Origin of the sequence: Streptomyces camelliae, assembly GCF_027625935.1 — a bacterium.
Lineage (GTDB): Bacteria > Actinomycetota > Actinomycetes > Streptomycetales > Streptomycetaceae > Streptomyces > Streptomyces camelliae.
In genome coordinates this window covers 7514941-7742477 of sequence record NZ_CP115300.1, presented here as the reverse complement: position 1 = coordinate 7742477, position 227537 = coordinate 7514941, and the positions used below count along the sequence as shown (strand labels likewise).

Genomic DNA, 227537 nt, shown 5'->3' with positions numbered 1-227537 from the left:
GCGGCGGCGCCACGGTCGTACCGACCCCGCGGCGGCGCTGCAACCGGCCCTCCAGCTCCAGTTGTTCGAGTGCCTGGCGGAGCGTGGCGCGGGCCACGCCGAAGCGGGCGGCGAGGTCACGCTCGTTGGGCAGGATCTCGCCGACCGAGAACTCGGAGTCCAGTGCCTCGCTGAGCACGGTCTTGAGATGCCAGTACTTCGGTTCCGGCACCGATTCCAGCTGCGTGGTCCCCACCCTGTCCTCCGCAAGAGCCGTGGTCCGGCGGTTTTTAGCGCCCTTGTTTATTAAAGGTTGTTGCACTTCTCTGCGACCATAGGGCGGCCGTCACCCTTGGTCAAGACCAATCCACGGGCTCGGACGGGGACGGTGCCGTGTGTCAGCGGGCGGTGAGGTGCCGGAGCTTGTCCGGGTTGCGGACGATGTACACGGTCGTGACGCGGCCGTCGGCGATCTCCAGTTGGAAGAGGTTGTCGGGCTGGTCGCCGTGCATGACCAGGACGGCCGGGCCGCCGTTGGCCTCCACGAAGCGGTACGACATCTCCGCCGGGGCCGTCGGTACGGTGGCGGCCAGGAAACGGCCGACCTTGTCGGCGGTGTGCATGATCCGGCTCGGTGTCTTGGCCTTGCCGCCGCTGTCGCCGACCAGGCGCACGTCGGGGGCGAGCAGCGCCATGAGCCCGTCCAGGTCGCCCTCCGAGGCCGCAACCAGGAAACGCTCGGTCATCTCGCGCCGCTGGGCGGGGTCGACCTCGTAGCGCGGCCGGCGTTCCTCGACGTGCCGGCGCGCCCGCCCGGCGAGCTGTCGTACGGCCGGCTCGCCGCGGTCGAGCAGCGTGGCGATCTCGGCGTACGGGTAGCCGAACGCCTCTCTGAGCACGAAGACGGCCCGCTCCAGCGGGGACAGCGACTCCAGGACGACCAGGACGGCGAAGGAGACGCTGTCGGCGAGCAGGGCGCGGTCGGCGGCGTCCGGGGCGGTGTCGCCGAACTCGGTGACATAGGGCTCCGGCAGCCATGGACCGACGTACGCCTCGCCGCGCGCCCGCACCTGGTGGAGGCGGTCGATCGACAGGCGGGTGGCGATGCGCACGAGGTAGGCGGCCGGTTCGCGGACCGCCGCGCGGTCGGCGCCGGACCAGCGCAGCCAGGCGTCCTGGACCACGTCCTCGGCGTCGGCGATCCGGCCGAGCATGCGGTAGGCGACCCCCATGAGCAGGGGCCGGTGTTCTTCGAAGACGTCGGTCGCGGTGTCGGCGCTCACGGGACCATCATCGGGCACGCACCGCACGGGGCCGGTTCCGCCCCTCCCTCTCGCGGCACCCCCTCCCGAGCGCCCCGAGCGTCCGGTCGGCCCGCCGACACGCGCGCGGCGCGTCCGGCCGTAATCGGCCCGTCCGGCGCCCGTGCGGATCACAATGACCGCGGACCGCCGGGGGTCGGCGGCCGGTGTGCGGGAGGTGGCCGATGCGGTACGGGGTGCTGGGCACGGGCGAGGTGGGCCGTACGCTGGCGGGCCGGCTGGTGGAGCTGGGGCACGAGGTGACCCTCGGATCGCGCACCAAGGACAATCCGGTCGCGCAGGAGTGGGCCACCGCTGCGGCGGGCCGGGCCCATGCGGGTACGTTCGCGGAGGCGGCCGCGGCGGGCGAGCTGATCATCAACGCGGTGAGCGGCCGGGTGGCGCTCGACGCCCTGCGGGCGGCCGGCGCGGAGCACCTCGACGGCAAGGTCCTGGTGGACGTGTCCAATCCGCTGGCCTTCGAGGACGGGCAGCCTCGCCTGGACCCGGTGGAGTCGGACAGCGTGGGCGAGCAGATCCAGCGGGCGTTCCCGCACGCGCGCGTGGTGAAGTCGCTGAACACGGTCAACTGTCAGGTGATGGTGGATCCCGGGCGGGTGCCGGGCGCGCACAACGTCTTCGTGAGCGGTGACGACGCCGGGGCCAAGGCGCAGGTGACGGCGCTGCTCGGAGAGTTCGGCTGGCCGGCGGCGCGGGTGCTGGACCTGGGCGGGATCCGGTCGGCGCGGGCGGTGGAGATGTATCTGCCGCTGTGGCTGACGCTGTTCCGGAACTCCGGCAGTGCGGACTTCAACATCGAGGTGCGCCGGGCGGGTTGATCGCTCGGGGTCACCAGGGGCTACCGGGCGGTAGTAATTGCTGACAAGCTGTCTACGGCGTCCGCCGGTATCCGCCCAGACCGTCGACAGCAGCCCGACCGTCCGTCAGCACCCAGACGAGGAGCACCCCCATGTCCACCACCGTCTCCTTCCCGGTCCCCGGTCCGCACGGCCCGAAGGACGTGACCGTGTCCTACACGCGCGTGGGGCGCGGCGAACCGCTGGTCCTGCTGCACGGAATCGGCCACCACCGGCAGGCCTGGGACCCGGTCGTGGACATCCTCGCCACCGAGCGGGAGGTGATCGCCGTGGACCTGCCGGGCTTCGGCGCCTCGCCGGGCCTGCCGGACGGCCTCGGCTACACCCTGCCCGCCACCAACACCGTGCTCGGCACCCTGTTCGAGGTGCTGGAGCTGGACCGCCCACACGTCGCGGGCAACTCGCTGGGCGGTCTGCTCGCCCTGGAGCTGGGCCGGGAGAAGCTCGTACGGTCCGTCACGGCCCTGTCCCCCGCCGGATTCTGGACCGAGGCCGAGCGCCGGTACGCCTTCACGGTGCTGCTCACGATGCGGGCCGTCGCCCAGCGGATGCCGGTGCCGCTGGTGGAGCGGCTGTCGCGTACGGCGGCCGGGCGTACGGCGCTGACGAGCACGATCTACGCCCGGCCCGCGCGCCGCGCGCCCGAGGCCGTGGTGGCCGAGACGCTCGCGCTCGTGGGCGCCACCGGGTTCGACGCGACGCTGCGGGCGGGCCGGGCGGTCCGGTTCACCGACGAGCTGTCGGGCCTGCCCGTCACGGTGGGCTGGGGCACCCGGGACCGGATCCTCGTGCGCCGGCAGGGCGTGCGCGCCAAGCAGATGATCCCGCACGCCCGCCTGGTGCGGCTGCCCGGCTGCGGCCACTGCCCGATGAACGACGATCCGGCACTGGTAGCCCGGGTCATCCTGGACGGCAGCCGCTGACCAGGGCCAGGTGATCGGCGCGCACGGAAACCCCGGGTGAACCTCCGGCCCGCGGCCGGTTGTTCACTTCGGGTTCGCGTGCGCGCCGCGACGCCCCAGTAGGTGTGGCTGTGCACACTGGCCGGATCCCGCCCCTGGAGGCACAGCCATGTCCCACCGTCCGTTCCCCGGCCGCCGCAGCGTGCTGCGCGGCTCCCTCGCCACATCGGCGGCCCTGACCCTGCCCATGGGCCTCGGTACGGCCCCGGCGTTCGCCCGCTCCGGACGCCCCCAGGCGAACTGGGGCGTGCAGGCCGGCGACGTGACCACCGGCTCCGGTCTGGTGTGGGTGCGCTCGGACCGGCCGGCCCGCATGATCGTGGAGACCGCGGCCACCGAGTCGTTCCGCAACCCGCGCAGATGGCACGGACCGCTGCTCGGCGCCGGCACGGACTTCACCGGCACCACGCGGCTGCACGGGCTGCCCGCGGGCGAGCAGATCCACTACCGCGTGCTGCTCGCCGACCCGGACGACCCGAGCCGCACCGGCGAGCCGGTGACCGGCACCTTCCGCACGGCGCCCGTGAAGCGGCGCCACGGGGTGCGGTTCGTGTGGTCGGGCGACCTCGCCGGACAGGGCTGGGGCATCAACGAGTCCATCGGCGGCTACCGGATCTTCGACGCGATGGCCAAGGTCGACCCGGACTTCTTCCTGTGCAGCGGCGACAACATCTATGCCGACGGCCCGATCTCGGCCACCGCCACCCTGCCCGACGGCAGCGTCTACCGGAACGTCACCACCGAGGAGAAGTCGCACGTCGCGACCACCCTCGCCGACTACCGGGGCAACTTCCGCTACAACCTGCTGGACAAGGCGCTGCGCCGGTTCAACGCCCAGGTACCCAACATCATCCAGTGGGACGACCACGAGGTCCGCAACAACTGGTACCCGGGCGAGGTGATCGGCACCGGCACCCCCTACCCGGCGGGCACGAAGCTCGACGACCTGGCGCTGCGCTCCCGGCAGGCCTTCTCCGAGTACTTCCCGATCTCCACGATCAGCGGCCGCCCGGACGGCCGGATCTACCGCGTCGTCAACCACGGTCCGCTGCTGGACGTGTTCGTGCTCGACATGCGCACCTACCGCAACGCCAACTCCCCCGACAACCAGACCACGGACCCGGTCGGCATCCTCGGCCGCGAGCAGCTGGAGTGGCTCAAGCGGGAGCTGGCCAAGTCCCGCGCGGTGTGGAAGGTGATCGCCAACGACATGCCCCTCGGCCTGGTCGTGCCCGACCCGGTCGAGGGCAAGCCGAACTTCGAGGCGGTCTCGCAGGGCGACCCGGGCCGGCCGCTGGGCCGGGAGCTGCAGATCGCCGAGCTGCTGCGGTTCATCAAGCACCGGAAGATCACCGGCACGGTGTGGCTGACGGCCGATGTGCACCACACCTCCGCCCAGCACTACGACCCGTCGCGGGCCGCGTTCAAGGACTTCGAGCCGTTCTGGGAGTTCGTCTCCGGCCCGCTCAACGCCGGTGCCTTCCCGGCCAACGCGCTGGACGGCACGTTCGGCCCGGACCGGGTGTTCGTGAAGGCGCCGACGACGGCCAACGTCTCGCCTGCCCAGGGCTACCAGTTCTTCGGCGAGGTCGACATCGACGGCGACAGCGGCGAGCTGACGGTCCGGCTGCGCGAGTACGACGGCACCGTGCTGTTCACGCAGACCCTCCAGCCGGGCCGCGTCGGCCAGTAGGCAGCGGCGGGTACGCTTCACTTCACACCGTGCCGCGCTACGGCGTCATCCCCCGGAGCGCGGCAGGGTCCCGCTGCGCCGAGGTTCGGTTGACGGTGGGACCGTAGAAAACGGAACAATCGGGGCGGAGCATGCTTTACCCATCGGTCACAAAGCGTTCGTGATCACGCAACACCCTTCCTTCACAGTGGGTCCATGACTCCAGAGATGTCCGATGTGACCCGGGCGAGGCACGGACGCCCCGTGCACCACTGGCGGCGCGACGTCGTCGAACTCGCCGCCCTCTTCACGGCCGTCGCGGTCGCCGACGGGGTGGCGAACCTGATCGGGCACGGGCCCGGCGGCCCCGGCCTGCTGGTGATCTCGGCGCTCGTGCTGGCCGCGACGGCGGGCTTCCACACCTGGTGGGCACGGCGCCACGGCCACGCGCCGCCGGCCGACGATACCGGTGCCCGGCCGGCCGCCGAGACGCGGTCGGCCGGGCCCGCCGAGCAGCCCGGCACCGCCGCGGACGACCTGGCCGGCGCCACCGCGCTGTGGCGGATGCGGACCACCGTCAAGGACGAGCCGGGCTCGCTGGCGGCGCTGTGCACGGCGCTCGCCGTACGGCACGTCGACATTCTCAGCCTGCAGACCCACCCGCTGGCCGAGGGCACCGTGGACGAGTTCCTGCTGCGGGCGCCGGGCACGCTGGAGGCGGCCGGGATCACCCGGGCCGTCACGCTGGCCGGGGGCAGGTCCACCTGGATCGAGCGGGCCGACGCCCATGACCTGGTCGACGCCCCCACCCGGGTGCTGGGGCTCGCCACCCGTACCGCGCTGGACGCGGCCGAACTCCCTTTGACGCTACGCCAGTTGCTGGGCCGCTGCACGATCCGCTCGCTGCCCGGGACGCCGGCCGGCGGAGGCCGTGGGCCGGCGCCGGTGCCGGTCGAGGGGGTGCTGGAGGACACCGTGATGCGGCTGCGCGCTCCGGAGGGCGGCGTGCTCACCGTGGAGCGGCCGTATCTGCCGTTCACGCCGACCGAGTTCGCACGGGCCCGGGCGCTGGTGGAGCTGGACAACCGGCTCGGCCCGCGCATCCCGCGCGGTGAGGACGTGCTGACGCTCCCCGAGGGGTCCGACATCACCGTCCGCCGGGTCGACACCGGTGACCTGGCGGCGGCGAAGGCGATGCACGAGCGGTGCTCGCCGCGCACCCTCGGCATGCGCTACCACGGCCCGGTCGGCGACGCGGACCGCTATCTGAACCACCTGCTCAGCCCGCGCTTCGGACGGACGCTGGCCGCGCAGAGCGCCTCCGGCCGCATCGTCGGCCTCGGGCATCTGCTGTGGGACGGCGACGAGACCGAGGTCGCGCTGCTGGTCGAGGACGACTGGCAGCAGCGCGGCATCGGCGCCGAACTGCTCGGCCGGCTCGTGGCGATGGCCGTGGAGGCCGGCTGCGCGAGCGTCTATGCCGTCACGCAGGCGTCCAACACCGGCATGGTCGCCGCGATGCGCGGCCTCGGGCTGCCCCTCGACTACCAGATCGAGGAGGGCACGCTCGTCATCACGGCCCGCCTGGACACGGCCCCGGCGGTCTCTTCCGCACAGCTCGGTGAGCGGGCCCACCGCGACTGACCGACGATCCGCTCAGCCGAATCCGCCGCGACGGCGCTCAGCCACGAACGCGCTGTCCGGCGGTGTCCAGCCCGGCGTTCCCCACCGCCGGCCGCCGCGGCGGAGCGCCCAGCGCCTGGTCCAGGTCCGTCCACAGGTCGTCCACGTCCTCCAGGCCCACCGACAGCCGTAGCAGCCGGTCGCTCACGCCCGCGCCGCGCCGGTCGTCGGCGTCGACGATGCGGTGGCTGATGGACGCGGGGTGCTGGATGAGGGTGTCGACGCTGCCGAGGCTCACCGCCGGGGTGACGAGCCGGACCCGGGAGATGACGTCGTGCGGGTCGCCGTACACCTCGAAGGCGATCATCGCGCCGCCGAGCCGCGGGTAGTGGACGCGGGCCACGCGCGGGTCGTCGGCGAGCCGGCGGACGAGTCCGGCGGCGTTCGCGGAGGCCGCCCGTACCCGCACGGGGAGCGTGGACAGTCCCCGGAGCAGGAGATAGCCCGCCAGCGGATGCAGGACGCCGCCGGTGGCGAATCGTATCTGCCGGAGCCGGCCCGCGAACTCCTCGTCGCAGGCGACCACTCCGGCCAGCACATCCCCATGGCCGCCGAGGTACTTGGTGGCGCTGTGCAGCACCAGCCGGGCGCCCTGCTCGGCCGGGCGTTGCAGGACGGGCGTGGCGAAGGTGTTGTCGGCGAGCAGCGGCACCGAGCCGCAGGCGTGGGCCACGGCCCGCAGGTCGAGTTCGGCGAGGGTCGGGTTCGCCGGGGACTCGACCAGCACCAGACCGGTGTCCGGGCGCAGCGCGTCGCTGATCCCGGCCGGGTCGGTCCAGGTGACCTCCGTACCGAGAAGCCCGGCGGTCAGCAGATGGTCGCTGCAGCCGTACAGCGGCCGTACGGCGACGACGTGCCGCAGGCCCATGGCCGACCGGGCGAGGAGGACGGCGCTGAGCGCGGCCATACCGCTGGCGAAGGCGACCGCGGACTCGGTGCCCTCCAGGCGGGCCAGGGCGGTCTCGAAGCGGGCGACGGTCGGATTGCCGAGACGGCCGTAGACGGGCGGTCCGACCGGGTCGGCGCCGTCGGTCGCGAAGGCGTCGATGCGGGCGGCCTCGGCGCGGCTGTCGTAGGAGGGGTAGGTGGTGGACAGGTCGATCGGCGGGGCATGCAGGCCCTGGCGGGCGAGATCGTCGCGGCCGGCGTGCACGGCCTCGGTGGCCAGGGCTCGCGCTGCGGCCGACGCTCTTGGTGCGGTGCGTACGTCGTCGTAGGCACCGGTGCTCGCTGTGTCCATGCGCGGAAGGGTGAACAGTGAACGGTTTCGCGGGACGATACGCCGTGTTACGTTCGGCCAATGGCCGAATCTGTCGTACTGGATCCGGTGGACCTCCATCTGCTGCGGCTGCTGCAGAACGACGCCCGGACGACCTACCGCGACCTCGCCGAGCAGGTGGGGGTCGCGCCGTCGACCTGTCTGGACCGGGTGACCCGGCTGCGCCGCTCGGGCGTGATCCTCGGCCACCGGCTCCAGCTCGATCCGGCCAGGCTGGGCCGCGGGCTCCAGGCGTTGCTGTCCGTGCAGGTACGGCCGCACCGGCGGGAGCTGGTCGGGCCGTTCGTGGAGCGGATCCGGGCGCTGCCGGAGGCGCGCACGGTGTTCCATCTGACCGGGCCGGACGACTATCTGGTCCATGTGGCCGTCGCGGACATGGCCGATCTGCAGCGGCTGGTGCTGGACGAGTTCACGGCACGGCGGGAAGTGGCCCGGGTGGAGACCCGGTTGATCTTCCAGCAGTGGGAGTGCGGGCCGCTGCTGCCGCCCGGCCACGCCCAGAGCTGAATCCCCTCGAACGTGGGTGACGCGGAGATCGTCCTCGTACGAGGATGGGCGGCATGTCTGAGACCAAGAGCCCGCTGCTGCCCCGCCAGGTGGCCGACGCGTATGTGGACGCCCTCATCGCCCTCGACCCGGTCACCGGTACCTATCTCGGTGTGAAGGAGAGTTCGAGCCGACTGCCCGACTACTCGCCCACGGGCCAGGAGGCGCTCGCGGAACTGGCGCGGACCACGCTCGCCCGGCTCGACGAGGCGGAGCGGCAGCCCGGCGCGGACAGTGACGTGGAACGCCGCTGCGGACGGCTGCTGCGCGAGCGGCTGACCGCCGAACTCGCGGTCCACGAGGCCGACGAGCATCTGCGCGCGATCGGCAACATGAGCACCCCCGGCCACTCGGTGCGGGACGTCTTCACGGTCACCCCGTCCGAGACCGAGGAGGACTGGGCGGCGATCACCGAGCGGCTGCGCGCGGTGCCCGGCGCGCTCGCGGGCTACCGTGCCTCACTCCAACTGGGCCTGGACCGCAAGCTGTTCGCGGCGCCGCGGCCGACCGCCACCTTCATCGAGCAGCTCACCGAGTGGATCGACACCGACGGCTCGGGCCGCGGCTGGTACGAGGACTTCGCCGCCGCCGGCCCGGACGCGCTGCGCGCCGAGCTGGACGAGGCGGCCCGCGCCGCGACCGCCGCTCTGGTGGAGCTGCGGGACTGGCTGCGGGACGTGTACGCGCCGGCGATCGAGGGCACGCCGGACACGGTGGGCCGTGAGCGGTACGCCCGCTGGTCGCGCTACTTCAACGGCACCGACCTGGACCTGGACGAGGCGTACGCGTACGGCTGGGCGGAGTTCCACCGGCTGCTCGGCGAGATGAAGCAGGAGGCGGCGAAGATCCTGCCCGGCGCCGAGACGCCGTGGGTGGCGCTCGCGCACCTGGACGAGCACGGCCGGCACATCGAGGGCGTGGACGAGGTCCGCGACTGGCTCCAGGGGCTGATGGACCAGGCCATCGCGGACCTGGACGGCACACACTTCGAACTCGCCGAGCGGGTACGGAGGGTGGAGTCCCGCATCGCGCCGCCCGGTGGCGCCGCGGCGCCGTACTACACGGCCCCCTCGGAGGACTTCTCACGCCCCGGCCGCACCTGGCTGCCGACCATGGGCCAGACCCGCTTCCCGGTCTACGACCTGGTGTCCACCTGGTACCACGAGGGCGTGCCCGGACATCACCTCCAGCTCGCGCAGTGGGCGCACGTGGCCGAGAACCTCTCGCGCTACCAGGCCACGATCGGCATCGTCAGCGCCAACGCGGAGGGCTGGGCGCTGTACGCGGAGCGGCTGATGGACGAGCTGGGCTATCTGAAGGGCCCCGAGGAGCGGCTCGGCTATCTGGACGCGCAGATGATGCGGGCGGTCCGGGTGATCGTGGACATCGGCATGCACCTGGAGCTGGAGATCCCTGCGGATTCGCCGTTCCACCCCGGTGAGCGCTGGACGCCGGAGCTGGCGCAGGAGTTCTTCGGTTCGCACAGCAGCCGGCCGGCGGACTTCGTGGAGAGCGAGGTGACCCGGTATCTGACGATCCCGGGCCAGGCGATCGGCTACAAGCTCGGTGAGCGGGCGTGGCTGCTGGGCCGGCAGAAGGCGAGCGAGCGGCACGGCGACGCCTTCGATCTCAAGGCCTGGCACATGGCCGCGCTGTCGCAGGGCTCGCTGGGCCTGGACGACCTGGTGGACGAGCTGTCCCAGCTCTGACGCCCCGCGTCGACGCCGGAGTCCCCCTCGGAGTCGATGACCTCCCCGGTGATCCAGCGCGCCTCGTCGGTGGTGGCCGGACGATGAGGCGGGCGGGGCCGTCGGGGAGGCCACGGCGCCCGGCGGGGAACCGGGCAGTGCCGGGCGCGTGCGCCTCGCCGGTGGCGTGACCGGTGTCCACGGGGCCGGGGCGGACGGCGTCGGCAGTGATCCCCCGGTCGCTGAGCGTCCCGGCCAGGGACCGGGGGATCGAGGCGAGCGCGCCCTTCCGCAGGGTGTGGGCGAGATCCCCCGGCATCCCGTCGGCGATGTCCTGCCGGCGGTCATCAGCACGACCCGCCCGCCGGGAGCGCCCGCCGGCGGTACGGCGCGCGAGCGGGCACAGGCCTGGACGAGCAACAGCACCGACCGGGTCCCGACGGCCCCGTGCGTGTCCAGCAGCGCGGCGTCGGTCCACGCGGCCGACCACCGGGCCGCAGCACGCCCGATCCCGGCCCGCCGGCCCTGGTGACCAGCGCGGTACGACCACGCGAGCGAATCGCGGTGGGGCCGGGGCCGCGCCCCCAGCCTCACCCCGGCCTCCCGGCCCCCGCCGCTCCGCCGGCCGGCCCACCCCCGGTGGCGTCGCCGACGTGCGGGTCGCTAGCTGGTGGCGGAGGAGGTGGGGCCGCATGGAGGAGTGGTCGGTGGAGCGGGGGGCGTTGCGGACGCCTCGGGCCGCGGGGCTGGCGGGAGTCGCCTTCGCGTTGTTGCTGGCGGCGGCCATCGTCCTCGTACGGCTGGGCATTCCGCAGGGGGCCGACGCCATGACCGCACAGGGGTTCACGGACTCCACCCGGCGGAATGCGGTGCGCACGGCCCTCGCACTGGTGCCGTTCGCCGGGATCTTCTTCCTCTGGTTCATCGGCGCCGTACGGGCGCACGTCGGCGCGGTCGAGGACAAGTTCCTCGCCACCGTCTTCCTCGGCAGCGGGCTCGTCTTCACCGCCACGCTGTTCGGCGCCGCCGCCGCGGCCGGTGCCGTACTCGCCGTCACGCACCCCAGTGGCACCGCGCCGGGCCTCGTGTCCTGGGACTTCGGCCGCCACCTCGCGTACCTCCTGCTGACCGAGTACGCCATGCGGATGGCGGCCGTCTTCGTGTGCTCCCTGTCGGTGATGGGCCGGCGCCTCGGCGTGCTGCCCCGCCCGCTCACCGTGCTCGGCTTCCTCACCGCCCTCACCCTGCTCGTCACCGCCTCGAACGTGCCCTGGGCGGAACTGGTGTTTCCCGCGTGGTCACTGGTGCTCAGCGGATACATCCTGGCCGTGAGCGGTCGCGCCCGTTGACCCGGATGGGGTCTCAAGACGGGCGCGTTCCCTGTACGGCTCTCATGCTGGCGAGCGGGACATGACCACCGTCCGGGACGGCCGCACCCACCGCGGGGCGCCCACCGGACCTGGCCGCGGGAAGAGCGGAGCGTCGATGAGGCTCGTCGTGGATCTCAACAAATGTCAGGGGTACGCCCAGTGCGCGTTCCTCGCCCCCGACGTCTTCGCCCTGCACGGCGAGGAGTCGCTGGTCTACAACCCGAACGCACCCGAGGAGCAGCGGGAGCGGCTCGCCCGCGCCGTGGCCGCCTGCCCGGTGCAGGCGATCCTGGCCGACGGGCTCGACGACCTGGCGGGTGAACCGGGGAGCGGATCCGGCCGGGAGGCGTCCGATGGCCGCTGACTACATGGACTGGCTCAGGCGCGAAGGGCGGATCGTGATCGTCGGCGCCTCCCTCGCGGGCCTGCGCGCGGCGGAGACGCTGCGCGCCGAGGGCTTCGCCGGTGAGCTGACCCTGATCGGCGACGAGCCCTACGAGCCGTACGACCGGCCGCCGCTGTCGAAGTCCGTCCTGCTGGGCATGGCCTCCCCGCACCGCACCGAGCTGCCGCACCGCCTGGACATCGACGCCAAGTGGCGGCTCGGCGTCCCGGCGACCGGTCTCGACCTGACGGCCAAGCGGGTCAAGCTGGCCGACGGGGACGAGGTGCAGTACGACCGGCTGCTGATCGCGACCGGAGTGCGCGCCCGGCCCTGGCCGAAGGAGGACGAGGCCCGGCTGACCGGGGTCTGCGTGCTGCGGACGCGGGACGACGCGGCCGATCTGTACCAGCGGCTGAAGGCGGGACCGCGCCGGGTGTTCGTCATCGGCGCCGGATTCGCCGGTTCGGAGATCGCCTCGGCCTGCCGGGAGATGGGCATCCCGGTCACCGTGGCGGAGCGCGCCGGGGCGCCGCTGGTGGGCGCGCTCGGCGGAGTGATCGGCGCGGTCGCCGCCGACCTGCAGACCGAGCACGGCGTGGACCTGCGCACCCATGTCACGGTGACCTCGCTGGAGGGTGACTCGGTCGGCCGGGTCCGGGCGGTCCATCTGTCCGACGAGAGCGTCGTCGAGGCGGACGTGGTGGTGGTCTCGCTGGGCTCGCAGCGCAACACCGAGTGGCTGACCGGGTCGGGGCTCGGCGCCGGGCCGCGGGGGATCGCGTGCGACGCGGGCTGCCGGGCCTTCGACTTCCGGGGCATCGTCACCGACGACGTGTTCGTCGCCGGTGACGTGGCCCGTTCCCCGCACGCGCTGTTCGGGTACCAGTTCCTGTCGCTGGAACACTGGGGCAACGCCGTCGCGCAGGCGGAGACGGCCGCGCACAACATGATCTGCCGGGGCGCCGACCGGCGCCCGCACCTGTGGATGCCGGCGTTCTGGTCGTCGATGTTCGGCGTGAACATCAAGTCGGTCGGCGTCCCGCCCATGGGCGACCAGCTCATGATCACGCAGGGTTCGCCGGCCGAGCGCCGGTTCGTCGGCGTGTACGGCTACCAGGGCCGCGTCATCGCCGCCGTGAGCTTCGACAACACCCGCTGGCTGGAGTTCTACGCACGGCAGATCGAGCGGGGCGCGCCGTTCCCGGTGGAGTACCCGACGGTCGACCGGCGGCCCGAGAACCGGCAGCCGGTGGCGGCCGACTTCCCCGACCCGTCCCTGCCGACCCACGGCCCGACCGTGACCCTCAGCGGCTACTCACCGGCCGACCAGCAGCTGGTCTTCCACCCTGCCCGCCACTGACCGCCGACCGGCGCCGATGCTCCAAGGACTTGTCATGCCGCAAGCCTCGCTGTTCCGTCAGATCACCGACTTCGCCAACCGCGCCGACCCGTATCCGCTGTACGAGGAACTCCGCAAGACGCCGGTGCTCCACGAGGAGGACGGCCCCTACGTCATCAGCTCGTACTACGACATCGAGGCGCTGCTCCACGATCCGCGGATCAGCTCCGACGCCACCAACGTGGCCGCCGCCGGGGACGACGAGCTGTCCGGGCCGGAGGCGACAGGGCTGCCTCCCAGCTTCATCCGACTCGACCCGCCGGAGCACGACCGGCTGCGGAGGATCGCCAACAGCTCCTTCGGGCCCCCGCACCGGCCGCGCCGGATCGAGAACATGCGGGGCGAGCTGGGTGAGATCGTCACCGGGCTGATCGACGGCTTCGGGGACGCACGGCAGATCGACCTGGTCGACGAGTTCGCGTACCCCTTCCCGGTGACCGTCATCTGCAGGCTGCTCGGCGTGCCGCGCGAGGACGAGCCCCGCTTCCGTGCCTGGGTGGACCCGATCGTCGCCGGCCTGGACCCCGACACCCGCACGAGCGCCGAATCCGAGCGGACCGCGCAGGAGGCACGGTTGCAGCTCGGCATGTACCTGAACGGACTGGTGGAGCAGCGCGCCAGGGAACCTCGCGACGACATGCTCTCCGACCTGGTGAACAGTCGCGGTCCGGACGGCGCGATGACGACGATGGAAGTACTCAGCACATCGGTGCTGCTCCTCATCGCGGGCCACGAGACGACCGTCAACCTCATCACCAACGGCATGCTCACGCTGTTGCGCCATCCGGAGGTCCTGGCGCGGCTGCGCAACGACCCGGGCCTGTCGGTGCGGATCGTGGAGGAGCTGCTGCGCTACGAGCCGCCCGTGCAGATCGTGCCGCAGCGCACCTGTATCGCCGACATCGAGCTGCGCGGGGTCACCATCCCCAAGGGCTCGCGCATCTGGCTGATGCTGGCCGCGGGCAACCGTGACCCCGAGCGCTTCAAGGACCCCGAGCGCTTCGACCCGGACCGCGAGGACATCCAGCACCTCGGGTTCGGCAGCGGCATCCACAGCTGCTTCGGCGCTCCGCTGGCCCGGCTGGAAGCCCAGATCGCCCTGTCCGAACTGGCCCGGCGGCTGGAGAATCCCCGCCTCGTCGAGGACCCGCCGCCGTACCGGCAGAACGCCGTGCTGCGCGGGCCCCGGCATCTGAACATCGCCTTCGACGGGCTGCGTTGACCGTCGCCGGCGGTCCGGTCAGTGACCGAGCCGGCTGAGCTGCACCAGACCGACCCAGGTCTCCGGCCCCGGCTGCGCATAGGCGGCGCGCACCGCGTACGTGCCCGCCTCCAGCGGCACCCGGAGGTGCTCGATGCGGCCGGCGGCCTGGCCGGGCCAGGCCGAGTCGAACAGGAGCACCGGGCCGGGCACCCGCCAGTGGACCTCGCTCCCCCACACCGCCGCGTCGAGTGCGGCCGGGACTCCGGCGAGCAGCTCCGCCTCGGAGTTCGCGGCGGACCACCGTACGAAGGCGGCGTGTTCCGGCAGGAAGGAGGTGGAGGCGGGTTCGTCACCGAACACCAGCGCCGCGCTGTCGCCGACGGGGAGCAGGCCGACGTAGCCGTCGACCTCGCACGCCCGGTCGTAGTCCGTGGCGAGGTCCTCGCTGTCGGCACCCGCCCAGAACGGCAGCACCGTCTCGGGTACGGCTATCAAGGGGCCGCCGCCCGATTCCACCCACTCCAGCGCGCCTGGTTCCGCGTATCGAGCCATGGGCCAAGAACCTACACGGGCCGCCGTCAGCAGCCGCAATCGCCTTCGACCGGTGCGGTCAGCGGGTCGGCGTCGCGGCGCGCCGGTCCCTGCCAGGTCTCGTAGGCGAAGCCCTCCCGCGCCCAGTACTCGAAGCCGCCGAGCATCTCCTTGACCTGGTAGCCGAGTTCGGCGAGGGCGAGGGCGGCGCGGGTGGCGCCGTTGCAGCCGGGTCCCCAGCAGTACGTCACCACGGGCACGGACGGGTCGAGGAGCTGCCCGGCCTGCTCGGGGATGAGCGCGGTGGGCAGGTGGATCGCGCCGGGTAGGTGGCCCTGGTCCCAGGACTCGGTCGAGCGGGAGTCCACGACGACGAAGCCGGGGTCGCCGCCGGCCGCGAGCGCGGCGGCCACGTCGGAGACGTCGGCGTGGAAGGCGAGGCTCGCCCGGAAGTAGGCGGCGGCCTCGGCGGGGGCGGCGGGCGCGACGCGCAGTACGGGGTTCACGGAAGTCGTGTTGATCATGACCGAAAATCTACGGCGCGGGGCGTTCTCCCTGAAGCGGTGATCCACGGTGTTCCCCTTGCCGGGCCGGGGATTCCCCTGCTATCCATCCGGGATGACCGTGTATTCCCCGGACGCCACCGACTGGCGCATCCTTGAGGTCCTCCAGCGGGAGGGCCGGGCCAGCTACGCCGAGCTGGCGCGGGCCGTCTCGATGTCGCCGAGCGCCGTCACCGAACGGGTGCGGCGGCTGGAGGAGGCGGGTGTGATCCAGGGGTACGCGGCCGTGGTCGACCCGGAGCGGCTCGGGCTGCCGATCCTGGCGTTCGTGCGGCTGCGCTATCCGAACGGCAACTACAAGCCGTTCCACGATCTGGTGGCCGCCACGCCCGAGATCCTGGAGGCGCACCATGTGACGGGCGACGACTGCTTCGTCATCAAGGTCGCCGCGCGGTCCATGGCCCATCTGGAGGAGATCTCCGGCAGGATCGGGGCGCTGGGCTCGGTGACCACCAGCGTCGTGTACTCCTCGCCCCTGCCCCGGCGGGCACTGGGCCGCTGACCGCCGTCACACCCCCCGCTGCCGCAGCACCGACCCCGTCCTGCCCTTCACGACCTCCAGCTGGGCGTGGATGCGGCGCCGCAGGTCAGGGACATGGCTGACGATGCCGACGCTGCGGTCCCGCTCCCGGAGTGAGTCGAGGACGTCCAACACCTCGTCGAGGGTCTGGTCGTCGAGGCTGCCGAAGCCCTCGTCGATGAAGAGGGTGTCGAGGCGGACGCCGCCCGCCTCGTCGGTGACGACGTCCGCGAGGCCGAGGGCGAGGGCGAGGGAGGCGAAGAAGGTCTCGCCGCCGGAGAGGGTCGCGGTGTCGCGTTCGCGGCCGGTCCAGGCGTCGACCACGTGCAGGCCGAGCCCGCTGCGGCCGCGTCCGGAGCGGTCGTCGGAGTGGACGAGGGTGTAGCGGCCGGACGACATGCGCTGCAGCCGGGCGGTCGCGGCGGCGGCGACCTGCTCCAGGCGGGCCGCCAGGACGTACGACTCCAGGCGCATCTTGCGTTCGTTGTCGGCGGAGGTGCCCGCGGTGAGAGCGGCGAGGCGGGCGACCCGGTCGTACTCCTCGCGCAGCGGGGCGAGCCGCCGTACGGCTGCGGTGGCGCGCGCGGAGAGGCGGTCCAGCTCGGTGCAGCAGCGGGCGGCCGCGTCGCGCGCGGAGGCGGCCGCCCGGAGCCGCCGCTCCGCCTCGGCCGCAGTGCGCTCCGCCGTCGCGAGGTCGGCGGGCGGCTGCTGGGCGGCGGCCGCGGTGTCCCCCTCGGCCAGCACGGTGCGTACGGCCGCTTCCTCCGACTGCCAGGCGTCCAGGCGGTGTTGCAGCTCGCGATGGGCGGCGGGGTCCAGGAGGGCGGCGGCCGCGGCCTGCGGGGTGTCGAAGCCGGCCCGGTAGGCGGCGTCGGCGAGGCGGGCGTCGGCGTCCTTCAGGCGCTGGGCGGTGTCCTCGGCGGTGCGGGCGGCGTCGGCGGCGTCGGTGAGCAGCGCGACGCGCCGCTCCAGCTGCGCGGCCCGCGCGGCCACGCTGCCGGCGGTGCCGCGCGCCTGCGTCAACTCCGCTTCCAGCTGGGCCTGTTCGCGCTCCAGGGTGTCGCGCCGGGTGAGCCGGGAAGCGGCTCGTACGGCGGCCTGCTGGCGGTCGGCCAGGCGCTGCTCGCGCTCGCGCTCGGCGCGGCGCAGCTCCTCGTGGGCGGCGTGCAGGGCGGAGGCCTCGCGGCGGGCGCGGGCGTACTCCTGATCCAACTCCTCCGCCTGCGCTTCCAGTTGGGCGGTGGGGGTGTCACCGGCCTCGGCGGTGGCGGCGGCCAGGGCCTCGCGGACGACGCCGAGCCGCCGCTCCGCCTCGGCGTGCCGCCGGTCGGCCTCCTGGGAGGTCCGGTGTGCCCGTTCCTCGGTCTCGCGGTCGACGTGTCCGGCGATCTTGCGGGCCGGGGCGGGGTGTTCGGTGGCTCCGCAGACGGTGCAGGGCTCGCCGTCGGTGAGGTGGGCGGCCAGTTCGGCGGCGATGCCGGTCAGGCGCTGTTCCTTGAGGTCGAGCCAGTGGGCGCGGGCGGCGAGGGCCTGCTGCTCGCAGGCGCGGGCCCGGCGCTGCGCGTCCTCCAGGTCGGCGGCCAGCGCGTCCCGGGTGCGGGCCGCGGTGAGCCGCTTGCCCATCGGCTCCCGCCGCACGGCGAGCTGTTCGGCGCGGGTGGCCGCTTCCTGGGCGGAGTCGACGCGGGCCTGGAGCGCGGCGCGGGCGCCGTCCCAGCCGTCGAGCCAGGCTTCGGCCTCGCGCAGCACCTCCTCGTCGGCACGCTCCTGCCGGTCGAGCCCGTCGCGCTCCTCAGCCAGTTGGACGAGCTTCTGCTCGGCGCGGCGGGCGGCGTCCAGACCGCCCAGTTCCTCGGCGGCCCGGCGGGCGGCGGCGGCCAGCCCGCTCGCGCCCGCGTCGGCGTGGGAGTCGGGGAGCGTCCCGCGCGCACGTGCCTCGGCGGCGGCGGCCCGGCGGTGCTCCTCCTCGGCGACCTCGCGCAGCTCCAGCGCGGGCGCGACCGCCTCCGCCTTGCGGGACCGCTCCATGCGCTCCTGGGCCTCGCGATGGGCCCCGGAGTGCTGCTGGAGCCGCTCGGCGCGCTGCCGGGCCTCGGCGAACCTGCTCTGCAGCCGGGCGAGTTCGCGTACGGCGTCCAGGGCGCGGCGGGCTTCGGTGTGGGCGGACTCGGCGGCGCCGAGCCGGAGGTGGGCGATGGTGAGGCGCTCGCGGGCGGTGGCGCGGGCGACGGCGGCGGCACCGAGGACCGCCTCGGCCAGGCCCGGGTCGCCGGGCGCCAGCTCGGGCAGCTCCATGGCGTCGCCGGACTCCTGCTGCATGCGGTGGGCGTCGGCGAGCAGCGCAGCGTCGCCTTCACGCACGCGTGCCTCGGTGGCGCGGCGGCGGTCGGCGAGGCGCTTTTCGACGTCGGCGAAGCGCTGGGTGTCGAAGAGCCGGCCGAGGAGCCGGCCGCGGGCCTCGGCGTCGGCGCGCAGGAAGCGGGCGAAGTCCCCCTGGGGCAGCAGCACGACCTGGCAGAACTGCTCGCGGCTCATGCCGAGGAGCTGCTCGAACTCCCTGCCGACCTCGTCGTGGGAGCGGCTGAGGTCCTTCCAGGTGCCGGTCGTGCTGTCGTACTCGCGCAGCCAGGTCTGGGCCTTGTCGACCGTGGTGCCCTTGCCGCGCAGCTTGGGCCGCTCCCACGCGGGCTGCCGGGTGACCTCCAGCCGGCGTCCGGCGACGGTGAGGTCGAGGCGGATCTCGGCGCGGGTGCCCGGCTCCGCGTGATCGCTGCGCAGGTTCATGCCCTTGCCGCTGCCGCTCTGCCGGGCGCCGGGGACAGTGCCGTACAGGGCATAGCAGACGGCGTCCAGGACGGAGGTCTTGCCGGCGCCGGTGGGGCCGTGCAGCAGGAAGAGGCCGGCGGCCGAGAGGGCGTCGAAGTCGACGCTCTGGGAGCCGCCGAAGGGTCCGAAGGCGGTGATGTCGAGCCGGTGGAGCCTCACCGGGCCACCTCCCGTACGGCGTCGTCGGCGCGCACGGCGTCGAACGCCTCGCGCAGCACGTCCAGCTCCCGGTCGTCCGGCCCGGCGCCGCGCACATGGGCGACGAAGTCCTGGGCGACCTGCTGGTCGCTGCGGCCGGCGAGCCGGCGGGCGTACGACACCCCGGGGTCGTCCGGGGCCCGCTCGGGGGCGAAGACGAGGCTGAGGGTGTGCGGGAAGCGCTCGGTGAGCCGGGCCATGGGGTCGGCGGGGCGGACCGGGTCGGTGAGGGTGGCCTCGACCCACGCGTCCGTGTGCCGGGCCAGGGCGGGGTCGGCGAGCAGGTCCTCCAGCATGCCCTTGACGCGGGCCAGCGGGCGCGGCACCGGGCAGTCGAGGCGCTCGGCGGTGACGGAGCCGTCGGCGGCCAGGTCGATCAGCCACATGGTCTTGCGGTGGTCGGTCTCGGAGAAGGAGTAGGCGAGCGGGGAGCCGGAGTAGCGCACGCGTTCGGTGATGGTCTGGCAGCCGTGCAGATGGCCCAGGGCGACGTAGTCGACGCCGTCGAAGACGCCGGCCGGTACGGCGGCCACCCCGCCGACGGTGATGTCACGCTCGCTGTCGCTGACCTGGCCGCCGGTGACGAAGGCGTGGGCGAGGACGACGGAGCGGGTGCCCCGCGCGCGTGTGGCGAGGTCGGCGCGGACGCGGTCCATGGCGGCGCCGAGCACGGCCTCGTGCCCGGCCTTGTCCACCGCGAACTCGTCCTTCACCAGGGCGGGTTCGAGATAGGGAAGCCCGTAGAAGGCGACGTCCCCGTGGGCGTCGCTCAGCACGACCGGGGTGCCGGCGGCGGCCGGGTCGGTACGCAGGTGGATGCCTGCGCGCCGGATGAGTCCGGCGCCGACGCCGAGGCGGCGGGCCGAGTCGTGGTTGCCGGAGATCATCACCGTGGGCACGCCGAGGTCCGCGAGGCGGTGCAGCGCGTCGTCGAACAGCTCGACCGCGGCGAGCGGGGGCACCGCGCGGTCGTACACGTCACCGGACACGACCACCGCGTCCACGGCGTGCTCGCGCACGGTGGTGACGAGGTGGCCGATGAACTCGGCCTGGGCCCCGAGCATGTTCACCCGGTGGAAGGCCCGGCCGAGATGCCAGTCGGACGTGTGCAGCAGTTTCATGATCCCCGAGATTAACGGCCGGGACTGACATCACGGGCGGTTACTCCCGTATCGGCCGCCACGACTGACACCTTCATTCCATATGCCCGATTAGTACCGAACTATCAGGCATCTCCGTAGGCTTCGCCGCCCAATTCGAACCCCGCCGTGCCCGCGGTCACGTCGGCGAGCCAGGCGCGGAAGGCGTCCACGTCGGCGTCGGGCAGCCCGATCTCGATGGTGACGGCGGCCGCGCCGTAACGGATGTCCCGCACCTCCCGTCCGGTGGCCCGCAGATCGTTCTGGACCTTGCCCGCGCGCTGGTGGTCGACGGTCACGGTGGCCAGCCGGAAGCGGCGCCGGGTGAGCGTGCCGAGCGTGTCGAGAGCCTCGCCCACGGCACCGCCGTAGGCGCGGATGAGTCCGCCGGCGCCGAGCTTGACGCCGCCGTAGTAGCGGGTGACGACCGCGGCGACGTAGCGCATCTCACGGCGCAGCAGCATCTGGAGCATGGGGACGCCGGCGGTGCCGCCCGGTTCACCGTCGTCGCTGGCCTTCTGCACGGAGGCGTCGGCGCCGATGACGTACGCCCAGCAGTTGTGGGTCGCGTCGGCGTGCTCCTTGCGGACGGAGGCGATGAAGTCCTGCGCCTCCTGCTCGGTGGCGGCCGGGGCGAGGGCGCACAGGAAGCGGGAACGGTTGATCTCGGTCTCGTGCACGCCCGCGCGGGCGACTGTGCGGTACTCGTCCTGCATCCCGCCAGCCTATGCGCTCCGCCGGTTGCGCCGAGACGTGAAGTGCCACGACCAGCCCGCGCCCCTGGGTGGCGCTATCCCTTCGGCCCGCGCGGCACCGTGAACCAGGTCAGCAGGGCCGCGCCGGGCGTGAGGGCGGACCAGCCGGTGCCGCGCCAGGTGAGGACGGCGATCGCGGACGTCGGGAACTTCGTCCGCACCCGCTCCAGCGTGTCGTCGAGACCGTCCCCGGCGAGCTCCAGGACGAGCTCCTCCAACCCGGGGTTGTGCCCGACGAGCAGCAGGGTCTCCACCTCGGACGGCACCTCGCGGACCACGTCCAGCAGGTCGGCCACGTCGGCCGCGTACAGCCGCCGGTCGTAGCGCACCGGCGGCGGGGTGCCCCATTCGGCGGAGGCCAGCTCCCAGGTACGGCGGGCGCGTACGGCCGTGGAGCACAGGGCGAGGTCGGGCAGGCAGTCGGCCTCGGCGAGGGCACGTCCGGCGGCCGGGGCGTCCCGCAGGCCACGCTGTGCGAGCGGTCTGCGGTGGTCCTCGACGCCCTCGGGCCAGGCGGACTTGGCGTGCCGCAGCACCACCAGCCGACGCAACGGGCCCGCCGCACCCGCCCGCGCGATCATGCGAGCTTCCCGAGGTCACGGGCGAGGTCGAGGGCGAGCAGCCGGTCGGCGTAGACGAACGTCTCGAACCGGGCACCGTCCGGCAGCTCCGGATCGTTCTCGACGTCCCGCAGCACTTCGAGAACGCCGGGCAGATCGAGATCGTCCTCCCACGCGGACCGCAATCGCCCCCGCACCCCCTCGGGCACAGGCCTGGACGGCCGCCGAGCCCACCCGGCCACCGCCCCCCGCCACCGCCCCAGCCACCCGGCCGCATCGTCCAGCCGACCCGGGTCCAGCCGCACGGCTTCACCCCGCGGGACAGCCAGCAAGGCGAGCCGCAGGGCCTCCGGATCGGCAAGGAGAAGGGGCGGGAGCGCGGGGTGCGGGGTGGGGCGGGCGGTGGCCCCGGACACCCGGCCGGGCGCATCCTCGCCACTCTGTCCGGAACCCCGCCCGGAGCCCTCGCCGGGGGCAGGCCGGCCCGATGCGCCCGGCGTACCGGCCCCCTCAGCCGTCGGCTCCCTCGCCCACTCCCCCGGTCCCCCCGCCCACTCCACCGGCGCCACCCGCAGCACCGGCCCGCCCCCGAACGCGGTCGCCGGCTCCGCCGTCACATGGATCGCCTGGGCCTCGCCCAGGCCCGAGGCCAGGTCCCGGTCGTGTTCGAAGGGGCGGATGGCGAGGGTGGTGGCGGCTGTGCGGAGCTCGGCGTGCCGGCGGGGGGCGGTGAGGATCGTCCAGACCGGGGTGCCGGAGAGTTCCAGGGCGCGGGACAGGAGGTCCGCGGTCAGGAGCACCCGCAGAGCCGTCGGGTCCAGGCCGGAGGCGTAGGCCTCGATACGGGTCAGGCCACGGCGGGCGGGCGCGGCGGGAACGGGCTCACCGGTTCGGTCGTCGAGGATGCGCAGCACGGGGCGAGCGTAGGCGGGCCGACGGCCGTGCGCAGGCATCTTGCAGGCATCTTGTGTCGATTCCGGACATGATGACGAGGCGGCGGGACGGGAACGGGACGGGAATCCGGAACCCCGCGGCGCTGTTGGCCCGGCGAAGAGTTCCCGCGCCCCGAGGAGGCGGCCATGACGGCCACGCACCACGACGACATGAACGGTGATGAAGACGGCGCCGATGCGTACGGCGACGACGCGACCGTCCGCAGGATCCTGACCGAGCTGGGCGACACCTGGGCCGTGGTCGGCCTGTCGAGCAACCGGAACCGGGCGGCCTACGGCGTGGCGCAGGTGCTCCAGCGGTTCGGCAAGCGGATCGTGCCGGTGCATCCGAAGGCCGAGACGGTGCACGGCGAGCAGGGGTACGCCTCCCTCGCGGACATCCCCTTCGACGTCGACGTGGTCGATGTCTTCGTGAACAGCGAGCTGGCCGGTGCGGTGGCCGACGAGGCCGTGGCGAAGGGCGCGCGGGCGGTGTGGTTCCAGTTGGGTGTGGTCGACCCGGCCGCCGGCCGGCGGACTCGGGAGGCTGGTCTGGACATGGTCATGGACCGCTGCCCGGCGATCGAAATTCCCCGCCTGCGCTAGCGAATCTCTCCTTCTACTCACAATTCGCCTCTGAATATTGACATTCATACCGGGCATCTGAGCTGTGACAAGGCCGTGACCGAGCGTGGGCCCAAGACAACTAAGATCCAGGGTCAAAATTTGGTTAACGGTCTTTTAACGGCCCGGAACCCACCCCTAGCCTATGGCCCCACTTGCTCGTCATTACTGCGTTTACGATCTGAGAGGCCACTTGACATGGCGAATGTCGACCAGGCTCCACCGGTAGCCACAAGCGACACCGGTGGTGGTCTGCGCCGCGACGTCGGACTCATCGGTCTGATGTGGGCATCGGTGGGTTCCATCATCGGCTCCGGCTGGCTCTTCGGGGCTGAGAAGGCCGTCGTCGCGGCCGGACCCGCGGCGATCATCTCGTGGGTGATCGGCGCCGTGGCCATCGTGCTGCTCGCCCTCGTGCATGCCGAACTGGGCGGCATGTTCCCGGTGGCGGGCGGTACCGCGCGCTACCCGCACTACGCCTTCGGCGGCCTGGCCGGCATGTCCTTCGGCTGGTTCTCCTGGCTCCAGGCCGCGACCGTGGCCCCGATCGAGGTCGAGGCCATGATCGGCTACGCCAAGCACTGGCACTGGGCCGACGGCTTCCAGAACGCCAACGGCACCCTCACGACCAGCGGCATCGTCGTCGCGGTGCTCCTCATGGCGGTCTTCGTCGCGGTGAACTTCTTCGGCGTCCGGGTCCTGGCGCACACCAACAGCGCCGCCACCTGGTGGAAGATCGCCGTCCCGCTCGTCGCGATCTTCGTCATCGCCATCGGCAACTTCCACCCGTCCAACTTCACCTCCGAGGGCTTCGCGCCGTTCGGCGCCAAGGGTGTCCTCACCGCGATCAGCTCCAGCGGCATCATCTTCGCCCTGCTCGGCTTCGAGCAGGCGATCCAGCTGGCCGGCGAGAGCCGCAACCCGAAGCGCGACCTGCCGCGCGCGACGCTCGGCTCGGTCGCCATCGGCGCCACGATCTACCTGCTCCTCCAGGTCGTGTTCATCGCCGCCCTGCCGCACGCCTCCTTCGCGAAGGGCTGGGCAAAGCTGGACTACGTCGGCATCAGCGGTCCCTGGGCGGGTCTCGCCACGGTCGTCGGCGTGGGCTGGCTGGCCGGTGTCCTGTACGCCGACGCGATCATCTCCCCCGGCGGCACCGGCCTGATCTACACCACCGCCACCTCCCGCATCTCCTTCGGCCTGGCCAAGAACGGCTACGCGCCGAAGATCTTCGCCAAGACCGACTCGCGTGGTGTGCCGTGGTTCGGCCTGGCGATGTCGTTCGTGACCGGTGTGATCTGCTTCCTGCCGTTCCCGAGCTGGCAGACCCTGGTCGGCTTCATCACCTCGGCGAGCGTGCTGATGTACGCGGGCGCTCCGCTGGCGTACGGCGTCTTCAAGGACCGGCTGCCGAACCACGACCGTCCGTACAAGCTGCCCGCCGGCAACATCCTCTCGCCGCTGTCCTTCGTGGTCGCCAACCTGATCATCTTCTGGTCCGGCTGGGACACCCTGTGGCGCCTGGGCTTCGCGATCCTGATCGGCTACGTGCTGCTCGGCTCCTACGCCGCCTACGCGATCAGCAAGAACCTGCCCAACGCTCCCCGGCTGGACTTCAAGGCCGCGCAGTGGCTGGTCCCCTACCTGCTGGGCATCGGCGTGATCTCCTACCTGAGCACCTTCGGCGGCAACGGTGACCTGCCGCTGTGGTGGGACATGCTGGTCGTCACGGTGTTCTCGCTCGTCATCTACTACTGGGCCAAGGCGACCGCCTCCGAGCCTCAGGCGATCGAGCGCAGCATCGAGGAGGTCGTCGTCACCGACGCCCCCGCCCACTGAACCACCCCCTCCCGGTGTCCCGTCAGCAGAACCGTGGCTGACGGGACACCGTCATAATGCGGGGGTGATCTCCCCCTCCCTCTCCCCCCACTCCGACTCCGCGCCCGGGGAAGGCCGTACGGACGAACGCCGTACGGTCGTCGTCCTGGGCGCCGGACCCGCCGGCCTCACCGTCGGCAACATCCTGCGGGCCGCCTCGGTCGACTGTGTCGTCCTGGAGACCGAGAGCAGGCAGTTCATCGAGACCCGGCCCCGGGCCGGCGTCATCGAGGAATGGGCCGTGCGCGAACTCGACCGCCGGGGCCTGGCCGGACACCTGCCACAGCGGGCCGAGCTGCACAGCGCCTGCGAGTTCCGCTTCGCCGGCGAGCGCCACCGCTTCCCCTACGCCGAACTGACTGACCGTCACCACTACGTCTACCCCCAGCCGTTGCTGGTGACCGACCTCGTGCGGGAGTACGCCGATGTGCGCGGCGGCGACATCCGCTTCGGGGTACGGGACGTCACCCTGCACGACCTGGACACGGACCGGCCGACGGTGTCGTACCGGTGCCCGGACACAGGTGAACGGCGGCTGCTGCGCTGCGACTTCATCGCGGGCTGCGACGGCGCGCGCGGGGTGTCCCGGGACGCGATACCCGAGCAGCGGCGCCGAACGGCACGGCAGGACGACGGCATCGGCTGGCTGGCGCTGCTCGCCGAGGTCCCGCCGTCCACGGACTGCGTACTGTTCGGCGTCCATCCGCGCGGCTTCGCCGGGCAGATGCCGCGCAGCCCGGAGGTGACCCGGTTCTACCTCCAGTGCCCGCCGGGTGACGATCCGGCGAACTGGCCGCACGAGCGAGTCTGGACCGAGCTGCGCGAACGGCTCGGCGCGGCCGGCGCGCCCCCGCTCACCGAGGGCTGGCTGATCGAGAAGCGTGTGCTGGACATGCACCACTACGTCGTCGAGCCCCTGGCCCACGGGCGGCTGTTCCTGGCCGGTGACGCCGGCCACCTGGTCGCGCCGATCGCCGCGAAGGGCATGAACCTGGCCCTGCACGACGCCTTCCTGCTCGGCGACGCGCTCGCCTCGTACGTCACGACGGGCGACGGCACCGGCCTGGACGGCTACTCCGACGCATGTCTGCGCCGGGTGTGGGACTACCAGGAGTTCTCCCAGTGGCTGTCGGACATCTACCACGGCGTCGCGTCGGGTGATCCGTTCCGCGCCGGTACCACGCTGGCCCGGCTGCGCCGGCTGTTCTCCTCGCCCGCGGCCGCAGCGGCCTTCGCCGAGCAGTACCTCGGTACGGCCGCCGCCTACTGAGCGCGCTCGTCGAGGTGGTGGTCGGCGGTCTTCAGCGCCTCGTCCACCAGCCGGCGCAGGTGCCCGTGCGCGAGGGAGTAGACCACCCGGCGGCCCTCCTTGCGGGTCCGCACCAGGCCCGCGAGCCGCAACCGGGCCAGATGCTGGCTGACCGCGGGGCGGGCCGCACCGCAGGTCTCCGTGAGCGTGGTGACATCGGCCTCCCCCGCCGTCAGCGCGTGCAGCAGGGTGAGGCGGGTGCGGTCGCCGAGCAGGGACAGCAGCTCGGCGGCCAGCGTGAACTGTTCCTCGCCCGGGGTGCGCGGGTGCGCATGGTGCGCAGGTGATAGGTGCATGCGTGCGCTCATACGCACATAATGGTCCCGTGGGCGCCACCCGTCCACTCCCGCACACCGGAAGGGGACCCACGTGAGCGACCGGCACCCTCACCAGGACGCACATGAGCACGGGCACGGGGACGGGCACGGGCATGACCACGGGCACGGACATGCCCGCGACCACCAGCACGACCACCACCCCACCCGCCCCCGCTCCCGCGCCGCCGCCCTCCGGCACCGCCTCGCGCATCTGCTCACCCCGCACTCCCACGAGACCGCCGACAAGCTGGACTCCGCCCTGGAGTCATCGGCGCGCGGGATGCGGGCGCTGTGGGTGTCGCTGGGCGTCCTCGGGGTGACCGCGCTGGCGCAGGCGGTCGTGGTGGCCGTCTCCGGGTCGGTGGCGCTGCTCGGGGACACCGTGCACAACGCCGCCGACGCCCTGACCGCCGTCCCCCTCGGCATCGCCTTCGTGCTGGGGCGTCGGGCGGCGAACCGCCGGTTCACCTACGGCTACGGCCGGGCCGAGGACCTCGCGGGGCTGGTGATCGTGCTGACGATCGCGGCCTCGGCGGCCTTCGCCGCGTGGGCGGCCGTGGACCGGCTGCTCGATCCGCGCCCGGTCGCGCAGGTGCCGGCGGTCGCGGTGGCCGCGCTGGTCGGCTTCGCCGGCAACGAGTGGGTGGCCCGGTACCGGATCCGGGTGGGCCGCGAGATCGGTTCGGCGGCGCTGGTCGCCGACGGACTGCACGCCCGCACCGACGGCTTCACCTCGCTGGCCGTACTGGTGGGGGCCGGCGGGTCCGCGCTCGGCTGGCAACTGGCCGACCCGGTCGTGGGGTTGGCGATCACGGCGGCGATCGCGCTGGTGCTGCGGGACGCGGCGCGCGAGGTGTTCCGGCGGGTGATGGACGCCGTGGACCCGGCACTGGTGGACCGGGCCGAGCGGGCGGTGCGGTCGGTGCCGGGTGTGCGCGAGGTGGGCGAGCTGCGGCTGCGCTGGATCGGACACCGGCTGCGGGCCGAACTCGCGGTGGTGGTGGACGGCGACGCGACGGTACGACAGGCCCACGGCATCGCCGTCGAGGCCGAACACGCACTGCTGCACGCGGTACCGCGGCTGACGGCCGCCCTGGTGCACGCCGATCCGGCACCGGCGCCGGGCGAGACGGACCCGCACCTGGCGCTGGCCCATCACGTGACGGCCTGAGGTCAGACGCCGATGCCGAGGCCCTCCAGCACCACGGCGCCGGGCAGTTCGGCGAGGGCTTTGCCGGGGACCAGCAGTTTGCCGCGCCGGCGGCCGCTGCCGACGAGGACGTAGGGCAGGTCGGCGACGGCCGCGTCCACCAGCAGCGGCCAGCCGGCGGGCAGTCCGACCGGGGTGATGCCGCCGTACTCCATGCCGGTCTCACCGGTCGCCGTGTCCATCGAGGCGAACGAGGCCTTGCGGGCGCCGAGATGGCGGCGGACGACGCCGTTGACGTCGACCCGGGTGGTGGAGAGCACCAGACACGCGGCCAGCGTGGTCTCGCCGCCCCGCTTGCCCGCGACCACCACGCAGTTCGCCGACTGCTCCAGCAGCTCGCGGCCGTAGTGCTCGACGAAGACGGCGGTGTCCGCCCAGCGCGGGTCGGTGTCGACGTAGAGGACGCGGTCGGCGGGGACCGTGCCCTGCCAGGTGCGTACGGCGTCGGCGACCGGCGCGGTCAGTTCGTCCAGGCAGTCCGGAACCGGGGTGGCGGTGTCGAAGTCTCCGATGGGTGCGCGCATGGCCGCACGCTAACAGCCCGCCCTCGCGCGGTTCAGCGCACGGGTGGCACCGAGACGGCCATGATCATCTCCATCGGTACCTCACCCTCGTTGCCGTACGCGTGCTGGGTACTGGCCTCGAACGTGGCGCTCGCGCCGGTCGGCACCCGATGGGCCACGCCGTCGACGGTGAGGGTCAGTTCGCCGGCGGTGACGTGGACGAGTTCCACGGTGCCCACCGGGTGCGGCTCGGAGGGGCTGGACTCGCCCGGCATCAGCCGCCAGTCCCACATCTCCACCGGGCCGGGGGCCTCCGTGCCCGCCAGCAGGCGGTTGTAGCTGCCGGCGTCGGTGTGCCACAGCCGTACGGCCTGCTCGGGGGCGACGATGCGGACCTTGGGGCCCTGCTCGTAGTCGAGCAGGGTGGTGATGCTGATGCCGAGCGCGTCGCCGATCTTGACGACGGTGCCGATGCTGGGGTTCGTCCGGGCCTGCTCGATCTGGATGAGCATGCCGCGGCTGACTCCGGCCCGGGCCGCGAGCACGTCCAGGGTGAAGCCGCGCACCGTGCGCCAGTGCTTGACGTTGCGGGCCAGGGACTGGGTCAGCAGGTCGAGGTCCGACACATCACGTCCATCGAGGAGAGTTCACTATAAGGGATGACAGGGTTCAATGTGCTGAACTACGGTGGGATGCACACGATCGTTCAGCAAACTGTACTGCGAGGCCAGCCGTGACAGCATTCTTCGCCCTCACCACCAGTCTCCTGTGGGGGCTGGCCGACTTCGGCGGCGGACTGCTGACCCGGCGCAGCCCCGCGCTGACGGTCGTGGTCGTCTCGCAGGCCATCGCGGCGGCCGTGCTCGGCGCGATCGTCGTCGCGACGGGCGGCTGGAGCGAGGCCGGACCCCGGCTGTGGTTCGCGTTCGCCGCGGGTCTGGTCGGCCCGGTCGCCCTGCTCTCCTTCTACAAGGCGCTGGCGCTCGGCCCCATGGGAGTCGTCTCGCCGCTCGCCACCCTCAGCGTGGCCGTCCCGGTCGGCGTCGGTCTGGTCCTCGGCGAGCGCCCGGGGCTGCTCCAGGTCGCGGGCATCGCGGTCGCCGTCACCGGTGTCGTCCTCGCGGGCGGCCCGCAGCTGCGCGGCGCGCCCGTCCAGCGGCAGACGATCCTGCTCACCCTGATCGCCGCGCTCGGCTTCGGCACGGTCTTCGCCCTGATCACGGAGGCGTCGACCACGGTGACCGGCCTGTTCCTCGCCCTGTTCGTACAGCGGCTGACCAATGTCGCGGTCGGCGGGGCCGCGCTCGCGGTCTCCGTCCGGCGGGGCGGCCGGGCCGTACCGGAGGGCGGTTTCCCCTGGGCCTCGCTGCCCGCGCTGGCCTTCGTCGGACTGGCCGACGTGGCAGCCAACGGCACCTACGCGATCGCCGCCCAGCACGGACCGGTCACCGTGGCCGCCGTCCTCGCCTCGCTGTACCCGGTGGTGACCGCGCTGGCCGCGCGCGGCTTCCTCAGCGAGCGGCTGCGCGCGATCCAGGCGGCGGGCGCGGGGCTCGCCCTGCTCGGCACGCTGCTGCTGGCGACCGGCTGACACCTCCGCCGCGACCCGCGCCGCCGAAGCCGCCCCGGCCGGACAGCCGCGGGCGGGCCGATCGGGCACCAGGTTCTCGGCCGCCACCGGCCGACGCTGACCGCGTCGGCGTGATGCTCCCCGGCGAGGGCGGCGTCCGCGGCGACGTCCCGGCCGGCTGATCTCCGGCGAGCATGCGCCGGCGCCGTGGCTCAGCCCTCGGGCTCCAGCCGGGCCAGCTGCGCCACGGCCTCCTCGTCCAGCTCCGCCAGCGCCCGCAGCTGCTCCGGCGTCATGCCGTCCGGTATCGGCACCGGCGCCGGGGTCCGCAGCGGGGGCTGCCAGCCGTCCTCGGCCGTCCAGCGCCGTACCACCCGGGCCGGTGCCCCGGCCACCACGGCGTGATCGGGCACCGTGCCGCGCACCACGGCACCGGCCGCGACGACCACGTTCCGGCCGATCCGCGCGCCGGGCAGGATCACCGCGCCGGTGCCGATCCAGCAGCCCGGGCCGATCTCCACCGGCTCCATCCGCGGCCACTGCCTGCCGATGGGCTCGTGCGGGTCGTCGTAGGAGTGGTTGGTGGAGGTGACGTAGACGTACGGGCCGAAGTAGCAGTCACGGCCGATGGTGACCGTCGTGTCCGCGATGACATGGCTGCCCCGGCCGAGGACGACTCCGTCGCCGATGCGCAGGATCGGGTCCGGGCCGAGGTCGAGGTCCGGCATCAGACCGGCGGTCAGCGTGACCTGCTCGGCGATGATGCAGTGGGAGCCGAGGTGGATCCAGGGCTCGCCGAAGACGGTGCCGAGCGGGAAGGCCAGCCTGGTGGCTTCGCCGATCGAGCCGAACCGGAAGCGGCCGGGGTGGTCCGCGCTGACCGAACCCGTGCGCTGCGCCCAGGCCCAGACCGCGTGCACCGCGCGCTGCGCCGCGCGGTGACGCCAGGATGAGAACGTGTTCTTCCGCTGGGGCACGGGGTCACGTTACTAAGCGGACGCTTTCGGCGAGAGACCTGCCTGCTGTGATCTTTGCCCCAGCCCGTGTCGTACGGTGCGGAGGACGACGACACGAGGAGAACGGTGATGACGCAGCAGGCGCTGATCGTGGGCATCGGCGGCAGGGAGCCCCGGGTCGATCCCGGGGCGTTCGTGGCGCCTACGGCTTCCGTGATCGGGGACGTTTCGCTCCGCTCCGGGGCGAGTGTCTGGTACGGCGCGGTGGTGCGGGGCGATGTCGAGCGTATCGAGATCGGTGCGAGCAGCAATGTGCAGGACAACTGCACATTGCATGCGGATCCCGGGTTTCCCGTGAGCGTGGGTGAGCGGGTTTCCATCGGGCACAACGCGGTGGTGCACGGGGCGACGGTGGAGGACGACTGCCTCATCGGGATGGGGGCGACCGTGCTGAATGGGGCCGTCATCGGCGCTGGGTCACTTGTTGCCGCTCAGGCGCTGGTGCCGCAGGGGATGGTGGTGCCGCCCGGGTCGCTGGTGGCGGGGGTGCCGGCGAAGGTGCGGCGCGAACTGACTGAGGAAGAGCGGCAGGGGGTCACCCTCAACGGCACCATGTATGCGGAGTTGGCGAAGGCGCATCGCGAGGTGCATGAATAGGCCGTCTGGCGAGTACCGGTTGTCCGTGGTTTGTCGCTCCCCCAGGTTCTCGACTTCGCTCGAACCCGGGGGGACCCCCATCGCGGCGGAGCCGCACATCGATACAGCCCCGCGCCCCTCTGGAGCGCGCTTTCACTCCCCGGCGCTTACCGGTTCCGCTTCCCGCTCGCCCTGCAGCTGGGCCTTCTTCGCCTTGCGCTTGACCAGCAGCATCGAGGCCAGGCCGACGAGGACCGCTGCCGCCAGGCCCACGTAGGAGAACTTCTTCAGCCAGCCCTCGGCGACGACGCCCACGTAGTAGATGACGGCCGTAGTGCCGCCCGCCCAGCAGATGCCGCCGAGGACGTTGGCGATCAGGAACTTCCAGTACGGCATGTGCAGGACGCCGGCGAGGGGGCCGGCGAAGATGCGCAGGAGGGCGATGAAGCGGCCGACGAAGACGGCCCACATGCCCCACTTCTCGAAGGACCGCTCGGCGGTGGCCACATGGCCTTCGCTGAAGTGCTTCGGGAATTTCTTGCCCAGCCAGGCCAGCAGCGGGCGGCCGCCCTTGCGACCGATGGCGTAACCGATGGAGTCGCCGATCACCGCACCGGCGGTCGCGCAGGCGCCGAGGACGATCGGGTTGATGCCGGAATGCTGCGAGGACATCAGCGCCGCCGAGACCAGGACGATCTCACCCGGCAGCGGAATGCCCAGGCTCTCCACACCGATCACCAGGGCCACCACGGCGTAGACGGCGGCCGCGGGCACCGAGTCGAGCCATTCCTGGACGTGCACCGCGGGTTCCTCCCCTGTCGCTGTCCTTGCCTCCCGGGCGCCGCATGTAAAGGGCGTCCCAAGGGAAGGCTACCTGGTCGGCGGTGAACGGCGGTTAAGCGCACGCTTCCCCCCCGGCTCCCCGGTGGCACCGCCCCGCCCTCGGCCCTTGGGTTTTCGGACACCGTGGTGTCACGCGGGCGGGGCAGGCTCCCCCGGTATCGCCCGACCCGCCTCCCCCAGGTCCCGCCCCCGGGACCCGCCGCGGAAGGACGACGCCCGTGTCCGCACCGTCTCCGTCCCCGCTCTCGCTCCCTGCGGCCCCGCCCGTGCGGGAGGGGGCCCTCTCCTCGCTCGCCGAGGCAACCCCTTCGCCCCGGCCCGCGTCTTTCCTGGCGGGCCGGCCCGTGCGGCTGGCCCTGTGCCTCGCTCCGCTGCTGCTGGCCGGCGGCTGGGCGATGGCCAACCGGCCCCTGGTGTACGAGGGGGTCCGGCGGCTCGTCGCGGCCGATCCCTGGTGGCTGCTGGCCGGGGGCGGTTTCACCTGCCTGAACTGGGTGGCGGCCGCCTGCGTCCGGCAGGGCGCGCTGCCCGACCGGCTGCCGGCAGGACAGTTGCTGGCCTCGCAGTTCGCCGCCGGTGCGGCCAATCACGCGCTTCCCGGCGGGCTCGGCGCCCATGCCGTCACGGTGCGGTTCCTGCGGGCGCGCGGGGTGCCGCCGGCCCGTGCGGCGGCGTCGGTCGGGTTGTACTCACTGGCGAAGTCCTCCGCGAAGACGGTGGTGCTCGTCGTGTTCCTGGCCGTGTCTCCGGCCTGGCGGGACCTCGGCGGGCTGGTACCGGACGGGCGGCTGCTGGTGCCGGTCGCCGCCGTCGTGGGCGGGGCCCTCGCGGTCGCCGGGGTGCTGCTCACGGTCGTACGGCCGCTCAGGCGGCCGGTGACCGGGATGCTGCGCTGTGCCCTCGCCGACGCGCGGGAGGTGCACACGCGGCCCTGCCGGGTGGCCGCGCTGTGGGGCGGGGCGGTCGCGATGCCGCTGCTGCAGGCGGCCGCCCTCGCCTGTGTCGGTACCTCGCTCGGACTGGAGCTGCCGTGGGAGCAGGTGATGCTCGCCCATCTCGCGGCGGGCACGGCCGTCGGCGCGGTGCCGGCGCCGGGCGGACTCGCGGTCGACGCGGCGCTGGTGTGGACGCTGATCGCCTTCGGCTCGGCCCCCTCGGTGGCCACCGCGACCGTCATCGGATACCGGGTGCTGACGGACTGGGCGCCACTGGCGCCGGGCGCCGTGGTGTTGTCCGCGCTGATCCGGGCCAAGATCCTGTGAGTGCTGGTCAGTCGCGGCGGGCCACCAGACGGTACGCGTTGGACAGGCCCAGGCGGTGGGACAGGGGACGTAGTGCGAAGCGGTCCAGGAGTGTGGCGGTGATGAGGGCGGGGACGCCGGCGAGGAGGAGCGTGGCACGCAGGCCTCGGCTCAGGGGGCCGGGTCGTTCGGGCAGCCAGGGGGCGTCCTCGCGCGGGGCGGTGTGGTCCAGGGCCAGCCAGACGGCGGCCAGCAGGTCGACCGGGTCGTGCGGCTCGGCGTGCTGCTCCGCGACCACCGTGAAGCCCAGCTCGGTCAGTCGCCGCCGGAGGTTGGCCACCGGCATGAAGTGCAGGTGCTGCGGCTGGAGCCAGGGCAGCCACCAGCGGCCGAGCAGCCGGGCGTAGCGGCTCTCCGGGTCAGGCACCTCGATGAGGAGGTGGCCGCCGGGGCGTACGGCCTCGTGGGCGGCGCGCAGTTCGCGGTCCGGGTCGGTGCTGTGCTCCAGGTAGTGGAACATGCTCACCACGTCGTAGCGGGCGGCGAGTTCGGGGGCGAGGGCGGGGAAGGCGCCGCGGTAGGCGTGGTCCACGCGGCCCTCGCGGGCGGCGAGTTCGACACCGTCGGTGAAGTCCAGCCCGTCGAAGGAGGTGCCGGGCAGGACGCTGCGGGCGGCCGCGCAGAAGTGGCCGTGGCCGGTGCCGACGTCCAGCCAGGTCTTCGGGGTGGGGTCGTACGGCAGCATCGCCTCGGCGCGGCCCTCGTACATGGCGGTCCGGCCGCCGAAGGTGCCGCTCATGCGCTGCTCGCCGAGGCCGTCGTAGAAGTCCCGGTAGTAGAACTCCAGCCCTTCCTCGGTGAGTTGGGGGTTCTGGAACGTGTGGCCGCAGTCGGCGCAGCGGTCGAGGGTGAAGTGGCCCGGCTTGTGCTGGAGCAGGTCGGGGGTGCGCAGCCGCGGGGTGAGCCGGTCCGCGCCGCACCAGGGGCAGTCGGTGCGGCGGGCGGTGAAGAAGCGGTCCGTGCCGGCGGCCAGGTCGTCCTGGTAGGCGGGGCGCAGGGCGGCGACGCGCGCCGCCTTGTCACCCTTGCCGGCCTCACGGCCCGTGTCGCCCTTGTCTTCTTGCTCGGTCATCGGGTCTCCGCTTCGGAGTCGGCGAAGTCTGTGAAGTCCGCGAGGTGTTCGAGGTGGGCCGCCGCGGCCCGGGCGCCGCCCGCCGCGCGGAACGCGGTGCGGATCCGGGCCGCGGCAGCCCGCAGGGAGCGGTCGGTGAGGACCGTGTCGAGGGCCGCGCCCAGCCGGTCCGCGGTGACCCGGCCGAAGCGGACCCGGACGCCGGCACCCGCGTCCACGACCTGCCCGGCCACCACCGGCTGATCGTCGCGGATCGGGGCGACGACGAGCGGGACGCCGTGCCACAGGGCCTCGCACACGGTGTTGTGGCCCGCGTGGCAGACGACGGCGTCCATCCGCTCCAGCAAGGGGAGCTGGGGCACGGACGGCAGCACCAGGACGTCCTTGTCGCCGGGCGGCACCGGGAGGACGCCACCCGGGTCGGCGATCACGGCCTGCACCCGGTCGGCGCGTTCGCGCAGCGCGGTGAGGCACTCGGTGAGGAACCGGACGCCCGCGTCCGCGTTGGCCGTGCCGAGGGTCACCAGGACCTTCGCCCGGCCCGGGTCGAGCCGCTCCCAGGGGAAGCCGGGCCCGGCCGGGCGGCCGGCGAGCGACGGGCCGACGTAGTGGATGTGCGGGGCCAACGGCGCCTGGGGACCGATGAGTTCGGGGGTGCTGAAGATCAGCAGCAGGTGCGGGGAGAAACGCGGGTCGGCGGTGCCGGCCGGGTCGCCGATCCGCGTCCGGAGCCCGGCCAGGCTCCGGTCCAGCCACGCGGCGACCTTCGGCAGACCGTCGTACGCGCCGCTGAACTCGGCCGAGGTGGTCGCGGAGGTGGCCCACGGCAGCCCGGCCCGCTCGGCCACCAGGGCGCCGGCGAAGGCCTGTTGGTCGGCCACGACCACGTCCGGGCGGACCGCCTCGACCGCCCCCCGCACGCCCGGAGCCATGGCATCGGCGAGCGGGAGCAGATACCGCTCCCAGAGGAACTTCAGCGCCTCCGCGCCCCGCAGCTCCGGCGGCCGTACGGCACCGTCGGCGCCCGGCACCGGGCCCGCGCACCCGTGCACCTCGGCGTCCGGGCCCGCGAGCCGCCGTACCAGCGCGGGGTCGGCACACGCCCAGGCGACCCGGTGGCCGCGCTCGGTCAGCCGGGCGGCGACGCCGACGGCCGGGTTGATGTGCCCGGTCAGCGGCGGTACGACGAAGAGGAAGGCGCTCACCGGACCCCCGCCCCCGCGTGGATCAGGTCCAGGATGTGCCCGCCGACGACCGTGGGCGCCTCCACCAGCACCGAGTGCTCGTGCCCGGGGAGCACGACCGCCCGGAAGCCGGTCAGCAGCGTCCGCTTCAGCGGCACCAGGTCGACCAGGTCCGAATCGCCGCCGTACACCCCGAGGACCGGGCAGTGTACGGCCCTGATCTCGGCCTCGGTGAGCACGCGGCTGGCGGGGATGTCCCGGCCGAGGGTGGTCTCGCGGGCGAGCCGGGCCGCGCCCTTGGCCAGCCGGGCGGTGTTGTGGCCCCGGTTCGCGGTGATCCAGGCGAGGGCGTCGGGCTCGTTGTGGGCGAGCTGGGTGACGACCCGGTCGAGGATGCGGCCGAGTTTCGCCGCCCAGGCGGGGGTCGGGGGCTCGGACTCGATCAGGGTGAGGCTGGTGACGCGGTCCGGGTGCCGGGCCGCCCAGCCGAAGGCGATGGTGCCGCCGTAGGAGTTGCCGACCAGGTGGACGGGCCCGGTGACGGCAAGCCGGTCGAGGAGGGCCTCCAGGTCGTCGATGTTGTGGTCGAGGGTGTAGCCCCGCGACGGGCGCTCGCTGCGGCCGTGTCCGCGCAGGTCGTACATGACGACGTCGAGTCCGGACGCGGCGAAGGCGGGGGCGACGGTGAAGTAGTAGCTGGCCAGGCTGTCGGTGAGCAGCCCGTGCACCAGGACGACCGTGGCGTGCGGGGACCGGTCGCCGGTGGGCCCCGTGCGCTGGACGTGCAGCCGGATCCCGCCGGCGTCGACCATCGCCACGGCTCAGCCCGCCTGCGTGGTCTTCAGGCTCCACACCACGTACTCCACCAGCCGGCCCACGGTCAGCTCGATGATCTCGTCGAACTCCATGCCGGCCAGGAACTCGGCGAGGTTGGCCCGCCGCCCGTACCGCTCCTCCAGCAGCCCGGCCAGGGTGACGAGGTCGATGCTCTCCAGCTCCAGATCGCGGTTGAAGGTGGTGGACATGCCGATCACCACATCGTCGTCGCCGTACTCCGCGAGGACGGTGCGGAGCATGCCGGTGACGTCGGCGAGCACACGGTCCGCGGTGGGCACGGTGGGCGGCGCGGGGGCCGGCGGGAGGGAGTTCGTCGGAACCGGCTGGGTGGGGTTCATCGGGGGTGCTCCTCGGCTGCTTCGTCTTCGTGTTCAGGGGTGTCCGGCGTCGGGCGGTGTGTCGTCGCCCCGTGCGTCGTCGGCTCCGGGCCCGGTCGTCCAGGCCACCACGTACTCCCGCCCGGGCAGAGCGGGTGGATTACTCACCGGCGCGCAGTGCACGGTGTAGGCGCGCTCCAGACGGCCGGAGACCAGCAGCCGGCTGCCGTCCGGGGCGGCCTCCAGCACCTCGAAGTCCCGTGGCCGGCCGCCGAATCCGACGCCCTCGGCCTTGGCGACCGCCTCCTTGGCGGCCCAGAAACGGGTGAACCACCGCGCCTGCGGATCGGGGCCGTCCTCCGGCAGGCCCCGCAGCAGCCGCAGTTCGGGCGTGCCGAGCGCGGTGGCGAGGGTCGCCGGGTCCCGCTCGGCGACCTCTTCGATGTCGATGCCGGGGCCCGGCTGGGGGCGGTGCGTCCGTACGATCGCCACGCCCGCCTCGCCCCGGTGGGCGAGCGAGACGTCCAGCGGGGGCAGGGTGCGCCCATGCGTACCGGTGACGTACGGACTTCCCAACTCATCATTGTGAACCCGGAGTTCGGCGGGAAAGACGGGGCCTTCGCCGTGCTGCCAGAGCCATTGCCGTACGGCGTCCTTGACCGCGATCCGGCCGAGCAGCCACTGCCGGCGGCCGCGCGGCGGGCGTTCGGCGTATGCGGCGCGCTCGGCACCGCCCAGCGAGTTGCGCATGATCAGCTCGCGTGAGGCGAGGTCCGGCCACCGCTCGTGCACCAGTACCCAGCCGCCGGGCCGGGCGACGGAGAGGGTGTGGCGTTCGGGGAAGCGCTCGACGGGGCGGGTCGTCGGGTCGTTGTCGAAGCGGCGGTCCTGCCAGCCGGTGATCCGGGCCCACACCCGGCCGCCGACGGTCAGCTCCGCGTCCGCCTCCAGAAGGGTGTCCGTGAGGGCCGTGATCCGCAGGAGGCAGGCGACCTCGGTGCCGGGGGCCGGGTGCGGCCCATGGAAGCTCAACTGCCCTATCTGCACGGGGAAGACAACGGTCCGCTCGGTGCGGGTCGCCATGATCCAGTAGCCGAGGAGCTGGCCGACGTTGTCGAGCAGGGCACCGGGGGCGGAGGGTGCGGTGATCCTTCCGCGGATGTGCCGCTCACCGATCGCGGTGAGGTCGGTGAGGCCCTGGAAGCCGGGGCCGTGGAACATCCAGCGCTCCCGGTAGATCTGGGCGGCGGTGTGCTCGGGCCGGCGTTCCGGCGCGTCCGGGAGCGGACCGGGCGGGGGCGGTGCGGGGTGGTGCGGGGCGAGTTCGACGACGGCGCGGGCCGTGGGGCCGAAGGCGACGGTGACGCGGTCGGGACGGCCGGGAAGCGGGTCGGGGGTGACGGTGACCGGCACGTCGACGGGCGGTGTGGCGGTGAGCCAACGGTCGAAGCGGGCCCCGCGCACGGTGACGGCCCGCAGACCGGGGGCCGCGGCCTCCGCCGCGTCCATCATGTGCCGCACGATCGTGGTGGCCGGCACCACCGGCCAACGGTCTTCCACATCCGGCCAGTTGGGCCGCTGCGGGAAGAAGCAGTGGTCCAGGAGGTGGGGCATGGTGCGGGGGGAGACGTGGAGTGTGGTGGTGATCGGGGCGGGTCTGTCGAGGGCGGGCAGGGCAGGGGCCGGGGTGCCGGATCTGTCGGGGGTGGGCGCGGCAGAGGCCGAGGTGCCGGATCTGTCGAGGGCGGGCGCGGCAGAGGCCGAGGTACCGGATCTGTCGAGAGCGGGCGCGGCAGAGGCCGGGGTGCCGGATCTGTCCAGGGCGGGCGCGGCAGAGGCCGGGGTGCCGGATCTGTCGAGGGCGGGCGCGGCAGAGGCCGGGGTGGGGCGGCGGCGCGCGGTGATCAGCTCCGCCGCCGTGTCCGCGGTGTCCCGCAGCAGGGCGCTCAGCTCGGCCGCGGCCGGGAAGCGGGTGGCCAGGGAGTCCAGCGCGCCGGAGCGGGGCGGCGCCGGGTGCGCGGCGGGGCGCAGTTCGGCCCGTAGGGCGTCGAGTTCCGGGCCGGCCAGGGAGACGAGGGCGCCGGAGAGGTCGAGGCGGACGGGTGGGCGCTCAGCAGCGGCTGGGGTGGCCCGGTGCGGCAGCGCCGGGGCCACGGACGCACCCGCCGCCCACAACGCGGTCGCCACACACCGGAGTTGGGACATCCCACTGCGCTGCCGGGCGTTGGCGGCAACGGTCAGGTGGTCGCGGTCGCCGAGGGTGTCGTCGATCAGTGAGGTGAGGTGGCCGGGGCCGGTCTGGACGAAGACGCGGTGCCCGGCGGCGTACATCGCCTCGGTCAGCTCGCGGAAGCGGACGGGCTCCAGCAGATGCCGTACGAACAGCTCACGCACCTCCGCCTCGCCCGGCGGGAAGGGCGCCGCGGTGGTCCCGGACCACACCGGCACGGCCGGCGGATGGAGCCGGAAGCGGTCGGCGGCTTCCTTGATGGGGGCGAGGTACGGTCCGAGCATCGGGGTGTGGAAGCCGGAGCGGAAGGGCAGCACCTGGCAGATCACGCCCTGGGCGCGCAGGGCCCGTACGAACGCCTCGACCGCCGCGCCGGGGCCGCAGACCATGGACTGGCGGGGCGCGTTGTCGTGGGAGAGCACGATGCCGGAGTCCGGCCAGTCCTCGGCGAGGGCGGTGCGGACGTGCTCGGCGGAAGTGCCGAGGGCGGCGAATGCGAGGCCGGGGACGGTGACCGTGTCGGGGTCGAACTCGGCCATGAAGGCGTCCACTTGGGCGGCCGAGTAGAGTCCGGCCACCGCCATCGCCGTCCACTCGCCGACGCTGTGCCCGGCGACCGCGTCCGGTACGACACCCATCCGGCGCAGCACCCGGTCCAGCAGACGGCCCACGCCGACGACACCGAAGCCGTGCCGTCCCACGTCCCCGACCTCCACGTCCGCGCCGGGCAGTGGCGGCAGCCCGAAGTGGGCCGCGATGTCGTCGGTGCGGGGGGTGAAGTCGCCCTCCAGCCCGGGGAAGACGAACGCCAGCCCGCCACCGGCCCGGCCGAGCAGCGGCCCCGGCCGGAACCACACGTCGCCGCGCCCCTGCCAGGCCCGGCCCTTGGCGACCGCACGACGGGCCAGGGCGAGCCGCTTGGCGTTCGGCGCGACGACACCGAGCCGCACGGGACCGGCACCGGGGTGCGGCCGGGCGGGGTCGAGCCCTGCGGCGAGTACGGCGGAGTCCTCGGCGTCGAGGAGGGCACCGAGACCGGCCACACTGTCGGCGGCGAGAAGCAGGACCGGCTCGGACTCGGTGACCTGGGCGGGGGCGGGTTCGTTCACATGGTCGGCAGCAGGAGCGGGCTCGGCGACATGAGCGGCGATGGAACCGGCCTCGGTCACGTGGGCGGGAACCGAACCGGGCTCGGCGATCCGAGCGGCAGCCGGAACGGGCCCGGTCACCTGGGCGGCGGCGGGGGTGGGTCCGGAGGGGGCGTGGATCGGCGGACGGCCGGGGGCCTCCTCCAGCACCACGTGGGCGTTGATCCCGCCGAACCCGAAGGCGTTCACGGCGGCCCGGCGGACCGGCTGCCGGGCGTCGGTCTCCCAGGGGCGGGCCCGGTCCAGGGTGCGAAAGCGCGTGGCGGCGAGGGCGGGGTGGGGGTCCTCGCAGTGCAGGGTGGGCAGGAGGGTGCCGTGGTGGAGCGCGAGGGCGGCTTTCACCAGGCCCGCGACTCCGGCGGCCGGCATGGTGTGGCCGATCATCGACTTCACCGAGCCGAGGACCGGGTGGAGGATGTCACCGCCCCGCTGCCGTGGCCCGAACACCTCTGCCAGGGTGGTGAGTTCGGCCGTATCACCGGCGGGCGTCGCGGTGCCGTGCGCCTCCAGCAGGCCGATGGAGTCCGGTGCGGCCGGATCGAGGCCGGCGGTGTGCCAGGCCTGTCGTACGGCGCGGGCCTGGCCGCCCGGGTCGGGGGTGACGAGCCCCGCCGTACGGCCGTCTCCGGCCACGCCCGTGCCCCGGATCACCGCGTACACGCGGTCGCCGTCGCGCTCGGCGTCCGCGAGCCGCTTCAGGACGACGACGCCCGTGCCCTCGCCGATGAGGATGCCGTCCGCGTCACGGTGGAAGGGACGGATGCGCTCGGTCGGGGACAGGGCGCGCAGTTGGGAGAAGACGCTCCAGAGGGTGATGTCGTGGCAGTGATGCACTCCCCCGGCGAGCATCATGTCGCAGCGGCCGGTGGTGAGTTCGGTGACCGCCTGGTCGACGGCGACGAGCGAGGAGGCGCAGGCCGCGTCCAGGGTGTAGGCGGGGCCGCGCAGGTCGAGCCGGTTGGCGATGCGGGACGCGGCCAGGTTGGGGACCAGGCCGATCGCGGACTCCGGGCGGTCGGGGCCGAGCCGTTCGGTGAACGCGGCGCGGATCCGGTCGAGTTGGTCCGATTCCAGTCCGGGTAGCAACTCGCCCAGCGTGCGCACGAGTTGGTGAGCCGTCCGGACCCGCTGGTCGAGCCGGACCAGGCCGGGCGTGAGATAGCCGCCGCGGCCCAGCGCCACCCCGATCCGGTGCCGGTCGGGCAGCCGGTCCGTGCCGCCCGCGTCGGCGAGCGCGGCGGCGGCCACGTCGAGGGCGATCAGCTGGTCCGGCTCGGTGCCGGACACCGAGGCGGGCATGATGCCGTAGCGCGTGACCTCCACCTCGGCCAGGCCGTCCACGAAGCCGCCGCGCCGGCAGTACACCTGGTCGGCGGCGGCCGGCCCGGCCGCCGTACCGGGCCGGTAGTAGTCGGCGTCCCAGCGGTCGGCGGGGACCTCGCGGACCGCGTCGACGCCGTCGCGCAGATTGCGCCAGTAGGCGTCGAGGCCGGGGGCGCCGGGCAGCAGCACCGCCATCCCGACGATGGCGACGGGTAGCTGACGTGACGTCATGTCACCAGCCCGATGCGGTGTGGACGACGGCACGGGCCGCCGGGTCGCCCCAGGCGAGCTCCCGGAGCAGGGCCGCGGTGCCCTCGTCCGGGTCGATCAGGTCGACCCCGCGCCTGGCGTACTCGCGGCCGAGTTCCGCCCCGACCATGCCGGTGTGTGCGCCGGAGGGTGCCCAGGGTCCCCAGTGCACGGTCAGTGCGCGGTGGCCGGTGCGCTCGGCCCAGTCCGCGCCGAGCGCCTCCAGGGCGTCGTTGGCGGCGGCGTAGTCGGCCTGGCCGCGGTTGCCGAGGAGGGCGGCGATGCTGCCGAACAGTACGGTGAACGCGGGCGCGGCGGGCAGTTCGTCCAGGGCGGCGAACAGCGCCGCGGCACCGGCGATCTTCGTGCCGTAGACCCGCTGGAAGGACTCGGGCGTCTTGTCGGCGATCAGCCGGTCCTCGATGACTCCGGCGGCGAAGACGACACCGTCGAGCCTGCCGTGTTCGGCGTGGATCTCCTTGACCGCCTGCAGGACGGCGTCCCGCTCCCGGAAGTCGACCGAGCGGTAGCGGGCCTCGCTGCCGAGCGTGCCGAGTTCGGCGAGGGTCGTGGCGATCTCCCGCTGGGCGAGGAGGAGTTCGGCGGTCCGGTTGATCTCGGCGGGCTTCGGCGCACCGGGTCCGGCGGCCAGCGCCGCCCGCAGTTCGACGGGGGTGCGGGCGGCCGCGGTACGGGGGTCCTCGGGTGCGGTGGGCGCGGGGGTACGGCCCAGCAGTTCGACCCGGCACCGGCAGGCGCGGGCCAGGGTGGCGGCGAACCGCGCGGTGATGCCCCGGGCGCCGCCGGCCAGCAGGACGACGGAGTCCCGGTCGAGACCGAGCGCGGCCGCCTCGGCGGCGCCGTCGGCGGCGGGCCCGGCGCCGGTGGTGCCGAGCAGGCCGAGGGGCGCGGGCAGCAGCTCGAATCCCTGCCGGGCTCCGGCCGCCGTACGCAGGACGACCGGGGCCACCGGCTCCGGGGCACGCAGCTCGGCGAGCAGGGCCTCGGCGACGGCCGCCGGGGCGGTGTCCGGCACGGCGACGACCCGGGCGAGGAGGCCGGGGTACTCCCGGCCGACGCTGCGGAACAGCCCGTCCAGCCCGGCCGCCCGCAGCGCCTGCGCGCGGTCGGCGCCCCGCACGGCGAGCAGCGTCCGCGGGCCGCACGCCAGCGCCGCCCTCAGCACCGGGAAGGCGTCCGGCAGCACTGGAAGGTCGGAGCCGGGCAGCGCGCCGAGGTACACGACACCGTCGACCGGGCCGTCGGCCGAGGTGAGGTGGTGCGCCTGGTCGAGGACCACGGGATCGGCACCGTGCGCGGCGAGCCGCGCCGCGAGCTCGCCCGCCGTGCCCGCTCCGCCGCCGAGAAGGACGAAGCGCCGCCCGGACAGGTCGAGACCGACCGGGCCGGGCTCCGGAAGGGCCACGGGTCGCAGCTCACAGCGCCGGGGCGGCACCCCGGGAACGAGAGGTTCCGCCGGAGCTCGCGTACCGATGTGCGCCGCCTCCGCCGGCTCCCCGGCCGGTTCCCGGGCGTATGACACCTCCGCCTGCGCCTCGATCGGTTCGCGACCGTACGACACCTCGGCCCGCTCCTCGACCGGTTCGCGGGCATGGGCCGCCTCCACCCGCTCGCCCTCGCCCCCGGATCCGGCCCCGACACGCGCCGTGAGCCATCCGGTCACCGCCGCCGCCGTGCGCGCCTTGGCCAGTTCCTCCAGTTCGGCGTCGTCCAGGACCTCGGCGCCGCCTGCGATGCCCAGGCGCTTGGCGAGTTCACCCGCGATCTCGGCACGCTTGATGGAGTCGATGCTCAGGTCCGCCTCCAGGTCGAGGTCGGGCTCGATCATGTCGACGGGATAGCCGGTCCGTTCGCTGATGATCTCCAGGACGATCCGCTCCACGTCGGCCACCGGCTCTTCGGCAACGAGGGAGGACAACGGCGGCTCGGCGGACGGCAGTTCGTGCTGCGCCACGGGATCCGGTGCGGGCACGGCGGCGACCGGGGCCGGCGGTGTCGCGCCCGGTGCCGCCCCGAAGTAGGTGAGCAGCACATCGCGCTGGGCGGCGATCATCTCCCTGCTGGTGCGCAGGAACTCGGAGATCAGCGCGTCCCGGTCGGTGGGGGCGCCGTGCGGCTGGTCGGTGGTCACGGTCGTCTCCATGACTCGTCGGGCCGGTGCGAGGGCACCGGGCAGGAGTGCCCCGTCGGCGGTGCGGACGAGGTGTCCGTCGACCGTCCAGCCGGGCCGTTTCGGTGCCGGGGCGCGCAGCGCGTCGACGGCGTCGCGGCCGCGCAGGAGCCAGGCGGTGCGCACCGGCCGTCCGGCGACGGCGAGTTGGGCGAGTGCGTCCAGCCAGCCGCGCAGCCCGCTGTCCCCCGACGGTTCACAGACGACGGTGCGGTGCGGGCGGTCGCCGAGGATCTGCCGCACGAGCCGGGTGAGCACGCTACCGGGGCCCGCCTCGACGAAGAGCCGCGCGCCCGCCTCGTACATCGCCTCGATCTGGGCGACGAAGGCGACCGGGGCGCCGATCTGCGCGGCGAGTCCGGCACGCACCGCGTCGGGATCGCGGGGGTAGGGCGCGGCGGTGCGGTTGGCCCAGACGGGGAACTCGGGTGCCCGTACGGTCTTGTCCGCGAGGACCTTGGCGAAACGCTCACCCGCAGAGGCCACGAGCGGGCTGTGGAAGGCGCAGGCCACGGGGATGCGCCGGGCGCCGAGCCCGACCGCGCGCAGCAGTCGTACGGCCGTGCCGATGTCCTCGGTCGGTCCAGAAATCACCGTCTGCTCGGGTGAGTTGAGGTTGGCGACGACTACGGTCGCGGGGGCCCCGGCCGTGCGCAGGGCGTCGGTGACCGTCTCGGCGGGGGCGGCGACGGCGGCCATCGTGCCGGGGTCGTCGCCGGCCGCCGCCAGGATCGCGGCGGCGCGTTCGCCGCTCAGTTCCAGCAGGGTCTCGGGGTCGAGGGCGCCGGCCGCGGCGAGGGCGACCAGTTCGCCGTAGCTGTGACCGGCGGCCTGGTCGGGGTGGACGCCCGCGGAGGTGAGGAAGGCGTGGGCGGCGAGGCCCGCGATGCCGAGGGCGGGCTGGGCGGACCGGGTGTCGGTGAGGTCGGCCCGGAGACGCTCGCGGGCGGTGTCGTCGAAGGCGGCCGGCGGATGGACGACGTCGGCGTGGGCGCGGCCCAGGTACAGATAGTGGCGCAGCGCGGGAAGGGTGACCAGGAGGTCGGCGAGCATGCCGGTGCGCTGGCTGCCCTGGCCGGGGAAGAGGAAGGCGATCTGGCCGTCCACCGGGTCCGCCGCGTGGATTCCGGCGGCCGGGTCGTGCTCCCCGGCGAGTATCCGCCGTAGCTGTGCGGTCAGTTCCTCGATGTCGCGGGCCACGACGGCGGCGCGTACCGGTTCGTGCGCGGTGTCGGCGCGGCGGGCCGCGGCGAGGGCGAGGTCCCGCAGCCGCCAGGGCCGGCCGTCGGCCTCGGCGGCCCGCAGGAGCTCCTCGACCGTGCGGTGGGCCGCCACCGTGTCCCGGCCCCGGAAGAGGAACAGCTCGCACGGCCACTCGTCCAGGGTCTGCGCCGGTGGTACGGCGTCGCTGTGACCGGCGAGCACCGCGTGGAAGTTGGTCCCGCCGAAGCCGAACGCGCTGACCCCGGCGAAGCGTTCGGCGGCCGGTGCGCTCCAGGGCCGGGCCCGGGTGTGGAAGACGAAGGGGCTGCTGTCCTGTGCCCAGGCCGGGTTGGGGTGCTCCACGTGCAGGGTGGGCGGGGTGACACCGGTGTAGAGGGCGAGGGTGGTCTTGATGAGGCCGGCGAGTCCGGCGGCGCACTTGGTGTGCCCGATCTGCGACTTGACCGAGCCGAGCGCACAACTGCCCAGCTCCGCACCGGCTTCGGTGAACACGTCGCTGAGTACGGTGAGTTCGGTGCGGTCACCGACGACCGTGCCGGTGCCGTGGGCCTCGACGAGGCCGACGTCCGCCGGTGAGACCCCGGCGTTGCGGTAGGCGCGCTCCAGTGCCGCCCGCTGGCCTTCGGGGCGGGGTGCGGTCAGGCCCAGGGAGCGGCCGTCGCTGGCGGAGCCGAGGCCCTTGACCACGCCGTAGATCCGGTCGCCGGCGCGTTCGGCGTCCGCGAGCCGTTTGAGGACCAGGCAGGCCACGCCCTCGCCGAGCGCGATGCCGTCGGCGGAGGCGTCGAAGGCGCGGGAGCGGCCGGTCGGCGAGAGCGCGTGGACGGAGGAGAACAGGACGTAGTCGTTGATGCCGTTGTGCAGGTCGGCGCCGCCGCACAGCACCATGTCGCTGGTGCCGGAGACGAGTTCCTTGCAGGCCACGTCGAGGGCGGCGAGGGAGGAGGCGCAGGCGGCGTCGACGGTGAAGTTGGCCCCGCCGAGGTCCAGCCGGTTGGCGATCCGGCCGGAGATGACGTTGGCCAGCATGCCGGGGAAGGAGTCCTCGGTCAGCCGGGGCAGCTGCTCCTCGATCCCGTCCGGGACCTTGCCGTAGTAGGCGGGGAGTACGGCGCGCAGGGTGACGGCGTTGGACAGATCGCTGCCCGCCTCGGCGCCGAAGACGACGGAGGTCCGCGCGCGGTCGAACGCCCGCCCCCGATCCCCGTATCCGGCGTCCTCAAGGGCCCGCCAGGCCGCCTCCAGGGACAGCAGCTGCACGGGTTCGATGCTGCCGAGCGAGGCGGGCGGGATGCCGTAGCGCAGCGGGTCGAACGGGATGCGGGGCAGGAAGCCGCCCCATTTGGACGCGGTGCTGGCGGACGCGTGGTGCACGGCCGGGTCCCAGCGCTCGGGCGGCACCTCGGTGACGGCGTCGCGTCCCGTGACGACGGTGCTCCAGAAGGCGGCGAGGTCGGCGGCCTGCGGGAACATGCAGGCCATGCCGACGATCGCGATGTCGAGCGGTGCGGGCGGGGCCGGTTCGGCCGGGGGCAGCGGTGCCGGGCGCGCGGCCCGTCGGGTCAGGAAGTCGGCGGCGCCGTCGGTCACCGCACGGTGCAGTTCGGCCACGGTGGTGGTCGCCGAGCGCAGGACGGCGACCTCGCCCGCCATGAACATCCCGTCGCTGAGCTGCCGTTCCTCTCCGACAGCGGCCAACTCGCCGTCGGTGCACCGCTCCACGCCCTTGCTCGCGATGCGCAGCCGCCCCACGTTGAGTCGTTCCAATCCCTCCCAGACCTCGCGGTCGCTCAGCCCCTGCGCCCGCAGTGCGGCCTCCCGGTCCCGGTAGTCGCCGGTGAAGGGGCTCGGCACACAGCGGGTCGCGTGACCCGGGGCGGTCTCCAGCAGGTCGGTCGCGGTGGCGGCGAGGACCTGCCGCTGGAAGAGGGGCTGGATGGCGCCGTGCGCGACGGCTTCCTCGGTGAACAGGTAGGCGGTGCCCATGAGGAGGCCGACGGCGGCACCGCGGGCGGTGAGCGGCGCGGCGAGGGCGGCGACCATGGCGGCCGACCGCTCGTCGTGCACACCGCCCGCGAAGAGGACCTCCAGCTGCCGGGCCCTCTCGTCATCGGCGTCGGCCAAGTAGTCCTCAAGTACCCCGAGTTGGGCCTCCCACAGCGGGAAGGACGCCCGGGGCCCCACATGCCCGCCGCACTCGGACCCCTCGAACACGAACCTGCGCGCACCGGCATCGACGAACTGCCGCAGCAGCCCAGGCGACGGCACGTGCAGGAAGGTCCGGATCCCGGCCCGCTCCAGCGCCTCGGCCTGGGCGGGCCGTCCGCCCGCGATGACCGCGTGCGTGGGCCGCAGCTCCCGTACGGCGTCCAACTGGGCGTTCCTGATCTCCTCCGGCGCGAAGCCGAGGACACCCACACCCCAGGGCCGCCCGTCCAGCACGGCCCGCGCCTCGGTCAGCATCGCCCGCGTCCGCTCCCCGTCGGCGAGGGCCAGCGCCAGAAACGGCAGCGCCCCGCCCTCGGCGACAGCGGCGGCGAACCCGGCCTGATCGCTGACCCGCGTCATGGGTCCCTGCGCCACCGGAAGCCGGGTCCCGAGCGCCCGGCTCATGGCAGAGCCGGGCCGCAGAGCGGCGACGGCAGCAGGCTCGGCTTGGGTGTGCCGCGCGTCCGTCACGATGTCCGACGCAATGTCCGACGCGACGTCCGAAACGCCGGCGGCACCCGCCGGGCCGGCATCGGACACGGCCTGCGAGGCCGCCGACCGGGCATCGGACACGGCATGGGAGGCCTCAGCCCCGGCATCCGCCTCGCCCAAGGCCACCGCAGCCCCAGCACCCTCCGCGCCAAGGTCCGCCTCAGGTCCAGCGCCCGCCGTCCCGGCCCTGCCTGCCGGACCGGCGTCGGCCACGCCGTCGACCCGCACCGGATCGCCGACGGCCACCCCCTGGATGACCGCCGACAGCTCCCGCACCACCCCCCGCACATGCCCCCACCGTTCGGCGAACCGGGCGGCGAGGAAGCCGTCCTGGCCCACGGGGAGGAGGTGGGTGCGTGGGTCGGCGGTGCCCAGGAGGGCCGCGATCGTCTCAGGGTCGTCGGCGGAGATGCGCGGGGCGTCGGGCCCGCGGCGGCGCAGCACCCGGTGGCCGCCCAGCAGTACGGTCTCCGAGCCGTCCAGGGACCGCAGAGCTGCCCGTACCGTCTCGGGCTGTCCCGACTCGGCCAGCAGGGCCAGTTGGCTGTCGAGCACGACACCGGCGGCCCCGCCGGCCACGGCGGCCGCCGCCGTACGCGGTCCGATGCCGCCGCACGCCCAGACCGGAACGTCGTTCAACTCGCCGTCGGACAGCAGCTGTTGGAGCAGTACGAAGGTGCTCAGCTCGCCGACCCGGCCGCCGCTCTCGGCACCCCGGGCGATCAGACCTCGGGCACCGGCGCGGACGGCTGTCCGGGCCTGGTCGATGTCGGTGATCTCCGCCAACACCCGCCAGTGTGGCGGGAGTTGGGTCGCCTGCCAGGGCGCGTCCGAGGTGAGGACCACGGTGTCGGGGCCATCGCCGACGTCGGCCGGGGTCAGGGTGCAGCGCCCGGTCACCCGTATGCCGAAGGGGCCCGGCGCGGCCCGTCTCAGCCGGGACAGTTCCTCGCGGCATCTTCGGTCGCCGGTGCCGAGGTCGAGGACGCCGAGCGCGCCGGCGGCACTGGCGGCAGCGGCGAGTCCGGCGTCGGGCTCACCGAAGGGGGTGAGACACAGGATCAGGTCTTGGGCGCGCACTGGGGAGGTCATGATGCTCCGGCACGATCGGCGGGGACAGCACGGTGGGGGGTGTGCGGCGGAACTCTCTGGTGCGAGGGCACCGGAACCTAGCGAGGTGTTACTCACGGGTCAATAACGTCGCGCCCATTGCGCGACCGGTGACGCCGATTCGGCCAGGCGATCGAATTACCCGCAAGCGCCGAAAACGCGGCGAATTCCGTCACGGGCACGGACGCGTGAGCTCCCCGGCCCACGCGCCACACCCCCTCAACCCCGGCAAAGCACCGCCCGCTTCACCGCGCGCTCACCCACACGCAACGCGCTCGGACATCCGCACGAAGTCTGTAAATTCCGCATGACTTCACGCCGGTGGCTCGAACCCGCTTCAGCGGCCCGGCCCCCCGGCGTCAGCCCCCCCCCCCGGCCGGCCCCGGCGCATCAGCCGAGCAGCACCCCCTCGGCCGCCGGTGCGGGCGCGATCCGGTCGGTGACCTGCTGAAGGACCTCGCCCACCGCGGGCACCGCACCGCCGGGCGACACGACCCCGGTGCGGCCCTGCCCGGGGTCGCTTCGGACCTGGGCGATCCGGGGCTCGTACCCGTCCCGACCCCCGCCCTCGTCCCCGCCCCCGGACGGCCCCGGCTGCCCCGGCTGCCCCGGCTGCCCCAACGGCCCTGTCCGCCCTGGCACCTCAGGCACCCCCGGTCGGCCGACCTCGCCCTCCCCCTGCGGCCGCCCCGGCTGCCCGGCCCCCGCAGCATCGGGCACCCCTGGCGAGCCCGCCGCGCCCGGCGCCACCGACGACCCGTCCGGCCGTCCCGACGCATCCCCGCCCGGCTCCAGCACCCACCGCTGCCCCGTCGACCCGTCCCTGGGCGCCAGCCCCACCCCGTCCGCCGCTCCACCCGCCCCCGGAGCGAGTGCGAGCCCCTCGGTGCGGCGGAGCAGGATCTCGCCGCGCACGGTGATGTCGTAGGCCACCTCTCCGGCGTGCACGAGACATCCGGCCAGCACCACGCTCCTCGTCCCGGGGTCGGCGGCCAGGCACAGGGACGGGTCGGCGGCGCTGCGCAGCAGTCCGTCGTCCTGGTACGACCACTGCTGCGAGACGGCGGACGAGCACGGCGCGAGCCGTAGTCCGACGCCCGCCTCGGCGCGGCCCCCGCGCACGTCCAGGCAGCGCCCGGAGGCGAGTGCGCGCAGGCTGCCGTGAGCGATCTCGACGGGACCGCCGCCCGAGCCGCCCAAGCCCCCCGAGCCATCCGGGCCGGGGGCGTCGCCCGAGCCGCCCGGGCCCGCCGAGGCGGCCGACACGGCGGACGTCGAGGTGCCCGTGCCGCTCGGACGGGCCGTGTGCCCCGCGGGGGCACCCCATGTGGCGCCGGGCGTCGGGACACCGTTGTCATCGGACCAGCTTCTGACCACCAGGACGGTGGCGAGCAGCGCGAGCGAGGCCAGTCCGGCGCCGACGAGGACGGCCGTACGGCGGCGGCCCACGGGGCCGGTGCGATGACGGCCGCCGGCTCTCGCCCGTACCGCCTCCGGCACCGGTGCGAGTGGCCACTCCTCGACGGCGCCGCGCCCGGGGCGCGAGTCGAGATAGCGGCGGGCGCCCCAGCCGAGCACGGTCTCGGCGAGCAGCAGGTCCAGCCCGCCCTCGAACCGGCCGATGGTGTCGGCGGCGCGCCGGCAGTAGGGGCAGAGCGTCAGATGGTGCCGCACATCCGGCAGCAGGGCGCCGCCACGGCGCATGGGGATGTCGAGGAGCCGGTTGTAGAAGCGGCATTCCTTCGTCGGCGCGAGTTCTCTGTGGGCGCGTACGCAACCCGCGCGGAATTGTTCGCGTGCCTGTTCCAGGGCGGCCGTCGCGGTGGCCGGGGCGATGCCCAGCAGACCAGCTGGTATGTTTATCGGCTCCGCTTCCACCTCGGTGTGCCACAGAAGGCATTGCGAGGCGCTGGGAAGGGCCCGGAATGCGCGTTCGGCGAGCTGTCGCCTTTCCGGCGTTCCGGGCTTTGTGGCGCGCAGTCCGCGACCGCCGGTGGGTCGGCGCAGTTCCGGCAGAGTCGCGCACGTTCCGTCGTCCGCCGCCCAGGCGCGGACGGTGTCGCGGACGGCGACGAGCAGCTGCGGGCGCAGGGCGCCGCCGACGGCTCCGCCCGCCATGCGGGCGAGGACCTGGTGGAAGGCGGCGGTGGCCACGAGCGGTGCGGCGGGTCCGGCGGCGGCCAGGCAGACGATGGCGTAGTCGCGGGCGGCCCGCCAGTGGCGGGCGAGCAGCAGGGCGACGGAGTGGTGGCGGGCGCTGTCGGGGCCGGTCAGCCGGGCGACGAGCTCACGGTCGGACTCCCCGCTCGGACCGGGCAGGGGCGGATACGGCGGGCGTGGGGGGTAAGGGGACTGCACGGAACCATTTCCTTCCAGCCGCAGAACAGCATGCGAAATGCCGTTCTGTCGGAAAGCAGTGAAAGTGCCCGCGGGGAGGCTCACCTTCGCACACGCGTCTCACAGGAAACAAGAAGCTGGATTGACCGGCTTTCACATTCGGCGGACAACACAAGAGTTACCGCCGGTATCGCATCCACAGCCGGTTCCCATGTTTCTCCGGGTGCACTCTCATCCGGGTGCCCCAACATGGGCCGCATGATCGCCCCCACCCCCACCGCGACCCCTGCCTCGCCCCGCACGGTCCGCAAGGCCGTCGTACCCGCCGCCGGGCTCGGCACCCGGTTCCTGCCCGCGACCAAGGCCACACCGAAGGAGATGCTGCCGGTCGTCGACAAGCCGGCCATCCAGTACGTGGTCGAAGAGGCCGCCGCGGCCGGTCTCGACGACATCCTGATGGTGACCGGGCGACACAAACGGGCCATCGAGGACCACTTCGACCACGCCTTCGAGCTGGAGCAGGCGCTGGCCGCGAAGGGCGACACCGTGCGCCTGGACGCCGTACGCGATCCCGCGCGGCTCGCCGACATCCACCACATCCGCCAGGGCGACCCGCTCGGCCTCGGCCACGCCGTGCTGTGCGCCCGCCATCACGTGGGCGACCAGCCCTTCGCCGTGCTGCTCGGCGACGACCTCATCGATCCGCGCGAGACCCTGCTCAGCCGGATGCTGGAGGTGCGGGAGCGGCACGAGGGCAGTGTGGTCGCGCTGATGGAGGTCGATCCGGAGCAGAGCCATCTCTACGGCTGCGCGGCGGTGGAGCCGACCGGCGAAGACGGTGTCGTACGGGTGAGCGGGCTGGTGGAGAAGCCGGCGCCGGGCACCGCGCCCAGCCGGTACGCGGTCATCGGCCGCTATGTCCTGGACCCGGCCGTGTTCGACGTCCTGGAGCGCACCCCGCCGGGGCGCGGCGGCGAGATCCAGCTGACCGACGCCCTCCAGGACCTCGCGGCGGGCGGCACCGTGCACGGGGTCGTCTTCGGCGGTCTGCGCTACGACACCGGCGACAAGGCGGACTACCTGCGCACAGTGGTCCGGCTGGCCTGCGACCGGCCCGACCTGGGCCCCGAATTCCGGCGCTGGCTCAGGGAGTTCGTGGCCGGCCTGGAGGAGGGCGCGGCCGGCGACGGCGAGCGGTACCGGGCCGCCTGAGCGGGCCCGGCCATAGCAAGGCTGGAACAACAGGGCCTCATGGCAGCCCTCGTCCTTGCTGGGAACAGGCGCGGTGCCGGTCAGGGAGGAAGCGCCCCAGTGCGTTTCGAAGGGGGTACTTGGCTCGCCCCCGTCCCATCCAGCCTGTCGTGGGGTGTGAACCGACGCTGTGCTGGTGGCCGGATCACAGAAGGTACACGACCATTGGTACCCCCCTCGGTCTGAAGCGGTGCTGCGCGTGACGTCAGTCGGTGCAGGTGGCGGGCGTCGGACGACCGCAGAGCCCATGTCAGCAGCATGCCGGTGGACAGTGCTGTCACGTGGCCGACGGGAGTGACTCCCAGCGTGGTCAGGCCGCTCGTGATGTGCGGTGCGCGCACCGCGAGCGCGGCGAGGGCGGTCCACCGGTGCCACCGCCGGGCTCCCGCTGCCACCACAGCGGCCAGGGCCGAGACGATCACATAGGACGGGCCGACGTCCAGCGTCGCACGCAGCGCCGGGTCGGCTTGGCCCGCCGCGATCCGCGCTGCCAGCAGCCCTTCGCTCACCAGTGTGCCGAGGACTTGGCCGGCCGCGATCAGCGCGACCGCCCGCATGCTGCCGAAGCGGATGACGAGAAACGCCAGCATGGCCCCGGCCAGGGCGATGCTGCGCAGACACGCCCAGGGATCGGCGCCGAACAGGAAGGCGGAGGCGATGAGCGCCTCCACAGGGTGATCTCCCATATTGGCCAGGTTGGTCGAGGCCCAGGCGTTCACCGCGTGATCACCGCCGTACATCAGGGACGTTGCGGCGGCGAGCAGGGCGAAGCCGCAGGGCACAGGGGAAAGCCATCGGCGGGCGGGGGTCCGGGAGAGATCCATGTGGCCGACCCTGGCAGAGGGTGCCCGCCCCGCGGATCTGGCCACGGACTGACCGGCTGATCTCTGTCTCTGGACAGAGGCGGATGATCGCCCTCCCGGCTACGGTCGGATGTGTGCGACGCATGATGGTGAGACATGAAGCGGTGTCCTCCGCCAGGGGGCTGACTCCGAATCAGCTGATCGGGCTGGATGTGCTGTTGTCCATGGCCCTGATGGCATGGAACGTCTTGTGGTGGACGCTTGGCACGCACCGCACGGGCTGGCCGGCATGGCAGGCCGTGCTGACGTGCTCGTTGGTCTTGGCTGTCGCCGTCCGGCGGCTGCTGCCACTGCCGGCACTGGCGGTGGCGTCGGTGACGATGGCCACCGAGGCCGCGGTCGGCCTGTCGGGGATCGTGGCGACTGCCTTGCTGGTGTACGAGGTGGCGGTCACCCGGCCCGCGCGTGTCGCGGCGTACGCGGGCGCGGTGGCAGGCGCCGCGCAACTCGCCTTGATGATCCCTCTGCAGGGCATGACAGGGCACTCCTGGGGGTTGCCGGGGATGATCCAAGTCCTCATCGTCGAGGCCGCTGCCTGGGCGATCGGATGGTCCACCAGACAGGGTCGCGCCTACACCCGAGGTCTGGTCGAGCAGGCCGAAGAGCGGGCACAGCTCCTCCTCGTCGAGGAACGCATGCGCATCGCCCGGGAGTTGCACGACGTCGTCGCGCACAGCCTGAGCATCGTCGCGGTCCAGGCGGGCGTCGGCCACCACGTCATCGGCAACCGACCTGACGAGGCCGCGAAATCCCTCTCCGCGATCGAGACGACGAGCAGGGCAGCCCTGGGAGAGCTGCGTTCACTGCTGGGTGTCCTGCGCGATCACGACGGTGCCGAATGGCTGCCCGGCGGCCTGGACGACCTCAACACGCTCCTCGAACAGACCCGACGGGCCGGTGTCCAGGTCGAGTTGACGATCAGCGGTCACCCGGACGCCCTGCCCCGAGGTCTGGACCGCGCCGCCTACCGCATCGTGCAGGAAGCCCTGACCAACGTCGTCAAGCATGCCCGCACCGGCCAGGCCCGGGCGACGGTCGCCTACGCGCCGGGTGAGGTCTCTCTCACGGTCGTGGATGCCGGAGCCGGCCGCACGACCACCCCGATCACCGAGGGCCACGGTCTGACCGGCATGAAGGAACGCGCCGCCCTCTACGGCGGCGAGGTTCACGCGGGCCCGCTCTCGCCGCACGGCTTTCGCGTCACCGCCCGGCTGCCGTACGCCACGGACGAGCGAACAGCCCAGTTCCCCGTGGGCGCCGATCTGGAGTGCGCATGACGGTGCGCGTCGTCGTGGTGGACGACGAGACGCTGGTGCGTGCGGGGTTCCGGGTGCTGATCGAGTCGGAAGACGATCTCCAGGTCGTCGGCGAGGCGGCCGACGGGACCCAGGCGGTCAGGGTGATCCGCGAACTGCGCCCCGATGTGGCCCTGATGGACATCCGGATGCCCGGGCTCAATGGCATCGAGGCCATCCGCACGCTGCTCGGCGGCCCGTCTCCGGTGCCCGTCCACGTCCTGGTGCTCACCACCTTCGACCTGGACGAGTACGTCTTCGAGGCGCTCCGCGCAGGCGCCGCGGGCTTCCTCCTCAAGGACACTCCACCCGCACGCCTGATCGACGCCGTGCGGGTGATCGCCACCGGGGAGTCGCTGCTGTCACCCGGCGTCACCCGCAGGCTCATCGAGACCTACGTCCGCCGCCCCGGTTACCCCGGCCCGGTCACCCATGCCCTGGACGGGGTGACCGGCCGCGAGCGTGACGTGCTGGGCCTGATCGCACGTGGCCTGTCCAACAACGAAATCGCAGCCGAGCTGTATCTGACCGTTGGCACGGTCAAGACCCACGTCAGCCATCTGCTGACGAAGCTGGGGGCCAGGGACCGGGCCCAACTCGTCATCGCCGCCTACGAAAGCGGACTGGTCGGGCCCGCACGTCGTTGAAGCAGGACGAGCAGGAGCCAGTTGCCGGGCAGGAGGTCCAGGCCTCGGTCAGTGCAATCCGTGAGATATGTCTCCTTCGCCCTGCTTAACGAAGACGAAACGGCGGCCGCCGCATTCCGTAAAGAGGGTTCGCGACGATCGGGCACTTACACCGCCCAGCGCAACATCCGGAGCCAGATCGCGTGACTACTACAGAATCCGCCCACACGCCCCTCGGCGATCCCGGCACGGGCGCCACCCCCGAGCCCAAGCGCCTGCGCACCGGGGCACTGGGCATGTGGGGCGTCGTCTTCACCGTGCTGGCCACGGCTGCTCCCATCACCGCCATGACGGGCAACGTGCCCATCGCGATAGGCTCCGGAGCCGGCACGGGGACCCCGGCCACCTTCATCTTCTGCACCGCCGTTCTGGTGATCTTCACCATCGGCTACTCCGCGATGGCCCGGCACATCACCGCCACCGGCGCCTTCTACGGTTTCATCACCCGTGGCCTGGGCCGGGTCGCCGGGCTGGCCAGCGGCCTCATCGCGACCCTTGCCTACGTGGTCTTCGAGGGTTCGCTGATCGGGATCTTCGCGTCCTTCTTCAAGACGGACGTGGAGACCTTCGGCGGGCCGAAACTGAGCTGGATCGTCTACGCGCTCTTCGGCATCCTCGCCATCGCGGTACTCGGCTACTTCGACATCGAGCTCTCCGGGAAGGTGCTGGGAGTCTTCCTGGTCGCCGAGGTACTGATCCTGCTGCTGATGGGCGGCTCGGTGCTCTTCCACGGCGGCGGCCCCGACGGGCTGATGGCCGGTTCCCTCGACCCGGCAGGCGGTTTCACCGCGGTGGCCGGCGGCAGCGTGGCGATCGGCCTGTTCTTCGGCTTCTGGTCGTGGGTGGGCTTCGAGACCACTGCTGTCTACGGTGAGGAGTCCCGCAACCCGACCCGGATCATCCCGCGCGCCACCCTGCTCGTGGTCATCGCGCTCGGCGCGCTCTACACCTTCGTCTCCTGGATGACCATCGCGGGCAACGGCGCGCACAACGCCGTCACCATCGCCCAGGGCGGTACCGGCAACCCCTTCGACCTCTTCTTCGGCATCACCCAGAAGTTCGTGGGTGTCTGGGCCAAGGACCTCTACCAGGTCCTGACCGTCACCGGCTCCTTCGCCTGTGCGCTGGCCTTCCACAACTCGGCCTCCCGCTACCTCTACGCGATCGGCCGCGAGGGCCTGCACAAGGCCGTCACCCCGCTCGGCGCCACCCACGACAAGCACAAGTCCCCGTGGGTCGCCTCGATCGTGCAGTCCGTGATCACCCTGCTCATCACCTTGTACTTCTTCCTCTTCCAGGCCCCCAGCAAAGCCGCACCGGACGTGCCGTACTACTACGAGTTCGGCCTGCTGGCGATCATGGGCACGATGGGGATCCTCATCGTCCAGGCGATCTGCTCCGTCTCGGTGATCTGGTACTTCCACGGCGGCAAGCGCCACCCGGAGACCCGTAGCTGGTGGCGGACGCTGCTCTGTCCGGCGGTGGGTGCGGCGGGCATGGCCTACGTCGTCTACCTGCTGTTCAGCAACCTCTCCTTCGCGGCGGGCGCCGCCTCCAACAGCCCCGTCTACACCCTCACCCCCTACCTGGTGATCGGTGTGGGCGTGCTGGGCGCGGTGGTCGCGCTCGTGCTCCGGTCCACCGACCGGGCGCGCTACGAGCAGATCGGCAGCACCGTTCTGGCCGAGTCCCACGAGCGCTGAAAGCCCCTCATGCGTACCGCAGAGAGAGTTCGGAGAGGTTGACAGTATGGTCTACCGCAGCACTCTGCGTGGCGAGCGGTTCACGTTCGCCACGCTGCCCGAGCTGCTGGCCAAGGCGAACGAGGTGAAGTCGGGTGACCAGCTCGCCGGGCTCGCCGCACGCAGCGAGCGGGAGCGAGTGGCGGCCAAGCTCGCCCTGGCCGACGTGCGGCTGGCCGAGATCGCCGCGACCGCCGTCGTGGAGGACGCGGTGACGGAGGCGGTCTCCGTGCCCGCCGACCCGGCGCGCTTCGCGGAGATCGCCTCGCTCACCGTGGGTGAACTGCGCGAGTCGGTCCTGGAGCCCGGCTTCCGGCAGCGCTGGTCGGGCGGGCTGCACGCGGCGATCACCCCGGAGATCGCCGCGGCCTGCGCCAAGCTGATGAGCAATCTGGATCTGGTGGTGGCGGCTGCCCCGCTGCGCCGTACCACCCGCTGCCGCAACACCATGGGCGGTGCGGGCGTCTTCGGCTCTCGCATCCAGCCCAACCACCCCACCGACGGCGTGCGCGGCATCATGCTGTCCGCGCTGGACGGCCTGGCGTTCGGCTGTGGCGACGCGATGATCGGCGTCAACCCGGCCACCGAGTCCGTGCAGGTGATCGGCGAGGTGCTGCGCGGCGTGCACGAGCTGATCGCCCGCCTGGGCATACCCACCCAGTCCTGCGTGCTGGCGCACATCACCACCCAGCTGGCCGCACTGGAGGCGGGCGCACCCGTGGATCTGCTCTTCCAGTCGGTCGCCGGGACGGAGGCGGCCAACGCGAGTTTCGGCATCGACCTCGGCCTGCTCGCCCGCGGCCGGGAGGCTGTGCTCGCCCACCACGCCGAGCGGGCGGGCGAGTTCGCCGGCGATCAGGTGATGTACTTCGAGACCGGCCAGGGCAGTGCGCTGTCCGCCGAGGCCCACCACGGCGTCGACCAGCTCACCCTGGAGGCGCGGGCACAGGCGGTGGCCCGGCTCTACGACCCGTTCCTGGTCAACTCGGTGGTCGGCTTCATCGGGCCGGAGTACCTGGCCGACTCTGTGCAGATCACCCGTGCGGGCCTGGAGGACCATTTCGTCGGCAAGCTGATGGGCGTACCGACCGGCGTGGACGTCTGCTACACCAACCACGCGGACGCCGATCAGAACTCCAACGACAACCTGCTGGTGCTGCTCGCCTCCGCCGGGTGCACCTTCGTGATGGCCATCCCGGCCGGGGACGACGTGATGCTCAACTACCAGACCACCAGCTACCACGACGTGGTGAGTGTCCGCCGGACGCTGGGGCTGCGCACCGCTCCGGAGTTCGAGGTCTGGCTGGCCGAGATGGGCATCCGCTCCGACGGCCGCCCGGGCGGCGGAGCGCACGCCCTGCCGACCAGCCTGGCCGAACTCGCCTCCGCGCTGGAGGGCAGTGGAGCCCTGCGCGAACTCCTCCCCGGAGGTGTGGCGTGACGGAGCATCTGGAGCTCTCCGCCCCTTCGGCCGGGCTGACGCCCGCGGAGCGAACCGCTGCCTGGCTGCGCGCGGCGACCCCCGCTCGTATCTTCACCGGCCGGGCGGGCAGTTCCTACCCCACCGCCACCCTGCTGGCCCTGCGCGGCGACCATGCGGCCGCGCGGGACGCGGTCTCGACGCCGCTGGACCTCGACGCCCCCGGGATGGCCGAGCTGGCCGACCGTTTCCCCTGGACGGTGGTCGCCACCATGGCCGAGTCCCGGCACCGTTACCTGCGCCGCCCGGACCTGGGCCGGCGCCTCACCCCGCAGGCGCGGCAGACGATCCGCGCCGAGCACGGACCCGGCCCGGACGTGCAGCTCGTGATCGGCGACGGGCTGTCCTCCACCGCCGTACACGCCCAGGTGCCGGCTCTGCTGCCACTGGTGCACGAGGGCTGCGCGACGCGCGGCTGGTCCGTCGGCCGTCCGATCGTGGTGCGGCAGTGCCGGGTCGGAGTGCTCAACGAGATCGGGGAGTTGCTGGACCCGGCGGTGGTCGTGCTGCTGATCGGTGAACGTCCGGGTCTTGCGACGGCGGAAAGCCTTTCCGCGTACCTGGCGTACCGGCCGCGTCCCGGGCACACGGACGCGAACCGCAACCTCCTCTCCAACATCCACGGCGCGGGGATTCCGGTGCGGGAAGCCGCGAGCCGGATCGTCGGGCTGGTGGAGGCACTGATGGCCGGCGGGCGGAGCGGAGTGGCCGTCAAGGAGGCCGCTGCACTGGAGAGCTGACCAAGCGCCCCGCCGGCCGTGCCACGATGTGCCGTCGATCGTCTGCGGCGCCGTCGTGGCCAGTCGTTCCCCCGAGCTCTCGACTTCGTTCGAGCAGGGAGGTACTCCCTTCGCGGCGGAGCCGCACATCAGACACAGCCCCGCGCCCCTTCAGGGCGCTGCCGAACCGCAGCGGACTTCGCCCGACCTGCTCGGCGTCGGGTGACGCGCCATGAAGGGGTCGTCCGGAGGGCCGGGAGTGGTTCCCGGCCCTCCGTCGCGTTCAGGCAACCTGTGTGAATTCCACGGTCACCTCCGGCGGCCCGCCCGCAACCCCCCGGTACACGCCCTTGTGCGGGGGCACGTCGTCGTAGTCGCGGCCGCGGCCGACCACCACGTGGGACTCGTCGGCGCGGGTGCGGTTGGTCGGGTCGTAGCCGCACCAGTCGCCCGCCCAGTACTCGATCCAGGCGTGGCTCTGCCCGGCGACCGGGCGGTGGAGCTCGGCCTCCTTCTCCGGGTGCAGGTAGCCGGAGACATAGCGGGACGGCAGCCCCAGGCCCCGCAGCAGGGCGAGGGTGACGTGGGCGATGTCCTGGCAGACGCCCGTGCCCTGCTCCCAGGCCTCGGCGGCGGAGGTGGTCACGCCGGTGGTGCCGGGCAGGTACGACACCCGGTCGGCGACCAGCGAGGCGACGGCGACGGCCGTCTCGTGCGGGTCGAGGCCCGCCGTGACCTCCCGCGCATGTGCGATCAGCTCCGCCGGGACCGTCGTACGCACCGTCGGGTTCGCGAACTCCAGCAGACGGGAGCGCGCGGTGCGTTCGGCCACCTCCGCCCAGCCGAGCGGCCCGGGAAGCGGACCGGGCCGGGCCGTCTCGACCAGGCTGGACGCGGTGATGGTGAGGTCGGAGTGCGGGTCCATCAGGTCGAAGCCGGTCACCTGGGTGCCCCAGTAGTCCCAGTACGACCAGGTCGCGGCCGCCGGGCCGACGGTCACCCGACCGTCCAGAGTGGTCTGGCCGGGCAGCGTCAGCGGGGTCATGCGGACCTCGTTGTGCGAGGAGACGGCGGCCTGCGCGTAGGAGACGCGGGTGACGTGCCGGATGCGGAGGCGGCGGATTCCCTTGCCGGTCACGCTCACGCCCCTTCCTGGGCCCACTCGACGGCCCCCTGGTACGGAAAGAACCGTTCCGCCACCGCGTCGGCGGACGTCATGCAAGCCTGCTGCAAGTCCCGCAGCAGAACCGGTAGTTGCTCCTCCAGGGCCTGCGAGTCCAGGTACTCCAGGCGGGTACGCAGGCGGCCGATCGGGCGGCGTGCCGGGTCCTGGCGCGGGCGGCCCAGCGCGGTCAGACACTCCTCGGCCGTGGTCAGTGCATGCAGCACCGAGCGTGGGAAGTCCCGGTCCAGAAGCAGGAATTCGGCCACGCGCGGGGTGTCGCCGAAACCGCCGTACACGCGCGCGTACGCCTCGTCGGCGCCGCTCGCGCTCAGCAGCGTCGGCCAGTCCGGCGCGTGCGCTGCGTCCAGCACGCGCACGCTCAGCAGCCGCACGGTCATGTCGACCCGCTCCAGACTCCGGCCCAGGATGACGAACCGCCAGCTGTCGTCCCGGCTCATCGTGGAGTCGGCGAGCCCGAAGAAGAGGGCCGCGCGGCGCCGGACGAGCTCCAGATAGGCGTACGGACCCGTACGGCGGGCCGCGAGCCGCTGGTCGGCGAGAGCGTGCCAGGTGGAGTTGAGGCACTCCCACATCTCCGAGGAGACGGCCTCACGGGCGCTGCGGGCATTGAGCCGGGCGGCGCCCAGCGCACCCTCGATGGAACCGGTCGAGCGGGCGTCGAACGCGAGCTGGTCCAGCACCTGTTGCATGTCGACCGGTTCCGCCCCCGCGTCCACGCCGAGGATCGCGTACAGCGACCGGCAGGCCGCGTCCTCGTCGCGCCAGGGGTCCTCCAGCATGCGGTGCAGATAGGCGTCGAGGATCCGGCCGGTGGCGTCCGCCCGCTCGACGTACCGCCCGGTCCAGGTCAGCGCCTCCGCTATCCGGGAGAGGATCACGTCGTTCACTGCTGCGCCCCTTCCTGTACGACCGTGGTGGTGCCGTCGGGACCCAGCTGGCGGGGAGCGACCTCGGGCAGATCACCGGAGCCGACGGAGGCCGGCCGCTCGGCGGGGCCCTCGGCGAGCACCCAGGTGTCCTTGGAGCCGCCGCCCTGGCTGGAGTTGACGATCAGGTTGCCCTCCTGGAGGGCGACGCGGGTGAGGCCGCCGGGCAGCACCCAGACATCGTTGCCGTCGTGCACGGCGAACGGGCGCAGGTCGATGTGGCGCGGCGCCATGCCCTCGCCGGCGAGGGTGGGAGAGGTGGACAGGGCGACGGGCCGCTGCGCGATGAAGCCGCGCGGGTCGGCGATGACGGCTTTGCGGGTGCGTTCGAGGGTGTCGGGATCGGCCTTCGGCCCGATGACGATGCCCTGACCGCCCGCTCCGTCCACGGGCTTGACCACGAGCTGCTCGATCTGGTCGAGGACCGCCTCCAACTGCCCCGGTTCATCGGGCCGGTAGGACTCCACATTGGGCAGGACCGGTTCCTCGGACAGGTAGTACCGGATCAGATCCGGGACGTAGGTGTAGAGCAGCTTGTCGTCCGCGATCCCGTTTCCGACGGCGTTCGCGAGCGTGACGTTGCCTGCCATCGCCGCGTTCATGATCCCCGGGCAGCCGATCACCGAGTCGGGCCGGAAGTGCAGCGGATCGAGGAAGTCGTCGTCCAGACGCCGGTACACGACGTGGACGGGCACCTCGCCGCGCGTGGTCCGCATCCACACCCGGTTGTTCCGGCACAGCAGGTCGTGCCCCTCCACCAGCTGCACGCCCATCAGCCGGGCGAGCAGGGCGTGTTCGAAGTAGGCCGCGTTGTTGGGCCCGGGGGTCAGTACCACGACCCTGGGGTCGGCGGTCCCGTCGGGCGCGGCGGCACGCAGGGCGGCCAGCAGGCGGTGCCCGTAACCGTCGACGGGCAGCACGTGCTGCTCGGCGAAGAGGGAGGGGAAGATGCGGGTCATCGCACGCCGGTTCTCGATCACGTACGACACCCCGCTGGGCACCCGTACGTTGTCCTCCAGCACCCGGAAGTCCCCGGCCTCGTCGCGCACGAGGTCGATGCCGGCGACGTGGATGCGCACACCACCGGGAGGCTCGATTCCGTGTGCGACCCGGTGGAAATGGGGGGAGTTGAGGAGCAGCCGCCAGGGCACGACGCCGTCCTCGAAGGCACAGCAGGGACCATAGGCGTCGGCGAGATAGGCCTCCAGGGCCCTGACTCTCTGGCCGACGCCGCGTTGTATGAGATCCCATTCGAGGGCGTCGAGGATGCGCGGCACGAGGTCCAGCGGCCACGGCCGCTCCTCGCCGGCGAAGGCGTAGGTGACACCACGGTCGGTGAACGACCGGGCCATCTGGTCGGCTTTGAAACGCAGTTCACTCGGTGCGATCGGCTGGAGCGCCGCCAGTACCGGCTCATAGGCGGTCCTGACCTCACCCGGCCGCACAAACATCTCGTCCCACGCGTCGGCCAACGCGTACGCGTCAAATATATCCGCCATGAGGGGACATTAAGTGCGGCTCGTAACGCGACGATCTCTACGTGATTTCCGGCAGTGCACTCGCGGCCGCCCAGCCTGTGGGGTGCCAAAGTCTCAGGTGCACTCTGAGCGCGGATTGTCGGATGTTGGGCCTGAGTCGCCTCTCATCTGGTCACAGGTCCCCGTGCGCCTCCCGTGGCAGCACCGGCCGCGTCCCGCGGTTGCGCAGCAGGGTCCGGGGTAACTCTGCTGCGCATCTCGTCCACTCAGGCACACGCATCCCCGCAAAGGCATGCGCGGGCACCTCGGCCCGACCAGTGCGTGTGCGGCTGTCGGGTGTCGTCCACCGGACCGTCGCACGGGGGTTGGTGCTCACGTCCGCGTGCACGGGTGCCGCTTACCGGGCGTCCTCCGAGAGGACTGCCACCACCTCCCGGCGGCCGGAACGATCGTTCTCGAAGCCCCGGTCCGCCACCATCGCGGCTACCACACCGGCGGTCGCGCCACCCAGCACTCCCCCGATCCAGGCGGTGAGCAGCAACCAGGATTCGACGAGATCGCTCGTCCGCCGCAGCGGACTGCGCCTGAGCTCCGTCAGTCGGCCGTCGATGTCGCGCCGCTCTTACTCACAGCACTCCGAACAGCCGCAATTCAGACGACTCAGCTTCGGTCGATACGACCCGGATCCGAAGGTTCAGCCCGACCCACCAGAAGCCGCCGTCAGCCGCACAACCCCTCAGCCGTTCAGCCTCAAGGTCCACACCACGGTCATCTCACCCGTGACGGCCCCGTCCTCGCGTTGAACGGCGATGCTGACCGGAAACTCCGGCCGCCCGCCCGCGTCGAGTTCGGCAATGACCTCGGCCGCCGGGCGCCCCAGGGTCGCCGTGGCCGTCACCGCCCCCATGGCCAGCTTCTTGTAGTCGATCTCCGCCCGCACCGCGAGCGGCACCGCGCGCGAGAGCTGATCACCGAAGGCCGTGAGCACGATGGCACCACTGGCGGACTCGGCCAGAGTGAACATGGCGCCGGCATGGGGGCCGCCGATGTGATTGTGGAAGTCCGGCTGGTCCGGCAGCCGAAGCACGGCACGCTCCGGGGTGACCTCGACGAACTCCAGGTTCAGCGTCCGCACCATCGGAACCGCAGCGGCCAGCATCTCGCCCATCGAGGCGCTCTCAACAGTCATGAGCCAGATGTTACCGACGAGTAGCACTGCTGGCCAGCCCCCACACCCCACCCCCCGGCCGGAAGAAGCTCCCGGGTCACACACCCGCTCCACAACCGGGATGTTCAATTCAGTCCGGAACGCGGGTTCAGCGTCCGCGCCATGGGCACGGCGGCGGCGAGCATCTCGCCGATCGACATCTGGTCTGCGCTCATGACCGACATGTCGCTCGCGGGTAGCAGAGACTGACCAGCACGGATCCGCGCCCGGCCGCACTTCGCTACGACCCTGACGAGGGCCGGTGACCGAATCGTGTCCGTGGCGGCACTAGGGTTACTGGCCATGTGGCCAGATCAGCAGCCGCCAGGGGGCGCGCCGAACCCGCAGCAGAACCCGTATCAGCAGCCGGGTTACCAGCAGCCGAACCCGTACCAGCAGCCCGGGTACCAGCAGTACCCGCAGGGCGGCCCGTACGGTCAGCAGCCGCAGTGGGGGCAGCCGCAGCCGCCCACCGTGCCGGTTCCGCAGCCGCCGCAGGGCGGAGGCGGCGGCCGTACGAAGGTGATCGCGATCGTCGCGGCCGCGGCGGTCGTGGTCGCCGCCGGCGTGACCGGATACCTCGTCCTCGGCAAGGGCGGCAAGAAGGACGACACGGCCGGCAAGGGCGTGCACGCGAGCCAGTCGCCGACGGCCCAGCCCTCGCCCACCCCGTCCGTGACGGACGACCCGCGCGGCGTCAACACGGAGAAGCCCACCATCGCCGGCTGGAAGGTCGTGGTGAACCCCAAGTGGGGCATCGCCTACGACGTGCCCGCGAACTGGACGGTGCAGTCCCCCGACATGGAGATCGGGTTCACGGACAACAAGGGCGACGGCACCAAGCCGATCATCGTGATGTCGGGCACCGCCGAGGACCAGCCCAAGTGGTGCTCCGCGGACGACAACCACGACGGCCGCCTGGAGGACACCTCGCTGGCAGCCGTGGGCTCCAAGGGCGCCAGCGGTGCCGGCAGCGCGGACCAGGTCGCGGTCAACACACCGGCCTGGTGGGTCTACGGCGGCTACACCCAGCCGGACAAGAAGAGCATCACCTACGACAAGAAGGCCACGCAGTTCACAACGAACTCGGGCATCGCCGGCAGTTACGCCTGGGCCCGGTCGCACAACAGCCCGCAGAAGGGCAAGTCGAAGTGCGCCAGCGACGGCAAGGCCGTCACCTTCGGCTTCAAGAACTCTCAGGACGACTACGTGTCCTGGGACTTCTACGGCGCCACGGGAGTCACCGGGGAAGTGCCGGACAAGACGGTCATGGAGATCATGAGCACGATCCGGCTCCACGGGACCCCGTCGCACTCATGACCACCGCTTCGGCCCTTGCCCCACGTCGCGTGGGGCAAGGTCGCCGATGCCCCTGACACCGCGTCACGCTCGCCCTCCTCGAAGCGAACCTGCAACGGGTGCCCGGAAAGGCCGACTTCGCCGGCCCTGCGGCCCCGGTCCACGGCGTCAGCCGATGCCGAACGCCCCGGCCGGGGGCTCGGGCGACGGCACGGCGTCCGCCTCCTCGACCGCCCGCGCGCCGTCGATGAACTCCCGCACCGCCGCCCCGTGTTCGACCCGCGCGGGAAACGCGTCCGCCGCGCAGCGCCGGGCCAGGGCGGCGATGTCCAGGGGCCGGTGCGAGGCGGCCAGCACCGCGTTGCCGAACCGCCGCCCGCGCAGCACACCGGGCTCGGCGATCAGCACCAGCTCCTCGAAATGCTCGGCGAACGTGGCCAGTTGGGACCGCAGGAAGGCGAACGGCGCCTGGTCGGCCAGGTTGGCCAGATACACACCGTCCGCCCGCAGCACCCGCTCGGCCGCACGGGCGTAGGCCAGCGTGGTGAGATGGGCGGGCACCCGGGAGCCGCCGAAGACGTCGGCGATCAGCACGTCGGCGTGATCGTCCGGCGCCCCCTCCAGCCAGGCCCGGGCGTCGGCCGCGTGCAGTGCGACACCCGAGCCGGCCGGCAACGGCAGATGCTCGGCGACCAGGTCCAGCAACCCCGCGTCGGCCTCGACGACGTCCTGCCGTGAGCCGAGCCGGGTGGCCGCCACATACCGCGGCAGCGTCAGCGCGCCCCCGCCCAGATGCACCACGTCCAGCGCCCGCCCGGCCTCGGCCACGGCATCCAGCACATACCCGAGCCGCCGCGCGTACTCGAACTCCAGATGTGCCGGATCATCGAGATCGACGTACGACTGCGGCGCCCCGTCGACCGTGAGCAGCCAGGCCCGCGCACGGTCGACATCGGGCATGAGCTTGGCGGTGCCGTGGTCGGTGGTGCGGAGCACGGGTATCGATTCGTTCACTCATCCATTGTGGACATCGGTCACCGTCCCCGCCCCCACGGTCCGCCCGCCCTCACGGATGGCGAACCCCAGACCGGGCTCCAGGGGAACCTCCCGTCCCAGCTCGACACGCATCGCCACGGTGTCGCCGGGCCGGGCGGCCCCGGCCTCACCGAGGTCGACGTCCCCGACCACGTCCGCCGTGCGGATGTAGAACTGCGGCCGGTACCCGCTCGCGACCGGCGTCGTACGTCCGCCCTCGCGTCCCGACAGCAGATACACCCGCGCCGAGAACCGTCGGGCCGGCACGACGCTCCCCGGGGCCGCCACGACGTGCCCGCGCCGGACGGCGTCCCGGGGCACGCCCCGCAGCAGGACCGCCACGTTGTCCCCGGCCTGGGCCTCCGCCATCGGCTTGCCGAACGTCTCCAGCCCGGTGACGACGGTCTCGATGTCGGCGCCCAGCACGGACACCCGGTCCCCCAGCCGGAGCGTGCCCCGCTCCACCGCGCCGGTGACCACCGTGCCCCGGCCGGTGATGGTGAGCACGTTCTCGACGGGCAGCAGGAACGGCGCGTCCAGATACCGCTCGGGCATGGGCACGTAGGTGTCCACCGCGTCGAGCAGCGCCTCGATCGACGCCGTCCAGCGCGGGTCGCCCGCCAGCGCCCGGAGCCCGGAGACCCGTACGACCGGCACGGCGTCCCCGGGGTAGCCCTGCGCCGTGAGCAGGTCGCGGACCTCCAGCTCGACCAGGTCGATCAGCTCCTCGTCCTGTGTGCCGTCCGCCTTGTTGAGCGCGACGACGATGTGGTCCACGCCCACCTGCCGGGCGAGCAGCACGTGCTCGGCGGTCTGCGGCATGATCCCGTCGAGCGCGGAGACGACGAGGATCGCCCCGTCGAGCTGCGCGGCGCCGGTGACCATGTTCTTGATGTAGTCGGCGTGGCCCGGCATGTCCACGTGGGCGTAGTGCCGGGTGTCGGTCTCGTACTCGACGTGCGCGATGTTGATGGTGATGCCGCGGGCGGCCTCCTCCGGGGCCCGGTCGATCCGGTCGAACGGGACGAACGTGCCGGTGCCGCGCTCGGCAAGGACCTTGGTGATGGCGGCGGTCAGGGTGGTCTTGCCGTGGTCGACATGACCCATGGTGCCGATGTTCAGGTGCGGCTTGGTGCGCACGTAGGCCGTTTTGGACATGGCTGTACCTCGAAGCCTCTCAGCCGTGAAGGGAGAAATCCGGACCCCGGGGACTGGCCGACCCTCCCCCTGCGGGGTCCGCCGGACGTTCCGGAGAGGGTCAGCTTCGGGCGCCGTCGGCAGCGGCCACGAGGAGCGGGACGGCAGCCTTCGGCGCATCCGCGACGGCGGATGCTGCGAGGAGGAAGGCGTACCGGAACATGGGGTCGATCATCGCCGACGCGGTGCCCGGCGTCGAACGATTTTCGCGGCGGGCGCCGGTTGCGTGCCCCTTCGTACGGGCGTTGCCTGGAGGTACGGGCAGCGCTCGACGCGGAGGTGACACAGATGAAAGCCGTCGTCTACGAAGAACCCTTCAGCGTGCAGGTGAAGGATGTCGAGGATCCCAGGATCCAGCACCCCAACGATGTGCTCGTACGGGTCACGTCGTCCGCGATATGCGGCTCGGACCTGCACATGTACGAGGGCCGTACGGCGGCCGAGGCGGGCATCGTCTTCGGACACGAGAACCTCGGCATCATCGAGGAGGTCGGCGCCGGTGTGACGTCCCTGTCCAAGGGCGACCGGGTCGTGATGCCCTTCAACGTCGCCTGCGGATTCTGCAAGAACTGTCTCGCCGGGAAGACCGGCTTCTGCCTGACGGTCAACCCCGGATTCGCCGGCGGGGCCTACGGCTATGTGGCGATGGGCCCGTACAAGGGCGGTCAGGCCGAACTGCTGCGGGTGCCGTTCGCCGATTTCAACTGCCTGAAGCTGCCGGTGACCGACTTCGAGACCGACTTCGTGCTGCTGGCCGACATCTTCCCGACCGGCTACCACGGCTGCGAACTCGCCCAGGTGTCCCCCGGTGAGAGTGTGGCCGTCTACGGCGCCGGACCGGTGGGCCTGATGGCCGCCTACTCGGCGCTGCTGCGCGGTGCCTCGAAGGTCTTCTCCGTCGACCGGGTGCCGGAGCGGCTCGCCAAGGCCGAGGGGATCGGCGCCATCCCCATCGACTTCACCAAGGGCGACCCGGCGGCACAGATCAAGGAACAGACCGGAGGCGAGGGCACCGACAAGGGCGTCGACGCCGTCGGCTACCAGGCCCAGGCGCACGACGCCAGCCACGAGGAGCCCGCGATCGTCCTCAACGAACTCGTCGAGACGGTCCGGCCCACCGGCATGCTCGGCGTGCCGGGCCTGTACGTGCCGTCCGACCCGGGCGGACCCGACGATCACGCCAGGCACGGCCAACTGCTCGTCTCCATCGGCAAGATGTTCGAGAAGGGCCAGCAGATGGGCACCGGCCAGTGCAACGTCAAGCGGTACAACCGCCAGCTGCGCGACCTGATCATCGCCGGGCGGGCCAAGCCGAGCTTCGTGGTCTCCCACGAGCTGCCGCTGGACCAGGCGCCGCAGGCGTACGAGAAGTTCGACAAGCGGATCGAGGGCTACACCAAGGTGGTCCTGCACCCCGGTCACGCGCTCGCCGCGTGAGCGAAGGGATCTCCCACTGCGGGGAGACCCCTGACGGCGATCACACACGTGTGTCGGTTAATGTCACCGGATGCTCGATGCCCACCGCTCTGGCACCGCCATGGCCTCTCCGGGACTCGCCGCCCGCTGCACCCGCGCGCTGTTGTCCCCGTACGCCCGGCTGTCGCTGCTGCTCGCCCTGCTGGCGGGGGCCGGCGCGGCGGTGCTGGTGTTCGAGCCGCAGCGGCTGCTGACCCACGGCTGGCCGCCGCAGCTGGGCGGGGCCGCGGCGGCCCTGGTGTTCGGGGCGGCGTACGGGCTGTGCACCGTGGCGTTCGTGCCGCGGCCGTTGCTGAACCTGGCGGCGGGCGCGCTGTTCGGCTCCCAGCTGGGGCTGGCGACGGCGCTGGCGGGCACGGTGCTCGGGGCCGGGGTGGCCTTCGGACTCGGCCGGCTCCTCGGGCAGGGCGCGCTGCGTCCGCTGCTGCGGGGCCGCTGGCTGACGGCGGCCGACGGGCAGCTGAGCCGGCACGGCTTCCGGTCGATGCTGGCGGCCCGGCTGTTCCCCGGAGTGCCGTTCTGGGCGGCGAACTACTGCGCGGCCGTCTCCCGCATGGGCTGGTGGCCGTTCCTGCTGGCCACGGCGGTCGGGTCGATTCCGAACACCGCCGCCTACGCGGTCGCCGGCGCCCGCGCCTCGGCACCGACCTCCCCCGCCTTCCTGATCGCGATGGCCGGTATCGCCGTACCGGCGCTGCTGGGCACGGTGGTGGCCTGGCGCAAGCGGCACCACCTGCGCGGCCGGTAGAGGTCAGACTCCTTCGAGGATCATGGCGTTGGCGAGTCCGCCCGCCTCGCACATGGTCTGCAGGCCGAAGCGAGCGCCGCGACCGCGCATCGCGTGGACCAGGGTGGTGGTCAGGCGGGTGCCGCTGGCGCCGAGCGGGTGGCCGAGGGCGATGGCGCCGCCGTGCACGTTGACCCGGGCCAGGTCGGCGCCGGTCTCCTGCTGCCAGGCCAGTACGACGCTGGCGAAGGCCTCGTTGACCTCGAAGAGGTCGATGTCGTCGATGCTCAGCCCGGCCTTGCGCAGCACCTTCTCGGTGGCCGGGACGACCCCGGTGAGCATCAGCAGCGGGTCGGAGCCGGTGACGGCGAAGCTGTGCAGGCGGGCCAGCGGGCGCAGGCCGAGGCGGGCCGCGGTCTCGCCGGAGGTGATCAGGACGGCGGAGGCGCCGTCGTTGACGGGGCTCGCGTTGCCCGCGGTGATGTTCCACTCGATCTGCGGGAAGCGCTCGGCGAAGCCGGGGTCGTGGTAGGCGGGCTTGAGGCCGGCGAGGATCTCCGGGGTGCTGCCGGGCCGTACGCACTCGTCGCGGCTGACGGCGTCGAGCGGGGCGATCTCCGCGTCGAACAGGCCGTTCGCCCATGCCTGGGCCGCCTTGTGGTGCGAGGAGACGGCGAACTCGTCCATCTGCGCCCGCGTGAGGGACCACTTGGCGGCGATCAGCTCGGCGCTGATGCCCTGCGGGACCAGGCCCTCCGGGTAGCGCTCGGCGACGCCGGGCCCGAACGGGTCTTTTCCCTCGGGCACGTTGGACCACATCGGCACCCGGCTCATCGACTCCACCCCGCAGGCGACGACGAGGTCGTAGGCGCCGGAGATCACGCCCTGCGCGGCGAAGTGCACGGCCTGCTGGGAGGAGCCGCACTGGCGGTCCACAGTGGTCGCCGGGACCGACTCGGGGAACCCGGCCGCGAGGACGGCGTACCGGGTGGTGTTCATGGCCTGCTCGCCGACCTGGTCGACGGTGCCGCCGATGACGTCGTCGATGCGGGCCGGGTCGACGCCGGAGCGCTCGACCAGGGTGCGCAGGGTGTGGGCGAGGAGCTGCACGGGGTGGACGTGGGCGAGGGAGCCGTTCGGCTTGCCCTTGCCGATGGGGGTGCGTACCGCTTCGACGATCACTGCGTCGCGCATGGCGCGGGCCTCCTTGGCCGCCTGGCTGTCCGTGGACCGCTTTCCGCGGGCTACGGCAGCTACCAGTGAGTAGGAAATCCAAACTCACCATAGCTCGCAGGGTTGGAAAATCAAACCCTCCTCTAGACTGGTCCTCATGGCCGCCCGGAAGACCACGCAAGACGCCCGCCCCTGCTCCATCGCCGACGCCCTCGCGCTGGTCGGCGAGAAGTACTCCCTGCTCGTCCTGCGGGAGGTCTGCCTGGGCAACGGCCGTTTCGACCAGCTCGTGCGCAACATCGGCGCCCCGCGCGACATCCTGGCCGCCCGGCTGCGGCGGCTCGTGGACGCCGGGATCCTCACCAAGCGCGTCTACAGCGAGCGGCCGCAGCGCTTCGAGTACCGGGCGACGGCGGCGGGCCTGGAGCTGGAGCCGGTCCTGATGACGCTGAAGGAATGGGGCGACCGTCACCTGCGCCAGGGCACGGACCTGCCCATGGTCGTCGAGCACACCTGCGGCCACGCGCTGGTCCCGGTCGTCACCTGCCAGGCCTGCGGTGAGGAGGTCCACCACGAGGACCTCACGGCCCACCCCCAGGCCCCGGGCTGGACGCTCAAGGGCCCGGCCGTGGCGTGACCCCCCGCGTCCGTGCTGTCGCGAGGGCCCGCTACGCTGCCCTCGTCATTTGATCACCTCTTTACCCGACAGCACTGGACGCATTACCTCCATGTCTTGGTTCGAATCCCTCATCCTCGGACTCGTCCAGGGGCTGACCGAATTCCTGCCCGTCTCCTCCAGCGCGCATCTGCGGCTGACCGCGGCCTTCTCCGGCTGGGAGGACCCCGGCGCGGCCTTCACGGCGATCACCCAGATCGGCACCGAGGCAGCGGTGCTGATCTACTTCCGCAAGGACATCGGCCGCATCCTCGCCGCCTGGTTCCGGTCGCTTTTCAGCAAGGCGGCGCGCCGGGACCACGACGCACGGATGGGCTGGCTGGTGATCGTCGGCTCCATACCCATCGGCGTGCTGGGCGTGACGCTGAAGGACCAGATCGAGGGCCCGTTCCGCGATCTGCGGATCACCGCGACGATGCTCATCGTCGTCGGCCTGGTCATCGGCATCGCCGACCGGCTGGCCGCCCGGGACGAGACCGGCGGCCGGCACCGGGTGCCCAAGCAGCGCAAGTCCCTGGAGAACCTGGGCGTCAGGGACGGCCTGATCTTCGGCCTGTGCCAGGCCTGTGCCCTGATCCCCGGCGTCTCCCGCTCCGGCGCGACCATCAGCGGCGGCCTGTTCATGGGCTACCGCCGGGAGGCCGCGGCCCGCTACTCCTTCCTGTTGGCCATCCCGGCGGTGCTGGCCTCGGGCGTGTTCGAGGTGAAGGACTCGGTCGGCGGGGGCCATGTGTCCTGGGGCCCGACCCTGTTCGCGACGGCCATCGCCTTCGCCTCGGGATACGCGGTGATCGCATGGTTCATGAAGTGGATCTCCCACCGGAGCTTCATGCCGTTCGTCTGGTACCGCGTGGCCCTCGGCGTCGTCATCATCGCCCTGGTCTCGGCCGACGTACTGAGCCCGCACGCGGCCGAACCGGCAAGCTGACAGCGGCAGTTCGGGCACCGGAGACGATCCTGTCGACGGTGACCAAGCCCATACGTTCTGCGTAGCCGCCCGGTAGCGCAGTGTCAGTGCTTGCCCCTAGGCTGTCCGCATGTCCCCCGAATTCCCGACCCCTGGTTCCGTGCGGTCTGCCGCCGAGGTGAACGAGCAGATCCGGGCGCTCTGGCTGCGCGCGGGCGGCACCCTGTCCGCCCAGGAGCGCGCCGAATACGAGCTGTTGGTGGTCGAGTGGGCCGCGGCGATCCGCGGGGAGGTCATCGAGGCGGCCTGAGCGGCACCCGCCGCCCCCTGGACGCCCTGGGCGAGCAGATGCGCCGGCGTTTCGCCGGCCAGGGGGGTACGGCCGCTCCGGCGGCAGCAGCGCGCCGGCCCGCTCCGGTTCGCCCGCCCGCACCAGCGCGTGGACCTCCGTGGCCGGCGGGGTCACCTCCTCGATGCCCCTGATCCACTCGTCGGCGTACCGGGCCGCCGCCTCCCCGGCGAGACCGAGCTGCAACGACCGGTAGGGCAACGGGTGGTGATGCAGATCCCGCTCGGGGTCCCACTGGACCCGCGCCGGAGACTCCCTCAACGTCCGCCTGATCCTCGTGCGGTCCGGGCGCGTAGTGCGACAGACAGGCATGGCGCAGGGCCCACTCGCAAGGACGGCTTGATCCAGGTCAAGCCGCGCTCACGAACCATTTGTGGAGGTGGGCCACATCCCCGTAGCCGACCGCAGGGCAACGCATTGGGCCATACCTGGAACCTCATGGCCTGCGCCTGGTGGACGGCGAGGATCAGCAGACCGACGACCTCAACTCCCAGGTCCCAGCCGATCGTCAGTCGCCACTGCTGCGGCTGTGGCCGGCGCCGCGAGTCCACAGGGACAGATCGCTGCTCGTCGCCACGGCAAGGGTCTGCCCGGAGGGCGAGAAGCCAGCGGCACGGAGCTCGGAGTAGTGGGAGTGGAAGATGTGCCACCAGCCCTCCCCGTGCGGACCGGAGTGCGGCAGACCGCCGTCGCGAGAGAGCAGGACACGCTCGTTCGGCCAGGCCGGGGCAACGACCTCCAGCTTCCAACCGTCTCCGCCGGTGGTGTGCAGTCCTCCGCCGAAGAGCCCGGCGACGCGCACCCTGCTCCCGGCGACCGGTCCCAACCCAGGACACCACAGAGCAGGATCCGCGTCACGGTTACTGTCCTCGGCGTCCGGGTCACGATCCCGCGCGATCTTCTCCCCCGTGACGGCGTCGAAGAACCCGTGACCGTCGTGCGAGACGACCATCACCAAGTCGTGGCCGGTGCCGGGATGCGAGGCGAATCCGATCCCGAGAAGTCCACCGACCGGGGCGTACGCGATGCGCCGCCAGGGCTCGGGGGCCTCCACCACCGGCGCGGCGAGGAGCCTTTGCCTCATCGCCTGCTGGTACGGGGAAAGATCCGGTTCAGGAACTGACTGCTCGACCGGAGGTCCGTCCTTCGTCCGCTTCGTCACGCATCCATGATCCATACTCTGGCGGGTTCACCCAACTGTGTTGATACGGGCCACGGGCAACCCAGGCCCCCCTTGAGTCCGGGAGTCCGCGAACCGCGCTTGATGATGCGGCGCCGCCTGGGCTGCGTCCGCGCGGCCGCCGTTACTGCGAGGCAGCTTTGAGGTGACCGGTGATCTTCGCCAGAGCATTGTCGGCGGGGTGCCGTTTGATGAGCCCTTCACGACCTGCGGCGCGGAGCTCCACCACCGCGACGCCTTCCGGACCTGCGGCCACAACAGCTGTCACAACCGTGGGATTCAGGCCCCCCATCCCTACGCCGACCATCGCTCGTACGGCGATGCCCCCGTCGTCCCGGGTCTCAGCGCCTATCAGATTCCCCGCGTCGGCCAGAGTCTTGTGGACCAGCTGGGACACTGCCGTCACTGCCCCGGACAACTCGACAACAGTGGTACTGACGTCCTTCTTCGTCCATTTGAAGCCTCGCGCGGCTCCACGAGCACCGCCCCGCGCCCCAGCTCCGCCCAATCCGTGAACTCCGGTGGCCGCCCCTCCCGCGGCGGCTCCCATCGAGCCGCCCTTGGCACCGAGTTGCATCATCGCGGCGAGCAGAAGCTCGTCCTCACCGGCCTCATCGAACATGCCTGCCTCCTCAGCACCAACAAGCCATCGCTCTACGACCAAAGTCCCCCAGTCCTATCACTGGCCTGCAGGCTCTCCAGACGCGGCCGCCGCATGTGGCCCGACGGAGGTAGGCCCAAACTTCGGCTCGGGCCCCAGGGATCCCTCGTCGGACTGATCGTAAATGGGGACAGGTTCGCCCGTACGCCGGGTCCGCACCACCGAATAACCCGGCACGCCCTCTTGGTTCTTCACCCCCGATGCCCAACACTGTGCCGATGACACAGCGCGCGGAGCTCGCGACCGTGATCGACCGGCTGGCCGTGGACGAGGTGATCACCGCGTACGCCGTGGCGGTGGACGACGGCGACTGGGCGGCGTACCGACGGCTGTTCACCCCGGACGGCCGCGCCGACTACCGCTCGTCCGGCGGCATCGAGGGCCCCGCCCCCGAGATCGCCGCCTGGCTGGCCGAGAATCTGGCCCTGTTCCCCATGCGCCAGCACCTGATCGTCAACCGCCGGGTCCACTTCGGCCTCCTGGACCACGACACGGGAGACACGGCCCGGGTCCGGGCGGACTACTTCAACCCGATGCGCTTCAGGACCGACGACACTCCCGGGGCACCGGATCTGGTGTGCGGCGGCAGGTACGACTTCGCACTGCTGAGGACACCGGAGGGCTGGCACCTGCGCCAGGTGACGGTCGAGGAGAAGTGGCGTCACATGTCGGCCGGGGGAGGCGCACCAGGCCCCCTGTCCTAGATCGCTCCCGAAGCGCACACTGAAGGTGCAGGCAGGGTAGGGAGGGTCCACATGAGGACGATCGACCACTGGCTCACCTCACCCTGGCGGCGCTCCACCGTCGCCGCCCTCACCGGTGCCCTGCCCGTCCTGGCCTTCCCCGCCCCCTCCCTGTGGTGGTTCGCCTACGTCGCCCTGGTCCCCTGGATCCTGCTGGCCCGCTCGGCCCCGAGCGGGCGCCGCGCCGCGTACGACGGCTGGAGCGGCGGCTTCGGCTTCCTGCTGGCCGTGCATCACTGGCTGCTGCCGAGCCTGCACGTGTTCATCTTCCTGATCGCCGCCCTGCTGGGTGTGCTCTGGGCGCCGTGGGGCTGGCTGGTGCGCCGCTTCCTCGGCGGGCGGCCCACGCCGGGCCGGGGTGCCGCCGCGCTGCTGGTGCTGCCGTCGGCCTGGCTGATGGTGGAGCTGGTGCGCTCCTGGCAGGGCCTCGGCGGGCCGTGGGGCATGCTGGGCGCCAGCCAGTGGCAGGTCTCCCCCGCGCTGCGGCTGGCCTCGGTCGGCGGGAGCTGGCTGCTCAGCTTCCTGATCGTGGTCGTGAACGTGGCGGCGGCCGTGCTGGTCTCGGTGCGCGAGTCGCGGATGCCGGCCGTGGCCTCGCTGGTCGCCACGGCCGCCGCGACCTCGGCCGCGTGGGCGTGGGCGCCGCGCCCGCACGTGGACGGGCGGGCGCGGATCGCCGTCGTACAGCCGGGGATCATGGACGGCGGCGACAGGCGGTTCGCCCGCGAGGAGCAGCTGACCCGGCAGCTCGCGGGGCAGCACGTCGATCTGGTCGTGTGGGGCGAGTCCAGCGTCGGCTTCGATCTCGGCGACCGGCCCGATCTGGCCCGGCGGGTCACCGCGCTGTCCCGCGCGGTCGGCGCCGATGTGCTGGTCAACGTGGACGCCCGTCGTTCCGACCGGCCCGGCATCTACAAGAGTTCGGTGCTGATCGGCCCGAACGGCCCGACGGGTGACCGGTACGACAAGATGCGGCTGGTTCCCTTCGGCGAGTACATACCGGCCCGCTCGCTGCTGGGCTGGGCCACCTCGGTCGGCAGGGCGGCCGGCGAGGACCGCAGGCGCGGCACCGAGCAGGTCGTGATGAACGTGGGCCACGGGCTGCGGATCGGCCCGCTGATCTGCTTCGAGACCGCGTTCCCGGACATGAGCCGGCACCTCGCCGAGGACGGCGCGGACCTTCTGCTCGGCCAGTCCGCCACCTCCACCTTCCAGGGCAGCTGGGCGCCGGAGCAGCATGCCTCGCTGGGCGCGCTGCGGGCCGCCGAGACCGGCCGCCCGATGGTGCACGCGACCCTCACCGGTGTCTCCGCCGTGTACGGGCCGGACGGGCAGCGGCTCGGACCGTGGCTCGGCACCGACGCGAGCGCCGTCCAGGTGTACGGCGTACCGCTGGCGCACGGCATCACGCCGTACGTCCGCTACGGCGACTGGCCGGTGGACGGCGCGCTGCTGGTGCTGGCGGTGCTCGGTGCGGCGGAGGCGCTGAAGACGCTCAGGCTGCGCCGGAGCGGTCCCGCACCTCTCGTACCACCCGCTCGCACAGTTCATGGGTGGCCAGCGCGTCCCGGGCGCTGAGCACCTTTCCGGCGCGCACGGCGTCGAGGAAGGCGAGGACCGCCTGCTCGATGCCGCGCTGCCGGGCCACCGGCACCCAGTCGCCGCGCCGGCGCACGGTCGGCTGGCCCTTGTGGTCGATCACCTCGGCGAGGTTGAGCACCTGGCGCTTGGTGTCCTGCCCGGAGACCTCCAGGATCTCCTCGGTTGAGCCGCTGAGCCGGTTCATCACGCCGAGCGCGGTGAAGCCGTCCCCGGCGAGCTGGAGCACCACGTGGTGCACCAGTCCGCCCTCGGTGCGGGCACGCACCGTCACGTCGTCGACCGGGCCCGGCACCAGGAAGCGCAGGGTGTCGACGACATGGATGAAGTCGTCCAGGATCATCGTGCGCGGTTCCTCGGGCAGCCCGATCCGGTTCTTCTGCATGAGGATCAGCTCGCGCGGATGGTCCCGGCACAGCGCGTACCCGGGGGCGTAGCGGCGGTTGAAGCCGACGAAGAGGGAGGTCCGGTGCTCCTCGGCGAGGCCCACCAGCCGTTCGGAGTCGGCGAGTTCGTAGGCGAGCGGCTTGTCGACGTACGTCGGTACGCCCGCCTCCAGCAGCCGGGTGACGATCTCGGGGTGGACGGCGGTCGGCGCGTGCACGAAGGCCGCGTCGAGGCCTGCGGCGAGCAGGGAGTCGAGCGTGGTGTGCCGCCGCCCGGCCGGCAGGTGCAGGCTGTCCGCCACCCGGTCGAGGGTGGCGGACGTCCGGGTCTGGAGGTGGAGGTCGATCCCGGGCTGGGTGGCCAGCACCGGCAGGTACGCCTTCTGCGCGATGTCCCCGAGTCCGATGCAGCCGACCTTCACGTGCGCTCCCCTACCGCTTGACCGTCTCTCCGGCAGCATACGGCGGCCGCCAGTCGGCGATGCCGTCGAAGCCGCGCAGGAAGAGCGCGGGTCCCGTTTTCGACAGGGCCGCGATCACGCTGTCGCGTACGGCGACGGCGGCGCGGCTTTCGGCCATGTTCACGCGGGCGACCTTGACGGCCCGGCGGGCGATCGCGGTGGTGCGCGGGAGGCGGGAGGCGGTGTAGGCGGGCAGGTCGTCGGCACGGTGCCCGAGGACGACGGCGTCCTCGACGGCCTGGTTGCCGCCCTGGCCGAGGGTCGGCGGCATGGCGTGGGCGGCGTCGCCGAGCAGGGCGACCCGGCCCGAGTGGTAGGCCGGCAGGGGCGTGGTGATGTGGTGCACGTCGTGCCGGAGCACGTCCTCGGGGCGGGTGGCGGCGAGGACGGCGGGGATGGGATCGTGCCAGTCGCCGAACAGGCGCAGGAGTTCGGCCTTCTCGTCGTCGGGCGCCCGTCCGCCGGCGGGCGTCACGGCCGCCGCGTACGCGTACACGCGGCCGTCCTTGAGCGGGTGCGTGCCCCAGATCCGGCCCCGGCCCCAGGTCTCGTGCGAGGCGAACTGCGCGCCGGGGACCGGGATCATGACCCGCCAGGTGGTGAACCCGGCGTACACCGGGCCGGGGTGGCGCGGGAACAGGGCTGTGCGGACACGGGAGTTGATGCCGTCCGCGCCGACCACCAGCTCGGCCTCCAGCTCCTGCGTCCCGGTGCTCACCCGGGCGGGCCGCCGACTGTCGCCGGGTTCGACGAGGGTGGCGGCGGACGCGGTGCGCACGACGCCGGGCGGCAGCAGGGCGGCGAGCCGGCCGACCAGGGTGGCCCGGGGCAGCAGGACCACCGGGCCGCCGAAGCGGGCGGCTGCGGCCTCGGCGTCGGCCCGGGACAGCCAGCGCCCGCCCGGAGTGCGAAGGCCACCGTCGCCCTGCCAGGCGGCGAGGTCGCGGATCTCGTCGCCGATGCCGAGCACGTCCAGGGCGCGCAGGGCGTTCGGGGCGAGCGAGATGGCCGCGCCGACCGGTTCCAGCGAGCCGGCCCGCTCCAGCACGGTCACGTCCCAGCCCCGGCCGTGCAGGGCGGCCGCCGCGGCCAGGCCTCCGATTCCGCCGCCGATGACGAGGGCGCGCGCCGACTGTGCCATGACTCCTCCTGTGGATCCCCGAATCCGTGCACTACATCTGTAGTGAGCGCGACTGTACTACAGCCGTAGTGAGCGCTACTACGGCTGTAGTACGACGGGTAAGGTCACCTCATGCCCGTACGGACACCCGGCGCCGCCCACGCCACACACGCCTCCCGCGCCGATCGCGTCGCCGACGCCGCCCTCGCCCTGCTCGCCGAGCGCGGGATGCGCGGGCTGACACACCGGGCGGTGGACGAGGCGGCCGGGCTGCCGCTCGGCTCGACGTCGAACGTCGCCCGCACCCGGCAGGCGCTGCTGGAACTCGCGGTACGGCGGCACGCCGAGCGCGAGGCCCGGGTGCTGTCCCTGGCGGAGATGCCCCGACCGGGCGCCGGACTCGACGCGCTGGCCGACGGGCTGGCCCTCGCGGTGCACCGGTCGCTGACACAGGGCCGGGCGTTGCTGATCGCCCGCTACGAACTCGCCCTGGAGGCCACCCGCCGCCCCGAACTGCGCGCCTTCTACGACCGCACCGGCGCCGTCTTCAAGGAGCAGCTGGCCGCCCTGCTCACCGCGGCGGGCTCCCCCGACCCGGCCCGGCACGTCCTGTCCCTCGTCGCCTGGGCGGACGGGCTGATGTTCTCGTGCGCGGCGGGCTCGTTCGGCGCCGAGGAACCCGGCCTTGCGGAGATCCGCACGGGTCTGCGCGAACTGCTGACAGGCCTGCTGGGCCGGTGAAAGCCCAGGGCGGGGCCCGGAAAACCCCTGGTGGGGCGGCATGAAACCAGGCGAGGATACGAGGCATGACGACCGAACGCCACGAGCCCGACCAGACCGCCGGTGAACGCGCCATGCTGGAGGGCTGGCTGGACTACCACCGCCAGACGCTGGCCGCCAAGTGCGAGGGGCTGACCGACGAGCAGCTGCGCACCGCGTCCGTGCCGCCCTCGGAACTGTCCCTCATGGGGCTGGTGCGCCACATGGCGGAGGTGGAACGGGCCTGGTTCCGCAAGGTGCTGACGGGCGACGACCCGGGCCCGATCTACTACACCGAAGAGGACCACGACGGCGACTTCCATGTCACCGGGACCGACACCTGGCAGCAGGCGTACGCGACCTGGCAGACGGAGATCGGGATCGCCCGGCGCCACGCGGCCGGCTTCGCACTCGACGATCTGTCCCAGGGGAAGAGCAGGTTCACGGACAGGCCGTTCAACCTGCGCTGGATCTACACCCACATGATCGAGGAGTACGCCCGGCACAACGGCCACGCCGACCTCATCCGCGAACGGATCGACGGCGCCACCGGCGACTGAACGTCACCTCCGGCACACCGGAGCCCTCCGTACGGGGCACGAGATCACCCGTGCGGGGGCATCAACCCGGGCTCCCTGGTGCCAACTCGGGCACCGACCCAGCAGAGTTGCCCGGGTGCATCGAACGACCACCACCGCAGCGCTCCTGGTCACCGTGGCCGTCTCCGCCCTCTCCGGCTGTATGACGGTTCAGCGCCCGGCGACGCCGGCACCGCCGCCGGACACGGCCCCCACTCTGCCGAGGGCACCCCGGCCGGAGGGCAGCACGGAGCCCCGGGCGGTCCAGGCACCGGCACAGCAGGCCCTGGAGATGGTCGGCTCGTCCGACCGCCCGAAGGACACGATGCCGCCGGTCCCCCCGCACCGGACCGAAGCCCCTCCGGCCGCCCCACCCCGGCCCCGGGCAGCCACGCCCGCACACCCACACCACCACGAGCGCCACCACCGCCACCCGCACACCGCCGCCCCGGGCCTGCCGAACCCGGTCCCCAAGGCCCCGGACGTCTGCGCCCTGGGCAGAAGGTACGGCGGCTGGAAGAGCGACAGCCCGGAGTCGGAGATCTGCGAGCAGACGTACGGCCACTGATGAGCGCCGCTCAGGCGAAGCGCTACTCCCCCAGCTACTCCCCCAGCTGCAACTCCAGTCGCCGGATGGCGGCCCGCACCCCCTTGCCGTACTCGTCGTCGGCCAGGGAACCCGCGGCCCGCAGAGCGGAGCGCAGATGGCTGCGGGCGGCCTCGGCGCGATCGAGCTTCACATAGTCCGCGGCCAGATTGAGATGCAGCGACGGAAGGAAACCACCAGGCCCGTCGGCAAGCTCTTCCGCCGCCGACAACGCCCGCAGGTCCCAGGCGAGTTCGTCCGCCGGATCATCCTGCGTGTCGGCCAGGTAGTGGGCCAGGGTGCACCGGTGCAGCGGATCCCCCGCCTCCTGGACCTCGGCCCACAGATCGAGAAGGCGGCTGCGGGCCTCCTCCCGGTCACCGGCATGGTGCAGCATCACGACCTGGCCGATCCGCGTCAGCACGTCATCCCGTGCCACCTGCTCCTGCCGCTCCGCCACCGCGTCCTCCGGGTACTGGTGCCAGTGTCCGGTCCCGACGCTAACCGGCGGCACCGGCAATCCCGGGCAGGCGGCCCCGTACGACACGGGACCGCCCGCGCGGTCGTCAGCCCTTCAGGTTCGGGATGGTCCAGTCGACCGGCTCATGGCCCTGCCGCGCGATCCCCTCGTTGATCTGCGTGAACGGGCGGGAGCCGAAGAACTTCTTCGCGGACAGCGGCGAGGGGTGCGCGCCCTTGACCACCACATGCCGCTTCTCGTCGATCAGCGGGAGCTTCTTCTGCGCGTAGTTGCCCCACAGGACGAAGACCGCCGGGTCGGGGCGGTCGGCCACCGCGCGGATGACCGCGTCCGTGAACTTCTCCCAGCCCTTGCCCTTGTGCGAGTTCGCCTCGCCCTGCCGGACGGTGAGGACCGCGTTGAGCAGCAGCACGCCCTGCTGGGCCCAGGGCATCAGATAGCCGTTGTCCGGGACCGGCAGGCCCAGCTCCGCGTTCATCTCCTTGTAGATGTTGCGCAGCGACGGCGGGGTCTTCACGCCCGGGCGGACCGAGAAGCACAGGCCGTGGCCCTGGCCCTCGCCGTGATACGGGTCCTGGCCCAGGACCAGGACCTTGACCTTGTCGTACGGCGTGGCCTCCAGCGCGGCGAAGACCTCCTCGCGCGGCGGGTAGACGGGGCCCTTCGCCCGCTCCTCCTCGACGAACTCGGTCAGCTCCTTGAAGTAGGGCTGCTGCAGTTCGTCGCCCAGAACCCCGCGCCAGGACTCGGGCAGCATGGCGATGTCGGTCACGTCAACGTCCTCACGATGTCTATCAACTACGGCGTGCGGTCACTTCCTGGTCCCAGAACCTACAGGCGACCACTGACAACCGGCACCCGAAGCCCGCTTCACCAGCTGGTCTTGCGGTGCAGCATCCACATCATCATGATCGTCGACGGGTCGAGGGCCTGCTCGCCGCCGGAGATGTCCTCGCTGGCCGCGACGTACTGCCGGCCCTGCCACAGCGGGATCAGCCGGGCGTCGTTCACGAGGATCTGCTGGGCCGACTCCATGTCCTTGACCGTCTGGGCGCGGTCGCTCTGCGCGCGCGAGTGCGGCAGCAGGCTGCCGGTGATCTCCTTGGACGGGTAGGGCGTGCCAAGGGCGTTGTGGTCGCCGACGAAGGGGGCGATGAAGTTGTCGGCGTCCGGGAAGTCCGGGAACCAGCCGCGGCCGAACACCGGGTACTCGCCGTTCTGGTAGCCGACCACGTAGGTCTTCCAGGGGCGGCTCTTCAGCGTGATGGTGAACAGCCCGGAGGACTCCAGCTGCCGCTTCAGCTCCTGGAACATCAGGGCCGTCTCGGAGCCGTAGCGGTCGGTGGTGTACCAGAGGGTGAGCGGGACGGGCTGGTGGATGCCCGCGTCGGTGAGGATCTTGCGGGCCTTGGGCACGCTCGGGTCGCCGAAGTCGTCGAAGAAGCCGGTGGTGTGACCGGTCAGGCCCTTGGGGACCATCGAGTACAGCGGGTCGACCGTGTCCTTGTAGACCTTGTGCGCGATGGCGCCCCGGTCGACGATCTGGGCGACGGCCTTGCGGACGGCGGGCTCCTTGGCCCAGGGGTCCTGGGGGTTGAACACCAGGTAGCTGATGTCCGTGCCGGCGCCGTCGACCAGTTGCAGGTTCGCGTTCCCGTGCTGCTGGAGGGCGAGGATGTCGTCGGCGGCCAGGCCCCGGTAGGTGACGTCGATCTGCTTGTCCCGCAGGGCCTTGACCATGCCGGCCGAGTCCTGGAAGTAGCGGATGGTCACCGCGTCGTTCTGCCGCTCGGCGAAGCCGTCGTAGTTGTCGTTGCGCGTCAGCACGGCCTGCTTGTCCTCGTCGTAGGACCGCAGCTGGTACGGCCCGGAGCCGTTGACCTCGGTGTCCTTGCGCAGGGAGCGGGCCGGGTAGTCGTTCGGGTCGACGATCGACATGGCGGGGGTGGCCAGCACGAACGGGAAGGTCGCGTCGGGCTGGTTGAGGTGGAAGACGACCTCGCGGTCGCCGAGCGCCTGCACCCGCTCCAGACTGCCGAGCAGCCCGGCGGGGCCGCCGGGGGCGTCGATCGTGCGGATGCGGTCGATGGAGTACTTGACGGCACTGGCGGTGAGCGCGTCGCCGTCGGCGAACTTCAGGCCCGGGCGCAGCTCACAGCGGTAGGTGCGGCTGGTGGAGTCCGTGAAGGCGCAGCTCTTGGCAGCGTCGGGCTGGGGGGTGGTGGCGCCGTTGGGATAGGCGAGAAGCGTCTGGAAGATGTTCCGGTACAGCTCCCAGGAGCCGTCCCAGGCGCCGGCCGGGTCCAGGGTGCTCGGCGCGCTGGTGGTCCCGACGACGATCGGCCCCTTGCCGTCACCGCTGCCGTCGGACAGCAGCCCGCACCCGCAGGCCGCCAGGGACAGGGACGCGATCGCCGCGACGATCCGCAGGAATCGGTTCCGGTAGAACACGCGCACGCTCCTCGATCCGCCGTACCAAGGGTCGGCAGACCATACCGCAGCGTTCGAGCCTCTGAACCACCCCTGGAACAAGGGTTCTTGATCGAAAAATCGATGACGAGTCGATGACGACGTTGTCAGTTCGCTGTGCGGATTCCGTACGGCGTTCCGGGCGCCGATCCGTCCGAAAATCGGCGCCCGGAGGTTGCTCAGCTCACGCCGGCGTTGAGGAAGATTCCGCCGTCCACGACGAGTGTCTGACCGGTGATCCAGTCGGACTGCGCGGAGGTGAGAAAGGCCGCGGCCCCGCCGATGTCGGAGGGCACGCCGAGCCGGCCGAGCGGGTAGGCGGCGGCCGCCTCCTCCTCCCGGTTCTCGTACAGGGCCTGCGCGAACTTGGTCTTGACGACGGCCGGGGCGATCGCGTTGACCCGTACCTTGGGCGCGAACTCGTGCGCCAGCTGCTGGGTCAGGTTGATCATCGCGGCCTTGCTGACGCCGTAGGCGCCGATGAACGGCGAGGGCGCGAGGCCCGCGATCGAGGCGATGTTGACGATCGAGCCGCCGTTCTCCTTCTGCCAGGCGTGCCAGGTCTTCTGGGCGAAGCCGAGCGCGGAGATCACGTTGGTCTCGAAGACCTTGCGGGCGACGTTCAGGTCGAGGTCCGCGATGGGCCCGAACACCGGGTTCGTGCCCGCGTTGTTGACCAGGAAGTCGACGCGGCCGAAGGCCTCCATGGTGCGCGCGACGGCCTCGGTCTGGTGGTCGAGGTCGTGCGCCTTGCCGGCGACGCCGATGACCCGCTCGGCGCCGAGCTTCTCGACGGCCTCCTTCAGGGCGTCCTCGCCCCGGCCGGTGATGCACACGCGGTCACCGCGGGCGACCAGCGCCTCGGCGATGCCGTAGCCGATGCCGCGGCTCGCGCCCGTGACGAGGGCGACCTTGCCGGACAGCTCCGGGAGTTCAGTCATGTCGGTGTTTCCCCAGGATTCCCTAGTCGAGCGGTCCGCCGGCGACGTACAGCACCTGGCCGGAGACGAAGCCGGCGGCCTCGCCGGTGAAGAAGGCGATGGCGTTGGCGATGTCCTCGGGCTCGCCGACGCGCTGCACGGGGATCGCGCCCGCGGCGGCCTTCTTGAAGTCCTCGAAGTCCATCTTGACGCGGTCGGCGGTGGCCTTGGTCATCTCGGTGGCGATGAAGCCGGGGGCGACGGCGTTGGCGGTGATGCCGAACTTGCCCAGCTCGATGGCGAGGGTCTTGGTGAAGCCCTGCAGGCCGGCCTTGGCGGCGGAGTAGTTGGCCTGGCCGCGGTTGCCGAGCGCCGAGGAGGAGGAGAGGTTGACCACGCGGCCGAAGCCGGCGTCGACCATGTGCTTCTGGACGGCCTTGGTCATCAGGAACGAGCCGCGCAGGTGGACGTTCATGACGGTGTCCCAGTCGGAGACGCTCATCTTGAACAGCAGGTTGTCACGGAGCACGCCCGCGTTGTTGACCAGGATCGTCGGGGCGCCCAGCTCCTCGACGATCCGGGCGACAGCCGCCTCGACCTGCGCCTCGTCGGAGACGTCCGCGCCGACCGCGATCGCCTTGCCGCCGGCGGCGGTGATCTTCTCGACGGTGTCCTTGCAGGCGGCCTCGTCGAGGTCGATCACGGCGACGGCGCGGCCCTCGGCGGCCAGCCGTACGGCGGTGGCGGCGCCGATGCCGCGTGCCGCGCCGGTGACGACCGCGACCCGCTGTTCAGTGGTGGACATTGCTTCTCCTCGCCCTTGAGAGAACCTTGCGGGCCCTCGGTGAGAGAGCCCCTCGTGCGGTGAGCGACCGCTTAGTACCTTCAGCACAGGTGACGCTAGAAGCCCTGGCACCCGGTGTCAACGGCACACCGGGTGCGTGTGATCCATTACCTCACCAAGAGGTCCAGCAAGCGCTCCGTCTCGGCCGCCGGGTCGGTGGTCAGGCCGGTGTGCACCGGACCGGGCTGGACGACGGTGGAGCGGGGCGCGATCAGCCAGCGGAAGCGGCGCCCGGCGTCGTCCCGGGCCGCCTGCCCGGCCTCCTCGCCGCCCGCGCAGTGGCGCTCGATCGCGCCGAGCGCGGCCCGGATCCCGGTCACGTCGGCCGCGGGGTCCAGGGCGAGCAGCCGGGCCTCGTCCAGGTGGGTGCGGGCGCCGACGTAGGCCTTGGCCCGGCTGTAGACGAGCACGCCGGCGTTGATGCACTCGCCGCGCTCGATGCGCGGTACGACCCGCAGCAGCGCGTACTCGAAGACGTCCCGGTCACCGCCCTGGCCCGCCCGGGTGATGTGCCGCTCGGTGACATGTCCGGCCATGTGGATGTGGGTCTCGCTCACTTGGTCCCCTCGAAGCCGGAGCCGATGCCGGTGATGCGTTCGTGGACGACGGCCGCCCGCGCGAGCAGCGGCCGTGCGTAGGCCCGGCGCAGGTCGTCCGGGGTGTCGAAGCCGGGCTCGTCGGCGAGCCAGGCGTCGGGGATCTCGGCGGTGACCTCGGCGAGCAGGTCCTCGGTGATCCGGGGCGCGAGGCCGGCCGCGGCGGCGGCGACGTCCGGCGCGAAACGGGCGAGGGCGTGGTCGGAGGCGTCGTAGGGGCGGGCGGCGGAGGCTTCGGCGGCGGGCCAGTTGTGGTGCCAGATCATCGTGGCGCCGTGGTCGATGAGCCACAGCTCGCCGCCGTGCACCAGGAGGTTGGGGTTGCGCCAGGACCGGTCCACGTTGTTGATCAGCGCGTCGAACCAGACGATGCGGCCCGCCTCCTCGGGGCTCACCGGGAAGGCGAGCGGGTCGTAGCCGAGCGCGCCGGAGAGGAAGTCCATGCCGAGGTTGGTGCCGCCGCTGGACCTGAGCAGCTCCTGCACCTGCTGCTCGGGCTCGCCGAGTCCGAGGACGGAGTCCAGCCGGACGGTGACCAGCCCGGGCATCCGGAAGCCGAGGCGCCGGGCGAGTTCGCCGCACACCACCTCGGCGACCAGGGTCTTGCGGCCCTGTCCGGCGCCGGTGAACTTGATGACGTAGGTCCCGAAGTCGTCGGCCTCGACGAGCCCCGGCAGCGAGCCCCCCTCACGCAGCGGCGTGATGTAGCGGGTCGCGGTGACTTCCTTGAGCATCGCCCCAGGTTACTGGCGCGGGGCCGACAGCTCGCCGACAGCTGTGGCTTACGGCCCTCTCATGCCCCGGCGGCAAGGATCTGGGTGCCCGTCTGAACGGGTGGTGCCCGAGCGCCGTACCCCAGGACGGATCACGAGAAGCCCCGCGGAAGGGAAATTCACATGAGCACCGCATCGCCCCAGTCCACAGCCGGCCCGGCCCGCCGTACGGTCGTGGCGGCGGCCGGAGCGGCGGGGCTCGCCGCCGCGCTGGCCGCCTGCGGTTCGAGCGACGACAACTCGTCCGGCACGGCCAACAGCGGGTCCGGTTCCTCCGGGTCGACCGGCACCACCGGTACGACGGGGACGGCCGGCTCCGGCGGGTCGACCGCGCCCTCCGGGGCGTCCGGGAACGACGGCGGCACCGCGCTCGCCAAGACCGCCGACATCCCGGAGGGGGGCGGCAAGATCTTCAAGGACCAGGGCGTGGTCGTGACCCAGCCGACGGCGGGCACGTTCAAGGCGTTCTCGGCCACGTGCACCCACCAGGGGTGCACGGTGGGCAGCGTGGCGAACGGCGTGATCGTCTGCCCGTGCCACCAGAGCCACTTCTCCGCCGCGGACGGCAGTGTGAAGCAGGGTCCTGCGACCCAGCCGCTGCCGGCCAAGAACATCGCCGTCTCCGGCGGGAACATCACCCTGGCCTGAACCGCCTCAGCCGCGTCTGCGCGGCCGTTCGAGGCAGCCGAGCACCTCGTCGGTGGTCGCGACCGTGGCGACCAGCGCGAGGGTGTGCCGGATCATCGCGGGGGTGTACTCGGCGGGCACCCCGGCGACGGCGTCGGCCGGGACCACGACCGTGTAGCCGAGGTTGACCGCGTCGAACACCGCGTTGGGTATCGCCACGTTGGCGGAGACCCCGGTGACGACCAGGGTGCGGCAGCCGAGATTGCGCAGCAGGGCGTCGACCTCGGTGCCGTGGACCGGGGACAGTCCGTGCAGCCGCCGTACGACGAGGTCCTCCTCGGCGACCTCGATCGGCGGCGCGACCCGGACGGCCGTGCTGCCCGCCAACTGCCGTACGGCAAGCCGCTCGGCGGCCCGGAAGAGGCGGGCGTTGCGGCTCGCGCCCCGGCCGTCCGGGCGGCGCTCGGCGATCGCGTGAATCACCTGGACCCCACCCTCGTGCGCGGCGGCGACCAGCCGGGCGACATTGCGCAGGGCACCGGAGGAGCGGGCCTCGCGGGCGAGTTCGGGCAGCGCGCTGTCCGGGCCGACGACCCCCTGCTGGCACTCCACGGTGAGCAGGACGGTGCTCGCGGGGTCGAGGAGTTCCCTGAGCTGTGCATACGACGGCATACCTGTTTCCTTTTCTGACGCGATGTCAGAGGATCGCCGGGACACGATAGTTCGCCGACACGACATGGGAGAAGAGGGGACCGCATGACCGCGACCGAGCAGCGCCGGGGCCGCAAGATCATGATGACACCCGGCGAGCTGGACGAGTTCCTGACCAGCCAGCGCACCTGCCGGGTCGCGACCGTCTCGGCCGGCGGGGCACCGCATGTCAGCGCGCTGTGGTTCGCCTGGGACGGCACCTCGCTGTGGCTGTACTCGGTGGTGCGCAGCCGGCGCTGGACCCAGCTGCGCCGCGATCCGCGCGTGGCCGTCGTGGTCGACTCGGGCGAGGAGTACGACCAGCTGCGCGGGGTCGAGCTGTCCGGCCGGGTGGAGTTCGTGGGCGAGGCGCCGCGCATCGGCGAGCTGTGTGCCGAACTCGACACGGCCGAGACGCTGTTCGCGCGGAAGAACTTCGGCCTGGACGAGATGCCGCACGACGGCCGGCACGCCTGGGTCCGGCTGACCCCGGAGAAGATCGTCTCCTGGGACTTCCGGAAGCTGGGCGCGCCGCGGGAGCAGCCGTGACAGGCCGTATGCCGTCTGCGGGTCCGTCGCGGCCGGTCGCTCCCGCACGTTCTCGGCTTCGCTCGAACCCAGGGGGACCCCCGTCGCGGCGGTAGCCGCACATCGGACGCAGCCCCGCACCCCTTCGGGGCGCCGCCGCTCAGGCCTGGCTCACCCGCTGGGCCGCCTCCCGCAGCGCCTCGACCGCCGCGCGGATCGAGGGTCTGCGGTCGGCGTCCGCGCGCCAGACGACGTACACATGCCGGCGCACGCGCTGGACCAGTGGGACCAGGACCACGCCGGCGGGCACCGGGTGGCGGCCCAGCAGCGGTGCGATGCACACGCCCAACCCCGAGGCGACCAGGCCGAGTTGGGTATGGGTCTCGCCGGCGCGGTGGCCGACGATCGGCTCGACGCCCTTGGACCGCAGCGTGAACATGAGCCACTCGTGGCAGAACTCGCCCTCGCCCCAGGTGATCCACTCGTCCTCGGCGAACTCGGCGAGGTCGACCTCGTCCCGGCCGGCCAGCCGGTGCGCCACCGGCATGGCGACATCGGCCGGGTCGTCCAGCAGGGGAGCCTTGACCAGGCCGTCGGGCAGTGGCATCGGCTTGTTGTACCAGTCCAGGACCACCGCGAGATCGAGGTCGCCGCGTACGACACCGGCGATGCCCTGCTCCGGTTCCAGCTCGCTGGAGCGCACGCGCAGCCCCGGGTGCCGGCCCCGCAGCGTGCCGAGCGCGGCCGGGAAGAGCCCGCGGGCGGCGGTGGGGAACGCCGACAGCCGCAGCTCGCCGACGACCTGCCCGCGATGCGCCTCCAGATCGGACTCGGCGAGCTCGACCTGGGAGAGGATCCGCGCCGCGTGCTCCGACAGCAGCCGGCCGGCGTCCGTGAGCCGCACGCCCCTGCCGTTCTTGGCCAGGAGCTGCTGGCCGATCTCCCGCTCCAGCTTGCCCAGCTGCTGGGAGACGGCGGACGTGGTGACGTGCAGCGCCTCGGCCGCCGCGCTGACCGAGCCGTGCCGGGCGAGGGAGTCCAGGGTGCGCAGGCGCTCCAAGTTCAACATGTAAGTGATTCTAAGAGGTACCGGTTGAGAAATCTCGATTGTGCTACGAGGTTGTCTCCAGCATCGTTGAGTCCATGAGCACGGTGACCCCATCCCGAACCCAGTCCCCCGCCCCCGTCTCCGCCCGGACCCGCCCCCGCCTCGACTGGCGGCTCCGCTTCGGTGCGCTGTCCCTGATCTGGGGCTTCAGCTTCCTGCTGATCAAGGTGGGGACGGAGGGCTACGCGCCCTTCCAGGTCACGCTCGGGCGTCTGGTGTTCGGTACGGCGGTACTGGGCGCGGCGATGGCGGTCAAGCGGGAGCGCCTGCCGCGCGGGGCCCGTCTCTGGGGCCACATGGCGGTCGCGGCCTTCTTCCTCAACGCCCTCCCCTTCTCCCTCTTCGCGTACTCGGAGCTGACGATCCCGTCCACGCTGGCCGGCATCTGCAACGCGACCTCGCCCCTGTGGGGCATGGCCCTGTCCCTGGTCGCCCTCTCCGAGGACCGGCCGACCCGGGTCCGGGTGGCCGGACTCGGCCTGGGCTTCCTCGGGGTGCTGACCGTGCTCGGCGCGTGGCAGGGCTTCCACGGCCTGGACGCCACGGGTACGGCGATGGCGCTGCTCGCGTCGCTGAGCTATCCGATCGGCTGGATCTATGTGCGGCGGACGCTGGCGGGGACGGGCAACTCACACCTCTCCATGACCGGCGCGCAGCTGCTCCTGGCGACGGCCCAGCTGGCCGTGGTGACACCGCTGTTCGCCGGTTTCCCCACGCATGTGTCCCCGGTGCCGCTGCTCGCGATCGCCGCTCTGGGGGCGCTGGGGACGGGGCTCGCGGTGCTGATCCAGTACGGACTGGTCGCCGAAGTCGGCCCTACGACCGCACAGATGGTCACCTACTTCATTCCGGTGATCGCGACTGCCGCGGGAGTCGCGGTCCTCGGGGAGTCGTTGCGGTGGTCCACGCCGGTGGGGGCCGTGATCGTGCTGGCGGGCGCCGCGCTGACGCAGTTGCGGCCGAAGGCCTGAGCAGGTCGGGTGAAGTCCACTGCGGATCGGCGACGCCCTGAAGCAGCGCATCGCGGCACTTCGAGCGGGGCGCTCAGCCGTACACACGGCCCGGAGACGGTCGTACCGCCGCCGCCACCGCCTCCGCCAGGGGGCCGATGTCCTGCTCCGTGAGCGCCGAGACCGTGATGCGGATGGCCGGGGGGCTGTTCAGGCGGAAGCGGGCTCCCGGGGCGACCGCCCAGCCCCGCTGGAGGAGGCGGGCCACCGCGCCCGTCTCGTCGCGGACCGGGATCCAGACGTTCATGCCGGTGCGGCCGTGGCCGAGGACCCCCCGGTCGGCCAGCGCGTCGAGCAGTGCGTCCCGGCGTGAGCCGTACGACCGCGCCACCGCCGCCCGGTCCACCGCGTGCTCCTGCCACAGGCGGGCGACGGCACGCTGCAGCAGCAGGCTCACCCAGCCGGGGCCGAGGCGCTGGCGGCCGCGCACCCGGTCGACGGTGAGCGGGTCGCCGGCGAGGACGGCGACGCGCAGGTCGGGGCCGTAGGCCTTGGAGGCGGAGCGAACGAGAGCCCAGTGGTGGGTGACGCCCGCGAGGGGGTGCAGGGGGACGTCGACGATGCCGTGGCCGTGGTCGTCCTCGATCAGCAGGGTCCCGGGGTGGTCGCGCAGCACCGCACGCAGGGCACGCGCGCGTGTGGCCGTCACCGAGGCGCCGGTCGGGTTCTGGGCCCGGTCGGTGACGATCAGGGCGCGGGCACCGGACTCCAGGGCCTGGCGCAGGTCTTCGGGGCGGGGGCCGTCGTCGTCCACGCCCACCGGGAGAGTGCGCAGGCCCAGCGCGGGAACCAGGTCGAGGACGCTGCCCCAGCCCGGGTCCTCGACGGCGACCGCGTCACCCGGTCTGAGGTGGACGGACAGGACGCGTTCGATGGCGTCGAGGGAGCCCGACGTCACGGTCAGCGGGCCCTCGGGGACGCCGTCGGCGTCGAGTTCGGCGCGGGCGAGGCGGACGAGGTCCGCGTCGACGGGGTCGTCGCCGTAACGGACGGGCCGCTGGTCCCCCTCCTTCGCCGCACCGGCGAGGGCAGGGGCGAGCCGGGGCAGCAGGGCCGGGTCCGGGTTGCCGGAGGCCAGGTCGCGACCCCCCTCGGGGACCTCCACACGCAGTTCCTCGCGGCCGGTGGTGGCCGGCTTGGAGCGGACGCGGCTGCCCCGCCGGCCGGCCGTCTCGATCACCCCCCGCTCCCGCAGAGTGCGATAGGCGGCCGCGACCGTATTGGGATTCACGCCCAGCCGAACCGCCAACTCCCGCATGGGCGGCAGAGGTTGGCCCGGTGCCAGCTCACCGGCACCGACCGCGCGCTCGACACTGGCGGCGATCTCGGCTGCGCCACGCCCTTCGATCCGATACTCTCCTAGCACAAAGAGCATTATGCACTAGTGCAATTACTGGGGCAACACCGCTCGCCGAACCGCTCACCATGGAGGGACCGTCATGCAGGGGACGACCGAGGAAGCCCGGGCCGCCGCCTACACCCCGACCGACCGCACCGTGCCCACACGCTCCGCGGACCGGGCGTCGTACGACAAGGAGCTGGTGCACGCGATACTCGACGAGGGGTACGTCTGCCACCTCGGCTTCGTCCGGGACGGGGCCCCGGTGGTGCTGCCGACGCTGTACGGCCGGGTCGGCGAGCGGCTCTACGTCCACGGGTCCACCGGTTCCCGCCCGCTGCGGATGACCGGCGCGGCCGACCCGGGTCTGCCGGTGTGCCTGACGGTCACCCACGTCGACGGGCTGGTGCTGGCGCGCTCCGCCTTCCACCACTCGATCAACTACCGCTCCGTGGTGGTGCACGGCGTCGCCCACCAGGTCACCGACCCCGAGGAGCGGCGCCTCGCCCTGGACGCGCTGGTGGACCACGTCGTACCGGGCCGCGCCGCCGACTCCCGGCCCGCGAACAAGAAGGAGCTGGCCGCCACCGCGGTGATCCGGCTGGACCTGGACCAGGTCTCGGCCAAGCTCCGCACCGGCGGCGCGAACGACGAGCCCGAGGACCTCGCCCTGCCGCACTGGGCCGGGGTCGTCCCGCTCCGCAAGGGGTACGACGCGCCGGTGCCCAACGCCGACCTCGCGGCCGGCGTCGAGCTGCCCGACTACCTCACGGTGCGGTAGGCCGACGCGGTCACGCCGGGACCGGCTTCCGCCGGCCGGCCCCGCGGGCCTCGCTCACGGCCAGGCCCGCGACCGCCGCCAGCATGAGCAGGGTGCCGGCCGCGGTGGTCGCCGTGAGCCGCTCGCCGAGCAGGACGACGGCGAGTACGGCCGCGGTCACCGGCTCCAGCAGCATGATCACGGAGACGACGGCGGACCGTACGACGGCCGCTCCCGCGAAGTACAGGGCGTACGCGAGCGCGGTGGGCACGGCGGCGATGTAGACCACGAGCCACAGCAGCCGGGCCGGGTGGGCGGTGTGCGGGAGCAGCCCCTCGTGCAGGGCGAACGGCAGCAGGCACAGGCCCGTCACCGCGAAGGCCCAGACCGTGGTGTCGGAGGCGTCGGCGCCGCCGCCCCTGCCCCACCAGCGGGTCAGCAGGGTCATGACGGCGTAGCCCGCGGCCGACAGCAGCGCCAGCAGCACACCGGTGGGCCGGACGGTCGCGGCCGAGCCGCCGAAGGTCAGCACGGCCAGCCCGCCGACGGCCCCGGCGACCGCCAGCACACCGCCGACGCCGAGCCGCTCCCCGAGCAGGAACCGGGCGCCGAGCGCGATGAGCACCGGACCCGCGCCGAGGGTGACGACGGTGGCCACGGCGAGCCCGGTCGACTCCACGGCCGCGAAGTAGGCGGTCTGGAACACCGCGAGGCCGAGACCCGTGGCGAGGACGCGCGCCACCCTGCGGGGCAGCGGTCCGGCCGGGGCCGGGCGGGTCTTCGGGCGCAGCCCGCGTCCGGCGAGCAGCAGCAGGAGCCCCAGCGCACAGCGCCAGAACGACAGGCCGAGGGCGCCCATGTCGCTGGTCCGGTAGACCAGGGAGGCGGCGGCACCGGCGGTGCCCCAGGCGGCACCGGTGGCGATCAGATAGAGCAGGCCACGCCCGACGGGCAGGCCGGACACAGCGTTCGCGTTCGTCGACAAGAGAGATTCTCCGCAGAAACGCACCGATGGGGTGCGGAAGTTCGGGGGCGACCCGCTTCAGCGGGGCGCGCGGACTTCATCTGCGGGCAGCACCGTCCGGCCCGACGCCGCACAAGCGCCGGGCGGGTGTTCCGGAGGCCCGCCTCAGGCGGCCGGGGGCGGAAGAACGAGCGTGGACGGCATGACCGGCACCTTAGGCGGACGCGCGGTGTTCGGACAACTCCCGTTCCGGGCCCCCGGCGGTCACCGGCTCCGGGGAGCCCTGGGCGGGGGTGGCGGACTGGGCGATGAACGCGCCGACAAGGACGACTGCGCCGCCGATGATCTGCGGCGCCGAGAGGTGCTCGCCGAGCAGCACCCAGGCCAGCACCGTCGCGATGACCGCCTCCAGGCAGGCGACGACCCCGGCGACCTGCGGCGACAGCCGCCGTACCGAGAGCACCCCGGTGACGTACGCGACGACCGTGGCGACGAGCACGATCCAGGCCAGCAGGGCGACGGCCGGTACGGCGGTGCCGTTCAGGTGCGCGGAGCCGGTCAGCACCGACCACCGCATGCTCCAGGGGCGGGCCACCACGGTGAGGACGGCGGCGCCGACGAGCAGGCCGTAGGCGATGACGCCGAGCGGGTCCGGAGCCTGTTCGCCGGCATCGCCGCCGTGGTCGGCGAGGACGAAGTAGCCGACCTGGCAGCAGGCGGCGCCGAGCGCGAGCAGCAGGCCGAGCGCGTCGAAGCTCAGCCCCGACCAGACCTCCACCACACAGGCGAGGCCGCCGGCCGCGAGGATCACGCCGAGCGCGGCGGCACGGCTCACGGGCCGCCGCTGGACGAACCGCACCCAGCCCAGCACCAGGGCCGGGGCCAGGTACTCGATGAGCAGCGCCACGCCCACCGGGATCCGGGAGAGCGCGGCGAAGTAGCAGGCCTGGACACCGGACACGGCGAGCAGTCCGAACCCGGCGAGCAGTGCCGGACGGCGGCGCAGCAGGGACCGGTGGCGTACGGCGAGCGGCAGCATGACCAGGGCGGCGCCGGTCACCCGCAGCCACACCACGTGGAGCGGGTCGAGCCCCGCCTCGATCAGCGGTTTCGCGGCCACGCCGGACCCGCCGAAGGCGAGCGCCGACGCGAGCGCGAGTCCGAGCCCGGCGCCCTTGCCGCGGCTGCCCTGACTGCTCTCAGACATCTGCACCGGCACATGATGACAGGCGACGACATGAGCGTCACTCACCTTGACACCTGTCTCATGGGGTGGACGGCGGCATGCCGACCGGGCCGCCGGAACGTGGGTCAGCAGTTCACGCCGCTGTCGCCCGCGTACTCCTCGGGGCCGGTCTCGATCCGGGTGCCGAGGGCGTGGGCGGGGATACCGGCGCGTTCGAGGACCTCGACCGCACGGGTACCGGGGTCCGCGGTGAGGGCGGCGAGCAGGTCGGTGCCGGCCGGGCGGGGCTCGCCGCGGTGCCGGGCGCGCTCGTGGGCGTCGGCGATGGCGGCGGCCGCGGCGGGCGACCAGGCGGGGGTGTCCCGGGCGTCCCGTGCGCCGGACGCGTCCGGGGCGTCCCGTACACCGGGAACGGTCGGAGCGGTCACGACGGCGAGGGCGCCGGAGTCCTCCACGCTGCCCTGCCAGCGCAGCCCGTAGCCGATGCTGCGCTGCACGAGATAGCCGAGCAGCCGGGCGAGCCGCTCCGGGGCGCCGACGGCGGCGCGGACCTCGGAGTCGTGCTCCAGGAGCGAGTGCAGCAGATGAGCGGTGTCGATCTGCCGGTCCCCGTCGCGGAGAGCCCTCCGGCGGGCACCGGCGACCACCGCCGCCAGCTCGGCGCCGAGCACGGCATCGTCGTCCATGTGATGCGGGACGGCCCCGTCATGGGTGGTCCCGCGGGCAGTACGGGGTTGCACAACCCTTACCCCATCAGCCACAACGCCCCGCGTCATCCGCGAGGGGAACCATCTTCGCGTCCCACACAGAGTGGACATCGCCGATCGGAATCTCATCCTTGCGGAGGAGATTCGGCCGACATGGCGGAGATCCCGCCGATGCGGCCCGAGGGCGCGCGCCCGCCCTGCCGTGCGCCCCGTGAGCAACCGTCGCGCTTCCCTGCACGTCCACCATGCATATGGAGAGCGTGCGCGAGTGCTGGCTTGTGGGGCTGCCGGCGGTCGACGGCAAGCAGTACGTGTACCGGGTGTACGCCCCGGAGGACGCCCTGCTCGCCGACCTGTTCTGGGAGGCCTGGCACTGCCACGACGAGAGCGCCCACCCGCGCGCGTGGGACCTGTTCGACGCGGCGCTGATACGACGGGTCGGCTGAAGCACTTCTGACGGTTCAGCCGGAACATTTCTGACGGTTCATCAGTATTGAACATTGCGGCCCCTGCGGCTACGTTCCGCGACACCGTAGCCCGACATGAAGGGGTGGTCGCATGGCCGAAGTCAGCGCCGAGGCACGCATCCAGGCACCGGCCGAGAAGGTGTGGGCGAAACTCACCGACTGGTCGGCGTACGGGGAGTGGAACGCGACCCACACCAGCTTCCCCAAGGGCGGCCCGGAGACCCTGGCGGTGGGCGGGACCTTTCAGGAGAACATGAAGCTGATGGGCTTTCCGGCGGAGGTCGAGTGGACCATCGAGGAGCTGGAGCCGGCCCGGGTGTTCGCCATCCGCGGCAAGGGACCCATGGCCGTGAGCGTCGCCACGCGCTACACGCTCACCCCGGAGGGCGAGGCCACGGCGGTCCGTATCGACGGCGAGTTCACGGGCGCCGCCGTCTCCCTCATGGCGGGCAAGCTCAAGGACTCGGCGACGGCCGCGCTGAACGAGTCACTGCGCAAGCTGGCCGGGCTGGTGGCCTGACGGGCGGACACCAGAAGGCGCCCCGCGGACGGTCCGCGGGGCGCCTTCCACACGGCGGGGAGGCCGCCGGTCCTCGTCAGTGCTCGTCGGCGAGGATCAGATACAGCTTCTTGCGGGCTTCGTTGATGACGCCCAGCGCCTTCTCGCGCTGTTCCTTGCTGCCGGTCTTCCAGACCTGGCTGAAGGCCTCCATGAGCCCGAAGCCGGCCTGCCGGATCTCGCTGAGGGCCTCCCAGTCGACTCCGCGCGAGGCCTCCTCCCAGGGGGCGTCCGGACCCTCGTCGGCGGCGGTACGCCCGTCCTCGGTGAGCGCGAAGAGCTTCTTGCCGCCCTCGCTCTCGCTGGCGATCAGACCCTCGTCCTCCAGCAGCTGGAGCGTGGGGTAGACCGAGCCGGGGCTGGGCTTCCACGCGCCGCCGCTGCGTTCGGCGATCTCCTGGATCATCTCGTAGCCGTGCATCGGCCGGTCCTTGAGCAGGGCCAGGATCGAGGCCCGCACGTCTCCGCGCCGGGCCCGTCCCCGCGGACCACCGCGCCCCCGGGGTCCCCAGGGGCCGGGTCCGAAACCGGGTCCACCGGGGCCGAACCCCGGCCCGCCCGGCCCGAAGGGCCCGAAGGCGGCCCGACGCCCCTCGAATCCGCCGAAGCCCCGGTGGCCGTGGCCCTCGTGCCGGTGTCCGTGCTCGTATCCGTGGCTGCGCATTGCGATCACTCCATTCCATCGATGATCTGTCACGTCTGCATCGCGTATCGTTCGCGATGCCTCAACGATATATCGGAACCGATCGCATGACAATCCCCTTCCTGAAAGCCCAAGGCAGTCTCAGGCCGGCCGGTCCGCCGCGCGCAGGGGGCAGCCGGTGCCGGCGCGGGCGGTGAGGTCCGCGCGGAGCGCGGCCAGTTCGGCCATGCGGGCGTCGATGACGCGGATCTTGTCCTCGAACAGGGCGGACAGCGCCTCGGCGCTGTCCGGCGCGTCCCGCAGCTCCGCCCCGTGCCGGCCGATCTCGGCCAGGGTGAAGCCGAGCGCCTGGGCGGTACGGACGTAGTGCAGCCAGGTCACCGTCTCCGGCGGGAAGTCGCGGTAGCCGTTGGGCAGCCGGTCGCCGTCGAGCAGCCCGATCTTCTCGTAGAAGCGCAGCGTGTCCTTGGACACCCCGGTACGCGCCGCCAGTTCACCGATCCGCATGACTTCCCCGCCCCGTGGCCGACTTGACCTTGGAGCGTACTCCGCTGTTTAGCGTGGGCGGCGCCCGAGCGAAGCCCCTCCCGAGGAGCCCCCGATGACCCCCGCCTCCCCCGCCTATGCACGCCTCGTCCGGGCGAGCGGCTGGTACGACCTGATCGTCACCGCCGGCTTCGCGACCCCGTGGACGTACACGCTGCTGCACCGTCTGCTGTCGGCCGCGGGCGACGCGGCGGGCCTCGGCACCATGCCCGCGCTCACCCCGATGCAGACCCTGTACGCCAACCTGATGGGCTCGGTCGTCGTGGTCTGGTCCGTCCTGCGTGTCGTACGACCGCTTCCGCTGTACGGCCTCCTCGACGGCGCCGCCCGCGCGCTGTTCGCGTTGTGGCAGGCGTACGCGCTGGCGCACGGCGGGCCGGGGGTGCTGTGGCCGTTCCTGGTGCTGGAGATCTCGTTCGGCGCGGCCCAGCTCGCCCCGTGGGCGCGGCCGCGTGCCGCCGGCGTCCGGAAAGGCGTCCGGGAAGGCCTCCGGGAAACGTGCCAGGACTCGTGAATTGGCCTTGGGCCGGGACCCGGAGCGGCCGCTAGCGTCGGCGTCATGCGCATGCGAATCGTGGACGCCTTCACCGACCGCCCCTTCGCCGGCAACCCGGCCGGAGTCCTCCTCCTGAACGACGCCTTCCCCGACGACGACTGGCTGCAGAACGTCGCGATGGAGGTCAACCACGCCGAGACGGCCTTCGCGCACCGGCTGCCGGAGGGCGGCGAGGCGGACTGGGCGCTGCGCTGGTTCACGCCCGTCGCCGAGGTCGCGATGTGCGGGCACGCCACGCTCGCCACCGCCCACGTCCTGCACACCACCGGCGCCCACGAGGGCCCGGTGCGGTTCGCCACCCGCAGTGGGGTGCTCATCGCCACGCCCGCCGAGGACGGCTCGGTCACCCTCGACTTCCCGACCGCCCCGCTCACCCGGGTCGAGGTCCCGGCCGGGGTCGCCGAGGCGCTCGGCGCCGAACCGGTGGCCGCCTTCGACACCGGCGCGAACGTCGGCGACCTGCTGGTGGAGCTGGCCGACGAGAAGACGGTGCTGGGGCTCGTCCCGGACCACAAGGCCCTGGCCGGGCACTCCTCGCGGGGCATCATCGCCACCGCTCGCGCCGAGGACCCCGCCCGCGGCTACGACTTCGTCTCCCGCTGCTTCTTCCCGAACCTCGGCATCGACGAGGACCCGGTCACCGGCTCCGCCCACACCGCGCTCGCCCCGCACTGGTCCGCCCGGCTCGGCCGCGACGACCTCACGGGGCTTCAGGCCTCCCGCCGCAGCGGACTGGTCCGCACCGGGCTGCGTGGCGAGCGCACACTGCTCACCGGGCGCGCGGTCACGGTGATCGAGGGCGAGCTGCGGGCCTGAGCGGCCGGTCCGCCGGGGCTCAGGGCGTCGGCACCCAGCCCACCTTGTGCGCGAGGAGGGCGTAGCCGACGAACGCGCCGATGTCGAGCAGGGAGTGCGCGACGACCAGCGGACCGACCCGCCCCCAGCGGCGGTACAGGTACACGAAGACCACGCCCATGACCATGTTGCCGACGAAGCCGCCGATGCCCTGGTAGAGGTGGTACGAGCCGCGCAGGACCGCACTGCCCACCAGTGCGGTCCCCGGGGTCCAGCCCAGCTGGCCGAGCCTGCGCAACAGATAACCGACGACGATGACCTCTTCGAGGACCGCGTTCTGCACGGCGGACAGGATCAGCACGGGGTACTTCCACCACACGCTCGGCAGGGCCTCGGGGACGACCGTGAGGTTGAAGCCGAGGCCGCGGGCGGCGAGGTAGAACGCGATGCCGGTGCTGCCGATCACCGCCGCGATGCCGGCACCCCGGGCCAGGTCGGGCCAGGGGCGGGTGCGGTCGAAGCCCAGCGTGCGCAGACTGCCGCCCTCACGCAGGAGCAGATGGGCGACGAGGGCCACCGGGACCAGAGCGGTCGCGATGCCGAAGAGCTGCCAGGCGAGGTCGAGCCAGGGGCGGCCCGGGGCGGCCGAGGCGTTCATGGTGGCCGCCTGGTCCTTGAGACCGCCCGGTTTGGTCACCGAGCCGATGAAGCTGATCAGCGCGGAGACCCCGCTCGCGCCCAGCGACAGCGCGAGGACGAGCAGCGTCTCGTCCCGCAGGATCCGCCGCGGGTCACGCTCGCGCACCCCGGAATCGCCCACCGACTCAGCCTCCACCTGCACTCCTGCCTCCCACCGCCGCACAGACCGCCGCACGGACCCCTCGGGCCCACCGGTCGTCCGGCAAGGATCGCAGAAGGAGATATGAGGACGACGTACCGGTACGACGCCGAGCACTTCGCACACCACGAAGCCCCTGTCCGCCCGGCCCGGCGGAGCGACCCCTCAGCCCACGTCGGCCAGACCCAGCGGAGCGACCTGTTCCGGCAGCCCCACCGGCCAGAGGTGCACCGGATCCCCCGCGTGCATCAGCTCGGCATAGCGGCGCGTCGTGGCGGCCAGTGCGCCCTCTCGGGTCAGCCCCTGTTCCAGGGCCCGGTGGAAGGTGGCCGCCTGCCAGGACGCCCCGTTCGCCCGGCGTCGGCAGCGCTCCTCGACGACGCCCAGGTAGAAGTCCCGGTCGGCGGGTTCCACGCCCCACGCGTCCAGCCCGGCCGAGGCGAGCGGCAGCAGCTCGTCGCGGACCAGGGTGACGGCGTCGACCTCGCCCGTGCCGCCGTAGCGCCCGCGCCGGGGCCACACGAAGCGCGCGTCGATGCCGTACCGGCACGCGGCGTCGAAGTTGGCCTCGGCCGCGGCGAACGGCAGCCGGGTCCACACCGGCCGGCTCTCGTCGGCGAGGGTGCGCACCAGGCCGTAGTAGAAGGCCGCGTTGGCGATCACATCGGTGACGGTCGGCCCGGCCGGCAGCACTCTGTTCTCCACCCTGAGGTGCGGTACGCCGTCGGCGATGCCGTACACCGGCCGGTTCCAGCGGTAGATCGTGCCGTTGTGCAGCACGAGTTCGGCGAGGCTGGGCGTGCCCCCGGCGGCGACGACCGCCAGCGGGTCCTCGTCGTCGCAGATCGGCAGCAGGGCCGGGAAGAAGCGGAGGTTCTCGGCGAAGAGTTCGTGCGCGGAGCTGATCCAGCGCTCGCCGAACCAGGTGCGCGGCCGTACGCCCTGTGCCTGGAGTTCGGGCGGGCGGGTGTCGGTGGACTGCAGGAACAGCGGGGGCCGGGACTCGCGCCACAGCTCGTGCCCGAACAGGAACGGTGAGTTGGCGCCGACGGCGATCTGCGGGGCGCACACCACCTGCGCCGCGTTCCACACGTCGGCGAACCGTGCCGGGGTGACCTGCAGATGGAGCTGTACGGAGGTGCAGGCAGCCTCGGGGACGATCGACTTGGCCGTACGGACGAGATGTTCCACGCCCTCGATGTCGAGCCGGAAGTCCTCGCCTCGCGCGGCCACGATCTGGTCGTTGAGCAGGGCGTACCGGTCGACCTCGGAGAGGTTGGCGGAGATCAGGTCGTCCGGGCCGAGCGTCGGCAGGATGCCGATCATGACGATGCCGGCGTCCACCTCGCGGGCCTTGCGGTCCGCGTAAGCGAGCGAGGTGCGCAGTTCCTCGGCGAGCCGGTCGAATACCCGGCCACCCAGGCGGTGTGGGGCTATGTTGACTTCCAGATTGAATCTGGCGAGTTCTGTTTGGAAATCTCGGCTCGCGATGCGTTCCAGTACCTGGCCGTTGAGCATTTTCGGCATGCCGTCGGTACCGGCGAGATTCAATTCGATCTCGACGCCCATGAGGTTCTTGGGGCGGTCGAATCGCTTCTCCACCAGCAGCCGCTCCAGTCCCGTGAGGCACTTCTGAAGCTTTTCGCGATAGCGCTGGCGATCGGACAGGTCGTACTGCCCCGCCACGACCTTCTCCCCCATCGAAGTGTCCCTCCTCGGTGGGCGGACCGACGTTACGGCCGCCGGGCTCCCGGGTGCAGGGGGGATGATGCCCAGCGGAAGCGATCGATAACGCACCGCGCGGGCCCGGCGCGCGCTACTCTGTCGGATTGTTCCCAGCGGCATTTTCACGGGGCAAGCTTCATCCCGCCACTGCGGGTACCCTGAGCGTCTCGTGAAAAACGCCGACGACATTCGGCCGACCGATACCGGCGCGTATTCCGAGGTCAGCGGCGGGACACCGGTCCGGGAATCGGGAGAAGTCCCACAAATCGACGGCGTATTCCCGTCTTGCGCACCTCACCGGAATGGGATAGACGAAACAACGGCCGAACACGCGTCATATAAACTTCGCCCACAAGGCAGAAGGTTGACGCCCTCGGTCGTGGTTCCTGCCATGTTCCTGCCGTCGCGGTCACGGGAGGCAGACCGAGCCGCACCCACGTTCACCGAACCGGGCCACCACCCTTCCGGCCTTTTCCGTGAGCTGACAGCGTCGTCCGCCCCACCCTCCTCGCGCCGCCGCGCCTGTCGAATGAGAGAGGCGACCCACATGCCGCTGCACGTGCCCCCTGCCCCCGCACCCGCACTGCGCTCCGTCCTCACCGCCCTCGGTTCCCCCACCGCGGTCCGCGAGGCCCCCACCCCCTCCCTGCGCGCCGCGCAGGGCCCGGCGACACCCGAACTCCCACTGCCCGTGCATGTACTGGACCGGATCACCGCACAGGGCCTGTCCACGACCCGGCTGGCCGGCTGGCGTTTCCTGATCCGCTGCGGCGACAAGGCGGTGGCCGCGGCCGACACGATGCTCACACCCGACGGCTGGGCGTTCTCGCACTTCTTCGAGGGCCCCTACGTCCCCTCCACCGAGCGTGCGCTGCACCAGGCCGAGGCGCTGCAACAGCCGTACCAGGCGCGGCTGTTGTCCGTCCCCGGGCTGTACATGCTCACGCTGTGGCTGCACGGCGACACCACCGCGGACGGCGCCGAGGGGCACCCGGCCGGCACCGATCTGCTGGTGCCGCTGGCCCCGACCCCGCCCGGCATCCCGGCGCACCGCCCGTACCGGGTCGCCGAGCTGCTGCCGGTGCTGACCCATCGCGCGACACCGCTGCCGGTGCTCGGCCCGCCCGTGCTCGACTCGCCCGCCGCCTGACCCCTGAGCCCGCACACCCCCCGTACCCCGCTGCCCGCTCCGGGCGGCGGGGTACGCCCATGTCAGGGGCCTGGCCTGCACGGACTAGCCCTATCCGGCCACTGCGAACCACCCAAAGGGACAGTGCACTTGGACTGAACCGTCCGCGCGGGTGACGCGTCATGAACCTGTGAGAAGCGGTGCCGCGAAATCCCTGCGGAATGACGCCCGGAGGGCAACACTGGGTTCCGACCGACTTATCACCACGGGGGACGGCCATGACCACGACAGAGCGAGAGATCCCACCCATGTGCCAGCACCAGCCGCCGTGTCCGACAGCCGAATCCGCCGACCGGGAGTCCGCCCGTCTCGTGGCGCACCACCCGGAACAGGGCTGGAGCCTGCTGTGCAACGGCGTCCTGCTCTTCGAGGACACCGGTGAGCTGCTGCCCGACGGCCGGATCATCGCTCCGCACCGCCCGCTGGGTGCGGAGCACGTGATGACCGCCGCCTGAGCGGAGCGCCCGCGAACGACCCGAGGGGCCGGCCGCACCCCATGAGGTGCGCACCGGCCCCGATGCGTGTCCGGGGGCGGCTACCGACCGTAGCCGGGCGCTAGCGCAACGCCTCCCGCAGCGCCTGGTACGCCGGCTTGGGGTTCAGCTGCTCGTCCCACGGCAGGGCGGCACCCTCGCCCGGGAAGACGGCCGGGATCCACGAGTACTTGTCCGTGTAGTCCCAGATGGTGATGCCGACGCACCGGCGCACGGCCAGGCAGGCCTCGGTCAGCTGCCGGTACCAGCTCGCCTGCTCGGCCAGCTTGTCGTCGGTCGCGGGCAGCTGCATCCGTATGTCGACCTCGGTGAGCGCGGTGTCCAGGCCGAGGGCGGAGAAGCGGCCGAGGTTGTCCTTCAGGGTGCTGGGATAGCCGTACTGGAGGGCCAGATGGGTCTGGAAGCCGATGCCGTCGAGCGGGACGCCCTGGGCCTTGAGGTTCTTGGCGAGCGCGTAGTAGGCGTCGCTCTTCGGACCGGTCGCCTCGATGTTGTAGTCGTTGAGGTAGAGCTTGGCGTGCGGGTCGGCCTGGTGGGCCCAGCGCAGGGCGTCGGCGATGTAGCCGGGGCCGAGGGTCTTGTACCAGATCGTCTCGCGGTACGTCCCGTCCTCGTTGAAGGCCTCGTTGACGACGTCCCAGGAGTACACCTTGCCCCGGTAGTGCCGTACCTCCGTGGTGATGTGCTTCTTCAGCACGGCCCGCAGTTCGGTGGCCGTCCACTGCCTGGAGGTGAGCCAGTCGGGCAGCTGGCTGTGCCAGACCAGGGTGTGGGCGCGGACCTTCTGGTGGTTCTTCCGGGCCAGGTTCACGATCTGGTCGCCGTTGGTCCACTCGAAGACGCCCTGCTGGGGCTCGGTGGCGTACCACTTCATGCCGTTGCCGGGCGTGATCATGTCGAACTCGCTGCCGAGGATCTTGGTGTAGGCGCTGTCGGTCAGCTCGGGGTTGTCGGTGGCGCTGCCGAAGTAGCGGCCATGGCGCTCGGCGAGGTTCGCGAGTGTCGGCTGCTTCGGGCTCGCCTGGGCGGCGGGGCCGGTGGCGAGGCCGGCGGCCACGAGGACGGCCGCGAGGGCGCCGGTGAGTCTCAGACGTACCTGGGGCATGGTGCGGCTCCTGTCTGTCGGATCTCTGCGAAGAAGGTGTGCTCAGCCCTTGGTGGCGCCGGCGGTGAGGCCGCCGACGAGCTGGCGTTCGGCGACGGAGTAGAAGGCGAGGGCCGGGACCATCGCGAGCACGAGATAGGCGAAGACGCGTGCGGTGTCGGCGGAGTACTGGCCCTGGAACTGCTGCACGCCGATCGGGACGGTCCACCAGGTGTTGTCGGTGAACACCAGCAGCGGCAGGAAGAAGTTGTTCCAGCTGGTGACGACGGCCAGGACCGAGACCGTGCCGAGCGCGGGCCGGGCCATCGGCAGCAGCACCCGCCAGAAGAAGCCGAGCGGTCCGCAGCCGTCGAGCGTGGCCGCCTCCTCCAGTTCACCGGGGATCTGCCGGAAGAAGCCACGCAGGATGATGATGGTCATCGGCAGCCCGAACGCGGCCTGCGGCAGGATCACACCCAGCGGGTTGTCCAGCAGGCCCATCGAGCGCAGCAGCAGGAACAGCGGCAGCGCGGCCACCGCGAACGGAAACATCAGCCCCATCGTGAACAGCGTGAACAGCAGCTCCCGGCCACGGAAGGCGAAGCGCGCGAAGGAGAACGCGGCGAGCGCGGAGACCGCGACGACGATGACCGTCGTACCGACCGCGATCAGCGTGCTGTTGCCGACCAGCCGCCAGAAGGAACCCGACTTCAGGATGTCCCCGTAGTTGGAGACGACCCAGGGGTGCGGCAGGCCCACCGGGTTGCGGGAGAGCTGGTCGGTGGACTTGAAGCCGGACAGCAGCGCGTACAGCAGCGGTACGGCCATCACCGCGCCGACGGCGATCAGCACCACGTGCAGCGGCAGGTTCCGGCCCCTGCGACGGACGCTGCGGTGAGTCTCCTGGCTCATGCGCCGGCTCCCCTCATGTTCGTGGTGGCCCCTTCCAGGTCGCGGCGCAGGACGAACCGCTGGTAGGCGAGGGCGAAGACGAGGCTGATGGCGAACATGACCACGCTGATCGCGCTGGCGTAGCCGACCTGGTAGCGCTTGAAGCCGTACTGGAACATGGTCACGGCCATCGTCTCGGAGTGGTGGTCGGGCCCGCCCGCGGTGACCACCCACACCAGGTCGAACAGCTGGATCGCCCCGATCACGGACAGGAAGACGCTGATCCGCAGGGTGGGCGCGAGCAGCGGCAGGGTGACGTGCCGGAAGCGCTGCCAGGGGTTCGCGCCGTCGACGGTCGCCGCCTCGGTCAACTCGGCCGGGATGGCCTGGAGTCCGGCCAGGTAGAGCATCATGTGGAAGCCGAAGTACTTCCACGTCATGACGAGGAACAGCGTGGCCATCACGGTGGAGGTGCCGGAGAACCACTCACCGCCGAGCCCGCCGAGGCCGACGGCCTTGAGGACATGGTCGGCCAGGCCCTGGTCCGGGGCGAAGATCATGCTGAACAGCACGCCGGTGATCGCCTCGGACAGGACGTACGGCGCGAAGAACAGCATCCGGTACGCCGCCCGGCCGCGCACCTTCTGGTTGAGCAGCACGGCCATGGCGAGCGCGAACGGCAGCTGCACCGCCAGCGACAGCACGACCAGCAGCAGCATGCGCCACAGGTCGCCGAGGAACACGGGATCCTGGAACAGCCGGCTGAAGTTGTCGGTGCCGGTGTAGTCGGACGGCATCCCGAAGCCGCCCCAGCGGAAGAAGGACGCGTACAGCGCGAACAGGATCGGCAGCAGCACCAGGACGCCGAACAGGGCCAGGGCGGGCACCTGGAGGCCGACGGCGGTGAGCCAGTGCAGGGCGCGCCGGCGGCTGCGCTGCCGGGCGGCATTCGTCACCGGGACCGCCGCGAGGGCGTCGGGACCGTTCCGTTCGCCCTGCTGATCCGAGAGGAAGGTCGAGGTCATCGCGCGCCCTACTGCTCCTGCTTCGCGGTGCTGGTGATCGACGACGTGACCTGCTGCGGGGACTTGGAGCCGGCGATCAGCCCGGCCACGCTGTCGTTGACCTGCTGGCCGAGCGCGGGCGCGTAGGCCTGGTCGAGGTAGAGCTGGAAGCCCGTCGCGCCCTTCAACTGGGCTTGCACGGCCTTGATGTTGGGGTCGGTCAGGGCGCTCTCCGCCGCCGGTACGACGGGCAGGGTCTTGGTCTTCTGCACCAGTTCCCGGTCGGTGGTCTCGGAGGCGAAGAACTTCAGGAAGTCCACGGCCGCCTGCGGGGCGCCCTTGCGCAGGGCGTGGCCGCCGCCTCCGCCGAAGACCTCGGTGATCTTGCCGGCGCCGCCCTCGACCTCGGGGAACGGGAAGAAGCCGAGGTTCGCGCCGAGCCCCTTGCCCGCGTCCGCCTCCACGACGGGCGCCCACTGGCCCATGAGCTCCATCGCCGCCTTGCCGTTGCCGACGGCCGCGGCCTGCCCGGTCGGAGTGGAGTAGGCAGCCCCGAGGAACCCCTTCTGGAAGGGCTGGAGGTCCACGAGGTCCTTCAGGTGCTGCCCGGCCTGCACGAACCCGGCGTCACTGAAGTCCTTCTTGTCGTCGGCCTTCTGCAGGGCGTCGACCCCGGCGGTGCGCATCGCGAGGTACGCCCAGTAGTACATGCCGGTCCAGCTCTCCTTGCCGGCCAGCGCGAGCGGGGTGATCCCGGCGGACTTCAGCTTCTTCACGGCGTCCAGGAAGGCGCTCCAGGTGGCCGGGGGCTCGCTGATCCCGGCCTGCTTGAAGAGCGCCTTGTTGTACCAGAAGCCGATCATGCCGATGTCGAACGGGACGCCGTACAGCTTGCCGTCGATGAGGTACGGCTGCTTGGCGACCGACAGCAGTCCGTCGGCCCACGGCTTGGTGCGGTCGGTGAGGTCCTCGACCAGTCCCGCTTCGACCTGCTGCTTCAGCACGCCGCCGCCCCAGGTGTGGAAGATGTCGGGCAGCTTCCCGGAGGCGATGAGCGCGGTCATCTTCGACTTGTAGGCGTCGTTCTCCAGCTGGACGATCTTGATCTTCACCTTGGGGTTCTGGGCCTCGAACTTCTTGGCCAGGCCGGCCCAGACGGTCTTGGTGGGCTCGGTGGTCGAGATGTTCCACCACTCGATCGTGGTCGTCCCCGAGGACGACCCTCCGTTTGAGTCGCCGCCGCAGCCGCTGAGCGCGGTCACCCCGAGACCGGCGGCGACAGAGGCCGCCAGGAAGCCGCGGCGGGACAGTGCAGGGTCGCCCATCTTGCGCTCCTTCGAAACTTTCGGAGTTGCTGTGGAGAGGGTCCCGACTGAGAATGCGGGGGCCACCGAAGGGCCGCCGGACCGTTCACCGCATCCCGTTGGGCCGAAACATTCGAGCAAAATCCCGAACGTTCCGAACCGCGACTCTAGAAAGGGGCGTGAGGAGCGTCAAGGTGTCGTGCACGGCCACTTGGGTCGACCGACACCTGCCGGTGAGTCCGGCCGGTCGGACGGTCCCTTCGGAAGTTTCGACGGCGAAGGCGACGGTGTCGGGGTCGGCCGCGCGGAGGTATACGGCCAAGGGTTGCCGGCGGCAGCCGACGAAGGTGCGGCCGGGCCGGTCGAGGCTGTCCCCGGTTCCGGACAGCCGGCCGGGCGGTGGGGTGGGAGACCAGCAGCGCTCGGGCCTGCGCCACGGAGAGATGCGGTGCGGCGCGAGCACCGGGGCGGTGAAGTCGTCGCGCACCGGCGGCTGTTCGCGGGGCACCCAGGCGGCACCACCCACCGACTGCCGGCGGCCGCCTGGACCACGTCGGCGTGGCCGTGCAACGGATCGGAAGGCCGGTGCCGCGATGGCGCGGCACCGGCCTGCCGGGGGCCGGTCCCCGGGGCCGCGCGGCGAGGGGGCCGCGCTGCCGGGGACCCTGTGGCCGAGCGGGCCGGCCTCGGCGAGCAAGGTCCCTGAACCCGTGCCGCACCACATCGGCAGCGACCCCTCCCACAGGGGGCGTCAACCGGCCCGGCCGGTCGCGGACGTCGCCGATCTGCCGCCAGTGCACCAGGTCCCGGCTGCGGAACAGCGGGACGGGGTCGTCGCAGGTCCGCACGGCTCGCCCCCACTCCGCACGAAAGTTTCGGCCGTGGCGCCGAATCTTAGTGGCGGACGGGCTTATCGACCCGGGTGCGCACCGGGAGGGCCGTCCGCCCGGCTGGTCGAATCGCCCGCGCGGGAGTGGGATGGAAGGAGACGGCAAAGGCCTTGCAGGCGGGCACGTCCGCACGTCACCCCGGCGGCGCCCGCCAGGACGCGAGGATCGGTGGAGCGATGTCCGGTTACGACGCCTCGGCGGCGCGGGTGGTGGTCGGTGTGAGCGGCTCCCTGGGCAGCGTCACGGCCCTGCGGCGGGCCACCACGCTGGCCCGCCGGCTGGGAGCCGAGCTGTGGGTGGTGCTGGCCTGGGAGCCGCCGGGCGGTGACGCCGCCGCGCGCCGCTCCCCCGCCGGCGGCCTGCCGGCCGACGAGTGGCAGCGGCTGGCCCGGCAGCGGCTGGCCGCGGTGCTCGACGAGATCTTCGACGGGAACAGTCCGGGGGTGCCGATGTGCGGGGTCGTCGTCCGTGGCGCCCCGGGCCCCGCGCTGGTGGCGACCGCGGACCGGGAGGACGACGTCCTGGTCGTGGGCGCGGGGCGGCGCGGGCTGCACCGCGCCTTCTCCGGCCGGGTCTCCCGGCACTGCGTGGCCCACGCGGTCTGCCCGGTCCTCGCCGTACCCCCGTCCCCGCTCGAATCCGAGCTGGTGTCCGTCCACCGGCGGAACACATGGCATCTGCGCCTGGACCTCCGGCGGCTGTGAGTGGTCACACACCGTGGTCGAGCACCGTGCCACCGGGCTGCCCGCCGGACACAGCACCGGCATCAAGGAACCGCCCCGTCCCCGTCAGAAACGCCGTCAGGACACCACGCCGGATGGCCCGGCCGGACCGATCACATGCACACGGCCATTATGTTTGTGTCCCAGGCCACAGCCCACGGCCTCCGCCTCTTGATGCGGTGTGATCACCGGCGGGTCATTCTTAACGCAAGCTTGACGCCCGCCGAGCCGAGATCCATGGGCCCAGACATCACTCTCCGCATACGCTGGTGCGGCCGTCCGCGTGATGGCCGGAAAGAGCTGAGCCGCACACAGGAGCACGCCGATGGCGACGACCGAACACCCTCCTTCCAGTCGTTTGCGCGCCTGGATGCTGGAGGGGCTGTCCGACATGGGCAGGCACGGCGGTCACACGGGCCCCCATGCCGAGCCGGAGCCCCCGCACAAGGGCCAGCGCTGGTACCGCGTGATGTGCCTGACCGGCGTCGACTACTTCTCGACCCTCGGCTACCAGCCGGGCATCGCGGCGCTCGCGGCCGGCCTGCTCTCCCCCATCGCCACCCTCGTCCTCGTCCTCGTCACCCTGGCCGGCGCCCTCCCGGTGTACCGCCGGGTGGCGGAGGAGAGCCCGCACGGCGAGGGCTCCATCGCGATGCTGGAACGGCTGCTGTCCTTCTGGAAGGGCAAGCTGTTCGTCCTGACGCTGCTGGGCTTCGCCGCCACGGACTTCCTGATCACCATCACCCTGTCGGCCGCCGACGCCTCCACCCACCTCATCGAGAACCCGCACCTGACGAGCGCCCTGCACGGTCAGCAGATGGTGATCACCCTGCTGCTGGTCGCGCTGCTGGGCGCGGTGTTCCTCAAGGGCTTCCTGGAGGCGATCGGCGTCGCGGTCGCCCTGGTGGTGGTCTATCTCGCCCTGAACGCCGTGGTCGTGGTGGTCGGCATGTACCACGTGCTCACCGCCGGGCATGTCGTCACCGACTGGGCCAGCGCCCTGACCACCCAGCACGGCAACATCTTCGCCATGGTCGGTGTGTCCCTGCTGGTCTTCCCGAAGCTCGCCCTCGGTCTGTCCGGCTTCGAGACCGGCGTCGCGGTCATGCCGCATGTCCAGGGCGACCCGGACGACACCGAGGAGAACCCCAAGGGCCGGATCCGGGACACCAAGAAGCTGCTCACGGCCGCGGCGCTGATCATGAGCGTCTTCCTGATCGCCACCAGCTTCATCACCACGGTCCTGATCCCGGCGGACGAGTTCAAGACCGGCGGCCAGGCCAACGGCCGCGCGCTCGCCTTCCTCGCCCACGAGTACCTCGGCGGCGCCTTCGGCACGGTCTACGACCTCTCCACCATCGCCATCCTGTGGTTCGCCGGCGCCTCCGCCATGGCCGGCCTGCTCAACCTCATGCCGCGCTACCTGCCCCGCTACGGCATGGCCCCGCACTGGGCCCGCGCCGTACGCCCGATGGTGATCGTCTTCACCCTGGTCGCCTTCCTGGTCACCTACCTCTTCGACGCCAACGTCGACGCACAGGGCGGCGCCTACGCCACCGGTGTGCTGGTCCTGATGTCCTCCGCGGCGATCGCCGTGACCATCGCCGCCCGCCGGGCCGCGCAGCGCGGCTGGACCATCGGCTTCGCGGTCGTCTCGGCCGTCCTGCTCTACGTCACCGTCGCGAACGTCATCGAGCGCCCCGACGGTGTGAAGATCGGTGCCTGCTTCATCGCCGGCATCATCCTGGTCTCGCTGCTGTCCCGGCTGGCCCGCGCCTTCGAGCTGCGCGTCACCAGCGTGGAGTTCGATCCGCTGGCGGAACGATTCATCCGGGACATGGCCAGCCGCAAGATGCGGTTCATCGCCAACGAGCCCGGCCACCGCGACAAGGCCGAGTACCGCGACAAGGTCGAGCAGATCCGTGCGGACAACGACTTCACGGAGCACGAGGACTTCGTCTTCGTCGAGGTCACGGTCACCGACCCGTCCGAGTTCGAGGCGGGGCTGACCGTACGCGGAGAGGTGCTGCACGACCGCTACCGGGTGCTGACCCTGGAGTCCGCGTCCATCCCGAACGCCCTGGCCGCGCTCCTCCTCCACGCCCGGGAGATGACAGGCTGCACCCCGCACATCTACTTCGAGTGGACCGAGGGCAACCCCTTCGCCAACTTCCTGCGCTTCTTCCTCTTCGGCCAGGGCGAGGTCGCCCCGGTCACCCGAGAGGTCCTGCGCGAGGCGGAGCCGAACCGGGCCCGCCGGCCTCGGGTGCACACCGGCTGAGGCCGGCCAGGGCTCGACGAGGGTGAGCCGCACGGTCGCGGCGGGGCCGGCCTACCTGCCGAACCAGCGCCGGGGCGGCCGCACCTCCAGTTTCCCCATGCTGAGCTGCCCCCGTATCTCCACCCGGAGCACGGCCGGCGCCCCGGGATCACGGGGCGACCGCACCCTGGTCCTGCCGTAGCCCATCGCCAGGGAGTCGGCGTTCACGAGCACGCCGGGCCGGGTGATCAGACGCAGGGTGCCGCCGCACATGTCCAGGTCGATGTCGAGCGTGTCGTGCGTGATCACGGCGTCGGAGAAGTCCAGGGTCACGTTTCCCCACCCGGACTCGATCTCCAGCCTGCGCGGTACGGCCCAGCGGCCCTCGCGCGTCGCCGAGGCGTACTGCTGCTCGATCCGGACGATGTCCTTCGCCGGTGCCGTGCCGGCCTCTTCCGGCAGGTCGGCGGTGAGCGCCGCGAGCTCGCCCAGCGTGCGCGCGGACAGCGCGGCCGCCACCCGCTCGTCCAGCTCCTCGGCCGTGAACCGGCCGTCTGCGGCGGCGCCCGTCAGCACGTCCACCGCCCGGTCGCGGTCCGCGTGCGAGGCGCGCAGCCCCGATGATGTTTCCGTGGGCAGCAGTTCGGCCGCCATACCCTCACCCCGATCCAGAATGCCCCCGAGGGGAGCCACCGTCCCCACTAACGCTATATCGCGTTATACCCAACGGCCAACCCCACGGCCGCGGTTCCCGGCGCGGGGCCCTATCGTGACCGGCATGCAGTCCTACACGATCGGCCAGGCGGCACGGCTGCTCGGCGTGAGCCCGGACACCGCCCGCCGCTGGGCCGACGCGGGCCGGATGGCCACCCATCGCGACGAGGCCGGGCGACGGCTCATCGACGGCAGGGATCTCGCCGCGTTCTCGGTCGAACTGGCCAGGACGGCCGGCGGGGAGGAGGACGCCTCCTACACCTCCGTCCGCAATGCCTTCCCCGGCATCGTCACCGCGATCAAGCTCGGCGACGTCGCCGCCCAGGTCGAGATCCAGGCGGGCCCGCACCGGCTGGTGTCCCTGCTGACCCGCGAGGCCGTCGAGGAACTGGGCCTGGAGGTCGGCATGGAGGCCACCGCGCGCGTGAAGTCCACGAACGTGCACATCGACCGCGTGTGAGCCCCCGGCTTCACCGGCACAGCAGCGCCGCCCACAGATCGAGCCGGTCCCGCAGCCGGGACAGGTCACGGCCCGTCAGGCGCTCGATCCGCTCCACCCGGTAGTGGACGGTGTTCACGTGCAGATGCAGCGCCTGTGCCGTACGCGCCCAGGAGCCGTCGCAGGCGAGGAATGTCTCCAGCGTGCCCAGCAGGGCGGCGATGGAGGGCCGCCCGGTCTCCAGCAGCGGACCGAGGACCGTACGGGCATAAGCGGTGCGGACCTCGGCCGGTACGCCGGTGAGCAGCGCGTCGAGGGTGGTGAGGGAGCCGGCGTCGGTGAGCCGGGAGGCGTCGGGGACGGTGGTCCGGGCCGAGGTGAGGGCGTAGCGCGCCTGCGCGAGCGCCCCGGCGAGCTCCCCGGGCCCCGCCGCGGGCGCACCGGTGCCGCCGTGCAGCAGGACCCCGGGCGCGCAGTCGGCGACCAGTGGCCACACCTCCTCCGCCCAGCCGCCCGGCACGCCGGACAGCACCGCGAAGGCGGACCCGTCCGGCAACCGCCCCACGGCCACCGCACCCCCGGCCCCACGCTCCCCACCGGCCACCACCACACCGTGGGCACGCCCAGCCGCCACAACACCACCGTCGGCACGCCCAGCCACCACACCACCGTCGGCGCGCCCAGCCGCCGCCAAGTCACCGGCAGCTCGCCTGGCCATCAGCACACCAGCCTCGGCTCGCCCGGCTCCCACCACACCGCCCTCGGCACGCGCGCCAGCCGCCCCAGCAGCAGCCTTCGCGTGCGTGGCCGCCCCAGCACCGCCGACAGCGCCCGCACCGCCCTCACCGGCACCACCGGCAGCCCAGGCCCCGCTGACACCACCGGCACCACCGGCAGCCCGCGCCCTGCCAGCACCACCGGCAGCCCCGACCCCGCCGACACCACCAGCACCACCGGCAGCCCCAACACCGCCTACACCACCGCCCCCCACCACATGCCCCGCCAGCTCGCTCAACGCCCCCTCGGCGAGCAGGCCTTCGTCCAGGTCCGGCTGCCGCGTGGCGGCGTCGGCGACGAGCACCTGGTACGGCCCCGTCTCCGGCAGCCCGCACCGCCGTAGCACGGCCTCCACCGTGCCGTCCTCGCGGGCGTCCGGAGCGGCCAGCAGGGCGCCGAGTTCATCCGTCGCGCGAAGCCCGGCCGAGGGGCGCCGGGCGGCGGCCTCCTGACAGTGGGCCAGCACGGCGGCGACCTCGTGCAGCATGCGCGGCGGGGCGCAGTCGGGGTCGGGCACGTACAGCACCCAGCGCTCGTACGGCGAGACCCCGCTCGCGTCCACGGAGGCGGTCAACCCGGCACCGTCCGCCACGAGCGCGACCGCCTCCCGCGCCGGCACCCGCGGTGCGCCCTCGGTGGCCGCGACCGTACGACCCGAGGCCGTGAAGACATACGCGGTGCTACCGCCGAGGTGGGCGAAGGCCTCCGCGAGGACGGCATCCGGCCCGGCCTCCCGGGCGAGCAGCCGGCTCAGCCGCACCCGCGCGTTCTCCGGCAGCGCGTGATGCCGGCTCAAGCCTCCCCACTGCCGCAGATACACGGTGTCGGTGATCGACCGGAACATGATGTGCGCCGGCACCCCGGCCACCGGCACGCCGTGGCGCACGCACGCCTGGATCAGGTCGTCCGGCACACTCCCGTGGGTCTCCTCGCCCGCGAGCAGCGCGGCGGCTCCGGCGTCCCTCAGGGCCGAGACGAACCGCTCCGCCTTGCCGTAACCGCCGTCGGGCGACCACCACACCAGCCCGCTCAGCACCACCTCGCCGGGCCGCACGAATCGGGCCGGGTCCTCCAGGTCAGTGACGGTCACTCCGCTGATTTCGCGCCGCAACAGCGCGTCCTCGGCCCACAGCAGGCGCAGCCCGAGGGAGGCGTCCCCCAGGAGGTGTTCGACGTGCATGCGCTGGCTCCTCGTACAGCCGCTGAAGGGCGAGCGAACTCCCCGGCATCTCGCATTCACCAGGCAAGTTCGAGAGAAAGCATCGTAAATGCAAGCCTCCAACAACGGAACGCCTCTTGGTGAATCCTCCAGTGCCGGAGCCTCGGGCGTCGGTGTTTCCGTGCCCTGAACCAGTCGTTTCGGCCGGTTCCCGTTGGTTCACTTCCGGCCATGGACCTGAACACGGTGGCCGAAATACGAGACGCCAGGCGGCCCGCACCCTGGCGGCCGGGAGACGCCTGGCTCGGCGGCGGGACCTATCTGTTCTCCGAACCCCAGCCGCACCTGCGGCGCCTGGTGGACCTGAGCCGCATGGGCTGGACGCCCGCGCAGCGGCTCCCGGACGGCTCACTGGAGATCGCCGCCACCTGCACCGTCGCCCAGCTCTCGCGCCACGCCCGCGCTCTGCTCGCCCCGGCGGCGCCCCTGTTCGAGCAGTGCTGCCGGGCCTTCCTCGCCTCGTTCAAGATCTGGAACATGGCCACGGTCGGCGGGAACCTGTGCAACGGCCTGCCCGCCGGCCCGATGATCTCCCTCACGGCCGCGCTCGACGGCACCTGTCTGCTCATCGCCCAGGACGGTTCCCTGCGCCGGGTCAAGGTCGCCGACTTCATCACCGGAGCGGGCCGCAAGGACCTTGCCGAGGGTGAACTGCTGCGCTCGGTCACCCTGCCCGCCCGCGCCCTGGCCTGCCGAACGGCGTTCCGGCAGGTCTCCCTGTACGGCCTGGGCCGCTCGGCCGCCCTCGTCATCGGCACCCTCGACCCGGTCGACCACTCGCTCACCGTCACTGTCACCGCCGCCACCGTCCGCCCGGTGCGGCTGTGGTTCCCGCTGCCGCCGACGGCCGACGCGGTGCGGACGGCGATCGAGGGAGCCGTCGCGGACGGCGAGTGGTTCGACGACATCCACGGACTGCCCGAGTGGCGCCGGCACATGGCACTGCGGCTGGCGGAGGAGATCCGCCGTGAACTGACGGAGGAGGAGCGGCGATGAGGGTCGAGGTCAACGGACGGTCCCACGAGGAGGAGCCCCGCCCCGGCCAGTGCCTGCGCACCTATCTGCGCGAACGCGGCTGGTTCGGGGTGAAGAAGGGCTGCGACGCGGGCGACTGCGCCGCCTGCACGGTCCACGTCGACGGCGAGCCCGTGCACAGCTGTCTGTACCCGGCCTTCCGGGCCGACGGCCACAAGGTCACCACGGTCGAGGGCCTGGCCGCCCCGGACGGCGAACTCCACCCCGTGCAGCGCAAGTTCCTCGACGCCCAGGGCTTCCAGTGCGGCTTCTGCACGGCCGGCTTCCTGATGACCACGGCAGCCCTGAAGGAGGACCAACTCGCCGATCTGCCAAGGGCGTTCAAGGGCAACCTGTGCCGCTGCACCGGGTACCGTGCCATCGAGGACGCCGTACGCGGGGTGAAGAACGTGGAGGCGCCCGCGCCCGGCGAGTCCGTCGGCCGCAGTCTGCCCGCCCCGGCCGGACCGCAGGTCGTCACCGGCACCGCCCGCTACACCTTCGACCTCGACGTGCCCGGCCTGCTCCACATGAAGCTGCTGCGCTCGCCGCACGCCCACGCCCGCATCCTCGCCGTCGACACCTCCGCCGCCCTGCGCGTCCCCGGTGTCCAGGCGGTGTTCACACACCGGGACGCCCCGGAACGGCACTTCTCCACCGCTCGCCACGAACACCCCGAGGAGGACCCGGACGACACCCGGGTCCTGGACGACACGGTCCGCTACATCGGCCAGCGCGTCGCCGCCGTCGTCGCCGACAGCGAGGCGGCGGCCGAGGAGGGCTGCCGGCGGATCGAGGTGACGTACGAGGTGCTGCCCGCCGTCCTCGACCCGGAGAAGGCCATGCGGCCCGGTGCTCCGGTCATCCACGCCAAGGACGCGGCGACGGCCCGCATCTCCCGCCCCGAGGCCAACGTGGTCGGCGAGGCGCACGGCGAGATCGGCGACGTGGAGGCCGGTTTCGCGACGGCGGACGTCGTCTACGAGGAGTCCTTCCGCACCCAGCGCGTGCAGCACGCGAGCCTGGAGACGCACGGCGCTCTCGCGTGGGTCGACGAGGACGGCCGGCTCACCGTCCGCACCAGCTCCCAGACTCCGTTCCTCACCCGCCGCGCCCTGTGCGCGCTGTACGACCTCCCGCACGAGCAGGTCCGGGTGGTGGCCGGCCGGGTCGGCGGGGGGTTCGGCGGCAAGCAGGAGATGCTGGTCGAGGACATCGTGGCCCTCGCCGTACTGAGACTGCGCCGCCCGGTGAAGCTGGAGTACACCCGGGCCGAGCAGTTCTACGGCGCCACCACCCGGCACCCCTTCACGATCCGGGTGAAGGCGGGCGCCCGCCGCGACGGCGCCCTCACCGCGCTCCAGCTTCGCGTCGTCGCGAACACGGGCGCATACGGCAACCACGGCCCGGCCGTGATGTTCCACAGCGTCGGTGAGTCCATGGCCGTCTACCGCGCCCCGCACAAGAAGGTCGACGCCTTCTCGGTGTACACGCACACCGTCCCGGCGGGCGCCTTCCGCGGCTACGGCCTCGGCCAGGTGCTGTTCGCGGTGGAGTCGGCGCTGGACGAGCTGGCCCGCCGACTGGGCCTGGACCCGCTGGAGTTCAAGGCGCGCAACATCATCGGCCCGGACGAGCCGATGCTCACTCCGGGCGGTCACGAGGAGGACCTGCACATCGCGAGCTACGGCCTGGACCAGTGCGTGTCGATCGTGCGCCGGGCCCAGGCGGAGCCCGTCGAAGGCGCCCCCGAAGGCTGGCTGGTCGGCGAGGGTGCCGCCCTGGCGATGATCGCGACCGGCCCACCCGGTGGCCACATCGCCGACGCCAAGGCCGCCCTTCTACCGGACGGCACCTTCGATCTGGCCGTCGGCACCGCCGAGTTCGGCAACGGCACCACCACCGTGCACCAGCAGATCGCGGCCGCTGAACTGGCCACCACCGTCGACCGGATCACCATCCGCCAGTCCGACACCGACGTCGTACGGCACGACACCGGCGCCTTCGCCTCCACGGGCACCGTCGTCGCCGGCAAGGCCACCCTGCGCGCCGCCCGCGCCCTCGCCGACCAGCTGCTGGACTTCGCGGCCGCGCAGCTCGGCGTCCCGCGTGCGGACTGCCGGCTCACGGAGGAGGCCGTCCTGCACCCGGGCGGGCGCCTGCTGCTGAAGGAGGTGTACGCCGCCTCCCGGGCCGTCGGCCTGGAGCTCACCGCCGACGGGCACTTCGGCGGCACCCCGCGCTCGGTCGCCTTCAACGCGCACTGGTTCCGGGTGGCCGTCGATCCCGGCACCGGCGAGATCCGCATCCTGCGCAGTGTGCACGCGGCCGACACGGGCAAGGTGATGAACCCGATGCAGTGCCGGGGGCAGGTCGAGGGCGGGGTCGCCCAGGCGCTCGGCGCCACCCTCTTCGAGCAGGTCCTGCTGGACGAGCGGGGTGCCGTCGACACGGCCGCCTTCCGCCGCTACCGGCTCCCGCAGTACGCCGACGTGCCGCGGACCGAGGTGCACTTCATGGAGACGGCGGACGCGATCGGCCCGCTGGGCGCCAAGTCGATGAGCGAGAGCCCCTTCAACCCGGTCGCCCCGGCCCTGGCCAACGCGCTGCGGGACGCGACGGGCGTGCGCTTCACCGAGGTGCCGCTGCTGCGTGACCGGGTGTGGCGGGAGCTGGAGCGCCACAGCGGTAGCCGCCGTCCACCCGGATCGCGGTGATCCCGCTGATGTGGCGGGCCCCGCAGCGGTCCTGTGGCAGCACCAGTTGGGGCCCGGCCGCGTCCAGCCGGGTGCCGTCGATGCTCACGCCCAGCAGGACCGGCGCGTCGGCGAAGTCCGGGTCGATCTCGGCCCAGGACAGCAGCGCGTGGTGGCCGTCGGCGCCGTTGACGGCGATGAGGAAGCGCAGCCGGTCCTTGCGCCGGGCGGGGTCGAAGTCCGGGCCGGCGCCGGCGAGGACGTCGTACAGGCGCGGTCCGGTGAAGCGGTGGTGCTGGATGCCGCTGGTGGCGCAGTCGAAGCTGACGTCCACCTGGTGCTGCGGCAGGCGCCGCAGCTCCGGGACGGTCAGCCGGGCGGGCCGGGCCAGATCGCCGGTCAGGGTGAGTTGCGCGAGCGTCATGCGACCACCTCCCGCAGGACGGTACCCCCGCGGGTGCGCCGTACAAACGCACATGCAAGCTACAAGTCACAAGTTCGCAGCTCATGCGATGCGACAGGAGACTTACGGCTGGTAGATGCGGCAGTATCATCGCCGCACGGCCGGGTTCCGCCGTCCGTGACAGGGCGCGACACTTGTTCCACAGAACGCGAGGAGTACACCCGTGATGACCCGTTCCGTGCGCCGCACCCGGCGCATGCTGAAGGTTGCCGGTGCGGGAGCCGCCGCCCTGCTGTCCCTCAGCGCCTGCTCCTCGTCCTCCGACTCGTCAGGCTCGTCCGGCTCGGCCGACTCGGCCAAGTCCACGGGCACCGGCAGCTCGGCCTCGCCGAAGCTCTCCGGCGACGTCACCGTGTTCGCCGCCGCCTCCCTGAAGGAGAGCTTCACGGCCCTGGGCAAGGAGTTCGAGCAGCAGCACCCGGGCACCAAGGTCACCTTCAACTTCGGCGGCAGCGACACCCTGGCCGCCAGCATCACCGGCGGCGCCCCGGCGGACGTCTTCGCCGCCGCCAGCCCCAAGACGATGAAGATCGTCACGGACAAGCAGGACGCCGCCGGCACCCCGGCCACCTTCGTCCGCAACCAGCTGGAGATCGCGACCCTGCCGGGCAACCCGCACAAGGTGGCCTCGCTGAAGGACCTCACCCGGTCCGGGCTGAAGGTCGTGCTGTGCGACAAGACCGTGCCGTGCGGTGCCGCCGCCCAGAAGGCCCTGGACGCCGGCCACCTCAAGCTCACCCCGGTCTCCTACGAGCAGGACGTCAAGAGCGCCCTGAACAAGGTGGAGCTGAAGGAGGCCGACGCCGCGGTCGTCTACAAGACCGATGTGCACGCCGCCGGTGACAAGGTGCAGGGCGTGGAGTTCCCCGAGGCGGCGAAGGCGATCAACGACTACCCGATCGTGCTGCTGAAGAACGCGCCGAACGCCGAGGCCGCCAAGGCGTTCATCGCCCTCGTGCAGTCCGCCGAGGGCCAGAAGGTGCTGAGCGGGGCCGGGTTCCTCCAGCCGTGACCTCGCCTCTCAAGCCCGGCGCCGCGACCGGTCCCCGCACGGACCGGCCGCGGCGTCGCCGCGTGGGCGCGGGGGCCCGGCGCGGGGTGCCGTTGCCGCTGCTGCTGCCGGGCCTGCTGGCGCTGGCGTTCCTCCTGCTGCCGCTGCTCGCGCTGCTCGTCCGCACGCCCTGGCGCACCCTGCCGGACCAGCTGGCCGGCACCGAGGTGTGGCAGGCGCTCCAGCTGTCCCTGGTCACCGCCACGGCGGCGACGGCCGTGAGCCTCGTCCTGGGCGTGCCCCTGGCCTGGCTGCTGGCCCGCACGGAGTTTCCCGGCCGGGGGTTCGTACGGGCCCTGGTGACCCTGCCCCTCGTCCTGCCCCCGGTGGTCGGCGGTGTGGCCCTGCTGCTGGCCCTGGGCCGCAACGGGGTGGTCGGCAGGTGGCTGGACTCGTGGTTCGGGATCACGCTGCCGTTCACCACCGCCGGGGTCGTGATCGCGGAGGCGTTCGTCGCGATGCCGTTCCTGGTCATCAGCGTCGAGGGCACCCTGCGTGCGGCCGACCCGCGCTTCGAGGAGGCGGCGACGACGCTCGGCGCGTCCCGCTTCACCGTGTTCCGCAGGGTCACCCTGCCGCTGATCGCCCCCGGCATCGCGGCCGGCGCGGTCCTCGCCTGGGCACGTGCGCTCGGCGAGTTCGGCGCGACGATCACCTTCGCCGGCAACTTTCCCGGCCGCACCCAGACCATGCCCCTCGCGGTCTACCTCGCCCTCCAGAACGACCCCGACGCCGCCATCTCCCTCAGCCTGGTCCTGCTGGCCGTGTCGATCGCGGTACTGGCGGGGCTGCGGGACCGCTGGATGACGGGAGCGTGAGCGTGGCAGCCGACCCGACGCATGTGCGACCGTACCGTCCTGTGACCGACATCGACGCCCCCGCAGCCGGCCGCCGGCAGGCGGGCGACGAGGGCCTCGACGCCCGCCTCGTCGTCGACCGGGGCTCCTTCCGCCTGAACGTGCCCCTCACCGCCGCTCCCGGGGACGTCGTCGCCCTGCTCGGTCCCAACGGCGCCGGCAAGACCACCGCCCTGCGGGCCCTGGCCGGTCTGGTCCCGCTCTCCGACGGGCATCTGCGGCTGGACGGCGCCTCCCTGGAGCGCTTGCGCCCGGAGTCCCGCCCGGTCGGTGTGGTCTTCCAGGACTATCTGCTCTTCCCGCACCTGACCGCCCTCGACAATGTGGCCTTCGGGCCGCGCTGCCAGGGCGTCTCCAAGGCCGAGGCCCGTGCCCAGGCCGCCGCGTGGCTGGACCGCATGGGTCTCGCCGACCACGCCCACGCCAAGCCGCGCAGGCTCTCCGGCGGGCAGGCCCAGCGGGTGGCCCTCGCGAGGGCCCTGGCCACCCGGCCCCGGCTGCTGCTCCTGGACGAGCCGCTGGCCGCCCTGGACGCCCGCACCCGCCTGGAGGTCCGGGCCCAGCTCCGCCGCCACCTGGCCCGGTTCGAGGCGGTCGCCGTCCTGGTCACCCACGACCCGCTGGACGCGATGGTGCTGGCGGACCGGCTGGTGGTCATCGAGGACGGCCAGGTCGTCCAGGAGGGCACCCCTTCCGACATCGCCCGCCACCCGCGCACCGACTACATCGCCCAGCTCGTCGGCCTCAACCTCTACCGGGGGCAGGCGGACGGACATGCGGTACGGCTCGACGCCGGGCCGTCCATCACGACCACGGAAGACCTGTCCGGACCCGTCTTCGTGGCCTTCCCGCCCGCCGCCGTCACCCTCTTCCGGGACCGGCCGACCGGCGCCAGTGCCCGGAACCTGTGGCGCTGCGAGGTGGAGGGGCTGGAGGCGCACGGCGACCAGATCCGCGCGGACCTCACCGGTGAACTGCCGCTCGCCGCCGACCTCACTACGGTCGCCGCCGCCGAGCTGGATCTGCACCCGGGTGCACCAGTCTGGGCGACGGTCAAAGCGACGCAGACCCACGCATACCCGGCCTGAACGCCCCTGCGCACTACGGTGTGGGGCCATGACCCTGAGCATCCGCAATCAGCTCCCCGGCACCGTCACCGAGGTCCACACCGGCGAGGCCATGGCCACCGTGAAACTCCGGCTGGACGGCGGTCAGGACCTCACGGCGGCCATCACCAAGGAGTCCGCCGAGGACCTGGCCCTCGCCCCGGGCACGCCCGTCCGTGCCCTGGTGAAGTCGACCGAGGTCTCCCTCGCCACCGGCCGGCTCCAGGGCCTGTCGATCCGCAACCAGCTTCCCGGCGCGGTCACCGGCCTCACGACGGGCGCCGCCATGGCCTCCGTGAAGATCGCCGTCGACGGCGGCGAACTGACCGCGGCGATCACCAAGGACGCGGCCACCGACCTCGGCCTCTTCGTCGGCTCCGACGTGGTCGCTCTGATCAAGGCGACCGAGGTGGCTCTCGCGACGGCGTGACAGGGCGAGGGCCCCGCCCGGAAACCGGACGGGGCCCTGAGAACCACCGATCGCTCAGTCCTCGTACGCGTCCAGCGGCGGGCAGGAGCAGACCAGGTTGCGGTCGCCGAAGGCCTGGTCGATACGGCGCACCGGCGGCCAGTACTTGTCGGCGGCCGAGACACCGGCCGGGAAGACGGCCTCCTCGCGGCTGTAGGCGTGCGCCCAGTCACCGCCGAGCGCGGCGGCGGTGTGCGGAGCGTTCGCCAGCGGGTTGTCCTCCGCCGGCCAGTCGCCCGCGCCTACCTTCTCGATCTCCGCGCGGATGGCGATCATCGCGTCGCAGAACCGGTCCAGCTCGGTGAGGTCCTCCGACTCGGTCGGCTCGATCATCAGCGTGCCGGCCACCGGGAAGGACATCGTCGGCGCGTGGAAGCCGTAGTCGATGAGCCGCTTGGCGACATCGTCGACGCTCACGCCGGTCGCCTTGGTCAGCGGACGCAGGTCGATGATGCACTCGTGCGCGACCAGGCCGCCGGGGCCGGTGTAGAGCACCGGGTAGTGCGGCTCCAGGCGCTTGGCGATGTAGTTCGCCGACAGCACGGCCACCTGCGTGGCCCGCTTGAGGCCCTCGCCGCCCATCAGCCGGACGTACGCCCAGGAGATGGGCAGAATCCCCGCCGAGCCCCAGGGAGCCGCCGAGATCGGTCCGACCCCCGTCTCCGGGCCCGCCGCCGGCTGCAGCGGGTGGTTCGGCAGATACGGCGCCAGGTGCGACCGTACGGCCACCGGGCCGACGCCGGGACCGCCGCCGCCGTGCGGGATGCAGAAGGTCTTGTGCAGGTTCAGGTGCGAGACGTCACCGCCGAAGTGGCCCGGCTTGGCGAGGCCGACCAGCGCGTTGAGGTTGGCGCCGTCGACGTACACCTGGCCGCCCGCCTCGTGCACCCGGGCACAGATGTCGGCGACGTGCTCCTCGAAGACGCCGTGCGTCGACGGGTACGTGATCATCAGCACCGCCAGCTCGTCGCGGTACTGCTCGATCTTGGCGCGCAGGTCCTCGACGTCGATCTCGCCGTCCTCGGCGGTCCTGACGACGACGACCTTCATGCCGGCCATGACGGCGCTGGCCGCGTTGGTGCCGTGCGCGGAGGACGGGATCAGGCAGACGGTGCGCTGCTCGTCACCGTTCGCCCGGTGATATCCGCGTACGGCGAGCAGCCCGGCCAGCTCGCCCTGGGAGCCGGCGTTCGGCTGGAGGGACACCTTGTCGTATCCCGTCACCTCGGCGAGACGTTCCTCCAGCTCGTGGATGAGCGTGAGGTAGCCCTCGGCCTGCTCGGCCGGGGCGAACGGGTGCAGCTGCCCGAACTCCGGCCAGGTGACCGGCTCCATCTCGGTGGTCGCGTTGAGCTTCATGGTGCAGGAGCCCAGCGGGATCATGCCGCGGTCGAGCGCGTAGTCGCGGTCGGCGAGCTTGCGCAGGTAGCGCAGCATCGCGGTCTCGGAGCGGTGCTGGTGGAAGACCGGGTGGGTGAGGTAGCTGTCACCGCGCAGCAGCCCCTCGGGGAGGGTGTCGGCGGCGGTCGCGTCCAGCGCCTCGACGTCGCCCTTGACACCGAAGGCGGCGAAGACGACGCCCAGCTGAGCCCGGTCGGTGGTCTCGTCGCAGGCGGCGGAGACATGGTCGGCGTCGACCAGGCGCAGGTTGACGCCGTTCTCCTGGGCGGCCGCGACGACCTCGGCGGCCCGGCCGGGCACGCGCGCGGTGACGGTGTCGAAGTAGGCACCGTGCACGAGCTCGACACCGCCGGCCTTCAGCCCCTCGGCGAGGATCGTGGCGTACCGGTGCGTCCGCTGCGCGATGGCCCGGAGCCCGTCCGGCCCGTGGTAGACGGCATACATGCCGGCCATCACGGCGAGCAGCACCTGGGCGGTGCAGATGTTGCTGGTGGCCTTCTCGCGGCGGATGTGCTGCTCACGGGTCTGCAGCGCGAGCCGGTAGGCCTTGTTGCCGTCGGCGTCGACGGAGACGCCCACGAGCCGGCCGGGCAGGCTGCGCGCGAACTTCTCGTGTACGGCCATGTAGCCGGCGTGCGGACCGCCGAAGCCCATGGGCACGCCGAAGCGCTGGGTGGTGCCGACGGCGATGTCCGCGCCCAGCTCACCCGGCGAGACCAGCAGGGTCAGGGCGAGCAGATCGGCGGCGACGGTGACGAGCGCGCCGAGCTCGTGAGCCTGGTCGATGACCGGCTTGATGTCGCGTACGGCACCGGAGGCGCCCGGGTACTGGATCAGCACGCCGTTGATCTCGCGCGCGGCGATGTCGGCCGGGATGCCCTCGCTGAGGTCGGCGACGACGACCTCGACACCGGTCGGCTCGGCACGGGTCTCGATGACGGCGATGGTCTGCGGCAGCGCGTCCGCGTCGACGAGGAAGAGACCCTTCTTGTTCTTCCCCATGCGCCGGGACAGCGCCATCGCCTCGGCGGCGGCCGTGCCCTCGTCGAGGAGGGAGGCGCCGGAGGTGGGCAGGCCGGTGAGGTCGGCGACCATGGTCTGGAAGTTCAGCAGCGCTTCGAGCCGCCCCTGGGAGATCTCCGGCTGGTACGGCGTGTAGGCCGTGTACCAGGCCGGGTTCTCCATGACGTTGCGCAGGATGACGGGCGGGGTGAACGTCCCGTAGTAGCCCAGCCCGATCATCGAGCCGAGCACCTGGTTACGGTCGGCCAGCCCGCGCAGCTCGGCGAGCACCTCGGCCTCGGTGCGGGCGTCCGGCAGATCGAGGGCGTCGGCGTTCTTGATCACGTCCGGCACGGCGGCGGCGGTCAGCTCGTCCAGCGAACCGTAACCGATGTGCGCGAGCATCTTGGCCCGCGCTTCCTGGTCGGGCCCGATGTGACGCTGCTCGAACGGGATGCCCTGTTCGAGCTCGGAGAGCGAGGGGCGATGGGCGGTCATTGCGGAGGCCTCCTGGTCTGACGCGACCTTCGAGGGACACCACGGCACGGGTGCCCCGACGGCCTCCCCCTCTGTCATCTCAACCTGAGAGCTTCACCGGGCGCCCGAAGGTCCCGGCTTTCACCGTCGGTGAGGGCGGAAGCCGTCGACACCCGCCCTGCTTTCCAGAGTGACCTCGTCCGTGCGGTACGTGAGCCTGAGAGATTCCGGGGAGGATTTGCTCCTTCGGCGCCTCCGAAGTGGTCGGAGGACTCTCCCGCACGGGTTCAGCAGCCGTTGTCAGACTACCAGCGAGGTCAACGCCCGAGCCTTCGAGTGGCCGCCTCCGCGAATGTGCTCTTTTGTAGTGCTTACGGATGAGTTGCGACCACGTGGAGGGAGAGGGACCGTGCAGACCGACATCGATCCGCGCAACCTGATCGGCCGCAAGGCGTTCGACCGCAACGGCACCAAGATCGGCACCGTCGACGAGGTGTATCTGGACGACGCGACCGGCGTACCCGAGTGGGCGGCCATACGCACCGGCCTGTTCTCCCGCGACGCCTTCGTCCCCCTGGAACCGAGCGAACTCATCGAGGGCACCCTCCACGTCCCCTTCGACCGCGCTCTCATCAAGGACGCCCCGGACTTCGGCGTGGGCCGCCACCTCTCCCCCGACCAGGAACTCCAGCTCTACCACCACTACGGCCTGGACACGGCCCCACCGCCCTCCCTCCCGGACCACGACTTCGGCAAACTGGCAGGCTCAGAGGAACCATGACCCTCCGCCGCCCCGACCCCACTGTGCCCCCGGCGTTTCACCAGAGACCGGGGCTTCTTCAGAGCCCCGGTCTCCGTCCAGGTGTCGGGGCTCCATCAGGGGCCAGGGCCATCACAGGCGGGGCTTCACCACGGGGGGCTTCTCACAGACGGGCTTCATTACGGGCGGGGCTTCATCACGGACCCGGACGCCACCCGGAACCCAACCTTCACCCGAGACCTGAGCTCCGTCCGGGGCCTGAACCACACCCGAAGCCCGACCGTCACCCAACGTCCGAGCCTCGACCGGAACCCAAGCCTCACCAAGGGCCCGACCCCCAACCGCGACCGGAACCCGAGCTTCACCCGAGACCTCAGCTTCGCCCGGAGCCTGAACCACACCCGAAGCCCGACCGTCACCCAACGCCCGAGCCTCGACCGGAACCCAAGCCTCACCAAGGGCCCGACCCCCAACCGCGACCGGAACCCGAGCTTCACCCGAGACCTCAGCTTCGCCCGGAGCCTGAACCACACCCGAAGCCCACCCTCACCCGACACCCGAGCCTCGACCAGAACCCAAGCCTCACCGGAGACCTAAGCTCCGTCCGGGACCTGAGACACACCCGAAGCCCAACCCTCCTGCGAGGCCCAAGCCCCATCCGACATCTCACCCGCGACCGGAGCCCCGAGCTTCACCCGAGACCTCAGCTTCGTCCGGGGCCTGGGCCCCGGCTTCCGAAGCCCGACCCGCTTCCGTGGCCAGGGCGTCGACCGGAACCCACGCATCACCCGAGACGACCTCGGCTCCGTCCGGCGCCGACCCCAAGCCCAGAGCCCGAGCCCCGTCCGAAGCCCGAGCGTCCCGCGGGGCCGGAGCCTCGGACGAAGGCTGACCTGCGCCCGAGACCTCAGCCTCACCTGGAGCCGGAGCCGCGCCCGGGGCCTGAGCCTCATCCGCGGCTCAGGCTCCGTCGGGAACCCGAGTCGCGTCCGAAGCCTGTTCCCGGTTCCCGCCCCACCCGTCGGCGCCAGCGCCCCCGTCCGGGGTCCGGGGCGGAGCCCCGTGTCGGTCACTGTCTGACTGACCGAGACGGGCGGGTGGGTGGGCAGCGTCCGCAACCAACGGCAACGGCTCGGCAGACTCCAGCGCCGGATCCCCCACAAAAAACGTCCGCACCCGCCCCGGAGCCGACTGAGGCGTCTCGAACCGCACCGTCACCCGCCCCAACCCACTCCCCTGCACCCAGCCGGGCCCATACTCGGCATGCCGCACATCCTGCCCGGCCCGCCACTGCCGCTCGACAGCCACCGGCCGCTCGGGAGCGACCTCACCCACACCCCCCTCCGGCTCCTCCGCCGAAGGCGCAGGCACAGGCAACGCCTGCGCGAACAGATCCTCCTGCGTGTAATCGGCGAGCCCGGAAACACCCACCCCGAGCAGCCGTACCCCACCCGTGGTGTCCACGGAGTCCAGCAACCGCGCGGCCGCCTCCCGCACGACCGCCGGATCGTCCGTGGGCCCACGCAGCGTCTCGGAGCGGGTCAGGGTCGAGAAGTCGTACCGTCGCACCTTCAGCACGATCGTCCGCCCGGACAGCCCCGCACCCCGCAGCCGCCCCACACACCGGTCCGCGAGCCGCTGCACCTCCAGACCGATCCGCAGCCGGTCATGGATGTCCACGTCGTACGTGTCCTCTACCGACACCGACTTCGCCTCGCGCTCGGCCACCACAGGCCGCTCGTCATGCGCCAGTGCCATGGCGTACAGCGCGTGCCCATGCGCCTTGCCGAGCAGCCGTACCAGCTCGTCCTCACCCGCCTCGGCGAGCTCATCGACCGTGGTGATCCCGACCCGCCGCAGATGGTCCCCCGTGGCCGGTCCCACCCCCGGCAGCGTACGCACCGGCATCGGCCCCAGCAGCGCCCGCTCCGTCCCCGGTTCTATGAGCATCAGCCCATCCGGCTTGGCCTGCTCCGACGCGATCTTCGCGAGCATCTTGGAGGCGGCGAGCCCCACCGACCCGGTGAGACCGGTGACCGCCCGGATGTCCGCCCGCAGCTTGATCCCGGTCAGCCGCGCCGACTCCGCGTCCCAGGCCCTCCCGCCGGCCTCCAGGTCCACGAACGCCTCGTCCAGGCTCAGCGGCTCCACGAGCGGTGACAGCTCCCGCAGCAGCGCCATCACCTGCTCGCTGATCGCCCGGTACAGACCGAAGCGCGGCACCAGATACGCGGCGTTGGGCGCCAGCCGACGGGCCTGGCCCATCGGCATCGCCGAGTGCACCCCGAAGACCCGGGCCTCGTACGACGCGGTGGCCACCACCCCACGCGGACCGAGCCCGCCCACGACGACCGCCTTCCCGCGCAGGCTCGGCTTGGATGCCTGCTCCACAGAGGCGTAGAAGGCATCCATGTCGAGATGGAGGATGGTCGGCGCGCGTCTCACATCTCCGATGCTGCACCACGGCACTGACAATGCCGCGGTGCGGAGGACGACCGTGCGCGATACGGCGCTCAGACCGCCCGGTTGCGCCGGCGGGCCAGCTCGTCGGCCGGGTTGTGCCCGACGAGCGTCTCGCCCGTGTCGATGCGCTCACCGTGCAGCTGGGAGAGCGCGCTTTCCACGTCCCGCCACACCACGCCGACAGCGATCCCGAAGATGCCCTGACCGCCCTGGAGCAGGGCATGGACCTCGTCCGGGGAGGTGCACTCGTAGACCGTGGCGCCGTCGCTCATCAGGGTCATCCGCTCCAGGTCACGGAAACCGCGTTCTCTGAGGTGCTGGACGGCCGTGCGGATGTTCTGCAGCGAGACCCCGGTGTCCAGAAAGCGCTTGACGATCTTCAGGACGACCACGTCCCGGAAGCTGTACAGCCGCTGGGTGCCCGACCCGTAGGCGGGCCGCACGCTCGGCTCGACCAGGCCGGTGCGCGCCCAGTAGTCCAGCTGCCGGTAGGTGATGCCTGCGGCCGCGCACGCCGTCGGCCCGCGGTAGCCGATCTGCTCGGACGTCATCGCCGCCGCCCCTCCGCCCTCCGGCACCGCCGTCGGCCGCTGCCGAGCGTGATCGACCGCGCTGCCCGGTTGGGGGTACCCCCCGTTCGAACGCAGCTGAGAACCCGGGGGAGGGTACGGACCGCTCTCCCCGAACCCGCGTCCGGGGGCACCCCCAGCCGTACCGTCGCCGCTCGTTCTCACGCCGACCTCCGTCCTTGACCTGCCTTCTCGACGGTAGGCAGTCACCAGGGGTGCGTCAACGATCGCCACACTCGGCACGCCGAGTGATAATCACCCAAGGAGTGGTTTCCCGTGTCCCACCGCGGGGAAAGGCTAGCCGAATGCGCTCGCGGGAAGCCGTAGGACGCTCTCAATGGCCGGTGGCAAATGCCCGCCCACCGGCCCACACGGGGCTCACCGCAGTCGCCGTACGCGCCCGTTCGTGGTCACCGCTCGTGCGTGACCGGTGGCCACACGCGGATCACTGGCTGCTGGTGCCGAAGTCCTCGGGCGAGATCTGGTCGAGGAACTCGCGGAACTTCTCCACCTCGTCCTCCTGCTCGTCCGGGATGGCGATGCCCGCGTCGTCCAGCACCGTGTCACTGCCGTAGATCGGCGTCCCGGTGCGCAGAGCCAGCGCTATGGCATCGGAGGGACGGGCGCTGACCTCGACCCCGCTCGCGAAGACCAGCTCCGCGTAGAAGACGCCTTCCCGCAGGTCGGTGATGCGTACTTCGGTCAGCTCCTGGCCGACGGCCTCCAGCACGTCCTTGAACAGGTCGTGCGTCAGCGGTCGGGCGGGGGCCATGCCCTGCTGGGCGAAGGCGATCGCCGTCGCCTCCCCCGGCCCGATCCAGATGGGGAGGTAACGGTCGCCCCCCACTTCGCGCAGGAGCACGATCGGTTGGTTGGAGGGCATTTCGACCCGGACACCTACGACATCGAGCTCGTTCACACAGCAACCCTAGGCCGTGCCCGCTGCCTTTGGGTAGTCGGGCCGGGAACAGGTGCCCGATCCGCCGCGCGATCCGGTGCCCGACGGACCCCGGCCATCAGGGCACTCTCAGGGCAGTCGCACCCCGAGAGCGGTCTTCACCAGAGCCGTGTGCAGCTTCACCGTGAGCGCCGCCAGCTCCTTCGTACGGGCCTCGGCAAGCGCCCTGGTCTGGGGGTTGCGATGGCGCTTGAGCGGGGCCACCACCTGGTCGACGAGCCCGGCCTCACGGTCGGCGGCGGCCTTCATCACCCGAAGGTGGCGTGGCTCGATCCCGAACCGGCCCAGTTCGCAGACGAGCGCGGCCACGGTGACGGCCTCGGCGTCGTACGACCCGTCCGCCAGCGGAGCGATCAGCCCGTAGGACTCCCACTCCTTCAGCTCGCCCTCGTCGACGTCTGCCGCGGCCAGCAGCTCTGCCCGGCCGACCCGGGCGACCGTGGGCCCTGCCGGAGGCATCTGGAGGTCCTCCGGGGTGCGCTGACGCCCGACGACGGGCAGCTCGACGGCCTCACCGCGCTCCATGGCGTCCAAGTGCTCCCGGATCACCTTGAGCGGCAGATAGTGGTCCCGCTGCATCCGCAGGACGTGCGCCAGCCGCTCTACGTCCCCGGCGCTGAACTTGCGGTACCCCGAAGGGGTCCGCTGCGGCTCGATGAGCCCCTCCGACTCCAGGAAGCGGATCTTGGAGATGGTGACTTCGGGGAACTCGTCGCGCAGCACATTCAGCACCGTGCCGATGCTCATCAGTCCACTGTCCCTGGCGGCGGTACCGCTTCCGGCACCGCCGCTCGGTGTTTGAAGCATGGACCTTCCCTGGGGTCCCCCCGGACACCGGTCCGGGGGCGGGTCAGATGCCCTGGTGCCGGCTCGCGTAGAACACCAGCCGGTACTTGCCGATCTGCACCTCGTCGCCGTTCTGCAGCACGACCTGGTCGATCGGCTCGCGGTTGACGTACGTGCCGTTCAGGCTGCCCACGTCGGCCACGGTGAACGAGCCGTCCGGGGAGCGGCGGAACTCCACGTGGCGACGCGAGACCGTCACGTCGTCGAGGAAGATGTCGCTCTGCGGATGACGGCCGGCCGTGGTCAGGTCGGCGTCCAGCAGGAAGCGGCTGCCCGAGTTCGGTCCCCGGCGCACCACCAGCAGCGCCGAACCGAACGGCAGCGCGTCCACCGCGGCCTGCGCTTCCGGCGACAGCGTCGGGATCTGCGTCTGGCCGGTGACCTCGGCGTCGTAGGCCTCCAGACCGGAGATCGAGATCGTGGACGTCGTCTCGGAGGCACGCTCCGGCGTCACCCCGGGGCGCAGCGGCGCGCCGCAGTTGGAGCAGAAGCGGGCGTTCTGCGCGTTGCGGTTACCGCACCTCGTACACACCAGGACCGACATGGACGGATCCTCCTGCGGCGGCTGCCCCGCCGGGGCGTTGGACGCGTACGGACCGGAGGCGAACCCTCCACCCGTACCCGAGGGTGACGGTTGCCCGAAACCTATGCCGCCGGACTGGGACGGGTCAACCGACGCCCCGCCCTGGCCTCCGGAAATGTCACCGCCCGGACCAGAGACCTGGTCCCGGAACAGCGGGCGCTGGCCCTCCGCGTCGGGCTGGGCGCGATGACGAGCGGTGGCGTTCTCGCTCCCCTCTCGCGCGCTCTTGCCGAACAACTTCGCAAACAACTTCACGGGCGATTCCCCTTGACCGAAACAGACCCGCCCGTGGGGCAGGACGAACCCTGATTGCCTTCACCGGCTGAGCCGGACATTCTCACAACGTCCGTATCCACCGGACAGTTTCCACCACGCACCACCTCTTCAGTGCGCCGACCCCCCGCAACCTCATGCCCCTGCCGGACGCCCCTCATGCACCGCCGGTTCACTGGGAGGACGACCGAGCGTAGTCAGGCCGCTTCGCCTGCCGCAAGGCATCCACGACGATCTTGTCCGAGCCCTCGACGGTCACCGTGGCCTGCTCCTTCTCCAGGGTCTGCACCACTCCTCCCGGGATGTTCAGCGCCGGCTCCAGATCCTGCGGCTTGCCGATGACCTGGAAACGATAGGGGGCGTTGATCTTGTTCCCGTCGACGCTCACGCCGTTGCCGGCATCCGCGAAGTACGTGCTCGCGACCACCCGCACCCCGTTGAGCTCGATCGCCTCGGCCCCGGCCGCGCGCAGCTCCTGGACCGCGTCGAGCAGCATGTCCGCCTTGACCGTCCCCTTCGTGTCCTCGACCGTCATCGTGATGCCGGGACCCTGCGCCGCCACGGTGCCCGCCAGAATGCCGAGTTGCCTCTCCTTCTCGGCCGTCTGCCGACGGGCCTCCGCCGCCTGGTCGGAGCTGCTCTGCAGCTCCTGGCGCTGCTTTTCCAGTCCCTGCTTCTCGTCCTCAAGACGCTGAGTACGCGCATCCAGTTCATCGAGGATGCGCACAAGATCTTCCTGCCGGGCACCACGCAGCGCGCTGTCGGTGTCGCTGTTGGAGGCCACCTGCACGGCCAGGCCGAAGCCGAGGCCGAACAGCAGCACGGCGACGATGAGTTGGGCTCGGGTGAAACGCGGCGGCCACAGACCCTTGACCAGCCGCTGTCGACCGGTCAGCGGCGCCTGAAGCCGCTCGGCCGCCGGGCCGGGCTCGGGGGCCTCCGTGGGCACCTCGGCCGGCAGTTCCTTGCGCAGCCTGTTCTCCGGCTGCTCGTTCGGCTCGCTCATGCCTGTCACGCCCGGAAGACGTGCCGCCGGATCGCCGCGGCGTTGGAGAAGATCCGGATGCCAAGGACCACCACGACACCCGTGGACAGCTGTGCGCCCACACCCAACTTGTCGCCCAGGAACACGATCAGGGCGGCGACGACGACGTTCGACAGGAACGAGACCACGAAGACCTTGTCGTCGAAGATCCCGTCGAGCATGGCCCGCACGCCGCCGAAGACGGCGTCCAGCGCCGCCACGACGGCGATCGGCAGATACGGCTCGACAACCGCCGGAACCTCGGGCCGGACCAACAGGCCGGCCACGACTCCCACGACGAGGCCCAGTACGGCGATCACGATGTGCCCTTCTCAGTCTTCTCGGTGCTCGGCCGTGCGGTGCGCACGATCACACTCGGTGCGGCGGGCAACCGTACGTCGCCCTCGGTGGAAATGGTGGCGCGGATCCCGAAGTTCTCCTCCAGGGCATGCAGATACAGCCCGTCCGCGCTGTTCTGGAACCCGGTGCTCAACCTCTCCCCGTCCCCCACCGCCAGCACCGTGTACGGCGGCACCAGCGGCCTGTTGTCGACCAGTATCGCGTCTCCCGCGGCCCTGATCGCGGACAGGGCTGTCAGCCGCTGCCCGTTGATGGAGACGGCCTCGGCCCCGGACGTCCACAGACCGTTGACCACGCGCTGCATGTCACGGTCGCGCACCCGGCCGGTGTCGGAGAAACCGGAGGTCTCCCGCGGGCTGGTCGCGTCACCGCCGGTGCTGGCCTCCTTGGCGTCGTTCACGACGAGCTTGACACCCGGCCCGTGCACGTCGGTCGCCCCCGACAGGACTCCCACCAGGTCCGCCTGCGCGCTGCCGCCGCTGGACTTCAGCGCCGCACGCTGGCGCGCGCTGACGTCGTCACGCAGCTGGTCGACGGATTTCTGCAGCTTGTCCGCACTCGCGGTCTCGCTGTCGACGCGGTCGATCAGCTCCTGCCGCTCCTTGGCCACGACGGGCGCCGCCACCTGCGCCTGCGCCGCACCGAGGGTCACGACGAGCGCGGCAAGGACGAGACCGCCCGCGAGGCCCAGCTTCGCCCGCAGCGTCCTGGGCAGCCCGCCCTCGCCCTGGGAGTTCTTCCGGGCGGCGGCCTCGGCGTACCCGTCGTCGAGGCTGTGATCCATGACATTGGTGATCAACGACATGGAGGCGTCCGGACGCTGCGGCCGCACAGGGCTGCTCCGAACGGGGGGTTGCTGCGGCATGCCGCACATCGTCGCATGTCGCGGGCCGTACCTCCGAATGGCCCCACGGACGTGCCGGACAGGCCCCCATGGGGACACTTGTCCGACACGCGCGCGTGCGTGGATTCACGCCTTCGGTACGGTGCCGCCCTGTTGCGGGCTCCTCACCGGCCGGCGCTGTCCACGATGGCCGACCACTCGTCCAGCAGGGCCTGCGCAGAGGCGTCGTCGGGGCCCTCGGCCCACAGATGGGTGACAGCCTCGGCCGGATCGGGCAGCACCATCACCCAGCGCCCGTCCGTCTCCACGACCCGCACACCGTCGGTCGTGTCGACAAAGCGATCCCCGGCCGCCTCGACCACTCGCCGCATGACCAGACCCTTGACGGCCCACGGCGTGGCCAGGTCCCGCTTGAGGACGTGCGCCCGCGGGATGCGCGCGTCGATCTGGCTGAGCGTGAGCTGCGTGCGAGCCACGAGCCCGATCAGCCGTACGAAGGCCGCCGTACCGTCGTAGACCCCGCTGAACTCGGGGACGATGAATCCGCCCTTGCCGTCACCGCCGAAGATCGTCCCCTCCTCGCGCCCCACGCGCGTGAGGTCGTCGGGCGAGGTGGTGGTCCACTCGACCTGTGTGCCGTGATAGGCGGCGACCTGCTCGGCGATCCGGGTCGTGGTGACCGGCAGCGCCACCCGCCCGCTGCGCCGCTCCGCGGCCACCAGGTCGAGCATCACCAGCAGCGCCCGGTCGTCCTCGATGATCCGGCCCTTCTCGTCCACGAGCGACAGCCGCTCGCCGACGGGGTCGAACCGCACCCCGAAGGCGGCCCCCGATGACGCCACTATCTCGCCGAGCCGGACCAGCCCGCCCCGTCGCATCTCGGCCGTCTCGGTGGGCCGCGACTCGTCAAGACCGGGGTTGATGGTCAGCGAGTCCACCCCGAGCTTGCCGAGCAGGCTGGGCAGCACCAGCCCGGCACTGCCGTTGGCGGCGTCCACGACGACCTTCAGGCCGGACTCGGCGATACCGGTGATGTCGACGTTCCGCAGCACCGTGCCGGTGTACGAGTCGAAGACGCTCGCCGGGAAGTACAGATCGCCGATCTCACCGGGGAACGCCCGCCGGTACTCCTGCCGCGCGAACACCCGGTCCAGCTTGCGCTGCCCGCCCTGCGAGAGATCGGCGCCCTGCCCGTCGAAGAACATGATGTCGACCGAGTCCGGCACCCCGGGCGAGGTCCGGATCATGATGCCGCCGGCACTGCCGCGCGCTGTCTGCTGCCGGGCCACGGGCAGTGGCACGTTCTCCAGGTCTCGTACGTCGATGGCGCTCGCCTGCAACGCGGAAATCACCGCACGCTTCAGCGCACGGGCGCCCCGGGAGTGGTCGCGAGCGGTGGTGACGGTGGAGCCCTTCTTCAGCGTGGTCGCGTAGGCCCCGGCCAGCCGCACCGCCAGCTCCGGCGTGATCTCGACGTTCAGGATGCCCGACACCCCACGGGCACCGAACAGATTGGCCTGGCCTCTGGACTCCCAGATGACCGAAGTGTTGACGAAGGCGCCGGCCTCGATGGTCTTGAACGGGTACACCCGGACGTTGCCCTGAACGATCGATTCCTCACCGATCAGGCACTCGTCACCGATGACCGCGCCGTCCTCGATCCGGGCGGCACGCATGATGTCGGTGTTCTTCCCGACGACACAGCCTCGCAGATTGCTGTGCTGACCGACATACACGTTGTCGTGCACGACGGCCTTGTGGAGGAAGGCACCGCTCTTGACCACGACATTCGATCCGACGACGGTGTGCTCACGGATCTCCGCGCCGGCTTCGACCTTGGCGTAGTCACCGATGTACAACGGCCCGCGCAGTACGGCGTCGGGATGCACTTCGGCGCCTTCCGCCACCCAGACGCCCGGCGAGATCTCGAATCCGTCGATGTCGACGTTGACCTTGCCCTCAAGCACGTCGGCCTGGGCCTTCACATAGCTCTCGTGGGTACCGACGTCTTCCCAGTAGCCCTCGGCGACATAGCCGTAAACCGGCTTGCCCTCCTTCATCAGCTGCGGAAAAACGTCACCGGACCAGTCGACCGGAACATCCGGTTCGACATAGTTGAAGACCTCGGGCTCCATGACATAGATGCCCGTGTTGACCGTGTCGGAGAAGACCTGACCCCAGGTCGGCTTCTCCAGGAAGCGTTCGACCTTGCCTTCCTCGTCGACGATGGTGATGCCGAACTCCAGCGGATTGGGCACACGGGTCAGACAGACCGTGACCAGCGCGCCCTTCTCCTTGTGGAAATTGATCAGGTCGGTGAGGTCGAAGTCGGTCAGGGCATCACCGGAGATGACAAGGAAAGCATCGTCCTTCAACGCCTCTTCGGCGTTCTTGACGCTTCCGGCGGTACCGAGTGGCTTCTCCTCATTGGCATACGTGAGCTCCATTCCGAGCTCTTCGCCGTCGCCGAAGTAGTTCTTGACGAGCGATGCCAGGAACTGGACGGTGACAACGGTCTCGGTGAGCCCGTGCCTTTTGAGCAGCCGTAGCACATGCTCCATGATCGGGCGATTGGCCACGGGCAGGAGTGGCTTGGGCATGCTTGAGGTCATGGGGCGCAGGCGTGTGCCTTCGCCTCCGGCCATCACGACGGCCTTCATGTCGGAAGCGTCCTCCTCGCAAGAGACGACGGTCTAGCCGACTTCACCCGTCCTGATTGTCCCGCACTTTTCGGCTGCGGGCCATCGAGACATAACGTCAGGACAATCGCCGAGCTCAATCGGCCATGCTGTCCGCCCGAACCAAACGGCGGACCTGTACCACGTAGAGCACTCCTGCCCACCAGTAGAGCGTTGTACCCCATCCGGCGAACGCCCATCCGAAAATAGCAGCGAGTGACGCGATCCAACCACTTCCGTCACTGAGGAGCAGCAACGGGAAGGCGTACATCAGGTTGAAGGTTGCGGCCTTCCCGAGGAAGTTCACCTGCGGCGGCGGATACCCGTGCCGGCGAAGGACTCCCACCATCACCAGGAGAACCAGTTCCCTCGCCAGCAGCAGAGCGGTCAGCCAGATCGGCAGGATGTCGCGCCAGGTGAGACCGAGCAGCGTGGAAAGGACGTAGAGCCTGTCGGCCGCTGGATCGAGAAGCCGGCCGAGGCTGCTGATCTGATTCCAGCGCCGGGCGAGCTTCCCGTCGAGATAGTCACTGATGCCGCTGAAGGCCAGCACGAGGAGAGCCCAGCCGTCGCTCTTGGGACCCCCGAACTCGGGCCTGAGGATCAACCACAGGAAGAGGGGTACGCCGACGAGCCGCGCCATGCTGAGAATGTTGGGGATGGTGAGGACCCGGTCTGTCTGGACACGGGTCTCCTGGACCTCCACCCGGGGGCCTCCTGTGCGAAAACGAACCAACGATGCCCCCTGACCCTACCTCAGCGCAAAAAAGCTCCGGCCCCTGGGCAGTGCCCAAGAGCCGGAGCTGTAAAAGAAGTTCGGCGGCGTCCTACTCTCCCACAGGGTCCCCCCTGCAGTACCATCGGCGCTGTGAGGCTTAGCTTCCGGGTTCGGAATGTAACCGGGCGTTTCCCTCACGCTATGACCACCGAAACACTATGAAACTGACAACCGAACCATGTGTGGCACATGGGGCTGTTCGTGGTTTCAGAACCAACACAGTGGACGCGAGCAACTGAGGACAAGCCCTCGGCCTATTAGTACCGGTCACCTCCACCAGTTACCTGGCTTCCAGATCCGGCCTATCAACCCAGTCGTCTACTGGGAGCCTTACCCCATCAAGTGGGTGGGAGTCCTCATCTCGAAGCAGGCTTCCCGCTTAGATGCTTTCAGCGGTTATCCCTCCCGAACGTAGCCAACCAGCCATGCCCTTGGCAGAACAACTGGCACACCAGAGGTTCGTCCGTCCCGGTCCTCTCGTACTAGGGACAGCCCTTCTCAAGACTCCTACGCGCACAGCGGATAGGGACCGAACTGTCTCACGACGTTCTAAACCCAGCTCGCGTACCGCTTTAATGGGCGAACAGCCCAACCCTTGGGACCGACTCCAGCCCCAGGATGCGACGAGCCGACATCGAGGTGCCAAACCATCCCGTCGATATGGACTCTTGGGGAAGATCAGCCTGTTATCCCCGGGGTACCTTTTATCCGTTGAGCGACGGCGCTTCCACAAGCCACCGCCGGATCACTAGTCCCGACTTTCGTCCCTGCTCGACCCGTCGGTCTCACAGTCAAGCTCCCTTGTGCACTTACACTCAACACCTGATTGCCAACCAGGCTGAGGGAACCTTTGGGCGCCTCCGTTACCCTTTAGGAGGCAACCGCCCCAGTTAAACTACCCATCAGACACTGTCCCTGATCCGGATCACGGACCCAGGTTAGACATCCAGCACGACCAGACTGGTATTTCAACGACGACTCCACAAACACTGGCGTGCCTGCTTCAAAGTCTCCCAGCTATCCTACACAAGCCGAACCGAACACCAATATCAAACTGTAGTAAAGGTCCCGGGGTCTTTCCGTCCTGCTGCGCGAAACGAGCATCTTTACTCGTAGTGCAATTTCACCGGGCCTATGGTTGAGACAGTCGAGAAGTCGTTACGCCATTCGTGCAGGTCGGAACTTACCCGACAAGGAATTTCGCTACCTTAGGATGGTTATAGTTACCACCGCCGTTTACTGGCGCTTAAGTTCTCAGCTTCGCCCACCCGAAAGTGAGCTAACCGGTCCCCTTAACGTTCCAGCACCGGGCAGGCGTCAGTCCGTATACATCGCCTTACGGCTTCGCACGGACCTGTGTTTTTAGTAAACAGTCGCTTCTCGCTGGTCTCTGCGGCCACCCCCAGCTCACCGAGTAAATCGGATCACCAGGCGTGGCCCCCCTTCTCCCGAAGTTACGGGGGCATTTTGCCGAGTTCCTTAACCATAGTTCACCCGAACGCCTCGGTATTCTCTACCTGACCACCTGAGTCGGTTTAGGGTACGGGCCGCCATGAAACTCGCTAGAGGCTTTTCTCGACAGCATAGGATCATCCACTTCACCACAATCGGCTCGGCATCAGGTCTCAGCCGTATGCAAGGCGGATTTGCCTACCTTGCGGCCTACACCCTTACCCCGGGACAACCACCGCCCGGGATGGACTACCTTCCTGCGTCACCCCATCACTCACCTACTACCAGCTCGGGTCACCGGCTCCACCACTCCCACCCACAGCAAAGCTGGGGGCAGGCGGCTTCACGGGCTTAGCATCACTGGATTCGATGTTTGACGCTTCACAGCGGGTACCGGAATATCAACCGGTTATCCATCGACTACGCCTGTCGGCCTCGCCTTAGGTCCCGACTTACCCTGGGCAGATCAGCTTGACCCAGGAACCCTTAGTCAATCGGCGCACACGTTTCTCACGTGTGAATCGCTACTCATGCCTGCATTCTCACTCGTCAACCGTCCACAACTACCTTCCGGTGCTGCTTCACCCGGCAGACGACGCTCCCCTACCCATCACAGCACCCGTTGGGGCTATATGCTGCAATGACACGACTTCGGCGGTACGCTTGAGCCCCGCTACATTGTCGGCGCGGAATCACTAGACCAGTGAGCTATTACGCACTCTTTCAAGGGTGGCTGCTTCTAAGCCAACCTCCTGGTTGTCTGTGCGACTCCACATCCTTTCCCACTTAGCGTACGCTTAGGGGCCTTAGTCGATGCTCTGGGCTGTTTCCCTCTCGACCATGGAGCTTATCCCCCACAGTCTCACTGCCGCGCTCTCACTTACCGGCATTCGGAGTTTGGCTAAGGTCAGTAACCCGGTAGGGCCCATCGCCTATCCAGTGCTCTACCTCCGGCAAGAAACACACGACGCTGCACCTAAATGCATTTCGGGGAGAACCAGCTATCACGGAGTTTGATTGGCCTTTCACCCCTAACCACAGGTCATCCCCCAGGTTTTCAACCCTGGTGGGTTCGGTCCTCCACGAAGTCTTACCTCCGCTTCAACCTGCCCATGGCTAGATCACTCCGCTTCGGGTCTTGAGCGTGCTACTAAAATCGCCCTGTTCGGACTCGCTTTCGCTACGGCTTCCCCACCCGGGTTAACCTCGCAACACACCGCAAACTCGCAGGCTCATTCTTCAAAAGGCACGCAGTCACGAGAATGTGCAAGCACATTCCGACGCTCCCACGGCTTGTAGGCACACGGTTTCAGGTACTATTTCACTCCCCTCCCGGGGTACTTTTCACCATTCCCTCACGGTACTATCCGCTATCGGTCACCAGGGAATATTTAGGCTTAGCGGGTGGTCCCGCCAGATTCACACGGGATTTCTCGGGCCCCGTGCTACTTGGGTGTCTCTCAAACGAGCCGCTGACGTTTCGACTACGGGGGTCTTACCCTCTACGCCGGACCTTTCGCATGTCCTTCGCCTACATCAACGGTTTCTGACTCGTCCCACGGCCGGCAGACCGTGGAAGAGAGATCCCACAACCCCGCATGCGCAACCCCTGCCGGGTCTCACACGCATACGGTTTGGCCTCATCCGGTTTCGCTCGCCACTACTCCCGGAATCACGGTTGTTTTCTCTTCCTGAGGGTACTGAGATGTTTCACTTCCCCTCGTTCCCTCCACTTGCCCTATGTGTTCAGGCAAGGGTGACAGCCCATGACGACTGCCGGGTTTCCCCATTCGGAAACCCCCGGATCAAAGCCTGGTTGACGACTCCCCGGGGACTATCGCGGCCTCCCACGTCCTTCATCGGTTCCTGGTGCCAAGGCATCCACCGTGCGCCCTTAAAAACTTGGCCACAGATGCTCGCGTCCACTGTGCAGTTCTCAAACAACGACCAGCCACCCATCACCCCGAACCAACGGTCCGAGTGCACTGGGGCCGGCGACTGAGGAAAAACCATTCCCTCAGACACCCAACAGCGTGCCCGACACGATCAGCCGACCAGATCAGCGTTCCACGCCCCGAAGGGGCAGTACTAGCGCCTGGTCCATCCTGGACCGTGCCGAATAATCAACGTTCCACCCATGAGCAACCAGCACCGGACGTTCGCCGATGTACTGGCCTCTGACCGAGCGAACCCGGTAAGAAGTGCTCCTTAGAAAGGAGGTGATCCAGCCGCACCTTCCGGTACGGCTACCTTGTTACGACTTCGTCCCAATCGCTAGTCCCACCTTCGACAGCTCCCTCCCACAAGGGGTTGGGCCACCGGCTTCGGGTGTTACCAACTTTCGTGACGTGACGGGCGGTGTGTACAAGGCCCGGGAACGTATTCACCGCAGCAATGCTGATCTGCGATTACTAGCGACTCCGACTTCATGGGGTCGAGTTGCAGACCCCAATCCGAACTGAGACCGGCTTTTTGAGATTCGCTCCACCTCACGGTATCGCAGCTCTTTGTACCGGCCATTGTAGCACGTGTGCAGCCCAAGACATAAGGGGCATGATGACTTGACGTCGTCCCCACCTTCCTCCGAGTTGACCCCGGCGGTCTCCTGTGAGTCCCCATCACCCCGAAGGGCATGCTGGCAACACAGAACAAGGGTTGCGCTCGTTGCGGGACTTAACCCAACATCTCACGACACGAGCTGACGACAGCCATGCACCACCTGTACACCGACCACAAGGGGGGCACTATCTCTAATGCTTTCCGGTGTATGTCAAGCCTTGGTAAGGTTCTTCGCGTTGCGTCGAATTAAGCCACATGCTCCGCCGCTTGTGCGGGCCCCCGTCAATTCCTTTGAGTTTTAGCCTTGCGGCCGTACTCCCCAGGCGGGGAACTTAATGCGTTAGCTGCGGCACCGACGACGTGGAATGTCGCCAACACCTAGTTCCCACCGTTTACGGCGTGGACTACCAGGGTATCTAATCCTGTTCGCTCCCCACGCTTTCGCTCCTCAGCGTCAGTAATGGCCCAGAGATCCGCCTTCGCCACCGGTGTTCCTCCTGATATCTGCGCATTTCACCGCTACACCAGGAATTCCGATCTCCCCTACCACACTCTAGCTAGCCCGTATCGACTGCAGACCCGAGGTTAAGCCTCGGGCTTTCACAATCGACGTGACAAGCCGCCTACGAGCTCTTTACGCCCAATAATTCCGGACAACGCTTGCGCCCTACGTATTACCGCGGCTGCTGGCACGTAGTTAGCCGGCGCTTCTTCTGCAGGTACCGTCACTTGCGCTTCTTCCCTGCTGAAAGAGGTTTACAACCCGAAGGCCGTCATCCCTCACGCGGCGTCGCTGCATCAGGCTTTCGCCCATTGTGCAATATTCCCCACTGCTGCCTCCCGTAGGAGTCTGGGCCGTGTCTCAGTCCCAGTGTGGCCGGTCGCCCTCTCAGGCCGGCTACCCGTCGTCGCCTTGGTGAGCCATTACCTCACCAACAAGCTGATAGGCCGCGGGCTCATCCTTCACCGCCGGAGCTTTCCAGGATCGGAGATGCCTCCGAACCTCGTATCCGGTATTAGACCCCGTTTCCAGGGCTTGTCCCAGAGTGAAGGGCAGATTGCCCACGTGTTACTCACCCGTTCGCCACTAATCCACCCCGAAGGGCTTCATCGTTCGACTTGCATGTGTTAAGCACGCCGCCAGCGTTCGTCCTGAGCCAGGATCAAACTCTCCGTGAATGTTTTCCCGTGATCGGGATGAACACCACGAGAGCGGTGCAAGAGGAGGAATGATCCTCTCGCACACAGCGTCCTCGCTGTGTTATTTCAAAGGAACCTCGCCCCAGCAGATGCTGGAGACGGGGTATCAACATATCTGGCGTTGATTTTTGGCACGCTGTTGAGTTCTCAAGGAACGGTCGCTTCCTTTGTACTCACCCTCTCGGGCTTTCCTCCGGGCTTCCCTTCGGTGTTTCAAACTCTATCAGGGTTTTTCCGTCTCTCTGACCACCCTCCTGCAGACATGCAGAAGCGGATCCAGAGATAGGATCTGACGAGTTTGGGTGCTGCCGGGCGAGGACGCTTTCACGTCGCTCCGCCCCAAGCAGGAGTACGACTGTACACGGAGCCTTGAAGGCGGTGCAAATCCGCTGGGGTGGTGGTCTAGACCACTAGCTGGTAGCTTCCATACGGAACCCCAACTTCCTATGACATACGCTGCTGCTCAGTGCCGTCAGGGACATGCAGTGACGGCCCGTAAGCAGCTCCACTCCTGGGAGGCTTCCCATGACCACCGTGTCGTCCCCTCTGGCCGGACGCGCCATCGGACTGGCCGCTGTGCCGGATCCGGTCTTCTCCGGGGCCATGGTCGGCCCGGGTACCGCCATCGACCCCGTGCGCGAGCCCTCCGAGGCCGTGGCCCCGGTGGACGGCGTCATCGTTTCGCTGCACCCGCACGCGTTCGTCGTCGTCGACGCAGAGGGGCACGGCGTGCTCACCCACCTCGGCATCGACACCGTGCAGCTCAATGGCGAGGGCTTCGAGCTGCTCGTCAGCAAGGGCGACACCGTGGCGCGCGGGCAGGCCGTCGTGCGCTGGAACCCCGCGGCCGTCGAGGACGCCGGAAAATCCCCCGTCTGCCCCGTCGTCGCGCTCGAAGCCACGGCCGAGTCCCTCGGTGACGTCCGCGAGAACGGTGACGTGAAGGCCGGCGACAGCCTCTTCACCTGGAACTGACGGCAGTGCCGCCCCGGGGCGGCGTTCAGGACAACCACCGCGGCGGCGGGACCCGCCGCACTATCGGAGACGGGTGAGATGGAAGCAACGCTGCGAGGCGTGGGCGTGAGCCATGGCGTGGCCATCGGCGAGGTTCGGCACATGGGTACGGCGGTGCTGGAGCCGCCGACCAAGCAGATCCCCATGGAAGAGGCCGAGCGGGAGCAGGGGCGGGCTCGCCAGGCCGTGGACGCCGTCGCCGCCGACCTGATGGCGCGCGGCAATCTGGCGGGGGGCGAGGCCCAGGCCGTGCTTGAGGCACAGGCCATGATGGCGCAGGACCCCGAGCTGATGGCCGACGTGGACCGGCGGATCGCCGTCGGCAGCACCGCCGAGCGTGCCGTGTACGACGCGTTCGCGGCGTACCGCGAGCTGCTGGCCGGTGCCGGTGAGTACCTCGCCGGCCGGGTGGCCGACCTGGATGACGTGCGGAATCGTATCGTCGCCCGGCTGCTGGGCGTTCCGATGCCGGGCGTTCCGGACAGCGACCAGCCGTATGTGCTCGTCGCGCGGGACCTGGCCCCTGCCGACACCGCGCTGCTGGACCCGACTCTGGTGCTCGGTTTCGTGACCGAGGAGGGCGGGCCGACCAGTCACAGCGCGATCCTGGCGCGGGCGCTGGGTGTGCCGGCCGTGGTGGCGCTGCCGGGTGCCGGTGAGCTGGCCGAGGGCACGGTGATCGCGGTGGACGGCAGCACCGGCGACATCTTCGTGAACCCGAGCGAGGCGAAGAAGGCCGAGCTGGCGGCCGCGGCCGCGGAGCGCAAGGCTGCGCTGGCCGCCTCGACCGGGCCGGGCGCGACGGCGGACGGTCACAAGGTGCCGCTGCTGGCCAACGTGGGCGGGCCGGCTGACGTGCCGGCCGCGGTGGAGGCCGGGGCCGAAGGCGTCGGTCTGTTCCGTACCGAGTTCCTGTTCCTGGACGACAGCAAGAACGCTCCTTCCGAGGAGAAGCAGGTGGAGGCCTACCGGCAGGTGCTGGAGGCGTTCCCCGAGGGCCGTGTGGTCGTGCGGGTGCTGGACGCGGGTGCGGACAAGCCGCTGGACTTCCTGACTCCCTCCGACGAGCCGAACCCCGCGCTGGGTGTGCGGGGTCTGCGGACGCTGCTGGACCACCCGGAGATCCTGCGTACGCAGCTGACGGCGCTGGCCAAGGCCGCCGAGGGACTGCCCGTCTACCTTGAGGTCATGGCGCCGATGGTGGCGGACCGCGCGGACGCGAAGGCTTTCGCGGACGCCTGCCGTGAGGCGGGGCTGCGGGCCAAGTTCGGCGCGATGGTGGAGATCCCGTCGGCGGCGCTGCGGGCGCGTTCGATCCTGCAGGAGGTCGAGTTCCTGTCGCTGGGGACCAATGACCTCGCGCAGTACACGTTCGCGGCCGACCGTCAGGTGGGCGCGGTGTCGCGGCTGCAGGACCCGTGGCAGCCGGCGCTGCTCGATCTGGTGGCGCTGTCCGCCGAGGCGGCCAAGGCCGAGGGCAAGAGCTGTGGTGTGTGCGGTGAGGCCGCGTCGGACCCGCTGCTGGCCTGTGTACTGACCGGTCTGGGTGTCACTTCTCTGTCCATGGGGTCGGCGTCGATTCCGTATGTCCGGGCGACGCTGGCGAAGTACACGCTGGCGCAGTGCGAGCGGGCCGCGGCGGCCGCGCGAGCGGCGGACAGCGCCGAGGAGGCGCGCAGCGCCGCTCAGGCGGTGCTGTCCGGCGAGTAGCCGTAGCGGCAGCCGGGTCCGGTGTGTCGGGTTTCAGGGGCGTCCCGCCTTGGGTGGGGCGCCCCTGACGCGTTCGCGGTGCGATGCGGGTGCGGTCAGTGCCGGTGGCCCGGGGTGGTGGTCGCCTCTCCGAGGTCGGGTGGTTCGCAGTAGTCGACGCCGGACTCCGGGGAGATGAGGTCGCCGGATTCGGCGTCGGTGCAGTAGGCGTCGAACACCTCGGCGGCGGTGAGGGGTTCGAGGTCGCCGGTGCGCAGTCGCCAGCCGTGGACGCGGTCGGGTGTCCCGGGGTGGCTGGTGCGGATGACGAGTCCGCCGGGGCTGCGGGTGGCGAGGCCGAGCGCGAGGACGCTGGTGAATTCCAGGGCTTCGGCCTCGTCGAGGCGGGTGGCGCCAGGGCCGTCCTGGTCGGCGTGCAGGACGGATACGAGGGTGTCCGGTGGGCCGGAGACGCTGATCACGAGGTGCCGGTCGCCGGGCCGTGCGGTGTCGAGGATGCGGACCAGGAGGTCGGAGGCGCGGGTGAAGGCGGCCCTGCCGATGTCCTCGCCGCAGGTGGGGCAGGGGCCGAGGCGGGACAGGAGGGTGGTGGCGTACTCCCAGGTGGCCTGGCGTACGGCCTCGTCCACGAGGGCTGGTACGAGCGTGGCGAGGGGTCGGCCGTCGTAGGCGACGGTGGGGCCGGTGGCCGCGAGTTCGGCCGTGAACCTGGTGCGGCTGGTCGCGGCTTCCGGGTCGAGGCCGGTGTCCGCGCAGTAGGCGGCATAGTCCTCGGGGTCGAACAGGGCGAGGGTGGTGTGGCTGCCCTGGGCGGCGCGCGCCTTGAGGACGGCTTCGACCTGCTGGAGGTAGGTGGTGTGGTCGTCGAAGGTGAAGCTGCGGTAGCGCCGCATGGCGCGGAAGTCATGTTCGTCGGTGAGCAGGCCGATGGTGCCGGCGATCTCACGGCGCAGGACGCGTCGCATGGTCTGGTGGTCGGTGTGCGCCATGTTTCCCCCAAAGTGCGCGGTCGATCAATGCTCACTCACCGTAACCGGCGGCACTGACAACGGGGTGCCGCCGGTGGACGGAGGGCGCGTGGTGCGGTCGTTTCGCGCAGGTGGGGAGGGGTCGGTTCAGGCGCGTTTGCGGGCGAGGTCCTCGTAGAAGCCGAGCAGGGAGAGGTTGTCGACGGATCCGGGGTTGACCGCCTTGTCCAGGGGGGTGCCCTGCAGGAGGCGCTTGACGGGGACTTCGATGCGCTTGCCGGTGAGGGTGTGCGGGATGCCGGGCACCTCGATGACCTCGTCGGGCACGTGGCGGGGGGAGAGCTGTTCACGGATGGCCTGTTTGATCCGGTTCAGGAGTGCCTCGTCGAGGGCTGCGCCGGGTGCGAGCTGCACGAACAGCGGCATCCAGTAGCCGCCGTCAGGCTGTTCGACGCCGATGACGAGGGATTCCTTGATCTCGGGCAGGCGCTCGACGACCTCGTAGATGTCGGCCGAGCCCATGCGTACACCCTGCCGGTTGAGGGTCGAGTCGGAGCGGCCGTGGATGATCACGGTGCCGCGTGCGGTGACGGTGATCCAGTCGCCGTGGCGCCAGACGCCGGGGTAGGTGTCGAAGTAGCTGTCGTGGTAGCGGCTGCCGTCGGGGTCGTTCCAGAAGCGGATCGGCATGGAGGGCATGGGGTTGGTGACGACGAGTTCGCCCACCTCGTCGATGACGGGCTTGCCGCTCGGGTCCCAGGCCTGCAGGTCGGTGCCGAGGCCGGGGGCCTGGAGTTCGCCGGTGTACACGGGCAGGGTCGGTACGGCTCCGGCGAAGCAGGAGCAGACGTCCGTGCCGCCGCTGACGGAGGCGATCCAGAGGTCGTCGCGGACCTCGTCGTGCAGCCAGCGGAAGCCGTCGGGCGGCAGGGGCGAGCCGGTGGTGGCGACGCACTTCACGGTGGCCAGGTCGTAGTCGCGTGCGGGGTGGACGCCGGCCTTGCGGCAGGCCATGACGTAGGCGGCCGAGGTGCCGTAGAGGGTGGTGCGGGTGCGTTCGGCGATGCGCCACTGGGCGCCGGTGTCGGGGTGGCCGGGGCTGCCGTCGTACAGGACGATCGTGGTGCCCGTGAGGAGGCCGGAGATGAGGAAGTTCCACATCATCCAGCCGGTCGAGGTGTACCAGAAGAAACGGTCCTCGGGGCCGAGGTCGCAGTGCAGGCCGAGCTGTTTGAGGTGTTCGACGAGGATGCCGCCCTGGGACTGGACGATGGCCTTGGGCAGGCCGGTCGTGCCGGAGGAGTAGAGCACCCACAGGGGGTGGTCGAACGGGACCTGTTCGAAGATGGGCTCGGTGTCGGCCGAGGTCAGGGCCGCCCAGTCCATGGCGCCTTCGGGTGTCTCGGTGCCGAGGAGCGGGATGTGGACGACGGCGCGCAGGGTGGGCAGTTCGCGGCGCAGTTCGGCGACGGTCTCGCGGCGGTCGTGTTCCTTGCCGCCGTAGCGGTAGCCGTCGACGGTGAACAGGACGACGGGTTCGACCTGCTGGAAGCGGTCCAGGACGCTGCGGGCGCCGAAGTCGGGGGCGCAGGAGGTCCAGACGGCGCCGACGGCGGCTGTGGCGAGCAGGGCGACGACGGCTTCGGGGATGTTGGGCAGGTAGCCGCTGACGCGGTCGCCGGGGCGGACGCCGAGGGCGCGGAGTCCGGCGGCGAGGGAGCCGACCTGGCGGCGCAGTTCGGTCCAGGTCACGGGGCGCGGTTCGTGGGTCTCGTCCACGTGCAGCAGGGCGGGTTCGTGGCCGCGGTCGGCGGCGGCGCGCAGGGCGTGCTCGGCGTAGTTGAGGGTGGCTCCGGGGAACCACTGGGCGCCGGGCATCGCGCGGTCGCCGAGCACGCGCGCGTAGGGGGTCGAGAACCGTACGTCGAACCACTCGGTGACGGCTTTCCAGAAGGTGTCGAGCTGGTCGACGGACCACTGGTGGAGGGCGGGGTAGCCGCCGTCGGCGGGGGCGCCGTGGTGTTCGGCGGCCCATGCCTGGAACTGGGTGATGCGGGCCTGGGCGATCCGGTCGGGATCGGGCTGCCAGAGTGGCTGGGGGTTCGCGGTCGACATGGGGCGGCTCCCGGGCTGTGCGCGTCGTGGGCGTCGGTCCGCGCACGTGCTGGGGTGTGCGCGTGACGCGGCTGACAGGGACGATGCCATGTGATCGACTTCAGCACCAGGGCGCGCCCCACATAGTCCCGCTCGTGAAGATGTGGTCCCGGCACGGGTGAACGGCAGTTGAACGACACGCGCGCGTGGGGCGCTCAGTGGCAGGGTGAGCAGCATGGACGGTCGTGACCTGGTGCGTTCGGTGAGTGTGGTCGGTGCGGGGAGGGCGGTTCGGGGGTTGCGTACCGTACGGGCCGCGTGGCGCAGGAGGCGGATCGACGCCGCCGGGCTGCCGCGGCGGGGGGCCGAGCGGGCGCGGGTCCCGGGGCAGGTGGCGGGTGTGGAGCCGGGGCCCGGGGGTGGTGTCATCCGGTTCGGCCGGTCGGAGCTGCGGATCACGGTCGCGGTGAACGGGCCGGTGTTCTGGGGCTGGGACGGGGCGGGCCCGGAGCCGTCGTACGCGCTGGCGGGGCGCTGTCCGGAGCCGGATCCGCGGGCGGTGCTGGAGCCGGACAAGGACGGTGGCTGGCGGGTGGTCGCCGAGCGTGTGACGGTCGTCGTCTCGCGGCACGGTGCGGTCGAGGTGTGCACGCCGGGTGGGGTGATGCTGCGGCGGGATCTGCCGCCGCGCTGGTGGGAGCCGGTCGGCGGGGGTACGGCGCGGTGGATGCAGCGGTCGGAGGTGACGGCGGACGCCCGGTTCTTCGGTCTGGGCGGGCGGGCGTCGGGGCCGCGGCTGCGGGAGGGCGCGTACCGGCTGTGGAACACCGATCCGGGCCGGGCGTTCGGGCCCGGCACCGATCCGCTGTATCTGACCATGCCGGTGCAGCTCGTGGTGGCGGACGCCGGCACGCATCTGGTGTTCCACGACACCACGTGGGACGGCACGGTGGTGCTGCGGGAGGGCGAGGAGGGTGCCGGGTCCGGGCATGACCGGGCGGGGCGTTGCGAGGTGCGGATGGACGGCGGTCCGCTGCGCTGTTGGGTGATGGTGGGCACTCCCGCGCGCGTGCTGCACACGTGGGCCTCGCTGACCGGGGCGCCCGCGCTGCCGCCGGCGTGGGCGCTCGGGCACCATCACGCGCGCTGGGGTTTCGGCAGCGAGCAGGAGGTGCGCCGGATCGTGGCGGGTTACCAGGAGCGCGATCTTCCGTTGGACGCGGTGCACCTGGACATCGACCACTACGACGAGCACCAGGTGTTCACGGTCGACCAGGAGCGGTTCCCCAAGCTGCCGGTGCTGGCGGAGGAGCTGCGTCGGGACGGCGTCCGGCTGGTGTCGATCGTCGATCCGGCGGTGAAGGCGGCGCCGGGCAACGCGGTGTACGGCAGCGGTTCGGCGCGGGACGCGTTCGTGCGGGACGCGTCCGGGCGTGAGGTGCGGGGTGTGGCGTGGGCCGGTGAGTCGGTGTTCCCGGACTTCACGCACGCGCGCGTGCGTGAGTGGTGGGGTGGGCTCTATGCGGAGCGGCTGGATCAGGGTTTCGCGGGGTTCTGGCACGACATGAACGAGCCGACGTCGTTCAACGCCTTCGGCGAGCCGACCCTGCCCCGGTCGGCCCGGCACGACCTGGAGGGGCGGGGCGGTGACCATCGGGAGGCGCACAACGTGTACGCGTTGTGCATGGCCCGGGCGGGCTACGAGGGCCTGCGTGAGCTGTCGCCCGAGGAGCGGCCGTTCTTGTTCTCGCGCTCGGGCTGGGCGGGGATGCAGCGCTACGGGGGGACCTGGTCCGGGGACGTGGCGACGGGCTGGCCGGGGCTTCGGGCGTCGTTGTCGCTGGTGCTGGGGCTCGGGCTGTGCGGGGTGCCGTACTCGGGTCCGGACGTGGGGGGTTTCGACGGCAGTCCGTCGCCGGAGCTGTATCTGCGGTGGTTCCAGCTCGGCGCGTATCTGCCGCTGTTCCGCACGCACGCGAGTCTGCGGGCGGGGCGCAGGGAGCCCTGGGAGTTCGGTGCCGAGGTGCTGGAGCACGCGCGCGTGGCGTTGCGTGAGCGGCAGCGGCTGCGGCCGTACTGGATGACGCTGGCGCATCTGGCCCGGCGGACCGGCGCGCCGTATGTGCGGCCGCTGTGGTGGGGGGCTCCGGAGGACCGGGCGCTGCGCGACTGCGAGGACACGTTTCTGCTCGGGGACGGTCTGCTGGTCGCCCCGGTGCTGGATCCGGGTGCGGACCGGCGTGCGGTACAGCTGCCGCGGGGCCGCTGGTACGACACGGTGACGGAGGAGGCGTTCGAGGGGCCGGCGCAGGTGCTCGTGGACGCACCGCTGTCGCGGATACCGGTGTTCGCGCGCGCGGGTGCGGTCATTCCGGTGCGGGGCGCCGACGGCAGTCCGGAGCTGGAGGTGTGGGCGCCCGCGCGGGGCCGGACCGGGGGTGGTCTGGTCGTGCCGGACGCGGGCGACGGGTGGGACGAACCGGAGACGGAACGCTATGTCGCCCGCCGGCAGGGCCGGGAGGTGGTGGTCACCCGGGAGCGGGAGGACGGTTCGGGTGAGCCGCCCTACCCGGTGCGGGTACGGGGGCTCGGCTGAGCGGGACGATTCAGCCGTACCGGCCCTCGAACCAGGCCCGTACGGCCACGGTGTGCAGCGGGAAGGCGAGTTCTTCGGGGCGGCGCAGCATCTGCCAGCCCTCGGTCTCGTCCGTGGGGCCGGAGGGCGGCAGTCCGTCGGCCGGCCGTTCGGGGAGGAGTCCGAACAGCAGCAGGTGACCGTCGGGCGAGCTCATGGCGTCCACGAGCCGCACGTCGCGGGCGGCCGCGTCGATGCCGGTCTCCTCCTTGAGCTCGCGGACGACGGCCTGCTTCCAGTCCTCGCGGTCGTCGACGTAGCCGCCGGGCAGGGCCGTGCCCCCGCGCGCGGGGGCGACGGTACGGGTGATGACGACCAGGGCCGTGCCCTGGGTGTCGTACACGGGCTGGAGTGCGATCGCGACCGGCAGCGGGTTGCGGTAGGCGACGGTCCCGCAGGTCGGGCAGGTGCGCGGCCAGCCGGTCACGCCCTCTCCATAGGGCGCTCCGCAGCTCGAACAGTGCGAGCCCTGTGCAGAGTTGGAAGTTGAGTGCTGAGTTTCGGACACGCGCGGACTGTATCCGATCAGCGGAGGGACATCTTCCAAAGGTTGCTCAGTCGCCGCCGATGAGCGACTTCACCGTGTCCTGCGCCGCCCTGCCCATTTCCCGTTGCCCGTGACACACTTCTGACACTTCGTCAGATCTACTGCCGGGGAGGAGCCTTGCCGCGCACACGCACACCCGCGGTCGACGGATGGTTCGGCGGAGAGGGGGAGGCTTTCCGGCTGCTGGGCACGCGGTGCTCGTCGTGCGCGTCGGTGTTCTTCCCGCGCGAGGACGCCCACTGCCGCAACCCGCACTGCGCGGGCGGCCCGCTGGAGGAGGTACCCCTGTCGCGAAAGGGGCGCATCTGGTCGTACACGGACAGTCGATATCGACCACCGTCACCCTATGTGAGCAATCCGGAACTTCCGTGGGAGCCTCGCGCGTTGATCGCGGTGGAGCTGGCGGCCGAGCGGATCGTGGTGCTCGGGCAGGCGGCTCCCGGGATCACCGTCGCCGAACTGGCGGTGGGCATGGAGGTGGAGGCCGTCCCCGGCGTGCTGCACGAGGACGCGGAGACGACCTGGACGATCTGGCACTGGCGGCCGACGGGGGTGAGGGTGTGACGGTGGACGTGGCGGTGCTCGGCGCGGGCATGCACCCGTGGGGCAAGTGGGGGCGCTCCTTCGTGGAGTACGGGACGGCGGCGGCCCGCGCGGCGCTGGTGGACGCCGGTGTCGACTGGCGGGACATCGGCTCGATCGTGGGCGCGGACACGGTGCGTGGCGGATATCCCGGGTATGTGGCGGGAGCGACCTTCGCCAAGGCCCTGGGCTGGCAGGGGGCGCGGGTCGCGAGTGTGTACGCGGCGTGCGCTTCCGGGGCGCAGGCGATCGCCGCCGCGCGGGCGCAGATCCTCGCGGGGCTCGCGGAGGTCGTGCTCGTCGTGGGGGCCGACGCCGCACCCAAGGGGTTCTTCCGGCCCGCGGGCGGGGACCGGCCCGACGACCCGGACTGGCTCCGGTTCCGGCTGCTGGGCGCGACGAACCCGGCGTACTTCGGCTTGTACGCGCGCCGGCGGATGGCGGTGCACGGGGATACGGCGGAGGACTTCGCGCAGGTCAAGGTAAAGAACGCCGCCATGGGAGCGCTCAATCCGTACGCCCGCTACCGCAAGCGGGTCACCGCCGAGGAGGTCGCCGCATCCGCGGTGGTCGCCGATCCGCTGCGGCTGCTCGACATCTGCGCCACCTCCGACGGCGCCGCGGCCCTGGTGCTCTCCAGCGTCGGGTTCGCGCACCGGCACGGGGTGGAGCGGCCGGTGCGGATCCGCGCGGTGTCGACGGTGACCCCGCGCTTCCCGAACGCGGTGCTGGACCTGCCGGACATCGCGACGGACTCCGCGGTCACGGTGGAGCCTGCTGGCGAGACGTTCCGCGCGTCCATCGCGAGCGCCGCCTACGAGGAGGCGGGCATCGGCCCCGAGGACCTGTCCCTGGCCGAGGTCTACGACCTGTCCACCGCGCTGGAGTTGCAGTGGTACGAGGATCTGGGGCTGTGCGGCGAGGGTGAGGGCGCGAAGCTGCTGCGGGAGGGTGTGACGGCCCCGGGCGGGCGCATACCCGTCAACGCCAGCGGCGGACTCGCCTCCTTCGGAGAGGCTGTGCCGGCCCAGGCCATCGCCCAGGTCTGCGAGCTGACCTGGCAGTTGCGGGGCACCGCGGGCGACCGTCAGATCGCCGGGGCGCGGGCGGGGATCACCGCCAACCAGGGGCTGTTCGGGCACGGATCGGCGGTGGTCGCCGTGAGATGACCGGTCCGCCGGAGGGAAGGTGATCTGGGGCTGGTGGTGCGCAAGTGATCAACGAGGTTGTCCACGCTGGGTGATCGTCCCGGAATGCTGCGTGAATCTCTCATGAACTGCGCCTGGGCGTACGCGGGCAGCGCCATCATGCTCCCGTGCACTCCTGGACGGACACTCTCCGCTTCGCCTTCCAGCCGGTGGTCAATCTGATGACGGGCGCGGTCACCGCACTGGAGACACTCGCCCGCCCGGAGACCGGGGACATCCTCGCCGAGGCCCGTCGCGATCCCGAACTCGACGGCAGGCTCACGGTGTTGGCGCTGCGTGCGGCGACACACAAGGAGACGCTGCTGCCGCTGCACCTGAACGTGTTCGCGGCCACGCTCGCCGACCTCGGCGGCCTCACCCCGCTGTACGACGCCGTACGCGCGGCAGGACGGCTGCCCTGGGAGGTGACGCTGGACGTGGTCCCGCCCTACACGCACGTGCCGCAGCGGGCGCTGCTGGAGGCGGTGGCCTCCTTGCGCGAACAGGGCTTCCGGATCAGCGCGGACGGCATCGGGGACGGTGACGTACCGCTTCGGCTGCTCACCGACCTCTCCCCCGACCTGGTCAAGCTCGACGCCTCGCTGCTGGCCCGGCCGGCCGCGGTGCGGGCGATGCGGACGCTGTGCGAGGAGCTGGGCGCCCTGGTCGCGGTGGAGGGGGTCGAGACCGAACTGCAGTGTGCGGCGGCGCTGTCGGCCGGTGCACAGCTGGCGCAGGGCGAGCTGTTCGCGCCGCCGGCCCGGATCCCCGCGGCGGACGTATACGTTCCGCCCCGCTCCCCCGGTGCCGTGGGTGTGCCCCGCTCCGGGCCGTCGGTGCGGGAGTTCGTGCGCCCGGCCGCCGTACTGCCGGTGACCGCCTCCGCGGGACAGGTGCGGGGGCTGCTCACCGGGTCGCCGGACGTCTCCGGTGTGCTGCTGGTGGACCAGACCGGCCGTCCTGTGCGGTCGGTGCACCGCTCGCGCTTCCTGCTGTCGATGTCCGCCCGGTACGGGCACGCCCTGTACGCCGACCGGCCCGCCTTCAAGCTGGGCGACGCGCCCCGCACCGTCGGCGTCGACGCCACCGCCTGGGAGGTGCTGGACGTGGTCGCGATCGGCGGCCCGGACCGGACCTCCGACGATGTGGCGGTGGTCGACGCGCACGACCGGTGCGTTGGCGTCGTACGGCTCGCGGACCTGGTGCGGGCGCTGGCCGAGAGCCGGGTCGAGGAGGCGGCCGGGCTCAATCCGCTGACCCGGCTGCCCGGTTCGGACACGATCACGACCGAGGTCGACCGGTGGATCGCCGACGGCCGGACGTTCGCGCTCAGCTGGCTGGACATCGATCACTTCAAACAGGTCAACGACGGTGCCGGGTTCGCCGCGGGCGACGAGCTGATCCGGTCGGTGGGCCGCGCGCTGCAGCAGGCGGTCGTGGGGCACGCGCGCGTGGGGCACATCGGCGGGGACGACTTTCTGGTACTGGCCGACGAGGAGGCGCTCGATCCACTGGTGGCCACCGTGCTCGACGCACCCTGGTCGGCGGCCGACCGGCAGGTCACGCTCTCCCTCGCGACCGTCGTGTGCGCGCCGGGCAGCGTGGGTGACCATCGCCAGGCCGCCGCCCACCTCGCCCCGCTGAAGAAGGCGGCCAAGGCACTGCGCGGCGCGAGCTGGGTGCTCGGGCGCGCCGGGGCCGCCGGTCACGAGGTCCGGCGCGGCGGCACGGGGACGGCCGCGGCGCAGGCCGGGTGCGCGGCCGTCGAGCCGGGGTGGTGAACGACCCCTTCGTATACGGCCGTTGAGACGCCCTCTCGGGCGGTGCGCCGGTGTCACCGACACCGTCCGCAACCTTGACGCCCCCGGAGCACCGGTGAACACTTCCCGGTGTCGGCCGACATCGCCGTACATTCTCGGCGTTATCAGGCACTGTGCCACGGGTCTGTCCTGCTCCACGGCCGGTCCCTCCCCGGCGATCGCGGCTGCGACGGCACGCTCGTCACGGACGCCGGGCGGGGCGCGGGGCCTTCCCTGCCTTCGGCCGAAGTCGCAAAGGGAACCGTTCCTGCACGACAGGGCCGGGGCTGCTCGCCCCCTGCGGCAAGGGAGCCGCCATGAGCAACGGGCACATTTTCATCGGCGAGGTCATCGGCACCGCGATACTGATCCTGTTCGGCGCCGGTGTCTGCGCCGCCGTCACCCTCCGGCACTCCAAGGCGCGGTCCGCGGGCTGGGGCGTCATCGCGTTCGGCTGGGGCTTCGGGGTCCTCGCCGGCGCCTACACCGCGGCTCCGCTCTCCGGCGGCCAGCTCAATCCCGCGGTGACCCTCGGCATCGCCGTCGACACCGGCAAGTGGGGCAAGGTCTGGGTGTATCTGCTGGGCCAGATCGTGGGCGCGATGATCGGCGCCGTACTCGCCTATCTGGTGTATCTCGCCCAGTTCCAGGCCAACGTCCGCGAGGAGGACACCGGCGAGGAGCCGGTGTCCACCCTCGGTATCTTCTCGACCATCCCGGAGATCCGGCACCCGGTCGCCAACCTGATCACCGAGATCATCGCGACCATGGCACTCGTCCTGCCCGTCCTCGCCTTCGGGCTGACGAAGGGGCTCGGCGAGTCCGGCACCACCGTGCTGATCGTCTCCCTGCTCGTCGTCGGCATCGGACTCTCCCTCGGCGGCCCCACCGGCTATGCCATCAACCCCGCCCGCGACCTCGGCCCACGCATCGTGCACACCTTCCTGCCGATTCCCAACAAGGGCACATCCGACTGGGGTTACGCCTGGATCCCGATCGTCGGCCCGCTGATCGGCGGGACGCTCGCCGGGCTCCTCTACCACGCGGCCTTCTGATCCCCGTAAGTCTTCCCGTACGCCTTCCCGTACGCGTCTTCCCGACCCAGCGACCCAGGGACAGCCATGACGGACACCGCCGGCACTTACGTCGCCGCCATCGACCAGGGCACCACGTCCAGCCGCTGCATCGTCTTCGACCACGGCGGCGCGATCGTCGCCGTCGATCAGCGCGAGCACCGCCAGATCTTCCCCAAGCCGGGCTGGGTGGAGCACGACGCGACCGAGATCTGGGCCAAGGTGCAGGCCGTGGTGGCCGGGGCGCTGGCCAAGGCCGGGCTGCGCGCCGACGAGCTGAGCGCGCTGGGCATCACCAACCAGCGTGAGACGACGGTCCTGTGGGACCGCGCCACGGGCAAGCCCGTGCACAACGCGATCGTCTGGCAGGACACCCGCACCGCGGCCCTGTGCGCCGAACTGGGCGGCGCGGACGGCCAGGACCGCTTCCGCGAGCAGACCGGGCTGCCGCTGGCCAGCTACTTCTCCGGGCCCAAGGCGGCCTGGCTGCTGGACCACGTGCCCGGCCTCAGGGCACGGGCCGAACGCGGCGAGATCGCCTTCGGGACCATCGACTCCTGGCTGATCTGGAACCTCACCGGCGGCACCGACGGCGGCCGGCACGTCACCGACGTCACGAACGCCGGGCGGACCATGCTGATGAACCTCGACACCCTCCAGTGGGATCCCGGCATCCTCGCCGCCATGAACATCCCCGAGGCGATGCTGCCCGAGATCCGGTCCTCCGCCGAGGTGTACGGCACGGCGGTCGGGCAGCTCGCCGGAGTGCCCGTGGCCTCCGCGCTGGGCGACCAGCAGGCCGCCGTGTTCGGGCAGGCCTGCTACGACGTGGGCACCGCGAAGAACACCTACGGCACCGGCAGTTTCCTGCTGCTGAACACCGGCAACCGGCCGGTGCCGTCCAAGAGCGGACTGCTGACGACGATGGGCTACAAGATCGGCGAGGAAGCGCCGGTGTACTGCCTGGAGGGGTCCATAGCGATAACGGGCGCGCTCGTGCAGTGGTTCCGCGACCAGCTCGGAATCATCCGCACCGCCGACGAGATCGAGACCCTGGCGGCGAGCGTCGAGGACAACGGCGGCGCGTACATCGTGCCCGCGTTCTCCGGTCTGTTCGCGCCCTATTGGCGCTCCGACGCGCGCGGGGTCGTCACCGGCCTCACCCGGTACGTCACGAAGGCACATCTCGCGCGCGCGGTGCTGGAGGCGACGAGCTGGCAGACGCGGGAGGTCGTGGACGCCATGTATCAGGACTCCGGGGTGCGGATCACCACATTGAAGGTCGACGGCGGCATGACGAAGAACCGTCTGCTGATGCAGCATCAGGCGGACGTCCTCGATGTGCCGGTGATCCGTCCGCGGGTGTCGGAGACGACCTGCCTGGGCGCCGCGTACGCCGCCGGCCTCGCCACAGGCGTCTGGAACGGGCTGGACGAGCTGAAGTCGCACTGGCAGAAGGACGCCGAGTGGACGCCCGCGATGGAGGCGGCGGTGCGCGACCGCGAGTACCGCAACTGGCGCAGGGCGGTGGAGAAGAGCTTCGACTGGCTGGAGGAGGACGGGGCGTAGAGAACGACAGGGCGCGAAAAACTCCGCACGCGCGCGTGCTTCTCATCGGACCACGGCCCGTACCCCGGTCGGCGGGGGTACGGGCCGTGTCCTGCGGCCGCGGTCAGCCGATGGCGGCGGCGCGGCGGTCGGCCGCATGGTGCAGCGCGTGCTGGACGACCCCGACAAGCACCTCCTTGACCGACTCCCGGTCACGCGCGTCGCACACGACGAGGGGAACGTCGTCGTCCAGGTCGAGGGCCTGCCGGACCGCCTCGGCCGGGTAACGGGCCGCCCCTTCGAAGCAGTTGACCCCGACGAGGAACGGGATGGAGCGCCGCTCGAAGTAGTCGACGGCGGCGAAGCAGTCCTCCAGACGGCGGGTGTCGGCGAGCACGACGGCACCGAGCGCGCCCTCGGACAGCTCGTCCCACATGAACCAGAACCGCTCCTGCCCGGGCGTACCGAACAGGTACAGCACCAGGTCCTCGCGCAGCGTGATGCGGCCGAAGTCCATGGCCACGGTGGTGGTGTGCTTGCCCTCCACCCCGCTGATGTCGTCGACCGGGCGCCCGGCCTCCGTGAGCAGTTCCTCGGTGCGCAGCGGCCTGATCTCGCTGACGGCGCCGACAAGGGTCGTCTTGCCCACGCCGAAGCCGCCGGCCACGAGGATCTTCAGCGTGACGGGCTCGATCGGGGGCTTTCCGCGCTCAGAACGCCCGATGATCATCGGTCCTAAGTCTCCTGCTCGACGGGTCGGGGGACGGTCACAGCGCCCGGAGGCCGTTGATCACATCCCGCAGAATGCTCTCGTCCGGCAGCTCGGCCGGGGGAACCGGGCGGGTGACGTGGACGAGTTCGGCGTGTACGAGATCGCCGATGAGGACCCGGACCACGCCGATCGGAAGATCGACCTCCGCGGCGAGTTCGGCGACCGACTGCGGCTCGTCCCGGCACAGCCCGACGATCTCCACGTGTTCGGGCGACAGCGTCGGATCCGCTTCCGGGTCGCCCGCGTCCGGCTCCGTGACGACCACCGCGATCAGGTCGAGGCGGTGCTGGGCCGGACTCGTGGTACGGCCGCGCGTCATGGCGTACGGACGGACGACCGGTCCGGCCTCGTCGTCGAACCAGTGACTTCTTCCCTGACCGTCTCGGCTCATGTCATCCCACTACCCGCCCGCGGGCAGGTCGGAGCGCGGGGAGGTACCCAGATGCACGCCGACCCGCTTGACCAGAAGCGTCATCTCGTAGGCGACCTGCCCGACGTCGGAGTCGGCTTCGGAGAGGACGGCGAGGCAGCTGCCGTCGCCGGCGGCGGTGACGAACAGGAAGGCGTCGTCCAGTTCGACCACGGTCTGCCGGACGGCGCCCGCGTCGAAGTGGCGGCCGACACCCTTGGCGAGACTGTGGAAGCCGGACGCCACGGCGGCCAGGTGCTCGCCGTCCTCCCTGGTCAGGTCCTGCGACACGCCCATGGGCAGGCCGTCGCCGGACAGGATGACGGCTTTGCGGATGCTGGCGACCCGGTCGACCAGGTCGTCCAAGAGCCAGTTCAGCTCCCCCTTGTTCGTCGCCGTCTGGCCGGTCGCCTTCGGTGCGGTCATCGACCGTCCCCCTTTGTCGTTCCTGGTGCTGTGCCGTTCCGGGTCCCGTCGCCGGCGGCGTTCTCCTCCCGGCCGCGCTGCCAGCCGCGCTGCAACGAGGCCATCCGGCTGCGGACCTCATCGGCGTCACGGTCTGCGGGCTGCCCCGTCCGTCGGGCGCGTCGTACGGTGTCCTGCTTGAGCTGGGGAGCCAGGCTGGCCTGGCGCACCCGCCGGGGCAACGGCCCGGTCCCGCCCGGCGCCACGGCCGACCGGGCGGTCGCGTCGCCGGTGGTGAGGTCTGGGGTGCCGGGCGGCGGGGAGGCGTCGGCGCGAGTGAGGTCCGGTGAGCCGCTGGGCGGGGGTACGTCGCCGCCGGTCAGGGCTCTGGTGCCGCCGGGCGGGGGTGTCTCGCCGCGAGTGCCGCTCGGCGTGGGGGCGTCGCCGCCGGTGCCGCTTCGCGCGGCTGTGCCGGCTGTGGGCGGGCACGCTTCGCCGGACCAGGGCGCGTCGGCGGGCCGGGATGTGGCGTCGGCAGGCGGGAACGCGTCGCCCGACAGAGCTGCGTCACTCGATCGGACCGCTTCGGCGGCGGGCGGACACACGTCATCCGGCCAGGACGCGTCGGCGGACCGGGGGGCATCGGCGGGCCGCTGCGCTTCGGCGGCGGGCGGGCGCGCGGCGGCGGCGGGCGGGCGCGCGGCGGCGGGCGGGCGCGCGGCGGCGGGCGGGAACGCGTCGCCGGACCGGCCTCTGTCGTCCGTGGGCAGTGCCTCGCCGCTGTCGGGCTGGGGCGCTTCGGGTGTCCGGGTCGAGGCGCCCGGGGTGGCCGTGGGGGTCCCCTTTGGCCGGGTGCGGCGGGGCAGTGCCGGGATCTCGGGGGGCTCGGCAGTGCCGTCGGGGCGGGGCGGGGCGCCGTCCGCGACGTGGTCGGTGAGTTCGCCGGGGCGCCGGGCGGACGTGCCGCGGCGGCGGGCGGGCAGGGGGGCGAGGCCGCCCGGGTCGGGGCGGCGGGGACCTGCGGTGGGCCGCTGGTCGGGTTCGTCACGGCGGGAGCGCTGATCGGTGACGGGCTTGCCGTGCGAGCTGACGAGTTTGGGCGTCTGGCGGCGCGGCAACGGTATGGGGCCGCGGTCGGCGGCGGACGCGGAGACCGGACCGGCGTCGTCGCGGGAGCGGGAGCGGCGGGGCCGGAACAATTCGCCACGCTCGCTGTCCTCGTCCCCCAGGGCGCCGGGGAAGTCGTCGAGGGCGTCGAGGTCGACGGGCGCCTCCAGCTCGACGGGGCCGTCCAGCAGGGAGGTCTGCAGGCCGGGCAGCTGCACGGGCCCCGCGGAGTGGCCCGCGACCTGCCCCGCCTCCTTCGCCGGGCGGTCCCGGTCCAGGCGGAAGCCGAGGCCGTTGGTGTCCGGCACGTCGTCACTCAGCAGCGCGTCGGGGATGAACACGACAGCGGTGGTGCCGCCGTAGGGCGACGGCTGGAGGGAGACGCGGGCGTTCTGACGCTGGGCGAGGCGGCTGACCACGAAGAGGCCCAGCCGGTCGGTGTCGGACAGTTCGAACTCGGGGGTCTCGGCGAGCCGCAGATTGGCGTCCAGGAGTGCCTCGGCCGTCATGCCGAGGCCCCGGTCGTGGATCTCCAGGGTGAAGCCGTTGGCGACGCGCTCGCCGAGGACCTGGACGGCGGTGTGCGGGGGTGAGAACACCGTGGCGTTCTCCAGGAGTTCGGCCACGAGGTGCGTGAGGTCGGCGACGGCCGGGCCGGTGACGGCGACCCGCGGCAGCCGTCGTACCTCGATGCGCTCGTAGTCCTCGACCTCGGCGACGGCGGCCCGGACGACGTCCATCAGCTGGACCGGGCGGCGCCACTGCCGGGACGGTGCGGCGCCGGAGAGGATCACCAGGCCCTCGGCGTGCCGGCGCATACGGGTGGTGAGGTGGTCCAGGCGGAAGAGGTCGGCGAGCTCGTCGGTGTCCTCGGTCCGGCGTTCCATGGTGTCGAGCAGGGTGAGCTGTTTGTGCAGCAGCACCTGGCTGCGGCGGGCGAGGTTGACGAACACCTCGGAGACACCGGCGCGCAGTTCGGCCTGCTTGACGGCGGCCTCGACGGCGGCGCGCTGGAGGGTGTTGAGGGCCTGGCCGACCTCGCCGACCTCGTTCTTGTCGTACTCCAGGCGCGGCACCTCGGTCTCGACGTCGACCTGTTCACCGGCGGACAGTCGGCGCATCACGCTGGGCAGCCGGACGCCGGAGGCCTCGTGCGCCTCCAGACGCAGCTGGCGCAGGTCGCGGATGAGGCTGCGGCCGACCCGGACGGACAGGACGAGGGAGACCAGGAGGGCGATCAGACCGAGCAGGCCCGCCACGGCCGCCTGCAGGATGACGGTCATGGCCACGGGGCGGGTGCGGTTCTGGAAGCGGTCGCCGGCTTGGTCGTCCATGGTGCCGAGGTCGTCCAGGACGCTCGCCGCGGCGGAGTCCCAGCCCTGTGCGGTGACTTCGCGGGGCGTGCCGGAGTCCGCGCCGATGACGGACCGTTCGGCCGTGCGCAGTTGCGCGGTGGTGGCGTTCTTCCAGAAGCGTTCGTAGCGTTCGCGTTCGGCGGCGGGCAGCAGCGGCAGGCTGATGTCGTACAGGAGGGTGCGCTGGGCGACGAGGGCGGAGATGTCCCGGGTCTCGTCACGGGTGAGCCGGCCGACGACGAGGGAGGAGCCGAGCAGCGCGTCCTCGCGGGAGAGAAGCTCACGCGCGCGCGTGACGTTGACCATCGCACGGGCCTGCTTGTCCAGTTCGACGTCGTCCACGCCGTCGAGGGCGTCGAGCAGGGTATAGCAGGGGTCGACGAGCCGGTTGTAGAGGTCGAGGGCCTGGGCACGGTCGACCGTTCGCTGTTCGACGCTGCGGCGCAGGGAGTCGAGGCCCGCGAAGGCGTCCAGGACCGTGGTGAGGCGATCGTCGTCGGATGTGTCCATGCCGTCCACGACGTCGTGGTTCCCGGCGTTCTTGCGGATCTTCACGATCGCCCGGTCGGTGACGGCGCGGGTGCGCTGCAGGGCGGAGAGCGCGTCGGCGGCGCGCGGGTCGGCGAGGTAGACGAGGGCCTGGCGGCGTTCCTGCTGCAGTGCGCGGACCGTGTCCTCGGTGGGGTAGCCGATCTCCTTGACGACGTCGGTGGCGTGGAACAGCCGGGCGACCTCGCGTCCGGTGAGCACCGTGGCGAAGCCCCAGATGGCGGCCAGGGACACCAGCGGCACGAGAAGCAGCGCCACGATCTTCCGGCGGATCGACTTCCCGCGAAAGCGCATGGCCTCCCCCAGCTCGACCCCCGCCGGCCGGGGGTGCACATGTGCGTCAACAAACGGCGCGAGCCTACTACCGCCTCACAGTTAACTCGAAGACACGTCCGGAGGGCGAACTTCCGCTCCGGCGGCGAGAGATGGCGAGTTGTCCGGGCATTGCGGGAGATTGCCACCGCAATCAGATGGCCGCGTCCTGCCCGACCGCGAGGACACGGCCAGGCGGTTGGCTGGATTTTTTCGCCGGTGGGGAATCTTCGGGCGATCTCGTTCGTCCTCTCCTATGGGAAGTCTTCGGGAAATGGGTGCGGAATGGGCCACAGGTGCCGCATCCCGCATCCCGGCGGCGTAAAACTGCGCAAGCCGGGCAGCCACTGGGGAGTCGGAGTCCTGGGACTCCGGGGCGAGGGGTCGGTCGGCGGTGGGGAGTGACACGGTGATGGAGACGGCGGAGCGGCGCGAAGCGCCCGAGGAGCGCGTGGCGGCGCGCTCGGCGGCACGGCAACGGCACGGAGAGCCGGGGCGCGGGGGGTACAGGCAGCCGGATCGCGACATTCCGGTGCGCGGGCGTGGCAGGGAGTCCGCCGGTGGTGAACGGCGTGCGGACTACCGGCCGTTGTGGATCGAGGAGCCCGCCCGCCGGCACCCGATGCCCGATCCGGTGCGTACGGCGGCGGTGCGGGCGGTCCTGATCATCGCGGTGACGCTGATCCAGGCGATGGTGGCCTTCCTGTGCACGATGGCCGGGTCCTGGCTGGCCTTCCCCATGGTGATCAGCAGCGTGGTGAGCACGGTGGTGGCCACCTGGGCGGTGGTCGACGTGTGGGTCACCCGCCAGGTGTGGCACCAGCGGTACGGCGTGGTCTCCGAGCCCAGCAGCACGGCCCGCGCACTACGCCGCGAGCGCCGGGCCCGCCGGCGCCGGGAGCGGGCCGGGCTGCGCGAGCAGGAGCGGATACCCGGCGGCGCCGGTCAGCTGTCCCACCCGTGACCCCGGCCGGCACAGCCCCGCTCGCCGCCTGACGGTCACGCAGGTTTCTTGAACATCCGGGTCGCCGTGATCTCGCTGTGCACCGCCTCTCCGGCCCGGGGCTGCTGGGGCAGTCCGGGCCGGAGGTGTTCCTCCACGCTGATGTACTTCAGGCCCGCCCTGAGGTCGGCGTCGTTCCGCAGCCGGATGACCAGCGGGAACTCGGCGAGGGCGGTCGTGTCGAACAGGCCGGTGGTGTAGAGCAGCTGGACGCCGAGCGCGTCGGACACGGCCCGCTGCAGCTCCAGCAGATACGTCGCGTTGGCGCGGCCGATGGGGTTGTCCAGGAACAGCGTGCCGGCGTGCCGGTGCTTGTCGCGGCCCCGGTCGTTGGAGCGCAGGGCGGCCATCGTGCAGTACAGGGCGATGGCGGCGGTGAGCAGCTGACCGCCCGAGAACACGTCGCCCATCTGGCCGACGGGGACGCGCTCGGCGCGCAGCACGGCATCGGGCTTGAGGATCTCGACGGCCACGCCCTTCGGCTGGAGCGCCGCCGCGACTCCGCGCAGCAGCAGGGACATGCCGTCGCGGCGCAGGTCGGAGTTCTTCTTCACGGCGGCGCGCGTGGCCTCGTCGATGACCTCGCCGAGGCGTTCGGTGAGCGTGGCCTGGTCGGGCTCCTCGAAGCGGATGCGCAGGAACTCCTGTCCGGACCACTCGCCGAGCCCCTCGGGCAGGCGGGAGAGCCGCTGGGCGGAGCGCAGCGTGGCGAGGGACGACTCGACGAGGCCGCGCAGCCGGTCCACGATCGAGTCCCGGTTGCGCTCCAGCTGCGCCAACTCGTCGGTCAGGACCCGCAGTCGGGGCGCGAAGGCGTCGGCCCACTTCTGGGCGTGCTCGGGCAGGGCGGAGGCGGGCAGCTCGCGGATCTGCTGCCGGGCCGGGGTGCGGACCTGCTCGTAGCGCGTGGAGTTGGCGTGCCGGACGAGGACGTCGCCGGCCTCGCGCACCGCGGTCTCGGCGGCGGACAGGTCGGCGGCGCAGCCGCGCAGCGAGCGGCGGGCCTCGGCCGCGGAGTGCCGGGCCTCCTCCAGGCTGCCGGGGTACGGCTCGGGCTCCTCCTGCGTCTCCTCCGGGGCGTGTTCGCGCAGCAGGTCGCGGAGCATGGCGGCGATCTCGTCGAAGCCGCCGGCCGCGTCCTCGGCGGCCCGGTGCGTGTCCAGCAGTTCGGCGTGGGCCGCGCGGGCTTCGGCCAGTGCCTCGGTGCGGGCCGCGAGTTCGGCCGTGGCGGTGCGCAGCAGCGCCTGGGCGTGCTCGGCGTCGCGCGGGGCGAGTTCCTCGGGCAGCTCGGTGTGCGCCTCGCCGTCCTCGGGGGCGTGCCGCTCGGCCTCGCCGCGCAGCCGGCCGAGCTGCTCGCTCGCGGTGGACATCCGGGTCTCCAGGAGCTGCACCAGCTCTTCCGCGCGCGCGGCGGCCGCCTGCCGGGAGGGCCCGTCGGAGCCGTCGGGCGACTGGAGCAGCTGCTCCGCGCGGGTGCGGACCTTGTTGCTGAGCCGGTCCAGTTCGGCGCGGGCGGCGCTCTCGTCGCTCTCCGCGCGGGCCTGCTCGGCGCGCAGGTCGGCGCCGACGCCGACCTTCTCGTACACCTGGGAGGCGGCCCGGTAGGCCTCACGCAGGGCGGGCAGGGACGCCTTGGGGGCGTCCGCGTCCTCGACCGGTACGTCGTCGGGGGCGCCCGCGATCTCGGAGCGCTCGGCGCGCAGGGCACGCGCGGTGCGGCGGGCGTCGTCGGCGGCGCGCTGAGCGGCGCGCCGGTCCTCGTCGGCGGCGCGGGCGCGGTCCAGGCAGGTCTGGGCGCGGGCCTCGGACTCGGCAGCCTCGTCGGCCAGTTCACGCAGTTTCACCTGCCAGCCGGCGCGCTCACGGAGCCGGAAGGCGAGGCCGGCGAGGGCGTCGGCGGCGCGGCGGGCCTTCTGCGCGGCCTCCTGCCGCTCGTCGCGCACGTGTACGGCCTCGGCGGCGGCTTCCTCGGCCTCCGCGCGCGCGGTGCGCGCCTCGGCCAGTTCCGCCTCGGCCTCCTCGGCGAACGCGCGGGCCTCCTGGGCGGCCCGGGCGAGTTCGGTGAGGCGTCCGGCGGGGCAGCCCGTGCGCCAGGAGGCGAGCCGTGCGGCCAGCTCGCGGTCCTTGCCGAGCCGGGCGGCCAGGGTGCGGATCTCCTCGTCGCGCTCGGTGGCCCGCGCGCGCAGCGCCTGCCGCTCCTCGTCGGCGGCATGCTCGTCGTGCATGGCCGGGTTCGGCGGCACGAGGAAGACGTCGCCGGAGGAGGCGGAGTCGGCGGGGGGCGGGGCGAGCAGGGCGGCGGCCGTGCCGACGGCGACGGTGGAGCGGGGCAGCAGGGCGGCATCGCCGAGGGTCTCGCGGGCACGCGCGTGCGTGTCCGGGTCGGTGATGATCACGCCGTCGACCAGTTCCGGCCGGGCGGCGAGCACGCGTGCGTGGTCGGCGGGGTCGACGGACTGCGCGAGGTAGCGCCAGCCGGGCAGCGCGGGGATGCCGTGCTCGCCGAGGAACTCCACGGTGGCCAGCACGTCCGGGCCGGGCGGCAGCAGTCCGCCGTCGCCGAGCGCGCCGAGGATCCGGGCGTCGTCGGCGGCCGCGGTGCGCAGCTCGAAGAGGTGCCGTTCGGCGGAGGTGACGGCGTCGTCGAGGAGTCCGCGCAGTTCGTCGGCGAAGCGGTCCAGCTCTTCCGGGGTCAGCGGGCCGTCGACGGCGCGCGGGGTGTCGTCGGAGCCGGTTCCAGCCGCTCGGTCGCGTGGGCCGCCGTCGCCGCCGCTCGCGGGGCCGTACGGCCCTGTGTCGGCGCCGGTGTCGGCCGCCGTGCCATGGCCCGCGCCGGCCCGGATGCCGGCCGTGCCGTCGGCTCCGGTACGAGGGCCCGGCACGCCGGGCCGCCCGGCGGGGGCGCCCGGCAGGCTCAGCAGTTCCGCGAGCCGTTCCTCAGCGGCGAGGGACTCGGCGAGGCGCTGTTCGGCCTCGTGGGCCCGCTCGGCCGCGGTCGCCGCGTCCGCCGCGCGGGCCGCGGTCAGTTCCGCGCGGGACTCGGCGGAGGCCGCCTCGCGCGCGTGCTCGGTGACCTTGCGGGCGGCTTCGCGGGCCGCGTCCCAGGCGGTCACCGCGGTCTTCTCGGCGTCGCTGGCGGCGAGCGCGGCGCGGGCCGGGTCGGCGTCCGGGGCGCTGTCGTCGAGCCAGCCCGCGCGGACCGCCTCGGCGGTCTCCTGCTCGACCTCGGCGAGCCGCTGGCGCAGATGCCCGGCCTCGCTGCGGGCGCGCTGGGCCTCGGTGGCGGCGGTGGTGGAGTCGCGGTAGGCGCTGTCGCCGGTCTCCTGGAGTGCGGCGGAGCGCTCCTCTTCCTCGTTGGCGAGGGTCTCGGCGCTCTCGGCGGCCGCGTGCAGGGCTCGTACGAGGTCCACGGCGGCCTTGGCGCGGGCGGCGAGCGCCGGGGCGGCGTCCCGCTCGGCCTCCTGGATGGCGGCGGACACGCGCGCGACGCGGTCGGCGGCGGCGCGGTGGCGCAGCACGGCCTCGGCGGCCTGCCAGGCGGAGTGCAGGGTGCGGGCGTCGGCCAGCTCGCGCTTCTGCGCGGCGGCGGACTTCTCGGCGGCGGCGAGCGCCAACGAGGCATGCTGGTAGGCGAGTTCGGCGGCGATCAGGGCGCTGCGCTCGCGGGCGCCCTCGGAGTGCGTGACGGCGTACGCGGCGGCCGTGACCCGCTGGGCGAGGTCGGCGGCACGCACCCGCTCCTGCACCGCCCGCGCGGACAGTCGCCGGGCGAGGGTGCGGGTACGGTGCTCGGCGCCGGCGTGGATGTCACGCGCGCGTGAGCGGGCGTCGGCGGCTTCGACGATCCGCCCGAGCAGGTCGACGGACCCGGCGGTGAAGTCCCGTTCGGCGATCAGCTCGGCGCGCCGGCCCAGCTTGTTGCCGAAGCCGCTGACGAGGTCGGCGAGTCCGTCGGTGTCGCGGGTGTCGGTGACCGCGCGCAGCAGCAGGTCGGTGAAGTCGGAGTCCTTCTTGACCGCGAAGAGGCCGGCCGCCTCGCCCTCGTCGGCGTTCATCTCGCGCTGGTAGCGGAAGAGTTCGGGGTCGAGGCCGAGGTCGCCGAGGTGCTCGATCCAGCGGTCGTGGATCTCCTCCCAGTGCACCTCCAGGTGCGGGTAGGCCTTGCCGGCCTCCGTGAGGGCGTCGCGGAAGCCCTTCATGGTGCGACGCCGGCCCTGGGCGCCCGAGGCGCCCTCCACGGGCGGCCGTACGGCGGTGGACTCGGCGACCGGAAGGTTGTCCAGGCTGAGTCCGGGTCCGGGCCGGAACGAGTACCAGGCCTCGGCGAACTTGCGCGGATCGTTGGAGACCTGCCGTCCGCGCCACTCGCTGACCTTGCCGACGACGACGCACTCGCCGGTCTGCACGTGCTGCCACTCCAGCGCGACGTGCCCGCAGTCGTCGGCGAGCAGGAACTTGCGCAGCACGCCGGAGCTGGCGCCGCCGAGCGTGTTGCGGTGGCCGGGCAGCATCACCGAGAAAATGAGCTTGAGCAGCACGGACTTGCCGCCGCCGTTCTCCAGGAACAGCACGCCCGCGGGTGCGGGCCGGCGCGGCGGGCCGGCCGGCTCCTCCTCGAAGAACTCCGCCTGCGTGGGCGCCGGATCGGGCACGGGCTCGCCCACGCCCCGCAGGTCAAGCACGGTGTCGGCGTAGCGCGCACCGGCGGGCCCGATGGAGTAGAGGCGGACCCGGGACAGCTCGTACATGGCGGACTCTCGTCGTAAGTCTTTGTAAGTCTTCGGAAAAATAAGGTCGTTGGGGGCTTCAGGAGTGGAACGGCAGCCCTGCGTCGGCCACCAGTTCCAGGTCCTCGGTGTTCTCGGCGGGCAGCAGGCTGGGGGTGCCGTCGGTCACCGGGACGACGCCCAGTTCGAGCAGTTCGGCCATGGCGGCGGCGCCGGCCATGTCGCGGACCTGGAGCTGGTAGCGGGCCGTGGTGCGGTAGGTGCCGCCGCTGTCGTCTCCGGTGCGCTGCAGGAAGCCGGAGTCGGTGAGGAAGGCCAGGGCCTTCGCGACGATGCCGGTCGTGGAGGCGGCCGGGCGGCGGGCGTCCTTCGTGGCGCCGGTGGCGCTGCGTCTGGCCCAGATCCGCCAGGCGGCCTCCAGGCCGGGCGCGTCGGTCGCCGGGTCGGTGTTCTCGCCCTGCTCCTCGGCCCGCTCCTCCAGGCGCCGGCAGGCCTGCCGTACGAAGGCGTCGACGCCGTTGACCGTGACGCGGCCGATGTAGGAGTCGTCGGCCAGGTCCTCCGGGCGCGGGAACGCCAGCGCGGCGGCGGCGAGATGGGCGAGCCCGTGCAGGAAGCGGTCGCCGGAGTCGGCGGCGGTGCGACGCGCGTAGTCGCCCATGCGGACGGCGAACACCGAGTCCTCGGCGGCGGTCACGGCCATCCCCGCGCGCGGGGAGACCTCCAGCACGACGAGGCCGAGCCCGGCGGCGACGGCGTCGGCGAGCCGCGCGAAGGCCGGGTCTTCGCGGTACCGGCGCAGCAGCTCGGTGTACTCCTGGTCGCGCGCGGGCTGCAGCTTGGGCTGCAGCCCGAAGGCGACGAGCCGCGCCGCGTCGGCGGCGTCGGCGGGGGTGACGGCGGAGCCGGCCGGCGCGGCGGCGGGCTCGGGCTCACTCCAGTCGACGTGCTCGGTCACGGCTTCGGCTCCTTGTCGCGTTCTCGCTTGCTCATGCTGCTTCCGTCCGGTCCGCGGCCATCCCCGCCGCGTCCAGCAGCGCGGTCCCCACGATCAGGTCGGCCCCGCCGAACTCGGGATCGTCCAGCTCGGTGCCGTCGTCCACGGCGAACAGCAGCTTCTCCTCGCCCTGCCGGTAGGCGGTACCGACGGCCGGGCTGGCCGCGTGGACCGCCAGCAGGGCCACCAGGTAGGCCAGATCGGGGTCCCCGGTCCGCCGGGCCTCGGCCAGCAGTCCGGACAGTCTGCGCGGCGCGTCCGCCGGCAGGTCCAGCAGCTCCATGGCGACGGCCAGTTGCTCCTCGCTGAACCGGCTGTCGTCCGGCGTGGCGATCAGGTCGGGCTCGGGCATCTCCGCACCGAGGTGCTCCCGCTCGACGGGCGGCGTCAACAGTATGTCGACGAGGTCCGCCACGCGCACGGAGACCGGCGTACGCAGCCCCGTGCCCTGGGCGAAGAACGCGTCCGTGACCCGGATCGCCTGCTCCAGGGGCAGGGGCAGGACGGGGGCGACGAGATGGCCGTACAGGTCCATTCCGGACGTCGCCGCCGACGTGGCGAAGGCCTGCCGGTCCTGCTCGGCGCGGAACAGCGGGCCTGCCTCCAGCAGGCGCGACTGGAGCTGGGTGTGCCGGCGGATGCAGTCCTTGACGATGTCGACGAGTTCGGCGGCCCGGCGCTTGTGCTCGGGCTCCTCCGTCTCGTCGCGGGCCTTGCGGATGTTGGTGAGGATCGCGTTCTCGTGGCGGTAGCGGTCGGCGACGTGGTCCAGGGCCTCGGCGATCATGTCCGGCACGGTGTTCAGCCAGTCGACCGCGCGGACGTTGCGCCGGGTGGCCTCCAAGGCGCGGCGCAGCGTCTCGGAGTACTGCACCGTGCGGTAGCGGGCCTGTTCGGCGGCGAGCTGGGCGTCGGCCAGGCGGCCGCGGCTGATCAGCACCTCCAGCTTGACCTCGGCGGCGATCTGGGCGCTGGTGACGTCGGTGTCGAGGGCGCCGACCAGGACGTTGACCGCCTCGTCCGTGGTACGCAGGTAGACGGTGCCGCCGGGACCGGGGACCTCTTCGATCAGCTTGAAGTCGTAGTCCCGGCGGACATACGTGCCGTCGGGCCCGAAGGTGCCGTACACCGCGCGGAAGCCGCGGTCGACGCTGCCGACGTTGATCAGGTTCTCCAGGACCCAGCGGGCCACGCGCTCGTGCTCGCCGGCCGGGCGGTGCGGGGCCTGGGCGGCGATGCGCGGGATCAGCCGGGCCACGATCTGCTCGTGGTCGGCGCCGGTGTCGAAGTCCATGTTGAGCGTGACGAGGTCGATGGCGGCCAGGGCCACCTCGGCCATCCCGTACACCGAGTACTCACCGGCCAGGTTGGCCTTGCGCGCGTCGAGGTCGTGCAACGGCGCGGTGCAGGCGAGCGCGCGCAGCCGACGCGCCAGCCCCTCGTCGGCGGCCGGGCCCGGAGCCGGGCGCGGCCCCGCGCTGAGCTGGGGCGGAACGCTGTCCGTCGATGCAGGCGAAGTCACGGTGCACAGACTAGGTCCTCGGTCTGACATCGACCCAAACGCCACAGAAGCGACGGGCGTCACAGACGCTCAAGAGAGCCCGGGGCTCTCCTCGCCGACCCGTCGCCGGTAGACCTCCACCACCCGCTCCAGCGAGTCGGCGAGGTAGGTCGCCAGCAGCTCCTCCGCCGCATGCCGGTCCCCGGCCCGGAGCGTGTCGAGGATCTGGCGATTGCGGGTGAGGTACGGCTCGTGCAGCCGGCGCGGGTCGTCCACGACGTGGAAGGCGAGCCGGAGTTCGGCGAAGACGCTGCGCATCAGCTCGTCGGTGCGTTCGCTGCCGGCGAGGGCGACGAGCTCGCGGTGGAAGTGGATGTTGGCGGTGCCCAGCGCCTTCCAGTCGCTCGCGGCCGCCGCCGTCGCGCCCTCGGCGACCGCCGCGGCGAGCGCGTCCAGCGGGTACGGCGGGTCGCCGAGCCCGCGGACGACGGCGCACTCGACCAGCGTGCGCGCGCGGTAGATGTCCTCGACGTCCTCGACGGTCAGGACCCGGACGAACACGCCCCGGTTGAGCTCGTGGACCAGCAGGCGTTCGTGCGTGAGCAGCCGGAAGGCCTCGCGCAGGGTGTTGCGGGACACCCCGAGCGCCCCGCCGATGCCGTCCTCCGACAGCCGGGTGCCGGGCGGGAAGTATCCCTCGGCGATACGGCCGCGGAGGATGTCCGACACCCGCTCCGCCGTGCTCGTACGCCCGAGGAGCGCCCGGTCGCCGGCCAGTCCCGTCAGCTGCTCTGCCATACGGGAATTCAATCGCAGACAGCCTGAACGAGACAACATGAGTATCGTCGGATCGTGGAACGATCCACTGTCCGAGCCTCTCACCGTCACCCGACGCCGTTCACCATCACCCCCGCGTCCTCACGGTGGGGCGCGCCGTCGGGCACCGCGGTGCGGTGCCCGACGCTGACGATACGGCGCCGCTGTGCCCCGTCGGCCGTGCCGTGGCTCTCCGGCAGCGCGGAGAGGGCCGCCGACACCGCCGCCGACGCGCTGAGGTCGAGCCGGGCGCTGGTCCCGCGGGCCTGGTGGCGCATCTCGTCGGCGGCGAGACGCAGCAGCTGGGGCAGCAGGTCCTGGCACCGCCGGACCACCCAGCCGGTGCCCGCGGTGGCGAGCCACAGCAGGCTCGCTGTGCGGGTCGGTGCGGGGAACTCCGGCTCGGGCGAGGGGGGTTCGCCGGTCGCCCGGCCCGCCTCGGCGAGCAGCGCGTGGAAGCGGACGGCGAGTTGCCGGTGCCCGCGCTCGCCCGGATGCAGCCGGTCCGCGCTCCACAGGGCCCGGTCGGTGATCCAGGTCCCGCCCGTCGCGTGCAGGTGGACGGCGCCGTACCGCTCGGACAGCGCGTGGACGACGGTGTTGACCGCCCGTTGCCGGCGGGCCAGCGGGCGGGCCAGGGCGCCCGGGAGGCCCAGCATCGCGCCGGGGTCGGGCAGGCAGGCGGTGAGCAGGGTGGCGCCCTGCCGGGTGAGGGCGGCGTAGACCTCGTCGAGGTGATCGGTGACCGCGCGGATGTCGAAGGTGTGCCGCAGGGTGTCGTTGACGCCGATGACCACGGAGGCCACGTCCGGGCGGAGTTCGAGGGCGGCCGGGGTCTGCCGCTCCCGCACGTCCCGGGTCTGCGCCCCGCTGACGGCGAGGTTGGTGAACTCCACCTCCCCGGCCAGCGACGGCGCCAGCAGCGCGGCCCAGCCCCGCCACCCGTCGCCGACGGGGTCGCCCACGCCCTCGGTCAGCGAGTCACCGAGGGCGACGAAACGGACGGGTCTCATGCCACGCCCTCCGGCACGGTGCGGCCGGTGACACGCAGGGGCTTCACAGGGTTGAGCACCTCGGCGTCGTGGGCCGCCAGGAACGCCTCCACCGCCGTACCCCAGCCGAAGCACTCCGCACGCGCGCGTGCCGCCTCGCGGCGCTCGCACTCGCCCCGCTCCAGCAGCATGTCGACGGCGTCGGCGAAGGCCTCGCCCCGGTCGGCGGCGGTGGCGCCCGCGGACCCGATCACCTCGGGCAGCGCGGAGGACGCGCTCGCCACGACGGGCGTGCCGCACGCCATGGCCTCCAGGGCGGCCAGCCCGAAGGTCTCGGCGGGCCCGGGGGCGAGGGCGACGTCGGCGGACGCCTGGAGCGCCCCGAGCACGGCCCGGTCGGAGACGTGCCCCAGGAAGGTCACCGGCAGCCCCCGCTCCCGCGCGCGCTGCTCCAGCCGGGCCCTGAGCGGTCCGTCCCCGGCGACCACGAGCACCGCCCGCCGCCCGCGTCGTATCAGCGCGTCGAGGGCGTCCAGAGCGGTGCCGGGGCGCTTCTCGACGGACAGCCGGGAACACATCACGAGCAGTGCCTCGTCCCCGCGCGCGTGCAGGGTGCGCAGGCCCGGGTCGCGCAGTGCGGGGTGGCGTTCCATCAGGTCGACACCCAGGGGGGCGCGTACGACGTTGCGCGCGCCGATGCGCACGAACTCGCGCTCGGCGAACTCCGTGGTGCACACCACCCGCGAGTAGACGTGCGCGGTACGGGTGTTGAGGGCGTCGGCGGCCTTGCGGGAGAGGTTCTCGGACAGGCCCCAGGTGCGCAGCACGCCGTCGGCGGTCTCGTGGGAGACCATCACGGCGGGCACGCGCGCGCGGCGGGCCCAGCGGCCGGTCCAGCGCAGGGTCGTGCGGTCGGAGACCTCCAGCCGGTCCGGGGCCAGCTCCTCCAGGAGGGCGGCCACGCGCCGCTTGTCGGTGAGGAGGCGGTAGCCGCCGGTGCCGGGCAGCAGCGGGCCGGGCAGGGTGATGACCCGGCCCTGCTCGGTGTCCTCGTCGGTGTGCCGTTCGCCGGGCACGATCAGCACCGGGTCGTGACCGGCCGCCCGGAAGCCCTTGCCCAGTTCACGCAGGGCGGTGCGCAGGCCGCCGGAGGCGGGGGCGACGAAGTTGGCGAGGCGGACGATGCGCAGGGACGGACCGGTCATGCCGCCACCACCGCCCTGCGGGCCGCGAGGACGTCGTCGTAGTGACCGATGAGCTGGTCACCGACGGCGGCCCAGGTGCGGCCCTCGACCATCGTGCGGGCGGCGAGGCCGTACGCGGCCCGCCGGTCGGGGTCGGCGGCCAGGGTGCGCACGGCCTCGGTCACGGCGGCGGCGTCGCACGGCGGCACGAGCAGTCCGGTGCGCTCGTGGGCGACCAGGTCGAGCGGTCCGCCGGCGGCGGGCGCGACGACCGGGACTCCGCTGGCCATGGCCTCCTGGACGGTCTGGCAGAACGTCTCGAAGGGGCCGGTGTGCGCGAAGAGGTCCAGCGAGGCGAAGATCCGGGCGAGGTCGTGGCCGGTGCGGCGGCCGAGGAAGACGGCGCCGGGCAGGGCCTCGGTGAGGTGGGCGTGGCTCGGCCCGTCGCCGACGACCACGACCTTGACGCCCTGAAGTCCGCAGACGCCGGCGAGCAGTTCGACGTGCTTCTCGGGGGCGAGCCGGCCGACGTAGCCGACGATCAGCTCGCCGTTCGGGGCGAGTTCGCGACGCAGTGCCTCGTCGCGATGCTCTGGCTTGAAACGTACGGTGTCCACGCCGCGTGGCCAGAGCCGGACCCGGGGCACGCCGTGTGCCTCCAGGTCGGTGAGGGCGGCGCTGGAGGGGGCCAGGGTGCGGTCGGCGGCGGCGTGCACGGAGCGGATCCGCCGCCAGGCGGCCGCCTCTCCGGCGCCCATGTACGTACGCGCGTACCCGGCGAGATCGGTCTGGTAGACGGCCAGTGCGGGGATGCCGAGCCGGGCGGCGGCGGCCATGCCACGGACGCCGAGGATGAAGGGGCTGGCGAGATGGACCAGGTCAGCGCGGTGGTCGAGCAGTGCCGCGGCGAGGCGTCGGCTGGGGAGGGCGACGCGGACCTGGGGGTAGCCGGGGAGGGGGAGGGAGGGGACACGGACGACCGGGCACGGGGCGTCCGTGTCCGGCGCGCTGCCGGGAGCTGGGGCCGGCGCGACGACGAGCGGGGAGTGACCGCGATCTACGAGGTGCCGGGCGGTCTGGAGCGCGCAGTGGGCCACGCCGTTCACATCGGGGGGAAAGGATTCGGTCACGATGACGACACGCATATGGGTGTTGTCGCCGCGCTGGACGTGGCCGCGTCAACGTCGATCTTTCCGTCCGGGGAACGTCCCATGAGCGTTGGGCTGCACACCCGAGCGGGTCAGACGGCCGTCATGGCCGCCTGACCCGCAGGTCATCCGGTGTTCACCCGGCGGGCGGCGGTCCGCCCGTTCCGTACGCGCGCGTGGGGTGGGTTACGCGCGCGTGGGGATCAATCACCGGCGGCGTCGGGGCCGAAGCGGCTGCGTACCGCCGTCTGTACCTCCGCCTCCTCGGCCGGATCGGCGGCCAGGCGGCGCAGGCGCTCCACGACGCGGGCGTCACCGGTCTCGGCGTGCCGGGCGGCGATCTCGCGGGTGGTCTCCTCGCAGTCCCACAGGCACTCGACGGCGAAGCCGGTGGCGAAGGAGGGGTCGGTGGCGGCCAGGGCGTGGGCGGCGCGGCCCCGGAGATGGGAGGAGGCCGTCTCGCGGTAGATGTGCCGCAGCACGGGGGCCGCGCAGGCGATGCCGAGGCGGCCGGCGCCGTCGACGAGGGTCCACAGGGTGGGTGCGTCGGGGCCTTCGCCGCGTACGACCTCGCGCAGGGCGCCGAGGACCAGATCCTTGTCGCGCGCGCCGCCCCGGCAGGCGAGCATGCGCCCGGCGGCGGCGCCGAGGGGGTCGGGGCGCTGGGCCCAGCGACGGGCGCGGTCGACGGCGGCGACGCTGCGCATCCGTTCGAAGGCGTCCACGGCGGCCTCCACGACGACCGTCGTGCCGTCGGCGACCGCGGCCTCGATCAGGCCGAGGGCCTCGGGGTCGTTGCTGTCGGCGAGGTAGCGCAGTGCGGTGCAGCGGGCCGCGTCGGTGCCGGTGCGGGCGGCTTGGACGATCTCCGGCCGGTCCTCGGGGCCGGCCACGGCGACCAGACAGCGGGCGGCCGGCACATGGAGGGCGGCGCCGCGGTCCATGCCCGCTTGCGCCCACTCGAAGACGGCGCGCACGCTCCAGCCGGGCCGGGGACCGGTGGGCCGCATCTGCCGCTGCCAGCGGTCGAAACAGCCGGTCTCCTGCGCGGCACGCACACGCGTGGCGATCGATTCGCGCGGGTCCTCCGCCCACAGCCGCCACGGGCGTGGCTCGAAGGCGTCCCGGACGGCGGCGGCCAGCTCGGCCTCGCCCTCGGCATCGGTGCCGAAGCGGGCCAGCACGGGCGCGGCGAGGGCGCGCAGGCCCGCGTCGTCGTCTCTGAGGGCCAGTTCGTCCAGGGCCCAGGCCCAGTTGCTGCCGTGGGCGGCGTACCGGCGCAGCAGGGCGAGCGCGTCCAGCCTGCCGTAGGAGGCGAGGTGCCCGAGCACGGCGAGGGTGAGGCCGGTGCGGGACTCGTCGGCGTCGAGAACGTCCTCGGGGCCGAAGAGGTGGGCCTCGATGGCGTCCAGTTCGCCGTTCAGGTCGAGGTAGAGGCGGGCGTAGTAGAGCGAGCGGTTCTCCACCTGCCAGTCCTGGCGGGGGTCACGGAGCACACATTGGTTCAGTGCCGCGAGCGCTTCCGCGCGGGGCGCGGTGAGCGCGTGCAGCGTGCCGTCGCCGCGGCCCCGCTGCAGCAGGCCGAGCAGCGTACCGCTCGGCGCTATGAACGGATCGAACATGGGAAACAGCCTCACATCAAGCGTCGACGCAACCGGGGAACACGCACTACCTGGCCGCGTGACACAACGTCGGAGCGCCCGCCGTCTCTTGCTTGTTGTAGACCATTTCTCTCTGCCTCTCGTCGGTGGCCCATGCGGACCGCATCACGGCCCGCGCGGTGCGGCAACAGCTGCCCAGCCATCGCGTCCGTGAATCACGTCGTCATGATGACCCGCGGTGTGAGCTGCCGCGACCGTATTTCCGGCGGCCCTTTACCGCCTCCCCCGTTTTCCTTGTCGTGCCTGGTCAGGACATGTGCATCAGTGTGTGCCGAACAGTTCCAGGAGGTCGGTCTTGCCGAACATCCGGGCGGTGTCGACGGCCGAGGGCGTGCCCGCGGCGGGGTCGGCGCCGCCTTCCAGGAGCGCCTTGATGACGTCGGTCTCGCCCTTGAAGACCGCCCCCGCGAGCGGAGTCTGGCCTCGGTCGTTGACGTGGTCCGCGGCAGCGCCGCGGGTGAGCAGCGCGCGCACCGTGCCGGCGTGGCCGTGGTAGGCGGCGAGCATCACCAGGGAGTCGCCGCGGTCGTTGGTGAGATTGGCCGGAACACCCGCGTCGACGTACGCCACGAGCGCCTCGGTCTGCCCCTGCCGGGCCAGATCGAAGATCTTGGTCGCCAGCTCCACGACCTCGGGGTCGGGGGCTTCGCTCATCGGCCGGACCGCCTCTCCTGGAAACTTCGGGGACTGCAGGGAGCGTACGGCAGCGAGCGGAACACAGCCGTACGAGTGAATCGTCAGCGTACTGGCTCGCGCGGCACATGACCCGATGTGCCCGAGGTAAAGATCGCGTGCAGTCCCGCCCGGGCCATCGACCCTGGTCAACCCGGCCGAACCCGCCGCCGTTCGGGGGAAATCGCCCAGATTTCACCCAATTGCACCTTTTATCGTATGGATACATCCTGTGATTCTGGAAGAACTCATGGTGACTGTCCCCTCTCGACACCAGGAGGTCTCAAATGATCCTCTCCATGTCCGGCGTCATGATTCTCGGCGTCATCGTCTTCCTGTTCTTCCGCAAGGACGGACTCAAGGGCTCGCATGCCACGGTCACGGCCCTGTTCGGCTTCTACCTGGCCAGCACAGGCATCGCCCCGAGCATCAAGGCCGGCGGCGAGAGCCTGGCGAGCCTCCTCGGCGGCATCAAGTTCTGACCCCGCCCGTCCCGCCCGCACGCATCGTCAGGAGACAGCAGTGGCCCGGCGCCCTCTCCCCCGCATTCTGAGCAAAGACAGCGCCCAGATCGCCCGGACGCAGATCGCCCGGAGCCGGGAGCTGGCCCGGACGGCGGCCGACAGTGCCACCGATGTCCTCCACCCGCTGATCACCGTCACGCGCGGCATGCGCCGGCTGGCCTCGGCCGGGCGGCGCAGGTGGGCGGACACCCCCAAGGACAAGCGTGGGCCGCTGCTGTTCCTGGTGGCCTCCGTGGTCCTGGTCGTGGCGCTGATGCCGTACGGCCCGCTGCTCGCCGTCATCACCGTGATGGCGACGGCGGCCTGGCACGGCCGTGACCGCGCCGAGCCGGTCCCGGAGGGGCCGGACGAGTCCCAGATCGCACGGCTCCAGTCCCTCTACGAGGCGCTGGTGCCGTACTTCTCCAGCCCCGAGGACCCGGCGCCGCTGTACGCGCACGGCGGGGAGTGGGAGAAGGCCTTCACGGCGACCGGGTTCGACGACGACGGACGCGTCGCCCATCTCGCGATCCGCTACCCCGCCTACTTCCCGGACGGCGAGCCCGAGGCCCGCGCGCGGATCGAGCAGCTGCTCACCGCGAAGGCCGGGCGGGGCCGCGAGTATCACTTCGCGTGGGACGAGGAGGGCAACCGGCTCACCGTCACCGTCCTCGCCCCGCTGCCCACCGACATCGCCGCCCAGCACTTCGTGACCGCGCCGGGCGAGACCGTGCTCGGTTTCACCGATCCCAGTGAGGTCCAGCGCACGCTGCCCCTCGCCTACGGAGAGGAGCAGATCGACGTGCCGCCGGTCGTCTGGCGCACCGGCATGCGCTCCACCGAACCGCATCTGCTGGCCCTGGGCCAGCCCGGCAGCGGTACGTCGACCCTGCTGCGCTCCCTCGCCCTGCAGGCCCTGCGGTACGGCGACGTCCTGATCGTCGACGGCGGCGGCACCGGCGAGTACACGTGCCTGACCGGCCGCGACGGCGTCCTGGCCGTGGAGTGCGCGCTCCCCGGCGCCCTGGCGAGCCTGGAGTGGGCCACCCAGGAGACCGAGCGCCGGCTCATCGCGATCAACGTCTCCCGGCAGGCGGGCGACCCGCCGCCGGCGGACTCCAGACGGCCGCTCTGGATCCTCCTCGACCGCCCGTCCGTCTTCGCGCACCTCGCGGCCTCGGAGGGCCGCCAGGACCCGCAGACCCTGCTCCAGGTGCCGCTCCGGCACGGCCGCGCGGCGAACGTGACCGTCGTCGTGGCCGAGCAGTTCGACGGCGCGGAGTCACTGTGCGAAGCGGTACGCCAGCACACGCGCGCGCGTGTCGTCCTCGGCACCGCCGCGCCCCGCCAGGTGGAGGCGGTCCTGGGCGCCCCGCCGCACACGACACCGCTGAGCCACGTGCCACCGGGGCGCGGCTACGCCCGCCTGGGCTCCGGCCCCGTGCACCGGCTCCAGGTGCCCCGCACACCGGACCCGTACGACGACGCCACGAGCGACGCCGACCGGGCCGCTGTGCTGGACCTGCTGCCGCCCAGGACCACGGCGGTGGAGGCGCGGCCGACAGATCTGACCAAGCCGGCGGTGACTGCGGAGGCTGTGGGGGCGGAGACCTCGTAGGGCACCGTCCGCCAGGGCCGGCCGGGGGCGCGGCGCACGCCCTACGCCACAAACGTGCGCGGCGCCTCCGCTCCCCCCGTCGCCCCCGACTCCACCAGCCGAGCCGCCGCGGCGAGCCGTACCGCCGCCTCCTCCGCCACCGCTCCCCCGACGGTGAACGGCAGCCGCACATAGCCCTCGAACGCACCGTCCACGCCGAAGCGGGGCCCGGACGGGACGCGGACGCCGGTCCGCTCACCCGCCTCGGCGACCCGGGAGCCGGAGAGGCCGCCCGCGCGGACCCACAGGGTCAGACCGCCCTGCGGCACCTCGAAGTCCCAAGTGGGCAGCTCGCGGCGGAGCGCGGCCACCAGCGCGTCCCGGTTCTCCCGGGCCTGAGCGCGGCGCAGTTCCACCGCCTGCTCCCAACCACCCGTGCTGAACAGCCAGTTGACGGCGAGCTGCTCCAGCACCGGCGTCCCCAGGTCGGCGTACGCCCGCGCGGCGACCAGGCTGCGGATCACGTCCGGCGCCGCGCGCACCCACCCGATGCGCATGCCCGCCCAGAACGCCTTGCTGGCCGAACCCACCGTGATCACCGTGGAGCCGGCCGGGTCGAACCCGCACACCGGACGCGGCATGCCCGGCCGGCCGATCTCGTCGTCCAGCCACAGCTCCGTCATCGTCTCGTCGGCGACGAGCACCGTACCGGCCGAGCGCGCCGCGTCCACCAGCCGGCGCCGCTGGTCCTCGTCGGCGAGCGCGCCGGTGGGGTTGTGGAAGTCGGCGACGACGTAGGCGATGCGCGGCGCGGCCTCACGCAGCACCTGGCGCCAGCGGTCCATGTCCCAGCCGGTGAGGCCCTCGGCCATGGCGACGGGGACCAGCCGGGCGCCGGTCTCGCGCATCAGCTGGAGGATGTTGGCGTACGACGGGGACTCGACCGCGATGCGCTCACCGCGGCCCGCGAAGAGATGGCAGATCGCGTCGATGGCGCCCATCGCGCCGGTCGTCACCATGATCTGCTCGGGCATCGTGGGGATCCCGCGCGCGGTGTAGCGCTCGGCGATCATCGCGCGCAGGGCGGGGAGCCCGGCCGGGTAGTCGCCGTGCGTGTGGGCGTACGGCGGCAGCTCCTCCAGGGCGCCCTGCACGGCCCGGGTCAGCCAGGGCTCGGGGGCCGGGAGCGAGGCGCAGCCGAGGTCGATGACCGAGCCGAGCGCCTCCGGGGGGAGGGGTTCGAGGCCACGGGCCGGAATCGGGTTCCCCGCGGGTACGGCGGTCCAGCTGCCGGCGCCGCGACGGGACTCCAGGAAGCCCTCGCTGCGCAGGGCCTCGTAGGCGGCCGCGACGGTGGTGCGGCTCACGGACAGGGCGAGGGCGAGTTCGCGTTCGGCGGGGAGACGTGCGGCCACCGGCACGCGGCCTTCGAGCACCAGCAGCCGGATGCCGTCGGCCAGGGCGCGGTAGGCCGGCGGGCGGCGGGTGCCGGGCCCGGCCGGGCGGTCCTGCTGGGAGTTCAGCAGCCGGGCGAGTTGCGCGGCACCCATCGCAGAGGTCCACTGCGCCATGACAATCAGTCCACCTTCCCCGAATTGGCCATGGATGGCTCTTCATCCCAAGCCACAGAGTGACATGCGTCAGGCCACCGCCACCACCCAGGGGGGTATCTCATGTCCGCTCCCGGCCATCCCGACCGTCCCGGCCATCTCGGACGCCGGCTGGTCCAGCTGTACGCCGGGCTCGCGCTGTACGGCGGGAGTGCCGCGCTGCTCCTGCGGGCGGGCCTGGGCATGGAGCCCTGGGGCGTACTGCATCAGGGGCTCGCGGAGCTGACCGGGCTGACCATCGGCGTGGTGTCGATCGTCGTGGGCGCGGCGGTGCTGCTGCTGTGGATCCCGCTGCGCCAGCGCCCGGGGCTGGGCACGGTCTCCAACGTCTTCGCCGTCGGCCTGGCCATGGACGGCACGCTCGCGCTGGTCCCGGACGCGCACTCGCTCGCCGTACGGATCCCGCTGCTGGTCGCGGGCATCGTGCTGAACGGCGCGGCGACGGGCCTGTACATCTCCGCGCGCTTCGGGCCCGGCCCCCGCGACGGGCTGATGACGGGGCTGCACCGGCGTACCGGCCGCTCGATCCGGCTGATCCGGACGGCGATCGAGGTGACCGTCGTGGTCACCGGGTTCCTCCTGGGCGGCACGGTCGGCGTGGGCACCCTGCTGTACGCGGTGTCCATCGGCCCCCTCGCCCAGCTCTTCCTGCGGGTGTTCGCCGTCCCGGCGGCATCGACCCGAAGCACGGTCGTTGCCGAAGCGACACCGGAAGGGGTGATACTGCGACCGTGACCCTCACGACACCCTCGCGGCGCCACCCGTACCTCGACCACCCGGGCCCCATAGCCTTCGCCCACCGGGGCGGGGCCGCCGACGGCATCGAGAACACCGTGGCGCAGTTCCGGCGCGCGGTCGAGATGGGCTACCGGTACATCGAGACCGATGTGCACGCCACGGCGGACGGCCGGCTCGTCGCCTTCCACGACTCGACCCTGGACCGGGTCACCGACGGCGCGGGCCGGATCGCGGAGCTGCCGTGGGAGGACGTGCGGCACGCGCGCGTGGACGGCCGTGAACCGGTACCGCTGTTCGAGGAGTTGCTGGAGACCTTCCCCGAGGTCCGCTGGAACGTCGACGTCAAGGCGGAGCCCGCCCTGCGGCCCCTGCTCGACCTGATCGAGCGCATGGACGCCTATGACCGGGTCTGCGTCGGCTCCTTCTCCGAGGCACGGGTGCTGCGTGCCCAGCGGCTGGCCGGGCCGCGCCTGGCCACCTCGTTCGGCACCCGCGGAGTGCTCAGCCTGCGGCTGCGCTCATGGGGTCTGCCGGCCGCCGTGCGCCGCTCCGCCGTCGCCGCGCAGGTGCCCGAGGCCCAGTCGGGCGTGCCGGTGGTCGACCAGCGCTTCGTCCGCGCCGCCCACGCGCGCGGGCTGCACGTGCACGTGTGGACGATCAACGAACCGGCGCGCATGCACCGGCTCCTGGACCTGGGTGTCGATGGCATCATGACCGATCACATCGACACGTTGCGCGAGGTCATGGAGGACCGCGGCGTCTGGGTCTGACCGGCCCGGCGGCGGCCCGAGCCTTCGCAGGAGCACGGGGAAGCGAGGGCACGGGTGGGAATCGACACCGTGCGCACGGGGACGGCGGACGAGACCGCCGCCCTCAGGCGCGAGCAGCGCGGCTGGTACGTCTACGACTGGGCCTGCTCGGTCTATTCGACCAGCGTGCTCACCGTCTTTCTGGGGCCCTACCTCACGGCGGTCGCCGAGCGGGCCGCGGACTCGGACGGCTACGTGCATCCGCTGGGCGTCCCGGTCCGGGCGGGCTCCTTCTTCGCCTACTCGGTCTCCCTCTCGGTGATCCTCGCCGTCGTGCTGATGCCGCTCGTGGGCAGCGCGGCCGACCGTGCGGGCCGTAAGAAACCCCTGCTCGCGGCGGCGGCGTACACCGGGGCGGCCGCGACCACGGGCATGTTCTTCCTCGACGGCGACCGGTATCTGCTCGGCGGGGTGCTCCTCGTCGTGGCCAACGCGGCGCAGTCCGTCGGGATGATGCTCTACAACTCCTACCTGCCGCAGATCGCCCCGCCCGAGGAGCGTGACGCGATCTCCTCGCGGGGCTGGGCCTTCGGCTACGCGGCGGGCTCCTCGGTCCTGGTCGCCAATCTGGTGCTGTACTCGGCGCACGGCTCCTTCGGCCTGACCGAGACGGCCGCCGTGCGCATCTGTCTGGCCGCGGCGGGCCTGTGGTGGGGCGCGTTCACGCTCGTACCGCTGCGCAGGCTGCGCGACCGGCACGCGCGCGTGGAGCGCGCCCCCGCGGCACCCGGGCTGCGTCAGCTCGCGGCCACGGTCGCGGACATGCGCCGGCGTCCGCTGACGCTGGCGTTCCTGCTGGCGTACCTGATCTACAACGACGGCATCCAGACGGTGATCTCCCAGGCGTCGATCTACGGCTCCCAGGAGCTGGGGCTCGGGCAGTCGACGCTCATCGCGGCGGTGCTGCTGGTGCAGGTGCTGGCCGTGGCCGGGGCGCTGGCGATGGGCCGGCTGGCGCGGACGTACGGCGCGCAGCGCACGATCCTGGGCTCGCTGGTGGCCTGGACGCTCACGCTGGCCGCCGGCTACTTCCTGCCCGCGAAGGCACCGGTGTGGTTCTTCGTGCTGGCCTCCGGGATCGGTCTGGTCCTCGGCGGCAGCCAGGCACTGTCCCGGTCGCTGTTCTCCCATCTCGTGCCGCCCGGCAAGGAGGCCGAGTACTTCTCGGCGTACGAGCTGAGCGACCGCGGGATGAGCTGGCTCGGGCCGCTGCTGTTCGGCGTGACCTATCAGCTGACCGGAAGCTACCGCTCGGCGATCATCTCGCTGGTGGCCTTCTTCGTGATCGGTTTCGCCCTGCTCGCCCGGGTTCCGGTGCGGCGGGCGATCGCGGAGGCCGGCAACCCTGTCCCGGAGAAGATCTAGTCCGGGAGATTCCGGTATCGATTTAGCGTTCAAGGGGAAAGGGCGGTAGTGTACGCGTTTGGCCTGCCAGGCGTACCGTTACTGCGCGTCAAAGAAGCCGAAACGCTGGGTGACATCTGCTAGCAGATGTGACAAACCGGGCGCCGGTGGGTACAACAAGGGGCGGCTACGACGGCGACGCATGACCCGGAACGGGACTCGGAACGGGAATCTTTACCGCCGACCGGACGTTGACCGGATGACGACGACAGCGACACCTGTCCTGTGGGCGACAAGCCCGGGAGGCACGATTCATGAGTGAGCGAGCTCTTCGCGGTACGCGCCTCGTGGTGACCAGCTACGAGACGGACCGCGGTATCGACCTGGCCCCGCGCCAGGCCGTGGAGTACGCATGTGAGAAGGGGCACCGTTTTGAGATGCCCTTCTCGGTCGAGGCGGAGATCCCGCCGGAGTGGGAGTGCAAGGTCTGCGGGGCCCAGGCACTCCTCGTCGATGGCGACGGCCCTGAAGAGAAGAAGGCCAAGCCCGCGCGTACCCACTGGGACATGCTGATGGAGCGGCGCACCCGTGAGGAGCTCGAAGAGGTCCTTGAGGAGCGTCTGGCGGTTCTGCGCTCGGGGGCGATGAACATCGCCGTTCACCCCCGGGACAGCCGTAAGTCCGCATAGCGCTGCAGACGAGCACACCGCGGGCGCCGTACGTGAGGTCCACGTACGGCGCCCGCGGTTTTCGTATGCGATCAAAGGCGCTCAGCGCGTCAGCGGAGGGTACTGCTCCCCGGGCTCCGGCCGGTCCTCGCGGATGACCTCGCCCTGCACCACCTTGCCGTCGGGGCGGTGGATGCGGACCTGCTGGAAGGCGTCGCCGAGGCTGCCCGGGGCCGCCGTGCGCAGCCGTTTGTCGAGGGCGTTCTCGGTGAAGCGGCTCACGGCCTTCTGGACCGGGGGCAGGAGCAGCAGGAGGCCCGCCGCATCGGAGACCAGGCCCGGGATCATCAGCAGCAGGCCGCCGAGCATCATCAGGCCGTTGCCCTCGCCGCGCGCCGGGGAACCGCCGCGCTGCAAGGCCTCGTTGAGACTCCGGAACGCGCGGCGGCCGGCCCGCTTGATGACCACGGAGCCGGCCATGAAACCCGTGACGAGCAGCAGGAACACGCCCAGACCGCCGATCACGCCCGCGACCAGGGTCAGCAGCCAGATCTCCAGCACCAGCCACGCGGCCACCCCCAGCGGCAGATACCTGCGCAGCCGGGAGCGCCGGGGCCGGGTGGTGGGCGGATGGAGGGGAGCGCCAGTCGTCATGCTCCCAGTGTGCCTGGCGGCCCCTCAGTGCGGGATAAGGGGCCGCTCCGCCTCGACCGGGCGACGAGCGCTAGGCCCGCTTGCCCTTGCCCTTGAGCTTGGCGACGCGGTCCTTGGCGCCCCAGGCGGTGACCCGCCACAGGGCCTCGACGAGGATGTCCTTGCTCATCTTGGAGTCGCCGAGTTCGCGCTCGACGAACGTGATCGGGACCTCGACCACGGTGAAGCCGGCCTTGACCGCGCGGCGCGCCAGGTCGACCTGGAAGCAGTAGCCCTGCGAGGCGACCTCGTCCAGGCCCAGGCCCTCAAGCGTCTCGCGCCGGAAGGCCCGGTAGCCGCCGGTGATGTCGCGCAGCGGCAGATCGAGCGCGAAGCGGGAGTAGAAGCTGCCGCCGCGGGAGATGAACTCGCGGGACTTGGGCCAGTTGACGACCCGGCCGCCGGGCACCCAGCGGGAGCCGAGCACCAGGTCGGCGTTCTTGAGGGCGGTGAGCAGGCGGGGCAGCTCCTCCGGCTGGTGGGAGCCGTCCGCGTCCATCTCGACCAGCACGCCGTAGTCACGCTCCAGACCCCAGCGGAAGCCCGCGAGGTAGGCGGCGCCGAGGCCTTCCTTGCCCTTGCGGTGCATCACCTGGACGTTGGCATCGTCGGCGGCCAGCTCGTCGGCGAGCTTGCCCGTGCCGTCGGGGCTGTTGTCGTCCGCGATCAGCACGTGCGCATCAGGGACGGCCTTGCGTACCCGGCCCACGATGGTCTTGATGTTCTCCGCCTCGTTATAGGTCGGGATGATCACCAAGGCCGTGCCGAGCGGGCCGAACTGCCTTCCCTGGGCCTTGGCCTCAAGGGTCCCGTCGCCGTCGTTCACTGCTGCCCCTTCTGGTCGTACGCAGGGGTCCACCCTAGTGGTCGCCGACAGGCGGGTCGCACCCGCATGGGTCGTACGGGGGTGTCGATTCCACAAGAGTGGGGTAAGAGCGCGTATTAGGGCACCTTACAACGTCCACGGGCGGCGCCTTCCCGCCCCTGAGGGAGCTCTTGCCGCTACGGATGGGGGCCCGGCGCCCTTCGGGCCGACCTGGGACCCGCTGGCTGCGGATCGACCGAAAGCCGTTGTCTACTGAGCGCCCGGGCCCCACCCGGGTCACACCTTGCCGACTGGCCGGAACGTTCCCTCGTCGGCGCGGGCGCTGAGCCTGGCTCCCAGTGACGGTGCCCCGGTGCGGCACACCGTCCCTGACCCAGCGGCGCTGCGACGAGTGGCGTGAACGCTCTCCGGTCGGGCGTCCGGTGGTGGACTCGGACGAACCTACCGGCCTGCGGGCGCCGACTGTCAACACCCCTCTGACCTGCTACGACGACTCGGGCGCCGGGTCCGCCGAGGAGGATGCGCAGGTCGGGCGGCGCGGTGGTGGCGACCGCCCGGCGCCGCGCCACCCCCGTAGATCACTCGCCCGGCCGTACGAACACCGTCCGTCCGCCCACCACCGTGCGCAGGCAGACCGGCAGGTCGTGGCCCGGGGTGAGATCGGGGAGGCCGGGGGTGCCGGAGCGCGGGTCGGTGGACCAGCGGGCCACCCGGTCGTCGGGCGCCTGGACGATCAGCTCGTCGGTGCGCCAGACGGCGTAGTCGGCGGGGGCGCCCGGCACCAGGACCCCCGCGTCGTCGCGGCCCACCGCCCGCCAGCCGCCCCGCGTGTGTGCCGTGAACGCCGCGCGCACGGAGACCCGGTGCTCAGGCGTGTGATGGAACGCGGCGGCGCGCACGGTGCCCCACGGGTCGAGCGGGGTGACCGGGCTGTCGGAGCCGAAGGCGAGCGGCACACCGGCTCGCAGCAGGGCCGCGAAGGGGTTCAGGGAGCGGGCCCGCTCGGCGCCCAGCCGGCGGGCGTACATGCCGTCCTCGCCGCCCCACAGGGCGTCGAAGGCGGGCTGCACGGAGGCGATCAGGCCCAGTTCGGCGAAGCCGGCGACGGTCTCAGGGGTGAGCATCTCGGCGTGCTCGACGCGGTGGCGGGCGCCGCGGATCCGCGCGAGGCCGAGCTTCTCGGCGGCGGCCCGCACGCCGTCCACGACGGCGGTGACGGCGGCGTCGCCGATGGCGTGGAAGCCGGCCTGGAGCCCCGCCTCGGTGCAGACGACGACATGGGCGGCGACGGCCTCGGCGTCCAGGTAGGCGGTGCCGGTGTGGGCGGCGTCGGCGTACGGCTCGTGCAGACAGGCGGTGTGCGAGCCGAGAGCGCCGTCGGCGAACAGGTCACCCGCTGCGCCCACGGCGCCGAGGTCCCGTGCCCGCTCCACGTTCTGTTCGGCCCAGTAGCCGGCCACCCGGGGGCCGAGCTCCTCGGCGGCCAGCTTCAGCAGGCCGGTGAAGTCGTCCTCGGAGGAGATGTGCGGGCCGCCGCACTCGTGCACCGAGCCGATGCCGAGAGAGGCCGCGTGGGCCAGGGCGGTGCGCTGGGCCTCGGCGCGCTGGGCCGGGGTGATGGCGCCGAGCGCGGCCTGGCGTACGGCGTGGTGGTCGTCCTTGGTGAGCGGGGCGTCCGTGCGCGGGATGTCGCCGGGGACGAGGTCCAGCAGGGCGGTGCTGACGACCGCCGAGTGGACATCGATGCGGGAGAGGTAGAGCGGCCGGCCGCCGGTGGCCTCGTCGAGCTCGGCGCGCGTCGGCGGACGGCCGCCGGGCCAGCGGGCGGCGTCCCAGCCGTGGCCCAGCAGGACGCGGTCGTCCGGGCGGGCGGCGGCGAACGCGCGGACCAGGGCGAGGGCCGCGTCCAGCGAGGGGGCCGTGGAGAGGTCGAGGCCGGTCAGGGCGAGGCCGGTGGCGGTGGTGTGCACATGTGCGTCGGTGAAGGCCGGGGTGACGAGAGCACCGTCGAGGTCGATCACCTCGTCCACGCCGTCGGCGAAGGCGTCGGCCGCACCCTCGGAGCCGACCCAGGCGACCTGGCCGGCCTCCACGACCATCGCGGTCGCGAACGGGTCAGCGGGACTGTGCACCTCGCCGCGGCGCAGGAGGACGGTCTTGGGGGGCTCGGCGGTGCGCTCACTCATAGCCGACAGTTTCTCTCGCCGTCGAGGCGGAGTCGCACCTGGGGCGGCGGCCTGGGTCAGACCTTCGGCGGGCGCGCCTCGTACGGCGTCGAGAGCACCACCGTCGTCCGGGTCGACACACCCGCGAGGCTGCGCAGCCTGGCCAGGAGTTCCTCCAGTTCGTGCGGGGTCGCCACGCGGACTTTGAGGATGTAGTTCTCGTCGCCGGCGACGCTGTGGCAGGCCTCGATCTCGGGGACGCCGGCGAGGCGGTCCGCGATGTCGTCGGGGGCGCTGGGGTCGAACGGTTTCACCGAGATGAAGGCGGTGAGCGGCAGTCCGACGGCCTCCGGGTCGACCACCGCGGCATAGCCACGGATGACGCCACGCTGTTCCAGCCGCCGCACCCGCTGGTGCACGGCCGACGTGGACAGGCCCGTGGCCTTGCCCAGGTCTGTGTAGCTCATCCGCCCGTCCGTGACGAGCAGCTGCACGATCTGTCGGTCCAGCTCCTCCATGGCGCCAAAACCTACAGTGCGCTTGATCCCCTGGGATAGCCGAGAGCGCAGGTCATAGCCGGTTCGATACAAAAAGCGGCGCGAAACGCCCACCGTGCGCACCTGCACATGGCATGTGACGAACGCCACACGCCCCGGGCGGGCTCCGTGATGTTCTCGTGATTACCTGCGAGACCGGGCGGGAAGTGCTTGCTGTGGTCGAGGCCGCAGCGCCTTCACGGCCCAGCCTTAGGGGGAGAAACCCATGCAGAGTGTCCATCGCCCTGGTCGTACCACGTCCAAGCGGCAGCAGCCGGTCGTCGAGCCCGAGCCGGAGTACGTCGAACCCGACGCCTTCGACGACGAACTGGACGCCTACGACACCTTCGAGATGTACCGGGTGATCTGCCCGGACTGCGCGCAGCCGATCGCACTGCTGGCGGACGAGGAGATCCTGCCGGAGCACGCGCGGTGCGTCTCGCCGTGGAACCCGTTCGGGCTCACGGTCTGTGCGGGTACGGGCCGTGCGGCGGCCGACGCCCACCCCGCCGACGAGTCCTTCGCACCGCAGGAGCAGGACACCGCCCTGCTGCTGACGCTCCCCCAGGGTCTGGACTGGCGGACGCAGCCCTTCTCGCACGTCGGCGGCCCGGGTTCGCGCCCGATGCGCGTGCCGGCGATGCGCCGCCAGGCCGCCTGAGTCTTCTCACTCCGTTCCGTACGTGCCCCGCACCATGGCGCGCAGGCTGTCGTGGTGCAGGATCAGCATGTCCGGGTCCGCCGGGACGGCGACCTCTTCGAAGTACGCCTGGCGGTAGGCGATGCGCAGCGTGACGATCGCGTGCCGCAGGGCGGCCTAGAGGACGTAGAAGTCCATGTCCCGTGCGGTGTGCCCGGTCAGGTCGCCGTAGCGGGCCTCGGCCCGGTCCCGGCGCAGGAGTTCGGGCAGCCCGCGCTGTCCTGAGGCGACCGTGAGGTCGTGGAAGAAGCGGTGCGGACAGACGGTCCAGCCGAGGTCGACCTCGCGCGGGGCGAGTGTCACCATCTCCCGGTCGAGGACCGCGACGGGTTCGAACCCGTCGTGGACCACGTTCCCGATGCGCGCTTCGCCCCAGGTCAGGACAGGTTCTCCGGGCTCGCTCGGCCACAGCTGCGCCAGCCGGCCGAAGGCGGCCTCGATCAGGGGTGAGGGAGCGAGTCCGTCCACCACCCGGGCGCGGTAGGTCCGTTGGGACGCGACATGCCGGCGCCGGGCGTCCCCGTCGCCGGGCAGGGACAGGAAGTCGGCCTCGCTGGGCGGGACTTGCGTACGGCCGGGCCGGCAGCCCGATCGTGGCCGCTCCCGGACGCTCGCGCTCCGCCTCACTCGCCGCGTGCAGCCAACTGCCCTCGTCCGCGCAGGTCAGGCGCCGCCGGCCGGGCGGCTCGGCGACCTCGATGCGCAGCGGGCGGCGAGCCGCATCCGGTCCTCGCCGAGGGCGTCGGAGGCGCGGACGGAGTGCAGGGTGTCGCCGTTGCGCAGGGTGGCGTAGGCGTCGATCATGCCGAGGTTGGGGTAGACGCCGAGCCCGAGGATGAACAGGGCGCGGCCTGCCTGGTCGAAGACCTGGACGGTGCAGCGGTCGTCGGCCACGGACACCCCTTGACGTACGATGCGCCGGCGGTACGTCAGGCCAGTCGCGGAGGGCGGAGAGAGAAGCGGATGCGCGTGAACTGACGCCCGATTCCGTGCGGTGGTGACCTGCCCGGCCGGCATCCCGTTGCCCAGGCATGACCCCCATGTATTCGGCCACCGGGCGTCAGCGCCGGCTCTTCGTTCCGCGCCCCGCAGAATCACTTCCGCCGCCCGTGCCGCCGGACCCGCCCATCTACCGCGATCTCCTGCGCGTCTGGGCCGACGGGGGCCGCACCCTGCCGGGCCGCCACGACCCGGAGTGGGTCAGGCTGGCGGCCCCGACGGTCCTCAGGGGGGAGTTCAGCGACCCTCTGGTCCCGCCACGTGACGGGCGATGACCATCCGCTGGATCTGGTTGGTGCCCTCGACGATCTGCAGGACCTTCGCCTCGCGCATATAGCGTTCGGCCGGGAAGTCCGCGGTGTAGCCGTAGCCGCCGAGTATCTGCACGGCGTCCGTGGTGACCTTCATGGCCGTGTCGGTGCAGTGCAGCTTGGCCATGGCGGCCTGCTTGGCGAAGGGCTTGCCGGCGTCGCGCAGCCGGGCCGCCGCGAGGTAGAGCGTGCGGCCGGCCTCGATCTGGGTGGCCATGTCGGCGATCATGAAACGCAGGCCCTGGAAGTCGGCGATGGGCCGGCCGAACTGCCGACGCTCGGTGGCGTAGCGGACCGCCTCGTCCAGGGCGGCCTGGGCGAGGCCGATCGCGCAGGCGGCGATGCCGAGCCGGCCCGAGTCGAGCGCGGACAGGGCGATGAAGAAGCCCTGGCCCTCCTCGCCGATCCGCCGGTCGTCGCCGACGCGGACGCCGTCGAGGTGGACCTGTGCGGTGGGCGAGCCCTTCATGCCCATCTTCTTCTCGGGCACGGCCCCGCTCAGGCCGGGGGCGTCGCCGGGGACCAGGAAGGCGGTGATGCCGCGCGGACCCTCCTCGCCGGTGCGGGCCATCACGGTGTAGAAGTCGGCGATGCCGCCGTGCGTGATCCAGGCCTTGGTGCCGTTGATCACCCACTGGTCGCCGTCCCGCACCGCCTTGGTGCGCAGCGAGGCCGCGTCGGAGCCGGAGGACGGCTCGGAGAGGCAGTAGGCGCCCAGCAGGCCGCCGCCGAGCATCGCGGGCAGGTGCTCGACCTGCTGCTGCTTGGTGCCGTAGGTGGCGAGCGCGTAGGAGGCGAGCGTGTGGACGCTGACGCCGAGGCCCACGGTGAGCCGGGCCATGGCCAGCTCCTCCAGGACCTGGAGGTAGACCTCGTAGGGCTGGTCGCCGCCGCCGTACTCGGAGTCGTAGGGGAGGCCGAGCAGGCCGGACTCGGAGAGCAGGGTGAAGACCTCGCGCGGGAAGCGTCCGGCGTCCTCCTCCTCGGCGGCCTTCGGCGCGATCTCACGCTGGGCGATCTCACGGACGAGCGCGAGCAGATCCCTCGCCTCTTCCGTGGGCAGTTGACGCTCCACCGGCTGCGGGTCGCGGTCGGACATGGCGTCGGTCTCCTCCCTGTCGGGCACGGGCGGGTGGCCCGTGGGGGTGGGGGCGGCTCCGCCTGAGTCGTTCCGGATGCCACAGGCGACCGTTCCCGGGTCTCGGGAAGGTGCTGGCCAGCGGCTGTGCGCAGTGAGTATGCCCGATCAGCGACCTCCCGTCACCAGTTAACGACCGCTTACTTCAAGAATCCAGCCGGAAGTTTTCGCCACCTCCTTTTTGTAAGGTGCATGACAAGAATGGGCCCGCGTTCCTGCACAGCCCCGGGGAGCGGAGGCCGTCAGGTGGTGCGGCGGGCCGGCTGCGGGGCCGGGTAGGCCGGGTCCAGTTCCTCGACGGCCCGCAGGGCACCGCCGAGCGTCTTCACCAGCAGTTCGCGCATGGTGTCGCGGGACAGCACGGGGCGGTCGATCCAGTCCAGGGTCGCGCCCTCGACGCTGCACACCCAGGAGAGCAGGCTCATCCGGGCCAGCGGGGAGATGTCCCGGCGGCCGTAGGCGCCCTCGGCGATGGTGGCGACGATCGCCTCGCGCACGCCCTCCCGGATGGCGTGCACCTCGGCGTCGAAGCCGACGCCGCCGCTGACGATGGTGCGGTAGGCCGCCTGGTGGTGCTCGGCGTAGCGCAGATAGCTGTCGACGGTGCGGTGCACGCGGTCGACGGCGGCCAGTTCGAGCCCGCTCGCGGCGAAGGTGACCAGGTCGGCGACGGAGTCCTCGATGATCGCCAGGTAGTAGCCGCGCTTGGACTGGAAGTAGTAGTAGATCAGCCCCTTGGCGACCTGGGCCTGGCGGGCGATGTCGTCCATGGACAGCGCGTCGTAGGACGTGTCGGCGAACAACTTCCGCCCGATGGAGATGAGTTCGGCGCGACGCGCGACCGAGCGCTCGGTGCCGCGCACCCGGGGACGGACGGCGGCACGCTGGTGCGGCATAGTCAATTTCGACCCTGTTCCAGGCGGTCGGCGGGACCTCCGCAGTATGTCAGAACATGCCGTACGCGTGAGCGGATCGGTTCAGAGCAGTCCGAGTTGGGTCACGAACATCGCGACCACTGCGACGAGGACCCAGCCCATGACGTGCTCGAAGATCTTCGGGCCGTCTTCCTTGGGGCCGCCGGTGCGGGCGCGGGTGGCGGTGGCCGGGTGTGCGGTCATGGTGGTACTCACAGAGGTCGGACGTGCAGAACGGTCCCCACCCACTGGTCCACCTTGCCACCCGCGACGGCCTGTGCGGTGATGAGCTTGCTCACACGGTCAGCACACCCCCACCGCCGCGAGCGCCTTGCGCTGGTGCGGGGTCGGGTGGGCCGGGAAGTAGAGGTAGCAGACTCCCCCGGTGCCGGAGACGACCTTGCCGGAGGCGTTGTACCGCTTGGTCCTCAGCCAGATGTTCTCGAACTCCCGCCGCGGATAGACCCGTCGTACGGCGTCGTCGCTCGGCGAGGCCGGGTCGTTGGCGATGACGTCGCCGTCCGCGGTGAAGCCGATGACGGTCATCAGATGGCCGGAGGTGCCGTAGCCGGCGCCGGTCAGCTCGGTCTTCAGGAACGACTGGGACGTCATGGCCGGGATACCGGCCCCGATCAGCGTCTCCAGGTCGGTGAGCGAGGCGAGCCGGGTGACCACGCCCTGGATGCCGTCGAAGGTGGCCGCGTAGGCCGCGTTGAACGGCCAGTTGCCGCAGCCCTCGTACTGGTAGTCGTAGGTGAAGCGGGCCGCGTGGTCGACCTGCGGGTCGGCGTAGGAGGGGTCGACCCAGGCGAGCTGCTCGGGGGTGAGCCGGCCGCCCCAGTACTCGATGATCATCTGCGAGGAGGTGGGGCTGCACCAGGCCTCGCCGCCGTTGTCGTACTGCGGGTACTGGCCCTTGTGGATCTCCTGCGAGTAGCGCGGGACGATCAGCTCCCGGGCGAGGCCGGGGACGGAGGCGGGGACGGTGAACCGGTCGGGGATGTCGGAGCCCATGGCGCCGAGCCGCCAGACGGTGGGGGTCAGCTGGGTGCCGGGCTCGCGGTAGAGGGTCAGGCGCAGCCGGTACGACGTCAGGCGCAGACCGGTGCCGGCGTCGTCGATGGCGAAGGTGTCGGTCGAGATGGCGCTCTTTCCGTCGCCCTGGCCGTCCACCGAGGTCCGCTTGATGTCCTGGTCGCCGGCCGCCCAGCGGCCCATCACGTACCAGGGGGTGGCGGTGCCGTCGGAGTACGTCCCCTGGAGTTCGACCTGGAGCCAGGTGCCGGCGGGTGTGTGGGCGTTCCAGGAGGCGACGACCTCGGTGGCGGGGGCGGTGAGCACGTGGACCGGCGCGGTCCAGACGGCGTACTCCCAGGTGGCGGTCGTGCCGGTGTGCGGGTCTGTGTAGTCGGTGCGGCCGGCGGGGGTGCCGATCACGACACCGGGGCGGGCGCCGGCGACGGCCCGGACGCCCTGGGCGGCGCCGAGGCGCCACTCGTGGTACGTGGTCCAGGCGTGGTAGTCGATCGGGCGGGCCTGCGCGGGGTCGTCGGCGGTGCGCCGCGCGGTTTCGGCGACGGTGCGCTGCGCGGCTTCGGCGGCGGAGGTCGTCGTGCAGGCCACGACCGCGGCGGCGCCCGCTGCGGCGGCGGTGAGGACGGTTCTGCGGGACGGCTGCTGGGCTCTGCTCATGGGCGCGGTTACCCCCAGGTGTCCGGGTCGGGCCGGGTGCGATGCGTGGTCCGCCCAACTATGGAGCAGGCGGCATGGCCCTGCCAGCACTTCGGCGCATGGCGCGCGATGAATATTGGTCTGGGCCTCTGGTGAAGCACGGTTCCCCGCACCCCTGGGGGCGCGGGGTGTGCGAGGTCAGACGAGATCCATCGCCGCCACCTCGTCGGGGCGGCCGTAGCTGACCGGTCCCTGGAAGCGGCGGCGGGCCGTGGCGAACCACCACACCGTGGCCACGAGCAGGACGACGGCGAGGGCGATCGGCGCGTAGTTGAAGGAGTCGACGGTGATCGGCGAGGCCTGCGGCAGCATGAACAGGACGCTGCTGAGGAGGATCCAGATCACCGCGAGCCAGCCGACCGGACGGCCCCAGCGGCCCAGGTGCCACGGGCCCGGCTCGAACGCGTCGCCGAGCCGCAGCCGCAGGAAGATCGGCACGGCGTAGGCGAGGAAGAGACCGACGACGTTGACGCTGACGATCGCGGTGAACGCCGTGTGGGACCACCAGCCGGGCAGCACCAGGGCCAGTGAGCACACCACCGCGAGCCACACCGCCTTCACGGGCGTACGGGTGCGCGTCGAGACCGAGTGCCACCAGCGCGAGCCGGGCATCGCGCCGTCCCGGGAGAAGGCGAAGATCTGCCGGGTGTTGCTGGTGAGGTTGGCGAGACCGCAGAAGAGCATCGCGCCGATGACGATGAGGAGCATCACCTTGGCGGTGCCGAGGCCGAGGCCGTCGATGAGGATCTCGACGGGCGGCGCGTCGGAAGAGGCCACCTTGGCGTAGTCGCCAATGCTGTAGACCAGTGCCAGCATCAGGATCAGACCGGTGATCGCCGAATAGCCGATGGACCGGGTGATCCCCTTGGGCGCGTTGACCGTCGCGTGAACCGTTTCCTCGGACATGTGGAAGCTGCCGTCGAACCCGGTGAAGGTCCAGCTGGTGACCAGCAGACCGAGCATGCCTCCGTAAAGTCCGCTCGTGAAGCCGGTGTTGTTCTCGAAATGCGTCACGAACGACGCGGACTGATGATGATCGGGCATCACTATGAGTGCGCCCACGATCACGACGAGTCCGACCAGCAGCCACCACACGGAAATACGGTTCAGTACGGCGACGAGCTGGACGGTGTAGGTGTTGGCGAGCCCCTGCACCACGATGATCAGCGCGGTGATGAGCACCGTCTGATGGGTGGTCGGCTGGTACGAGGGCCACTGAAGGCGCACGAAGGCCTGGATGAAGGTGGCGGCCGCGTAGCCGGTGGCGGCGGTGCCGCCGATCTGGCCCACGAAGTTCAGCCAGCCCGTGAACCAGGACCAGGCGCCCTTGTGCCGCTTGGCGAGTTTACCGGCGGAGAAATACAGGGCGCCGCTCGTCGGATAGGCGGAGGCGACTTCCGCCATGGCCGCGCCGATGAGCAGCACCATGATCGAGACGCCGATCCACCCGAACACGAGAATGCGGGGGCCGCCCGCACCCATACCGAATCCGAAGGAGGAGAAAATACCCGAGAGGATATTGATGATGGTGAAGGAGATCGCGAAATTGTCGAACGCCTGGAAACGCCGGGTGAGTTTCCGTGGATAACCCATCGCATGCAGGGTCGCGTCGTCGTCGAGTACGAGCGAGTCTTTACGCACTGGTCGCCTTTCTCTCGGTGGGGGGGACAGAGCACGTGCGGATCAGGCGCCTCCGGGGACGGGCAGCCCGCAGGCGCGCCGGGCCCGGGAGAGCTGCTCGGCGGGGTCACCGAAGGCGCTCCAGGGCATGCGCGAGGCGTACGGGCCCATCGCCGTGAACACCGCCCGGGCCTCGAACTCGCGCTGGGCCATGACCAGCGCGTGCGCGAGGTAGGCGAGGTCGAGCACCGGGGTGAAGCGGTAACCGGCCACCGCGGGCAGCCAGTTCTGGTAGATCGCGAGCGCGGTGGAGCGCCACTGCGGCTGTTCCCAGACGCGGTCGGCGAGCAGCTGGGTCGGGTTGTAGCTCTCCACCAGGGCGACCAGGGGCAGCAGCCGCAGGGCGGAGTCGGCGGGCGCTCGCTGACTGAGGAAGGCGGCCACGTCCCAGGCCGCGTTGACGGAACCGCCGTGACGGGTGAAGAAGAACGACAGGAAGCGGTGGTGGGCCTCGCGGTGCCAGGGGTCCAGGGAGAGGACATGCGCGAACAGCCGCCAGGGGCCGGGCGGGGCGGTGAGCAGGCCGTGCGGGGCCGGGTCGCGCAGCCGGTGCAGCCGGGCCATGGCGAGCTTGGCTGCCCAGGGGGTGGGGTCCGCGGGGGCCAGGGCGGCCGCACGGTCGCAGGCGGTCAGGGCGATCCGTTCCAGCGCCTCGGCGCGTTCGTCGCGCGCGTCGGCGGCCCGCAGCGCGCGCTGCACCGCGACCCGGGCCCACATCAGCGCGGACTCGGGGGTCGGCTCCTCGGCGAGCCAGCGCTCGACCAGATCGGTGCCGGCGGCCTCGGAGGCGAGGACCAGCGAGCGGTGGGCGCGCAGGCCGAAGTCGGAACGCGTCTCGGCGAGCGCCTCGTAGGCGTATCGATAACGTCCGGCGCGCACATCGACGCATACGCTCGCCAGCACACGGTCGTCGGCCGCCGGATGCCACACATAGTGCCCCTCGAATAACTCCGCGGCCATGTCCCCCTGCCAGTCCCCGTACGACGCATCGGCGGTTGCGCTGGAGGCACCATACTCAGCGGCGGGCACACCCGGAACGCCGAATTCGACATATCGGTCAGGCGATTCACGAATGTTTATCCGAACCATTGACTGGCTGCCAGCCGGTGATTCAAAACGCGACCACTACTACACTGTTTCCGGAAAACCGCCCACATCTACCCACCCCCGGGACCCATCATTCGCGACCTCGCCACCCGGCTGCGCCGGCTTCCCCCCTCCCTCGGCCCGGTCCGGCTGATCGGCGTCGACGGGCACGCCGGCTCCGGAAAGTCCACGTTCGCCGGGCACTTGGCCGCGGCCCTCGGCGGGGCGCCGGTGCTGCGTCTCGACGACATCTCCAGCCACGAACAGCTCTTCGAGTGGACCGACCGCCTCCTGGCCCAGGTGATCCGCCCGCTCGCCCGTGGCGAGAGCGCGCACTACACCCCCTACGACTGGCGGGCCCGCGCCTTCGGTCCGCCGCTGCCGCTGCCGGCCGCGCCCGTGGTCGTACTGGAGGGCGTCGGTGCCGGCCGGCGCGCGCTGCGGCCGCACCTGGCCCGGCTGCTGTGGATGGAGCTGCCGAGGGAGGAATCCTGGACGCGCGGCCGGCTGCGGGACGGGGCGGAACAGCGGGAGTTCTGGGACGGCTGGGTCGAGGCGGAGCGCGCACACTTCGCCGCTGACCCCTCGCGCCCCCATGCCGATCTCCTGGTGACGCAGACACCGGAGGGGTACGAGGTGCTGCCGGGGCCCGGGTCAACCGCTGGACCGGACCAGAACATGACCCAGAGTGACGAGTCCTCCGCATTGTGGTGAAGTTGTGAAGGAACCCCGCGGGTGAACTTCCCGAAGTGCCTCAACTCCGCTTGACCGGGGGCCCGTACAGGTCTTACGTTCTCAATGTGCGGTCCTTCGGAACCGCCCACCGACGCGAAGCCCCCGGTTGTTCCCCCGTGACCGGGGGCTTCGTTCTGCCCATAGACACCTTTTCGGGCGCCCCACGCACCGATCCGCTCACCCTGGGTCACGAAAACGCGTGCGCCCTGTCTGCTTCCACCTCGTCAAACGGCGGGTACGGCACCCTTCGGTACGCGGTCGTACCGCAGGTACGATGCCCTCGGTGCGACCTACGGGCGGCTGCCTCGCGCACCTGCAACTCCGGTCCGCGGCACGGCGGTTCGACCGCGGCGGCCCCGGGCGTCCGCCCGGTGGTGAACCACGGGGGCACGGTCTGTGGGGGGACGGATGGACTTCGGCACGCAGGGCCCCGACGCCCCGGCCGACCTCGCCTGGCTGCGCGGGGTGGACGCCTACACGATGGGTGCCTATCCGCAGGCGGAGGAGGAGTTCCGCACCGCGGTGCGGATGGATCCGGGGATGGCGGACGGCTGGCTCGGCCTGCACGCGCTCCGGGTCGACACGACGACCGCGCTGCTGCGGATGTTCCGGCACCGCGACCGCTTCGGCGAGCAGCGCACCCGGCACCGCAGGGCCCTCAACTCCTGGTACTGGCTGGGCTGGTGGGTGCAGCCGGTGCTGGAGAGCCCGCGCGATCTGCTGCTGGCCCACGCCTCGCACTGGTTGGACGGCCGGCACGTGCCCGAGCTGGACCGGGCGCTCGCCGGACTGCCCCCGGTCGACACCGACCCCCAGGTCCGCTTCCTGCACGCCTGCCGCGCCTATCTGGTCAAGGACTGGGACCAGCTGGTCCGGCACACCGACCCGCTGCTGGACGACCCCCTGCTCGGCATCGAGGCCGGACTGTTCGGCGGCATGGCCCGCGTCCGGCTGGAGATGTACGGCCAGGCCGAGCCGCTGCTGTCGGCGGCGCTGATGCGCTGTCGCAGCGAGCAGCCGCAGCGCAAGGAGCTGCGCTACTGGCTGGCTCGGGCGCACGAGGGCACCGGCCGCTCGGCGGCGGCGCACCCGCTGTACCGGGCCGTGCACCGCGTCGACCCGGCCTTCATGGACACCTCGGCCCGGCTCGCGGCGATCGCCGAGGGCGACGGGTACGACGACACCGCCGACCTCGCCGCGATCAGCCTGACCGGTGCCGGGCAGGACACCGTGGACGGTCCGGACGGCTTCGATCCGCTCTTCGGCACCGAGGGCCGTGATCTGCGGCTGACGGAGCCGGATCTGCCGACCGGCCCCCTGCCGTCGGTGACCGACCCCGCGGTACGGGTGAAGACCGGCGCCCCCTCCTCGCCCATCCCGGCCGGGCCCACCGATCCCGCCCTGCTGGAGGAGGCGCTCGCCGAGCTGGAGCGCATGGTGGGGCTGGAACCGGTCAAACGCCAGGTGAAGGCGCTGTCGGCGCAGTTGAACATGGCGCGGCTGCGGGCCGGGCAGGGACTGCCGGTGCAGCCGCCGAAGCGGCACTTCGTCTTCTCGGGCCCGTCGGGGACGGGGAAGACCACGGTGGCCCGGATCCTCGGCCGTGTCTTCTACGCGCTCGGCCTGCTCGGCGGTGACCACCTGGTCGAGGCCCAGCGGGCGGACCTGGTCGGCGAGTACCTCGGGCAGACGGCCGTGAAGGCCAACGAGCTGATCGACTCCGCGATCGGCGGCGTGCTGTTCGTGGACGAGGCGTACTCGCTGTCCAACTCCGGCTACGGCAAGGGGGACGCGTACGGCGACGAGGCCCTGCAGGTGCTGCTGAAGCGGGCCGAGGACAACCGGGACCACCTGGTGGTGATCCTGGCCGGCTATCCCGAGGGCATGGACCGGCTGCTGGCGGCGAACCCGGGGCTGTCCTCCCGCTTCACGACCCGTGTCGACTTCCCCTCCTACCGCCCGCAGGAACTCAGCGAGATCGGCAAGGTGCTGGCGGCGGAGAACGGGGACATGTGGGACGAGGAGGCGCTGGAGGAACTGCGGTCGATCGCCGGGCACGTGGTCGAGCAGGGGTGGATCGACGAGCTGGGCAACGGCCGCTTTCTGCGGACGCTGTACGAGAAGAGCTGTGCTTACCGGGATCTGCGGTTGTCGGCGTATCTCGGCTCGCTGTCCCGGGAGGATCTGGCGACGCTGCGGCTGCCTGATCTGATGCAGGCGTACGGGGAGGTGCTGTCGGGGAGGGGGCCGCAGGATCCGTCGGGGTTGTGAGCGCCCCGAAGGGCGCTCACAACCCGCTAGTTGGCGAGCACTCCCTCCGGCTCCCCGCTGATCCTCGGCTCCAGCAGCTGCACGTCCGGCATCTCCCGGTGCGCCGGATCCCGGACCTCCCCCACCAGCAGCTCCAGTACGTCCTCCAGGGCCACCAGACCCAGCACCTTGCCGGAGGCGTCGGCGACCTGGGCCAGGTGCGTGGCCGCCCGGCGCATGACCGTGAGGGCGTCGTCGAGGGGCAGCTCGGCCCGCAGGGTGGCCATGGGGCGCCAGACGTGCTGCGGGACGGCGCGGTCGGAGTGCTCCAGGTCGAGGACGTCCTTCACGTGGACGTACCCCATGAAGGGGCCCTTGTCCGTCGCCGAGACCGGGAAGCGGGAGTAGCCCGTGCGGGCCGTCAGCTCGACGATCTCGCCCGGGGTGACCGACGGGGTCACCGTCACCAGGGATTCGCGACGCAGCAGGACGTCCGTCACCGGGTGGGAGCCCAGCTCCAGGGCGTCCTCCAGGCGTTCCTGCTCCTCGGGGTCGAGGAGACCGGCCTGGCCGGAGTCCTCCAGGAGGCGGTTGAGCTGCTCGCTCGTCACCACAGCCTCCACCTCGTCCTTGGGTTCGACCCGGAAGAGGCGGAGGATGGCCTGGGCACAGGCCCCCAGGGCCACCGTGATCGGCTTGCACAGGCGGGCGAACGCCACCAGGCCGGGGCTCAGCCACAGGGCCGCCTTCTCGGGGGCCGCCATCGCAAGGTTCTTCGGCACCATCTCACCGATGACCAGGTGGAAGAAGACCACACCGGCGAGCGCGATCACATAGCCCAGGGGGTGGATCACGCCCTCGGGAAGGCGGACCGCCTCGAACACGGGCTCCAGCAGATGCGCCACCGTCGGCTCAGCGACGGCGCCCAGGGTGAGGGAGCACACGGTGATGCCGAACTGGGCCGCGGCCATCATCTGGGGCAGGCGCTCCAGGCCGTAGAGGACCTGGCGGGCCCTGGCCGTGCCGAGCGGTTCGATCTGGCTGCGGCGGACGGAGACGAGCGCGAACTCGGCGCCGACGAAGAAGCCGTTGGCGAGCACGAGCAGCGCGGCGAGGACCAGTTGGAGGACGCTCATCGGGCGGCCTCCATCACGTTGACCACCGGGGCCGTCCTGACCAGGCGGACCCGTTCGGCGCGGTAGTGGCCGACCTGGCGGACCGAGAGCCGCCAGCCGGGCAGTTCGGCCCGGTCGCCGGGGGCCGGGATCCGGCCGAGCAGGTCGGCGACGAGGCCGGCGACCGTCTCGTACGGCCCCTCGGGCACGTCCAGGCCTATGCGCTGGAGGATGTCGACGCGGACACTGCCGTCGACGTCCCAGGCGGGCTTGCCGTCCTGCGGCGGGGCGACGGCGAGTTCCGGCGCGTCCGGGCGGTCGTGCTCGTCGCGGACCTCGCCGACGAGTTCCTCGACGATGTCCTCCAGGGTGACGACGCCGGCCGTGCCGCCGTACTCGTCGACGACGACCGCGATGGGCTGCCCGGAGCGGAGCCGGGCGAGCAGGGGCTGGACGGGCAGCGTCTCGGGGACCAGCAGCGCCTTGCGGGCGATACGGCTCACCGGGGTGCGCAGCCGCTCGTGCACCGGGACGGCCAGCGCGTCCTTGAGGTGGGCCATGCCGACGATCTCGTCGATCTTCTCCCGGTAGACGGGGAAGCGGGACAGGCCGGTGGCCCGGGTGAGGTTGACGACGTCCTCGGCGGTGGCCGTGTCCTGCAGGGCGCTGACCTTCACGCGCGGGGTCATGACGTGCTGCGCGGTCAGCTCGCCCAGGGACAGGGTGCGGACGAAGAGGTCGGCGGTGTCCTGCTCCAGGGCGCCGGCCCGGGCGGAGTGCCGGGCCAGGGAGACGAGTTCGCCCGGAGTGCGGGCCGAGGCCAGCTCGTCGGCCGGCTCGACGCCGAGGGCCCGCACGAGCCGGTTGGCGACGGTGTTGAGCGCGGCGATCACCGGCCGGAAGAGGCGGGAGAAGCGGGCTTGCGGACCGGCGACGAAGCGCGCCACCTGGAGCGGCTTGGACACGGCCCAGTTCTTGGGCACGAGCTCGCCGATCACCATCTGCAGCGCGGAGGCCAGCAGCATGCCGACGGCCACGGCGACACCGGAGACGGCGCCGTCGGGCAGGCCGAGGGCCGCGAACGGGCCGTGCAGCAACCGGGCCAGGGCCGGTTCGGCGAGCATGCCGACGACCAGGGAGGTGATGGTGATGCCGAGCTGGGTGCCGGAGAGCTGGAAGGACAGCTCCTTGAGCGACTCCACGACCGTACGGGCGCGTCGGTCGCCGTCGGCCGCGGCCTTCTCGGCCTCCGGGCGCTCGACCGTCACGAGGCCGAACTCGGCGGCCACGAAGAAGCCGTTGGCGAGAATCAGCAGGAACGCCGCTGCGAGGAGCAGCAGGGAGAGGGTCACGCTGCCACCGCCTTCCCGGTATGTCGGGCAGGGGCGGCGCAGGTACTACAGGACGATCCGTCCATCGCTGGAGGGAGTCACTCCTCGGGTAGCAGGAACCCCTGGACGCCGGTCGGCGCACAGGGGCGGAGGCGCAGCGAAAAGGCCTCCGGCACCAGATTAATCAAGACAGGGGCCGCTCGGGCAGAGCAGACGCCCCCGAACCGACCCCGATCTGCCCCCGAGTGCACCCCGAGCCGTCCCTTGAGTCAGCCCCGCTCGTCGGCCCGGACGACGGTCGAGCGGGCCTCGGCGAGCGCCCGCAGGGCCCGCGCGTCGGCGATGGCGCGCTGCTTGGCGATGCCCGGCTGGATGCCGAGCGCGGGCAGGCTGGTGCCGTCGCTGAGGTTGAGGAACACCCACGGATCGCCCGGACGGAGGTTCACCTGAACGATCTCCGCCCACTCCAGGCGCCGTTTGCTGGCGATGTTGACCACGGTGACACCGGATTCGTCGGCGACGACCCGGACCCGGGCCAGCAGGGCGAGCACCCAGAAGATGAGCGCGCCGGTGATGACGAAGGTGAGCCGCTCACCGGGGCCGAGCTGTTCCAGCAGCAGCCCGATCGCGGAGATGGTGAGGAAAATCACCACACCGGCGGTGAGCAGGATCGCCCGGGTGTGGCCCGGCCGGAAGGTCACGGGAAGCGCGGGAGTGTCGGACATCACTCACACACCCCTCAGAGGCGGCAGGCGTGGATGGCCGTGGTCAGGATGGCGCGGGCGCCGATGGCGTAGAGGTCGTCCATGATCCGCTGCGCCTCCTTGGCGGGGACCATGGCACGGACCGCGACCCAGCCCTCGTTGTGCAGCGGGGAGACGGTCGGGGACTCCAGGCCCGGGGTCAGCGCGACGGCCTTCTCCAGCTGCTCGACGCGGCAGTCGTAGTCCATCATCACGTAGGTCCGCGCGACCAGGACGCCCTGGAGGCGGCGCAGGAACTGCTGGACCTTCGGCTCCTCGCCGTCGGCACCGGTGCGCCGGATGACGATCGCCTCGGACTTCATGATCGGCTCGCCGAAGACCTCCAGACCGGCGTTGCGCAGGCTGGTGCCGGTCTCGACGACGTCGGCGATGACTTCGGCGACACCCAGCTCGATCGCGGTCTCCACGGCACCGTCGAGGTGGACGACGGAGGCGTCGACGCCGCTGTCCGTGAGGTGCCCCGCGACGATGCCCTCGTAGGAGGTGGCGACGGTCTTGCCCTTGAGGTCCTCGACGCCGTTCGCCGTGCCGGGCTTGGCGGCGAAGCGGAAGGTGGAGCGGGCGAAGCCGAGGGGGAGGATCTCCTCGGCGTCGGCGCCGGAGTCGATCAGCAGGTCGCGGCCGGTGATGCCCACGTCGAGGCGGCCGGAGGCGACGTAGATCGCGATGTCGCGGGGGCGGAGGTAGAAGAACTCGACCTCGTTCACCGGGTCGACGATCCGCAGCTCCTTGGACTCGCGGCGCTGCTGGTAGCCGGCCTCATGCAGCATCTCCGCCGCAGGGCCGGACAGTGAACCCTTGTTGGGGACGGCGATGCGCAGCATGAGGTCGGCTTCCTTTGCGTGACGGGGTGTCTTCGGGACTCTTACGGCGGTGCTCAGAGGTGGGCGTAGACGTCGTCCAGGGAGATACCGCGGGCGACCATCATCACCTGGACGTGGTACAGCAGCTGCGAGATCTCCTCGGCGGCCGCCTCCTTGCCCTCGTACTCGGCGGCCATCCAGACCTCGGCGGCCTCTTCGACGACCTTCTTGCCGATGGCATGGACGCCCTTGCCGACCAGCTCTGCGGTGCGGGAAGTGGCGGGATCGCCGTGGGAGGCCTTGTGCTGGAGCTCGGTGAAGAGCTCCTCGAACGTCTTCTTGGACATGGTGTGCCCCACCCTAGCCGTTATGGCGGCCGACCTAGTGCCAGGGTTCGGATACTGAGCGCAGCGTCGCCGCCGTGGCCACCGCCGCGGTCACCGCCTCGTGCCCCTTGTCCTCGTTCGAGCCCTCCAGGCCGGCCCGGTCCAGGGCCTGCTCCTCGGTGTCGCAGGTGAGCACGCCGAAGCCGACGGGCACGCCGGTCTCGATGCTGACCTGGGTGAGGCCCTGGGTGACGCCCTGGCACACGTAGTCGAAGTGCGGGGTGCCGCCGCGGATGACGACGCCGAGGGCGACCACCGCGTCGTAGCCGCGGCCCGCGAGGACCTTGGCGGCGACCGGCAGTTCGAAGCTGCCGGGGACCCGGATCAGGGTCGGCTCGTCGATGCCCAGCTCGTGCAGGGCGCGCAGGGCGCCGTTGACCAGACCGTCCATCACCTTCTCGTGCCACTGTGCCGCGATGACGGCGACCCGCAGGTCGCCGGCGTTGCGTACGGACAGTTCCGGTGCACCCTTGCCGCTCACGTGTCTCCTCAGTGCTTTCTCTTACTGGTTGCCGCAGCCGGCCACGGCGGGCGTGTCCAGCCAGGGCAGGTCGTGTCCCATCCGGTCGCGCTTGGTGCGCAGGTACCGGAGATTGTGCTCGCCGGCCTGGATCGGCATCGGCTCGCGGCCGGTGACCTTCAGGCCGTGGCGCAGCAGCGCGTCGGTCTTGTCGGGGTTGTTGGTCATCAGCCGGACGCCGCGCACGCCGAGGTCGGCGAGGATCTGGGCGCCGGCGCCGTAGTCGCGGGCGTCGGCGGGCAGGCCGAGTTCGAGGTTGGCGTCGAGCGTGTCGCGGCCCTGCTCCTGGAGTTCGTACGCCCGGAGCTTGGACAGCAGGCCGATGCCGCGCCCCTCGTGTCCGCGCAGGTAGACCACCACGCCCCGGCCCTCCTGCTGGATGCGCTCCAGGGCGGTGTCGAGCTGGGGGCCGCAGTCGCAGCGCAGGGAGCCGAAGACGTCGCCGGTGAGGCATTCGGAGTGGATGCGGACCAGGACGTCCTCGCCGTCGCCGATCTCGCCGTGCACGAGGGCGACGTGCTCGACTCCGTCGGCGGTGGACCGGTAGCCGTAGGCGGTGAAGGTGCCGTGTGCGGTGGGCAGGCGGGTCTCGGCCTCGCGGCGGACGGTGGGCTCGCTGCTGCGGCGGTAGGCGATCAGGTCCTCGATGGAGATGATCGTCAGGCCGTGCTTGCGGGCGAACGGGATCAGCTCGGGCAGCCGCAGCATCCGGCCGTCCTCGCCGGCGATCTCCACGATGGCGCCGGCCGGGCGCAGCCCCGCCAGCCGGGCCAGGTCGACGGCGGCCTCGGTGTGACCGTTGCGGACGAGGACGCCGCCGGGCTTGGCGCGCAGCGGGAAGATGTGGCCGGGGCGGACGAAGTCCGTCGGCTCGGCCGTGCCGCTCGCGAGCAGCTGGAGCGTGGTGGCGCGGTCGGCGCCGGAGATGCCGGTGGTCACGCCGTGCGCGGCGGTGGCGTCCACGGAGACGGTGAACGCGGTCTTCATCGACTCGGTGTTGTCCTCGACCATCTGCGGCAGCCGCAGCCGGTCGAGTTCCTCGCCCTCCATGGGGGCGCAGATCAGGCCCCGGCACTCGCTCATCATGAAGGCGACGATCTCGGGGGTCGCCTTCTCGGCGGCGATGACGAGGTCGCCCTCGTTCTCCCGGTCCTCGTCGTCGACGACCACGACCGGGCGGCCCGCTGCGATGTCGGCGATGGCCTGCTCGACGGGGTCGAGCAGGAAGTCCTCGATGGGGTCGGTGTCGTGGAGCAGAGGTGCCGCGGTCATGCCGGAGCTCCTTCCAGGACGGGCTGCGGACGCCTGCGGGAGCGCAGCCACCAGTCGCGCATGCCCCACAGGACGAGCGCGCCGTAGATGACGTAGACGAAGCCGGAGAAGGCGTAGCCGTTGGTGAAGTTGAGGGGGACGCCGACGAGGTCGACGAGGAGCCAGGCGATCCAGAACTCGACCATGCCCTTGGCCTGGGCGTACATGGCGACGACGGTGCCGACGAAGATGTACGCGTCCGGCCAGGGGTCCCAGGACAGGCTCGGGTGGGCCTGGAAGAACAGGGCGACGGCGACCGTGCCGGCGGCGGCCGCGACGAGCATGGCCGCGCGCTCGCGCCAGGTGGCGAAGCGGGGCGCGATGTGGCCGTCGCCGGACCGGTCCTTGCTGCGCTGCCACTGCCACCAGCCGTACAGGGCCACGGCCATGACGACGGCCTGCTTGCCGGCGCTGCCGGTGAGATGGCCGTAGAAGGCGGCGAACAGGACGAGGCCGGACAGGAACTGCACGGGCCAGGTCCACAGGGAGCGGCGCCAGCCGAGGGCGAGCGTGATGAGGCCGAGGATGTTGCCGGTCATGTCCGACCAGATGATGCGCTGGCCGAAGAGGGTGAAGGCCTCGGAGTTCAGCCAGTTCACTTGCCGGCTCCCTGGGCGCGGTCGCCGAGGAGGCGCTCGACGTACTTGGCGATGACGTCGACCTCAAGGTTGACCGGGTCGCCGGGCTGCTTCACGCCGAGCGTGGTCAGGGCGAGGGTGGTCGGGATGAGGCTGATGGTGAAGTAGTCGGGGCCGGCCTCGACCACGGTGAGGCTGATGCCGTCGACGGTGATGGAGCCCTTCTCGACCACGTAGCGGGCGAGTTCCGCGGGGAGGGAGATCTTCACGATCTCCCAGTTCTCGGAGGGCGTGCGCGCCAGCACCTCGCCGGTGCCGTCGACATGGCCCTGCACGATGTGGCCGCCGAGGCGGGTGCCCACCGCGGTGGGGCGTTCGAGGTTGACCCGGGAGCCGACGGTCAGCGCGCCGAGGCTGGAGCGGTTCAGGGTCTCCGCCATGACGTCGGCGGTGAACTCGTCGCCCTCGTGCTCCACGACGGTGAGACAGACGCCGTTCACGGCGATGGAGTCGCCGTGCTGCGCGCCCTCGGTCACGACGGGGCCGCGGAGCCGGAAACGGGAGGCGTCGCCGAGGTTCTCGACGGCGGTGATCTCACCCAGCTCTTCGACGATTCCGGTGAACACTTCCCGGGTCCTCCTGCCTCTTCGGGCACGAACTCCGGGGCCTGTCGATGACGACAGCATGTACGGGTGAGCACACCGGACGACGCCGAAAAAAGGGCCGTCCGCGCACGGACGAGCCCAGATACGGCGACGCGCACGAATACGTGCCCGCCCGCCGCGCACTGCCTCCCATCCGGACTTTAACCGTCGGTCCAGGAATTTCACCTGGTCAACCGGTCGCTGGAAGCGACCGGGTCGCGGACTGTAACCGCCGGTTCGGACTTTCACCGACCCCGGAGTGCGCTGCTTCTGGTACACGGCCAGTGTGCCACGCCGGACGGCCGTCCAGACAGGCGAGGAGTGTGGGTTCTCTCACAGTGCGTGTCACCGGCCTTGCGCGGCGCAGTCACACGGGCCGACTGCCGTGCTCGGCGGGCGGATTGAGCCTGGTCCGGACCATTGACCGTACTGGTCTAGTCCTTTTAGGGTGCGGACGGGTCCGGCGGCGGTGACGACGGCCCTTGCCCGCCGCCGGGCCGCCATCGCCGTTCTGGCAGGCTGACGCGCATGACCGTGCCACTGCCGCCGCTCGCCGCCGAGTTCGAGTCCCACCGGCCCCGCCTGTTCGGGCTCGCCTACCGGCTGCTCGGCTCCGCGCACGAGGCGGAGGACGCGGTGCAGGACGCGTATCTGCGGTTCAGCGGTGCCGACCGGGCGGCGATCGGGCACCCGGGCGCATGGCTCGCCAAGACCGTCACGAACCTCTGCCTGACCCGGCTGACCTCGGCTCGCGCCCGGCACGAGGACTACCGCGGGCCCTGGCTGCCGGAACCGGTGCTGACCTCGGACGGCACGCTCGGCCCGCTGGAGTCGGCGGAGCAGCGCGACGAGGTCTCCATGGCGATGCTGGTGCTCCTCGAACGGCTGACGCCGACCGAGCGGGCGGTGTACGTGCTGCGCGAGGCGTTCGGCCACAGCCACCGGGAGATCGCGGACGTGCTGTCCCTGAGCGAGGCCAACTGCCGCCAGCTGTACCGGCGCGCGGTGGCCCGGGTCGCCGCGCCGGAGGGCCGGTTCGAGCCGGCGCGCGAGCGGCAGGAGCAGCTGGTGACGACGTTCCTCGCGGCGGCCCGCGAGGGCGATGTGGCCGGTCTGGAGCAGCTGCTCGCCGAGGACGTGGTCTGGTGGAGCGACGGCGGCGGCAAGGTGTCCGCGGCCCTGCGTCCGGTCGAGGGACGCGACAAGGTCATGCGCTTCCTGGTGGGCGGGGCCGAGCGGTTCGCGGCGGACTGGACCTACACGGTGGTGGAGGTCAACGGCGCGAGCGGGCTGGCCGCGTGGGTCGGCGAGGTGCTCGTCGGGGTGGCCGCGTTCGGGCTGCGGGACGGTGTGATCACCGATGTGTGGGCCGCGATGAACCCGGACAAGCTGGGCTTCGTACGGCGGCAGCTCGTGCCGTCGTAGCCGCGCCGGCCGGCGCTTGTCACATTCGGCGGGGGCTACGTGGTCTGAGCGTGCGAACAGTGCCCCGACCGGGGCACCCGGAATCCGAGAGGGACGGGAACAGCATGACCACGATCCTGGTGACCGGCGGGACCGGCACACTCGGCCGCCATGTGACGGAGCGGCTGCGGGCGGACGACCGCGAGGTGCGGGTGCTCAGCCGGCGCGCGCAGCCGTACGCCGTCGATCTGCGCACGGGCGGCGCGGGCCTCGACACCGCGCTCGCGGGAGTGGAGACGGTGGTGCACTGCGCGAGCACGCAGCGCGGCGGCGACGAGCAGGCGGCCGGTCACCTGATCGCGGCGGCGCGGCGGGCCGGGGTGCGCCATCTGGTCTACATCTCCATCGTCGGGGTCGACCGGATTCCGTTCGGCTACTACAAGACCAAGCTGGCGGTGGAGCGCCAGATCGAGGAGTCGGGCCTCGGCTTCACGCTGCTGCGCACGACCCAGTTCCACGACCTGGTGGTCACGGTCCTGGACGGACTGGCCAAGCCGCCCGTTCTCCTGCTTCCCGCCGGCGTGTCGGACCAGCCGGTGGAGGTGACCGAAGTCGCCGACCGGCTCGCCGAGTTGGCCCTCGCCGCACCGGCCGGACGGGTATCGGACATGGGCGGCCCCGAGGTCCGCTCCTTCGACTCCCTGGCCCGCGCCTACCTCGGTGCGACCGGCCGCCGCCGGGCCGTGGCCCAGCTGCCGCTGTTCGGCAAGACGTACCGCGCCTTCCGGGCCGGCGGGCATCTGGCACCGCATGAGGCGGTGGGAAAGGTGACGTTCGAGGAGTATCTGGGGCGGCGGTTCGGCCGCTGACGGGAGGAAGGCGGGGCGGACGGGCCGGTGAGGCTGACCCCGGGGCGTGAGCGGACGGGGTGTCCGGTGGGTGGTCAGGTGCGGTCCGCGGGGGCGAAGATTTCGTCCTGGGCGCGGTCCCTGGCTGTCAGAAGGGCGCCGCGCAGGACGGCCGCGCCGCCGAGGGTGCCGGCGCGGACCTCCGTGCGCAGCGGGGACATCCGGCGCAGCCGTTCCTGCACGAGACTCGCGAGCACCGGGCCGCCGGCCTGTCCGGCCTCGCCGCCGAGCACCACACAGCCGGGGTCGAGGACGGCCACGACGGAGGCGGCTCCGACCGCGATCCGCTCGGCGAGGGCGTGGAGGAAGCGGCCGGCGGGGTGATCGGCGGGGACGGTTCCGGCGGGGACGGTTCCGACGGGGGCGGGGGCGGCCGGAGACGGGCCGGAGGCTTCGCCCGCGTGAGCCGCCTCCTTCGCCGCGCCCCGTTCCCCCGGCGCCTTTTCCGCCGCGCCCCGCTCCCCCAGCACCCCCTCTGCCGTATCCCGCTCCCCCAGCACCCCCTCCGCCGCGCCCCGCTCCCCCAGCGCCTGCTGCACCGCCGTCACGGCCCCCCGCACGACCGCCGCCGCCGCCGGTCCGTCCATCATGGCCGGGACCGGCAGCCCGTGGTCCGCTGCCAGGGCGCCGATCGCCGCCGCACCGGTCAGGGAGTGGAAGCCGCCGGCGCAGTCCTTCGCCGAGGGCAGGGAGTCGGTGCCCGGCACCGGCAGGAAGCCGATCTCGCCGGTGCCGCCCGAGGCACCGCGGCGCAACGTGCCGTCGAGGACGACCGCCGCGCCGACGCCATGGCCGAGCCAGAGCAGGACGAAGGTGTCCCGGTCCCGGGCGGCGCCCTCGCGTTGCTCCGCCACGGCCGCCAGGTTGGTCTCGTTCTCCACCGTGACGCGGGCCTCGGGCAGCCGTTGCTGCAAGGCGGTCGACAGGCTGCGGTGCCACTCGGGCAGTCCCCCGGAGTCGCGCAGGTCGCCGGTGGCGGGGTCGATGAGGCCCGGCGCGCCAATGCCGACGGTGTGCAGCCGGTCCGCGCCCGCCTCCTTGGCGGTGCGCTCCACCGCCGCCACCGCCTGTTCCACGGCCGGCCCGGTCCCGGTGTCCCCGCCGATCGGCACGGACGCCTCGGCGAGCACCCGCCCGACCAGGTCCGACACCAGCACGAAGACGCCCTCGGTGCGGACGTCGAGCGCGGCCAGGTGGGCGCGGTCGGCGACGATGCCGTACAGCCGGGCGTTCGGACCGCGGCGCTGCTCGCCGGACTCGCCGACCACGGTGATCAGCCCGGCGGCGGTGAGCCGTTCCACGAGATCGGCGACCGTCGGCCGGGACAGACCCGTCAGCTGCTTCAACTGCCCTGCCGTCAGCGGGCCTTCCTGCTGGAGCAGCCGCAGGGCGAGCCGGTCGTTGATGGCCCGGGCGGTGCTGGGTGATGCGGGCATGACGGGAATCCTCCCAGATCGGCGGGCGTCCCCCTCGCCCCCGCCTCGGAGCCCCCGCCCTCGGGCTGCGGCCGTAAAACCGTCTATCTATCAGGCAGGGTCCCTGATAGTTTACGGCGCGTGCCGGCAGGGCGACCTGTGGGGAGGGGCTGGAACATGAGTGACGTGGGATACGCGCCCGGCGAGGTGCGGCGCGCCCGGTACGCCGTGGCGGCCGTGTTCGCCGTGCACGGCGCCGTGACCGGCTCCTTCGCCACCCGGGTGCCGTGGGTCCAGGACCATGCCTCGCTCGGCGCGGGCCAGTTGGGCTTCGCGCTGGCGTTCACGGCCTTCGGTGCCTCGTGCGCGATGCCGCTCGCGGGCCGGATCAGCCACCGCTTCGGCAGCCGTACGGCGCTGCGCGGGCTGCTCGCGCTGTGGACGCTGTCGCTGGTCCTGCCACCGCTGGCGCCGAACCTGTACACCCTGTGCCTGGCGATGTTCACCTACGGCGCGAGCGCGGGCATGGCCGACGTCGCGATGAACGCGCTCGGCGTCGAGGTCGAGCGGCTGCTGGGCAAGTCGATCATGTCGGGGCTGCACGGCATGTGGAGCGCGGGCGCGCTGACCGGTTCGGCGGCCGGCACGCTGGCCGCGCATCTGGGCGCGGACGCCCGCGTGCACTTCCTGATCGCCTCGGCCGTGCTCACCGTCCTCGGGCCGGCGGCCTGTTCCTGGGTGCTGGACCTCCAGCCCGCCGAGGACGAGGAGCCGCCGCCCCGGTACGCGCTGCCGCCGCGCTCGGCGCTGCTGATCGGCACCGTCGGCTTCTGCGCGGTGTTCGCGGAGGGCGCGAGCCTGGACTGGTCGGCGGTGTTCCTGCGGGACCGGCTGGACAGCTCGGCCGCGGTGGCGGCGGCCTGCACGACGGGCTTCATGCTGACCATGGCGGTGGCCCGGATCGCCGGGGACGCGGTGGTGAACCGTTACGGCGCGGTCCGTACCGTCCGGGCCGGCGGGGTGTTGGCCGTGCTGGGCGGTCTGCTGATCGTCCTCACCGGGCAGCCGGCGGTGGCGATGGCGGGGTTCGGGCTGATGGGGCTCGGCATCGCGGTGGTCGTACCGCTGTGCTTCGCGGCGGCCGGGCACGCGGGCCCGAATCCCAGCCAGGCCATCGCGGGCGTGGCGACGATCACCTACACCTCGGGGCTGATCGCGCCGAGTCTGATCGGCGGGGTGGCCCAGGCGACCAGCCTGGTGGTGTCGTTCGGCGTGGTGACGGCGCTGGCATGCGGGCTCGCGGTGTTCGCGGGGGTGCTGCGCAGCGCCGAGCGCGGCGGCCGCACGGAGAGCAGCCCGCGGCCGGCCGCCGTTCCCGACCCGCGCCCCTGAGGCAGGTCAGCCGGCGGGGCGCAGCAGCTCCCGGCCGACGGCGCGGAAGGCCTCCGACCAGGGCGCCGGCCGCATGGTCGTGGCGTCGAGCCGGACCAACACCCGGGTGCCCCGGGCGTAGGTCCGCGTCCCGTCCGCCGAGCAGAACCGGAAGCCGTAGGTCAGGCCGGTGGTGCCGAGCCGTTCCAGCCAGAGGTGGACGGCGTAGGTGCCGGGGCTGGTCACCGGTGCCTCGTAGCTGACGCGCAGCTCGCGTACGGCGTTGCAGGCGTCGCCGGCCGCGTGCCAGTCGCCGTCGAAGCGGACGCCGTGCGCGCTCCACAGCTCGGTCCAGGCGCGCTCGACCAGCACGGGGTAGCGGGCGTTGTGCAGGAGGCCGAGCGCGTCGAGGTCGTCGAAGTGGACGGTGACGGGGATCAGCCGACCGTAGGAGACGGCGGGGGCGATCGAGGCTTCGGCGGTCACGGGAGGGGCTCCTGAACATCGTTGCTGAGACAGTCCCATACTAAGCGACCGCTCAGGAGCCTGGGGCTGGAGGCCCCCAGGTCAGCCACCCGCGACAATGGTGCAGACCGTCTTCATGTACGTAAGAAAGCGAAACCCCACCATGGATCTCGGCGTGCGCTGGAAACTGCACGGTGACGGGCGCACGCCCGCGCCCGGAGCGGTGGTACGCCCCGACGAACGGCTCTCCTGGCCCCGTACCGTGGGCCTGGGCGCCCAGCACGTGGTCGCGATGTTCGGCGCCTCCTTCGTGGCCCCCGTGCTCATGGGCCTGGACCCGAACCTGGCGATCATGATGTCGGGCGTGGCGACCGTGATCTTCCTGCTCGCCACCCGCGGCCGGGTCCCGAGCTACCTCGGCTGCTCCCTGTCCTTCGTCGGCGTGGCCGCCGTCATCCGCGCCCAGGGCGGTACGAGCGCCACGGTGACCGGCGCGGTGTTCATCGTCGGCGTGGTGCTGTTCCTGGTGGGGCTCGCGGTGCAGCGCTTCGGGGCGCGGATCATCCACGCGGCCATGCCGCCGATCGTCACCGGCGCGGTCGTGATGCTGATCGGCTTCAACCTCGCCCCGGTGACCGCCTCCACCTACTGGCCGCAGGACCAGTGGACGGCCCTGCTGGTGATGCTCTTCACCGGCCTGGCGGTCGTCTGTCTGCGTGGTTTCTGGTCCCGTATCGCCATCTTCCTCGGTCTGGTCTTCGGGTACGGCATCTCCTGGGCGTTCGACCGGATCTTCGGCAAGATCCACTCCATGGGCCCGGGCGGCAAGGTCACCGACCACTGGCGCCTGGACCTCTCCGGCGTCTCCAAGGCCGACTGGATCGGCCTGCCGCACTTCCACGGGCCGTCCTTCCAGTGGTCGGCGATCCTGGTCGCGCTGCCGGTCGTCATCGCCCTGGTCGCGGAGAACGCGGGCCATGTCAAGGCGGTCGGCGAGATGACCGGCGACCCGCTGGACGACAAGCTCGGCACGGCGATCTCGGCCGACGGCATCGGCTCCATGCTGTCCACGGCCGTCGGCGGCCCGCCGAACACCACCTACTCCGAGAACATCGGCGTGATGGCCGCCACCCGCGTCTACTCCACCGCCGCATACTGGGCCGCCGCCGGCTTCGCCCTGCTCTTCGGCATCTGCCCGAAGTTCGGCGCCGTCGTGGCCGCGATCCCGGGCGGTGTCCTCGGCGGCATCACCGTGATCCTCTACGGCATGATCGGCCTGCTCGGCGCCCAGATCTGGCTGCACGCCAAGGTGGACCTGCGCAACCCGCTGAACCTGGTGCCGGCCGCCGCGGGCATCATCATCGGCGTCGGCAACGTCAGCATGAAGTTCACCGACACCTTCTCGCTCAGCGGCATCGCCCTCGGCACCCTGGTCGTCATCACCGGCTACCACGCCCTGCGCGCCTTCGCCCCGGCCCACCTGAAGCAGCAGCAACCGCTGCTGGACGAGGGCACCTCCAGCTACGACGCCGAGGAGCCGCACACCAAGTCGTAGGCGCACGCCGGGGCGAGGGACGCGCGCGATCAGGTCCTGCTCCCGGTTCGCAGCGGTCGGCGCCGCGGGCGTTCTCCCCCTCACCCCACGGACATGTCCTCGCGTTCCCCCGTTCCGGCGAAGCGACGGGCCGGTCGGCGCGCCGGGCGGCCCGGGGCTGGGACCCTTCCCCCATGGCGCAGTTGGAACGCTTCACCACTCCCGTCGACGCGGTGGTCGCCCGGATGCGCGCGATCGGCGCGGCCCTGCCCGAGCGCGACGGGGTCGCCGTGTTCAACCGCGTCTATCTCGCCGTGACCGAGGAGGTCGACCGGCGTCTGGACGGCGGGGAGTTCCCGGACCCGCGGGCGGCGACCGCGCTGGACGTGCGGTTCGCGGAGCGCTATCTGGCGGCGGTCGATGCGAGCGTGGCGGACCGCCGTCCACCCGCCTGCTGGCGCCCTCTCTTCCAGCTCCGCCGCCATCCCGGGGTACGGCCGCTGCAGTTCGCGCTGGCGGGCATCAACGCGCACGTCGGGCACGACCTGGCGCTCGCCGTGGTGGACACCTGCCGCACGCTCGGCTGCGAACCGGCCGATCTGGAGGACGAGTTCGACCGTGTGGGCGAGATCCTCGTATCGCTGGAGGAGCGCATCCGCGAGGATCTGATGCCGGGCCCCGACCTGCTCCAGCTCGCCGATCCGCTCACCCATCTGCTGGGTTCCTGGAGCCTGGAGCGGGCCCGGGACGCGGCCTGGGCGGCGGCTCGGGCACTGTGGGTGCTGCGCCACTGCGGCGAGGTCGCCGAGGAGTTCACCGAGCGGCTGGACGCGGCCGTGGGGCTCGCGGGCCGGATGCTCCTCACCCCGCTCCCCGAACTGATCTGACCCCGGGCCGGACTGGCCGAAACCGACCCCCACGCGAGCCGCCCCGGAAGAGCCGTGTCCGCGCCGTACGTTGACGTGCGGCACCCCATCGACAAGGAGCGGACATGGCAACGCGGCTCGGTCTCGGTCTTCCCCAGATGCGGCAGTACTCCCTCGGCACGGACGTCCCCGACGTGGCCCGCGCCGCCGAGCGGATCGGTTACACGAGCCTGTGGGTCTTCGAGCGGGCTCTGTTCCCCGAGCCCGCCACCCAGGGGCTGTACGGCATGGACGGCGTGCCCTGGCCGGACCAGTACCGGAACGTGGCGGACCCGCTGGTCACCCTCACCCTGGCCGCGTCGGCCACCGAGCGGGCGGAGCTGGGCTCCAGCGTCCTGGTGGCACCGCTGCACGTGCCGTTCCAGCTGGCCAAGGCCCTCGCCTCGCTGGACGCGGCGAGCGGCGGCCGGGTGCTCGCGGGCCTCGGCACCGGCTGGTCCCTGGACGAGTACGCGGCCTCCTCCGTGCGGCCCTTCGAGGAGCGCGGCAAGTCGCTGGACGAGATCATCGAGGTGTGCCGGGCGGTGTGGGGCCCGGATCCGGTCGTCTACGACGGCACCCTGACGAAGATCGCCTCCGCCGTGGTCGGACCCAAGCCCGTCCGGCCGATCCCGGTTCTGCTGGCCGCGGGCAACCGGCGGGCGTTCCGGCGGCTGGTCGACCACGCCGACGGCTGGCTGCCGGCGGGCTTCAGCGCGCAGCAGGTCGGCGCCCAGTGGCGGCAGCTGCGGGAGCTGGCCGAGGAGCGGGGCCGTACGCGGCCGATCCGGACGGTGCTGCGGGTGAACACCGACCGCACGGCCAAGGCGTACGAGGGCGCCGACCGCAGGTCTTTCCAGGGCAGTGTCGACCAGATCGTGGCGGACCTCGTGGAGTTCGCGGAGCTCGGCATGGACGAGATCCTGATCGACCTCCAGGGCAGCGCGCGGGACGCCCAGGAGCTGACGGATGCCGCCGCGGAGGTGTTTGAAAAGGCGCGGGCGGCCGGATTCTGAGGCCGGCCGTCCACGCCTTGGTACATGCTCGCTCTCCTGCTCAGTCCTCGGGCAGCTCCACAGGGGCGATCTCGTCGTAGGCGTCACCGGGGCCCGGGTTGGCCGGGTCGGTCTCGCCGCCGAACTGGTGCATGACGCCCCAGACCGCGTTCAGCGCGGTCTGGACGGCGCCCTCGGCCCAGCCCGCCGTCCAGGAGATGTCGTCGCCGGCGAGGAAGATGCCCCGCTTGTCCTCGGGCAGCCGGTCCTGCATGAAGTGGGTGAACAGGCGCCGCTGGTAGCGGTAGTGGCCGGGCAGGTTGGCCTTGAACGCGCCCATGAAGTAAGGCTCGTTCTCCCAGGAGACGGTCACCGGGTTGCCGATGATGTGCTTCCGGATGTCGACCTTGGGGTAGATCTCACCGAGCGACTTCAGCATGACCTCCATCCGCTCGTTCGCGGACAGCGGCAGCCACTTCAGGCTGTCGTCGCACCAGGTGTAGGACAGGCAGATCACGGCGGGCTTGTCCGGGCCGTCGTCCAGCAGGTAGGTGCCGCGGGTCATGCGGTCGGTGAGCGTCATCGACATGACGTCCCGGCCCGTCTCCTCGTCCTTGTCCAGCCAGAACGGCCGGTCGACAGGCACGAAGAGCTTCGAGGACTCCATGTAGTGGGTGCGCTCGATGGCGGTCCAGTGGTCGATCGGGAAGAGCGAGTCGTCGCAGGCGATCTTGGACAGCAGCATCCAGGACTGGGCGGTGAAGATCGCCGCCCGGTAGGTGCGGATGTCGCCGTTCGCGTCCGTCACCGTGATCTGGTTGCCGGCGGTACGGTGCAGCCGGGTCACGGCCGGGCGGGGCTCCCCGCCCATGTGCAGGGACTTCAGCGAGGTGCCGTACGGCCAGTGGACGATCTTCTCCGGCTCGCGCTCCCACAGGCGCAGCGGCAGCTGCTGGGAGCCGCCGACGATGCCGCGGTGGTGGTCGTCGGCCTCGGTGTAGACGACACGCAGGATCTCCAGGATGGAGTTCGGGAAGTCGGTGTCCCAGCCGCCGGTGCCGAAGCCGACCTGGCCGAAGATCTCGCGGTGCCGGAAGGACTTGAAGGCCTCGGAGTCGCAGAGGAAGCCGTAGAAGGTCTGGTTGTCGAGCTTCTCGACGAGCTTCGCCCAGATCTCGCGGATGCGCGGCACGTCCCGCTCGCGCATGGCGCGGTTCATGTCCGAGAAGTCGGCGCCCTCTTCGAGACACCTGTTCCAGGCGTCGGCGACGTCCCGGTAGACCTGGGGCAGGTCGTCGACGGTCTCGGCGTAGTGCGACTCGCCCTTGAGGTCGACCACGGTCGAAGGCGTGGCCTCGGCAAGGGGGTTGGGGAAGGGCTTGGTCTCCAGGCCGACCAGGTCGATGTAGTGCTGGAGGGCGGTGGAGGACGGCGGGAAGCGCATCGCGCCCAGCTCGCAGTTGAGGGACTCGTCGCAGCCCTCGAAGCCGACGGTGCGCAGCCGGCCGCCGATCTGGTCGGCCTCGTAGACGACGGGCTTGAGGCCCATCTTCATCAGCTCGTAGGCGGCCACGATGCCGGACAGACCGCCGCCGATGACCGCGACCTCCGTGCCGTGCTCGGTCGCGGGTATCTGGCCGAGGCCCGCCGGGTGGGCGAGGAAGTCGTCGTAGGCGTAGGGGAAGTCCGGGCCGAACATGGTGATCGGCGGCTGCTGCCCGTCGGTGTGCTCGACGGCGTTGGGCACCGTGGACGTCATGGGGTACGGACTCCTTGCGCGAAAGTACTCAGGGGGAGGTTCGGGGGTTTCAGATCAGGGACCCGTACAGACCGGGGCGGCGGTCCTTCAGGTACGGGTTGGCCTCGCGGGACGCGGCCAGGAAGGCAAGGTCGGCGTCGGCGACGACCAGCTGCTCGGCGCGGCCGGCCCGGGCGCGGGCGATGCCGTCGGGACCGGCGAGGGTGGAGAGTCCGACGAACTCGAACTCCCCTTCGTGGCCTACCCGGTTGACGTAGGCGACGTACATCTGGTTCTCGAAGGCGCGCACCGGGATCATCGATTCGGCGACGAACTGGAAGGGGTGCATCTGCGCGGTCGGGACGACGAGGAGGTCGGTGCCGGCCAGGGCGTGGGCGCGGACGTTCTCCGGGAACTCGACGTCGTAGCAGATCATCAGGCCGACGGTCAGGCCGTTCAGCTCGGCCTGCACGACCGGCTGCTCACCGGGGGTGAAGTGGTCGCGCTCGAAGCAGCCGAAGAGGTGGGTCTTGCGGTAGTTCGCGAGCCGGGTGCCGTCGGCGGAGATCAGCTGGGCGGAGTTGTAGACGGTCTCGCCGGCGCGCTCGGGGTAGCCGTAGGCGATCGCGATGCCGTGCCGGCCGGCGGTATCGGCGATCGCGTCGGCGGACTCGCCGTCGGCGGGCTCGGCGAGGCGGCCGATGTCGTCGCCGATGGCGTACCCGGTCAGGAACATCTCCGGTGCGGCGAGCAGCGCGGCGCCCGCGGCGGCGGCCCGGCCCGCGGCGGCGTCGAGGACCTTGAGGTTCTCGGCGATCGAGCCGGGGCGGCCGGAGCTCTGGAGCAGGGCGGTGCGCATGCGTGATCCTCACCGGAGAGGGATTTGGGGGGCCACGAAGAAGGTACGGTCGGCGCACTCGGCCGGACAAGAAGGAGCCGTTGCGCGCCGGTGCGCGGATCGTTGCGTGGAGACGGGGCGGAACGGCGATTCGTTGCGCGCCCCAGGGACGATCACCGTTCCCACCGGCGCTTCATCCTCCCCTCCCCCCGTCTCGATGTCCTACTTCCTGGTGCCGACCGGGTCGACGGTGATGGTCCTGCCGCTGCCGTCCGTGACCGGGACGTCGATGCCGACGGCCAGGGTGTGGGAGTGCGTCTCGTCGGGAGGCGTGACGATCAGGCTGGTGAAGGTCTCGCCGGTGCCGCCGGAGGTGTTCGGCGGGTAGTGCAGGGTGAACCGGGTCTCGTCGCCCGGCTCGACGCTGACCGGCACGGGGGGCGAGGGTGCTCCGCTTGGCGCTGACGGTGCCGTCCTTGCTCTTGAGGTCGGCACCGGGGAAGCCCTTGAGGGTGCAGGTGGCGGAGCCGGCGTTCTTGAGGTTGACGATGAGCTCGCCCTCGGCCATGGCGCCGGAGGTGCTGAACGCGAGCTGGGAGGTCTTGCACGCGCCCGCGCCGCCGCCCACGGCCGTGCCACCGCCGCGTGAGCCGGACTGACCGCTGCCGGTGCCGGTGTCTGTTCCGGTCGCGGTGCCCGGACCCGTGCCGGAGGAGGTGCCGCTGCCGGAGGCGCCGTTGCCGCCGGTGCTCCGGCTCGGAGCGGGGAGTCACTCTTGTCCGAGGAGCCGCTGCCACTGCCCTGGCAGGCGGTGAGCGACAGACCGGCGACGGCGGCGACAGCGAGCAGCGAGAGCTTCTGGACGCGCACGATTCCCCTTCAGCAGGTACGGGTGACGTGCTGTTCCATGAGACCCCGAGGGCAGTCGGGGCGTCGCGGCCGACACGGCTCCCGTACATGGCTGTGACAAGCAGCGGATCTCCCGCCGCACCGGGTCACCCGAGGGGCAGGGCGAATGTCGTGACGACCGCCGCGTGGTCCGAGGGCCAGTCGTTGCCCGCCACGTCCGGCCACGGGCGCGGGCTGCCGGTGACGAGGGTGCGCGCGTCCCGCACGGTCAGGCCCCGGTGCAGGACGTAGTCGATCCGGTCCTGCGGCTCGGGCCGCCCGCTGCCGTCCTCGTGCACGGGGTGGATCGGCGACCAGGTGTGCCCGGGTGCGGCGGCGGGGTCCGGGTGGGCCTCGCGATAGGAGTCGGCGAAGCCCGCGTCCTCGGCGGCCCTCGTCACCGGCCAGGCCACGTCCGGCCAGTCCAGGTGGGAGGGGCAGTTGAAGTCGCCGACCAGGACGACCGGGACGCCGTCGGCGGACGACTCGGCGATCCGGCGGAGCGCGTCCCGCATCTGTGTGAGCCGGACCTCCTCGTGGGCGATCAGCTCGGCCGCCGGCAGCCCGTCGAAAGCGGACTCGTAGGGCCCGTACGGCGTGTAGTGCAGATGCGCGGTCCACACATCGACCTCGCGGCCGGACGCCACGGCGACCCGGACGCCCGCCGCGCCGTAGAAGCCGACGTTCGGGTCGCCGAAGCGGGCGGTGATGGGGTGGCGGCTGATGACGCCGAGATTCTCGCCGGCCCGGTGGTGGTGCCAGCCGAGGGCCTCGGCCAGCTCCTGGGCGGCCGTACCGCCCGTCTCCTGGAGGCCGACCACGTCGGCGCCGCTGTCCAGGATGACCTTGAGCTGCTTGGCCCGGTGGTCGTCGACCTTGCTGCCGCCGAGCCACAGGTTCCAGCTCATGACCCGCAGTCCGGGCGCGACCATGCGCCGCAGCTCCTCGATCGTCACCCCCTCCAGGCTCTCCCGTACGGTCCGGCCGGGTGCCGTGCCGATCGGGGCGAGGGACGGTACGGCGAGGACGGCGCAGCCGGCGGCCTCGGCGGAGGCGACCCCGGTCTCGGTGTCCTCGACGGCCACGCAGCCGGCGGGGTCGACGCCGAGGGCACGGCAGGCGGCCAGGTAGGGGTCGGGGGCGGGCTTGGTGCGGTCGGTGTCGTCGGCGGTGACGGAGGCCGCGAACCGGTCGGCGCCCAGGGCGTCGAGGACGACGTCGGCGACCGCGCGCGGGGACGCGGTGACCAGCGCGGTCGGGATGCCGGCGGCGGCCAGCGCGGCCAGCAGGTCCAGGGCGCCGGGGCGGGGCACGATGCCGGTGCGGACGCGGTCGGCGAACTCGCGGTGCAGCTCGGCGGCGAGCTCGGCGTCCGGCCGGCCGGTGGCCGCGGCGAGCCAGTCGGCGGTGTGCTCGACCGCGCGGCCGAGCACGTCCGGCTGGTCGGCCTCGGTCAGCGGGCGTCCGGCGATCTGCTCGACCGCCTCCCACCACAGCCGCTCGGTGTCTACGAGCGTGCCGTCCATGTCGAACAGAACCGCCTGCGGGGCGGTGTGGGGGGGCATGTTCGGGTGGTTCCTCACTTCTGGATACGTTCGGCCACCAGCACCGGCCGCTCGGGCAGCGACACGGCGACGGCGGCTCCGGCGCCGATCCCGGTGGCCTCGTACGCGGGCAGGTCGGCCTTGGCCTCGGTGCCGTCGGCGAGCCGCACGGTGACTCGGACGACCGCGCCGAGGAAGGCGGTGGCGACGACGCGGGCGGTGCCCTGCTCGTCGGCCGTCACCTGGACGGCCTCGGGCCGCACCAGCACGTCCACCGGGCCGTCCGGCACCGCGCCGTCGGCGGGCAGTCGCTGCCCGAGCACCCGGACCGTGCCGCCCGACAGCTCGCCCGGGATCCGGCTCATCGTGCCGACGAACTCGGCGACGAAGGCGGTGGCGGGGCGGCCGTACAGCTCGGCGGGTTCGGCGCACTGTTCGAGGCGGCCGGCACGCATCACGGCGACCCGGTCGGCGACCGACAGGGCCTCCTCCTGATCGTGCGTCACGAACAGTGTGGTGATGCCGAGTTCCTGCTGCAGGCGGCGGATCTCCTCGCGCAGGGTGAGCCGGACCTTGGCGTCGAGGGCGGACAGCGGCTCGTCCAGGAGCAGCACGCGTGGGCGCAGCGCGAGGGCGCGGGCCAACGCGATGCGCTGCTGCTGGCCGCCGGAGAGCTGGTGCGGATAGCGCTCGCCCTTGTCGGCGAGACCGACCAGCTCCAGCAACTCGGCGGCACGAGCTCGCCGTTCGGCCGTACGGACGCCGCGCATGCGCAGCCCGAAGGCGACGTTGTCGACGGCGTTCAGATGCGGGAAGAGGCTGTACGACTGGAAGACCATGCCGGCGTCACGGCGGTGGGCCGGGACGTGGGTGACGTCCTCGCCGTCCACCAGTACGGCGCCGGAGTCGGGGTGTTCGAACCCGGCGAGCATGCGCAGCGCGGTGGTCTTGCCGCAGCCGGAGGGGCCGAGCAGGGCCAGGAACTCTCCCGGGCGGACGGTCAGGTCGAGTCCGTCGAGGGCGACGGTGGCCCCGAACTCGCGCCGCAGGGAACGGAATTCGACGGTCGCGGCCTTTTCCGCGGTGGCCTTCTCAAGGGTGGTGGCGGTCATGATGTGTGTCATCCCCGGGAGTTCGCGGTTCGGTTGCGTCCGCCGCCGGCACCGGCGAGCGCGAGGAGCAGGGCCCAGGTGACGAGCAGGCTGAGCACGGACACGGCGACGGACATCTGGGCCTGCGAGCCGCCGACGTTGTAGATCCACACGGCGAAGGGCTGGTAGCCGAGCAGCTGGGCGACGGTGAACTCGCCGAGCACCAGGGCCAGCGTGAGGAAGGCCGCGTTGAGCAGGGCCCCGCGCAGGTTCGGCAGCACGGCCCGGACCAGCGCCTGCGGCCAGGAGGCACCGCAGCTGCGGGCGGCCTCGACCAGCGTGCGTACGTCGATGGCGCGCAGGCCCGCGTCCAGCGCCCGGTACACGAACGGCAGCGCCATCACGACGTAGGCGAGGACGAGCACGACCGGGAAGCTCGGGTTCTGGATCGCGACGAACGTCTCGAACAGCGGGGTCCGGGACAGGTGGTCCGGGCCCCACTTCAGCACGGTGACGATCCCGGCGACGAACGCGATCGGCGGTACCACCAGCGGCAGTGAGCAGACCACCTCCACCACCGGCCGCAGCCGGGGCGCGCCGAGCCGGAGCGCGACCATGGCGGGCACCATCAGCAGCAGCACGGCCGCGATGGTGGCCGCGGCCAGCTCCAGCGAGAGCAGCAGGCTGGAGACGAAGCCGTCGGTGGACAGGATCTTGGTGTAGGCGTCGAAGGAGACGCCCTGGCCGGGCACGTCGACGGTGAAGACCACGGACGCGCCGAGCGGCACCAGGAAGTACAGGGCGGCCAGGCCGAGGACGGCCCAGCGCCACGGGGTCAGGCGTCGAGCCATCGGGCGCTCCGGCGTTGCAGGGGCAGGTACACGGCCATCACCACGCCGGCCACCAGGACCATGTCGAGGCTGAGGGCGAGCGCGATGTTCTCCTGGCCGACGAGGACGTTGCCGGACAGGGCGTCGGCGATCTGCAGGGTGACCAGCGGGACCGCGCTGCCGACCATGGCGGCGGCGGTGGCGTAGGCGGCGAAGGCGCTGCCGAAGAGCAGCACGAGCCCGCCGAGCAGCGAGGGCGCGAGCACCGGCAGGGCCACGTGGCGCCAGTACTGCACGCCGGTGGCGCCGTTGTTGAGCGCTGCCTCGCGCCACTGGGTGCGCAGGCCGTCCAGCGCGGGGGTGATGGTGAGGACCATGAGCGGGATGAGGAAGTACAGGTAGACGAGGACCAGGCCCCAGAAGCTGTAGAGGTCCCAGCCGTCGTCCTTCAGGCCGAGGTGCACGGTCAGGACGCCGGCGTTGCCGAGGGTGGCGACGAAGGCGAAGGCCAGCGGGACGCCGCCGAAGTTGGCGAGGACGCCGGAGGCGGTCAGTACGGCCTCGCGCAGCCAGCGGGAGCGGGAGGAGACCACGGCCTGGGCGAGCGGCAGCCCGAGCAGTGCGCCGAGCGCGGCGGCGGTCGCGGACAGCTTGACGCTGCCGAGCAGGGCGGTGAGGTACGGCCCCTGGAGCGAGTCGGTGAGGTTCTGTGTGCCGTAGTGCCCCTGCACCGAGAAGGCGCCGTAGACGATGGCCAGGGCGGGCAGGCCGAAGGCGATGGCGACGAAGACCAGCAGCGGTACGACGGCCAGCCAGCCGGGGGCGCGGCGCCGCCGCTTCGCCGAAGCGACGGGCGCCACGTCCGCGCGCGTGAGGGCGGCGGTCATCCGGAGACGGCCTTCCCCCAGCCCTGCGCGATGACCGTCTTGGCCTTGCTCTGCTGGGCCTCGGTCGGGAAGGAGGGCGTGCCGGTAACCTTCGGCAGCTTGGCGGCGGCCGCCGTGTCCAGCGTGCCTGCCTTCTGCAGGGCGGCCATCAGGGCCGGGCGGGCGTAGCCCTTGAGCCACAGGTTCTGGCCCTCGGCGCTGTAGAGGTACTCCTGCCAGAGGCGGGCGGCCGCCGGGTGCGGGGCGTCCTTGGTGATGGCCTGGGAGTAGTACTGGGCGTACTGGCCGTCGGTGGGGATGGCGACCTTCCAGTCGAGCCCCTTGGACCGGAACTCGTCGGCGTACCCGGCGTTGAGGTAGTCCCAGTCGATGGAGATCGGCGTCTCGCCCTTCTCGACGGTGGCCGGGGTGGACTCGACGGGCGTGTAGTTGCCGCTCTTCTTCAGCTTGGCGAAGAAGTCCAGGCCGGGCTGGATGTCGTCGAAGGAGCCGCCGTTCGCCAGGGCCGCCGCGTAGACGCCGCCGAAGGCGGAGCCGGACTTGGTGGGGTTGCCGTTGAGGGCGACCTGGCCCTTGTACTCGGGCTTGAGCAGGTCCTTGAAGCTGGTCGGGCACTCCTTGACGCGTTTGTCGTCGCAGCCGATGGAGATGTAGCCGCCGTAGTCGTTGTACCAGCGGGCCTGCGGGTCCTTCTGGGCCTCGGGGATGTCCCCGTACGAGGCCACCTTGTACGGCGCGAGCAGGCCCTGCTGGGCGGCGCTCAGCGCGAACGAGCTGCCCAGGTCGAGCACGTCGGGGGCGCGGTCCTGCCCCTTGCGGGAGGTGACGGCGTTGATCTCGTCCTGGCTGGTGCCGTCGGGGCTCTCGTCCTCGATCTTGATGCCGTACTTCTTCTGGAAGCCGTCGATGATCGCGCCGTAGTTCGCCCAGTCGCGGGGCACGGCGATGATGTGCAGCGTGCCCTCCTTCTTGGCCGCCTGGACCAGGGCGTCCATACCGCCGAAGGCGGCGGCGGAGGTGGCGGTGGCGGCGCTCTTGCCGTCCTTGGTGGTGGTCGACGCGTTGTCGGGGGCGGCGCCGCAGGCGCTGAGGGCGAGCGCGGCGACGACGGCGAGGGAACCGCCGAGCACGGCGTTTCTCGGCAGGGACACGGTCACGGTCTCTCCAGGGGGACACATGAGGAGCGGAGGGGAACTTGTCTGAACAAGTTGGCCTCAGTACGCCCGGCGTGGGTGTCCGGTCCGTAAACACTGGCGAAACACCGAGCCCCGATTCCCTGCACAGTTCCGGCTGACACGGATCACCAAGGAATGTCGATTAGGCTGGTCACGCTGTGCACAGCGACCTACGCAGAGGGGAAGCATGACCGCGCGCCACGAGGAGATCGCCGACGAGCTGCGGCGGGCCATCGACCGCGAGGAGTACACCGTCGGCAGCCGGCTGCCCTCGGAGTCGGAGCTGGCCGCGCACTACGGTGTCTCACGCGGCACGGTCCGCCAGGCCGTCGCGGCCCTGACCGCCGAGGGTCTGATCGGCTCCCGCCAGGGCGCCCGCCGGGTGGTCCTGGCCAGCCGCCGCAGCCAGAGCTTCGAGGAACTGCGCAGCTTCGCCCAGTGGGCCCGCGCGATGGGCCGCGAGGCCACGGGCCACGTGGTGGCACAGGAGCACCGCCCGGCGACCCAAGAGGACGCCGTACGCCTCCAACTCGCCTTCGGCACACCGGTGTTGCACGTCCTGCGGCTCCGCGGCCTGGACGGCGAACCGGTCCTGCTGGAGCGCACGGTCTACGCCGACTGGATCGCCCCCGCGGTCGAGTCCATCGAGCCGGACTGCCCGTCCGTCACCCAGCGCCTGTACGACGACACGGGCCTGGTCTTCGCGTACGGCGAGCACATCATCGACGCGGTGGCGGCGGGCGCGCAGGACGCCGAGTTGCTGGGCGTGCGCCGCACGAGTCCGCTGCTGCGGGTGCGCCGGGTGACGACGACGCGTGAGGGGCGCCCGGTGGAGTGGTCGGACGACCGGTACCGCTCGGACGCGGTGAGCTTCAGCGTGCACAACTCGATCGGCAACAATGCGCTCGCGCGGAAGACGGCGGAATAGAACTCGGGGCGCCTTCGCCGTTGCCGGTTGCGGGTTGTTCGTGGCTGGTCGCGCAGTTCCCCGCGCCCCTTCAGGACGCTCGACTGCAGCCCCCCGAGGGAATCCGCCCTACCCCGGCGCCCCGGAGGAAAAGCGCCGCAGCAACGGCGACAGCACCAGCACCGACTTGGTCCGCTCCACGAAC

Annotated in this window: 196 protein-coding genes, 3 rRNA genes, 4 pseudogenes and 2 riboswitches (2 of these 205 only partly in view); of the genes and pseudogenes, 80 read left to right on the top strand and 123 right to left on the bottom strand. The window is 71.8% G+C overall.

Annotation, left to right across the window (positions count from 1 at the left end; genetic code table 11):
- Positions 1-235, bottom strand: the 5' end (the start) of a protein-coding gene (locus tag O1G22_RS35485; RefSeq protein ID WP_270085037.1) for a GntR family transcriptional regulator. The gene continues 527 nt to the left of window position 1, outside the view; 235 of the gene's 762 nt are visible here — the first part of the coding sequence; the start codon lies at positions 233-235; its stop codon lies off the left edge, out of view.
- Positions 236-377: 142 nt separating this feature from the next.
- A complete protein-coding gene (locus O1G22_RS35480; RefSeq protein ID WP_270085036.1) occupies positions 378-1262 on the bottom strand; it encodes an RNA polymerase sigma-70 factor in 885 nt (294 codons plus the stop codon).
- Positions 1263-1465: 203 nt separating this feature from the next.
- On the opposite strand from O1G22_RS35480, the gene O1G22_RS35475 reads away from it, so the two are divergent.
- From O1G22_RS35475 to O1G22_RS35460, 4 genes are all read left to right on the top strand, one after another.
- Positions 1466-2119, top strand: a complete 654-nt coding sequence (locus tag O1G22_RS35475; RefSeq protein WP_270085035.1) for an NADPH-dependent F420 reductase — start codon at positions 1466-1468, stop codon at positions 2117-2119.
- Between the two features lie 131 nt (positions 2120-2250).
- Complete coding sequence (locus O1G22_RS35470; RefSeq protein ID WP_270085034.1) at positions 2251-3081, top strand: alpha/beta fold hydrolase; 831 nt, start codon at positions 2251-2253, stop codon at positions 3079-3081.
- Between the two features lie 148 nt (positions 3082-3229).
- Entirely contained in the window at positions 3230-4813 is a 1584-nt protein-coding gene (locus tag O1G22_RS35465) for an alkaline phosphatase D family protein (RefSeq protein WP_270085033.1), read from the top strand.
- Between the two features lie 195 nt (positions 4814-5008).
- The gene (locus O1G22_RS35460; RefSeq protein WP_270085032.1) at positions 5009-6436 is read left to right on the top strand and encodes a GNAT family N-acetyltransferase; all 1428 of its coding nucleotides are present in this window, start codon (positions 5009-5011) and stop codon (positions 6434-6436) included.
- Positions 6437-6473: 37 nt separating this feature from the next.
- Here the strand turns inward: O1G22_RS35460 and O1G22_RS35455 are convergent, their stop codons facing one another.
- Positions 6474-7715 carry a trans-sulfuration enzyme family protein gene (locus O1G22_RS35455; protein WP_270085031.1) on the bottom strand — a complete coding sequence of 414 codons (1242 nt, stop codon included), beginning with the start codon at positions 7713-7715 and terminating at the stop codon, positions 6474-6476.
- Positions 7716-7775: 60 nt separating this feature from the next.
- On the opposite strand from O1G22_RS35455, the gene O1G22_RS35450 reads away from it, so the two are divergent.
- Together O1G22_RS35450 and O1G22_RS35445 are read left to right on the top strand one after the other, a co-directional pair.
- A complete protein-coding gene (locus tag O1G22_RS35450; RefSeq protein WP_270085030.1) occupies positions 7776-8261 on the top strand; it encodes an Lrp/AsnC family transcriptional regulator in 486 nt (161 codons plus the stop codon).
- A 53-nt stretch (positions 8262-8314) separates the two neighbouring features.
- On the top strand, positions 8315-10009 hold the full coding sequence (locus O1G22_RS35445) for a DUF885 domain-containing protein (RefSeq protein WP_270085029.1): 1695 nt from the start codon (positions 8315-8317) through the stop codon (positions 10007-10009).
- Between the two features lie 23 nt (positions 10010-10032).
- Here O1G22_RS35445 and O1G22_RS35440 read toward each other — a convergent pair.
- A pseudogene (locus tag O1G22_RS35440) lies at positions 10033-10459 on the bottom strand (SDR family oxidoreductase); the annotation flags it as partial.
- A 221-nt stretch (positions 10460-10680) separates the two neighbouring features.
- Here O1G22_RS35440 and O1G22_RS35435 point away from each other — a divergent pair.
- From O1G22_RS35435 to O1G22_RS35420, 4 genes are all read left to right on the top strand, one after another.
- The gene (locus O1G22_RS35435; RefSeq protein ID WP_270085028.1) at positions 10681-11337 is read left to right on the top strand and encodes a hypothetical protein; all 657 of its coding nucleotides are present in this window, start codon (positions 10681-10683) and stop codon (positions 11335-11337) included.
- Between the two features lie 136 nt (positions 11338-11473).
- The gene (locus tag O1G22_RS35430; RefSeq protein WP_270085027.1) at positions 11474-11722 is read left to right on the top strand and encodes a ferredoxin; all 249 of its coding nucleotides are present in this window, start codon (positions 11474-11476) and stop codon (positions 11720-11722) included.
- Positions 11712-13103: an NAD(P)/FAD-dependent oxidoreductase gene (locus O1G22_RS35425; protein WP_270085026.1), complete on the top strand. Its 1392-nt coding sequence runs from the start codon at positions 11712-11714 to the stop codon at positions 13101-13103. Before O1G22_RS35430 ends, O1G22_RS35425 begins: the two co-directional genes overlap by 11 nt.
- Before the next feature lie 34 nt (positions 13104-13137).
- Positions 13138-14364 (top strand): cytochrome P450, encoded by a 1227-nt coding sequence (locus O1G22_RS35420; RefSeq protein WP_270085025.1) that lies wholly within the window; start codon positions 13138-13140, stop codon positions 14362-14364.
- An 18-nt stretch (positions 14365-14382) separates the two neighbouring features.
- On the opposite strand, the gene O1G22_RS35415 is transcribed toward O1G22_RS35420, so the two are convergent.
- Both O1G22_RS35415 and O1G22_RS35410 read right to left on the bottom strand, forming a co-directional pair.
- Positions 14383-14898 carry an immunity 21 family protein gene (locus O1G22_RS35415; protein WP_270085024.1) on the bottom strand — a complete coding sequence of 172 codons (516 nt, stop codon included), beginning with the start codon at positions 14896-14898 and terminating at the stop codon, positions 14383-14385.
- A gap of 26 nt (positions 14899-14924) precedes the next feature.
- Positions 14925-15401: a rhodanese-like domain-containing protein gene (locus tag O1G22_RS35410; protein WP_270085023.1), complete on the bottom strand. Its 477-nt coding sequence runs from the start codon at positions 15399-15401 to the stop codon at positions 14925-14927.
- 94 nt (positions 15402-15495) lie between these two features.
- On the opposite strand from O1G22_RS35410, the gene O1G22_RS35405 reads away from it, so the two are divergent.
- On the top strand, positions 15496-15942 hold the full coding sequence (locus tag O1G22_RS35405) for an Lrp/AsnC family transcriptional regulator (protein ID WP_023552479.1): 447 nt from the start codon (positions 15496-15498) through the stop codon (positions 15940-15942).
- Between the two features lie 6 nt (positions 15943-15948).
- On the opposite strand, the gene O1G22_RS35400 is transcribed toward O1G22_RS35405, so the two are convergent.
- From O1G22_RS35400 to O1G22_RS35380, 5 genes are all read right to left on the bottom strand, one after another.
- Complete coding sequence (locus O1G22_RS35400; protein ID WP_270085022.1) at positions 15949-18945, bottom strand: AAA family ATPase; 2997 nt, start codon at positions 18943-18945, stop codon at positions 15949-15951.
- Positions 18942-20105, bottom strand: coding sequence for an exonuclease SbcCD subunit D (locus O1G22_RS35395; protein WP_270085021.1), 1164 nt, complete (start codon positions 20103-20105; stop codon positions 18942-18944). The genes O1G22_RS35400 and O1G22_RS35395 overlap by 4 nt, the downstream gene beginning before the upstream one ends.
- Before the next feature lie 104 nt (positions 20106-20209).
- Entirely contained in the window at positions 20210-20839 is a 630-nt protein-coding gene (locus O1G22_RS35390) for a YigZ family protein (protein ID WP_270085020.1), read from the bottom strand.
- A 74-nt stretch (positions 20840-20913) separates the two neighbouring features.
- Positions 20914-21459: a SixA phosphatase family protein gene (locus O1G22_RS35385; RefSeq protein ID WP_270085019.1), complete on the bottom strand. Its 546-nt coding sequence runs from the start codon at positions 21457-21459 to the stop codon at positions 20914-20916.
- Positions 21456-22352, bottom strand: a complete 897-nt coding sequence (locus O1G22_RS35380) for a hypothetical protein (RefSeq protein ID WP_270085018.1) — start codon at positions 22350-22352, stop codon at positions 21456-21458. The genes O1G22_RS35385 and O1G22_RS35380 overlap by 4 nt, the downstream gene beginning before the upstream one ends.
- Positions 22353-22517: 165 nt before the next feature.
- On the opposite strand from O1G22_RS35380, the gene O1G22_RS35375 reads away from it, so the two are divergent.
- The 3 genes from O1G22_RS35375 to O1G22_RS35365 all read left to right on the top strand — a co-directional run bounded on the left by O1G22_RS35375 (position 22518) and on the right by O1G22_RS35365 (position 26142).
- Positions 22518-22976, top strand: coding sequence for a CoA-binding protein (locus O1G22_RS35375; protein ID WP_428986434.1), 459 nt, complete (start codon positions 22518-22520; stop codon positions 22974-22976).
- 216 nt (positions 22977-23192) lie between these two features.
- Entirely contained in the window at positions 23193-24833 is a 1641-nt protein-coding gene (locus O1G22_RS35370) for an APC family permease (protein WP_270085017.1), read from the top strand.
- Between the two features lie 67 nt (positions 24834-24900).
- Positions 24901-26142: a 4-hydroxybenzoate 3-monooxygenase gene (locus O1G22_RS35365; RefSeq protein WP_428986526.1), complete on the top strand. Its 1242-nt coding sequence runs from the start codon at positions 24901-24903 to the stop codon at positions 26140-26142.
- On the opposite strand, the gene O1G22_RS35360 is transcribed toward O1G22_RS35365, so the two are convergent.
- Positions 26136-26489: an ArsR/SmtB family transcription factor gene (locus tag O1G22_RS35360; protein WP_225098841.1), complete on the bottom strand. Its 354-nt coding sequence runs from the start codon at positions 26487-26489 to the stop codon at positions 26136-26138. The two genes, O1G22_RS35365 and O1G22_RS35360, sit on opposite strands and share 7 nt — an antisense overlap.
- A gap of 61 nt (positions 26490-26550) precedes the next feature.
- Between O1G22_RS35360 and O1G22_RS35355 the strand changes: the two genes are divergently transcribed.
- A complete protein-coding gene (locus O1G22_RS35355) occupies positions 26551-27669 on the top strand; it encodes a cation diffusion facilitator family transporter (protein ID WP_270085015.1) in 1119 nt (372 codons plus the stop codon).
- 2 nt (positions 27670-27671) lie between these two features.
- On the opposite strand, the gene O1G22_RS35350 is transcribed toward O1G22_RS35355, so the two are convergent.
- Together O1G22_RS35350 and O1G22_RS35345 are read right to left on the bottom strand one after the other, a co-directional pair.
- Positions 27672-28232 (bottom strand): YbaK/EbsC family protein, encoded by a 561-nt coding sequence (locus tag O1G22_RS35350; RefSeq protein WP_270085014.1) that lies wholly within the window; start codon positions 28230-28232, stop codon positions 27672-27674.
- Between the two features lie 32 nt (positions 28233-28264).
- On the bottom strand, positions 28265-28837 hold the full coding sequence (locus O1G22_RS35345; RefSeq protein ID WP_270085013.1) for a helix-turn-helix domain-containing protein: 573 nt from the start codon (positions 28835-28837) through the stop codon (positions 28265-28267).
- 107 nt (positions 28838-28944) lie between these two features.
- Here O1G22_RS35345 and O1G22_RS35340 point away from each other — a divergent pair, with 107 nt between their 5' ends.
- A complete protein-coding gene (locus O1G22_RS35340; protein WP_225098837.1) occupies positions 28945-29802 on the top strand; it encodes an EamA family transporter in 858 nt (285 codons plus the stop codon).
- 191 nt (positions 29803-29993) lie between these two features.
- Here the strand turns inward: O1G22_RS35340 and O1G22_RS35335 are convergent, their stop codons facing one another.
- Entirely contained in the window at positions 29994-30758 is a 765-nt protein-coding gene (locus O1G22_RS35335; protein WP_225098836.1) for an acyltransferase, read from the bottom strand.
- Between the two features lie 108 nt (positions 30759-30866).
- On the opposite strand from O1G22_RS35335, the gene O1G22_RS35330 reads away from it, so the two are divergent.
- Positions 30867-31394 carry a gamma carbonic anhydrase family protein gene (locus O1G22_RS35330; protein WP_270085012.1) on the top strand — a complete coding sequence of 176 codons (528 nt, stop codon included), beginning with the start codon at positions 30867-30869 and terminating at the stop codon, positions 31392-31394.
- Positions 31395-31526: 132 nt separating this feature from the next.
- On the opposite strand, the gene O1G22_RS35325 is transcribed toward O1G22_RS35330, so the two are convergent.
- Positions 31527-32174, bottom strand: a complete 648-nt coding sequence (locus O1G22_RS35325; RefSeq protein WP_270085011.1) for a DedA family protein — start codon at positions 32172-32174, stop codon at positions 31527-31529.
- A gap of 260 nt (positions 32175-32434) precedes the next feature.
- Between O1G22_RS35325 and O1G22_RS35320 the strand changes: the two genes are divergently transcribed.
- Positions 32435-33478, top strand: a complete 1044-nt coding sequence (locus O1G22_RS35320) for a lysylphosphatidylglycerol synthase transmembrane domain-containing protein (protein WP_270085010.1) — start codon at positions 32435-32437, stop codon at positions 33476-33478.
- A 7-nt stretch (positions 33479-33485) separates the two neighbouring features.
- Here O1G22_RS35320 and O1G22_RS35315 read toward each other — a convergent pair whose 3' ends face one another.
- From O1G22_RS35315 to O1G22_RS35285, 7 genes are all read right to left on the bottom strand, one after another.
- On the bottom strand, positions 33486-34589 hold the full coding sequence (locus O1G22_RS35315) for a class I SAM-dependent methyltransferase (protein ID WP_270085009.1): 1104 nt from the start codon (positions 34587-34589) through the stop codon (positions 33486-33488).
- Positions 34586-35794, bottom strand: a complete 1209-nt coding sequence (locus tag O1G22_RS35310; protein ID WP_270085008.1) for a glycosyltransferase — start codon at positions 35792-35794, stop codon at positions 34586-34588. Before O1G22_RS35310 ends, O1G22_RS35315 begins: the two co-directional genes overlap by 4 nt.
- Complete coding sequence (locus tag O1G22_RS35305) at positions 35791-36585, bottom strand: alpha/beta fold hydrolase (RefSeq protein ID WP_428986525.1); 795 nt, start codon at positions 36583-36585, stop codon at positions 35791-35793. Before O1G22_RS35305 ends, O1G22_RS35310 begins: the two co-directional genes overlap by 4 nt.
- A gap of 9 nt (positions 36586-36594) precedes the next feature.
- Positions 36595-36849, bottom strand: coding sequence for an acyl carrier protein (locus tag O1G22_RS35300; protein ID WP_270086627.1), 255 nt, complete (start codon positions 36847-36849; stop codon positions 36595-36597).
- Positions 36850-36981: 132 nt separating this feature from the next.
- Positions 36982-41859: a type I polyketide synthase gene (locus O1G22_RS35295; RefSeq protein ID WP_270085006.1), complete on the bottom strand. Its 4878-nt coding sequence runs from the start codon at positions 41857-41859 to the stop codon at positions 36982-36984.
- 1 nt (position 41860) lies between these two features.
- Positions 41861-49084 carry a type I polyketide synthase gene (locus O1G22_RS35290; protein WP_270085005.1) on the bottom strand — a complete coding sequence of 2408 codons (7224 nt, stop codon included), beginning with the start codon at positions 49082-49084 and terminating at the stop codon, positions 41861-41863.
- Between the two features lie 408 nt (positions 49085-49492).
- Complete coding sequence (locus O1G22_RS35285) at positions 49493-51460, bottom strand: RICIN domain-containing protein (protein ID WP_270085004.1); 1968 nt, start codon at positions 51458-51460, stop codon at positions 49493-49495.
- Positions 51461-51697: 237 nt separating this feature from the next.
- On the opposite strand from O1G22_RS35285, the gene galU reads away from it, so the two are divergent.
- Entirely contained in the window at positions 51698-52651 is a 954-nt protein-coding gene (gene galU / locus O1G22_RS35280; RefSeq protein ID WP_270085003.1) for a UTP--glucose-1-phosphate uridylyltransferase GalU, read from the top strand.
- An 80-nt stretch (positions 52652-52731) separates the two neighbouring features.
- Here the strand turns inward: galU and O1G22_RS35275 are convergent, their stop codons facing one another.
- Complete coding sequence (locus O1G22_RS35275) at positions 52732-53514, bottom strand: rhomboid-like protein (RefSeq protein ID WP_270085002.1); 783 nt, start codon at positions 53512-53514, stop codon at positions 52732-52734.
- Positions 53515-53813: 299 nt separating this feature from the next.
- Between O1G22_RS35275 and O1G22_RS35270 the strand changes: the two genes are divergently transcribed.
- The 5 genes from O1G22_RS35270 to eutC all read left to right on the top strand — a co-directional run bounded on the left by O1G22_RS35270 (position 53814) and on the right by eutC (position 59496).
- Positions 53814-54830 carry a sensor histidine kinase gene (locus O1G22_RS35270; RefSeq protein ID WP_270085001.1) on the top strand — a complete coding sequence of 339 codons (1017 nt, stop codon included), beginning with the start codon at positions 53814-53816 and terminating at the stop codon, positions 54828-54830.
- Positions 54827-55495, top strand: coding sequence for a response regulator (locus O1G22_RS35265; RefSeq protein WP_270085000.1), 669 nt, complete (start codon positions 54827-54829; stop codon positions 55493-55495). The genes O1G22_RS35270 and O1G22_RS35265 overlap by 4 nt, the downstream gene beginning before the upstream one ends.
- A 182-nt stretch (positions 55496-55677) precedes the next feature.
- On the top strand, positions 55678-57237 hold the full coding sequence (locus O1G22_RS35260) for an APC family permease (RefSeq protein ID WP_333492428.1): 1560 nt from the start codon (positions 55678-55680) through the stop codon (positions 57235-57237).
- Between the two features lie 46 nt (positions 57238-57283).
- Positions 57284-58717: an ethanolamine ammonia-lyase subunit EutB gene (gene eutB / locus O1G22_RS35255; RefSeq protein WP_270084999.1), complete on the top strand. Its 1434-nt coding sequence runs from the start codon at positions 57284-57286 to the stop codon at positions 58715-58717.
- On the top strand, positions 58714-59496 hold the full coding sequence (eutC, locus tag O1G22_RS35250; protein ID WP_270084998.1) for an ethanolamine ammonia-lyase subunit EutC: 783 nt from the start codon (positions 58714-58716) through the stop codon (positions 59494-59496). Before eutB ends, eutC begins: the two co-directional genes overlap by 4 nt.
- Positions 59497-59758: 262 nt before the next feature.
- On the opposite strand, the gene O1G22_RS35245 is transcribed toward eutC, so the two are convergent.
- The 5 genes from O1G22_RS35245 to O1G22_RS35230 form a co-directional block, all read right to left on the bottom strand.
- Complete coding sequence (locus tag O1G22_RS35245; RefSeq protein ID WP_270084997.1) at positions 59759-60613, bottom strand: transglutaminase family protein; 855 nt, start codon at positions 60611-60613, stop codon at positions 59759-59761.
- A gap of 2 nt (positions 60614-60615) precedes the next feature.
- The gene (locus O1G22_RS35240; protein ID WP_270084996.1) at positions 60616-61548 is read right to left on the bottom strand and encodes an alpha-E domain-containing protein; all 933 of its coding nucleotides are present in this window, start codon (positions 61546-61548) and stop codon (positions 60616-60618) included.
- Positions 61545-63086 (bottom strand): circularly permuted type 2 ATP-grasp protein, encoded by a 1542-nt coding sequence (locus O1G22_RS35235; RefSeq protein ID WP_270084995.1) that lies wholly within the window; start codon positions 63084-63086, stop codon positions 61545-61547. Before O1G22_RS35235 ends, O1G22_RS35240 begins: the two co-directional genes overlap by 4 nt.
- 151 nt (positions 63087-63237) lie before the next feature.
- On the bottom strand, positions 63238-63441 hold the full coding sequence (locus O1G22_RS45130) for a hypothetical protein (RefSeq protein ID WP_487416686.1): 204 nt from the start codon (positions 63439-63441) through the stop codon (positions 63238-63240).
- A 360-nt stretch (positions 63442-63801) separates the two neighbouring features.
- Complete coding sequence (locus O1G22_RS35230) at positions 63802-64254, bottom strand: DUF4442 domain-containing protein (protein ID WP_270084994.1); 453 nt, start codon at positions 64252-64254, stop codon at positions 63802-63804.
- A gap of 321 nt (positions 64255-64575) precedes the next feature.
- Here O1G22_RS35230 and O1G22_RS35220 point away from each other — a divergent pair, with 321 nt between their 5' ends.
- Positions 64576-65592 carry a DUF8017 domain-containing protein gene (locus O1G22_RS35220; protein ID WP_270084993.1) on the top strand — a complete coding sequence of 339 codons (1017 nt, stop codon included), beginning with the start codon at positions 64576-64578 and terminating at the stop codon, positions 65590-65592.
- A 147-nt stretch (positions 65593-65739) separates the two neighbouring features.
- On the opposite strand, the gene O1G22_RS35215 is transcribed toward O1G22_RS35220, so the two are convergent.
- A complete protein-coding gene (locus O1G22_RS35215) occupies positions 65740-66585 on the bottom strand; it encodes a spermidine synthase (protein ID WP_270084992.1) in 846 nt (281 codons plus the stop codon).
- A complete protein-coding gene (gene tuf / locus O1G22_RS35210; RefSeq protein WP_270084991.1) occupies positions 66586-67764 on the bottom strand; it encodes an elongation factor Tu in 1179 nt (392 codons plus the stop codon).
- Between the two features lie 327 nt (positions 67765-68091).
- Between tuf and O1G22_RS35205 the strand changes: the two genes are divergently transcribed.
- Both O1G22_RS35205 and O1G22_RS35200 read left to right on the top strand, forming a co-directional pair.
- A complete protein-coding gene (locus O1G22_RS35205) occupies positions 68092-69240 on the top strand; it encodes a glutathione-independent formaldehyde dehydrogenase (protein WP_270084990.1) in 1149 nt (382 codons plus the stop codon).
- A gap of 70 nt (positions 69241-69310) precedes the next feature.
- Entirely contained in the window at positions 69311-70027 is a 717-nt protein-coding gene (locus O1G22_RS35200; protein WP_270084989.1) for a TVP38/TMEM64 family protein, read from the top strand.
- A gap of 3 nt (positions 70028-70030) precedes the next feature.
- Here the strand turns inward: O1G22_RS35200 and O1G22_RS35195 are convergent, their stop codons facing one another.
- Positions 70031-71200, bottom strand: a complete 1170-nt coding sequence (locus O1G22_RS35195; RefSeq protein WP_270084988.1) for a thiolase family protein — start codon at positions 71198-71200, stop codon at positions 70031-70033.
- 136 nt (positions 71201-71336) lie between these two features.
- Between O1G22_RS35195 and O1G22_RS35190 the strand changes: the two genes are divergently transcribed.
- The 3 genes from O1G22_RS35190 (at position 71337) to O1G22_RS35180 (ending at position 73072) form a co-directional block, all read left to right on the top strand.
- Positions 71337-71816, top strand: coding sequence for a winged helix-turn-helix transcriptional regulator (locus O1G22_RS35190; protein WP_270084987.1), 480 nt, complete (start codon positions 71337-71339; stop codon positions 71814-71816).
- 91 nt (positions 71817-71907) lie between these two features.
- Positions 71908-72783, top strand: coding sequence for an undecaprenyl-diphosphate phosphatase (locus O1G22_RS35185; RefSeq protein WP_270084986.1), 876 nt, complete (start codon positions 71908-71910; stop codon positions 72781-72783).
- A 109-nt stretch (positions 72784-72892) separates the two neighbouring features.
- The gene (locus O1G22_RS35180; protein WP_270084985.1) at positions 72893-73072 is read left to right on the top strand and encodes a hypothetical protein; all 180 of its coding nucleotides are present in this window, start codon (positions 72893-72895) and stop codon (positions 73070-73072) included.
- A 63-nt stretch (positions 73073-73135) separates the two neighbouring features.
- Here the strand turns inward: O1G22_RS35180 and O1G22_RS35175 are convergent.
- From O1G22_RS35175 to O1G22_RS35165, 3 genes and pseudogenes are all read right to left on the bottom strand, one after another.
- Positions 73136-73439: pseudogene (locus O1G22_RS35175) on the bottom strand (DUF4291 family protein); the annotation flags it as partial.
- A 180-nt stretch (positions 73440-73619) separates the two neighbouring features.
- On the bottom strand, positions 73620-74195 hold the full coding sequence (locus O1G22_RS35170) for a hypothetical protein (protein ID WP_270084984.1): 576 nt from the start codon (positions 74193-74195) through the stop codon (positions 73620-73622).
- Positions 74196-74415: 220 nt separating this feature from the next.
- The gene (locus O1G22_RS35165) at positions 74416-74913 is read right to left on the bottom strand and encodes a hypothetical protein (RefSeq protein WP_270084983.1); all 498 of its coding nucleotides are present in this window, start codon (positions 74911-74913) and stop codon (positions 74416-74418) included.
- A 257-nt stretch (positions 74914-75170) separates the two neighbouring features.
- Here O1G22_RS35165 and O1G22_RS35160 point away from each other — a divergent pair, with 257 nt between their 5' ends.
- Positions 75171-75656 carry a nuclear transport factor 2 family protein gene (locus O1G22_RS35160; RefSeq protein WP_270084982.1) on the top strand — a complete coding sequence of 162 codons (486 nt, stop codon included), beginning with the start codon at positions 75171-75173 and terminating at the stop codon, positions 75654-75656.
- Between the two features lie 51 nt (positions 75657-75707).
- Positions 75708-77273, top strand: coding sequence for an apolipoprotein N-acyltransferase (lnt, locus tag O1G22_RS35155; protein ID WP_270084981.1), 1566 nt, complete (start codon positions 75708-75710; stop codon positions 77271-77273).
- Here lnt and O1G22_RS35150 read toward each other — a convergent pair.
- Entirely contained in the window at positions 77191-78102 is a 912-nt protein-coding gene (locus O1G22_RS35150; protein ID WP_270084980.1) for a Gfo/Idh/MocA family protein, read from the bottom strand. The two genes, lnt and O1G22_RS35150, sit on opposite strands and share 83 nt — an antisense overlap.
- Positions 78103-78112: 10 nt before the next feature.
- Entirely contained in the window at positions 78113-79282 is a 1170-nt protein-coding gene (locus O1G22_RS35145) for an FAD-dependent monooxygenase (RefSeq protein ID WP_270084979.1), read from the bottom strand.
- Between the two features lie 111 nt (positions 79283-79393).
- Here O1G22_RS35145 and O1G22_RS35140 point away from each other — a divergent pair, with 111 nt between their 5' ends.
- The 3 genes from O1G22_RS35140 to O1G22_RS35130 all read left to right on the top strand — a co-directional run bounded on the left by O1G22_RS35140 (position 79394) and on the right by O1G22_RS35130 (position 81166).
- Positions 79394-80002, top strand: coding sequence for a TetR/AcrR family transcriptional regulator (locus O1G22_RS35140; RefSeq protein ID WP_270084978.1), 609 nt, complete (start codon positions 79394-79396; stop codon positions 80000-80002).
- Between the two features lie 65 nt (positions 80003-80067).
- The gene (locus O1G22_RS35135) at positions 80068-80580 is read left to right on the top strand and encodes a DinB family protein (protein ID WP_270084977.1); all 513 of its coding nucleotides are present in this window, start codon (positions 80068-80070) and stop codon (positions 80578-80580) included.
- Between the two features lie 115 nt (positions 80581-80695).
- A complete protein-coding gene (locus O1G22_RS35130) occupies positions 80696-81166 on the top strand; it encodes a hypothetical protein (protein ID WP_270084976.1) in 471 nt (156 codons plus the stop codon).
- 34 nt (positions 81167-81200) lie between these two features.
- Here O1G22_RS35130 and O1G22_RS35125 read toward each other — a convergent pair whose 3' ends face one another.
- The 7 genes from O1G22_RS35125 to O1G22_RS35095 all read right to left on the bottom strand — a co-directional run bounded on the left by O1G22_RS35125 (position 81201) and on the right by O1G22_RS35095 (position 87228).
- On the bottom strand, positions 81201-81644 hold the full coding sequence (locus tag O1G22_RS35125) for a hypothetical protein (RefSeq protein WP_225098796.1): 444 nt from the start codon (positions 81642-81644) through the stop codon (positions 81201-81203).
- Positions 81645-81750: 106 nt separating this feature from the next.
- Complete coding sequence (ung, locus tag O1G22_RS35120; RefSeq protein ID WP_225098795.1) at positions 81751-82437, bottom strand: uracil-DNA glycosylase; 687 nt, start codon at positions 82435-82437, stop codon at positions 81751-81753.
- A 98-nt stretch (positions 82438-82535) separates the two neighbouring features.
- Entirely contained in the window at positions 82536-84116 is a 1581-nt protein-coding gene (locus O1G22_RS35115) for an ABC transporter substrate-binding protein (protein WP_270084975.1), read from the bottom strand.
- A 197-nt stretch (positions 84117-84313) separates the two neighbouring features.
- Positions 84314-85075: an SDR family oxidoreductase gene (locus O1G22_RS35110; RefSeq protein WP_270084974.1), complete on the bottom strand. Its 762-nt coding sequence runs from the start codon at positions 85073-85075 to the stop codon at positions 84314-84316.
- Positions 85076-85097: 22 nt separating this feature from the next.
- On the bottom strand, positions 85098-85859 hold the full coding sequence (gene fabG / locus O1G22_RS35105) for a 3-oxoacyl-ACP reductase FabG (RefSeq protein WP_270084973.1): 762 nt from the start codon (positions 85857-85859) through the stop codon (positions 85098-85100).
- Positions 85860-86005: 146 nt separating this feature from the next.
- Positions 86006-86455 (bottom strand): DUF3037 domain-containing protein, encoded by a 450-nt coding sequence (locus O1G22_RS35100; RefSeq protein ID WP_270084972.1) that lies wholly within the window; start codon positions 86453-86455, stop codon positions 86006-86008.
- Positions 86452-87228: a HipA family kinase gene (locus tag O1G22_RS35095; RefSeq protein ID WP_225098790.1), complete on the bottom strand. Its 777-nt coding sequence runs from the start codon at positions 87226-87228 to the stop codon at positions 86452-86454. The genes O1G22_RS35100 and O1G22_RS35095 overlap by 4 nt, the downstream gene beginning before the upstream one ends.
- Positions 87229-87390: 162 nt before the next feature.
- On the opposite strand from O1G22_RS35095, the gene O1G22_RS35090 reads away from it, so the two are divergent.
- On the top strand, positions 87391-87915 hold the full coding sequence (locus O1G22_RS35090; RefSeq protein ID WP_270084971.1) for a Rieske (2Fe-2S) protein: 525 nt from the start codon (positions 87391-87393) through the stop codon (positions 87913-87915).
- A gap of 6 nt (positions 87916-87921) precedes the next feature.
- Here the strand turns inward: O1G22_RS35090 and O1G22_RS35085 are convergent, their stop codons facing one another.
- Positions 87922-88566 carry a cysteine hydrolase family protein gene (locus O1G22_RS35085; protein ID WP_270084970.1) on the bottom strand — a complete coding sequence of 215 codons (645 nt, stop codon included), beginning with the start codon at positions 88564-88566 and terminating at the stop codon, positions 87922-87924.
- Between the two features lie 84 nt (positions 88567-88650).
- Here O1G22_RS35085 and O1G22_RS35080 point away from each other — a divergent pair, with 84 nt between their 5' ends.
- Positions 88651-89133 (top strand): pyridoxamine 5'-phosphate oxidase family protein, encoded by a 483-nt coding sequence (locus tag O1G22_RS35080; protein ID WP_270084969.1) that lies wholly within the window; start codon positions 88651-88653, stop codon positions 89131-89133.
- Between the two features lie 139 nt (positions 89134-89272).
- On the opposite strand, the gene O1G22_RS35075 is transcribed toward O1G22_RS35080, so the two are convergent.
- The gene (locus O1G22_RS35075) at positions 89273-90181 is read right to left on the bottom strand and encodes a LysR family transcriptional regulator (RefSeq protein WP_270084968.1); all 909 of its coding nucleotides are present in this window, start codon (positions 90179-90181) and stop codon (positions 89273-89275) included.
- Between the two features lie 74 nt (positions 90182-90255).
- Between O1G22_RS35075 and O1G22_RS35070 the strand changes: the two genes are divergently transcribed.
- Positions 90256-91191, top strand: coding sequence for a DMT family transporter (locus tag O1G22_RS35070; RefSeq protein WP_270084967.1), 936 nt, complete (start codon positions 90256-90258; stop codon positions 91189-91191).
- A 73-nt stretch (positions 91192-91264) separates the two neighbouring features.
- Here O1G22_RS35070 and O1G22_RS35065 read toward each other — a convergent pair whose 3' ends face one another.
- Positions 91265-92596 (bottom strand): aminotransferase class I/II-fold pyridoxal phosphate-dependent enzyme, encoded by a 1332-nt coding sequence (locus O1G22_RS35065; protein WP_270084966.1) that lies wholly within the window; start codon positions 92594-92596, stop codon positions 91265-91267.
- 73 nt (positions 92597-92669) lie between these two features.
- Here O1G22_RS35065 and O1G22_RS35060 point away from each other — a divergent pair, with 73 nt between their 5' ends.
- A complete protein-coding gene (locus O1G22_RS35060) occupies positions 92670-93350 on the top strand; it encodes a pyridoxamine 5'-phosphate oxidase family protein (protein WP_270084965.1) in 681 nt (226 codons plus the stop codon).
- A gap of 10 nt (positions 93351-93360) precedes the next feature.
- Here O1G22_RS35060 and O1G22_RS35055 read toward each other — a convergent pair whose 3' ends face one another.
- From O1G22_RS35055 to O1G22_RS35045, 3 genes are all read right to left on the bottom strand, one after another.
- Positions 93361-94314 carry a DMT family transporter gene (locus O1G22_RS35055; protein WP_270084964.1) on the bottom strand — a complete coding sequence of 318 codons (954 nt, stop codon included), beginning with the start codon at positions 94312-94314 and terminating at the stop codon, positions 93361-93363.
- 193 nt (positions 94315-94507) lie between these two features.
- Entirely contained in the window at positions 94508-95500 is a 993-nt protein-coding gene (locus O1G22_RS35050; protein ID WP_428986433.1) for an EamA family transporter, read from the bottom strand.
- Positions 95501-95604: 104 nt separating this feature from the next.
- Positions 95605-96165, bottom strand: a complete 561-nt coding sequence (locus O1G22_RS35045; RefSeq protein ID WP_270084963.1) for a Clp protease N-terminal domain-containing protein — start codon at positions 96163-96165, stop codon at positions 95605-95607.
- A gap of 272 nt (positions 96166-96437) precedes the next feature.
- On the opposite strand from O1G22_RS35045, the gene O1G22_RS35040 reads away from it, so the two are divergent.
- Positions 96438-96632, top strand: a complete 195-nt coding sequence (locus O1G22_RS35040; RefSeq protein ID WP_270084962.1) for a hypothetical protein — start codon at positions 96438-96440, stop codon at positions 96630-96632.
- A gap of 112 nt (positions 96633-96744) precedes the next feature.
- Entirely contained in the window at positions 96745-97173 is a 429-nt protein-coding gene (locus O1G22_RS35035) for a type II toxin-antitoxin system Rv0910 family toxin (RefSeq protein WP_270084961.1), read from the top strand.
- A 76-nt stretch (positions 97174-97249) separates the two neighbouring features.
- On the opposite strand, the gene O1G22_RS35030 is transcribed toward O1G22_RS35035, so the two are convergent.
- Both O1G22_RS35030 and O1G22_RS35025 read right to left on the bottom strand, forming a co-directional pair.
- Positions 97250-97876 carry a PadR family transcriptional regulator gene (locus O1G22_RS35030; protein WP_270084960.1) on the bottom strand — a complete coding sequence of 209 codons (627 nt, stop codon included), beginning with the start codon at positions 97874-97876 and terminating at the stop codon, positions 97250-97252.
- A 120-nt stretch (positions 97877-97996) separates the two neighbouring features.
- On the bottom strand, positions 97997-98362 hold the full coding sequence (locus O1G22_RS35025) for a MerR family transcriptional regulator (protein WP_270084959.1): 366 nt from the start codon (positions 98360-98362) through the stop codon (positions 97997-97999).
- Between the two features lie 94 nt (positions 98363-98456).
- Here O1G22_RS35025 and O1G22_RS35020 point away from each other — a divergent pair, with 94 nt between their 5' ends.
- Both O1G22_RS35020 and O1G22_RS35015 read left to right on the top strand, forming a co-directional pair.
- Entirely contained in the window at positions 98457-98915 is a 459-nt protein-coding gene (locus tag O1G22_RS35020) for a hypothetical protein (protein ID WP_270084958.1), read from the top strand.
- 45 nt (positions 98916-98960) lie between these two features.
- On the top strand, positions 98961-99773 hold the full coding sequence (locus O1G22_RS35015; protein ID WP_270084957.1) for a PhzF family phenazine biosynthesis protein: 813 nt from the start codon (positions 98961-98963) through the stop codon (positions 99771-99773).
- A 19-nt stretch (positions 99774-99792) separates the two neighbouring features.
- Here O1G22_RS35015 and O1G22_RS35010 read toward each other — a convergent pair whose 3' ends face one another.
- Positions 99793-100593, bottom strand: coding sequence for a CPBP family intramembrane glutamic endopeptidase (locus tag O1G22_RS35010; protein WP_270084956.1), 801 nt, complete (start codon positions 100591-100593; stop codon positions 99793-99795).
- Between the two features lie 162 nt (positions 100594-100755).
- Positions 100756-102291, bottom strand: a complete 1536-nt coding sequence (locus O1G22_RS35005; RefSeq protein ID WP_270084955.1) for a glutamate-cysteine ligase family protein — start codon at positions 102289-102291, stop codon at positions 100756-100758.
- 571 nt (positions 102292-102862) lie between these two features.
- On the opposite strand from O1G22_RS35005, the gene O1G22_RS35000 reads away from it, so the two are divergent.
- On the top strand, positions 102863-103465 hold the full coding sequence (locus O1G22_RS35000) for a hypothetical protein (protein WP_270084954.1): 603 nt from the start codon (positions 102863-102865) through the stop codon (positions 103463-103465).
- A 287-nt stretch (positions 103466-103752) separates the two neighbouring features.
- Positions 103753-103959 (top strand): DUF5999 family protein, encoded by a 207-nt coding sequence (locus O1G22_RS34995; protein WP_071377983.1) that lies wholly within the window; start codon positions 103753-103755, stop codon positions 103957-103959.
- Between the two features lie 100 nt (positions 103960-104059).
- Here the strand turns inward: O1G22_RS34995 and O1G22_RS34990 are convergent, their stop codons facing one another.
- The 4 genes from O1G22_RS34990 to O1G22_RS34975 are packed head-to-tail and all read right to left on the bottom strand — an operon-like array spanning position 104060 to position 108302.
- Positions 104060-105103 (bottom strand): endo-1,4-beta-xylanase, encoded by a 1044-nt coding sequence (locus tag O1G22_RS34990; protein WP_270084953.1) that lies wholly within the window; start codon positions 105101-105103, stop codon positions 104060-104062.
- A 42-nt stretch (positions 105104-105145) separates the two neighbouring features.
- Positions 105146-105994, bottom strand: coding sequence for a carbohydrate ABC transporter permease (locus O1G22_RS34985; RefSeq protein WP_270084952.1), 849 nt, complete (start codon positions 105992-105994; stop codon positions 105146-105148).
- Positions 105991-106998 (bottom strand): carbohydrate ABC transporter permease, encoded by a 1008-nt coding sequence (locus O1G22_RS34980; protein ID WP_270084951.1) that lies wholly within the window; start codon positions 106996-106998, stop codon positions 105991-105993. The genes O1G22_RS34985 and O1G22_RS34980 overlap by 4 nt, the downstream gene beginning before the upstream one ends.
- A gap of 8 nt (positions 106999-107006) precedes the next feature.
- Positions 107007-108302 carry an extracellular solute-binding protein gene (locus O1G22_RS34975; protein ID WP_270084950.1) on the bottom strand — a complete coding sequence of 432 codons (1296 nt, stop codon included), beginning with the start codon at positions 108300-108302 and terminating at the stop codon, positions 107007-107009.
- Positions 108303-109347: 1045 nt separating this feature from the next.
- On the opposite strand from O1G22_RS34975, the gene O1G22_RS34970 reads away from it, so the two are divergent.
- The gene (locus O1G22_RS34970; RefSeq protein WP_270084949.1) at positions 109348-109875 is read left to right on the top strand and encodes a universal stress protein; all 528 of its coding nucleotides are present in this window, start codon (positions 109348-109350) and stop codon (positions 109873-109875) included.
- Between the two features lie 343 nt (positions 109876-110218).
- Positions 110219-112174: an APC family permease gene (locus O1G22_RS34965; protein ID WP_270084948.1), complete on the top strand. Its 1956-nt coding sequence runs from the start codon at positions 110219-110221 to the stop codon at positions 112172-112174.
- Positions 112175-112225: 51 nt separating this feature from the next.
- Here O1G22_RS34965 and O1G22_RS34960 read toward each other — a convergent pair whose 3' ends face one another.
- Positions 112226-112807, bottom strand: a complete 582-nt coding sequence (locus tag O1G22_RS34960; RefSeq protein ID WP_270084947.1) for a DUF1707 SHOCT-like domain-containing protein — start codon at positions 112805-112807, stop codon at positions 112226-112228.
- 124 nt (positions 112808-112931) lie between these two features.
- Between O1G22_RS34960 and O1G22_RS34955 the strand changes: the two genes are divergently transcribed.
- The gene (locus tag O1G22_RS34955; protein ID WP_225102364.1) at positions 112932-113327 is read left to right on the top strand and encodes a TOBE domain-containing protein; all 396 of its coding nucleotides are present in this window, start codon (positions 112932-112934) and stop codon (positions 113325-113327) included.
- A 10-nt stretch (positions 113328-113337) separates the two neighbouring features.
- On the opposite strand, the gene O1G22_RS34950 is transcribed toward O1G22_RS34955, so the two are convergent.
- Positions 113338-115263, bottom strand: a complete 1926-nt coding sequence (locus O1G22_RS34950) for a helix-turn-helix domain-containing protein (protein WP_270084946.1) — start codon at positions 115261-115263, stop codon at positions 113338-113340.
- Between the two features lie 210 nt (positions 115264-115473).
- Here O1G22_RS34950 and O1G22_RS34945 point away from each other — a divergent pair, with 210 nt between their 5' ends.
- Positions 115474-116298 (top strand): FAD binding domain-containing protein, encoded by an 825-nt coding sequence (locus tag O1G22_RS34945; RefSeq protein WP_270084945.1) that lies wholly within the window; start codon positions 115474-115476, stop codon positions 116296-116298.
- Complete coding sequence (locus O1G22_RS34940) at positions 116295-119033, top strand: molybdopterin-dependent oxidoreductase (RefSeq protein ID WP_270084944.1); 2739 nt, start codon at positions 116295-116297, stop codon at positions 119031-119033. The genes O1G22_RS34945 and O1G22_RS34940 overlap by 4 nt, the downstream gene beginning before the upstream one ends.
- On the opposite strand, the gene O1G22_RS34935 is transcribed toward O1G22_RS34940, so the two are convergent.
- Positions 118948-119436, bottom strand: coding sequence for a molybdopterin-dependent oxidoreductase (locus tag O1G22_RS34935; protein WP_270084943.1), 489 nt, complete (start codon positions 119434-119436; stop codon positions 118948-118950). The two genes, O1G22_RS34940 and O1G22_RS34935, sit on opposite strands and share 86 nt — an antisense overlap.
- A gap of 205 nt (positions 119437-119641) precedes the next feature.
- Here O1G22_RS34935 and modA point away from each other — a divergent pair, with 205 nt between their 5' ends.
- Genes modA through O1G22_RS34915 form a run of 4 tightly spaced genes read left to right on the top strand, consistent with a single transcriptional unit; the run spans position 119642 to position 122919 of the window.
- Positions 119642-120487, top strand: coding sequence for a molybdate ABC transporter substrate-binding protein (gene modA / locus O1G22_RS34930; protein WP_270084942.1), 846 nt, complete (start codon positions 119642-119644; stop codon positions 120485-120487).
- Positions 120484-121344, top strand: a complete 861-nt coding sequence (modB, locus tag O1G22_RS34925; RefSeq protein ID WP_270084941.1) for a molybdate ABC transporter permease subunit — start codon at positions 120484-120486, stop codon at positions 121342-121344. The genes modA and modB overlap by 4 nt, the downstream gene beginning before the upstream one ends.
- A gap of 41 nt (positions 121345-121385) precedes the next feature.
- A complete protein-coding gene (locus O1G22_RS34920; RefSeq protein ID WP_270084940.1) occupies positions 121386-122471 on the top strand; it encodes an ABC transporter ATP-binding protein in 1086 nt (361 codons plus the stop codon).
- A gap of 28 nt (positions 122472-122499) precedes the next feature.
- Positions 122500-122919: a TOBE domain-containing protein gene (locus tag O1G22_RS34915; RefSeq protein WP_270084939.1), complete on the top strand. Its 420-nt coding sequence runs from the start codon at positions 122500-122502 to the stop codon at positions 122917-122919.
- A gap of 54 nt (positions 122920-122973) precedes the next feature.
- Here the strand turns inward: O1G22_RS34915 and gcvP are convergent, their stop codons facing one another.
- Positions 122974-125859: an aminomethyl-transferring glycine dehydrogenase gene (gene gcvP / locus O1G22_RS34910; protein ID WP_270084938.1), complete on the bottom strand. Its 2886-nt coding sequence runs from the start codon at positions 125857-125859 to the stop codon at positions 122974-122976.
- Between the two features lie 174 nt (positions 125860-126033).
- Positions 126034-126128, bottom strand: a riboswitch (glycine riboswitch).
- 119 nt (positions 126129-126247) lie between these two features.
- Between gcvP and O1G22_RS34905 the strand changes: the two genes are divergently transcribed.
- Positions 126248-126619, top strand: coding sequence for a PRC-barrel domain-containing protein (locus O1G22_RS34905; RefSeq protein ID WP_225102354.1), 372 nt, complete (start codon positions 126248-126250; stop codon positions 126617-126619).
- Between the two features lie 939 nt (positions 126620-127558).
- Here the strand turns inward: O1G22_RS34905 and O1G22_RS34900 are convergent.
- From O1G22_RS34900 to O1G22_RS34840, 13 genes are all read right to left on the bottom strand, one after another.
- Positions 127559-129043 carry a DNA polymerase IV gene (locus tag O1G22_RS34900; RefSeq protein WP_270084937.1) on the bottom strand — a complete coding sequence of 495 codons (1485 nt, stop codon included), beginning with the start codon at positions 129041-129043 and terminating at the stop codon, positions 127559-127561.
- 68 nt (positions 129044-129111) lie between these two features.
- Entirely contained in the window at positions 129112-129795 is a 684-nt protein-coding gene (locus tag O1G22_RS34895; RefSeq protein WP_270084936.1) for a MerR family transcriptional regulator, read from the bottom strand.
- Positions 129796-130075: 280 nt separating this feature from the next.
- Positions 130076-130549 (bottom strand): bifunctional nuclease family protein, encoded by a 474-nt coding sequence (locus O1G22_RS34890; protein WP_026253112.1) that lies wholly within the window; start codon positions 130547-130549, stop codon positions 130076-130078.
- A gap of 108 nt (positions 130550-130657) precedes the next feature.
- Complete coding sequence (ftsR, locus tag O1G22_RS34885; protein WP_270084935.1) at positions 130658-131395, bottom strand: transcriptional regulator FtsR; 738 nt, start codon at positions 131393-131395, stop codon at positions 130658-130660.
- Positions 131396-131438: 43 nt separating this feature from the next.
- A complete protein-coding gene (locus tag O1G22_RS34880; protein ID WP_270086624.1) occupies positions 131439-132314 on the bottom strand; it encodes a zinc-ribbon and FHA domain-containing protein in 876 nt (291 codons plus the stop codon).
- Positions 132315-132462: 148 nt separating this feature from the next.
- Positions 132463-133296 (bottom strand): DUF881 domain-containing protein, encoded by an 834-nt coding sequence (locus O1G22_RS34875; RefSeq protein ID WP_270084934.1) that lies wholly within the window; start codon positions 133294-133296, stop codon positions 132463-132465.
- A 5-nt stretch (positions 133297-133301) separates the two neighbouring features.
- Positions 133302-133634 carry a small basic family protein gene (locus O1G22_RS34870; protein WP_031174261.1) on the bottom strand — a complete coding sequence of 111 codons (333 nt, stop codon included), beginning with the start codon at positions 133632-133634 and terminating at the stop codon, positions 133302-133304.
- The gene (locus O1G22_RS34865; protein ID WP_270084933.1) at positions 133631-134548 is read right to left on the bottom strand and encodes a DUF881 domain-containing protein; all 918 of its coding nucleotides are present in this window, start codon (positions 134546-134548) and stop codon (positions 133631-133633) included. The genes O1G22_RS34870 and O1G22_RS34865 overlap by 4 nt, the downstream gene beginning before the upstream one ends.
- A 134-nt stretch (positions 134549-134682) precedes the next feature.
- Entirely contained in the window at positions 134683-137178 is a 2496-nt protein-coding gene (locus O1G22_RS34860) for a mannose-1-phosphate guanyltransferase (protein ID WP_225102349.1), read from the bottom strand.
- Positions 137179-137293: 115 nt separating this feature from the next.
- Entirely contained in the window at positions 137294-137902 is a 609-nt protein-coding gene (gene clsA, locus O1G22_RS34855; protein ID WP_225102348.1) for a cardiolipin synthase ClsA, read from the bottom strand.
- Positions 137903-138010: 108 nt separating this feature from the next.
- Positions 138011-138127 (bottom strand): 5S ribosomal RNA (gene rrf, locus O1G22_RS34850).
- Positions 138128-138211: 84 nt separating this feature from the next.
- Positions 138212-141334, bottom strand: a 23S ribosomal RNA gene (locus tag O1G22_RS34845).
- Positions 141335-141638: 304 nt separating this feature from the next.
- A 16S ribosomal RNA gene (locus O1G22_RS34840) occupies positions 141639-143164 on the bottom strand.
- The 16S, 23S and 5S rRNA genes sit together here, the layout of an rRNA operon.
- Positions 143165-143710: 546 nt before the next feature.
- On the opposite strand from O1G22_RS34840, the gene O1G22_RS34835 reads away from it, so the two are divergent.
- Together O1G22_RS34835 and ptsP are read left to right on the top strand one after the other, a co-directional pair.
- A complete protein-coding gene (locus O1G22_RS34835; protein WP_270084932.1) occupies positions 143711-144160 on the top strand; it encodes a PTS sugar transporter subunit IIA in 450 nt (149 codons plus the stop codon).
- 78 nt (positions 144161-144238) lie between these two features.
- Positions 144239-145909, top strand: a complete 1671-nt coding sequence (gene ptsP, locus O1G22_RS34830) for a phosphoenolpyruvate--protein phosphotransferase (protein WP_270084931.1) — start codon at positions 144239-144241, stop codon at positions 145907-145909.
- Positions 145910-146004: 95 nt separating this feature from the next.
- Here ptsP and O1G22_RS34825 read toward each other — a convergent pair whose 3' ends face one another.
- Both O1G22_RS34825 and O1G22_RS34820 read right to left on the bottom strand, forming a co-directional pair.
- Positions 146005-146898 carry a hypothetical protein gene (locus tag O1G22_RS34825; RefSeq protein ID WP_270084930.1) on the bottom strand — a complete coding sequence of 298 codons (894 nt, stop codon included), beginning with the start codon at positions 146896-146898 and terminating at the stop codon, positions 146005-146007.
- 126 nt (positions 146899-147024) lie between these two features.
- Positions 147025-148992, bottom strand: a complete 1968-nt coding sequence (locus tag O1G22_RS34820) for an acetoacetate--CoA ligase (protein ID WP_270084929.1) — start codon at positions 148990-148992, stop codon at positions 147025-147027.
- Positions 148993-149206: 214 nt separating this feature from the next.
- Between O1G22_RS34820 and O1G22_RS34815 the strand changes: the two genes are divergently transcribed.
- Complete coding sequence (locus tag O1G22_RS34815) at positions 149207-151567, top strand: glycoside hydrolase family 31 protein (protein WP_270084928.1); 2361 nt, start codon at positions 149207-149209, stop codon at positions 151565-151567.
- Positions 151568-151577: 10 nt separating this feature from the next.
- Here O1G22_RS34815 and O1G22_RS34810 read toward each other — a convergent pair whose 3' ends face one another.
- Positions 151578-152114 (bottom strand): NUDIX domain-containing protein, encoded by a 537-nt coding sequence (locus tag O1G22_RS34810; RefSeq protein WP_270084927.1) that lies wholly within the window; start codon positions 152112-152114, stop codon positions 151578-151580.
- A 156-nt stretch (positions 152115-152270) separates the two neighbouring features.
- On the opposite strand from O1G22_RS34810, the gene O1G22_RS34805 reads away from it, so the two are divergent.
- From O1G22_RS34805 to glpK, 5 genes are all read left to right on the top strand, one after another.
- Complete coding sequence (locus O1G22_RS34805) at positions 152271-152717, top strand: Zn-ribbon domain-containing OB-fold protein (RefSeq protein ID WP_270084926.1); 447 nt, start codon at positions 152271-152273, stop codon at positions 152715-152717.
- Positions 152714-153904 (top strand): lipid-transfer protein, encoded by a 1191-nt coding sequence (locus tag O1G22_RS34800; protein WP_270084925.1) that lies wholly within the window; start codon positions 152714-152716, stop codon positions 153902-153904. Before O1G22_RS34805 ends, O1G22_RS34800 begins: the two co-directional genes overlap by 4 nt.
- Before the next feature lie 146 nt (positions 153905-154050).
- Positions 154051-155703, top strand: coding sequence for a GGDEF domain-containing protein (locus tag O1G22_RS34795; protein ID WP_270084924.1), 1653 nt, complete (start codon positions 154051-154053; stop codon positions 155701-155703).
- A 335-nt stretch (positions 155704-156038) separates the two neighbouring features.
- Positions 156039-156776: an MIP/aquaporin family protein gene (locus O1G22_RS34790; protein WP_270084923.1), complete on the top strand. Its 738-nt coding sequence runs from the start codon at positions 156039-156041 to the stop codon at positions 156774-156776.
- A gap of 66 nt (positions 156777-156842) precedes the next feature.
- Positions 156843-158363, top strand: a complete 1521-nt coding sequence (gene glpK, locus O1G22_RS34785; RefSeq protein ID WP_270084922.1) for a glycerol kinase GlpK — start codon at positions 156843-156845, stop codon at positions 158361-158363.
- Positions 158364-158466: 103 nt separating this feature from the next.
- Here the strand turns inward: glpK and O1G22_RS34780 are convergent, their stop codons facing one another.
- From O1G22_RS34780 to O1G22_RS34765, 4 genes are read right to left on the bottom strand one after another with little or no spacing between them, the layout of a single operon-like run.
- Positions 158467-159072: a GTP-binding protein gene (locus O1G22_RS34780; RefSeq protein WP_270084921.1), complete on the bottom strand. Its 606-nt coding sequence runs from the start codon at positions 159070-159072 to the stop codon at positions 158467-158469.
- Between the two features lie 37 nt (positions 159073-159109).
- Complete coding sequence (locus O1G22_RS34775) at positions 159110-159505, bottom strand: DUF742 domain-containing protein (RefSeq protein WP_270084920.1); 396 nt, start codon at positions 159503-159505, stop codon at positions 159110-159112.
- 9 nt (positions 159506-159514) lie between these two features.
- Complete coding sequence (locus O1G22_RS34770; RefSeq protein WP_225101198.1) at positions 159515-159949, bottom strand: roadblock/LC7 domain-containing protein; 435 nt, start codon at positions 159947-159949, stop codon at positions 159515-159517.
- Positions 159946-163233, bottom strand: a complete 3288-nt coding sequence (locus O1G22_RS34765) for a sensor histidine kinase (protein ID WP_270084919.1) — start codon at positions 163231-163233, stop codon at positions 159946-159948. The genes O1G22_RS34770 and O1G22_RS34765 overlap by 4 nt, the downstream gene beginning before the upstream one ends.
- A gap of 430 nt (positions 163234-163663) precedes the next feature.
- Between O1G22_RS34765 and O1G22_RS34760 the strand changes: the two genes are divergently transcribed.
- Positions 163664-164215 (top strand): hypothetical protein, encoded by a 552-nt coding sequence (locus O1G22_RS34760; protein ID WP_270086623.1) that lies wholly within the window; start codon positions 163664-163666, stop codon positions 164213-164215.
- Between the two features lie 35 nt (positions 164216-164250).
- Here the strand turns inward: O1G22_RS34760 and O1G22_RS34755 are convergent, their stop codons facing one another.
- The 9 genes from O1G22_RS34755 to O1G22_RS34715 form a co-directional block, all read right to left on the bottom strand.
- Positions 164251-169002, bottom strand: a complete 4752-nt coding sequence (locus O1G22_RS34755) for a hypothetical protein (protein WP_270084918.1) — start codon at positions 169000-169002, stop codon at positions 164251-164253.
- A gap of 58 nt (positions 169003-169060) precedes the next feature.
- A complete protein-coding gene (locus tag O1G22_RS34750; protein WP_270084917.1) occupies positions 169061-169939 on the bottom strand; it encodes a hypothetical protein in 879 nt (292 codons plus the stop codon).
- Positions 169940-169970: 31 nt separating this feature from the next.
- Complete coding sequence (locus O1G22_RS34745; protein WP_270084916.1) at positions 169971-171500, bottom strand: hypothetical protein; 1530 nt, start codon at positions 171498-171500, stop codon at positions 169971-169973.
- Positions 171501-171569: 69 nt separating this feature from the next.
- Positions 171570-172277, bottom strand: a complete 708-nt coding sequence (locus O1G22_RS34740) for a GntR family transcriptional regulator (RefSeq protein ID WP_270084915.1) — start codon at positions 172275-172277, stop codon at positions 171570-171572.
- Positions 172278-172363: 86 nt separating this feature from the next.
- Positions 172364-173308, bottom strand: coding sequence for an SGNH/GDSL hydrolase family protein (locus tag O1G22_RS34735; RefSeq protein WP_270084914.1), 945 nt, complete (start codon positions 173306-173308; stop codon positions 172364-172366).
- Entirely contained in the window at positions 173305-174492 is a 1188-nt protein-coding gene (locus tag O1G22_RS34730) for a glycosyltransferase (RefSeq protein ID WP_270084913.1), read from the bottom strand. The genes O1G22_RS34735 and O1G22_RS34730 overlap by 4 nt, the downstream gene beginning before the upstream one ends.
- A complete protein-coding gene (locus O1G22_RS34725; RefSeq protein ID WP_270084912.1) occupies positions 174489-175616 on the bottom strand; it encodes a glycosyltransferase family 4 protein in 1128 nt (375 codons plus the stop codon). Before O1G22_RS34725 ends, O1G22_RS34730 begins: the two co-directional genes overlap by 4 nt.
- 206 nt (positions 175617-175822) lie before the next feature.
- Positions 175823-177241, bottom strand: coding sequence for a HEAT repeat domain-containing protein (locus O1G22_RS34720; protein WP_225101207.1), 1419 nt, complete (start codon positions 177239-177241; stop codon positions 175823-175825).
- Positions 177242-177541: 300 nt separating this feature from the next.
- Positions 177542-177934 (bottom strand): ankyrin repeat domain-containing protein, encoded by a 393-nt coding sequence (locus tag O1G22_RS34715; RefSeq protein ID WP_270084911.1) that lies wholly within the window; start codon positions 177932-177934, stop codon positions 177542-177544.
- Positions 177935-178239: 305 nt separating this feature from the next.
- Between O1G22_RS34715 and O1G22_RS34710 the strand changes: the two genes are divergently transcribed.
- Together O1G22_RS34710 and O1G22_RS34705 are read left to right on the top strand one after the other, a co-directional pair.
- Positions 178240-178434 (top strand): hypothetical protein, encoded by a 195-nt coding sequence (locus O1G22_RS34710; protein ID WP_225101209.1) that lies wholly within the window; start codon positions 178240-178242, stop codon positions 178432-178434.
- Between the two features lie 40 nt (positions 178435-178474).
- Entirely contained in the window at positions 178475-180073 is a 1599-nt protein-coding gene (locus tag O1G22_RS34705) for a hypothetical protein (RefSeq protein ID WP_270084910.1), read from the top strand.
- A gap of 41 nt (positions 180074-180114) precedes the next feature.
- On the opposite strand, the gene O1G22_RS34700 is transcribed toward O1G22_RS34705, so the two are convergent.
- Entirely contained in the window at positions 180115-181623 is a 1509-nt protein-coding gene (locus O1G22_RS34700; protein ID WP_270084909.1) for an SCO1417 family PLP biosynthesis transcription factor, read from the bottom strand.
- A gap of 102 nt (positions 181624-181725) precedes the next feature.
- Here O1G22_RS34700 and yczE point away from each other — a divergent pair, with 102 nt between their 5' ends.
- The 4 genes from yczE to O1G22_RS34680 all read left to right on the top strand — a co-directional run bounded on the left by yczE (position 181726) and on the right by O1G22_RS34680 (position 185242).
- Complete coding sequence (yczE, locus tag O1G22_RS34695; protein ID WP_270084908.1) at positions 181726-182397, top strand: membrane protein YczE; 672 nt, start codon at positions 181726-181728, stop codon at positions 182395-182397.
- Positions 182394-183170: a glycerophosphodiester phosphodiesterase family protein gene (locus tag O1G22_RS34690; RefSeq protein ID WP_270084907.1), complete on the top strand. Its 777-nt coding sequence runs from the start codon at positions 182394-182396 to the stop codon at positions 183168-183170. The genes yczE and O1G22_RS34690 overlap by 4 nt, the downstream gene beginning before the upstream one ends.
- Positions 183171-183224: 54 nt before the next feature.
- Complete coding sequence (locus tag O1G22_RS34685) at positions 183225-184574, top strand: MFS transporter (protein WP_270084906.1); 1350 nt, start codon at positions 183225-183227, stop codon at positions 184572-184574.
- Positions 184575-184867: 293 nt separating this feature from the next.
- Positions 184868-185242: an RNA polymerase-binding protein RbpA gene (locus tag O1G22_RS34680; protein WP_003977404.1), complete on the top strand. Its 375-nt coding sequence runs from the start codon at positions 184868-184870 to the stop codon at positions 185240-185242.
- Positions 185243-185323: 81 nt separating this feature from the next.
- On the opposite strand, the gene fxsA is transcribed toward O1G22_RS34680, so the two are convergent.
- The 4 genes from fxsA to O1G22_RS34660 form a co-directional block, all read right to left on the bottom strand.
- The gene (gene fxsA / locus O1G22_RS34675) at positions 185324-185875 is read right to left on the bottom strand and encodes an FxsA family membrane protein (protein WP_270084905.1); all 552 of its coding nucleotides are present in this window, start codon (positions 185873-185875) and stop codon (positions 185324-185326) included.
- Positions 185876-185945: 70 nt separating this feature from the next.
- On the bottom strand, positions 185946-186740 hold the full coding sequence (locus tag O1G22_RS34670) for a polyprenol monophosphomannose synthase (RefSeq protein WP_225101216.1): 795 nt from the start codon (positions 186738-186740) through the stop codon (positions 185946-185948).
- Between the two features lie 578 nt (positions 186741-187318).
- The gene (locus O1G22_RS34665; protein WP_270084904.1) at positions 187319-188926 is read right to left on the bottom strand and encodes an amidohydrolase; all 1608 of its coding nucleotides are present in this window, start codon (positions 188924-188926) and stop codon (positions 187319-187321) included.
- A 56-nt stretch (positions 188927-188982) separates the two neighbouring features.
- Positions 188983-189423, bottom strand: coding sequence for an Lrp/AsnC family transcriptional regulator (locus O1G22_RS34660; protein WP_225101218.1), 441 nt, complete (start codon positions 189421-189423; stop codon positions 188983-188985).
- Positions 189424-189667: 244 nt separating this feature from the next.
- Between O1G22_RS34660 and O1G22_RS34655 the strand changes: the two genes are divergently transcribed.
- Positions 189668-190102: a uroporphyrinogen-III synthase gene (locus tag O1G22_RS34655; protein ID WP_270084903.1), complete on the top strand. Its 435-nt coding sequence runs from the start codon at positions 189668-189670 to the stop codon at positions 190100-190102.
- Positions 190103-190108: 6 nt separating this feature from the next.
- Here the strand turns inward: O1G22_RS34655 and O1G22_RS34650 are convergent.
- The 7 genes and pseudogenes from O1G22_RS34650 to O1G22_RS34620 all read right to left on the bottom strand — a co-directional run.
- Positions 190109-191032, bottom strand: a pseudogene (locus O1G22_RS34650) (protein kinase family protein); the annotation flags it as partial.
- A gap of 345 nt (positions 191033-191377) precedes the next feature.
- Positions 191378-192550, bottom strand: a complete 1173-nt coding sequence (locus O1G22_RS34645; protein WP_270084902.1) for an acyl-CoA dehydrogenase family protein — start codon at positions 192548-192550, stop codon at positions 191378-191380.
- A 281-nt stretch (positions 192551-192831) separates the two neighbouring features.
- Positions 192832-193485 (bottom strand): TetR/AcrR family transcriptional regulator, encoded by a 654-nt coding sequence (locus O1G22_RS34640; RefSeq protein ID WP_270084901.1) that lies wholly within the window; start codon positions 193483-193485, stop codon positions 192832-192834.
- An 81-nt stretch (positions 193486-193566) separates the two neighbouring features.
- On the bottom strand, positions 193567-193707 hold the full coding sequence (locus O1G22_RS34635) for an SCO1431 family membrane protein (RefSeq protein ID WP_270084900.1): 141 nt from the start codon (positions 193705-193707) through the stop codon (positions 193567-193569).
- A 99-nt stretch (positions 193708-193806) separates the two neighbouring features.
- The gene (locus O1G22_RS34630; protein WP_270084899.1) at positions 193807-195195 is read right to left on the bottom strand and encodes a C39 family peptidase; all 1389 of its coding nucleotides are present in this window, start codon (positions 195193-195195) and stop codon (positions 193807-193809) included.
- A 177-nt stretch (positions 195196-195372) separates the two neighbouring features.
- Positions 195373-196827 (bottom strand): amino acid permease, encoded by a 1455-nt coding sequence (locus O1G22_RS34625; protein WP_270084898.1) that lies wholly within the window; start codon positions 196825-196827, stop codon positions 195373-195375.
- A 90-nt stretch (positions 196828-196917) separates the two neighbouring features.
- Complete coding sequence (locus tag O1G22_RS34620) at positions 196918-197874, bottom strand: hypothetical protein (protein WP_270084897.1); 957 nt, start codon at positions 197872-197874, stop codon at positions 196918-196920.
- A gap of 219 nt (positions 197875-198093) precedes the next feature.
- Between O1G22_RS34620 and O1G22_RS34615 the strand changes: the two genes are divergently transcribed.
- Together O1G22_RS34615 and O1G22_RS34610 are read left to right on the top strand one after the other, a co-directional pair.
- Positions 198094-198714, top strand: a complete 621-nt coding sequence (locus tag O1G22_RS34615) for a uridine kinase family protein (protein ID WP_270086622.1) — start codon at positions 198094-198096, stop codon at positions 198712-198714.
- A 429-nt stretch (positions 198715-199143) separates the two neighbouring features.
- A complete protein-coding gene (locus tag O1G22_RS34610; protein ID WP_270084896.1) occupies positions 199144-201006 on the top strand; it encodes an AAA family ATPase in 1863 nt (620 codons plus the stop codon).
- Between the two features lie 26 nt (positions 201007-201032).
- On the opposite strand, the gene O1G22_RS34605 is transcribed toward O1G22_RS34610, so the two are convergent.
- From O1G22_RS34605 to O1G22_RS34565, 9 genes are all read right to left on the bottom strand, one after another.
- A complete protein-coding gene (locus O1G22_RS34605; RefSeq protein ID WP_270084895.1) occupies positions 201033-202121 on the bottom strand; it encodes a hemolysin family protein in 1089 nt (362 codons plus the stop codon).
- Positions 202118-203452 carry a hemolysin family protein gene (locus O1G22_RS34600; RefSeq protein ID WP_270084894.1) on the bottom strand — a complete coding sequence of 445 codons (1335 nt, stop codon included), beginning with the start codon at positions 203450-203452 and terminating at the stop codon, positions 202118-202120. The genes O1G22_RS34605 and O1G22_RS34600 overlap by 4 nt, the downstream gene beginning before the upstream one ends.
- Before the next feature lie 248 nt (positions 203453-203700).
- Positions 203701-204156 carry a PH domain-containing protein gene (locus O1G22_RS34595; protein ID WP_270084893.1) on the bottom strand — a complete coding sequence of 152 codons (456 nt, stop codon included), beginning with the start codon at positions 204154-204156 and terminating at the stop codon, positions 203701-203703.
- 14 nt (positions 204157-204170) lie between these two features.
- Positions 204171-205019, bottom strand: coding sequence for an ATP phosphoribosyltransferase (hisG, locus tag O1G22_RS34590; protein WP_270084892.1), 849 nt, complete (start codon positions 205017-205019; stop codon positions 204171-204173).
- Positions 205020-205072: 53 nt separating this feature from the next.
- On the bottom strand, positions 205073-205345 hold the full coding sequence (locus O1G22_RS34585; RefSeq protein ID WP_225101231.1) for a phosphoribosyl-ATP diphosphatase: 273 nt from the start codon (positions 205343-205345) through the stop codon (positions 205073-205075).
- Between the two features lie 34 nt (positions 205346-205379).
- On the bottom strand, positions 205380-205865 hold the full coding sequence (ribH, locus tag O1G22_RS34580; protein WP_225101232.1) for a 6,7-dimethyl-8-ribityllumazine synthase: 486 nt from the start codon (positions 205863-205865) through the stop codon (positions 205380-205382).
- A 21-nt stretch (positions 205866-205886) separates the two neighbouring features.
- Positions 205887-207176 carry a bifunctional 3,4-dihydroxy-2-butanone-4-phosphate synthase/GTP cyclohydrolase II gene (locus O1G22_RS34575; protein WP_270084891.1) on the bottom strand — a complete coding sequence of 430 codons (1290 nt, stop codon included), beginning with the start codon at positions 207174-207176 and terminating at the stop codon, positions 205887-205889.
- A complete protein-coding gene (locus tag O1G22_RS34570) occupies positions 207173-207814 on the bottom strand; it encodes a nicotinamide mononucleotide transporter family protein (protein WP_270084890.1) in 642 nt (213 codons plus the stop codon). The genes O1G22_RS34575 and O1G22_RS34570 overlap by 4 nt, the downstream gene beginning before the upstream one ends.
- On the bottom strand, positions 207811-208419 hold the full coding sequence (locus tag O1G22_RS34565; RefSeq protein ID WP_270084889.1) for a riboflavin synthase: 609 nt from the start codon (positions 208417-208419) through the stop codon (positions 207811-207813). Before O1G22_RS34565 ends, O1G22_RS34570 begins: the two co-directional genes overlap by 4 nt.
- Positions 208420-208573: 154 nt before the next feature.
- Positions 208574-208704, bottom strand: a riboswitch (FMN riboswitch).
- Between the two features lie 261 nt (positions 208705-208965).
- On the opposite strand from O1G22_RS34565, the gene O1G22_RS34560 reads away from it, so the two are divergent.
- Positions 208966-209862 carry an RNA polymerase sigma-70 factor gene (locus O1G22_RS34560; RefSeq protein ID WP_270084888.1) on the top strand — a complete coding sequence of 299 codons (897 nt, stop codon included), beginning with the start codon at positions 208966-208968 and terminating at the stop codon, positions 209860-209862.
- 104 nt (positions 209863-209966) lie between these two features.
- Positions 209967-210710: an SDR family oxidoreductase gene (locus O1G22_RS34555; protein WP_270084887.1), complete on the top strand. Its 744-nt coding sequence runs from the start codon at positions 209967-209969 to the stop codon at positions 210708-210710.
- A 74-nt stretch (positions 210711-210784) separates the two neighbouring features.
- On the opposite strand, the gene O1G22_RS34550 is transcribed toward O1G22_RS34555, so the two are convergent.
- Positions 210785-212185 (bottom strand): ROK family transcriptional regulator, encoded by a 1401-nt coding sequence (locus O1G22_RS34550; protein ID WP_270084886.1) that lies wholly within the window; start codon positions 212183-212185, stop codon positions 210785-210787.
- 156 nt (positions 212186-212341) lie between these two features.
- Here O1G22_RS34550 and O1G22_RS34545 point away from each other — a divergent pair, with 156 nt between their 5' ends.
- On the top strand, positions 212342-213556 hold the full coding sequence (locus O1G22_RS34545; protein WP_270084885.1) for an MFS transporter: 1215 nt from the start codon (positions 212342-212344) through the stop codon (positions 213554-213556).
- A 6-nt stretch (positions 213557-213562) separates the two neighbouring features.
- On the opposite strand, the gene O1G22_RS34540 is transcribed toward O1G22_RS34545, so the two are convergent.
- Positions 213563-214021: an acyl-CoA thioesterase gene (locus tag O1G22_RS34540; protein ID WP_270084884.1), complete on the bottom strand. Its 459-nt coding sequence runs from the start codon at positions 214019-214021 to the stop codon at positions 213563-213565.
- 142 nt (positions 214022-214163) lie between these two features.
- On the opposite strand from O1G22_RS34540, the gene O1G22_RS34535 reads away from it, so the two are divergent.
- The 3 genes from O1G22_RS34535 (at position 214164) to O1G22_RS34525 (ending at position 217455) form a co-directional block, all read left to right on the top strand.
- Positions 214164-215555 carry a uracil-xanthine permease family protein gene (locus tag O1G22_RS34535; protein ID WP_270084883.1) on the top strand — a complete coding sequence of 464 codons (1392 nt, stop codon included), beginning with the start codon at positions 214164-214166 and terminating at the stop codon, positions 215553-215555.
- Positions 215556-215728: 173 nt separating this feature from the next.
- On the top strand, positions 215729-216421 hold the full coding sequence (locus tag O1G22_RS34530; RefSeq protein WP_270084882.1) for a DUF5995 family protein: 693 nt from the start codon (positions 215729-215731) through the stop codon (positions 216419-216421).
- A 104-nt stretch (positions 216422-216525) separates the two neighbouring features.
- Complete coding sequence (locus O1G22_RS34525; RefSeq protein ID WP_270084881.1) at positions 216526-217455, top strand: LLM class F420-dependent oxidoreductase; 930 nt, start codon at positions 216526-216528, stop codon at positions 217453-217455.
- 40 nt (positions 217456-217495) lie between these two features.
- Here O1G22_RS34525 and O1G22_RS34520 read toward each other — a convergent pair whose 3' ends face one another.
- The 8 genes and pseudogenes from O1G22_RS34520 to O1G22_RS34485 form a co-directional block, all read right to left on the bottom strand.
- Entirely contained in the window at positions 217496-219193 is a 1698-nt protein-coding gene (locus tag O1G22_RS34520; protein WP_270084880.1) for a flavin monoamine oxidase family protein, read from the bottom strand.
- A gap of 49 nt (positions 219194-219242) precedes the next feature.
- Positions 219243-220031, bottom strand: coding sequence for a carbon-nitrogen hydrolase family protein (locus O1G22_RS34515; RefSeq protein ID WP_270084879.1), 789 nt, complete (start codon positions 220029-220031; stop codon positions 219243-219245).
- 201 nt (positions 220032-220232) lie between these two features.
- A pseudogene (locus tag O1G22_RS34510) lies at positions 220233-220578 on the bottom strand (DUF4232 domain-containing protein).
- A gap of 427 nt (positions 220579-221005) precedes the next feature.
- On the bottom strand, positions 221006-222463 hold the full coding sequence (locus O1G22_RS34505; RefSeq protein ID WP_270084878.1) for an HAD-IA family hydrolase: 1458 nt from the start codon (positions 222461-222463) through the stop codon (positions 221006-221008).
- A gap of 14 nt (positions 222464-222477) precedes the next feature.
- A complete protein-coding gene (locus O1G22_RS34500) occupies positions 222478-223554 on the bottom strand; it encodes an ABC transporter ATP-binding protein (protein ID WP_270084877.1) in 1077 nt (358 codons plus the stop codon).
- Positions 223555-223562: 8 nt separating this feature from the next.
- Complete coding sequence (locus O1G22_RS34495; RefSeq protein WP_225101249.1) at positions 223563-224384, bottom strand: ABC transporter permease; 822 nt, start codon at positions 224382-224384, stop codon at positions 223563-223565.
- On the bottom strand, positions 224369-225250 hold the full coding sequence (locus O1G22_RS34490; protein ID WP_270084876.1) for an ABC transporter permease: 882 nt from the start codon (positions 225248-225250) through the stop codon (positions 224369-224371). The genes O1G22_RS34495 and O1G22_RS34490 overlap by 16 nt, the downstream gene beginning before the upstream one ends.
- Positions 225247-226407, bottom strand: a complete 1161-nt coding sequence (locus O1G22_RS34485; RefSeq protein ID WP_270084875.1) for an ABC transporter substrate-binding protein — start codon at positions 226405-226407, stop codon at positions 225247-225249. Before O1G22_RS34485 ends, O1G22_RS34490 begins: the two co-directional genes overlap by 4 nt.
- Positions 226408-226612: 205 nt before the next feature.
- On the opposite strand from O1G22_RS34485, the gene O1G22_RS34480 reads away from it, so the two are divergent.
- Positions 226613-227353 carry a GntR family transcriptional regulator gene (locus O1G22_RS34480; RefSeq protein ID WP_270084874.1) on the top strand — a complete coding sequence of 247 codons (741 nt, stop codon included), beginning with the start codon at positions 226613-226615 and terminating at the stop codon, positions 227351-227353.
- 108 nt (positions 227354-227461) lie between these two features.
- Here the strand turns inward: O1G22_RS34480 and O1G22_RS34475 are convergent, their stop codons facing one another.
- A protein-coding gene (locus tag O1G22_RS34475) for an Lrp/AsnC family transcriptional regulator (RefSeq protein WP_023552128.1) crosses the window boundary here: on the bottom strand, positions 227462-227537 show its end. 377 nt of this gene lie beyond the right edge of the window; only the last 76 of its 453 coding nucleotides appear in the window; its start codon lies off the right edge, out of view — the gene reads right to left on this strand; its stop codon occupies positions 227462-227464.

What these genes read in the sequence shown, in the direction of transcription:
- O1G22_RS35075 (WP_270084968.1), bottom strand. Translation starts at nt 90,181, where the DNA reads ATGTTGAACTTGGAGCGCCTGCGCACCCTGGACTCCCTCGCCCGGCAC.
- hisG (WP_270084892.1), bottom strand. Translation starts at nt 205,019, where the DNA reads ATGCTGCGCATCGCCGTCCCCAACAAGGGTTCACTGTCCGGCCCTGCG.
- O1G22_RS34780 (WP_270084921.1), bottom strand. Translation starts at nt 159,072, where the DNA reads ATGATCATCGGGCGTTCTGAGCGCGGAAAGCCCCCGATCGAGCCCGTC.
- tuf (WP_270084991.1), bottom strand. Translation starts at nt 67,764, where the DNA reads ATGTCCAAAACGGCCTACGTGCGCACCAAGCCGCACCTGAACATCGGC.
- ptsP (WP_270084931.1), top strand. Translation starts at nt 144,239, where the DNA reads ATGGAAGCAACGCTGCGAGGCGTGGGCGTGAGCCATGGCGTGGCCATC.
- O1G22_RS35275 (WP_270085002.1), bottom strand. Translation starts at nt 53,514, where the DNA reads ATGGATCTCTCCCGGACCCCCGCCCGCCGATGGCTTTCCCCTGTGCCC.
- O1G22_RS34875 (WP_270084934.1), bottom strand. Translation starts at nt 133,296, where the DNA reads ATGAGCGAGCCGAACGAGCAGCCGGAGAACAGGCTGCGCAAGGAACTG.
- O1G22_RS35430 (WP_270085027.1), top strand. Translation starts at nt 11,474, where the DNA reads ATGAGGCTCGTCGTGGATCTCAACAAATGTCAGGGGTACGCCCAGTGC.
- lnt (WP_270084981.1), top strand. Translation starts at nt 75,708, where the DNA reads ATGAGGACGATCGACCACTGGCTCACCTCACCCTGGCGGCGCTCCACC.
- O1G22_RS35000 (WP_270084954.1), top strand. Translation starts at nt 102,863, where the DNA reads ATGCCGCTGCACGTGCCCCCTGCCCCCGCACCCGCACTGCGCTCCGTC.
- O1G22_RS35405 (WP_023552479.1), top strand. Translation starts at nt 15,496, where the DNA reads ATGACCGTGTATTCCCCGGACGCCACCGACTGGCGCATCCTTGAGGTC.
- yczE (WP_270084908.1), top strand. Translation starts at nt 181,726, where the DNA reads ATGTCCGCTCCCGGCCATCCCGACCGTCCCGGCCATCTCGGACGCCGG.
- O1G22_RS34525 (WP_270084881.1), top strand. Translation starts at nt 216,526, where the DNA reads ATGGCAACGCGGCTCGGTCTCGGTCTTCCCCAGATGCGGCAGTACTCC.
- O1G22_RS34755 (WP_270084918.1), bottom strand. Translation starts at nt 169,002, where the DNA reads ATGTACGAGCTGTCCCGGGTCCGCCTCTACTCCATCGGGCCCGCCGGT.
- O1G22_RS34995 (WP_071377983.1), top strand. Translation starts at nt 103,753, where the DNA reads ATGTGCCAGCACCAGCCGCCGTGTCCGACAGCCGAATCCGCCGACCGG.
- O1G22_RS35005 (WP_270084955.1), bottom strand. Translation starts at nt 102,291, where the DNA reads ATGGGGGAGAAGGTCGTGGCGGGGCAGTACGACCTGTCCGATCGCCAG.
- O1G22_RS35390 (WP_270085020.1), bottom strand. Translation starts at nt 20,839, where the DNA reads ATGCAGGACGAGTACCGCACAGTCGCCCGCGCGGGCGTGCACGAGACC.
- O1G22_RS35415 (WP_270085024.1), bottom strand. Translation starts at nt 14,898, where the DNA reads ATGGCTCGATACGCGGAACCAGGCGCGCTGGAGTGGGTGGAATCGGGC.
- O1G22_RS34700 (WP_270084909.1), bottom strand. Translation starts at nt 181,623, where the DNA reads ATGGCGCAGTGGACCTCTGCGATGGGTGCCGCGCAACTCGCCCGGCTG.
- O1G22_RS35395 (WP_270085021.1), bottom strand. Translation starts at nt 20,105, where the DNA reads ATGAAACTGCTGCACACGTCCGACTGGCATCTCGGCCGGGCCTTCCAC.
- O1G22_RS34535 (WP_270084883.1), top strand. Translation starts at nt 214,164, where the DNA reads ATGGATCTCGGCGTGCGCTGGAAACTGCACGGTGACGGGCGCACGCCC.
- O1G22_RS34605 (WP_270084895.1), bottom strand. Translation starts at nt 202,121, where the DNA reads ATGAGCGTCCTCCAACTGGTCCTCGCCGCGCTGCTCGTGCTCGCCAAC.
- O1G22_RS35435 (WP_270085028.1), top strand. Translation starts at nt 10,681, where the DNA reads ATGGAGGAGTGGTCGGTGGAGCGGGGGGCGTTGCGGACGCCTCGGGCC.
- O1G22_RS34775 (WP_270084920.1), bottom strand. Translation starts at nt 159,505, where the DNA reads ATGAGCCGAGACGGTCAGGGAAGAAGTCACTGGTTCGACGACGAGGCC.
- O1G22_RS35090 (WP_270084971.1), top strand. Translation starts at nt 87,391, where the DNA reads ATGAGCACCGCATCGCCCCAGTCCACAGCCGGCCCGGCCCGCCGTACG.
- O1G22_RS35375 (WP_428986434.1), top strand. Translation starts at nt 22,518, where the DNA reads ATGACGGCCACGCACCACGACGACATGAACGGTGATGAAGACGGCGCC.
- O1G22_RS34860 (WP_225102349.1), bottom strand. Translation starts at nt 137,178, where the DNA reads ATGAAGGCCGTCGTGATGGCCGGAGGCGAAGGCACACGCCTGCGCCCC.
- fabG (WP_270084973.1), bottom strand. Translation starts at nt 85,859, where the DNA reads ATGTCCACCACTGAACAGCGGGTCGCGGTCGTCACCGGCGCGGCACGC.
- O1G22_RS34505 (WP_270084878.1), bottom strand. Translation starts at nt 222,463, where the DNA reads ATGCCCCCCCACACCGCCCCGCAGGCGGTTCTGTTCGACATGGACGGC.
- O1G22_RS34975 (WP_270084950.1), bottom strand. Translation starts at nt 108,302, where the DNA reads ATGGGCGACCCTGCACTGTCCCGCCGCGGCTTCCTGGCGGCCTCTGTC.
- O1G22_RS34940 (WP_270084944.1), top strand. Translation starts at nt 116,295, where the DNA reads ATGAGGGTCGAGGTCAACGGACGGTCCCACGAGGAGGAGCCCCGCCCC.
- O1G22_RS35050 (WP_428986433.1), bottom strand. Translation starts at nt 95,500, where the DNA reads ATGTCTGAGAGCAGTCAGGGCAGCCGCGGCAAGGGCGCCGGGCTCGGA.
- O1G22_RS35190 (WP_270084987.1), top strand. Translation starts at nt 71,337, where the DNA reads ATGGCCGCCCGGAAGACCACGCAAGACGCCCGCCCCTGCTCCATCGCC.
- O1G22_RS35235 (WP_270084995.1), bottom strand. Translation starts at nt 63,086, where the DNA reads ATGGCGGATATATTTGACGCGTACGCGTTGGCCGACGCGTGGGACGAG.
- O1G22_RS35170 (WP_270084984.1), bottom strand. Translation starts at nt 74,195, where the DNA reads ATGAGGCAAAGGCTCCTCGCCGCGCCGGTGGTGGAGGCCCCCGAGCCC.
- O1G22_RS35220 (WP_270084993.1), top strand. Translation starts at nt 64,576, where the DNA reads ATGTGGCCAGATCAGCAGCCGCCAGGGGGCGCGCCGAACCCGCAGCAG.
- O1G22_RS34490 (WP_270084876.1), bottom strand. Translation starts at nt 225,250, where the DNA reads ATGACCGCCGCCCTCACGCGCGCGGACGTGGCGCCCGTCGCTTCGGCG.
- O1G22_RS34820 (WP_270084929.1), bottom strand. Translation starts at nt 148,992, where the DNA reads ATGTCGACCGCGAACCCCCAGCCACTCTGGCAGCCCGATCCCGACCGG.
- O1G22_RS35330 (WP_270085012.1), top strand. Translation starts at nt 30,867, where the DNA reads ATGACGCAGCAGGCGCTGATCGTGGGCATCGGCGGCAGGGAGCCCCGG.
- O1G22_RS35385 (WP_270085019.1), bottom strand. Translation starts at nt 21,459, where the DNA reads ATGATCGCGCGGGCGGGTGCGGCGGGCCCGTTGCGTCGGCTGGTGGTG.
- O1G22_RS35460 (WP_270085032.1), top strand. Translation starts at nt 5,009, where the DNA reads ATGACTCCAGAGATGTCCGATGTGACCCGGGCGAGGCACGGACGCCCC.
- O1G22_RS34660 (WP_225101218.1), bottom strand. Translation starts at nt 189,423, where the DNA reads ATGGAGGAGCTGGACCGACAGATCGTGCAGCTGCTCGTCACGGACGGG.
- O1G22_RS34635 (WP_270084900.1), bottom strand. Translation starts at nt 193,707, where the DNA reads ATGACCGCACACCCGGCCACCGCCACCCGCGCCCGCACCGGCGGCCCC.
- O1G22_RS34640 (WP_270084901.1), bottom strand. Translation starts at nt 193,485, where the DNA reads ATGCCGCACCAGCGTGCCGCCGTCCGTCCCCGGGTGCGCGGCACCGAG.
- O1G22_RS34990 (WP_270084953.1), bottom strand. Translation starts at nt 105,103, where the DNA reads ATGCCCCAGGTACGTCTGAGACTCACCGGCGCCCTCGCGGCCGTCCTC.
- O1G22_RS35200 (WP_270084989.1), top strand. Translation starts at nt 69,311, where the DNA reads ATGCTCGATGCCCACCGCTCTGGCACCGCCATGGCCTCTCCGGGACTC.
- O1G22_RS35265 (WP_270085000.1), top strand. Translation starts at nt 54,827, where the DNA reads ATGACGGTGCGCGTCGTCGTGGTGGACGACGAGACGCTGGTGCGTGCG.
- O1G22_RS34935 (WP_270084943.1), bottom strand. Translation starts at nt 119,436, where the DNA reads ATGACGCTCGCGCAACTCACCCTGACCGGCGATCTGGCCCGGCCCGCC.
- O1G22_RS34495 (WP_225101249.1), bottom strand. Translation starts at nt 224,384, where the DNA reads ATGGCTCGACGCCTGACCCCGTGGCGCTGGGCCGTCCTCGGCCTGGCC.
- eutB (WP_270084999.1), top strand. Translation starts at nt 57,284, where the DNA reads ATGGTCTACCGCAGCACTCTGCGTGGCGAGCGGTTCACGTTCGCCACG.
- O1G22_RS34530 (WP_270084882.1), top strand. Translation starts at nt 215,729, where the DNA reads ATGGCGCAGTTGGAACGCTTCACCACTCCCGTCGACGCGGTGGTCGCC.
- O1G22_RS34915 (WP_270084939.1), top strand. Translation starts at nt 122,500, where the DNA reads ATGACCCTGAGCATCCGCAATCAGCTCCCCGGCACCGTCACCGAGGTC.
- O1G22_RS35060 (WP_270084965.1), top strand. Translation starts at nt 92,670, where the DNA reads ATGCAGGGGACGACCGAGGAAGCCCGGGCCGCCGCCTACACCCCGACC.
- O1G22_RS35070 (WP_270084967.1), top strand. Translation starts at nt 90,256, where the DNA reads ATGAGCACGGTGACCCCATCCCGAACCCAGTCCCCCGCCCCCGTCTCC.
- O1G22_RS35135 (WP_270084977.1), top strand. Translation starts at nt 80,068, where the DNA reads ATGACGACCGAACGCCACGAGCCCGACCAGACCGCCGGTGAACGCGCC.
- O1G22_RS34985 (WP_270084952.1), bottom strand. Translation starts at nt 105,994, where the DNA reads ATGAGCCAGGAGACTCACCGCAGCGTCCGTCGCAGGGGCCGGAACCTG.
- O1G22_RS34825 (WP_270084930.1), bottom strand. Translation starts at nt 146,898, where the DNA reads ATGGCGCACACCGACCACCAGACCATGCGACGCGTCCTGCGCCGTGAG.
- O1G22_RS35015 (WP_270084957.1), top strand. Translation starts at nt 98,961, where the DNA reads ATGCGCATGCGAATCGTGGACGCCTTCACCGACCGCCCCTTCGCCGGC.
- O1G22_RS34610 (WP_270084896.1), top strand. Translation starts at nt 199,144, where the DNA reads ATGGACTTCGGCACGCAGGGCCCCGACGCCCCGGCCGACCTCGCCTGG.
- O1G22_RS34575 (WP_270084891.1), bottom strand. Translation starts at nt 207,176, where the DNA reads ATGACCGCGGCACCTCTGCTCCACGACACCGACCCCATCGAGGACTTC.
- O1G22_RS35425 (WP_270085026.1), top strand. Translation starts at nt 11,712, where the DNA reads ATGGCCGCTGACTACATGGACTGGCTCAGGCGCGAAGGGCGGATCGTG.
- O1G22_RS34965 (WP_270084948.1), top strand. Translation starts at nt 110,219, where the DNA reads ATGGCGACGACCGAACACCCTCCTTCCAGTCGTTTGCGCGCCTGGATG.
- O1G22_RS34980 (WP_270084951.1), bottom strand. Translation starts at nt 106,998, where the DNA reads ATGACCTCGACCTTCCTCTCGGATCAGCAGGGCGAACGGAACGGTCCC.
- O1G22_RS35295 (WP_270085006.1), bottom strand. Translation starts at nt 41,859, where the DNA reads ATGACGTCACGTCAGCTACCCGTCGCCATCGTCGGGATGGCGGTGCTG.
- O1G22_RS35195 (WP_270084988.1), bottom strand. Translation starts at nt 71,200, where the DNA reads ATGCGCGACGCAGTGATCGTCGAAGCGGTACGCACCCCCATCGGCAAG.
- O1G22_RS35465 (WP_270085033.1), top strand. Translation starts at nt 3,230, where the DNA reads ATGTCCCACCGTCCGTTCCCCGGCCGCCGCAGCGTGCTGCGCGGCTCC.
- O1G22_RS35095 (WP_225098790.1), bottom strand. Translation starts at nt 87,228, where the DNA reads ATGCTCAAGGAAGTCACCGCGACCCGCTACATCACGCCGCTGCGTGAG.
- modA (WP_270084942.1), top strand. Translation starts at nt 119,642, where the DNA reads ATGACCCGTTCCGTGCGCCGCACCCGGCGCATGCTGAAGGTTGCCGGT.
- O1G22_RS34835 (WP_270084932.1), top strand. Translation starts at nt 143,711, where the DNA reads ATGACCACCGTGTCGTCCCCTCTGGCCGGACGCGCCATCGGACTGGCC.
- O1G22_RS35410 (WP_270085023.1), bottom strand. Translation starts at nt 15,401, where the DNA reads ATGATCAACACGACTTCCGTGAACCCCGTACTGCGCGTCGCGCCCGCC.
- O1G22_RS35305 (WP_428986525.1), bottom strand. Translation starts at nt 36,585, where the DNA reads ATGGTCGACGCCGGCGGGATCCGGCTGCACGTCCAGCGCACGGGGCCC.
- O1G22_RS35315 (WP_270085009.1), bottom strand. Translation starts at nt 34,589, where the DNA reads ATGACCGAGCAAGAAGACAAGGGCGACACGGGCCGTGAGGCCGGCAAG.
- glpK (WP_270084922.1), top strand. Translation starts at nt 156,843, where the DNA reads ATGACGGACACCGCCGGCACTTACGTCGCCGCCATCGACCAGGGCACC.
- O1G22_RS35030 (WP_270084960.1), bottom strand. Translation starts at nt 97,876, where the DNA reads ATGCGCAGCCACGGATACGAGCACGGACACCGGCACGAGGGCCACGGC.
- O1G22_RS35165 (WP_270084983.1), bottom strand. Translation starts at nt 74,913, where the DNA reads ATGTTCGATGAGGCCGGTGAGGACGAGCTTCTGCTCGCCGCGATGATG.
- O1G22_RS34645 (WP_270084902.1), bottom strand. Translation starts at nt 192,550, where the DNA reads ATGTCCGACCGCGACCCGCAGCCGGTGGAGCGTCAACTGCCCACGGAA.
- O1G22_RS34765 (WP_270084919.1), bottom strand. Translation starts at nt 163,233, where the DNA reads ATGCGCTTTCGCGGGAAGTCGATCCGCCGGAAGATCGTGGCGCTGCTT.
- ftsR (WP_270084935.1), bottom strand. Translation starts at nt 131,395, where the DNA reads ATGCTTCAAACACCGAGCGGCGGTGCCGGAAGCGGTACCGCCGCCAGG.
- O1G22_RS35045 (WP_270084963.1), bottom strand. Translation starts at nt 96,165, where the DNA reads ATGGACGACGATGCCGTGCTCGGCGCCGAGCTGGCGGCGGTGGTCGCC.
- O1G22_RS35470 (WP_270085034.1), top strand. Translation starts at nt 2,251, where the DNA reads ATGTCCACCACCGTCTCCTTCCCGGTCCCCGGTCCGCACGGCCCGAAG.
- O1G22_RS34740 (WP_270084915.1), bottom strand. Translation starts at nt 172,277, where the DNA reads ATGGCAGAGCAGCTGACGGGACTGGCCGGCGACCGGGCGCTCCTCGGG.
- O1G22_RS35110 (WP_270084974.1), bottom strand. Translation starts at nt 85,075, where the DNA reads ATGACTGAACTCCCGGAGCTGTCCGGCAAGGTCGCCCTCGTCACGGGC.
- O1G22_RS35475 (WP_270085035.1), top strand. Translation starts at nt 1,466, where the DNA reads ATGCGGTACGGGGTGCTGGGCACGGGCGAGGTGGGCCGTACGCTGGCG.
- O1G22_RS35420 (WP_270085025.1), top strand. Translation starts at nt 13,138, where the DNA reads ATGCCGCAAGCCTCGCTGTTCCGTCAGATCACCGACTTCGCCAACCGC.
- O1G22_RS35035 (WP_270084961.1), top strand. Translation starts at nt 96,745, where the DNA reads ATGGCCGAAGTCAGCGCCGAGGCACGCATCCAGGCACCGGCCGAGAAG.
- O1G22_RS34730 (WP_270084913.1), bottom strand. Translation starts at nt 174,492, where the DNA reads ATGACCGGTCCGTCCCTGCGCATCGTCCGCCTCGCCAACTTCGTCGCC.
- O1G22_RS35230 (WP_270084994.1), bottom strand. Translation starts at nt 64,254, where the DNA reads ATGACTGTTGAGAGCGCCTCGATGGGCGAGATGCTGGCCGCTGCGGTT.
- fxsA (WP_270084905.1), bottom strand. Translation starts at nt 185,875, where the DNA reads ATGACGACTGGCGCTCCCCTCCATCCGCCCACCACCCGGCCCCGGCGC.
- O1G22_RS34735 (WP_270084914.1), bottom strand. Translation starts at nt 173,308, where the DNA reads ATGAGACCCGTCCGTTTCGTCGCCCTCGGTGACTCGCTGACCGAGGGC.
- O1G22_RS34555 (WP_270084887.1), top strand. Translation starts at nt 209,967, where the DNA reads ATGACCACGATCCTGGTGACCGGCGGGACCGGCACACTCGGCCGCCAT.
- O1G22_RS35205 (WP_270084990.1), top strand. Translation starts at nt 68,092, where the DNA reads ATGAAAGCCGTCGTCTACGAAGAACCCTTCAGCGTGCAGGTGAAGGAT.
- O1G22_RS34770 (WP_225101198.1), bottom strand. Translation starts at nt 159,949, where the DNA reads ATGACCGCACCGAAGGCGACCGGCCAGACGGCGACGAACAAGGGGGAG.
- O1G22_RS35185 (WP_270084986.1), top strand. Translation starts at nt 71,908, where the DNA reads ATGTCTTGGTTCGAATCCCTCATCCTCGGACTCGTCCAGGGGCTGACC.
- O1G22_RS34760 (WP_270086623.1), top strand. Translation starts at nt 163,664, where the DNA reads ATGGAGACGGCGGAGCGGCGCGAAGCGCCCGAGGAGCGCGTGGCGGCG.
- O1G22_RS35140 (WP_270084978.1), top strand. Translation starts at nt 79,394, where the DNA reads ATGCCCGTACGGACACCCGGCGCCGCCCACGCCACACACGCCTCCCGC.
- O1G22_RS34960 (WP_270084947.1), bottom strand. Translation starts at nt 112,807, where the DNA reads ATGGCGGCCGAACTGCTGCCCACGGAAACATCATCGGGGCTGCGCGCC.
- O1G22_RS34955 (WP_225102364.1), top strand. Translation starts at nt 112,932, where the DNA reads ATGCAGTCCTACACGATCGGCCAGGCGGCACGGCTGCTCGGCGTGAGC.
- O1G22_RS34630 (WP_270084899.1), bottom strand. Translation starts at nt 195,195, where the DNA reads ATGAGCAGAGCCCAGCAGCCGTCCCGCAGAACCGTCCTCACCGCCGCC.
- O1G22_RS35020 (WP_270084958.1), top strand. Translation starts at nt 98,457, where the DNA reads ATGACCCCCGCCTCCCCCGCCTATGCACGCCTCGTCCGGGCGAGCGGC.
- O1G22_RS34520 (WP_270084880.1), bottom strand. Translation starts at nt 219,193, where the DNA reads ATGACGTCCACGGTGCCCAACGCCGTCGAGCACACCGACGGGCAGCAG.
- O1G22_RS34725 (WP_270084912.1), bottom strand. Translation starts at nt 175,616, where the DNA reads ATGCGTGTCGTCATCGTGACCGAATCCTTTCCCCCCGATGTGAACGGC.
- O1G22_RS34585 (WP_225101231.1), bottom strand. Translation starts at nt 205,345, where the DNA reads ATGTCCAAGAAGACGTTCGAGGAGCTCTTCACCGAGCTCCAGCACAAG.
- O1G22_RS34480 (WP_270084874.1), top strand. Translation starts at nt 226,613, where the DNA reads ATGACCGCGCGCCACGAGGAGATCGCCGACGAGCTGCGGCGGGCCATC.
- O1G22_RS34970 (WP_270084949.1), top strand. Translation starts at nt 109,348, where the DNA reads ATGTCCGGTTACGACGCCTCGGCGGCGCGGGTGGTGGTCGGTGTGAGC.
- O1G22_RS34710 (WP_225101209.1), top strand. Translation starts at nt 178,240, where the DNA reads ATGATCCTCTCCATGTCCGGCGTCATGATTCTCGGCGTCATCGTCTTC.
- O1G22_RS35370 (WP_270085017.1), top strand. Translation starts at nt 23,193, where the DNA reads ATGGCGAATGTCGACCAGGCTCCACCGGTAGCCACAAGCGACACCGGT.
- O1G22_RS34790 (WP_270084923.1), top strand. Translation starts at nt 156,039, where the DNA reads ATGAGCAACGGGCACATTTTCATCGGCGAGGTCATCGGCACCGCGATA.
- O1G22_RS34620 (WP_270084897.1), bottom strand. Translation starts at nt 197,874, where the DNA reads ATGGCCGCGGAGTTATTCGAGGGGCACTATGTGTGGCATCCGGCGGCC.
- O1G22_RS35180 (WP_270084985.1), top strand. Translation starts at nt 72,893, where the DNA reads ATGTCCCCCGAATTCCCGACCCCTGGTTCCGTGCGGTCTGCCGCCGAG.
- O1G22_RS34515 (WP_270084879.1), bottom strand. Translation starts at nt 220,031, where the DNA reads ATGCGCACCGCCCTGCTCCAGAGCTCCGGCCGCCCCGGCTCGATCGCC.
- O1G22_RS35300 (WP_270086627.1), bottom strand. Translation starts at nt 36,849, where the DNA reads ATGCTCCGCACCGTCCTCGCGGAGTACGGCGACGACGATGTGGTGATC.
- O1G22_RS35450 (WP_270085030.1), top strand. Translation starts at nt 7,776, where the DNA reads ATGGCCGAATCTGTCGTACTGGATCCGGTGGACCTCCATCTGCTGCGG.
- O1G22_RS34550 (WP_270084886.1), bottom strand. Translation starts at nt 212,185, where the DNA reads ATGCCCGCATCACCCAGCACCGCCCGGGCCATCAACGACCGGCTCGCC.
- O1G22_RS34720 (WP_225101207.1), bottom strand. Translation starts at nt 177,241, where the DNA reads ATGTTCGATCCGTTCATAGCGCCGAGCGGTACGCTGCTCGGCCTGCTG.
- galU (WP_270085003.1), top strand. Translation starts at nt 51,698, where the DNA reads ATGATCGCCCCCACCCCCACCGCGACCCCTGCCTCGCCCCGCACGGTC.
- O1G22_RS34815 (WP_270084928.1), top strand. Translation starts at nt 149,207, where the DNA reads ATGGACGGTCGTGACCTGGTGCGTTCGGTGAGTGTGGTCGGTGCGGGG.
- O1G22_RS35350 (WP_270085014.1), bottom strand. Translation starts at nt 28,232, where the DNA reads ATGCGCGCACCCATCGGAGACTTCGACACCGCCACCCCGGTTCCGGAC.
- O1G22_RS35290 (WP_270085005.1), bottom strand. Translation starts at nt 49,084, where the DNA reads ATGACCTCCCCAGTGCGCGCCCAAGACCTGATCCTGTGTCTCACCCCC.
- O1G22_RS34560 (WP_270084888.1), top strand. Translation starts at nt 208,966, where the DNA reads ATGACCGTGCCACTGCCGCCGCTCGCCGCCGAGTTCGAGTCCCACCGG.
- O1G22_RS35145 (WP_270084979.1), bottom strand. Translation starts at nt 79,282, where the DNA reads ATGGCACAGTCGGCGCGCGCCCTCGTCATCGGCGGCGGAATCGGAGGC.
- O1G22_RS34655 (WP_270084903.1), top strand. Translation starts at nt 189,668, where the DNA reads ATGCAGAGTGTCCATCGCCCTGGTCGTACCACGTCCAAGCGGCAGCAG.
- O1G22_RS34950 (WP_270084946.1), bottom strand. Translation starts at nt 115,263, where the DNA reads ATGCACGTCGAACACCTCCTGGGGGACGCCTCCCTCGGGCTGCGCCTG.
- O1G22_RS34945 (WP_270084945.1), top strand. Translation starts at nt 115,474, where the DNA reads ATGGACCTGAACACGGTGGCCGAAATACGAGACGCCAGGCGGCCCGCA.
- O1G22_RS35085 (WP_270084970.1), bottom strand. Translation starts at nt 88,566, where the DNA reads ATGCCGTCGTATGCACAGCTCAGGGAACTCCTCGACCCCGCGAGCACC.
- O1G22_RS35455 (WP_270085031.1), bottom strand. Translation starts at nt 7,715, where the DNA reads ATGGACACAGCGAGCACCGGTGCCTACGACGACGTACGCACCGCACCA.
- O1G22_RS34500 (WP_270084877.1), bottom strand. Translation starts at nt 223,554, where the DNA reads ATGACCGCCACCACCCTTGAGAAGGCCACCGCGGAAAAGGCCGCGACC.
- O1G22_RS34625 (WP_270084898.1), bottom strand. Translation starts at nt 196,827, where the DNA reads ATGGGTTATCCACGGAAACTCACCCGGCGTTTCCAGGCGTTCGACAAT.
- gcvP (WP_270084938.1), bottom strand. Translation starts at nt 125,859, where the DNA reads ATGACCGCCCATCGCCCCTCGCTCTCCGAGCTCGAACAGGGCATCCCG.
- O1G22_RS35160 (WP_270084982.1), top strand. Translation starts at nt 75,171, where the DNA reads ATGACACAGCGCGCGGAGCTCGCGACCGTGATCGACCGGCTGGCCGTG.
- O1G22_RS35360 (WP_225098841.1), bottom strand. Translation starts at nt 26,489, where the DNA reads ATGAGCGCACGCATGCACCTATCACCTGCGCACCATGCGCACCCGCGC.
- O1G22_RS34665 (WP_270084904.1), bottom strand. Translation starts at nt 188,926, where the DNA reads ATGAGTGAGCGCACCGCCGAGCCCCCCAAGACCGTCCTCCTGCGCCGC.
- O1G22_RS34680 (WP_003977404.1), top strand. Translation starts at nt 184,868, where the DNA reads ATGAGTGAGCGAGCTCTTCGCGGTACGCGCCTCGTGGTGACCAGCTAC.
- O1G22_RS35445 (WP_270085029.1), top strand. Translation starts at nt 8,315, where the DNA reads ATGTCTGAGACCAAGAGCCCGCTGCTGCCCCGCCAGGTGGCCGACGCG.
- O1G22_RS34595 (WP_270084893.1), bottom strand. Translation starts at nt 204,156, where the DNA reads ATGTCCGACACTCCCGCGCTTCCCGTGACCTTCCGGCCGGGCCACACC.
- O1G22_RS35025 (WP_270084959.1), bottom strand. Translation starts at nt 98,362, where the DNA reads ATGCGGATCGGTGAACTGGCGGCGCGTACCGGGGTGTCCAAGGACACG.
- O1G22_RS34545 (WP_270084885.1), top strand. Translation starts at nt 212,342, where the DNA reads ATGAGTGACGTGGGATACGCGCCCGGCGAGGTGCGGCGCGCCCGGTAC.
- O1G22_RS35080 (WP_270084969.1), top strand. Translation starts at nt 88,651, where the DNA reads ATGACCGCGACCGAGCAGCGCCGGGGCCGCAAGATCATGATGACACCC.
- O1G22_RS34865 (WP_270084933.1), bottom strand. Translation starts at nt 134,548, where the DNA reads ATGTGCGGCATGCCGCAGCAACCCCCCGTTCGGAGCAGCCCTGTGCGG.
- O1G22_RS34715 (WP_270084911.1), bottom strand. Translation starts at nt 177,934, where the DNA reads ATGAGCGAAGCCCCCGACCCCGAGGTCGTGGAGCTGGCGACCAAGATC.
- O1G22_RS35040 (WP_270084962.1), top strand. Translation starts at nt 96,438, where the DNA reads ATGGAGAGCGTGCGCGAGTGCTGGCTTGTGGGGCTGCCGGCGGTCGAC.